This is a genomic window from Serratia sp. Z4 (assembly GCF_009900725.1).
GTDB classification, from domain to species: Bacteria; Pseudomonadota; Gammaproteobacteria; order Enterobacterales; family Enterobacteriaceae; genus Serratia; species Serratia nematodiphila.
Genome location: NZ_JAAABD010000003.1, coordinates 1 through 229,721 on the forward strand (window position 1 = coordinate 1; position 229,721 = coordinate 229,721).

Annotated in this window: 204 protein-coding genes, 4 tRNA genes, 8 pseudogenes and 1 other annotated feature (1 of these 217 running past the window's edge); of the genes and pseudogenes, 127 read left to right on the top strand and 89 right to left on the bottom strand. The window is 58.4% G+C overall.

Annotated features, from left to right (window positions below; genetic code table 11):
- Positions 1-127 precede the first annotated feature (127 nt).
- Positions 128-394, bottom strand: a pseudogene (locus tag GT753_RS13970) (DUF3800 domain-containing protein); the annotation flags it as partial.
- 833 nt (positions 395-1,227) lie between these two features.
- Here GT753_RS13970 and GT753_RS25870 point away from each other — a divergent pair.
- From GT753_RS25870 to GT753_RS13985, 3 genes are all read left to right on the top strand, one after another.
- A complete protein-coding gene (locus GT753_RS25870; RefSeq protein ID WP_230857972.1) occupies positions 1,228-2,448 on the top strand; it encodes an HNH endonuclease signature motif containing protein in 1,221 nt (406 codons plus the stop codon).
- Between the two features lie 460 nt (positions 2,449-2,908).
- Entirely contained in the window at positions 2,909-6,118 is a 3,210-nt protein-coding gene (locus GT753_RS13980; protein WP_160125695.1) for a hypothetical protein, read from the top strand.
- Positions 6,119-6,641: 523 nt separating this feature from the next.
- Positions 6,642-7,889, top strand: a complete 1,248-nt coding sequence (locus GT753_RS13985) for a hypothetical protein (protein WP_160125696.1) — start codon at positions 6,642-6,644, stop codon at positions 7,887-7,889.
- A 365-nt stretch (positions 7,890-8,254) separates the two neighbouring features.
- Here the strand turns inward: GT753_RS13985 and GT753_RS13990 are convergent, their stop codons facing one another.
- The 4 genes from GT753_RS13990 to GT753_RS14005 all read right to left on the bottom strand — a co-directional run bounded on the left by GT753_RS13990 (position 8,255) and on the right by GT753_RS14005 (position 13,569).
- The gene (locus tag GT753_RS13990) at positions 8,255-9,220 is read right to left on the bottom strand and encodes a toll/interleukin-1 receptor domain-containing protein (RefSeq protein WP_160125697.1); all 966 of its coding nucleotides are present in this window, start codon (positions 9,218-9,220) and stop codon (positions 8,255-8,257) included.
- A gap of 419 nt (positions 9,221-9,639) precedes the next feature.
- Positions 9,640-10,104: an anaerobic ribonucleoside-triphosphate reductase-activating protein gene (nrdG, locus tag GT753_RS13995; RefSeq protein WP_160125698.1), complete on the bottom strand. Its 465-nt coding sequence runs from the start codon at positions 10,102-10,104 to the stop codon at positions 9,640-9,642.
- A 168-nt stretch (positions 10,105-10,272) separates the two neighbouring features.
- The gene (nrdD, locus tag GT753_RS14000) at positions 10,273-12,411 is read right to left on the bottom strand and encodes an anaerobic ribonucleoside-triphosphate reductase (protein WP_115435456.1); all 2,139 of its coding nucleotides are present in this window, start codon (positions 12,409-12,411) and stop codon (positions 10,273-10,275) included.
- A gap of 243 nt (positions 12,412-12,654) precedes the next feature.
- On the bottom strand, positions 12,655-13,569 hold the full coding sequence (locus tag GT753_RS14005; protein WP_160125699.1) for a LysR family transcriptional regulator: 915 nt from the start codon (positions 13,567-13,569) through the stop codon (positions 12,655-12,657).
- Positions 13,570-13,674: 105 nt separating this feature from the next.
- Here GT753_RS14005 and GT753_RS14010 point away from each other — a divergent pair, with 105 nt between their 5' ends.
- Positions 13,675-14,199 (top strand): NAD(P)H-dependent oxidoreductase, encoded by a 525-nt coding sequence (locus GT753_RS14010; protein WP_049187806.1) that lies wholly within the window; start codon positions 13,675-13,677, stop codon positions 14,197-14,199.
- Positions 14,200-14,227: 28 nt separating this feature from the next.
- Here the strand turns inward: GT753_RS14010 and treC are convergent, their stop codons facing one another.
- The 3 genes from treC to treR form a co-directional block, all read right to left on the bottom strand.
- Positions 14,228-15,892 (bottom strand): alpha,alpha-phosphotrehalase, encoded by a 1,665-nt coding sequence (gene treC / locus GT753_RS14015; protein ID WP_160125700.1) that lies wholly within the window; start codon positions 15,890-15,892, stop codon positions 14,228-14,230.
- A gap of 67 nt (positions 15,893-15,959) precedes the next feature.
- Positions 15,960-17,375: a PTS trehalose transporter subunit IIBC gene (gene treB / locus GT753_RS14020; protein WP_004933394.1), complete on the bottom strand. Its 1,416-nt coding sequence runs from the start codon at positions 17,373-17,375 to the stop codon at positions 15,960-15,962.
- Positions 17,376-17,512: 137 nt separating this feature from the next.
- Complete coding sequence (gene treR, locus GT753_RS14025; RefSeq protein WP_015376450.1) at positions 17,513-18,460, bottom strand: trehalose operon repressor TreR; 948 nt, start codon at positions 18,458-18,460, stop codon at positions 17,513-17,515.
- Between the two features lie 424 nt (positions 18,461-18,884).
- Here treR and mgtA point away from each other — a divergent pair, with 424 nt between their 5' ends.
- Together mgtA and GT753_RS14035 are read left to right on the top strand one after the other, a co-directional pair.
- Positions 18,885-21,593: a magnesium-translocating P-type ATPase gene (gene mgtA, locus GT753_RS14030; protein ID WP_160125701.1), complete on the top strand. Its 2,709-nt coding sequence runs from the start codon at positions 18,885-18,887 to the stop codon at positions 21,591-21,593.
- Positions 21,594-21,860: 267 nt separating this feature from the next.
- On the top strand, positions 21,861-24,251 hold the full coding sequence (locus GT753_RS14035; protein WP_160125702.1) for a beta-N-acetylhexosaminidase: 2,391 nt from the start codon (positions 21,861-21,863) through the stop codon (positions 24,249-24,251).
- 29 nt (positions 24,252-24,280) lie between these two features.
- On the opposite strand, the gene GT753_RS14040 is transcribed toward GT753_RS14035, so the two are convergent.
- The 9 genes from GT753_RS14040 to argF form a co-directional block, all read right to left on the bottom strand.
- On the bottom strand, positions 24,281-25,009 hold the full coding sequence (locus tag GT753_RS14040) for a proteasome-type protease (RefSeq protein ID WP_015376453.1): 729 nt from the start codon (positions 25,007-25,009) through the stop codon (positions 24,281-24,283).
- Positions 25,010-25,084: 75 nt separating this feature from the next.
- Entirely contained in the window at positions 25,085-25,879 is a 795-nt protein-coding gene (locus GT753_RS14045; protein ID WP_004933384.1) for a transglutaminase family protein, read from the bottom strand.
- Positions 25,876-26,802: an alpha-E domain-containing protein gene (locus tag GT753_RS14050; RefSeq protein WP_004933382.1), complete on the bottom strand. Its 927-nt coding sequence runs from the start codon at positions 26,800-26,802 to the stop codon at positions 25,876-25,878. Before GT753_RS14050 ends, GT753_RS14045 begins: the two co-directional genes overlap by 4 nt.
- Positions 26,796-28,232 (bottom strand): circularly permuted type 2 ATP-grasp protein, encoded by a 1,437-nt coding sequence (locus tag GT753_RS14055; protein WP_015376454.1) that lies wholly within the window; start codon positions 28,230-28,232, stop codon positions 26,796-26,798. The genes GT753_RS14050 and GT753_RS14055 overlap by 7 nt, the downstream gene beginning before the upstream one ends.
- 260 nt (positions 28,233-28,492) lie before the next feature.
- Positions 28,493-28,879 carry a 2-iminobutanoate/2-iminopropanoate deaminase gene (gene ridA / locus GT753_RS14060; RefSeq protein ID WP_004933379.1) on the bottom strand — a complete coding sequence of 129 codons (387 nt, stop codon included), beginning with the start codon at positions 28,877-28,879 and terminating at the stop codon, positions 28,493-28,495.
- 98 nt (positions 28,880-28,977) lie between these two features.
- Positions 28,978-29,442: an aspartate carbamoyltransferase regulatory subunit gene (pyrI, locus tag GT753_RS14065; protein WP_004933377.1), complete on the bottom strand. Its 465-nt coding sequence runs from the start codon at positions 29,440-29,442 to the stop codon at positions 28,978-28,980.
- Positions 29,443-29,454: 12 nt separating this feature from the next.
- Positions 29,455-30,390: an aspartate carbamoyltransferase gene (pyrB, locus tag GT753_RS14070; protein WP_019453297.1), complete on the bottom strand. Its 936-nt coding sequence runs from the start codon at positions 30,388-30,390 to the stop codon at positions 29,455-29,457.
- A 289-nt stretch (positions 30,391-30,679) separates the two neighbouring features.
- Positions 30,680-32,248, bottom strand: coding sequence for an ABC transporter substrate-binding protein (locus GT753_RS14075; protein WP_076740858.1), 1,569 nt, complete (start codon positions 32,246-32,248; stop codon positions 30,680-30,682).
- Positions 32,249-32,444: 196 nt separating this feature from the next.
- Positions 32,445-33,464 (bottom strand): ornithine carbamoyltransferase, encoded by a 1,020-nt coding sequence (gene argF, locus GT753_RS14080; RefSeq protein WP_015376458.1) that lies wholly within the window; start codon positions 33,462-33,464, stop codon positions 32,445-32,447.
- A gap of 162 nt (positions 33,465-33,626) precedes the next feature.
- Between argF and rraB the strand changes: the two genes are divergently transcribed.
- Together rraB and miaE are read left to right on the top strand one after the other, a co-directional pair.
- The gene (gene rraB, locus GT753_RS14085; protein ID WP_004933365.1) at positions 33,627-34,052 is read left to right on the top strand and encodes a ribonuclease E inhibitor RraB; all 426 of its coding nucleotides are present in this window, start codon (positions 33,627-33,629) and stop codon (positions 34,050-34,052) included.
- Positions 34,053-34,106: 54 nt separating this feature from the next.
- Positions 34,107-34,871 carry a tRNA isopentenyl-2-thiomethyl-A-37 hydroxylase MiaE gene (gene miaE / locus GT753_RS14090; RefSeq protein ID WP_160125703.1) on the top strand — a complete coding sequence of 255 codons (765 nt, stop codon included), beginning with the start codon at positions 34,107-34,109 and terminating at the stop codon, positions 34,869-34,871.
- A gap of 15 nt (positions 34,872-34,886) precedes the next feature.
- Here miaE and GT753_RS14095 read toward each other — a convergent pair whose 3' ends face one another.
- The 5 genes from GT753_RS14095 to pepA all read right to left on the bottom strand — a co-directional run bounded on the left by GT753_RS14095 (position 34,887) and on the right by pepA (position 42,506).
- The gene (locus GT753_RS14095; protein WP_160125704.1) at positions 34,887-36,494 is read right to left on the bottom strand and encodes a GMC family oxidoreductase; all 1,608 of its coding nucleotides are present in this window, start codon (positions 36,492-36,494) and stop codon (positions 34,887-34,889) included.
- Positions 36,495-36,721: 227 nt separating this feature from the next.
- On the bottom strand, positions 36,722-37,225 hold the full coding sequence (locus GT753_RS14100) for a GNAT family N-acetyltransferase (RefSeq protein ID WP_016929277.1): 504 nt from the start codon (positions 37,223-37,225) through the stop codon (positions 36,722-36,724).
- Between the two features lie 199 nt (positions 37,226-37,424).
- On the bottom strand, positions 37,425-40,301 hold the full coding sequence (locus GT753_RS14105) for a valine--tRNA ligase (protein ID WP_049243089.1): 2,877 nt from the start codon (positions 40,299-40,301) through the stop codon (positions 37,425-37,427).
- 12 nt (positions 40,302-40,313) lie between these two features.
- Positions 40,314-40,763, bottom strand: a complete 450-nt coding sequence (locus GT753_RS14110; RefSeq protein ID WP_004933353.1) for a DNA polymerase III subunit chi — start codon at positions 40,761-40,763, stop codon at positions 40,314-40,316.
- Between the two features lie 231 nt (positions 40,764-40,994).
- Positions 40,995-42,506, bottom strand: coding sequence for a leucyl aminopeptidase (pepA, locus tag GT753_RS14115; RefSeq protein WP_004933352.1), 1,512 nt, complete (start codon positions 42,504-42,506; stop codon positions 40,995-40,997).
- Between the two features lie 282 nt (positions 42,507-42,788).
- On the opposite strand from pepA, the gene lptF reads away from it, so the two are divergent.
- Both lptF and lptG read left to right on the top strand, forming a co-directional pair.
- Positions 42,789-43,883 carry an LPS export ABC transporter permease LptF gene (gene lptF, locus GT753_RS14120; RefSeq protein WP_004933351.1) on the top strand — a complete coding sequence of 365 codons (1,095 nt, stop codon included), beginning with the start codon at positions 42,789-42,791 and terminating at the stop codon, positions 43,881-43,883.
- Positions 43,883-44,953 carry an LPS export ABC transporter permease LptG gene (gene lptG, locus GT753_RS14125; protein WP_016929273.1) on the top strand — a complete coding sequence of 357 codons (1,071 nt, stop codon included), beginning with the start codon at positions 43,883-43,885 and terminating at the stop codon, positions 44,951-44,953. The genes lptF and lptG overlap by 1 nt, the downstream gene beginning before the upstream one ends.
- Before the next feature lie 60 nt (positions 44,954-45,013).
- Here the strand turns inward: lptG and GT753_RS14130 are convergent, their stop codons facing one another.
- The gene (locus GT753_RS14130; protein ID WP_160125754.1) at positions 45,014-45,772 is read right to left on the bottom strand and encodes a DeoR/GlpR family DNA-binding transcription regulator; all 759 of its coding nucleotides are present in this window, start codon (positions 45,770-45,772) and stop codon (positions 45,014-45,016) included.
- A gap of 189 nt (positions 45,773-45,961) precedes the next feature.
- Between GT753_RS14130 and GT753_RS14135 the strand changes: the two genes are divergently transcribed.
- Positions 45,962-46,678 (top strand): LuxR family transcriptional regulator, encoded by a 717-nt coding sequence (locus GT753_RS14135; RefSeq protein ID WP_160125705.1) that lies wholly within the window; start codon positions 45,962-45,964, stop codon positions 46,676-46,678.
- Here the strand turns inward: GT753_RS14135 and GT753_RS14140 are convergent, their stop codons facing one another.
- From GT753_RS14140 to deoC (GT753_RS14160), 5 genes are all read right to left on the bottom strand, one after another.
- Positions 46,679-47,323 carry an acyl-homoserine-lactone synthase gene (locus GT753_RS14140; RefSeq protein ID WP_049187813.1) on the bottom strand — a complete coding sequence of 215 codons (645 nt, stop codon included), beginning with the start codon at positions 47,321-47,323 and terminating at the stop codon, positions 46,679-46,681. It lies immediately after the preceding gene.
- A 1,262-nt stretch (positions 47,324-48,585) separates the two neighbouring features.
- Positions 48,586-48,978: a VOC family protein gene (locus tag GT753_RS14145; RefSeq protein ID WP_049187790.1), complete on the bottom strand. Its 393-nt coding sequence runs from the start codon at positions 48,976-48,978 to the stop codon at positions 48,586-48,588.
- Between the two features lies 1 nt (position 48,979).
- On the bottom strand, positions 48,980-50,311 hold the full coding sequence (gene fucP / locus GT753_RS14150; RefSeq protein ID WP_160125706.1) for an L-fucose:H+ symporter permease: 1,332 nt from the start codon (positions 50,309-50,311) through the stop codon (positions 48,980-48,982).
- The gene (locus tag GT753_RS14155) at positions 50,311-51,837 is read right to left on the bottom strand and encodes an FGGY-family carbohydrate kinase (RefSeq protein ID WP_160125707.1); all 1,527 of its coding nucleotides are present in this window, start codon (positions 51,835-51,837) and stop codon (positions 50,311-50,313) included. The genes fucP (GT753_RS14150) and GT753_RS14155 overlap by 1 nt, the downstream gene beginning before the upstream one ends.
- A 65-nt stretch (positions 51,838-51,902) precedes the next feature.
- Positions 51,903-52,595: a deoxyribose-phosphate aldolase gene (gene deoC / locus GT753_RS14160; protein WP_371732172.1), complete on the bottom strand. Its 693-nt coding sequence runs from the start codon at positions 52,593-52,595 to the stop codon at positions 51,903-51,905.
- Positions 52,596-52,896: 301 nt separating this feature from the next.
- Between deoC (GT753_RS14160) and GT753_RS14165 the strand changes: the two genes are divergently transcribed.
- Together GT753_RS14165 and GT753_RS14170 are read left to right on the top strand one after the other, a co-directional pair.
- A tRNA-Leu gene (locus GT753_RS14165) sits at positions 52,897-52,981 on the top strand.
- A gap of 164 nt (positions 52,982-53,145) precedes the next feature.
- A protein-coding gene (locus GT753_RS14170; RefSeq protein ID WP_371732165.1) for an IS3 family transposase occupies positions 53,146-54,335 on the top strand; the annotation gives its coding sequence in 2 pieces (ribosomal slippage) (positions 53,146-53,401 and positions 53,401-54,335; 1,191 coding nt in all).
- On the opposite strand, the pseudogene GT753_RS14175 reads toward GT753_RS14170, so the two are convergent.
- The 3 genes and pseudogenes from GT753_RS14175 to GT753_RS14185 all read right to left on the bottom strand — a co-directional run.
- Positions 54,314-54,496: pseudogene (locus GT753_RS14175) on the bottom strand (winged helix-turn-helix domain-containing protein); the annotation flags it as partial. The gene GT753_RS14170 and the pseudogene GT753_RS14175 sit on opposite strands and share 22 nt — an antisense overlap.
- A 91-nt stretch (positions 54,497-54,587) precedes the next feature.
- Positions 54,588-55,706, bottom strand: a complete 1,119-nt coding sequence (locus GT753_RS14180; protein WP_160125709.1) for an HNH endonuclease signature motif containing protein — start codon at positions 55,704-55,706, stop codon at positions 54,588-54,590.
- A 235-nt stretch (positions 55,707-55,941) separates the two neighbouring features.
- Positions 55,942-56,250, bottom strand: coding sequence for a hypothetical protein (locus GT753_RS14185; RefSeq protein WP_160125710.1), 309 nt, complete (start codon positions 56,248-56,250; stop codon positions 55,942-55,944).
- A gap of 406 nt (positions 56,251-56,656) precedes the next feature.
- Between GT753_RS14185 and GT753_RS14190 the strand changes: the two genes are divergently transcribed.
- Together GT753_RS14190 and GT753_RS14195 are read left to right on the top strand one after the other, a co-directional pair.
- Positions 56,657-57,082, top strand: a complete 426-nt coding sequence (locus tag GT753_RS14190; RefSeq protein WP_015376476.1) for a putative T6SS immunity periplasmic lipoprotein — start codon at positions 56,657-56,659, stop codon at positions 57,080-57,082.
- Positions 57,083-57,094: 12 nt separating this feature from the next.
- On the top strand, positions 57,095-57,514 hold the full coding sequence (locus GT753_RS14195) for a putative T6SS immunity periplasmic lipoprotein (RefSeq protein WP_160125711.1): 420 nt from the start codon (positions 57,095-57,097) through the stop codon (positions 57,512-57,514).
- Positions 57,515-57,536: 22 nt separating this feature from the next.
- On the opposite strand, the gene GT753_RS14200 is transcribed toward GT753_RS14195, so the two are convergent.
- Entirely contained in the window at positions 57,537-58,967 is a 1,431-nt protein-coding gene (locus GT753_RS14200) for a 6-phospho-beta-glucosidase (protein WP_160125712.1), read from the bottom strand.
- 16 nt (positions 58,968-58,983) lie between these two features.
- The gene (gene ascF / locus GT753_RS14205) at positions 58,984-60,426 is read right to left on the bottom strand and encodes a PTS cellobiose/arbutin/salicin transporter subunit IIBC (RefSeq protein WP_160125713.1); all 1,443 of its coding nucleotides are present in this window, start codon (positions 60,424-60,426) and stop codon (positions 58,984-58,986) included.
- 284 nt (positions 60,427-60,710) lie between these two features.
- Here ascF and GT753_RS14210 point away from each other — a divergent pair, with 284 nt between their 5' ends.
- From GT753_RS14210 to GT753_RS14235, 6 genes are all read left to right on the top strand, one after another.
- Positions 60,711-61,730 (top strand): LacI family DNA-binding transcriptional regulator, encoded by a 1,020-nt coding sequence (locus GT753_RS14210; RefSeq protein ID WP_121976700.1) that lies wholly within the window; start codon positions 60,711-60,713, stop codon positions 61,728-61,730.
- 639 nt (positions 61,731-62,369) lie between these two features.
- Entirely contained in the window at positions 62,370-63,434 is a 1,065-nt protein-coding gene (gene rffG / locus GT753_RS14215) for a dTDP-glucose 4,6-dehydratase (protein ID WP_015376481.1), read from the top strand.
- A gap of 20 nt (positions 63,435-63,454) precedes the next feature.
- Complete coding sequence (gene rfbA / locus GT753_RS14220) at positions 63,455-64,324, top strand: glucose-1-phosphate thymidylyltransferase RfbA (protein WP_015376482.1); 870 nt, start codon at positions 63,455-63,457, stop codon at positions 64,322-64,324.
- Between the two features lie 70 nt (positions 64,325-64,394).
- Positions 64,395-65,444, top strand: a complete 1,050-nt coding sequence (locus GT753_RS14225; protein ID WP_160125714.1) for a TDP-N-acetylfucosamine:lipid II N-acetylfucosaminyltransferase — start codon at positions 64,395-64,397, stop codon at positions 65,442-65,444.
- Between the two features lie 54 nt (positions 65,445-65,498).
- A complete protein-coding gene (rffA, locus tag GT753_RS14230) occupies positions 65,499-66,629 on the top strand; it encodes a dTDP-4-amino-4,6-dideoxygalactose transaminase (protein WP_015376484.1) in 1,131 nt (376 codons plus the stop codon).
- Positions 66,626-68,023: a lipopolysaccharide biosynthesis protein gene (locus GT753_RS14235; protein WP_015376485.1), complete on the top strand. Its 1,398-nt coding sequence runs from the start codon at positions 66,626-66,628 to the stop codon at positions 68,021-68,023. Before rffA ends, GT753_RS14235 begins: the two co-directional genes overlap by 4 nt.
- 95 nt (positions 68,024-68,118) lie before the next feature.
- Here the strand turns inward: GT753_RS14235 and yjiA are convergent, their stop codons facing one another.
- The 3 genes from yjiA to GT753_RS14250 form a co-directional block, all read right to left on the bottom strand.
- Positions 68,119-69,072, bottom strand: coding sequence for a GTPase (yjiA, locus tag GT753_RS14240; protein WP_076740901.1), 954 nt, complete (start codon positions 69,070-69,072; stop codon positions 68,119-68,121).
- Positions 69,073-69,093: 21 nt separating this feature from the next.
- Positions 69,094-69,297: a YbdD/YjiX family protein gene (locus GT753_RS14245; protein WP_004953088.1), complete on the bottom strand. Its 204-nt coding sequence runs from the start codon at positions 69,295-69,297 to the stop codon at positions 69,094-69,096.
- A 214-nt stretch (positions 69,298-69,511) separates the two neighbouring features.
- Positions 69,512-71,692 (bottom strand): carbon starvation CstA family protein, encoded by a 2,181-nt coding sequence (locus tag GT753_RS14250; RefSeq protein WP_015376487.1) that lies wholly within the window; start codon positions 71,690-71,692, stop codon positions 69,512-69,514.
- Positions 71,693-72,128: 436 nt separating this feature from the next.
- Between GT753_RS14250 and sfnG the strand changes: the two genes are divergently transcribed.
- Complete coding sequence (gene sfnG / locus GT753_RS14255) at positions 72,129-73,223, top strand: dimethylsulfone monooxygenase SfnG (RefSeq protein ID WP_049239726.1); 1,095 nt, start codon at positions 72,129-72,131, stop codon at positions 73,221-73,223.
- 2 nt (positions 73,224-73,225) lie between these two features.
- Here sfnG and GT753_RS14260 read toward each other — a convergent pair whose 3' ends face one another.
- The 3 genes from GT753_RS14260 to GT753_RS14270 are packed head-to-tail and all read right to left on the bottom strand — an operon-like array spanning position 73,226 to position 75,742.
- Positions 73,226-73,915: a trehalose-6-phosphate synthase gene (locus tag GT753_RS14260; RefSeq protein WP_015376488.1), complete on the bottom strand. Its 690-nt coding sequence runs from the start codon at positions 73,913-73,915 to the stop codon at positions 73,226-73,228.
- A 13-nt stretch (positions 73,916-73,928) separates the two neighbouring features.
- Positions 73,929-74,339 carry a GNAT family N-acetyltransferase gene (locus GT753_RS14265; protein ID WP_015376489.1) on the bottom strand — a complete coding sequence of 137 codons (411 nt, stop codon included), beginning with the start codon at positions 74,337-74,339 and terminating at the stop codon, positions 73,929-73,931.
- Positions 74,340-74,371: 32 nt separating this feature from the next.
- Positions 74,372-75,742 carry a glutamine synthetase family protein gene (locus GT753_RS14270; RefSeq protein WP_160125715.1) on the bottom strand — a complete coding sequence of 457 codons (1,371 nt, stop codon included), beginning with the start codon at positions 75,740-75,742 and terminating at the stop codon, positions 74,372-74,374.
- A gap of 235 nt (positions 75,743-75,977) precedes the next feature.
- Here GT753_RS14270 and GT753_RS14275 point away from each other — a divergent pair, with 235 nt between their 5' ends.
- A complete protein-coding gene (locus tag GT753_RS14275; RefSeq protein ID WP_021504192.1) occupies positions 75,978-76,295 on the top strand; it encodes a hypothetical protein in 318 nt (105 codons plus the stop codon).
- Here the strand turns inward: GT753_RS14275 and GT753_RS14280 are convergent.
- The 5 genes from GT753_RS14280 to GT753_RS14300 form a co-directional block, all read right to left on the bottom strand.
- The gene (locus GT753_RS14280) at positions 76,286-76,681 is read right to left on the bottom strand and encodes a hypothetical protein (protein WP_015376492.1); all 396 of its coding nucleotides are present in this window, start codon (positions 76,679-76,681) and stop codon (positions 76,286-76,288) included. The two genes, GT753_RS14275 and GT753_RS14280, sit on opposite strands and share 10 nt — an antisense overlap.
- Before the next feature lie 13 nt (positions 76,682-76,694).
- Entirely contained in the window at positions 76,695-77,087 is a 393-nt protein-coding gene (locus GT753_RS14285) for a hypothetical protein (protein WP_041922177.1), read from the bottom strand.
- 27 nt (positions 77,088-77,114) lie between these two features.
- Positions 77,115-77,504 carry a hypothetical protein gene (locus GT753_RS14290; RefSeq protein ID WP_015376493.1) on the bottom strand — a complete coding sequence of 130 codons (390 nt, stop codon included), beginning with the start codon at positions 77,502-77,504 and terminating at the stop codon, positions 77,115-77,117.
- Positions 77,504-78,508 (bottom strand): hypothetical protein, encoded by a 1,005-nt coding sequence (locus tag GT753_RS14295; protein ID WP_160125716.1) that lies wholly within the window; start codon positions 78,506-78,508, stop codon positions 77,504-77,506. The genes GT753_RS14290 and GT753_RS14295 overlap by 1 nt, the downstream gene beginning before the upstream one ends.
- Positions 78,509-78,616: 108 nt before the next feature.
- A complete protein-coding gene (locus GT753_RS14300; RefSeq protein ID WP_044029783.1) occupies positions 78,617-79,516 on the bottom strand; it encodes a LysR family transcriptional regulator in 900 nt (299 codons plus the stop codon).
- Positions 79,517-79,684: 168 nt separating this feature from the next.
- On the opposite strand from GT753_RS14300, the gene GT753_RS14305 reads away from it, so the two are divergent.
- The 7 genes from GT753_RS14305 (at position 79,685) to GT753_RS14335 (ending at position 86,915) form a co-directional block, all read left to right on the top strand.
- Positions 79,685-80,383 carry a CoA transferase subunit A gene (locus GT753_RS14305; protein WP_004933280.1) on the top strand — a complete coding sequence of 233 codons (699 nt, stop codon included), beginning with the start codon at positions 79,685-79,687 and terminating at the stop codon, positions 80,381-80,383.
- Positions 80,384-80,394: 11 nt separating this feature from the next.
- Entirely contained in the window at positions 80,395-81,048 is a 654-nt protein-coding gene (locus GT753_RS14310) for a CoA transferase subunit B (protein ID WP_025305151.1), read from the top strand.
- A 14-nt stretch (positions 81,049-81,062) separates the two neighbouring features.
- Positions 81,063-82,247 (top strand): acetyl-CoA C-acetyltransferase, encoded by a 1,185-nt coding sequence (locus tag GT753_RS14315; RefSeq protein ID WP_076740902.1) that lies wholly within the window; start codon positions 81,063-81,065, stop codon positions 82,245-82,247.
- Positions 82,248-82,265: 18 nt separating this feature from the next.
- Positions 82,266-83,189 (top strand): 3-hydroxyacyl-CoA dehydrogenase family protein, encoded by a 924-nt coding sequence (locus GT753_RS14320; RefSeq protein ID WP_076740903.1) that lies wholly within the window; start codon positions 82,266-82,268, stop codon positions 83,187-83,189.
- 42 nt (positions 83,190-83,231) lie between these two features.
- The gene (locus GT753_RS14325) at positions 83,232-84,626 is read left to right on the top strand and encodes a GntP family permease (protein ID WP_197716273.1); all 1,395 of its coding nucleotides are present in this window, start codon (positions 83,232-83,234) and stop codon (positions 84,624-84,626) included.
- 12 nt (positions 84,627-84,638) lie between these two features.
- Positions 84,639-85,409, top strand: a complete 771-nt coding sequence (locus tag GT753_RS14330) for a 3-hydroxybutyrate dehydrogenase (protein WP_160125717.1) — start codon at positions 84,639-84,641, stop codon at positions 85,407-85,409.
- A 369-nt stretch (positions 85,410-85,778) separates the two neighbouring features.
- Positions 85,779-86,915, top strand: coding sequence for a porin (locus GT753_RS14335; protein WP_031299792.1), 1,137 nt, complete (start codon positions 85,779-85,781; stop codon positions 86,913-86,915).
- Between the two features lie 38 nt (positions 86,916-86,953).
- On the opposite strand, the gene GT753_RS14340 is transcribed toward GT753_RS14335, so the two are convergent.
- Positions 86,954-87,775, bottom strand: a complete 822-nt coding sequence (locus GT753_RS14340) for a helix-turn-helix transcriptional regulator (protein ID WP_021504183.1) — start codon at positions 87,773-87,775, stop codon at positions 86,954-86,956.
- A gap of 120 nt (positions 87,776-87,895) precedes the next feature.
- Here GT753_RS14340 and GT753_RS14345 point away from each other — a divergent pair, with 120 nt between their 5' ends.
- The 3 genes and pseudogenes from GT753_RS14345 to GT753_RS14355 form a co-directional block, all read left to right on the top strand.
- Complete coding sequence (locus GT753_RS14345) at positions 87,896-88,273, top strand: hypothetical protein (RefSeq protein ID WP_076740905.1); 378 nt, start codon at positions 87,896-87,898, stop codon at positions 88,271-88,273.
- A 10-nt stretch (positions 88,274-88,283) separates the two neighbouring features.
- Positions 88,284-89,159, top strand: coding sequence for a helix-turn-helix domain-containing protein (locus GT753_RS14350; RefSeq protein ID WP_015376503.1), 876 nt, complete (start codon positions 88,284-88,286; stop codon positions 89,157-89,159).
- A gap of 233 nt (positions 89,160-89,392) precedes the next feature.
- A pseudogene (locus GT753_RS14355) lies at positions 89,393-90,310 on the top strand (L,D-transpeptidase family protein); the annotation flags it as partial.
- A gap of 91 nt (positions 90,311-90,401) precedes the next feature.
- Here the strand turns inward: GT753_RS14355 and GT753_RS14360 are convergent.
- Complete coding sequence (locus tag GT753_RS14360; RefSeq protein ID WP_004933256.1) at positions 90,402-90,818, bottom strand: MarR family winged helix-turn-helix transcriptional regulator; 417 nt, start codon at positions 90,816-90,818, stop codon at positions 90,402-90,404.
- A 181-nt stretch (positions 90,819-90,999) separates the two neighbouring features.
- Between GT753_RS14360 and GT753_RS14365 the strand changes: the two genes are divergently transcribed.
- From GT753_RS14365 to idi, 4 genes are read left to right on the top strand one after another with little or no spacing between them, the layout of a single operon-like run.
- Complete coding sequence (locus tag GT753_RS14365; RefSeq protein ID WP_118892475.1) at positions 91,000-91,599, top strand: non-oxidative hydroxyarylic acid decarboxylases subunit B; 600 nt, start codon at positions 91,000-91,002, stop codon at positions 91,597-91,599.
- Positions 91,600-91,601: 2 nt separating this feature from the next.
- Positions 91,602-93,029, top strand: coding sequence for a non-oxidative hydroxyarylic acid decarboxylases subunit C (locus GT753_RS14370; RefSeq protein ID WP_015376505.1), 1,428 nt, complete (start codon positions 91,602-91,604; stop codon positions 93,027-93,029).
- 9 nt (positions 93,030-93,038) lie between these two features.
- Positions 93,039-93,266 carry a non-oxidative hydroxyarylic acid decarboxylases subunit D gene (locus GT753_RS14375; RefSeq protein WP_004933250.1) on the top strand — a complete coding sequence of 76 codons (228 nt, stop codon included), beginning with the start codon at positions 93,039-93,041 and terminating at the stop codon, positions 93,264-93,266.
- Positions 93,267-93,308: 42 nt separating this feature from the next.
- Positions 93,309-93,908 (top strand): isopentenyl-diphosphate Delta-isomerase, encoded by a 600-nt coding sequence (idi, locus tag GT753_RS14380; RefSeq protein ID WP_118892474.1) that lies wholly within the window; start codon positions 93,309-93,311, stop codon positions 93,906-93,908.
- Between the two features lie 33 nt (positions 93,909-93,941).
- On the opposite strand, the gene GT753_RS14385 is transcribed toward idi, so the two are convergent.
- Positions 93,942-94,244, bottom strand: a complete 303-nt coding sequence (locus GT753_RS14385) for a hypothetical protein (RefSeq protein WP_004933246.1) — start codon at positions 94,242-94,244, stop codon at positions 93,942-93,944.
- A 492-nt stretch (positions 94,245-94,736) separates the two neighbouring features.
- Between GT753_RS14385 and GT753_RS14390 the strand changes: the two genes are divergently transcribed.
- The 6 genes from GT753_RS14390 to GT753_RS14415 all read left to right on the top strand — a co-directional run bounded on the left by GT753_RS14390 (position 94,737) and on the right by GT753_RS14415 (position 101,432).
- Positions 94,737-95,144, top strand: coding sequence for a biopolymer transporter ExbD (locus tag GT753_RS14390; protein WP_004933244.1), 408 nt, complete (start codon positions 94,737-94,739; stop codon positions 95,142-95,144).
- A gap of 1 nt (position 95,145) precedes the next feature.
- The gene (locus GT753_RS14395) at positions 95,146-95,898 is read left to right on the top strand and encodes an energy transducer TonB (protein ID WP_060423097.1); all 753 of its coding nucleotides are present in this window, start codon (positions 95,146-95,148) and stop codon (positions 95,896-95,898) included.
- Positions 95,899-95,937: 39 nt separating this feature from the next.
- Positions 95,938-98,181 carry a TonB-dependent receptor gene (locus tag GT753_RS14400; protein ID WP_160125718.1) on the top strand — a complete coding sequence of 748 codons (2,244 nt, stop codon included), beginning with the start codon at positions 95,938-95,940 and terminating at the stop codon, positions 98,179-98,181.
- A 46-nt stretch (positions 98,182-98,227) separates the two neighbouring features.
- The gene (locus GT753_RS14405) at positions 98,228-98,878 is read left to right on the top strand and encodes a MotA/TolQ/ExbB proton channel family protein (RefSeq protein ID WP_016929215.1); all 651 of its coding nucleotides are present in this window, start codon (positions 98,228-98,230) and stop codon (positions 98,876-98,878) included.
- Positions 98,871-100,121, top strand: a complete 1,251-nt coding sequence (locus tag GT753_RS14410; protein WP_160125719.1) for a phospholipase D-like domain-containing protein — start codon at positions 98,871-98,873, stop codon at positions 100,119-100,121. The genes GT753_RS14405 and GT753_RS14410 overlap by 8 nt, the downstream gene beginning before the upstream one ends.
- A 126-nt stretch (positions 100,122-100,247) precedes the next feature.
- Complete coding sequence (locus GT753_RS14415) at positions 100,248-101,432, top strand: hypothetical protein (protein ID WP_160125720.1); 1,185 nt, start codon at positions 100,248-100,250, stop codon at positions 101,430-101,432.
- A 58-nt stretch (positions 101,433-101,490) separates the two neighbouring features.
- Here GT753_RS14415 and GT753_RS14420 read toward each other — a convergent pair whose 3' ends face one another.
- From GT753_RS14420 to GT753_RS14435, 4 genes are all read right to left on the bottom strand, one after another.
- Complete coding sequence (locus GT753_RS14420; RefSeq protein ID WP_004933232.1) at positions 101,491-102,600, bottom strand: P1 family peptidase; 1,110 nt, start codon at positions 102,598-102,600, stop codon at positions 101,491-101,493.
- A 2-nt stretch (positions 102,601-102,602) separates the two neighbouring features.
- Positions 102,603-103,979, bottom strand: coding sequence for an APC family permease (locus GT753_RS14425; RefSeq protein WP_004933229.1), 1,377 nt, complete (start codon positions 103,977-103,979; stop codon positions 102,603-102,605).
- A 126-nt stretch (positions 103,980-104,105) separates the two neighbouring features.
- Positions 104,106-105,614 carry a CoA-acylating methylmalonate-semialdehyde dehydrogenase gene (locus GT753_RS14430; RefSeq protein ID WP_160125721.1) on the bottom strand — a complete coding sequence of 503 codons (1,509 nt, stop codon included), beginning with the start codon at positions 105,612-105,614 and terminating at the stop codon, positions 104,106-104,108.
- A 10-nt stretch (positions 105,615-105,624) separates the two neighbouring features.
- A complete protein-coding gene (locus GT753_RS14435) occupies positions 105,625-106,965 on the bottom strand; it encodes an aspartate aminotransferase family protein (protein ID WP_033645668.1) in 1,341 nt (446 codons plus the stop codon).
- A 135-nt stretch (positions 106,966-107,100) separates the two neighbouring features.
- Between GT753_RS14435 and GT753_RS14440 the strand changes: the two genes are divergently transcribed.
- Complete coding sequence (locus GT753_RS14440) at positions 107,101-108,030, top strand: LysR family transcriptional regulator (RefSeq protein WP_021505270.1); 930 nt, start codon at positions 107,101-107,103, stop codon at positions 108,028-108,030.
- 258 nt (positions 108,031-108,288) lie between these two features.
- Here the strand turns inward: GT753_RS14440 and GT753_RS14445 are convergent, their stop codons facing one another.
- On the bottom strand, positions 108,289-109,416 hold the full coding sequence (locus GT753_RS14445; protein ID WP_160125722.1) for an iron-containing alcohol dehydrogenase: 1,128 nt from the start codon (positions 109,414-109,416) through the stop codon (positions 108,289-108,291).
- Between the two features lie 229 nt (positions 109,417-109,645).
- On the opposite strand from GT753_RS14445, the gene GT753_RS14450 reads away from it, so the two are divergent.
- The 3 genes from GT753_RS14450 (at position 109,646) to GT753_RS14460 (ending at position 112,191) form a co-directional block, all read left to right on the top strand.
- Positions 109,646-110,404 (top strand): LuxR C-terminal-related transcriptional regulator, encoded by a 759-nt coding sequence (locus GT753_RS14450; protein WP_049239747.1) that lies wholly within the window; start codon positions 109,646-109,648, stop codon positions 110,402-110,404.
- Between the two features lie 101 nt (positions 110,405-110,505).
- Positions 110,506-111,807: an FAD-binding oxidoreductase gene (locus tag GT753_RS14455; protein ID WP_015376516.1), complete on the top strand. Its 1,302-nt coding sequence runs from the start codon at positions 110,506-110,508 to the stop codon at positions 111,805-111,807.
- An 18-nt stretch (positions 111,808-111,825) separates the two neighbouring features.
- The gene (locus GT753_RS14460) at positions 111,826-112,191 is read left to right on the top strand and encodes a cupin domain-containing protein (protein ID WP_015376517.1); all 366 of its coding nucleotides are present in this window, start codon (positions 111,826-111,828) and stop codon (positions 112,189-112,191) included.
- A gap of 46 nt (positions 112,192-112,237) precedes the next feature.
- Here GT753_RS14460 and GT753_RS14465 read toward each other — a convergent pair whose 3' ends face one another.
- The 4 genes from GT753_RS14465 to GT753_RS14480 form a co-directional block, all read right to left on the bottom strand.
- Positions 112,238-113,044, bottom strand: coding sequence for an alpha/beta hydrolase (locus GT753_RS14465; RefSeq protein WP_033631711.1), 807 nt, complete (start codon positions 113,042-113,044; stop codon positions 112,238-112,240).
- Between the two features lie 95 nt (positions 113,045-113,139).
- Complete coding sequence (locus tag GT753_RS14470; protein WP_076740916.1) at positions 113,140-114,252, bottom strand: class II histone deacetylase; 1,113 nt, start codon at positions 114,250-114,252, stop codon at positions 113,140-113,142.
- Positions 114,249-115,436 carry an MFS transporter gene (locus GT753_RS14475; protein WP_015376520.1) on the bottom strand — a complete coding sequence of 396 codons (1,188 nt, stop codon included), beginning with the start codon at positions 115,434-115,436 and terminating at the stop codon, positions 114,249-114,251. The genes GT753_RS14470 and GT753_RS14475 overlap by 4 nt, the downstream gene beginning before the upstream one ends.
- Positions 115,437-115,575: 139 nt before the next feature.
- Positions 115,576-116,223 (bottom strand): LuxR family transcriptional regulator, encoded by a 648-nt coding sequence (locus tag GT753_RS14480; protein ID WP_004933198.1) that lies wholly within the window; start codon positions 116,221-116,223, stop codon positions 115,576-115,578.
- A gap of 482 nt (positions 116,224-116,705) precedes the next feature.
- Here GT753_RS14480 and GT753_RS14485 point away from each other — a divergent pair, with 482 nt between their 5' ends.
- From GT753_RS14485 to GT753_RS14515, 7 genes are all read left to right on the top strand, one after another.
- Complete coding sequence (locus GT753_RS14485) at positions 116,706-118,418, top strand: arylsulfatase (protein WP_021505407.1); 1,713 nt, start codon at positions 116,706-116,708, stop codon at positions 118,416-118,418.
- A complete protein-coding gene (locus GT753_RS14490; RefSeq protein WP_021505406.1) occupies positions 118,415-119,599 on the top strand; it encodes an anaerobic sulfatase maturase in 1,185 nt (394 codons plus the stop codon). Before GT753_RS14485 ends, GT753_RS14490 begins: the two co-directional genes overlap by 4 nt.
- A 129-nt stretch (positions 119,600-119,728) precedes the next feature.
- Entirely contained in the window at positions 119,729-121,222 is a 1,494-nt protein-coding gene (locus tag GT753_RS14495) for an APC family permease (RefSeq protein ID WP_004933191.1), read from the top strand.
- Positions 121,197-121,787, top strand: a complete 591-nt coding sequence (locus tag GT753_RS14500) for a DUF3156 family protein (protein WP_044029752.1) — start codon at positions 121,197-121,199, stop codon at positions 121,785-121,787. Before GT753_RS14495 ends, GT753_RS14500 begins: the two co-directional genes overlap by 26 nt.
- The gene (locus tag GT753_RS14505) at positions 121,780-122,562 is read left to right on the top strand and encodes an SDR family NAD(P)-dependent oxidoreductase (protein WP_015376525.1); all 783 of its coding nucleotides are present in this window, start codon (positions 121,780-121,782) and stop codon (positions 122,560-122,562) included. The genes GT753_RS14500 and GT753_RS14505 overlap by 8 nt, the downstream gene beginning before the upstream one ends.
- 11 nt (positions 122,563-122,573) lie before the next feature.
- Positions 122,574-123,371 carry a molybdenum cofactor biosynthesis F family protein gene (locus GT753_RS14510; protein WP_004933186.1) on the top strand — a complete coding sequence of 266 codons (798 nt, stop codon included), beginning with the start codon at positions 122,574-122,576 and terminating at the stop codon, positions 123,369-123,371.
- Positions 123,372-123,375: 4 nt separating this feature from the next.
- On the top strand, positions 123,376-124,164 hold the full coding sequence (locus GT753_RS14515; RefSeq protein ID WP_015376526.1) for an SDR family oxidoreductase: 789 nt from the start codon (positions 123,376-123,378) through the stop codon (positions 124,162-124,164).
- Positions 124,165-124,356: 192 nt separating this feature from the next.
- Here GT753_RS14515 and GT753_RS14520 read toward each other — a convergent pair whose 3' ends face one another.
- Positions 124,357-124,740, bottom strand: coding sequence for a hypothetical protein (locus tag GT753_RS14520; protein WP_226883039.1), 384 nt, complete (start codon positions 124,738-124,740; stop codon positions 124,357-124,359).
- 89 nt (positions 124,741-124,829) lie between these two features.
- On the bottom strand, positions 124,830-125,600 hold the full coding sequence (locus GT753_RS14525) for a winged helix-turn-helix domain-containing protein (protein WP_015376528.1): 771 nt from the start codon (positions 125,598-125,600) through the stop codon (positions 124,830-124,832).
- A 321-nt stretch (positions 125,601-125,921) separates the two neighbouring features.
- On the opposite strand from GT753_RS14525, the gene GT753_RS14530 reads away from it, so the two are divergent.
- The 5 genes from GT753_RS14530 (at position 125,922) to GT753_RS14550 (ending at position 131,792) form a co-directional block, all read left to right on the top strand.
- Entirely contained in the window at positions 125,922-126,665 is a 744-nt protein-coding gene (locus GT753_RS14530) for a fimbrial protein (protein ID WP_226883040.1), read from the top strand.
- A 76-nt stretch (positions 126,666-126,741) separates the two neighbouring features.
- Complete coding sequence (locus GT753_RS14535) at positions 126,742-127,248, top strand: CS1 type fimbrial major subunit (RefSeq protein ID WP_015376530.1); 507 nt, start codon at positions 126,742-126,744, stop codon at positions 127,246-127,248.
- An 80-nt stretch (positions 127,249-127,328) separates the two neighbouring features.
- The gene (locus GT753_RS14540; protein WP_015376531.1) at positions 127,329-130,067 is read left to right on the top strand and encodes a TcfC E-set like domain-containing protein; all 2,739 of its coding nucleotides are present in this window, start codon (positions 127,329-127,331) and stop codon (positions 130,065-130,067) included.
- On the top strand, positions 130,051-131,214 hold the full coding sequence (locus tag GT753_RS14545; RefSeq protein ID WP_015376532.1) for a CfaE/CblD family pilus tip adhesin: 1,164 nt from the start codon (positions 130,051-130,053) through the stop codon (positions 131,212-131,214). Before GT753_RS14540 ends, GT753_RS14545 begins: the two co-directional genes overlap by 17 nt.
- 14 nt (positions 131,215-131,228) lie before the next feature.
- Entirely contained in the window at positions 131,229-131,792 is a 564-nt protein-coding gene (locus tag GT753_RS14550) for a LuxR C-terminal-related transcriptional regulator (protein WP_015376533.1), read from the top strand.
- A gap of 126 nt (positions 131,793-131,918) precedes the next feature.
- On the opposite strand, the gene hpaR is transcribed toward GT753_RS14550, so the two are convergent.
- Positions 131,919-132,371, bottom strand: coding sequence for a homoprotocatechuate degradation operon regulator HpaR (hpaR, locus tag GT753_RS14555; protein WP_015376534.1), 453 nt, complete (start codon positions 132,369-132,371; stop codon positions 131,919-131,921).
- A 326-nt stretch (positions 132,372-132,697) separates the two neighbouring features.
- On the opposite strand from hpaR, the gene GT753_RS14560 reads away from it, so the two are divergent.
- From GT753_RS14560 to hpaC, 11 genes are all read left to right on the top strand, one after another.
- Positions 132,698-133,330, top strand: coding sequence for a fumarylacetoacetate hydrolase family protein (locus GT753_RS14560; RefSeq protein ID WP_044029749.1), 633 nt, complete (start codon positions 132,698-132,700; stop codon positions 133,328-133,330).
- The gene (locus GT753_RS14565) at positions 133,327-134,091 is read left to right on the top strand and encodes a fumarylacetoacetate hydrolase family protein (RefSeq protein ID WP_160125723.1); all 765 of its coding nucleotides are present in this window, start codon (positions 133,327-133,329) and stop codon (positions 134,089-134,091) included. The genes GT753_RS14560 and GT753_RS14565 overlap by 4 nt, the downstream gene beginning before the upstream one ends.
- Positions 134,088-135,542, top strand: coding sequence for a 5-carboxymethyl-2-hydroxymuconate semialdehyde dehydrogenase (gene hpaE, locus GT753_RS14570; RefSeq protein ID WP_015376536.1), 1,455 nt, complete (start codon positions 134,088-134,090; stop codon positions 135,540-135,542). Before GT753_RS14565 ends, hpaE begins: the two co-directional genes overlap by 4 nt.
- A gap of 50 nt (positions 135,543-135,592) precedes the next feature.
- Entirely contained in the window at positions 135,593-136,450 is an 858-nt protein-coding gene (gene hpaD, locus GT753_RS14575) for a 3,4-dihydroxyphenylacetate 2,3-dioxygenase (protein ID WP_015376537.1), read from the top strand.
- Between the two features lie 9 nt (positions 136,451-136,459).
- Positions 136,460-136,846, top strand: coding sequence for a 5-carboxymethyl-2-hydroxymuconate Delta-isomerase (locus GT753_RS14580; RefSeq protein WP_004933172.1), 387 nt, complete (start codon positions 136,460-136,462; stop codon positions 136,844-136,846).
- A 14-nt stretch (positions 136,847-136,860) separates the two neighbouring features.
- A complete protein-coding gene (gene hpaH, locus GT753_RS14585; protein ID WP_015376538.1) occupies positions 136,861-137,664 on the top strand; it encodes a 2-oxo-hept-4-ene-1,7-dioate hydratase in 804 nt (267 codons plus the stop codon).
- A gap of 76 nt (positions 137,665-137,740) precedes the next feature.
- Positions 137,741-138,535: a 4-hydroxy-2-oxoheptanedioate aldolase gene (gene hpaI / locus GT753_RS14590; RefSeq protein WP_015376539.1), complete on the top strand. Its 795-nt coding sequence runs from the start codon at positions 137,741-137,743 to the stop codon at positions 138,533-138,535.
- A gap of 3 nt (positions 138,536-138,538) precedes the next feature.
- Positions 138,539-139,909 carry a 4-hydroxyphenylacetate permease gene (gene hpaX / locus GT753_RS14595; RefSeq protein ID WP_046688194.1) on the top strand — a complete coding sequence of 457 codons (1,371 nt, stop codon included), beginning with the start codon at positions 138,539-138,541 and terminating at the stop codon, positions 139,907-139,909.
- A gap of 34 nt (positions 139,910-139,943) precedes the next feature.
- A complete protein-coding gene (gene hpaA / locus GT753_RS14600) occupies positions 139,944-140,840 on the top strand; it encodes a 4-hydroxyphenylacetate catabolism regulatory protein HpaA (RefSeq protein ID WP_004933161.1) in 897 nt (298 codons plus the stop codon).
- A 178-nt stretch (positions 140,841-141,018) separates the two neighbouring features.
- On the top strand, positions 141,019-142,581 hold the full coding sequence (hpaB, locus tag GT753_RS14605; protein ID WP_004933158.1) for a 4-hydroxyphenylacetate 3-monooxygenase, oxygenase component: 1,563 nt from the start codon (positions 141,019-141,021) through the stop codon (positions 142,579-142,581).
- Between the two features lie 16 nt (positions 142,582-142,597).
- Positions 142,598-143,113: a 4-hydroxyphenylacetate 3-monooxygenase, reductase component gene (hpaC, locus tag GT753_RS14610; RefSeq protein ID WP_004933156.1), complete on the top strand. Its 516-nt coding sequence runs from the start codon at positions 142,598-142,600 to the stop codon at positions 143,111-143,113.
- A 33-nt stretch (positions 143,114-143,146) separates the two neighbouring features.
- Here hpaC and ampH read toward each other — a convergent pair whose 3' ends face one another.
- The gene (gene ampH / locus GT753_RS14615; protein WP_015376541.1) at positions 143,147-144,289 is read right to left on the bottom strand and encodes a D-alanyl-D-alanine-carboxypeptidase/endopeptidase AmpH; all 1,143 of its coding nucleotides are present in this window, start codon (positions 144,287-144,289) and stop codon (positions 143,147-143,149) included.
- Positions 144,290-144,415: 126 nt separating this feature from the next.
- Entirely contained in the window at positions 144,416-145,174 is a 759-nt protein-coding gene (locus GT753_RS14620; protein ID WP_004933150.1) for a FadR/GntR family transcriptional regulator, read from the bottom strand.
- A 235-nt stretch (positions 145,175-145,409) separates the two neighbouring features.
- Between GT753_RS14620 and GT753_RS14625 the strand changes: the two genes are divergently transcribed.
- The 7 genes from GT753_RS14625 to fucP (GT753_RS14655) are packed head-to-tail and all read left to right on the top strand — an operon-like array spanning position 145,410 to position 151,571.
- Positions 145,410-146,150 carry an SDR family oxidoreductase gene (locus tag GT753_RS14625; RefSeq protein ID WP_021505398.1) on the top strand — a complete coding sequence of 247 codons (741 nt, stop codon included), beginning with the start codon at positions 145,410-145,412 and terminating at the stop codon, positions 146,148-146,150.
- A gap of 25 nt (positions 146,151-146,175) precedes the next feature.
- On the top strand, positions 146,176-147,021 hold the full coding sequence (locus GT753_RS14630; RefSeq protein WP_160125724.1) for a fumarylacetoacetate hydrolase family protein: 846 nt from the start codon (positions 146,176-146,178) through the stop codon (positions 147,019-147,021).
- A gap of 14 nt (positions 147,022-147,035) precedes the next feature.
- Positions 147,036-148,313 (top strand): L-fuconate dehydratase, encoded by a 1,278-nt coding sequence (locus GT753_RS14635; RefSeq protein ID WP_160125725.1) that lies wholly within the window; start codon positions 147,036-147,038, stop codon positions 148,311-148,313.
- A gap of 14 nt (positions 148,314-148,327) precedes the next feature.
- Positions 148,328-149,191 carry an amidohydrolase gene (locus GT753_RS14640; protein WP_103687299.1) on the top strand — a complete coding sequence of 288 codons (864 nt, stop codon included), beginning with the start codon at positions 148,328-148,330 and terminating at the stop codon, positions 149,189-149,191.
- The gene (locus GT753_RS14645; protein WP_015376546.1) at positions 149,169-149,945 is read left to right on the top strand and encodes an SDR family oxidoreductase; all 777 of its coding nucleotides are present in this window, start codon (positions 149,169-149,171) and stop codon (positions 149,943-149,945) included. Before GT753_RS14640 ends, GT753_RS14645 begins: the two co-directional genes overlap by 23 nt.
- Positions 149,942-150,301, top strand: coding sequence for an L-rhamnose mutarotase (locus GT753_RS14650; protein ID WP_015376547.1), 360 nt, complete (start codon positions 149,942-149,944; stop codon positions 150,299-150,301). The genes GT753_RS14645 and GT753_RS14650 overlap by 4 nt, the downstream gene beginning before the upstream one ends.
- 40 nt (positions 150,302-150,341) lie before the next feature.
- Positions 150,342-151,571 (top strand): L-fucose:H+ symporter permease, encoded by a 1,230-nt coding sequence (gene fucP / locus GT753_RS14655; RefSeq protein WP_160125726.1) that lies wholly within the window; start codon positions 150,342-150,344, stop codon positions 151,569-151,571.
- 1 nt (position 151,572) lies between these two features.
- Here the strand turns inward: fucP (GT753_RS14655) and GT753_RS14660 are convergent, their stop codons facing one another.
- Positions 151,573-152,775, bottom strand: a complete 1,203-nt coding sequence (locus GT753_RS14660) for an MFS transporter (RefSeq protein WP_015376548.1) — start codon at positions 152,773-152,775, stop codon at positions 151,573-151,575.
- A gap of 108 nt (positions 152,776-152,883) precedes the next feature.
- On the opposite strand from GT753_RS14660, the gene GT753_RS14665 reads away from it, so the two are divergent.
- Positions 152,884-153,795 (top strand): LysR family transcriptional regulator, encoded by a 912-nt coding sequence (locus GT753_RS14665; protein WP_075684792.1) that lies wholly within the window; start codon positions 152,884-152,886, stop codon positions 153,793-153,795.
- Between the two features lie 10 nt (positions 153,796-153,805).
- Here the strand turns inward: GT753_RS14665 and GT753_RS14670 are convergent, their stop codons facing one another.
- The gene (locus GT753_RS14670; protein WP_021505391.1) at positions 153,806-155,002 is read right to left on the bottom strand and encodes an MFS transporter; all 1,197 of its coding nucleotides are present in this window, start codon (positions 155,000-155,002) and stop codon (positions 153,806-153,808) included.
- Positions 155,003-155,139: 137 nt separating this feature from the next.
- Here GT753_RS14670 and GT753_RS14675 point away from each other — a divergent pair, with 137 nt between their 5' ends.
- Positions 155,140-155,736, top strand: coding sequence for a TetR/AcrR family transcriptional regulator (locus GT753_RS14675; protein WP_015376551.1), 597 nt, complete (start codon positions 155,140-155,142; stop codon positions 155,734-155,736).
- Positions 155,737-155,773: 37 nt separating this feature from the next.
- On the opposite strand, the gene GT753_RS14680 is transcribed toward GT753_RS14675, so the two are convergent.
- A complete protein-coding gene (locus GT753_RS14680) occupies positions 155,774-156,853 on the bottom strand; it encodes a GGDEF domain-containing protein (protein ID WP_015376552.1) in 1,080 nt (359 codons plus the stop codon).
- A 259-nt stretch (positions 156,854-157,112) separates the two neighbouring features.
- Here GT753_RS14680 and GT753_RS14685 point away from each other — a divergent pair, with 259 nt between their 5' ends.
- Positions 157,113-157,397: a DUF1435 domain-containing protein gene (locus GT753_RS14685; RefSeq protein ID WP_004933115.1), complete on the top strand. Its 285-nt coding sequence runs from the start codon at positions 157,113-157,115 to the stop codon at positions 157,395-157,397.
- 89 nt (positions 157,398-157,486) lie between these two features.
- Here the strand turns inward: GT753_RS14685 and GT753_RS14690 are convergent.
- The 4 genes from GT753_RS14690 to GT753_RS14705 form a co-directional block, all read right to left on the bottom strand.
- Positions 157,487-157,573 (bottom strand) — tRNA-Leu (locus GT753_RS14690).
- A gap of 42 nt (positions 157,574-157,615) precedes the next feature.
- Positions 157,616-157,702 (bottom strand) — tRNA-Leu (locus tag GT753_RS14695).
- A 36-nt stretch (positions 157,703-157,738) separates the two neighbouring features.
- Positions 157,739-157,825 (bottom strand) — tRNA-Leu (locus GT753_RS14700).
- 72 nt (positions 157,826-157,897) lie between these two features.
- Positions 157,898-158,842 carry a LysR family transcriptional regulator gene (locus tag GT753_RS14705; RefSeq protein ID WP_015376553.1) on the bottom strand — a complete coding sequence of 315 codons (945 nt, stop codon included), beginning with the start codon at positions 158,840-158,842 and terminating at the stop codon, positions 157,898-157,900.
- A gap of 118 nt (positions 158,843-158,960) precedes the next feature.
- Between GT753_RS14705 and GT753_RS14710 the strand changes: the two are divergent.
- A pseudogene (locus tag GT753_RS14710) lies at positions 158,961-159,338 on the top strand (aldo/keto reductase); the annotation flags it as partial.
- Between the two features lie 164 nt (positions 159,339-159,502).
- On the top strand, positions 159,503-160,693 hold the full coding sequence (locus tag GT753_RS14715) for an integrase arm-type DNA-binding domain-containing protein (protein WP_103085921.1): 1,191 nt from the start codon (positions 159,503-159,505) through the stop codon (positions 160,691-160,693).
- Between the two features lie 267 nt (positions 160,694-160,960).
- Here GT753_RS14715 and GT753_RS14720 read toward each other — a convergent pair whose 3' ends face one another.
- Both GT753_RS14720 and GT753_RS14725 read right to left on the bottom strand, forming a co-directional pair.
- Complete coding sequence (locus tag GT753_RS14720; RefSeq protein WP_015376189.1) at positions 160,961-161,215, bottom strand: ogr/Delta-like zinc finger family protein; 255 nt, start codon at positions 161,213-161,215, stop codon at positions 160,961-160,963.
- Positions 161,212-161,937, bottom strand: coding sequence for a hypothetical protein (locus GT753_RS14725; RefSeq protein ID WP_015376190.1), 726 nt, complete (start codon positions 161,935-161,937; stop codon positions 161,212-161,214). The genes GT753_RS14720 and GT753_RS14725 overlap by 4 nt, the downstream gene beginning before the upstream one ends.
- Positions 161,938-162,479: 542 nt before the next feature.
- Here GT753_RS14725 and GT753_RS14730 point away from each other — a divergent pair.
- Genes GT753_RS14730 through GT753_RS14755 form a run of 6 tightly spaced genes read left to right on the top strand, consistent with a single transcriptional unit; the run spans position 162,480 to position 166,472 of the window.
- Entirely contained in the window at positions 162,480-162,743 is a 264-nt protein-coding gene (locus GT753_RS14730) for an AlpA family transcriptional regulator (protein WP_103085922.1), read from the top strand.
- Positions 162,740-162,985 (top strand): hypothetical protein, encoded by a 246-nt coding sequence (locus GT753_RS14735; RefSeq protein WP_016929267.1) that lies wholly within the window; start codon positions 162,740-162,742, stop codon positions 162,983-162,985. The genes GT753_RS14730 and GT753_RS14735 overlap by 4 nt, the downstream gene beginning before the upstream one ends.
- A gap of 5 nt (positions 162,986-162,990) precedes the next feature.
- The gene (locus GT753_RS14740) at positions 162,991-163,536 is read left to right on the top strand and encodes a host cell division inhibitor Icd-like protein (RefSeq protein ID WP_103085923.1); all 546 of its coding nucleotides are present in this window, start codon (positions 162,991-162,993) and stop codon (positions 163,534-163,536) included.
- Complete coding sequence (locus GT753_RS14745) at positions 163,533-163,796, top strand: hypothetical protein (protein WP_103085924.1); 264 nt, start codon at positions 163,533-163,535, stop codon at positions 163,794-163,796. Before GT753_RS14740 ends, GT753_RS14745 begins: the two co-directional genes overlap by 4 nt.
- Positions 163,793-164,128, top strand: coding sequence for a DUF5375 family protein (locus GT753_RS14750; protein WP_015376195.1), 336 nt, complete (start codon positions 163,793-163,795; stop codon positions 164,126-164,128). Before GT753_RS14745 ends, GT753_RS14750 begins: the two co-directional genes overlap by 4 nt.
- A gap of 10 nt (positions 164,129-164,138) precedes the next feature.
- A complete protein-coding gene (locus GT753_RS14755) occupies positions 164,139-166,472 on the top strand; it encodes a primase-helicase zinc-binding domain-containing protein (protein ID WP_103085925.1) in 2,334 nt (777 codons plus the stop codon).
- A 779-nt stretch (positions 166,473-167,251) separates the two neighbouring features.
- Here the strand turns inward: GT753_RS14755 and GT753_RS14760 are convergent.
- Positions 167,252-168,133 (bottom strand): LysR family transcriptional regulator, encoded by an 882-nt coding sequence (locus tag GT753_RS14760; protein WP_072010133.1) that lies wholly within the window; start codon positions 168,131-168,133, stop codon positions 167,252-167,254.
- A 261-nt stretch (positions 168,134-168,394) separates the two neighbouring features.
- On the opposite strand from GT753_RS14760, the gene GT753_RS14765 reads away from it, so the two are divergent.
- Positions 168,395-168,967: an NADPH-dependent FMN reductase gene (locus GT753_RS14765; protein ID WP_075205126.1), complete on the top strand. Its 573-nt coding sequence runs from the start codon at positions 168,395-168,397 to the stop codon at positions 168,965-168,967.
- Between the two features lie 45 nt (positions 168,968-169,012).
- Here GT753_RS14765 and GT753_RS14770 read toward each other — a convergent pair whose 3' ends face one another.
- Positions 169,013-169,645: a glutathione S-transferase family protein gene (locus GT753_RS14770; protein ID WP_072010131.1), complete on the bottom strand. Its 633-nt coding sequence runs from the start codon at positions 169,643-169,645 to the stop codon at positions 169,013-169,015.
- Between the two features lie 257 nt (positions 169,646-169,902).
- Positions 169,903-170,484, bottom strand: coding sequence for an isochorismatase family protein (locus GT753_RS14775; RefSeq protein ID WP_049278364.1), 582 nt, complete (start codon positions 170,482-170,484; stop codon positions 169,903-169,905).
- A gap of 621 nt (positions 170,485-171,105) precedes the next feature.
- On the opposite strand from GT753_RS14775, the pseudogene GT753_RS14780 reads away from it, so the two are divergent.
- Positions 171,106-172,205 (top strand): annotated as a pseudogene (locus tag GT753_RS14780) (IS3 family transposase).
- 27 nt (positions 172,206-172,232) lie between these two features.
- Here the strand turns inward: GT753_RS14780 and GT753_RS14785 are convergent.
- Positions 172,233-173,368, bottom strand: a protein-coding gene (locus tag GT753_RS14785; protein WP_216842811.1) for an IS3 family transposase whose coding sequence is annotated in 2 segments (ribosomal slippage) — positions 172,233-173,122 and positions 173,122-173,368 — 1,137 coding nt in all. Because the reading frame shifts where the segments join, the coding sequence is not laid out codon by codon here.
- A 721-nt stretch (positions 173,369-174,089) separates the two neighbouring features.
- On the opposite strand from GT753_RS14785, the gene GT753_RS14795 reads away from it, so the two are divergent.
- Entirely contained in the window at positions 174,090-175,160 is a 1,071-nt protein-coding gene (locus tag GT753_RS14795) for an HlyD family secretion protein (RefSeq protein WP_080353185.1), read from the top strand.
- 10 nt (positions 175,161-175,170) lie between these two features.
- Entirely contained in the window at positions 175,171-176,181 is a 1,011-nt protein-coding gene (locus GT753_RS14800; RefSeq protein ID WP_160125727.1) for a DUF2955 domain-containing protein, read from the top strand.
- A 605-nt stretch (positions 176,182-176,786) separates the two neighbouring features.
- Here the strand turns inward: GT753_RS14800 and GT753_RS14805 are convergent.
- Positions 176,787-177,638, bottom strand: coding sequence for an alpha/beta fold hydrolase (locus GT753_RS14805; protein ID WP_033634076.1), 852 nt, complete (start codon positions 177,636-177,638; stop codon positions 176,787-176,789).
- A gap of 723 nt (positions 177,639-178,361) precedes the next feature.
- On the opposite strand from GT753_RS14805, the gene GT753_RS14810 reads away from it, so the two are divergent.
- Entirely contained in the window at positions 178,362-178,991 is a 630-nt protein-coding gene (locus GT753_RS14810; protein WP_134954107.1) for a hypothetical protein, read from the top strand.
- Positions 178,992-179,348: 357 nt separating this feature from the next.
- Here GT753_RS14810 and GT753_RS14815 read toward each other — a convergent pair.
- Positions 179,349-180,452: pseudogene (locus tag GT753_RS14815) on the bottom strand (IS3 family transposase).
- Between the two features lie 77 nt (positions 180,453-180,529).
- On the opposite strand from GT753_RS14815, the pseudogene GT753_RS14820 reads away from it, so the two are divergent.
- Both GT753_RS14820 and GT753_RS14825 read left to right on the top strand, forming a co-directional pair.
- Positions 180,530-181,271, top strand: a pseudogene (locus tag GT753_RS14820) (primase-like DNA-binding domain-containing protein); the annotation flags it as partial.
- A gap of 478 nt (positions 181,272-181,749) precedes the next feature.
- A pseudogene (locus tag GT753_RS14825) lies at positions 181,750-182,388 on the top strand (aldo/keto reductase); the annotation flags it as partial.
- Between the two features lie 51 nt (positions 182,389-182,439).
- Here GT753_RS14825 and rsmC read toward each other — a convergent pair.
- A complete protein-coding gene (rsmC, locus tag GT753_RS14830) occupies positions 182,440-183,480 on the bottom strand; it encodes a 16S rRNA (guanine(1207)-N(2))-methyltransferase RsmC (protein ID WP_075684816.1) in 1,041 nt (346 codons plus the stop codon).
- 146 nt (positions 183,481-183,626) lie between these two features.
- Here rsmC and GT753_RS14835 point away from each other — a divergent pair, with 146 nt between their 5' ends.
- The 15 genes from GT753_RS14835 to deoD all read left to right on the top strand — a co-directional run bounded on the left by GT753_RS14835 (position 183,627) and on the right by deoD (position 197,662).
- A complete protein-coding gene (locus tag GT753_RS14835; protein ID WP_015376587.1) occupies positions 183,627-184,064 on the top strand; it encodes a DNA polymerase III subunit psi in 438 nt (145 codons plus the stop codon).
- Positions 184,009-184,452 carry a ribosomal protein S18-alanine N-acetyltransferase gene (rimI, locus tag GT753_RS14840; RefSeq protein WP_044029730.1) on the top strand — a complete coding sequence of 148 codons (444 nt, stop codon included), beginning with the start codon at positions 184,009-184,011 and terminating at the stop codon, positions 184,450-184,452. The genes GT753_RS14835 and rimI overlap by 56 nt, the downstream gene beginning before the upstream one ends.
- A gap of 154 nt (positions 184,453-184,606) precedes the next feature.
- A complete protein-coding gene (locus GT753_RS14845; RefSeq protein WP_160125728.1) occupies positions 184,607-184,912 on the top strand; it encodes a helix-turn-helix domain-containing protein in 306 nt (101 codons plus the stop codon).
- 9 nt (positions 184,913-184,921) lie between these two features.
- Positions 184,922-186,187: a type II toxin-antitoxin system HipA family toxin gene (locus tag GT753_RS14850; RefSeq protein WP_160125756.1), complete on the top strand. Its 1,266-nt coding sequence runs from the start codon at positions 184,922-184,924 to the stop codon at positions 186,185-186,187.
- 146 nt (positions 186,188-186,333) lie between these two features.
- The gene (gene prfC / locus GT753_RS14855) at positions 186,334-187,923 is read left to right on the top strand and encodes a peptide chain release factor 3 (RefSeq protein ID WP_049241937.1); all 1,590 of its coding nucleotides are present in this window, start codon (positions 186,334-186,336) and stop codon (positions 187,921-187,923) included.
- A 517-nt stretch (positions 187,924-188,440) separates the two neighbouring features.
- Positions 188,441-189,055 carry a molecular chaperone OsmY gene (osmY, locus tag GT753_RS14860; protein ID WP_160125729.1) on the top strand — a complete coding sequence of 205 codons (615 nt, stop codon included), beginning with the start codon at positions 188,441-188,443 and terminating at the stop codon, positions 189,053-189,055.
- A 161-nt stretch (positions 189,056-189,216) separates the two neighbouring features.
- Positions 189,217-189,378 (top strand): DUF1328 domain-containing protein, encoded by a 162-nt coding sequence (locus tag GT753_RS14865; protein ID WP_004933089.1) that lies wholly within the window; start codon positions 189,217-189,219, stop codon positions 189,376-189,378.
- A gap of 68 nt (positions 189,379-189,446) precedes the next feature.
- Positions 189,447-189,632, top strand: a complete 186-nt coding sequence (locus GT753_RS14870) for a hypothetical protein (protein ID WP_004933086.1) — start codon at positions 189,447-189,449, stop codon at positions 189,630-189,632.
- 10 nt (positions 189,633-189,642) lie between these two features.
- Positions 189,643-190,761 (top strand): patatin family protein, encoded by a 1,119-nt coding sequence (locus GT753_RS14875; protein ID WP_031300414.1) that lies wholly within the window; start codon positions 189,643-189,645, stop codon positions 190,759-190,761.
- Positions 190,758-191,540, top strand: a complete 783-nt coding sequence (locus GT753_RS14880) for a TatD family hydrolase (protein ID WP_076740925.1) — start codon at positions 190,758-190,760, stop codon at positions 191,538-191,540. The genes GT753_RS14875 and GT753_RS14880 overlap by 4 nt, the downstream gene beginning before the upstream one ends.
- A gap of 183 nt (positions 191,541-191,723) precedes the next feature.
- A complete protein-coding gene (locus GT753_RS14885) occupies positions 191,724-193,001 on the top strand; it encodes a NupC/NupG family nucleoside CNT transporter (RefSeq protein WP_019454990.1) in 1,278 nt (425 codons plus the stop codon).
- A 370-nt stretch (positions 193,002-193,371) separates the two neighbouring features.
- A complete protein-coding gene (deoC, locus tag GT753_RS14890) occupies positions 193,372-194,151 on the top strand; it encodes a deoxyribose-phosphate aldolase (protein WP_021505383.1) in 780 nt (259 codons plus the stop codon).
- Positions 194,152-194,217: 66 nt separating this feature from the next.
- Positions 194,218-195,540, top strand: a complete 1,323-nt coding sequence (deoA, locus tag GT753_RS14895; protein ID WP_076740926.1) for a thymidine phosphorylase — start codon at positions 194,218-194,220, stop codon at positions 195,538-195,540.
- A 70-nt stretch (positions 195,541-195,610) separates the two neighbouring features.
- Complete coding sequence (deoB, locus tag GT753_RS14900) at positions 195,611-196,834, top strand: phosphopentomutase (RefSeq protein WP_015376593.1); 1,224 nt, start codon at positions 195,611-195,613, stop codon at positions 196,832-196,834.
- 96 nt (positions 196,835-196,930) lie between these two features.
- The gene (gene deoD, locus GT753_RS14905; RefSeq protein ID WP_004933059.1) at positions 196,931-197,662 is read left to right on the top strand and encodes a purine-nucleoside phosphorylase; all 732 of its coding nucleotides are present in this window, start codon (positions 196,931-196,933) and stop codon (positions 197,660-197,662) included.
- A 169-nt stretch (positions 197,663-197,831) separates the two neighbouring features.
- Here the strand turns inward: deoD and GT753_RS14910 are convergent, their stop codons facing one another.
- The gene (locus tag GT753_RS14910; protein WP_004933054.1) at positions 197,832-198,515 is read right to left on the bottom strand and encodes a YtjB family periplasmic protein; all 684 of its coding nucleotides are present in this window, start codon (positions 198,513-198,515) and stop codon (positions 197,832-197,834) included.
- Positions 198,516-198,625: 110 nt separating this feature from the next.
- Here GT753_RS14910 and serB point away from each other — a divergent pair, with 110 nt between their 5' ends.
- The 4 genes from serB (at position 198,626) to GT753_RS14930 (ending at position 203,908) form a co-directional block, all read left to right on the top strand.
- Complete coding sequence (gene serB, locus GT753_RS14915; RefSeq protein WP_004933052.1) at positions 198,626-199,603, top strand: phosphoserine phosphatase; 978 nt, start codon at positions 198,626-198,628, stop codon at positions 199,601-199,603.
- 19 nt (positions 199,604-199,622) lie between these two features.
- Positions 199,623-201,008, top strand: a complete 1,386-nt coding sequence (radA, locus tag GT753_RS14920; RefSeq protein ID WP_015376595.1) for a DNA repair protein RadA — start codon at positions 199,623-199,625, stop codon at positions 201,006-201,008.
- A 58-nt stretch (positions 201,009-201,066) separates the two neighbouring features.
- Positions 201,067-202,341 (top strand): multifunctional transcriptional regulator/nicotinamide-nucleotide adenylyltransferase/ribosylnicotinamide kinase NadR, encoded by a 1,275-nt coding sequence (gene nadR, locus GT753_RS14925; protein WP_015376596.1) that lies wholly within the window; start codon positions 201,067-201,069, stop codon positions 202,339-202,341.
- Between the two features lie 133 nt (positions 202,342-202,474).
- Positions 202,475-203,908 (top strand): glycosyltransferase family 39 protein, encoded by a 1,434-nt coding sequence (locus GT753_RS14930; protein WP_015376597.1) that lies wholly within the window; start codon positions 202,475-202,477, stop codon positions 203,906-203,908.
- Positions 203,909-203,939: 31 nt separating this feature from the next.
- Here the strand turns inward: GT753_RS14930 and GT753_RS14935 are convergent, their stop codons facing one another.
- Positions 203,940-204,941 carry a zinc-binding alcohol dehydrogenase family protein gene (locus GT753_RS14935; RefSeq protein WP_015376598.1) on the bottom strand — a complete coding sequence of 334 codons (1,002 nt, stop codon included), beginning with the start codon at positions 204,939-204,941 and terminating at the stop codon, positions 203,940-203,942.
- Positions 204,942-205,038: 97 nt separating this feature from the next.
- Between GT753_RS14935 and GT753_RS14940 the strand changes: the two genes are divergently transcribed.
- Positions 205,039-205,950, top strand: coding sequence for a LysR family transcriptional regulator (locus tag GT753_RS14940; protein ID WP_015376599.1), 912 nt, complete (start codon positions 205,039-205,041; stop codon positions 205,948-205,950).
- Between the two features lie 30 nt (positions 205,951-205,980).
- Here GT753_RS14940 and ettA read toward each other — a convergent pair whose 3' ends face one another.
- The 4 genes from ettA to GT753_RS14960 all read right to left on the bottom strand — a co-directional run bounded on the left by ettA (position 205,981) and on the right by GT753_RS14960 (position 210,176).
- On the bottom strand, positions 205,981-207,648 hold the full coding sequence (gene ettA / locus GT753_RS14945; RefSeq protein WP_015376600.1) for an energy-dependent translational throttle protein EttA: 1,668 nt from the start codon (positions 207,646-207,648) through the stop codon (positions 205,981-205,983).
- Between the two features lie 142 nt (positions 207,649-207,790).
- The gene (locus tag GT753_RS14950) at positions 207,791-208,288 is read right to left on the bottom strand and encodes an OmpA family protein (RefSeq protein ID WP_015376601.1); all 498 of its coding nucleotides are present in this window, start codon (positions 208,286-208,288) and stop codon (positions 207,791-207,793) included.
- 38 nt (positions 208,289-208,326) lie between these two features.
- Positions 208,327-209,574 (bottom strand): diguanylate cyclase domain-containing protein, encoded by a 1,248-nt coding sequence (locus tag GT753_RS14955; RefSeq protein ID WP_004933026.1) that lies wholly within the window; start codon positions 209,572-209,574, stop codon positions 208,327-208,329.
- On the bottom strand, positions 209,571-210,176 hold the full coding sequence (locus GT753_RS14960; RefSeq protein ID WP_015376603.1) for a YfiR family protein: 606 nt from the start codon (positions 210,174-210,176) through the stop codon (positions 209,571-209,573). Before GT753_RS14960 ends, GT753_RS14955 begins: the two co-directional genes overlap by 4 nt.
- A 638-nt stretch (positions 210,177-210,814) precedes the next feature.
- Here GT753_RS14960 and sltY point away from each other — a divergent pair.
- Entirely contained in the window at positions 210,815-212,743 is a 1,929-nt protein-coding gene (gene sltY / locus GT753_RS14965; protein ID WP_015376604.1) for a murein transglycosylase, read from the top strand.
- Positions 212,744-212,797: 54 nt separating this feature from the next.
- A complete protein-coding gene (gene trpR, locus GT753_RS14970; protein ID WP_004933017.1) occupies positions 212,798-213,127 on the top strand; it encodes a trp operon repressor in 330 nt (109 codons plus the stop codon).
- 11 nt (positions 213,128-213,138) lie between these two features.
- Here trpR and yjjX read toward each other — a convergent pair whose 3' ends face one another.
- Positions 213,139-213,657, bottom strand: a complete 519-nt coding sequence (yjjX, locus tag GT753_RS14975) for an inosine/xanthosine triphosphatase (RefSeq protein WP_004933015.1) — start codon at positions 213,655-213,657, stop codon at positions 213,139-213,141.
- 101 nt (positions 213,658-213,758) lie between these two features.
- Here yjjX and gpmB point away from each other — a divergent pair, with 101 nt between their 5' ends.
- Positions 213,759-214,406: a 2,3-diphosphoglycerate-dependent phosphoglycerate mutase GpmB gene (gpmB, locus tag GT753_RS14980; protein ID WP_004933012.1), complete on the top strand. Its 648-nt coding sequence runs from the start codon at positions 213,759-213,761 to the stop codon at positions 214,404-214,406.
- On the opposite strand, the gene robA is transcribed toward gpmB, so the two are convergent.
- Positions 214,403-215,272: an MDR efflux pump AcrAB transcriptional activator RobA gene (gene robA, locus GT753_RS14985; protein ID WP_015376605.1), complete on the bottom strand. Its 870-nt coding sequence runs from the start codon at positions 215,270-215,272 to the stop codon at positions 214,403-214,405. The two genes, gpmB and robA, sit on opposite strands and share 4 nt — an antisense overlap.
- Before the next feature lie 342 nt (positions 215,273-215,614).
- Between robA and creA the strand changes: the two genes are divergently transcribed.
- Entirely contained in the window at positions 215,615-216,094 is a 480-nt protein-coding gene (gene creA, locus GT753_RS14990) for a protein CreA (RefSeq protein WP_004933005.1), read from the top strand.
- 51 nt (positions 216,095-216,145) lie between these two features.
- Here the strand turns inward: creA and arcA are convergent, their stop codons facing one another.
- Positions 216,146-216,862, bottom strand: a complete 717-nt coding sequence (gene arcA, locus GT753_RS14995; RefSeq protein ID WP_004933003.1) for a two-component system response regulator ArcA — start codon at positions 216,860-216,862, stop codon at positions 216,146-216,148.
- 629 nt (positions 216,863-217,491) lie between these two features.
- Here arcA and GT753_RS15000 point away from each other — a divergent pair.
- The 5 genes from GT753_RS15000 to thrC all read left to right on the top strand — a co-directional run bounded on the left by GT753_RS15000 (position 217,492) and on the right by thrC (position 223,223).
- Entirely contained in the window at positions 217,492-218,178 is a 687-nt protein-coding gene (locus tag GT753_RS15000) for a tRNA/rRNA methyltransferase (RefSeq protein ID WP_004933000.1), read from the top strand.
- Positions 218,179-218,390: 212 nt separating this feature from the next.
- Positions 218,391-218,459: a thr operon leader peptide gene (gene thrL, locus GT753_RS15005; RefSeq protein ID WP_086581142.1), complete on the top strand. Its 69-nt coding sequence runs from the start codon at positions 218,391-218,393 to the stop codon at positions 218,457-218,459.
- Positions 218,398-218,515: a sequence feature (Thr leader region), on the top strand. (Overlaps the previous gene by 62 nt.)
- A gap of 24 nt (positions 218,516-218,539) precedes the next feature.
- Positions 218,540-220,999 carry a bifunctional aspartate kinase/homoserine dehydrogenase I gene (gene thrA, locus GT753_RS15010; RefSeq protein WP_160125730.1) on the top strand — a complete coding sequence of 820 codons (2,460 nt, stop codon included), beginning with the start codon at positions 218,540-218,542 and terminating at the stop codon, positions 220,997-220,999.
- Between the two features lies 1 nt (position 221,000).
- On the top strand, positions 221,001-221,930 hold the full coding sequence (gene thrB / locus GT753_RS15015) for a homoserine kinase (RefSeq protein WP_004932993.1): 930 nt from the start codon (positions 221,001-221,003) through the stop codon (positions 221,928-221,930).
- Between the two features lie 3 nt (positions 221,931-221,933).
- Positions 221,934-223,223, top strand: coding sequence for a threonine synthase (gene thrC / locus GT753_RS15020; RefSeq protein ID WP_015376606.1), 1,290 nt, complete (start codon positions 221,934-221,936; stop codon positions 223,221-223,223).
- Positions 223,224-223,269: 46 nt separating this feature from the next.
- On the opposite strand, the gene yaaA is transcribed toward thrC, so the two are convergent.
- Positions 223,270-224,046 (bottom strand): peroxide stress protein YaaA, encoded by a 777-nt coding sequence (gene yaaA / locus GT753_RS15025; RefSeq protein WP_004932988.1) that lies wholly within the window; start codon positions 224,044-224,046, stop codon positions 223,270-223,272.
- Between the two features lie 105 nt (positions 224,047-224,151).
- The gene (locus GT753_RS15030; RefSeq protein ID WP_082997241.1) at positions 224,152-225,588 is read right to left on the bottom strand and encodes a sodium:alanine symporter family protein; all 1,437 of its coding nucleotides are present in this window, start codon (positions 225,586-225,588) and stop codon (positions 224,152-224,154) included.
- A 383-nt stretch (positions 225,589-225,971) separates the two neighbouring features.
- Here GT753_RS15030 and tal point away from each other — a divergent pair, with 383 nt between their 5' ends.
- The 3 genes from tal (at position 225,972) to GT753_RS15045 (ending at position 229,096) form a co-directional block, all read left to right on the top strand.
- Positions 225,972-226,925, top strand: a complete 954-nt coding sequence (tal, locus tag GT753_RS15035) for a transaldolase (RefSeq protein ID WP_004932982.1) — start codon at positions 225,972-225,974, stop codon at positions 226,923-226,925.
- A gap of 151 nt (positions 226,926-227,076) precedes the next feature.
- Positions 227,077-227,664: a molybdopterin adenylyltransferase gene (gene mog / locus GT753_RS15040; protein WP_015376607.1), complete on the top strand. Its 588-nt coding sequence runs from the start codon at positions 227,077-227,079 to the stop codon at positions 227,662-227,664.
- Positions 227,665-227,788: 124 nt separating this feature from the next.
- A complete protein-coding gene (locus tag GT753_RS15045) occupies positions 227,789-229,096 on the top strand; it encodes an MFS transporter (protein WP_021505369.1) in 1,308 nt (435 codons plus the stop codon).
- 44 nt (positions 229,097-229,140) lie between these two features.
- Here GT753_RS15045 and satP read toward each other — a convergent pair whose 3' ends face one another.
- Positions 229,141-229,721 carry the 3' portion of an acetate uptake transporter gene (gene satP / locus GT753_RS15050; protein WP_015376609.1) on the bottom strand. Its footprint extends 19 nt past the window's final position, so 581 of the gene's 600 nt are visible here — the last part of the coding sequence; its start codon lies off the right edge, out of view; the stop codon is at positions 229,141-229,143.

The window sequence follows — 229,721 nt, forward strand, 5'->3', positions numbered from 1 at the left end:
GCTTCCGCTTCGCGGAGAATACTGATGATCTGTTCGTCGGAAAAACGCTTCTTCATGGGGATGTCCTCATGTGGCTTATGAAGACATTACTAACATCGGGGTGTGTTAATCAACGGGGAGCAGGTCAAATGTTCTTAACTACAACAATTGAGTGGAAGCAGCACGAGTTCTTGAGCACCATAGCCAGCAGCTCAATGCAGATGTTTGCCTGCCCTGCACTGTTCTTAATCTTGGACCACTTCAACTCACCGATAATCCCGTACTTATCTTTTAATTTCTGAACGCGCTCATTGAAGATGTGCAACGTGTCTTTACGCACACACAGCAAACCAATGCCATAACAGCGGTCACTCCCTGTCGTACCACTCTCATCACCAAAAGCCACGTATTCCATACAAATACCCACATAAAATTTAATGGGTATTTTATGCTCAACCCAAGCGACAGACAATGTTTGTAGATCTACTCAAGAGCCTTTAGGTCTCTAGTGTATCCATACGTTCGCACAATCTACTCACGGCACTTGACGGGCAGGACGAAGGTCTTATAGGAGCGAGGAGCAGAAGTTGATATGCAAGCAGCACAGCACTATGTGGCTGTTTATTGTGATGACTCCACTGGTGGGAGAGATGTTCTTGCATGCGAAATCAATTTTTCAATTAATTCCAGAGGAATGTTCTCTTCGTAGCAGGTCAAAAATAATTCGTGAGTAATATCAGAAAAGAAGATCTCTGCAACTTGCCGTAAAGGAGATGCCTCGCTGACGGATAACTCCAGGTACATGCTATCACGTAATAGGGGTTCTGCGCCGGAACCCCAGATTTTTCTGCGGCCTGTAAGGGACCGTTTGGAAAACGAAAGTTATCCCGCGTCAAGCCTGTTTTTTAGGGAGTCAGAATTTTACAGGCTGCTTTGAGCGAGTAACTGTAGTGACCTGCATTTATAAATGCCTAGACCCGCATTTATCGCGTCATTTTTGCCCATAATACCTGCATCTATCCGGGTGACCAAACCCGGATTAACTGCAAATGAACCTGCATTCGAACACTTCGACCTGCATTTCATTTTGACGAACCCACTTTATTTGTGACCAGCGGTTGTTCCATTAACTCAATGGTCATCGTTGTTTCTGGTCTTTGATTTCTGTAATGACTAACTGCACTCAGCACACCAGCGGCCATCAGCCCCGCTCGCCGACTGGCAAAGCATCCAGAAATCGAACGTTTTGTGGAGCTCGACAACCACGATTTTCAGTTGCAGATATTGCGGGTGGGCGAGCAGCTAATCGTAAATGCAGGTCGAACCGATTTCAAATACAGGTCACTACATTTATCCTTACGGCAAATGTTGGCAGAAATAAGTTGGCAAGGTCGATCTCGAAGGGGTGGACTGGAAAAAAGCTGGTTGAGGTGGATTAAAATGACTATGGAAGTTCACGGGTTTATTATTTCGTCTCCGTTCGTGTTCGTCTGCGATGGTAAGGTTTATCGCAGCCAATCGGGGAAAAACTGGACGGTCATATTTAGCCGCTACGGTACGCAAGCCTGGGGGAATGATACCTATGCTTCCCAGCGCGTTGACCGTGCTTGCCCGCCAAATCGTAACGAAGAAGTTCGTTTGGCTTTCCGTGGCGCAGTTATGCGCCACTTCAAGCTGAACTACACCCAAATTGAGGCATTCTTCCAGCGTCAGATCGACGAGGACAAGCAAATCCTGGTTGAAGGAAATTCGGTTAAACGCCATGTGGGTGGCCGTAGCAGCTACAGCACAGGCAGTAGCAGCACGACTGTATCTGCTCTCGCACCCGCTCCAGTCAAAAAGGAATCCCACCATCCGGCGCTTAAACATGGTTGCCCAGCGAGTCGCTTGGAAGAATTCCTGGTCTGGGAAAAAGCGCACCTTGGGATTTTGAATCGTGTCAAAATGCCCCAGCGCGTTGCCATGTTCCTGGGAACCTGGGAAGAACCGAAAGCGGTCGAACCTGAACCCGTGGTGGTCGAAGAACCCCAGGCTGAAGAACCGCAAGCCGAACGGTCGCTGGCTGAAGAACGCGAACACAAAGAAGATGTACCGTTCTATGGCCGTCGCCGTCGTGATCAGGGGAAATTCCGTGAAGATGTGATGCTTAACTGCGGTGGCCGTTGCGTCTACACGAATGCCATTGCGGTACGCTGCGAAGCCGCGCACCTTAAAGCCCACGCTCGCAAAGGTGGCGCGAGCTTTAAAAACGGTCTGCTGCTGCGCGCTGATATCCACAAGCTCTTTGACGCGGGACTATGCGCCATCGATCCGCACACGCTTAAACTTTGGTTCGCGCCAGACCTGGTAAAAAAAGACGCAGATCTCGCGGCCATTGATGGTATAACGATGCGCAAAACGCTGCTCCCTATCAACAAAGACAACATCGAAGGCCGCTGGGATGCCTTCGTTAAGATCTTGCTGGCATGATTAACTGGTCACAAATGTCCACTCCTGGCACAAAGCAGACTTTAAGGACGGCCACAATGTAAAAGGGCAGGGCGGAGGTTCAGGGTGAAGTTGATGCCTGCCGTTTCGTAGATAATTCGCCGTCAGGATGATTTGTCAAATCTAGGCAATAACTTGCGTCCATTTTTTCCTAAAATACACTAATCCATTAAATGCAATAATATCGCTCCATTTGTGCTCTTCCTGCATTAGTGTCTTTTCTTTTCAGTCTAGATCCGAAAACCCCAAAAATCGGAAAATTACTCCCTTGAAACGTAGCTGCAATCTGCAGCGAGTGATGAGTCAAACGGGCGAATGCGGAAACAGCCGAACAGAGTGTTTGATGGAAGAAAATTCAGGTGGATAATGGTAAAGTGACTGACTCACATAACCTTTCTCTATCACAATATATAAACAATAAAATTTATATTAATGAGTCAATATGCTTAAAAAAACTCTAGACAGCATTAGCTACCAGACAGATAAGTTTATCCGTGACAACATTCATGTAAATCAATCATACAAGGCACTGAAATGGAACGGCTTTGAAAAATTACTGGTCTCAGGTTCAAAGCATTACGTAAAAGCGATATTTATGCTGATATCATTTTTTTCAGCAATTTTCATTGTGATGGTCTTTGGTAAAAGCTATATAAAGCCATTTGTAGCTGAGTGGTTTCCTAAATGGAATACCCTGCTTGACGCCCAGATAAACCTACTGGGGGGACAGCTAACCATTATAGGTATTGTGTATCCCATGGTCGTTGGCCTTGTCAGTGTTATATTTCAGAGGAAATCAGCCAGGAAAATCGTACACGCAGCTTATCAGACCTATTCCGGTTTCATGCTGGCAGGTCTGAGTGGGTTATTCCTTTCTGGCTTCATGCTTTGCGGATTATTGCTTAGGACATTCGTAGGGAATTATAGCTACGCGATAATTTGCGGAATAAGTATTATATGGATGATGCTTAACATTGCACTCTCTGTCTGGTTCTTTGTGCAAAGTCTCAGTGTCCTTGACGATGAAAAACGCGAAAGAATGGTGTTACGTTACCTTACTGCCGATATTTTATCAGCTCATGTGACAAGTCAACTGCATAACATTTTTTTAAAAAATCCTGTTAAAAGCCAAATTATCAAGAATGATAAATATAGTAATTTAACTATTGAGGATTACTCATTCGAAAAAGATTACTCAGTTATAAGAAGTGAAGTTTCAATGCAGGAAGTTCTTAAAGATATTTATGTACGCCCATTTAAGATTATTATATGGTTTATAAATATGTATGGTCGCTTAAAGAAAAAACAAATAACAATTGCGTTGTTTTCGAAGCTTGAAAGCCGGGGTGAGTTAGAAACTTTACCTCTGTTTAAAGTTAAAAGTATCAAGTCAGACCATGTTCTGGTGTGTTTCTTAACACATTGCTTCCGCACTGGCATTGTTTCTAAACGTCATATCGCAACCGACAGAATAATCAAAGGGCTTTTGGGAGATGCCATTGATGCGTTAGCCAGTGTTGATATCAATGCTTTTGACGAAGCTATTGAAGGATTCTGTCGTGACATAACAACTTTTACGGACGGATTCAATTTCAAGCAAGGGCAGCAGACAGATAATCTTTTATTATTAGCAGATGACATTTTTTGGGACCGTAGTTTTACTGATGAATTATATACAGAGCTTTACCAACTTTTCCGGCAGGTAGTTATACGAATTGATATATCTGAGAGGTTTTATGCTAAATGTATGAACGTTCCAAGAATGCTGTGTTCTAAAAGAGAAAATATTTCTCTCAAGGAAATACAGCTTGCTTTGAGGTATACATTTTATTCTTGGGACATCCTCGTGCACTGGGGGCATGCCAACTCCGGGAGGCTTGATTTAACACAGCGTCAGAGTTATGAGGCCCTTTTGATGAGTTTTGTCGAAATCTGGGAAGGGTGGACTGATGGTCTGGAATATATATCCAAAAAAACTGGAGGTCAGCAGTTATACCATGACACTCTGAAAGAGCACCTTTTCACCTTACCCGACATAGTCGCATGTGCAGTGCTATCAGGTGAGCCAAGCTCTGTTGACTGGGCTGTGGACTTAATGAACCGCTGGCTTCATACTGCCCGAAGCTCTGCTGATAGTTATAACACTGCACTGTTCAGCTGGCAGGAGTTTATCGTTACGCAGGCAACTCTGGATGGCGAAATTGTTTTCAGTCAAGAGAATACGCCATTAAGAAAACCGGTTGAATTTTCGCAACTCCTGGACTCATTCTATAAGAACACGCTGACAGATCTTCGACTCTTAACAGCTGCTTTTATCATTAGCAAACCTGATGCCGTTCAAAACACACGATGTCAGTTTGCTGTCAGCACTCTGCTTGACGGGAGTCTTGTCGAAAATACCGGTGGTTTTGAACGTTTATCTGAAGGGATGACCAAGAGTTCAGACATCATCGACGTTTTTATCCGTTTGCTTATCTGGGGTAAAGCTGATCGCGGGGCTGCAATAAATTCACCCGGGAGTATTATAAGGAAATTATCATCAGCACATGGTAAAAGCCTGGTGAGCGGGCGTACATATATGGGAAGACGACTTGGGGGAGTTGAGGATATTATCCCCCAAATAGCAGAGTTGTCTGTACTGCGTTGCGGGGATATAAATTCGGTCTCATCTAAAATGAAAGCAATTGTTGCTTCTAATCTATTACCGTTTAAATTTCTGGAGATAATCGTAATAAATCTTGCATCACTGCACAACGCCATCAATAAACTGACCGGTGTAGCTTTTGTTGATGACGATGTTTTTACCGAAAAACAACAGAATGTGTCTGACTTGATACAAGAGTATCTGAACCTTTTTACCAATCATATTCAGCAAGAAATAATACACTCTCCAGTCAGCGGTACAATTCTGGATAACTTTGGAAGTATTATCTCTGACATTTTTACAAAAAATTTAAGCAAAAAAATATTATTTTCTCTATTTGGAAATATTGCTTCTGCCCCAGTAGAGAACAGTAATATAACGAGACGCATCGTTTTACACATGGATAAGCAGGATGTGACTGACAAATTTTCTCGCAAAATACACGGATTTGAAGAAAATCGTGCATCCGCATTGATCAACGAGCACGTACTTGATTTGTTACATTTGCTGAGTCGCCAACCAGCTCAACGGTATATTAATGTGACGTCGTTCACCGAACTTCTGAGTGTGGTCCATGATTACGATGACCTCCAGGAAGATGACTATCTCATTGTGGGTGATGAAAGATTATGGAATCAATTTAATGAGTACAGAGCGAATACTATAGATAGTGTCGAGGGCAAAGAAGATATATTGTTTTATGACGAAGACCGAAGGGTAAAGATCCGTGGAAAAGAAAAAAGCTGTTCGCTCTATATCAGGCCTCATTTTGATGCTATTGATGCCCTGCTTGTGAATAAAAACTATTTTGAAGAGTACAAAATCAAAAGTGAGGGAGAGAACATTTTCACTTTTAATGCTAAAGAGGTTGATGGCAAACCACTTGAAATCGCTTTGTATTCTCAATATGAAGGAGAAGCCGTTTTCAGTGGTCAGATTAAGGTCCGCTTTACACTCCGTAAAGACTCTGTCAGTTCACAGGTCTTACTTGGCGAAGACGCATCATGAAATGAAAACTGTAGTCGGGTAGTTGCTCCCCCCACGGCACGCAGATGCTGAGGGGGAAAGCTTCCTTATTTCGTTGTTGCCATTTCAGGCCCAGTCATTCGGGAATTTTGCTTCCTAAGCAATAATCCTCTCATCACAACAATTCACCATTTTTTGTGCTTATTCTGAAACAATCTCTCTCTTCCTCTCCGAAGATCCGATTCCTGGGTTAAGTCGGATCTGGACTGAGTAACTTATGAGAGGGTGAAAGAGATATGGTAAGAAGGAGTTAAAATCAAAAGAAAGGTAGGAACGAAAAGTCTGATATGAGCGAGAAGCGGAAGTTCGCGAGGCAATGCTGGTAGGAGCTAGAGGTTTGCATGAAACTCTATACATGTTAATTATTTCAGTCTCAATAATAATTGGATTGCCTAGGTTCAGGTCTCTTAAATGTGACGTCGCAGCTATAAATGGCAGTTCTTCAGGATTTATAATTAGGGTATAGTTATGAATTAAAAGGAAATCATGTTGGAGCCCCATACATATGACTATCGTTGTTGACTTGAAAGTTGCTAACTATTCCGGAAATTTTAATAGAGTCAATACATCAGGAACTCGCTACCACCCTAACCATATTAATGCTCTGGATTTGTATCGACATGCAATAGCAAATACCTCTTGGCAAATATTAACACCTGCTTACTTTAGAAAGTATGGGTGGGAAGCAATTTATCGTTTCGGGATCGCCAAAAGTTTATCTCACGTGGATAATATCTTTGCACTTAAAGTCTTAAATCAATTTTATTTTTTGAATTATGCTGACGATCACATGTTTTCCGATTATGTTATGCAGGGTGTTTTTCAGCAATCGGAGGGGGCATATTTCCTACATGACGTTTGTGTAAGGCACTATGGGCCCGAAAGGGTCTTTCCAGATGTCATGTCGCGGTTGATTAAGAACCCATTATCCATGGGCGATATCAGCGATACAACCAGAGATAACAGCTATCATGTAGGGATGATATTTTCCCGCTTATATGCTGAGCAGATCTTCTCTGTCCCTTTTCTGACACATGTTCGTGATTTGAAGAAATCACATGCCGTTGTTTCTAATAATGGATTAGAACCGGATTTAGCCGGACAGGATCTACGTTTTCAATGGCATGCTTTTGAGGGTAAAGGAGCAACGAATGAGTCATATCTCTATAGCGGATTGAATAAGGCGAAGAGACAGCTTAAATCTTTAGCCTCAATTAATGGGGACACCAACATTACTCGTTCAGCCAGCGGTACTCTTTATAATGAAAACGGCGTGCGCACATTGTTGCGTGATCCAGAACCGACAGGAGAAACTACAATGATCCTTGATCGCTTAAGCGCCATATCATCGCACTACAAATATATAAATCTGGATAATGAATTACCTAGTAGAACTGATACGCTTGCCGCATTGCCTGATTTTATTAGTTTGCCTTACCTCAACTTTTCCGGACGCCCTTTCAGGATGTCAATACACAGAAATATGTTAAATTTATTACGTGAAGTTGATCAAATGTCACGAATCTATCCTTTATTCCCTGACGGGGAGAATACTAGAGCATTGAATAATGATGATTTAAGTGAAATAATAATGAATCGCAACTATCGTAGTTCTCATTTACAGGAACAGTACACTGAAATCGCAAGAGATATGCGTAGAGTTCGTGACCAGAATTTTGGGGAAGGGATAGGTGGGACGTTTGATATATCTATTGGAATAGACGGTTTGTGCCTTGAATCCTTTAATTTTTAATGTAAAAATACTTTTCTTTATATCGAAATTACTAAATTATGGTTTATGTATTTACAGTAAATTACATCATGTGAAGATTGAGGGGGTATGATTTAGGAACAGCGTAATTATAATCAGGGATGCCTATTATATAGGAGGGGGGAATACATCCACCCGAACTGGCTGAGCCGAAATTCATTCAAATAAACTGAATTTACAGGTGAACTGATTATAGTTAGGGTAACCGGCTTCCAGCGGCTAAAATTAGCTGGCATTATCAACTCCCGCTTCTGGCACGAGACGGACGTACAGGGTGAACTGAAGGTCCGTTAAGAGATAGGGGCGGGCTTAATTTGATTACCAGCCCTTATAAAAAGAATACTTATTTAAGATTTATTTTTGATATCAAATCTTTCAGATATTTTCCCAAAGAGTTCCATAAATCGTGAGTCAATTTTATCTACATCAAGATGCGATAAATCTGACACTCCTGAAGTATTCCAATGTTGAAATACTTCTTTTAATTCAGATTGAGATATTTGCGTAGAGAAAACGCGCATATAGAACTTCCCGAAAGAAATTGCATGCAGTCGATCGGCGTTCTTCAAAGCTTCTAATTGATGAGTTTTTGCCATTAAAAATGAATATCTTGCTAGCCCCAAAAGTAACGCTATAACTGTTACGCCCTTGATGGCATCGAAAATCAATCTAGTGGTATCAAGAGGTGATTGTATAAATGAACGTTCAGCTAAATACCAAAGAATAAATACAAAAATGACAGAAAGTACTAATGCCGCATATCCAGCGAAATGCCATCTTGACGATAATTGGCGACCAGCTTTTTCGCGAGCCTTAAGATCATCAATTGTTTCATTTATGTAATCATCTGATTCATCTTTAAGAAATTTTTCTCGAATTTCTTTTATCTCTTCCTGAGCTAGTCGGACTCCCTCGAAGCGGCTGATAGCATTTACAATTTCATGGACGAGGTATGTCATATCATCGGATCGTGCGAACAGTGCTTGGAACGCCCCAAGATCGCTATCATTAAATACTTCTTTATCCAGCACCACTGGCAAAATAAGCTTATCTCGATTGCTATGAGCTAGATAAGATATAGCACCAGTAACCTCTATATTAAAATAGTAAGACTTATCGCTATGTTCAGTTACAAGTGCGATAAATACATCCGAATTTTTTAAATGCTTTAGTATATCCTCTTGCCAATGAGCCCCAAGCTGAATCGATTGTTGGTCCAAAAATACCTTATACTCATGTCGATTTAGTTCTTCGGTTAGCTTTTTTGCAATTAAAAAGTCTTCTCTCGCATAGGATATAAATATATTGGTCATGATATCTCAATTTTTATCAGCAATAAAGAGTAACACTTCAGTCGTCATCATTACGACATCCATATTAAACTTCCTATCTCAGAACTATGGGGAGATAGGAAATAATTATAGGTATATAATGCACATTACCAAATATTTACGGGTTTTAAAATGATTATTCTTTAGAAGCCACCATGATACATAGGAGGTCCAGTTTAACTTAGAAAAGTCAAAGTTGTCACGAATACGTACCCAGAAGGAACTCAAGCGGGTTACTGACGAACAGGAAATATTAAAAAAGCTGCGGCGTACTTCGGGGAGCTGTCCGGCTGATAACTAGCCCGCTTTTGTCACAGACCCGCCCGTCAGATTGACTCTGTGCCATTGCTGTATCAGCTCGAACTTGGGCCAACACATGTGAGATATATGTTGTTGTTGACTCAACGCAACCTATGCACCACCTGGTTGCTGCTGCCGCGCCAAATCAGCGCCGGGTCTTTCAAATCTTGCACGAACTTGCCGTCGATCAGTACGTTGATCCTGTCCACCACCTGCATTTGCTGTGCGTCCAGCTCCGCCAGCCGGTAGCCGGTCCACAGCCAGATATCCTTGCCGGGGCATTCGGCGCGCACCCGTTTCACCAGCGTTAAGATGCTCGGCACGTTGGCCGGGTGCAGCGGATCGCCGCCGGAGAGCGACAGCCCCTGGCGCGGCACGCGCGTATCGTTCAGATCGGCGATGATGCGCTCTTCCAGCGCCGGGGTAAACGGCTGGCCGGAGTTGAGCCGCCAGGTGCTTTTGTTGTAGCAACCGGGGCACTGGTGCACGCAGCCGGCGACAAAAAGCGTGCAGCGGGTGCCGGGGCCGTTGACGACGTCGATCGGGTAATACTGGTGATAATTCATGTGAGGCCTGCCCATCAGGCTATTTTACTGGCCATTTTGCCTCCGGGCAGTGCTGCCAATCCTCACGTACTGCGTGTACGCTGCGGTTGGTGCGCGCTGGCCGAAGGCAAACTGGTTGCGACAATCACGCCTGATGAACAGGCTTCTGCATAGGCTGCACGGCGCTTTTCAGCCGAGCTGCCCGTTGCCGAGGTGTTTCACCCGGCGTTTCACCTCTTCCTGCTTGCCGGCGTTGAACGGCCGGGCATCGGGGCTGCCGAGATAGCCGCACACCCGGCGGGTGACCGAGACCTTGGCCGAGTCGTGATTGCCGCATTTCGGGCAGGTGAAGCCTTTGCTGGTGCAGGAGAATTCACCGGTGAAGCCGCATTCGTAGCACTCGTCGATCGGCGTGTTGGTGCCGTAGTAAGGCACCCGGCTGTAGCTGTAGTCCCACACGTCTTCCAGCGCCTTCAGGTTGTGCTGCAGGTTCGGGTATTCGCCGTAGCAGATGAAGCCGCCGCTGGCCAACGGCGGGTAGGGCGCTTCGAAGTCCAGCTTGTCGTACGGATTGACCTTCTTCTCCACGTCGAGGTGGAAGCTGTTGGTGTAATAGCCCTTGTCGGTGACGCCCGGCACCACGCCGAAATCGGCGGTGTCCAGCCGGCAGAAGCGATCGCACAGGTTTTCGCTCGGCGTGCTGTAGAGGCTGAAGCCGTAGCCGGTTTCGTCTTTCCAGGCGTCGACGGCGGCGCGCAGCCGCGCGACGATCGCCACCGCTTTGGCGCGCAGCGCCTCGTCGTCATACACGTGGTTTTTGCCGCCGAACAGCGCGTTGATGGTCTCGTGCAGGCCGATGTAGCCCAGCGAAATCGAGGCGCGGCCATTCTTGAAGATATCGGCGATATTGTCGTCGGCCTTGAGCCGCACGCCGCAGGCGCCTTCCATGTAAAGGATTGGCGCCACCCGCGCCTTGATGCCTTCCAGCCGGGCGATGCGCGTCATCAGGGCCTTTTTCGCCAGCTGCAGGCGCTGATCCAGCAGCGCCCAGAAGCGCGACTCATCGCCCATCGCCTCCAGCGCGATGCGCGGCAGGTTGAGGCTGATGACGCCAATGTTGTTGCGGCCGTCGTGCACCAGTTCGCCGTCCTGCTCGTAGGTGCCGAGGAAGCTGCGGCAGCCCATCGGCGTTTTGAACGAGCCGGTGACCTTCACCACCTGATCGTAGTTGAGGATATCCGGGTACATGCGCTTGCTGGCGCACTCCAGCGCCAGCTGTTTGATGTCGTAGTTCGGATCGCCGTACTGGTGGTTGAGGCCGTCGCGGATGGCGAACACCAGTTTGGGGAACACGGCGGTCTTGCGGTTTTTGCCCAGCCCGGCGATGCGGTTTTTCAGGATAGAGCGCTGGATCAGGCGCGACTCCCAGCTGGTGCCGAGGCCGAAGCCGAAGGTGACGAACGGCGTCTGGCCGTTGGCGGTGTGCAGAGTGTTGACCTCGTACTCCAGCGATTGGAAGGCGTCGTAACACTCTTTCTCGGTGCGCGCCATGGCATAGCCTTTGGCGTCCGGGATCTGCCACTCTTCCGCCACCTGCAGGTGTTTGCGGAAGCTCTCGTCGACGAACGGCGCCAGAATTTCATCGATGCGGTTGATGGTGGTGCCGCCATAGATATGGCTGGCGACCTGGGCGATGATCTGCGCGGTCACGGCGGTGGCGGTGGAGATCGACTTCGGCGGCTCAATCTCGGCGTTGCCCATCTTGAAACCGTTGGTCAGCATGCCTTTCAGATCGATCAGCATGCAGTTGAACATCGGGAAGAACGGCGAGTAGTCGAGATCGTGGTAGTGAATTTCGCCGCGTTCATGGGCCAGCACCACGTCGCGCGGCAGGATGTGCTGCTTGGCGTAGTGTTTGGCGACGATGCCCGCCAGCAGGTCGCGCTGGGTGGGGATCACCTTGCTGTCCTTGTTGGCGTTCTCGTTCAGCAGCGCGCGGTTGCTCTGCTCGACCAGGCCGCGAATCTCCTGGTTCAGGCGGCCGCGCAGCTCGCGCGCCACGTCGCGATCGTGGCGGTATTCGATATAGGCGCGCGCCAGCTGTTTGTACTCGCCGGCCATCAGCTGGTTTTCCACCGCCTGCTGGATCTCGTGGATATCGACGCGCGGCTGCTGCTCCATGCGCTGAGCGACCACGCGGGCGACGGTGGCGCAGTAGTCGGCGTCGACCACGCCCACCGCCAGCGCGGCGCGCTCGATGGCCTGCGCAATGCGCGCTTCGTCAAAAGGTACCTGGCAACCGTCCCGCTTAATCACTACTGGTTTCACGTTGTACTCCTTGTTCCCCGAGGGAGCGTTGATACCCGCCGGCGCGGCGAGCAACCGTCAAATTTCGCTTATCCACAGGGCAAAGCCGCAGCGCGCAAGGGCTGTGGCGGCGTGTGGATGATTTTGTGGATAACTACTATATATAGGTGTTCGCAATTCTTAATGCACTATATATAGATATTGGCGCGATTCTTTTGATGTAGAACAAGGAAAACGGAGGAGCGTGCGCAAGCTGAACAGTCGTCAATCGCCCGCCGGCCGATCGCGAAAATGTTCCAGCAGAAAATCGACCCAGACGCGCACCCGCGGCGGCAGATCCGCCGAAGCGTAATAGAGCCACAGCTGCACCGGGCGCGGCCAGCATTGCGCCAGCACCGGCCGCAGCGTACCCTGCTCGAAGTGTTTCTCGACGTACCAGCGCGCCAGGTTGACGATACCGAGCCCGGCCAGCGCCGCATCCAACAACATCTCCGGCCGGCTCACCACCAGCCGGCCGTTCAGATCCAGCGCCAGCGTTTCGCCCTGATGGCGCAGCTGCCATTTGACGTGGCGGCCGTTGGCCGGGTTGCGGTGCAGCAGGCAGTCGTGGCGCAGCAGATCGTGCGGCGTTTGCGGTTCACCGCACCGTGCCAGATAGTCCGGCGAGGCCGCCAGCACCATGTGCATCGGGTAGAGCGGGCGGGCCACCAGCCGGCTGTCGGGATCGACCCGGCTGCCGATGCCGACGTCGAAGCCTTCGCCCACCAGATTCACCACCCGGGCGTCCAGCGACAGATCGAGATCGATCTGCGGATAGCGCGCCAAAAATTGCGGGATCAACGGCATCAGCATCTGGCGGCCGAAGCCGGGGATCATGCTGACGCGCACCACGCCGGCCGGCGCCTGCCGTTCGCCGCCGGCGCTTTCCAGCGTCGCCGCCAATGCCTGCCACAGCGGCGCTACCTGCGCCAGTAGCGCTTTGCCCTCGTCGGTCAGCAGCACGTTGTGGGTGTTGCGCTGAAACAGCCGCAGCGCCAGCTTCTCTTCCAGCGCGCGGATGTTTTTGCTGACCGCCGCCGGCGTCACGCCCAGCTGGCGAGCGGCGGCGGAGAAATTTTGCGCCTGCGCGGCGGCGAGGAAGGCCGGCAGCAGGCGGTGCACGTCAAAGGGCAGCGACATAGTGGTTGATACTTTTGGTTGAAATTGAAGTGACCTTTAACAGCCTACACCCGCAGCGGCGGAAATGGAAAAATGCCCTCATCTTCTTATGACCGAGGAATCGTTATGTCGCGCATTTTAGTGTTAACCGCCCACCGCACCCCCGACGAGTCGCGCATCAACAAAGCGCTGATCGCGGCGCTGAGCCCGTTGCCCAACGTTACCGTTCACGAACTGATCCGCGCTTACCCGGATTACCGCATCGACGTGGCGCGCGAGCAGGAACTGCTGCAGAGCCATGATGCGGTAGTGATGCTGTTCCCGTTTTACTGGTACAGCTCGCCGGCGATCCTCAGCGAATGGCAGGATGCGGTATTAACCTACGGTTTCGCCTACGGCAGCGAAGGCACCCAACTGCACGGCAAGCCGCTGCAGCTGGTGGTGAGCACTGGCGGCAACGCGCAGGCCTATACGGCGGAAGGGTACAACCGTTATCCGGTGCAGGATCTGCTGCTGCCGTTCCACGCCATGGCCAACCTGACCGGCATGGATTATCTGCCGCCGCATCTGGTGCAGGGTGTGTTCGACATGAGCGATGAACGCCTGGCGCAAGAGGCCGCCGGGGTGGTAGCGCTGCTGGGGAAATGGTAGGGCGCAGCGCTCGCCGCGCCCTGCGGGGTTAGTCTTCGAGCAGCCACCACACCGCTTCGAACGGCCGCAGCGTCAGCGCCTGCGGCTGGTCTGCCGAGTCGCTGTAGTTGCTCATCAGCGGGCGCCACTGGGCGGAAGGCTCCACGCCCGCCGCCGCCCAGGCCTGCGGCTCGCGGCTCAGGTTGGCCACCACCAGCAGGCGCTGGCCGTTCCAGCTGCGCTGATAGCACCACAGCGCCGGGTGTTCCGGTGCCAGATCCTGATAGTCGCCGTGGGTCAGCAGCGGGTACTGCTTGCGCAGGGTGATCAGCTGGCGGTAGGCGTAAAACACCGAGTCGAGGTCGGCCAGCGCCGCTTCGGCGTTGATCTGCGGGTAGTTCTCGGCGCAGCCGATCCACGGCGTGCCGGTGGTGAAACCGGCGTGCGGCGCGGCGCTCCACTGCATCGGCGTGCGGCCGTTGTCGCGCGATTTGTCGGCCAGGATCGCCAGCAGTTCGGCATCGCTGCGGCCCTGAGCGCGCAGTTCAGCGTACATGTTCAGGCTTTCCACGTCGCGATACTGCTCGATAGCGCGGAAGCCGGGGTTGGTCATGCCGATCTCTTCACCCTGGTAGATATAAGGCGTGCCTTGCATGCCGTGCAGCACCATCGCCAGCATTTTAGCGGCCGGCAGCCGCAGTGCGCCTTCATCGCCGAAGCGCGACACGATGCGCGGCTGATCGTGGTTGCACCAGAACAGCGCATTCCAGGCGCGGTTATGCATTCCTTGCTGCCAGTGGCGGAAGATCTGCTTCAGCTCCACGTAATCCGGCGCCGCCCGCGTCCATTTTTCGCCGCCGGCGTAGTCCACCTTCAGATGGTGGAAGTTGAAGGTCATCGACAGCTCTTCGCCGCTCTGCGCCGCGTATTGCTGGCAATGCTCGAGCGTGGTGGAGGACATCTCGCCCACCGTCATCAGGCCGCGCGGCTGGAACACGTCGCGGCTCATCTCCTGCAGGAACTCGTGGATGCGCGGGCCGTCGGTGTAGAAGCGGCGGCCGTCACCCTGGCTGTCGGACGGGAAATCCTGCTGTTTGGACACTAGGTTGATCACGTCGAGGCGCAGGCCGTCGACGCCTTTGTCCGCCCAGAACTGGCACACTTTCTTCAGCTCTTCGCGTACCGGCGGGTGTTCCCAGTTGAGATCCGCCTGCTCGGCGGCGAACAGGTGCAGGTAGTACTGGCCGCTGTCGGCGTGCCACTGCCAGGCGTTGCCGCCGAACTTGGAGCGCCAGTTGTTCGGCGGCGTATCGCCTTCGCCGTCGCGCCAGACGTAGAACTGACGATACGGGCTGTGGCGATCCTGCGCGGCCTTGAACCACGGGTGCTCGGTCGAGGTGTGGTTGAACACCATGTCCATCACGATGCGAATGCCGCGCTGGTGGGCGGCGGTGACCAACTGCTCGAAGTCCGCCATCGTGCCGTAAGCCGGATCGATGGCGCAGTAGTCCGCCACGTCATACCCGTTGTCCACCTGCGGCGATACGTAGACCGGCGTCAGCCAGATGGCATCGACGCCCAGTTCCTGCAGATAGTCCAGCCGCCGGGTCACGCCGGCCAAATCGCCGTAGCCGTTGCCGGTGCTGTCCTGAAAACTCTTCGGATAAATTTGGTAGATGACGCCGTTCTGCCACCAAGGGGTTGGGTTGCTCATAGATCAATACCTTTGAATCGTGACAACGAGCCTGCGCGAGCAGGCTCCTACATTCATATTGCGTGAATCAAACCGGCAGCTCGCCGCGGGCGGCTTTGCGTTTGTAGACCATGATGGTCAGCACCAGCGGGATGACGATCGCCACCAGAATCGCCAGCGAGTAAATCAGCCAGAACTGCGGCTTGATAGACAGAATGCCCGGCAGACCGCCGACGCCGATGCCGTTGGCCATCACGCCGTCCAGCCCGCAGATAAGGCCGGCGATCGCGGAGCCGATCATCGCGCACAGCATCGGGAAGCGGTATTTGAGGTTGATGCCGTACATCGCCGGTTCGGTCACGCCGAGGTAGGCGGAGATCGCCGCCGGCACCGAGATTTCACGCTCGTTGGCCTTGCGGCTGATGATGATGATGCCGAGCACCGCCGAGGCCTGCGCGATGTTGGACAGCGCAATCAGCGGCCATACCGGGGTGCCGCCCATGCTCTGGATCATCTGCATGTCGATAGCCAGCGTGGTCTGGTGCACACCGGTGATCACCAGCGGCGCATACAGGAAGCCGAACAGCGCGGCGCCCACCGGCGCGAAGCTGCCGGTCATCACCGATTTCACCGCCCAGGCGACGCCGTCGCCGATCATGCGGCCGAACGGCCCGATCAGCGCGTGCGCCAGGAACACCGCCAGCAGCAGCGAGACCACCGGCACCACCACCAGATAGAGATAGTCGGGAACGATCTTTTTCAGCCGGGTCTCGATCCAGCCCAGCGCCATCCCCGCCAGGATCGACGGGATCACCTGCGCCTGATAGCCCACTTTCTGGATCACGAACCAGCCGAAGTTCCACACTTCTGGCGTTTGCTGGCCAAGCAGGTAGGAGTTCATCAGCTGCGGCGACACCAGGGTGACGCCCAGCACAATGCCGAGCACCGGCGTGCCGCCCATCTTTTTCACCGTCGACCAACAGATGGCCACCGGCAGGAACATGAAGATCGCTTCACCCAGCAGCCACAGGAAGTCGTAAACGGTTTTCCACGCCGGGTGCATCTGCGCCAGCGTTTGGCCGCCGGACATCGGGATGTCGCCGATCACGTTGCGGAAGCCGAGGATCAGACCGCCGCTGATCAGCGCCGGCAGCAGCGGGAAGAAGATCTCGGCGAAGTGGGAGATGGTGCGCTCGGTCCAGGTCATGTTCTGGCGCGCCGCCACCTTGGCCTGTTCCTTGTCGGCCTCGTTGACGCCGGTGCTGGCGATCAGCGCCTGATAGTAGTCGCCGACGTCGGTGCCGATCACCACCTGGAACTGCCCGGCGTTGGTGAAGCAGCCTTTGACCATCGGCAGCTCTTCGATTTCCTTTGGGCTGGCCTTGCTGGGGTCATTGAGGACGAAACGCAGCCGGGTAATGCAATGGCTGACGGTGGCGATGTTCTCGCGGCCGCCGACCAAAACAATCAGGCGATCAATATCCTGCTGTTTTACTTTGCTCATTATGGGATACCTGCAGAGGTGTTGACTGAGTAATGATCAAAGCTTAGCCACTCGGCTTTTTGAATGAAATGGGAACGTTCCCGGTTTGGGGCGAGGATCACAAAATGACAAAAAATGGTCAACTTCTAATCAGGGAGTCAGGAAAGTTTGCTGGGCACCACCAGGCGGCGGATCCCCTGTTCGCCGCTGAGCTGCGCCAGCAGCTGCTGCGCCGCCAGCAGGCCGGCGCTGCCGTAGCCGAACTCCACCGACAGAGTGTCGGGGAACAGGAAGCTGAGCAGCGGGGTGTTGCCGATGGCGCACACCTGAATGGCGCGCGCCGGCTGCTGCTGCAGGTACTTGATCGCGCCGAGGGCGATGCTGTCGGAGGCGCAGATCAGCGCGCTGGTGTGCGCATCGATCACTTCGGCGGCGTGCTGGAAACCGCTCTGGTAACTCAGCTCGCCCAGCGTGGCGCGCGGCGTGAGCGTGAGGCGTTCACAGGCGTCGAGATAGGCCTGGTAGCGGCGCTGGCCGGTGGTGGCGTCGCTGAGCTGCACCCCCAGATAGCCGATATGCCGATGCCCCTGCCGGTACAGACGATCCATCAACAGGTTCACCGCGCCGGCGTCGTCGTAGCAGACGGACGAGAAGCCGTCGTATTCGCGCACCATCACCACCATTTTTTCCTGCCACGGCTTGAGCATCGCCGCGGTCAGGCCGGTGAAGCCGAACAGGATCACGCCGTCGACGTTGCGCTGGCGCAGTACGTGCAGGTGCTCCTGCACCAGGCGGGTTTCGAACTGGCTCTCCATCACGATCGGGTCGAAGCCCTGTTGGTACAGCAGCGGCAGCATGGTGCGCACCGCCTGGTTCTCCGACGGCGAATCGAGACGGGAAACGATGATGCCCACCACTTTGTCGCTTTGGCCGCGCATGGCGCGCGCCGACTTGGAGGGGGTAAACCCTTGCTGACGGATCACCGCTTCCACCCGTTCGCGGGTTTGCGGGCTCACGCTGCCTTCATTGTTCAACACGCGTGAGACGGTGGATTTGCCTACGCCGCTCAGGCGCGCGATGTCCTTGATGGTCAGCCGGTTTTGCATGGTTTACTTTTCGTTGAGGTGGACAGGCGTAACATAATGGCCTGTAAAACAATGCCCGTCAGCATAGCTCATTTTCCGACGCGGATCTTGATGCAAAACGGGATTGTTGCACTGCGCTGAACGGCCGCTCTTGCCGCTCTGTTTTTCCCTTTACCGGAGGTTATACCCCATATGGACCCCGACCCGACTGCTTTAGACACTCACTCGGTTCTCCGGTAAAACCTCTCCGCCTGGCGCTGCTGTTTTACCGGTGAAAAACATCACGGTAACCGGTGGCGCGCGCTTCGTCGTTCGCTCCTGCTGCTGAAAAAAAGAATAAGGATCTGCATTGGCAGAGGCTTTTTGGCGCATCCGCCATTCGCCCGGCCGATGACGATCCCCGTTTACCCGCTGCCGTGAGGCACCGGGCGACGAGGTGCGAACCATGAAACTGAAAAAACTCCCCCGTCAGCTGCTGGGCCTGTTCGCCCGCGGCCTTCCGCGCCGTTTGGTGCGCCGCGACAGCCTGCTGGACGGCGTCAGCGGCGCTGCGCGCGATATGCCTGCCGGCCTGGCGCAGCAGCGGCTGGAATGCGCCGCCGCAGAGACGATGCAGCTCTTTGAGCGTTTTCACAGCCACCCGGAAGGCATCACCGCCCATGAGGCGGAACAGGTGCGTCGGCGCTGCGGCGAGAACGTCATCGACGATCAGCAAAAAGAGGCCTGGTGGCAACACCTCTGGCACTGCTACCGCAACCCGTTCAACCTGCTGCTGACCGCGCTCGGCATGATCTCTTACGCCACCGAAGATCTCACCGGCGCGTTGGTGATCGCGCTGATGGTGCTGATCTCCACGCTGCTGAACTTCATCCAGGAGGCGCGCTCCAACCGGGCGGCCGATGCGCTGAAAGCGATGGTGAGCAACACCGCCACGGTGATCCGCAGCGATGCGCTCACCGGCAGGAGCGAGCATGTGGAGCTGCCGATCGCGCAGCTGGTGCCGGGCGATATCATCAAGCTGGCGGCCGGCGACATGATCCCGGCGGATCTGCGCGTGCTGTCGGCCAAGGATCTGTTCATCAGCCAGGCGGCGCTGACCGGCGAATCGCTGCCGGTGGAGAAATCTGCGGCGCCGCAGTCGTTGGCGGCCGATCCGCTCGACTGCCGGAACCTGTGCTTCATGGGCACCAACGTGGTCAGCGGCACCGCGCTGGCGATGGTGATCGGCACCGGCGGCAGCACCTATTTCGGCCAGCTGGCGCAGCGCGTCACCAGCCAGGATGAACAGCCGAACGCCTTCCAGAGCGGCATCAGCAAGGTCAGCTGGCTGCTGATCCGCTTTATGCTGGTGATGACGCCGATCGTGCTGCTGATCAACGGCTACACCAAGGGCGACTGGTGGGAGGCGGCGCTGTTCGCGCTGTCGGTGGCGGTCGGGCTGACGCCGGAGATGCTGCCGATGATCGTCACCTCGACGCTGGCCAAAGGGGCGGTGAAGCTGTCGCGCCAGAAGGTGATCGTCAAACGGCTGGACGCCATCCAGAACTTCGGCGCGATGGACATTCTGTGCACCGACAAGACCGGCACCCTGACCCAGGACAAGATCGTGCTGGAGCGCCACACCGATGCGTTCGGCGCCGGCAGCGAGCGGGTGCTGCGCTACGCCTGGCTGAACAGCTTCTACCAGACCGGGCTGAAAAACCTGCTCGACGTGGCGGTGCTGAGCTGTGCGGAGCAAAATCAGCAGCCGCAGGCGCTGCAAAACTACCGCAAGGTGGATGAGATCCCGTTCGACTTCGTGCGCCGCCGCATGTCGGTGGTGGTGGCCAAAGACAACGCGTATCACGAGCTGGTGTGCAAGGGCGCGCTGGAAGAGATGCTGGCGATTTGCAGCCACGTGCGCCACGAAGACGAGGTGATCCCGCTGAGCGAGGCACTGCTGGCGAGGATCCGCCTCATCACCGACGATCTCAACCAGCAGGGGCTGCGGGTGGTGGCGGTGGCCAACAAGATCCTGCCGGCGCAAACCCATGAATACGGCGTGGCGGACGAGTCGGATCTGATCCTCGAAGGCTACGTCGCCTTCCTCGATCCGCCGAAGGAGAGCACCGCGCCGGCGCTGGCGGCGCTGAAACAGAACGGCGTCACGGTGAAGATCCTCACCGGCGACAACGAGCTGGTGGCCGCCAAAGTGTGCCGTGACGTCGGGCTCGAGGCCGATCATCTGCTGCGCGGCAGCGAGATCGAGCAGATGGACGACGAGCAGCTGGCGCAGGCGGCGGCGCGCACCACGGTGTTCGCCAAGCTGACGCCGCTGCACAAGGAGCGCATCGTCAAACTGCTGCGCCGCCAGGGGCACGTGGTGGGCTTTATGGGCGACGGCATCAATGACGCGCCGGCGCTGCGCGCGGCCGATATCGGCATCTCCGTCGATTCGGCGGTGGACATCGCCAAGGAAGCGGCGGACATCATCCTGCTGGAAAAAAGCCTGATGGTGCTGGAGCAGGGGGTGATCGAAGGGCGCCGCACCTTCGCCAACATGCTGAAATACATCAAGATGACCGCCAGCTCCAACTTCGGTAACGTGTTCAGCGTGCTGATTGCCAGCGCCTTCCTGCCGTTCCTGCCGATGTTGCCGCTGCACCTGTTGATTCAGAACCTGATGTACGACATCTCGCAGATCGCCATCCCGTTCGATAACGTCGACGACGATCAGATCACCCAGCCGCAGCGCTGGAACTCCGCCGATCTGGGGCGGTTTATGGTGTTCTTTGGGCCGATCAGTTCGATCTTCGACGTGCTGACCTTCAGCCTGATGTGGTGGGTATTCAAGGCTAACACGCCGGAAATGCAGACGCTGTTCCAGTCCGGCTGGTTCGTGGAAGGGCTGCTGTCGCAAACGCTGATCGTGCACATGATCCGCACGCGCAAAATTCCGTTTATCCAGAGCCGTCCGTCCTGGCCGCTGTGCATCATGACGCTGGCGGTGATCGCCACCGGCATCGGCCTGGTGTTCTCGCCGCTGGCCGGCTTCCTGCAGCTGCAGGCGCTGCCGCTCGCCTACTTCCCGTGGCTGGTGCTGATCCTCGCCGGTTACATGGTGCTGACCCAGTGCGTGAAAGGCTGGTTCGTGCGCCGCTACGGCTGGCAATAATCCGTTCGCCCCCTCCGGCCGGGAGGGGGCAACTGTGATCCCGTCCGCTTTTTCACCGCAACGGTTGGACATCTGTTCTGTGCTGAGTCTTTATCTACAGCGTTGGCTGTTTTCCCCTGCGCCTTTCAAGCCACCGCGTTGTTGGCTGTACGCCCGCCCCCCAGTTACTTAGCAGACCTAAGCGCCTGGGGATGCGGGCGCTTGCCGCCTAGCGGTGGTTTGAAATTCATTGGGGATATTTTGTTTTTTTCCTCTGAGGAATTTCCGATGCACAGACCTTTCCGTTATACGCTACTGGCTTCATCGTTATGGTTTTCTTGCGGCGCGCTGGCGCAGCCGGCGGGTGATTTGCCACTGATGCCCTGGCCGCAGCAGGTTGAAGTGACGCAACCGGCGGGCAAACTGATTTTGGATCACCGGCTGTCGTTAAGCCTCCAGGGCGATGATTTGGGCGACGCGCTGCCGCGCTGGCGCCAGCGCATCGAACTGCAGACCGGCTGGACGCTGGCGCCGAGGGAAGAAGCAAACGGCGCGGCGATCAAGGTGGTGATCAAGGATCGGGTGGCGGCGCAGCCGCTGCCGGGCAGCGATGAGAGTTACCGGCTGGCGGTCACGCCGCAGGGCGCTACGCTGACCGCCAACACCCGCTTCGGCGCGCTGCGCGGCATGGAGACCCTGCTGCAGCTGCTGCAGACCGATGGGCAAAACACTTTCCTGCCATTGGTGGACATTCGCGACGTGCCGCGTTTTCCGTGGCGCGGCGTGCTGCTGGATTCGGCGCGCCATTTCCTGCCGCTGCCGGACATTCTGCGCCAGCTCGACGGCATGGCGGCGGCCAAGCTCAACGTATTCCACTGGCACCTGACCGACGATCAGGGCTGGCGCTTCGCCTCCGAGCATTACCCCAAATTGCAGCAGCAGGCCAGCGACGGCCTGTTTTACACCCGTGAGCAAATGCGGCAGGTGGTGGCTTACGCCACGGCGCGCGGCATTCGCGTGGTGCCGGAGATAGACATGCCGGGGCACGCCTCCAGCATCGCGGTGGCCTATCCCGAGCTGATGAGCGCGCCGGGGCCGTATCGCATGGAGCGCGAGTGGGGCGTGCATAAGCCGACGCTCGATCCGACCCGCGACGAGGTTTATCAGTTTGTCGACACGATCGTCGGTGAATTGGCAGAGATCTTCCCCGATCCCTACCTGCACATCGGCGGTGACGAAGTGGACGCCAGCCAGTGGCGGGCGTCGCCGTCGATACAGGCGTTTATGCAGCAGAACGGGCTGGCGGATACCCATGCGCTGCAGGCCTACTTCAACCAGAAGCTGGAAAAAGTCCTCGAGAAGCACCAGCGGCAGATGGTCGGCTGGGACGAGATCTATCATCCGTCGCTGCCGCGTTCGATCGTCATTCAATCCTGGCAGGGGCAAGACTCGCTGGGCGCCAGCGCGCAGGATGGCTATCAGGGCATTCTCTCCACCGGTTTCTATCTCGATCAGCCGCAAAGCACCGCCTATCACTACCGCAATGAAATTCTGCCGCAGCCGCTGGGGGTCGAGACGGCGGTGCAGCCCGGCGAGCAGGCGCAAAGCTGGCGTTTCAGCATGCCGCGCCTGAAGGGCAGCGCGGTGGAGGGCAGCTTCACGCTGATCGAGGGCAAGCAGGGCTGGCGCGGCTTTATCGATTTCAACGGCAAGTCGCGCCGCGCGGTGCACGACATCGTCTGGCGCACGCCGCAGCAGGTGACGTTCCGCGTCGATACCTGGATGGGCGACACACGGCCGGTGTTTACGCTGCAACAGGACAAGCTCAGCGGCTATACGCTGGTCGGCAACGTGCGTTACCCCACCAGCGGCGACAAGCTGGCGGCGGCGCCGGCGGGCAAGATGCCGGTGGTGCCGGATGAGAAGGGGCAGGCCAACATTCTCGGCGGCGAAGCGGCGCTGTGGGCGGAAAACGTGCGCGCGCCGCTGCTCGATCTCAAGCTGTGGCCGCGCGCCTTCGCGGTGGCGGAGCGGCTGTGGTCGGCGCAGGACGTCACCGATGAAAGCAACATGTACCGGCGGCTGGCGGCGATCGACGCCTGGTCGGTGGTGTCGGTCGGCCTGCAGCAGCACGCGGAAACGGCGCGCGAATTCACCCGCCTGAGCAACAGCGTGCAGATCCTGCCGCTGCAGATCCTGGCCGAGGCGGTGGAGCCGGCGCAGTATTACACCCGCCAGCACCTGAAGTTCCAAGCCGGCAACTATCACCAGTTCGAACCGCTGAACCGCTTTGCCGATGCGCTGCCGCCGGAAAGTGAGGCGGTGCGCGCCATGCATGCCCAGGTCGCGGCCTTGTTGCAGGACAAGCGCGATAAGGCGGCGGCGCAGGCGCTGCGCGAACGGTTGCAGCGCTGGCAGGCGAACGGCGCGGCGCTGCAGACGGCGATCGCGGGCAACCGTGCGCTGCGGGAGCTGGTGCCGGTGGCGCAGGACGTCGATGCCCTGGCCGCATTGGGCTTAACGCTGCTGGAGCGCCATCAGCAGGGCAAACCGCTGAGCCGGGCCGAAGCAGAACAAGTGCAGCGCCAGCTGGATGCGGCGGCGCAGACGCGCGACGAAGTGGTGATTGCGGCGGTGTACCCGCTGGAGGCGCTGCTGCGGGGGCTCCAGCCGCAATGAAGCGGACGGGCTCGTGTGAGCCCGGATCCCTACAGCTGCAGCGGCGGCAACTGGGTAAAAATGCTGACCAGCCCTTCGCCCCAGCCCTTGCGGATGGCGCTGAAGTACGGATGATCTTCGGTAATGCGGTATTGCCGGGCATGACTGAAGCTGTCGCGCGGGTAGATCATCACGTCGAGCGGCAGCCCGACGGACAGGTTGCTGCGCAAGGTTGAATCCAGTGAAATCAGCGCGCATTGCATCGCTTGTTCCAGCGGCGTGTCGTAGTGCAGTACCCGGTCGATGATCGGTTTGCCGTATTTGCTTTCGCCTATCTGAAAATAGGGCGTGTCGCGGGTGGCTTCGATAAAATTGCCTTGCGGGTAGATATGGAACAGCCGCATCTCTTCCCCGCTAATTTGGCCGCCGAGCAGCAGGTTGCAGCTGAAGTCGGTGGTGCTGCCGCTTTGCTGCGCCTCACTGTCGCGCTGGATCACCTCGCGCACCGTTTCCCCCACCAGCGTGGCGGCGTCGTAGAGGCTGGGAGCGTTGAGCAGGTTGGGGCGTTCGGCGTCCTTGCTGCGGTGCAACAGCAAACTGATGATGCTCTGGGTGGTCGCCAGGTTGCCGGCGCTTTGCAGCACCAGCGTGCGATCGCCGTCCTGTTGGAACACGTGCAGTTTGCGGAAGGTGGAAATATGATCCACCCCGGCGTTGGTGCGCGAATCGGACGCAAAGACCAGCCCGGACGACAAACGCATGGCCACACAGTAGGTCATACTACAATCCCTCAAAACAAGACCGGCACGCCGCCAACGCGCAGCGTGCCCGAAACATTTGCCATCGGCAAGCGGCTACTGGCCGGTTGGCATCATTTGTACGGCGGCGATGGCGCTCATGTCTTCGCAGCCGCCGCCCAGCCGCATGCCGCGCACCGGGCAGGCGTCCAGATAATCGATGCCGACCGCCAGCTTAAGGTGCTGATTTGGCATGCGCGTATTGTTGGTCACGTCGAAGCTGTGCCAGCGTTCCTCCACCCACACTTCCGCCCAGGCATGGGTGGCGACATGGGTCGAGTCTTCGCTGTACAGGTAGCCGCTGACGTAGCGCGCCGGGATGTTCAGGCTGCGGCAGCAGCTCAGGAAGACATGCGTATGATCCTGACACACGCCGCTGCCGGCGGCGAACGCCTCGGCGGCGCTGTCGGTCACGCGCGTGGAGCCTGGGCTGTAAGGCATTTTCAGCAGCAGCTCGCCCATCAGATGTTCCAGGCCGCTCAGCACCGCCTGCGGTTGATGATAACGCAGGGCGAAGGCCTGAATGGCGTCATCGGGCTGGGTCAGCGGGCTATGGCGCAGAAATACCAGCGGCGACAGGTGCCCGAGCGCCCGATCTTCGACACCGTCTTCAATTTCCACTTCCCCGAGCACCCGAATGGTGATGGCCTGATGCGGTTCATCGAGCGTCAGCACGTGCAGTACGTTGCCGAAGGCGTCGGTGGTGCGCACCGCGTCATCCGGCAACGACAGTTGCCAGGAGAGGATGCGCTGATGCGGCGAATCCTGCGGCGTCAGCCGCAGATATTGGGTGCTGCGCTGCACCGGCTGGGCGTAGCGATAATGGGTGTTGTGCTCAATATTCAGTTTCATTGCGCCTCCAGATAAGTGTGATGGATGCTTTCGGCGATGCCGTTCACCTGGCCGAGAAAGGCGCTCAACCACTCGCCCAGGCCGATCTTGTTCAGGTCCTTCATGCTGCTGAAGCGCAGCTCGGCATGCAGGGTGTGCGCCAGACGTCGCGGTTGGTTGGCGCCGCCGCCGATCAGTTCCAATTGCTGCACCATGTCGCCGACGCAGGCCAGCAGTGAACGCGGGATTTCATTGCGCAGAATCATCAGTTCGGCGATGGTCTCGCGGCTCAACGGCTGCTTGTAGATGCTGTGGTAGGCTTCGCGCGCGCTCACCGCCCGCAGCAGCGTGTCCATGCGGTAATATTCGCGCACCGGGTCGCCGTCGATGTCCATCAGCGTGTTCTTCACCTCCAGCAGACGGGCGGTGCCGTCGGCCCGCTCCAGCAGGGTGCCGAGGCGGATAAAGCGCATGGCGTCGCTGCGCAGCAGCGTGCCGAACATGGCGCCGCGAAACAGATGGGCGCGCTCCTTCACCCAGTCGAAGAAGGCATCGGCGCCCACCGAGCCGATGCCCTGGCGGCGGATCAGTTTCATCTCTATCCAGGTGGCGTTGATGCACTCCCAGACTTCGGACGACAGGCTGCCGCGCACCGCGTGGGCGTTGTTCCAGCCCATTTGCAGGCAGCTGAAGATGCTGCTGTGGTTGCGGTTGTCGAGCGCGAAGAAACTGACCAGATTGGGCATCGTCAATTCCGGGTAGGCGGCGGCATACAGCTGGCCGGTGCCGGTCAGATTGAGCGGCACCTGCAGATCCTGATCGCCGCCGTCGCGGATCGGCATCATCGACAGCTTGTTGGTGACGTCCAGCACCCGGGCGATGCTTTCCGCCCGCTCCAGATAGCGGGCCATCCAATAGAGTTCACTGGCGGTGCGGCTCAGCATAGGTCGTCCTCCAATACCCAGGTGTCCTTGGTGCCGCCGCCCTGCGACGAGTTCACCACCAGCGAACCTTCCGCCAACGCCACCCGGGTCAGGCCGCCGGGCACCAGGCGGATCTCCGCGCCGCTGAGGGCGAACGGCCGCAGATCGATATGCCGCGGCGCCAGACCATCGTTGACGAAGGTCGGGCAGGTGGACAGCGCCAGCGTGTTTTGCGCAATGTAATTCTGCGGGCGAGCCAGCAGCAGCGCACGGAAGCGGGCGAGCTCGTCCTTGCTCGCCGTGGGGCCGATCAACATGCCGTAACCGCCGGCGCCGTGCACCTCTTTCACGACCATCTGTTCGAGGTTGGCCAGCACATACGACAGTTCGTTTTTATGTCGGCACTGCCAGGTTGGCACGTTGTTGAGGATCGGTTCCTCTTGCAGGTAGAAGCGCACCATATCCGGCACGTAGGGGTAGATCGATTTGTCGTCGGCCACGCCGGTGCCGATGGCGTTGGCCAGCACCACATTGCCGGCGCGATACACCGACAGCAGCCCCGGTACGCCGAGCATCGAGTCCGGCCGAAACGCCAGCGGATCGAGGAAGGCGTCGTCCACCCGACGATAGATCACGTCCACTTTGCACGGCCCGGCGGTGGTGCGCATGAACACCGCGCCGTCCTTGACGAACAGATCGGCGCTTTCGACCAGCTCCACCCCCATCTGCTGCGCCAGGAAACTGTGCTCAAAATAGGCGCTGTTGAAGCGGCCCGGCGTCAGCACCACCACGGTGGGATCGTTGATGGGCGAGCTTTCGCGCAGCGTTTGCAGCAGGTGCGACGGGTAGCGCTCCACCGGCGCGATGCGTTGCCGGGCGAACAGTTCCGGATACAGACGCATCATCATTTTGCGGTTTTCCAGCATGTAAGAGACGCCGGACGGGGTGCGCAAGTTATCTTCCAGCACGTAGTATTGGCCGTCGCTGTTGCGGACCATGTCCACGCCGACGATATGCGCATAGATATCGCGATGCAGATCAACACCTTGCATACAGGGTTGATACTGATCGTTGGCCAGCACCTGTTCTGCCGGAATGAGGCCGGCCTTCAGAATATGCTGCTGGTGGTAAATGTCGTGCAGGAAAGCGTTGAGCGCCTGTACGCGCTGGCGAATGCCGCGATCGAGCATCGCCCATTCGGCGGCCGGAATAATGCGCGGCACGCTGTCGAACGGGATCAACCGCTCGGCGCCGTCATCGTCGCCGTAGACGTTGAAGGTGATGCCCACCCGGTGAAACAGCAGCGCAGCCTCTTCCCGCTTGCGTTGCACGGCCTGGTGATCGGCCTGCTGCAGCCATTGCCAGTAGGCGTCGTAGTGGCCACGGTGTTTTCCCTCAGCCAGAAGCATCTCATCAAAAAACGGTGAAGCGGAAAGATTGATATTCAGCATCGTCACCTCGTCGACATTGCAGGCTGTCAATCAATCGAGCATAAAACGTGCCAAGGCGATAACGGGCGAAAATGGCGCAGAACGAGGCTACCGCGGCGAAAAACGCCCGTTTGCGGTGCAGGTGCGGCGTAGCGACGCCTTAATATAGGGCGAAATGGCGGTGGCGGTGAGCGCTGAAGGCGCAGGGACGGCAGGCTGTCGGGGCAGAGCAGAAATAAAAACGGCCAGTCTGCACTGGCCGTGATGCGCGTGCGCGTCGATTAACGACGCACGGCGATGGCTTCGATTTCGATCTTCACGTCTTTCGGCAGACGCGCCACTTCCACGCAGGAGCGGGCCGGGAACGGCGCGCTGTGCTCGGTGAAGAAGGCTTCGTACGCGGCGTTGACGGTGGCGAAGTCGTTCAGGTCTTTCACGAACACGGTGGTTTTCACGATGTCGGCAACTATCAGGCCGGCGGCTTCGACGATCGCCTTGACGTTTTCCAGCGACTGGCGCGCCTGAGCGGCCACGTCGTCGGCGACGGCGCCGGTTTTCGGATCGACCGGGATCTGGCCGGAAGTGATGATCATGCTGCCCAGATCAACGCCCTGCACGTAAGGACCAATGGCTGCCGGGGCGAGTTCAGTGCTGATGTTACGTGACATGTTTTCTCCTGATAAACGAGGATTGTTCTATCCAGAAATCCCATTATAGGGCGTCACCGGGAGAATAACAGCGCCATCTCCCGGCGCCCATACCGGGCTTAGTCGGCCTGCAGCACCACCTGGTGCTCGAACTCTTTTTCGCAGTAGCGGCACTTCAGGTGCACTTCGCCGCCGCGCGATTTGACGCTGAAGCTCGACGCCACCGGCTCGCTGCGGCTGATGCAGTTGCCATTCGGGCAGGTCAGCACGCCGTCGATGTGGTCCGGCAGGCTAAGGGTTAGCTTGCGCACCACTTCATAGTTGTCGATGCGGTTCACCGTGGCCTTCGGCGCGTACATTGCCAGCTGGTTGGCCTGCTGCTCGGTCAGGAAGGTGTTCTCGATCTTGATCAGATCCTTGCGGCCCAGCTCGTTGGAAGGCAGGTTCAGGCCGATGGTGATGCGCTGGTCGGTGGCGGTCAGCTTGAACAGCGTCAGCAGTTTGAAACCGATCTGCGCCGGAATGTGGTCGATCACCGTGCCGCATTTGATCGCTTCGACCTGCAGTTTGTTGTCGTGAGTCATGGCGGTTCCCCCTTAAAGAGCCAAATCTGCGTTGAGCACCAGCGCCAGCAGCGCCTGGCGGGCGAAGATGCCGTTGCCCGCCTGCTGGAAGTAGTAAGCGTGCGGCGTTTTATCCACGTCGGTGGCGATCTCGTCGATGCGCGGCAGCGGGTGCAGCACCTTGAGGTTGGCGCGCGCGCCGGCCAGATCCGCGGCGCGCAGCACGAACTGCGCCTTCACGTTGGCGTACTCGGACGGATCGAGGCGCTCTTTCTGTACCCGGGTCATGTAGAGAATATCCAGCTCCGGCACCACTTCTTCAATGCTGCCGTGCAGGCTGTACTCGATGCCTTTCTCGTCCAGCATTTTCAGGATGTAGGCCGGCATCGCCAGCGCGTCCGGGGCGATGAAGTAGAAGCGGTTGCCTTCGAACTTGGCCAGCGCCTGGGTGAGCGAGTGCACGGTGCGGCCGTACTTCAGGTCGCCGACCATGGCGATGCTGAGGTTGCTCAGGCGGCCCTGGGTTTCCTGGATGGTGAACAGATCCAGCAGGGTCTGGGTCGGGTGCTGGTTGGCGCCGTCGCCGGCGTTGAGCACCGGCACGTTGCCGGAGAACTCCGAGGCCATGCGCGCCGCGCCTTCCTGCGGATGGCGCATCACGATGGCGTCCACGTAGGTGCTGATCACCGAGATGGTGTCGGCCAGGGTTTCGCCTTTCTTGCCGAGCGAGGTGTTGCTGCCGTCGGCGAAACCGACCACCGAGGCGCCGAGGCGGTGCATCGAGGTTTCGAACGACAGGCGGGTACGGGTCGAGGCTTCAAAGAAGCAGCTGGCGATCACCTTGTGTTTCAACAGTTCCGGCTGCGGGTTGGCTTTCAGACCGGCGGCGGTGCGCAGCACCAGCTCCAGATCCTCGCGGCTGAGATCGTTAATAGAGATGATGTGTTTGTGATACAGCGGGTTGGCCATTTTTCACTCCTCCTCGACGCGTGCCCGTGGCGCGGGACTTTTTAAGGCAAAAAAAAGCCCCTCAATGAGGGGCTTGAAACGATCGGTTTAGCAACAGGAGAAACAACGGCAGCTGGCCGCCGATAGGCAGTCGGTTTTGTCGATTGCGGCTAACAAAACAAACGTCGTTTTTCATGCTTTCTCCTGGCAAATTGTGGCGCATTATACTCGCGCTTTTTGCCACTGCAAGCGTTAAAACGCCGTTTTTTGCCGCCCCGCAATCGATTGGCCGGCGATGGCCGCCCGCCGGCTATTTGCTGACGCGATCGTAGTAGACCATGTCGGCGTTCAACCCCTGTTGATAGCCTTTGACGTTGTCGCGCAGCACCACTTCGGTTTTGGCCTGATCGATAAACACGTACGGCGAACTGCGCTGCAGCTCCTGCTGCATGGCGGTGTACAGCGCGCGGCGCTTGGCCGGATCGGCTTCGGCCAGCGCCGCCAGCGTCTGCTGGTTCAACTGCGGGATCTGCCAGCCGTTCAGCCCGGCCACCGTGCTGCTCTTGCCGTCGTTGTAGGCGAAGGCGCTGGCGTTGGAGTGGGCGTCGAAGTAATCCGGGATCCACAGGCGGATCGCCGCCTGATGCTGCCTGGCGCGCACGCGGGAGTAAACCTGGCTGCCCGCGGCCGGCAGCAGCTCGATCTTCACGCCGGCGGCGGCGAAGCTGCCCTGCAGCGCCTGCGCGATGGTGATGAACGGCGGTTTGTTCTCCACGTCCAGCGTAAAGGCGGCGTGGGTAATCCCCGCCTTGGCCAGGATGGCTTTCGCCTTGGCCGGATCGTAGCTGAACGGGTTGGTCTCCAGCGCGCCCGGCAGCCCGACCGGCAGGAAGCTCTGGTGCACGAAGTATTGTCCCTTCAGCAGATCCTTCGTGATGCCTTGATAATCCACCAGGTAGCGCGCCGCCTCCCAGAAGGCCGGGTTGTTCAGCAGCGGATTGGCGCCGTTGCCGGTGTTGAATACCAGGTAGTTTTGCTCGGCGGACGGGATCTCCAGCACCTTGACGCCCGGCTGGTTCTTCAGCGTGTCGGTCTGGTCGGCGCCCAGTTCGCGGGCTATATCGGCGTCGCCCTGCTGGAGCAGCAGGCGGCGGGTGGCCGGATCCGGCACGTTTTTAATGATGATGTTTTTCAGCTGCGGCTTGTCGCCCGGCGTGGTGGGATTGGCGTCCAGCACGATCGCCTGATGCGGCTGATAGACGCGCATCTTGAACGGGCCGCTGCCGGCGGAGTGCATCTTCAGCCAGGCGTTGCCGAAGTCGCCGTCTTTGACGTTGGCCAGCGCCGCTTTGCTGTCGACGATCGAGGCGATCGGCGTCGAGAGGATATTCAGCGCCACCGCCGGGCTGACGTCCGCCGTCCAGCGCAGCTGCACGGTATGTTCGTCGATCTTCTTGAGCTGCGCGTCGATGTTGTCCGGCTGCCAACCGAGCACGTTGAGGATGAACGCCGGCGATTTGTTCATCTTGACCGCGCGGCTGTAGGAGAAGATCACGTCGTCGGCGGTCAGCGGGTTGCCGGAGGCGAACGCCGCCTGCGGCCGCAGTTTCACCGTCAGCGTTTTGGCCGCCGCATCGCTTTGCCAGCTTTCCGCCAGCACCGGCGCCACCTTGGCCGGATCGTCGCGATCCGCCTGCACCAATCGTTGATACAGGCTGGGCACCGTCTGGATGCTGGAGAGTTCGTTGGCTTCCGCCGGATCGAGGCTGACGATGTCATCCAGCGATTGCACCACCACCAGCGTATTCGGCGGCGTGGCGGCTAACGCGGCGGCGGGCAGGGCGGCGAGCAGGAACAGCGGCAAGAGTTTGGCTTTCATCGGTGTATATCCCCTGAAGGCGCCACAAGGTGGCGCTGAGAACGGTTTGTTATCGTTGGTTTTTACGGCGCGGGCGCCGTCGGCCTGTCACGGTAGAACCTTTACCGGTGGTGGGCAAAGGTCAATGCGCTATTTGATATTCCTGGAATATATTAGCCGCCCTGGCCGGGGGCGCCAGGGCGGTGGAGGTGGATTGTCAGAGGGTTTCGCTCAGCGTGGCGACCAGCACCGCCTTGATGGTATGCAGCCGGTTTTCCGCCTGATCGAACACCACGCTGTGCGCCGACTCGAACACTTCGTCGGTCACTTCCATGCCGCCGTGCAGATCGTACTGTTGCGCCATCTGCTTGCCGAGCGTGGTTTGGTCGTCGTGGAACGCCGGCAGGCAGTGCAGGAACTTCACGTTTGGGTTGCCGGTCAGCTTCAGCATCGCCATGTTGACCTGATACGGCCGCAGCAGCGCAATACGCTCCTGCCAGGTCTCTTTCGGTTCGCCCATCGACACCCAGACGTCGGTGTAGAGGAAGTCGGCGTCTTGCACCCCTTCGGCGATGTCTTCGGTCAGGGTGAGTTTCGCGCCGGTTTGTTGCGCCAGCGCCTGGCACTCGGCCACCAGCTCCGGCTGCGGCCAGCAGGCCTTCGGCGCCACCAGCCGCAGATCCATGCCCGCCAGCGCGGCGGCTTCCAGCAGCGTGTTGCCCATGTTGTTGCGCGCGTCGCCGACGTACGCCAGCTTCACTTCGTTCAGCGCCTTGCCCGGCAGGTGTTCCTGCACGGTGAGCAGATCCGCCAGCAGCTGGGTGGGGTGGAACTCGTCGGTCAGGCCGTTCCACACCGGCACGCCGGCGTGCTGCGCCAGGGTTTCCACCAGCGCCTGGCCGTAACCGCGATACTGAATACCGTCGTACAGGCGGCCCAGCACCCGGGCGGTGTCTTTCATCGACTCTTTATGGCCGATCTGGCTGCCGCTTGGGCCGAGATAGGTCACCTGCGCACCCTGATCGAATGCGGCAACTTCGAAAGAGCATCGCGTGCGGGTCGAGTCTTTTTCGAAGATGAGCGCAATGTTTTTGCCCTGCAGCCGGCGCTGTTCCCGCCCCTGCTTCTTGGCCTGTTTCAGATCGGCCGCCAGCTTCAGCAGCGCCTGCAGTTCGGCGGGGGTGAAATCCATTAACCTCAGAAAGTGACGTTGGTAGAACGCATTGCCGGTGCTCATAGTCCGATTCCCTGATTGTGTAATTGAATTAAAATTCACTTTATATGTATGAATATTCAATTTCAACCCCGGCGAGGAAATCTTTCACGTTTATCGTGGAAGCAATGTCGGCGGTGTGTGAAAATAGAAGGAATGAAGGCCATTTGACTTGAGGATATAGGCATGGCAAACCGCGAATTGCTGGAAGAACAACGTGAAGAGACCCGCCTGATCATCGAAGAGCTGCTGGAAGACGGCAGCGATCCGGACGCGCTCTACACCATCGAGCACCATCTGTCCGCCGAGAAATTTGAGGTTCTGGAGCAGGCCGCCGTTGAAGCCTTCAAGCTGGGCTACGAAGTGACCGACGCCGAAGAGCTGGAAGTGGAAGACGGTTCGCTGGTGATGTGCTGCGACGTGATCAGCGAAGTCGGCCTGAACGCCGAGCTGATCGACGCCCAGGTCGAGCAGCTGGTGGCGCTGGCGGAGCGCTGCGGCGTCAACTACGACGGCTGGGGCACCTACTTCGAAGATCCGAACGGTGAAGACGGTGAGGATGACGAAGACGGCGACTACATCGACGAAGACGACGACGGCAAACGCCACTAATTCCTTTCCGATTAATGCCTGTGGGCCGGCTCTCGCCGGCCCCTGATAAACGCCATGACATACCAATCCCTGTTAGCCCCGATTTTAAGCTTCCTGCACTGTGAAACTCCCGACGCCTGGATCGACGCCGCGCGCCGTCCGGAAAACCTGCAGCTGTTGCTGACCGACCATCTGGTGTGCGAGCTGAAAGCCGCGCAGACCGGCATGTGGCTGATCCGCCGTTACGTGGCGGACAAAGAGAGCGGCGACGCGCTGTTGGCGCTACTGCGGCCCTACGAGGCGTTTCTGCACGAAGCGCAGGGCGCGCCCGACACGCTGTTCCGTCAGGGCCAGTTCACCCGCAAGATCCTGCCGAAAAACGGCTCGGCCTACGGCCAGGATCTGGCGGATCGCATGGTGCTGTTGATCAAGGAAGAGCTGCATCACTTCTCGCAGGTGCTGGAGATCATGCAGGCGCGCGGGATCCCGTATCGCAAGATCACCGCCAGCCGCTACGCCAAGGGCATGATCCGCGAGATCCGTACCCACGATCCGGCGACGTTGATCGACAAACTGATCTGCGGCGCCTACATCGAAGCGCGATCCTGCGAACGCTTCGCCAAGCTGGCGCCGCACCTGGACGACGAGCTGAGCCGCTTTTATGTCTCGCTGCTGCGATCCGAAGCGCGTCACTATCAGGACTACCTGACATTGGCCGAGCAGATCGCCGGCGGCGACATCAGCGAACGGGTGGCGCATTTCGGCCGCCTCGAAGCTGAACTGATCCTGTCGCCGGACAGCGAACTGCGCTTCCACAGCGGCGTGCCCGCCGCCGCCTGAGGTTGAGGCGCGCCCTTACTGCGGCGCGCCCAGCAGCAGATCCACCGCCTTTTCCGCCAGCATGATGGTCGGCGCATTGGTGTTGCCGCTGGTGAGCTGCGGCATCACCGAGCAGTCGATCACCCGCAGCTGCTCGAAACCGTGCACCCGCAGCTGCGGATCGGTCACCGCGTCCTGCGGCGACGGCCCCATGCGGCAACTGCCCACCGGGTGATACACCGTCTTGCAGAAGTTGCGCACGAACTCCTCCAGCTGCGCGTCGTCGCGCGTCCACTCCGGCTGCGGCATCAGCAGATCTTTGATCAGCGGCTTCAGCGCCGCGGTTTGCAGGAAATCCAGGCCGAACTTCACCGCGCGCACGCTGCCGGCCAGATCGTCCGGGTGGCCGAGGTAGTTGGCGTGCAGCTTGACCGGATCGCGCGGGTTGCTGCTGCGCAGCTGCACTTCGCCGCGTGCCTTCGGCTGCAGGTAACCGACCTTGAGCGTGAAGCCGTGAATGTTCGGCAGCGGCTCGCCGGGCACGTCGTCCCAGCTGTCCAGCAGCGGCAGGAAATGGATCTGCACGTCCGGCCGGCCGTCGCCCTGGCTGTCGGTGAAGGCGGCGCCTTCCAGCACGTTGGACGAGAGTACCCCGCTGCGAAACGCCAGCCACTGCGCGCCGTGGCTCAGCGCCTGCAGGCCGCGATCGGCGCCGAACAGGCTGATCGGCTCGCGGGTGCTGACGTTGATCGACATGTGCAGATGGTCGTGGAAGTTTTTGCCCACCGGCAGATCCGCCCGCACCTCGATGCCCAACTGCTGCAGGTGGTCGCGCGGGCCGATGCCGGACAGCATCAGCAGCTTCGGCGAACCGACCGCGCCGGCGCTGACGATCACCTCTTTGGTGGCGCGGGCGGTGACTTCCGCGCCGCCATTCTGGCTGTAGACCACGCCGGTGGCGACGTTGCCCTCGAAGGTCAGCCGGTGCGCCAGGGCGTTCAGTTTCACCACCAGCCGCCGTTCGTCGCGCACCGCCTTCAGGTAGGTGCGGGCGGTGCTGGCGCGCTCGCCGTTGTGGGTGGTGGTTTGGTAAAAGCCGACGCCGTGCTGGCTGTCGCCGTTGAAGTCGTTGCGATAGGGCAGGTTCAGCTCCTGGCCGGCGCGGATAAACGCCATGCTGAGCGGGTGGCGATAGCGGTTTTCGCTGACCGGCAGCAGCCCGTCGGCGCCGTGGTAGTCGTCCGACAGGCTTTCGTTGGCTTCGGCGCGTTTGAAGTAGGGCAACACCTCGCGGTAGCTCCAGCCGGTGCAGCCGTAGCGTTCGGCCCAGTCGTCGTAGTCCTGCGGCTGGCCGCGCAGGTAGATCATGCCGTTGACCGAACTGCTGCCGCCCAGCACCTTGCCCTGCGCGATCTGCATGCGGCGGTTATTGGCGTGCGGTTCCGGCTCCGTTTCATAGGGCCAGCTTTTTTTGGCGATGATCTTGGCCACCCCGGCCGGCATCTTAATGAACAGGTTATTGTCGTCGCCGCCGGCTTCCAGCAGCAGCACCCGCGCCTGGGTGCGGCGGATCAGCTGCGCCGCCAGCACACAGCCGGCGGAACCGGCGCCGACGATGATGTAATCAAAGGTATTTTCCGACATGACAGCTCTCCGTGCGCGATTGGGATACTGGCAGAGTAACGCGGGGGAAAAGGCGGTCAATTTGCGATCGTTAATTTATTAACGAACTTCACATTAAATTTACATCGTGTTTTTTAACGTCAGTTTATCTGCTTGAAAAACGGCGTTATAGCGAGTTTTACTGATTGATTGCGATATTAATAAAAAAGGCGCAGCAAGCTGCGCCCTGATGAAGAGGCGGGGGAGGATTACAGCGTTTTCAGCATGGTGACTTCACAATCGACGTGGCCGGTGGCGCCCATCGCGTGGTCGATGTGTTCGAAGCCCAGATGTTCGTACAGCGCAACGGCCTGCGTCAGGCTGGCGGTGGTCTCGAGGTAACAACAGCGGAAGCCGTGCTGGCGGGCGAAATCCAGCGCCTGCAGCGCCAGGCGTTTCGCCAATCCCTTGCCGCGCAACACCGGCAGGAAATACATCTTCTGCAATTCGCAAATATCGTCTGCGCCGCCCTGCAGCGGCGCGATGCCGCCGCCGCCGGCGACCTGGCCGTCCACCTCGATCACCCAGTAAGCGCTGCGCGGCAGGCTATAGAGCTGATACAGGGCGTCCAGATTGGGATCGGAGACGGTATAGCCTTTATCCGCCGTCAGGCCGTGCTCGGCGGAGACTTCGCGAATGACGTGAGCAATGGCGGCATTGTCTTCCGCCGTGATAGGGCGCACCAGCAGGCGCGCCGGAGTTGCTGTTGTCATGTTTACACTCGCCATTGAAAGAGACCACGTTCGTTTTTCATTTTTATCGCAGCGCGAAACGCGCCGGGGGTTATTTCCCGGCGGCGTCCCTGCAGCAGTAATATCTTGTAATAACATCTAACCCGGCCCGGATGCAACGGCGATAAAAAAACAGCGGGGAAGACCCCGCTGTTTTCAGGCGTTGGCGTGAGCCGGTGGATTACAGCGCGGCGATGGTCGCCTGCTGTTCCTGCAGCTTCACTTTGCCTTCTTTGCAGGCCGCCAGGCGATCGCGTTCTTTGGCGACCACTGCTTCCGGCGCGCGCGCCACGAAGCCTTCGTTCGCCAGCTTGCCTTCGATCGAAGCGATTTCCGCATCCAGCTTGCCCATCTCTTTGGCCAGACGCGCGATCTCGGCATCCTTGTCGATGAAACCGGCCATCGGGATCAGCAGCTCGGCGCCGTCCACCAGCTTGGTGACGGAGACCGGGCCTTTCTCACCGGCCGGCAGCAGCGCGATGGATTCCAGGCGCGCCAGGCGGGCGATAAAGCTTTGGTTCTCCTGCACGCGGCGCTGGGCGTCGGCGCTGCAGTTGCGCAGCAGCACGTCGAGCGCTTTGCTTGGCGCGATGTTCATCTCGGCGCGGATGTTGCGCACGGCGATGATGGTTTGCTTGATCCACTCCAGATCGTTCAGCGCCTGCTCGTCTTCCAGCGCGGCGTCGTAGGCCGGGAACGGCTGCAGCATGATGGTGTCTGCGGTCGTGCCGGTCAGCGGCTTCACGCGCTGCCAGATGGTTTCGGTGATGAATGGAATGATCGGGTGCGCCAGGCGCAGCAGCGCTTCCAGCACGGTGATCAGCGTGTGGCGGGTGCCGCGTTGTTCCGCTTCGCTGCCGTTGCTCACCACCGGCTTGGTCAGCTCCAGATACCAGTCGCAGAACTGGTTCCAGGTGAATTCGTACAGGATGTTGGCCGCCAGATCGAAGCGGTAGGTATCCAGCGCTTCGCGGTAGGCTTTCACCGTGCGGTTGAATTCGGCCAGGATCCAGCGATCCGCCAGCGACAGCACTTTCTCGCCGCCGTTGAAGCCGCAGTCGTGCGCTTCGGTGTTCATCAGCACGAAGCGGCTGGCGTTCCACAGCTTGTTACAGAAGTTGCGGTAGCCTTCCAGGCGCTTCATGTCCCAGTTGATGTCGCGGCCGGTCGAGGCCAGCGCCGCCAGGGTGAAGCGCAGGGCGTCGGTGCCGTGCGGCTCGATGCCGTTCGGGAACTGCTTCTCGGTGCGCTTGCGGATCTTCTCCGCCAGCTGCGGCTGCATCATGTTGCCGGTGCGTTTTTCCAGCAGATCTTCCAGCGAGATGCCGTCGACCATGTCCAGCGGATCGATCACGTTGCCTTTCGACTTGGACATCTTCTGGCCTTCGTCGTCGCGGATAAGACCGGTCATGTAGACGGTCTTGAACGGCACCTGCGGCTTGCCGTTTTCATCCTTGATGAAGTGCATGGTCAGCATGATCATGCGCGCGATCCAGAAGAAGATGATGTCGAAGCCGCTGACCATCACGCTGGTCGGGTGGAAGGTTTTCAGCGCGTCGGTCTGCTCCGGCCAGCCCAGGGTGGAGAAGGTCCACAGGCCGGACGAGAACCAGGTGTCCAGCACGTCTTCGTCCTGGGTTAGCACCACGTCGGCGCCCAGGTTGTTCTCGCTGCGCACTTCTTCTTCGCTGCGGCCCACGTAGACTTTGCCGTTCACGTCGTACCAGGCCGGGATGCGGTGGCCCCACCACAGCTGACGCGAGATGCACCAGTCCTGAATGTCGCGCATCCAGCTGAAGTACATGTTTTCGTACTGCTTCGGCACGAACTCGATTTGGCCCTGTTCGACCGCTTCCACCGCCACTTTGGCCAGCGGCGCGGTGCGCACGTACCATTGGTCGGTCAACATCGGCTCGATCACCACGCCGCCGCGGTCGCCGTAAGGCACCGTCAGGTCGTGCGGTTTAATCTCGTCCAGCAGGCCCAGATTTTCGAAGGCGGCAACCACCGCTTTACGCGCCGCGAAGCGCTCCAGGCCGCGGAACTCGGCCGGGATCTCGTTGCAGTAGTCGGTGCAGACTTCGCCCAGGGTGTTGAACACTTCCGCTTCCTGACGGATGTCGCCGTCGAAGGTCAGAATGTTGATCATCGGCAGGCCGTGGCGTTTGCCGACTTCGTAGTCGTTGAAATCGTGCGCCGGGGTGATCTTCACGCAGCCGGTGCCTTTTTCCATATCGGCGTGTTCGTCGCCGACGATGCGGATGCGGCGGCCGACCAGCGGCAGAATGATCTCTTTGCCGATCAGGTCTTTATAGCGCGGATCTTCCGGGTTGACCGCCACGCCGGTATCGCCCAGCACGGTTTCCGGACGGGTGGTGGCGACCACCAGGTAGTCTTTGCCCTCGGCGGTTTTCGCGCCGTCGGCCAGCGGGTAGCGCAGGTGCCACATGGAACCTTTGGATTCGCGGTTTTCCACTTCCAGATCGGAGATGGCGGTGCGCAGCTTCGGATCCCAGTTCACCAGGCGCTTGCCGCGGTAGATCAGATCTTCTTTGTGCAGACGGACAAACACTTCGCGCACCGCGTTCGACAGGCCTTCGTCCATGGTGAAGCGCTCGCGCTCCCAGTCCACGGAGTTGCCCAGACGGCGCATCTGGCGGGTGATGGTGCCGCCGGATTCCGCTTTCCACTGCCAGATCTTGTCGATGAACGCGTCACGGCCGTAGTCGTGGCGGGTTTTGCCTTCTTCTGCGGCGATCTTGCGCTCCACCACCATCTGGGTGGCGATGCCGGCGTGGTCGGTGCCCGCCTGCCACAGGGTGTTTTTACCCTGCATGCGCTGATAGCGAATCATGGTGTCCATGATGGTCTGCTGGAACGCGTGGCCCATGTGCAGGCTGCCGGTGACGTTCGGCGGCGGGATCATGATGCAGAAGCTTTCCTGGCTGGTATCGCCGTTCGGCTTGAAGTAACCCTGATTCTCCCAGTGATCGTACAGCTTCTGTTCGATCTGTTTTGGGTCGTATGCGGTATCGAGCTGACTGTTTGTCTTTTCCATTCTTTATCGTATTCAGTGAGTTGGCGGCGTAGCCGTGGTCAAATGGAAGCCGACGCTGCGATAGGCCTTATAACGGTCGCGCGCCAACTGTTTCAGAGTGTCTTCGTAAGGAACGAAGTCTACCACTTCATGGAAAGCGGTAGCAAAATCGGCAAACTGCGGCAGCAGGGCGATCAGCAGATCGCGCGGGGCGTTGCCGCGCTTGCCGGGCCAGCACAGTTCCACCGGCGCGCCGTAGTGCGGCCCTTCGCCGGCCAGGTTGTGCGGCACGAATTCATGCGGCTCGCGCTGCCACAGCGCTTCGTCCAGCCGCTGGGCCTGCTCCTGGCTCTCGCAGGCGATCAGCACCCGCTTGCCGGCGCGGAAGCCGTTGGCGGCAACGGCGCAGGCCACGGCCTCATGGGCGCTGAGCGCGCCTGACGGTTCCGCGTTGTCGAGCAAATAAAACGTCGCCTGTTTCATTAAGGATCCACCGCTGCCGATAAAAAAACAGGGCACAACATGTAGGTTGCGCCCTTTTTGGGAACGGAGCAGATAACTCTACCCCTTCGCTGCTGAGAGGATTATATACCCAATAGATTTCAAGTTGCAGCTAGGCGGCAAGTTCGTTCATCCCCAGGAGCTGACATCAAGTCAGTGACTGGGGTGAACGAATGCGGCCAACAACGCTGCGGCTTGAAAGATGAAGGGTATTTAATCGTCGCCGTTCAGGCCTGCACGGTTCAGTAAGAACTGCGACAGCAGCGCCACCGGGCGGCCGGTCGCGCCCTTGGCTTTACCGGAGCGCCAGGCGGTGCCGGCGATATCCAGGTGCGCCCAGGTGTACTTGCGGGTGAAGCGCGACAGGAAGCAGGCAGCGGTGATGGCGCCGCCAGGGCGGCCACCGATGTTCGCCATGTCGGCGAAGTTGGAGTCCAGCTGCTCGTAGTACTCGTCGGCCATCGGCAAACGCCAGGCGCGGTCGCCGGCCTGCTCGGAAGCGCCCAGCAGCTCGTGCGCCAGCGGGTTGTGGTTCGACATCAGGCCGGTGATGTGGTGGCCCAAAGCGATCACGCAGGCGCCGGTCAGGGTGGCGATGTCGATCACCAGCTCCGGCTCGAAGCGCTCGACGTAGGTCAGGGTATCGCACAGCACCAGGCGGCCTTCGGCGTCGGTGTTGAGCACCTCGACGGTCTGGCCGGACATGGTGGTCAGCACGTCGCCCGGACGGTACGCCCGGCCGCCCGGCATGTTTTCACAGCCGGCCAGCACGCCGATCACATTCAGCGGCAGGTTCAGCTCCGCCACCACGCGCATCACGCCGTACACGGTCGCCGCGCCGCACATGTCGTATTTCATCTCGTCCATGCCGTCGGCCGGTTTGATCGAGATGCCGCCGGAGTCGAAGGTCAGCCCTTTGCCTACCAGCACGATCGGCTTAGCGTCCGGATTTGGGTTGCCCTTATATTCCATCACCGACATCAATGATTCGTTCTGCGAACCGGCGCCGACCGCCAGATAGGCGTTCATGCCCAGCTCTTTCATCTGCTGTTCGCCGATGACGCGGGTGGTGATGTTGGTGCTGAAGGCGTCCGCCAGCTGACGGGCCTGCGAGGCCAGGTAGCCGGCGTTACAGATGTTCGGCGGCATGTTGCCGAGATCTTTGGCCGCCTTGATGCCGGAAGCCACTGCCAGACCGTGCTGAATCGCGCGCTCGCCGCTGGTGAGCTCACGGCGGGTCGGCACGTTGAACACCATTTTGCGCAGCGGACGACGCGGCTCCACCTTGTTGCTTTTCAGCTGATCGAAGGTGTAGAGCGTCTCTTTGGCGGTTTCCACCGCCTGACGCACTTTCCAGTAGGTGTTGCGGCCTTTCACGTGCAGCTCGGTCAGGAAGCAGACCGCTTCCATTGAGCCGGTGTCGTTGAGGGTATTGATGGTTTTCTGGATCACCTGCTTGTATTGGCGCTCATCGAGCTCGCGCTCTTTGCCGCAGCCGATCAGCAGGATGCGCTCGGAGAGAATGTTGGGCACATGGTGCAGTAGCAGCGTCTGCCCGACCTTGCCTTCCAATTCGCCACGGCGCAGCAATGCGCTGATATAACCATCACTGATTTTGTCGAGTTGTTCTGCGATAGGGGACAGGCGGCGCGGTTCGAAAACGCCGACTACAATACAGGCACTGCGCTGTTTTTCCGGGCTACCGCTTTTTACACTGAACTCCATGCACTCTCCTGAATCTTAAAGACAAAGGCGGACGCTACGGCTAGAATAATCGACTCCGTAACGATCTCCCGCCATTTGAGTTAACGGATTATGTTAACCTGAACGGCGTAAATTGCTCTGTTTTGGCGACTATAAGCAAGTTCCTATAGGACACCCAAACGGCTTGATGTTGTAATACTATTTTAGCTGTGAAGGTTGCCATATGATGAGAATAAATGGCGGATTAGCGATGAAATTATCGATTTTCCTGCAAAAAGACAAGTTTTCACAGGCGTAATAAGCGTGATCATCATAAGATATCTGGTACGGGAAACGCTCAAGAGCCAAATCGCCATCCTGTTCATCCTGCTTCTGATCTTCTTTTGTCAGAACCTGGTCAGGGTGTTGGGCGACGCGGTGGACGGCAATATCCCGACAAACTTAGTACTCTCTCTGCTCGCTCTGGGCGTGCCGAAGATGGCGCAGCTCATCCTGCCTTTGAGCCTGTTTCTCGGCTTACTGATGACGCTTGGGCGGTTGTATACCGAGAGCGAAATCACCGTCATGCACGCCTGCGGGCTGGGCAAACGCACCCTGATTATCGCCGCCATGATCCTGGCGCTGTTCACCTCTGCGGTCGCGGCGGTGAACGTGTTTTGGGCCGGCCCCTGGGCCTCGCGCTATCAGGACGTGGTGGTGAACGAAGCCAAGGCCAACCCGAGCATCGCCGGGCTGGCGGAAGGGCAGTTCAAACCCTCGCAGGACGGCAACGCGGTGCTGTTTATCGGCAACGTGAAGGGCAGCACCTTTAACGACGTGTTCCTGGCGCAGCTGCGGCCGAACGGCAACCAACGCCCGTCGGTGGTGGTGGCCGAGCACGGCAACATCGTGCAGCAGAAAGACGGCTCGCAGGTGGTGACGCTCGACAAGGGCACGCGTTTTGAAGGCACCGCGCTGCTGCGCGACTTCCGCATTACCGACTTCACCGACTACAAGGCGGTGATTGGCCACCGCACCGTGGCGGCGGACAACACCGAATCCGAACAGATGTCGATGCAGACGCTGTGGGAATCCGACGATCCGGACGCGCGCGCCGAGTTCCACTGGCGCCTGACGCTGGTGGTGTCGGTGGCGCTGATGGCGCTGCTGGTGGTGCCGCTCAGCGTGGTGAACCCGCGCCAGGGCCGCGTGCTGAGCATGCTGCCGGCCATCCTGCTGTATCTGATCTTCTTCCTGCTGCAGACCTCGCTGCGCTCCAACGCCGGCAAGGGCAAGCTGGATCCGATGCTGTGGCTGTGGCTGGTTAACGGCGTTTACTTCGCGATCGCGCTGGCGCTGAACCTGTGGGATACCGTGCCGATGCGCAAGCTGCGCGCACGCCTGAGAGGAGCGGCCTGATGTTTGGCGTATTAGACAGGTATATCGGTAAAACGATTTTCAACACCATCATCATGACGCTGTTCATGCTGGTGTCGCTGTCCGGCATCATCAAGTTCGTCGATCAGCTGCGCAAGGTCGGCCAGGGCGAATACACCGCGCTGAGCGCCGGCATGTACACCCTGCTGAGCGTGCCGAAAGACATCGAGATCTTCTTCCCGATGGCGGCGCTGCTCGGCGCGCTGCTCGGCCTGGGCCAACTGGCGACGCGCAGCGAACTGGTGGTGATGCAGGCTTCCGGCTTCACCCGCCTGCAGATCGCCGGCTCGGTGATGAAAACCGCCATTCCGCTGGTGCTGCTGACCATGGCGATCGGCGAGTGGGTGGCGCCGCAGGGCGAGCAGATGGCGCGCAACTACCGCGCCCAGCAGATGTACGGCGGCTCGCTGCTCTCCACCAAGAGCGGGCTGTGGGCGAAGGACGGCAACGACTTCATCTACATCGAGCGCGTCTCCGGCGATAAAGAACTTTCCGGCGTGAACATCTACCACTTCAACGATCAGCGTCGCCTGGAAACGGTGCGCTATGCGGCTACCGCCAGCTTCGAGAACGGCCTGTGGCAGCTTTCGCAGGTGGACACCTCGGATCTGACCAACCCGAAACAGGTGACCGGCACCCAGACGCTGACCGGCGAATGGAAAACCAACCTGACCCCGGACAAGCTGGGCGTGGTGGCGCTGGATCCGGATTCGCTCTCCATCAGCGGGCTGCACAACTACGTGAAGTACCTGAAGCAGAGCGGCCAGGAAGCCAACCGTTACCAGCTCAACATGTGGAGCAAAATCTTCTCGCCGCTGTCGGTGGCGGTGATGATGCTGATGGCGCTGTCGTTCATCTTCGGCCCGCTGCGCAGCGTGCCGATGGGCATCCGTGTGGTGACCGGCATCAGCTTCGGCTTCCTGTTCTACGTGCTGGATCAGATTTTCGGCCCGCTGAGCCTGGTGTACAGCATGCCGCCGGTGCTGGGCGCGCTGTTGCCGAGCATGCTGTTCCTGCTGATCAGCGTGTATATGCTGCTCAAACGCAAGTAGCGTGGCGAGCGGTAGTGAAGAAAGGCGTGGCCGTGGGGCCGCGCCTTTTTTGTTGGGGAATCAGCCGACGCTCAGCAGCGCGATGCCGGCATCCTGATAGGCCTGCTCGTCTTCCGGCAGACGATCCAGCACCAGGGTGTCGATCTGTGCAGGGGAGGCGAACTGCGCCAGCGAGGTGTTGCTCAGCTTGGAGTGATCGCACACCACGATCACCTGATTGGCATGCTCCACCATCGCGCGCTTGGTTTCGGCCAGCATGATATCGGCCACGCAGGCGCCCTGTTTCAACGACAGCGCGTTGGTGCCCATAAACGCCTTGTCGATGTTTAGCGTATCCAGCAGTGAACGGCCGTTGATGGCGACTGCGCAGTGATAGCCCTTTTTGACGATGCCGCCCAGCAAGATGATTTGGATAGACTCGACGTCCTCCAGACTCTTGGCGATCATGAAATCGTTGGTAACCACGGTCAGGTTGCGCTTTTGGCGCAGATGGCGAGCGATCTGCAGGGGGGTGGTGCCGGTGTCCAGCACGATGATATCGCCGTCTTCCACCAGGCCGGCGGCCAGTTGACCGATTTGCTCCTTGGCGTTGAGGTTCACCTCTTCACGCTGATCGGAACCGACCTCAAAGCTGGCGCGGGTGCGCAGAATGGCGCCGCCATGGGTGCGTGTCAGCATACCGGCGTCTTCCAGAATGCGCAGATCGGTGCGGATGGTGGCGCCGGAGACGTTAAAGCGCGAGCTCATTTCCCCTACGGAGAGCTTGCGCTTCTCCTTGAGAATGGCGAGGAGTTTTTCCTGGCGCTCTTCTGCGAACATGCTCACTCATTCACTCCTGACCGGCACAATGGATGTGCGGCTAATATACCTTGCACATCGTCCGCAGGCAAAGCGGCTTGCCGGCTACCGCAGCCGGACTGCCCGTAGAAGAATGTGAAGGTTACGGCGCGTCGATCCTTTTTGGTATAGTCTACCCAGCAGCGTATTGGGTAGCGGGGCAGGCAGTTAATGGAATATGAAGAGAATATCAGTCACATTATCAGCAAGCATCTGGAAGCGGCATTAGGCGATTTCGGCGAGCTTATCTGGGCCTACGTGGTGTTATCCAAGAAAGATATGTCATGTATCTTTGGCGTCACCAATTATCCCGGTGAATGGGTAAAGCAATATAAAGAGCAGGGGCTACAATATACCGATCCGGTAGTCATTACGGCGCTCAATCGCCTGACGCCTTTTGCCTGGGATGAGAATCTGATGGCCGGTACCGGCTTCCGCTTTTCTGAGTTGTTCGAACAAGCACGCGAATTCGGCGTAGCCGACGGCTATACCTTCGTGTTGCATGATTTTAATAATAATCTAGTGACCCTTTCCTTTACCCTCGCTGCCGAGCGCAAGGCGGAAACCATGCAGATGCTGAATCAGCATAAAGGCGATATTTCGTTGCTGCTGGCATCGACCCATGAGATGTATTTGACGCTGACTTCACTGTCCGAAAAAAACACCGCGCGCCAGGAAAAAAACGCCCGTTTTACCGAGAGAGAAAACGAGATCCTCTATTGGGCCAGCGTAGGGAAAACCTACCAGGAAATGGGCATGATCCTGGGGATCAAAACCTGCACCATCAAGTTTCATATGGGGAACATTGTCAAAAAGCTGGGGGTGGCGAATGCCCGGCATGCTATCCGTTTAGGGATGGAACTTCAGCTGATTAAACCGGTGGGGTGATTAGAACGCAGGTTCGTCGCTCAACGGCCAGGCGTTTAGCATGTGCTCGTCTTGCGTATTCAACTTTTTGAATATTCTGTTTTTTAATGCCTCCTGGCTCTGACGATCAACGTGGCCCAACAGCAAATGAACGGGCTCGTTCTTTTCCGATATGCCTGTTTTCAGCAGCGTGACGTTCCAGCCGGAGCTTTTGATGATATGCAACATAGGATGGCTGGAGACGGCCAGTATGCCGTCATAGCCGTGTTGCCGCGCATAGTTGATCAGCGACAAGAACAGCGCCAGAGTTACAGGGAACCGGCGACCCAGCAGTGATTGGGTTCTTTCTTTATCGACGAAAAAGCGTGTGGATTCGATGAAATTCCCTTCTGGAATGACGATGTCATGAAAGAAAGAGGAAAATGCGCTGTTTAGCATATTCTTGTGTTTCATATCAATCATCCTGGTACCACAAACTATCATGTTGTCCTTTACGCCAAATATATAGTTTGTCTTATCATTATCAAACTCATCCAGCTCCTTGCCGTCTGAACAGTTCACGGCCCATTGCAGCCTGTCTTTAAAGACATTTTTCCTTAAAACATAAAGATCTGCTGATTTTTCGGTGCTCATTGATGCGTAGTTGGTGCTGTAAATATTAAACATAATGTTACCTTTGAATAAATTAAGAGAAATAACTTTATCCAGTAACATCAGAGAAGTTTCACTACGAGCATGCCGGTGCGTGAGAATGATAAGGCTTTTTAAGCGATCGGCGCTAACCTTATTATGCCGTGCGGCCGAGGTAGTTTCAGGGCAATGGAACGGTGAACACAGCAGGCCGGCGAAATTGAACGGCCTGGCCGATTAAAGACAGGAGAGGATTCCAGAATTGCTATCATGGGCTGCCTGGCCTTGTCTGCCATGGCGAAATATTAACTGGTGATTTTATAATGAATGGAGTCTTAATTATTTTAATAGTGAATGGGTGATATTTTCCTACTGAAGATTTGCCGATAAGGCATGACTTCCTCGTCCCGCAGAGAAATAAGCGTGAAAATGGCGGCCAGTGTGATTTCTACAGTATGCCTCGGACCTTTATTCCTGCGTGACCAAGTCCGATCTTAAAAAATATCTGATAGAGATCACATTATTGTAATGACAGGAACGGTGCTATTTCGTGATGGTTCTGCGGAGATGTTGGGCCGCCGGGTGAAATGAGCAATGCGTGGTGGTTTTGATAGAACGCCGTGGCGGCTGGGATACAGAGCAAAAAATAGTGCTAGCACCCGATTTCCGCTATGTGAAATAATAACCCAACTGAACTGATGAAGGTCTAGTAGGGTACTATACTTTAGTCTAACTAGCTTCTAACTCCCTAAGACGATACACTTTTCTAGTCAATTTTTGATGAAAAAAACATAAAAAAAACCTGACCTCGTAGGGTCAGGCTGCCAAGATCGGCCAACACCAGGGAAAATTTTCTTACACCATCTTAAAGCTATCAACTCAGCAGAGGCAAGTGTTCTCTGCTGGTTTTTAGCTTTGGGTTGCTGTTTTGTTACGTATGCACGCTATTTTCTGTTGGTTCTAGATAAAATCCCATCTCAAGAAATAACATCTCTCCCCTGACAACCCCGTTCCCATTGACTTATTCCAGTTATGACTGTCGTAGATGAAAAAATAGTGTTGTCGGAATGTTGTGCAAACATATTTTTTATTGGCTGAGTTATTGGGCTGAAATTATTTTCAGCGTTGTTATCCCGGTTCGGAATTATTTGGCATCGTTTACATAGATCGGGGGAGTAACAAGCATAACCCGACAAGCGGCGAGCCACGGCTATAAATACGCGTGAGCTGACAAAAAAGCGAATGAGGCCTGATGGTTTATAACAGCTATCAGGCCTCATGCTATGTGGTAAGAAACATTACAGCGGCTGGCTGAACTCCACCCGCTCGCCGTCCGGCCCGGCGATCATCAGATAGCGCACGCCGTTGGCACCGCTGGGTTGCAGCGTCGGCCCTTCAATCACCGAATACCCCAGATCCGCCAGCCAACGCTGCGTGGCCGCCAGATCGGTGACCCGCAAAGCGATGTGGTCGATACCATAGGCGTTGGCGGGGCGAATCAGCCCTTCGGCGGGCAGCTGGTATAACTCCAGCGTTAGCTCACCCAACTGCAAAAACTGTACGGCGACGGGGCCGCCGAGCGCCAGCGTTTGCCGGGGTTCGAAACCGAGCGAACGATAGAAGCCGGCTGCTCGTTCGATATCGGCGCAGCGCAGGCCGACGTGCATCAGCCCGTTAATCCGATGTGCCATATCAAATCCCCTTGCGCGCGCAGTAGAAGCCATAGAAGGCGACGTAGGCGAAGCAGACCAGCGGTACTGCGAAGGCGATCTGCATATCGCCACCGTTGAGATCGGAGATGATGCCCATGATTAACGGCACCACCGCGCCGCCAATGATCGACATCACCACGATCGAACCGGCTACCTGAGTTTCTTCGCCCAGCCCTTTGATCGTCAGGCCAAAGTTGGTTGGCCAGCACAACGCCATACAGAAGTTGACGCCCATGATCGCCACCACCGCCAGCAGGCTTTGGATGTTGACGGCCAGCAGCAACAGCAGCACGCATACCGAACAGAACACGCCGAGCAACCGCGCCGGGCTGAACTTTTTCATCAGTGCGGTGGTGACCACCTTGCCGGCCGAGTAGCAGACCAGCGTGGCCAACAGCCAGTAGGTGGCCGAATGCTCGCTTGCCCCCTGTTCAATCATCTGCACAAAACGAATGGTGAAGCTCCAAAGCCCTACCTGCGCGCCGACATACAGGAACTGCGACAGCACCCCCAATCGGAAGCGCTGCAGCGCCAGCAGGATCTTCAGCGATTGCATCAGCGGCTTGCCCGCTCCCTGATGCGAGCGTTGGGTTTTGCAGGCGGGGAATTTCACCGCCACGAAGATCAGCGCCAGCACGATCAGCACGCTGCCGATGATCAAATAAGGCGTGACCACCTGCGACACCATCTGGGTGCGTGCCGCTTCGGCCGCCGCCGGTGGCATCTGCAGCAGCTCGGCGTGGCTGGGATCGTTTTTGCCGAACACCAGCTGCTGGCCGATCAATACGCCAAAAATGATCCCCAGCGAGTTGAAGATCTGCGAAAAGTTGATGCGCTGGGTGGAGGTTTCCAGTGGCCCCAGCAGGCTGGAGTAAGTATTGGCTGAGGTTTCCAGGAACGACAGCCCGGTGGCGATCACCCCCAGGCAGGCCAGGAAGGCGCCGTAGGTCATGATCTGCGCTGCCGGGATAAACAGGAAGCAGCCGAGCGCGTACAGGCACAGGCCGATTACGATCGCCACCTTGTACGAGTAGCGTTTGATCACCGCTGCGGCGGGCAGCGCCATCACGAAGTAGCCGAGGAAGAAGATCGACTGCACCAGTGCGGTTTGGGTATCCGACAGATCGAAGCCTTTTTTGAACTGGGCGATCAGGATGTCGTTCAGGTTGCCGGCCATGCCCCACAGGGCGAACAGGCAGCAGACCAGCATCAGCTGCAGCCAGGGCGTGGCGGGCAGATAGGCACTGCGGTCGATGTTTTCGGCCGCGGCGTGTTGCGCCACGTCGCCCTTGTTAATCAGAGAGTCGCTCATTACGGTGTTCCTTCATCCGGAGAAAAAGAGAACGAGCTAATAACGTCAAGCTGCTCGTAGAGGGGCTGCGCCTGGCGGTAGAGCTGTTCGAACAGCTCGAAGCAGCGCAGGTAGTGCTCGTGCTGGCGCAGATCGGGGGTAAATTCGCGCTCGATGCTGACGGTGCGGCTCACTCCCTGGGCGAAACTGCTGAACAACCCGACGCCGACCCCGGCGACTATCGCGCAGCCGGTAGTGCCGTTCTCCTGATTGCGCGTTTGCAGTAGCGGCAGGTTGTAGACGGAGGCCTTGATCTGCAGCCACAGCGGGCTACGTGCGCCGCCGCCGGAGGCGATCATTGCCTCCGGCTCCTGTGCGTGGCGCCTGAGCTGCTGCAGATTACGCAGGGAGGCCAGCGCTACGCCTTCCAGCACCGCGCGGTAGAGATGCGGCTGCCTATGCCTGCGCTGCAGGCCGAAGAACTGCGCGCGTGAGTTGGTGTGTTCCGCCAGCCGCTCGCCGGTCAGGTAGGGCAGGAACAGCAGCCCCTCGGCACCCGGCGGCACCTCGGCCGCCATATCGAGCATCTGCTGGTGGCTGAGTTGGCCGGCGCTCAACGCGGAACGCGCCCAGCGCATGGCGTCGCCACCGGCATCGAGCAAGGTGAAACCACCCCAGGCCGGGTTGGCCAGGTGCAGGTTATTGACGCTGGCGGAGAGCAACGGGTGCTCCGAGACCACGGTGAGCAGCGTCGAGGTGCCGGTGCTGTCGGAGGCGATGCCGGCCTGATAGACGCCGGAGCCGAGCAGGGTAGCGGCCATATCCGCCGTGCCCGCCACCACCGGCACGCCCGGCGGCAGACCGGTGGCGCGTGCCGCTGCAGGCGTAATGTGGCCAATCACCTCGCTGGAAAGATGGATGGCGGGCAGCTGATCGGCGCGCAACCCGAACTGCTGCACCGCCTCTGGCGACCACTGCAGCGTGGCGCTGTCCATCAAGTAATAGCAGGAGGCCTCGCTGTAATCGGTAGCGCGTACGCCGCAGAGCCGGAAATTGACGTAATCCTTCGGCATCAACACCGTGGCGATGTGCTCCCACTGCGATGGATGATGCTCGCGCAGCCAGGCCAGCTTGAACGCCGGCCAGGCGGCGGTGGGGGGATTGTTCAACAGTTCCAGCCAGGACTGCGGCGGCTGTTGGTGGCTAAAGCGGGCTACCTGCGGCTGCGCTCGTTTGTCGTTCCACAGCATGGCGCGATCGACGACCAGTTCGCCGTCGGCATCGAGCAAGACCGTGCCGTGCATTTGCCCGCAGGCGCCGACGGCGGCGATACGCGGCCAGTATTCGGCGTAGCGCGCGTGCAGCTCCTGCGTACACTGGCAGACACTCAGCCACCACAGTGAAGGTGGTTGTTCCGACCAGCCGGCCTGCGGCGTGATCTGCTCGTACTCGCGCTGCGCGAAGCCAAGGATTTCCCCGGTGTTGGTGACCAGCCCGGCGCGGGTGCTGCCGGTGCCGATATCAAGGGTAAGAAGTAAATCTTTCATTGTTATCACTCCCGTGGCGGATGGCGCGGGCCACTCGCAGAAGCGTGCGCTGGGATCGCGCAAGATTAGTTATCGTTCAGTTCCGGGAACAGGCCTGGATCCTGTTCGAGCTGCTCCAGCACGCGCTGGGTGGCCGCCGCGCTCATGCCAAAGCGGCGTACGCCCAGCCGATATAGCGTGCGCACCGTGTCCAGATCGCGAATGCCGCCGGCCCCTTTGATCTGAATGCGGCCACGCAACTGATCGGCGATGATCGCCACTTTCTCTACCGTGGCGCCGGTCGGTGCCCAGCCGGTGGAGGTTTTCACCCAGGCCATGCCGACCTCGACGGCGATGTCGCACACCCGACGGATCTGTTGCTCGTTCAGATAGTGCGTCTCCAGAATGACTTTGGCCGGCACCGGTGCGGCGGCTTCGACTACCCGGCGCAGATCTTCGCGAACGTAGTCGTAATCCCCCGACAGCACCTTGCCGATATTCACCACCATATCGACCTCGCGCGCGCCCTCGGCGATCAGCTGGCGCACCTCCTGCACCTTGAGATCGGTGGTTTGCCCACCACCGGGAAAACCGACCGGCCCGCCAATCATCACGTCCGCCTGGCCGCGCTCCGGCAGCAGAGGACTGAGAAAACGCGTCCAGCACGGCAGCACGTGCACCGAGATAATGCGATAGCGGCTGGCCAGCGCGGCGCAGTGGCGCACGTCCTCCTCGGTATTGGTGGCCTGCACTGCGCTCAGATCGATCAACCTGGCCATGCGTCTGGTTGTTTCATTCACTGTGTTTATCCTTCTTTTATTTTCATTTGATTTTATTTATTCACATTATTCTCTTTCATATGGTTTTAAAATCATCATTTGGTGAAATTGTGATCGGATCTGCGGTTTTGTTGCGAGGAGGGTGAAAGTGCGGGGGGAAGATGCGGTAAACGCCGCAAGTCAGAGGGAAAACGGGGATTGTGACGCTTTTTTCGACATTTAACTCATTGAATGCCTGATAACTCTTGCGCGCCGATCGCGGGAAGGTATAATGCACCCGTTTTCCGCATACTACTTCAGTGCCGAAGTGGCGAAATCGGTAGACGCAGTTGATTCAAAATCAACCGTAGAGATACGTGCCGGTTCGAGTCCGGCCTTCGGCACCATTAAGTACCGCGCGAACAAGAAGCCACCGAAAGGTGGTTTTTTTGTGCCTGGAGTCCAGTATCTGCAAAGTGTCCCCAGTATTAGATACAACTGTCAGTTAGTAATGGACTGACCCCACCCCGGTAGACGATCCTGCCCTATAGTTTGAGCATAGGAGGAGCGTATGGGCACACCACGATTTACACCTGAATTTAAGGAAGAAGCTGTCCGTCAGATAACGGAACGCGGTTATTCCGTTGCCGAAGTATCTGACCGTTTGGGTGTTTCTGCACACAGCCTCTATAAGTGGCTACGAGCTATCAAACCTGATAACAGCGAACAGCATGCCCGGGATTTACTGGAAGCCGAAAGCGAGATCCTGAAACTACGGGCACAGCTAAAACGTACCGAAGAAGAACGGGATATCCTGAAAAAGGCTGCGCGGTACTTTGCAAGGGAGCCCGACTGAAGTACTGCTTTATCAATGAGCACCGCACTGTATGGGGTGTGATGACGATGTGTCGGGTACTGCATGTCGCCCGGGCCGGGTTCTACGCGTGGCTGCACAACCCGGTCTCGGCGCGTGATAAAGATAACCAGCGTCTGCTGACGCTTATCTGTGATTCATATTCACTGAGCGGATGCGTATACGGTTACCGGCGGGTTCATGGCGATCTGAACGAAATCGGGGAAACCTGCGGCAAAAACCGGGTGGGCCGTATTATGCAACTGAACCGGATTAAAGCCGTGCGGGGCTATAAAGCACCACGGCGTATCGCCGGCCGATCTTCGGTGGTTGCCCCTAATCGCGTACAGCGGCAGTTTACCGTTGTCCGGGCCAATCAGGTCTGGGTCACCGACATCACTTATATCCGGACCTGGCAGGGATGGTTGTATCTGGCGGTGGTTATCGACCTCTTTGCCCGTAACGTGGTGGGTTGGTCGATGAAGCCGACCCTCTCACGCGAACTGGCACTGGATGCGCTGATGATGGCGGTCTGGCGACGTAAACCGGACAGCGAGGTCATCGTGCACTCAGACCAGGGCAGCCAGTACGGCAGCGACGACTGGCAACGGTTCTGTCGGGCCAATAACCTGGCACCCAGTATGAGCCGGTGTGGCAACTGTTGGGATAATGCGGTGGCCGAATCGTTCTTCAGTTCACTGAAAAAAGAACGCATCAGGAAGAGAATATACAAAACCCGGGATCTGGCCCGGGCGGATATCTTCGATTACATTGAAGTGTTCTACAACCGGGCCCGGCGTCACAGTCATCTCGGTGGCGTCAGTCCGGAGGCCTTTGAACGGGCCTCGTCGCGAGGACAGGATATGTCTACGGTCGTGGGGTCAGTCCAGCCGGTACGGTTCTTATAAACCAATTGGCCGCTGGCAATGGTTTCTGCTCGTTGTTCTTCGTTTAGGTTGAGTATGTCTGCTGCTGCATCTTGCACATCTCGAGCAAGTGCGCCTTCGGGCTTGGTTGCCAAAAAGCGAAGCACTGGCTCGATGAATTGGTCGTAGGTAGGTACTGACATGCTGAGGTTCCCTGTTTTTCCTTATTATTCCTATGATACTGCACAAACTCGGTTTTGAAGTTGACAGGTAGCACGCTGTTGCAGGCAACTTTTAACCGATAGCGGCCTCTTTCAACTCCAACTTCACCATCAGCTGCTTATTCACCTCTTTCCCATCCACCCCGCTATGAATCCGGCGATGGCAAGTCGGGCAGATAGCACCCACCCACTGCGGGTGATCGGGGCCTTCGTCGGCTAAGCGTTTGGTGTGATGGGGTTCGAGGTAGGGCTCGCCGTTCCTTTTCTTGAACGGTGCCGGCTGCTCGCAGGCTTCGCAGATGCCATTGGCGCGCTTGAGCACGTATTTTTTTACGTCTTCACTGCGTTTGAACCAGGATTTTTTGCTGTCGCTCTGTTGGCGCTGGCCCGATTGCTTTGAGGACTGCAGTGCCTTCTTGCGTAACTGTTCGAGCGTTTCTGTCTGCGTATCGGCTTCATCGGTTTCTGCTTCTTCTTCGACCGCGTGCAGTGATGAGACTTTGAACAGGTTAAAGGTGATGCCTTGGCGCATGTTATTTTCGAAATCTAAGCACTGAATGTGATCCCAAGAGTCGCACTCAAACATGCCAAGATAGCGGACGCCTTTTTCTTTCTTGTTGTCTTCGAATAGGAAGATGTCTTTGCCGTCTTTTTTATGGTCGCGGATGGATTTATTGCCACGAATAAATTCCATAGGGCCTTTTTGGCCTTCCCCCGTATAAGAGAAGCTGCCTTCGGCTGTCCATCCATCTTTGTAGCCGTAGGTTTCGCCGCTTTCTCCGGTGAAGATAAAGATTACCGGGAATTCCCGCGGGGTCCAGATACCGCCTTGCAGCTGCCCGCCATAAAGCTCGATAAGCGCTTTGCGTGTGTACAGTTTGCCTTCGGTTAAATAATCAAAAGGATGCGGTGTTTCGACGATCTTAAAACCGAGGTCCTTGAGAAATTGAATGGCTTTTTCCGTGCCGCTATCGGCATTGATTCCTTTAAACGGATAGCCATGCTGCTCACGGTATGCTCTAGCGGCAATGCCTCGGATGTCGTACTTCTCGCCATTATAATGAAGGGTGTATTTTTTAAATCGTTTTATTTCATGTTGTTTTAAGAATTCATCTCGGCCAAGTTTTTTATATTCTTCGATGGCTTTTAAAACGGATTCTTTTGAAGATAACGCCTCTATTGCAGTTGCCAAAACTACTCCCTCACCTTGCCGAGTTGACTCTGAGCAATGTGCTTGCTGACGAGAGCAGTATGCATCAATACCCAGCAGTTAACTCATCGATTTACCGAATGCGTTAACTATGCCAGGTAGGGGAGGAAATGCCTACCTTGATGAATGTTTTTGTTGTGATATGTCAGTCAGATCTATTGGAAATGCTGAGTGGGAAGGGCGACGAGTACAGGCATCGCCCTGATTGCCATTTACGTTAGCCGCAGGTTTCCATCTCCCGCAGCGCCCGCCCATAAAGATTACACAACGCAGGAACCAGATGCGCCGTGGCGTTGAGATAGTGATTCAGCTGTTCCCTGCCTTCAGTGTCCAGCTGTGGGTGCTTTTGCAGTAAATGGCCGAATAGCATCAGGCCGTGGCACAGCCCTTCCGCCTGTTCGGCAGAGAGGGCGGCCAGGTCTAAGAGTTCTGAGGGATTAAAAGCGCTGAGATCGAGGTGGTTAAACAGTTGGCGATAGAGGGTGAGAGTGTTTGCAACGGATTCTGTAGTGGGAACCTTTGTCATGGGTGCATCTCCGTATGTCATTAGTTAATGACTATCACCAGAGACGCTAAACTCGGGTGGTAGCCCAGACGGGGTTAGCGTCACCGGGACATACGAACCGGCGCTTCTTGCGAAGCCCCCGCCTGAGCCACCATTATTTGGCGTGAACTGAAGCTGCTGCATTATTACATAATACAGCGGTAGTATGTCAGATTCGGAACGCTAACTCCGGCTGCGGATTTTGTCACAGCGAAAAAACTATAGCGTTATCAGTAAAAGGAAAAAATAATCTGTATAGAATTACAGTTTATTTACTTTTAGGATTGGAATGTACCTCGCAATTCGGCATATCATATTTTCGTTGAACTATCAGTCATCCATTCATGGATAATATTTCTTCATTAAGATTTATAAATAATGGAATATGATGAAAGCTAATTGCGTACTGGTCATTGCAGGAGCGATATTGTTAAGCGCCTGCACCGGCGATCGTCTCGATCAGCGCTATGCGCCGGATATCCCTATCACCGCCCATACTAAAGCGAATGGCGACATCTGCATCTCTCCGTCACCAAAGGAAAACGAAAGGCCAGATACGCTCTATCTCAGTGGTGATGCTGATGAGAAATTGATTGAGGTGGGGAATCAGGATCTTAAAAAGGGCATTTGCGTTACGCAAAACGATTACCCGTTTCGGGAAAATCATATCTACAGCATGAGGCTAAATTTTGTGTCGATTGAGAAGCGCAGAAACCTGCAGGATATTTCCGGCAGGGCCTTTATTGCTCACTTCAAAGTGAAAAAGCTCAACGGCGCTTACGAAATTGAAAATATCACGCAGGGCAGCAGATAACGCAGAGACAAAATGAAACGGATCTTCCTCCTCGCATTCCCCTTCCTGCTCGCCGGCTGTCCGTCGATAGGCGATCGTATCCCCGTAGACTACCCCGCTACCGCCAACCTGCGTGAGGGCAAAGTATGCATCACCGTTCAGCCGCAGGGAGACGAAAAGCTCGTGGGCATCTCAATTTACCGATTGGATGAGGCGCAGAGTCGTACATTCAAATTCTTCGATCCACTGCGGGATGTCGCCCCCAATCAGTGTGTCCCTGATGAGGGCTACGTATTTACGCCGGGGCAGCAATACCACTTCTCCGCGAAGCTGGTCTCCCAGAAGAAAGAACACGCAGGTGAGTTCCCCTCTGCACGCGAATTCGTCGCCGAATTCGTTGTGCAGCAGGAAGGCAATCAACTTAGGTTGGAAGCCCTCCACACCCCACGCTAACTCCACCGCCACCGCCCCAAACCTACCCCAAATCCCCCCCATTGCTGGCAATCACTTTCTTATACCACCAGAACGATTTCTTGCGGGTGCGGGCGAGGGTGCCGTTGCCCTGGTCGTCGCGGTCGACGTAGACAAAGCCGTAGCGCTTGCTCATTTCGCCGGTCGAGGCGGCCACCAGGTCGATGCAGCCCCAGGTGGTGTAACCCAGCACCGGCACGCCGTCGGCGATGGCGTCGGCCATGGCGCGGATGTGTTCGCGCAGGTAGCTGATGCGGTAGTCGTCTTCTATCTCGCCTGCTGCATTGAACTCGTCGTGTGCGCCCAGGCCGTTTTCCACCAGGAACAGCGGTTTTTGGTAGCGGTCGTACATCATGTTCATGGTGATGCGCAGCCCCAGCGGATCGATGCCCCAGCCCCAGTCGCTGCGCGGCAGGTGCGGGTTCGCCAGCGATTTCACCACGTTGGCGGCGCTGCTGTTGTTGTCGTTCATGTCGGCGGAGGCGCAGCGCGAGGCGTAGTAGCTGAAGGAGACGAAGTCGACGGTGTGTTTCAGGATGTCGGCGTCTTCCGGTTCCATGACGATGCTGACGTCTTTCTCGCGGAAGACGCGGGCGGCGTAGGAGGGGTAAGCGCCGCGCGCCTGCACGTCGATAAAGAACAGGTTCTCGCGGTCTTTCTCCAGCGCGGCCCACACGTCTTCCGGCTTGCTGGACCACGGGTAGAAGTTGCCGCCGGCCAGCATGCAGCCCACCTGGTTGGCGGGGTTCACTTCGTGGGCGATGCGCGTCGCCAGCGCGCTGGCCACCAGTTCGTGGTGCGCGGCCTGGTATTTCACCTGTTCGGGGTTTTCGTCCGCTTCAAACACCAGCCCGGCGCCGGAGAACGGGCTGTGCAGCAGGATGTTGATCTCGTTGAAAGTCAGCCAGTATTTCACCAGCCCGTCGAAGGCTTCGAAGCAGGTGCGGGCGTAGCGGGTGAAGAACTCCACCATCTTGCGGCTGCGCCAGGAGCCGTATTCGGTCACCAGGTGCATCGGCACGTCGAAATGGCACAGGGTCACCAGCGGCTCGATGCCGTATTGGCGACACTCTTCGAACAGGCTGCGGTAGAAGGCGATGCCTTCGGGATTGGGCGTCAGCTCGTCACCGTTGGGATAAATCCGGCTCCAGGCGATGGAGGTGCGGAACACGGTAAAGCCTATCTCCGCCATCAGCGCGATGTCGTCGCGGTAGCGGTGGTAGAAATCGATGGCGTCGTGGCTGGGGTAAAACTCGTCGTCGCGCAGGCTAAAGCGCTTCTCCAGCCCGAGTTTGACCGCCATGCGGTGTGGGCCGTGCGGGATCATATCGACGGTGGTCAGCCCTTTGCCGCCCTCGCGATAGCCGCCTTCCGCCTGGTTGGCGGCTAAAGCGCCGCCCCATAAAAATCCTTTAGGGAATGTTGAATCGGACATGCAATCCTCTGGTGTCTCATTGCGTTGCGCCGGCGGCGTTCGCCGCCGGTGCGGTTTGGCCGGGCGCGGCGGCGTTTTCCGGCAGATCCTCGAAGCCCAGCATCAGCGTGAGCGCGAACGACAGCACCACCGAGAGCGCCATCACCGCCACCACCCACACGATGCTCATCGGGTTGGCCGGATCGAAGAACTGCACGCTGGTGAACAGCCCGGGCGAGGCCATCGAATGGCTGGCCAACCCGCCGATGCCGGCGACCGCGCCACAGACAAAGCCGCTGATCAGGCTCGCGACCAGCGGCCGCTTCAGGCGTACCGCCACGCCGTACAGCGCCGGTTCGGAAATCCCCGCCACGATGGCGGAGGCCGCGGCGGCCAGCGCGGTCTGGCGTAGTTCGCGGTTCTTGGTTTTCAGCGCCACCGCCAGCGAAGCGCCGCCCAGCGACAGGTTGGCGCCGATCTCCGAAGGCATCACCATGCCCTCTTTGCCGGTCTCGGCGATGGTCTGGATGATGGTCGGGGTAAACACCCGGTGCATGCCGGTGATCACCAGCAGCGGCCAAATCGCCCCCATGATGGCCACGGAAAGCCAGCCCAGGTAGCCGTGCACGGTGTAGACCAGCGCAGAGATGCCGCTGCCGATCCAGATGCCGAGCGGCCCGATAAGCAGAATGGCGATCGGCGCGGCGATCAATACGATCAGCATCGGCTTGAGGAAGTTCTTGGTCACCGCCGGGGTGATGCGATCCACCCCGCGTTCGATGTGCGACAGGATCCAGGTCATCACCAGCGCCGGGATCACCGTGTAGGTGTATTTCACCGCCGTCACCGGGATGAAGGCGAATTCCACCGCCTGGCCTTGCGCCGCCTTGGCCATCAGATCGATAAAGTTGGGATGCACCAGCACCCCGGCGATGGCGATCGCCAATGACATGTTGGTTTTGAACTTCAGCGCCGCCGAGGCGGCGACCATCACCGGCAGGAAGAAGAACGCGCCGTCGCCGATCACGTTGAGGATGACGAGGGTCGAGGAGCCTTTCTCGAATACCCCGGCCATATCCAGGATCATCGCCAGCAGCTTCACCATCGAGCCGCCGATGATGGCGGGGATCAGGGGCGACATGGTGCCCACCAGCGCGTCGAGAATGCCGGCGCCGATGCCCTTCAGGGTGAGCTGGCGTTTTACCGGGGCGGCGGGGGCCGCCGCGCCCGGCATGCCGAGCGCCAGCACCGCCTGATAGGCTTTGGCCACCTCGTTGCCGATGATCACCTGGCACTGCTCACCGCTGTGCACCACGCCCAGCACGCCGTCGATGGCCTTCAGCGCCGGCGTGTCGATCCGCGCTTTGTCTTTCACCACGAATCTCAGGCGGGTCATGCAGTGGGTCACGGCCTCGATATTGCCCGTGCCGCCCAGGGCGGCCACGATGGCGTGCGAGATCTCTGCGTAGTTCTTCGGCATGGCGTGTCGTCTCTCAGATAGCAATTCGGATAGCCCAAAGGCGAATATTTACTGCCTGGGCGATCCGTCGTTCCATCCGTATGAAACGCCCATAAGAAACCGGTTTCACAAAATCATGTATTGGTGTTTTGTTGTTGGCAAGGACTATGGTTTTTGGCGTTGCGTTTTCGTGATCTGGATCGTTAGGGGTAAGCGCATACCGCTGTGCAGGGGCGTGAAAACGTTTCAAACGCCGGGCGTCTTGGGTAGACTGCGCTGAACCCATGGATTTTGGCGGCGCACAGATGGCAACGATACTCGAGGTGGCGAAAAAGGCCGGCGTTTCAAAGGCGACGGTGTCGCGCGTTTTGTCCGGCAGCGGCTATGTCAGCGAGGAGAAACGCGCGTTGGTGGAAAAAGCCATCGCGGAAACCGGCTATCGGCCCAACCTGCTGGCGCGCAGCCTGGCGACCAACACCACCCAAACCCTCGGCCTGGTGGTCACCAACACCCTCTACAGCGGCAACTATTTCAGCGAACTGATGGCGCAGTCGGCGCGCATCATGGAGGCGAACGGCCGCCAACTGATCCTGGCGGACGGCAAGCACACCGCCGAAGAGGAGCGGGCCGCCATTCAGTTTTTGCTGGATCTGCGCTGCGACGGGGTGATCATCTACCCGCGTTTTCTGTCGATCGCGGAAATGGACGAGATTGTCTCCCAACACCGCCAGCCGATTCTGGTGATCAACCGGCGGCTGCGGCTGAACGACAGCTACTGCATCTTCAGCGATCAGCACGCCGCTGGCGCGGCGGCGGTGGCGCACCTGATCGCGCGCGGGCATCGCGACATCGCCTTTATCACTGGCTCGCTCGATTCCCCCACCGGGCTGGAGCGGCTTTCTGGCTACAAATCCGCGCTGGCGCAGCAGGGCATTGCGGTTAACGAGGCGTTGATCGTCGAAGGGAAATGGCACGCGCAAAGCGGCGTGGCGGCGGTCGATGCGCTGCTGGCCGGCGGGCAGCCGTTCAGCGCCATCGTCGCCGGCAACGACGAAATGGCCATCGGCGCGATGAAGCGGCTGGCGGAGCGTGGCGTGGCGGTGCCGGAGGCAGTATCGGTCATCGGCTTCGACGACATCCCGCTGGCGCCCTATACCGTGCCGTCGCTGTCGAGCATGAAGATGCCGGTCACCGAGATGATCCAGGAGACCATCAACCGCCTGCTGTCGATGCTGGACGGCGGCGAGCTGAGTAAGCGCCCCAGCTTCCCGGCCAGCCTGATCGAGCGCGAGTCGGTGGCGGCGGGGCCGTACGAGCGGGATTGAACCCGGAAATGCGTCCGGAGGGTTAAGGTCCAGGCTGGCCGCCTAAGCCCTCGTCACTCGGCGCAGCGATGTCATCCTGCCACCATGCTTTTCCGCGGCGGCGTTTCAGCCGTTTCCCCTTACCACCCTGAGTAATAATCTGAAAGAGCGCCCCAAGACTGCTCTTTCGAGCCGCTATACGTTATGTTATCCCCCGAAAGTTTGGCCGTTCCCACCCGCCTTTAGCGGTTGAAAGCATCGCGCTTTCTTCTGTCTCGGCATGGCTTCCTGCGTTGCGTCGGTGAACGGTTTCACTGGCCAGCCTTGCGGCCCTGCGGATGAATGGCCTGAGCATGTCGCCGTCCGGCGGCAATACCCGAGCGACCACCAGAGATTGGCGTCTGTGAGCCAAGGGCGGTAGCGTAGCCATCCGGCGTTTCCGGCGACAATATCCGAACACGACGGTTGCGTGCCGACCTAAAACCAACAGAGCTGCGATGCAGCTCTGTTGGTTTTAGGGGCTTGCTCGCGGCGGCGTGGTGGGAATGTTGTTATTCGATTACCGGCAGGGTGTTTACCCAGGAAAAAGCCTTTAGCCGTTTTATGCGCATGTAAAACAATGTGGCGATGAAATGACCACGGCGTATTTTAGAGGATTCTATGAAAATTATCGTTACCGGCGGTGCCGGGTTTATTGGCTCGGCCGTTGCCCGCCATATTATCAATGATACCGCTGATCACATTTTGGTGCTGGATAGCCTGACCTATGCCGGTAACCTCGAATCCCTGGCGCCGATCGCCGATAGCGATCGTTACTCCTTCGAGCAGGTCGATATTTGCGACCGTCAGGCGTTGGATCGCGTGTTCGCCGCCTTTCAGCCCGATGCGGTGATGCACCTGGCCGCCGAAAGTCACGTCGATCGTTCTATTGACGGCCCGGCCGCCTTTATCGAAACCAACATCGTCGGCACCTACACCTTACTGGAGGCGGCTCGCCAGTATTGGCACGCCTTGGACGCCGAGCGCAAGCAGGCGTTCCGTTTCCATCACATCTCCACCGACGAGGTGTACGGCGATCTGCACGGCACCGACGATCTGTTTACCGAAACTACGCCTTATGCGCCAAGCAGCCCGTATTCCGCCTCCAAAGCGGCCAGCGATCACCTGGTGCGCGCCTGGTTGCGCACCTACGGTTTACCGACCGTTGTCACCAATTGTTCGAACAACTATGGCCCTTACCATTTCCCGGAAAAGCTGATCCCGCTGACGATCCTGAACGCGCTGGAAGGCAAGCCGCTGCCGGTATACGGCAACGGCGCGCAGGTGCGCGACTGGTTATATGTAGAAGATCATGCGCGGGCGCTGTATAAGGTGGTCACCGAAGGCGCGGTGGGGGAAACCTATAATATCGGTGGTCACAACGAGCGCAAAAATATCGAAGTGGTGCAAACCATTTGCGCACTGCTGGATGAGCTGGTGCCGCACAAACCGGGTGATATCGCGCATTATGCGGATCTCATCACCTTTGTGACCGATCGCCCGGGCCACGATATGCGCTATGCGATCGACGCCGCCAAGATCGATGCGGAGTTGGGGTGGAAGCCGCAAGAGACCTTTGAAAGCGGCATTCGCAAAACCGTGGAATGGTATCTGGCGAACGAAGCCTGGTGGAGCCGGGTGAAAGACGGCTCCTATGCCGGCGAGCGTCTGGGTTTGACCCGTTAATCGATTTTTAAGGAAGAAGAATGAAAGGCATTGTTTTAGCGGGCGGTTCCGGCACGCGTCTCTATCCCATCACGCGCGGCGTTTCCAAGCAGTTGCTGCCGATTTACGATAAGCCGATGGTCTATTACCCGATCTCGGTGCTGATGCTGGCGGGCATTCGGGATATCCTGATCATCTCCACTCCGGAAGATATGCCCTCCTTCAAGCGCTTGCTGGGTGACGGTAGCCGTTTCGGCATCAATCTGAGTTATGAAATTCAGCCGAGCCCGGACGGCCTGGCGCAGGCCTTCCTCATTGGCGAAGCGTTCATCGGCGGTGACAGCTGCGCACTGGTGCTTGGCGACAACATTCACTTCGGCCAGGGCTTCGGCAACAAGCTGGAGTCGGTGGTGAAGCGCAGCGAAGGGGCGACGGTTTTCGGCTATCAGGTGATGGACCCTGAACGTTTCGGCGTGGTGGAGTTCGACGATAACTTCCGCGCGTTGTCGCTGGAAGAAAAACCGGCCGTGCCAAAATCCAACTGGGCGGTCACCGGGCTTTATTTCTATGACCATCACGTGGTTGAGATGGCCAAGCAGGTTAAGCCGTCGGCGCGCGGTGAGCTGGAAATCACCACGCTCAACCAGATGTATCTGGAGCGCGGCACGCTGAACGTCGAGCTGCTGGGGCGCGGTTTCGCCTGGCTGGACACCGGCACGCACGACAGTTTGATCGAGGCCTCTCAGTTTATACACACTATTGAGAAGCGTCAGGGCTTCAAGGTCGCTTGTCTGGAAGAGATCGCCTACCGAAAAGGCTGGTTGACGCGTGAGCAACTGGCCACCGAAGCCAAGCTGCTCGGCAAAACGCTGTATGGCCAGTATCTGTCGCAGCTGATCGCGGAAAAATAACCCCGGCCCGCCGTGCTTTGAACACCCGGAGCGTGGCGGGGCACTGGACGAACCTGCATATAGAGCGGATATGAGCACTGTACATATTTGTCCTCTGGATAAATTTATTCCTTCATTCATTGAATTTGTGAATGAGAAATTCGATCCCGATGAACACACGTTTTGGGTCTATGGCGATAAGGTGCGTTTCGCTTTGCCGCCGGCGGATAACGTTCACTATCTCGGGGCGGATCTGTTTGGTAACGTCAAGCCGACGTTGAAGTTGATGAAGGCCATTCAACGTCACGATCGGGTGATTCTGCACAGCTTCCACGGCATCAAGATGGCGCTGTTGCTGCTGTTGACCCCTTGGGTATTAAAAAAATGCTATTGGTTCATATGGGGGGGTGACCTTTACCAATACCAAATCGGCAAGCGTAACTTCAAATGGCGCCTGACAGAGCTTCTCCGCCGCCCGGCCATTAAGCGTATGGGCAACTTTGTCACTTACATCAAGGGCGATTACGAGTTGGCTAAAAAGTGGTACGGCTGCACCGGCCGGTGGCATGAGTGCCTGCTGTATACCAGCAACGTATACAAGAAAAACGTCATTGATGAACGTGCGGCGGGCGAGGACGGTAAAACCACCATTCTGCTGGGTAATTCTGCCGATCCAACTAATAATCATTTTTCCGCGTTTGATATATTGGAAACGTACAAAAACGAGAATATTGAGCTCGTCGTACCGCTTTCCTATGGCAATAAACGCTATGCGGCAGAAGTGGTGGCCGAAGGCACGCGGCGCTTTGGCGAGAAATTTGTACCATTAACCGACTTTATGCCTTTCCAACACTACCTGACGCTGCTGGGGAAAGTGGATATCGCGGTGTTCAACCATCATCGCCAACAGGCGATGGGTAACACCATTTCCCTGCTGGGGCTGAAAAAAACGGTGTTTTTGAATCCAGGCACCACGCAGTGGGACTTCTTTCAAGAAAAGAATATCCAGGTATTGGATCTTCAAACGTTTTCGCTACGCAGCCTGAGCGCGGCGGAAAAGCATGACAACGAGCAAAAAATCGAAGCCTATTTCTCCGCTGAGAACCTTACCGCGCAGTTAAAGGCCGTCTTTACTTCCTGATGCCGCACGGCACATCGCCCCGGCATGCATTCAGAATCGACAACAAGGGATAACATGATACCGTTCAACAAACCACCGGTAACCGGCAACGAAATTCAATATATCAATGCGGCGTTGGAGAATGGGAAATTGTCGGGCGACGGCCCGTTCGGCAAACAGTGCCAGAAATGGTTTGAAAGCAAGCTGGGGTGCAAACACGCGCTGTTGACCCCATCTTGCACCGCCGCGCTGGAGATCGCCGCGCTGCTGGTTGATATCCAGCCGGGCGACGAAGTTATCATGCCAAGCTACACCTTCGTCAGTACCGCCAATGCCTTCGTGTTGCGCGGCGCGAAAATCAAATTCGTCGATATCCACCCTGAAACCATGAATATGGATGCAGCGCTGGTGGCTGCGGCGATCACCGATAAAACCAAAGCCATTGTGCCCGTGCATTACGCCGGCGTCTCCTGCGATATGGATGCGATCATGCGCCTGGCCGACCAGCATAACCTGCTGGTGGTTGAAGACGCCGCGCAGGGCGTCATGAGCAAATACAAAGGCGATTTCGTTGGCGTTAAAGGTCACCTGGCGGCTTTCAGCTTCCATGAAACCAAAAACTACACCAGCGGTGGTGAAGGCGGCGCGTTGGTGATCAATGACGAACGCTTTATCAAACGCGCCGAAATTCTGCGTGAGAAGGGTACCGACCGCAGCCAGTTCCTGCGCGGCCAGGTGGACAAATATACCTGGGTCGATTTCGGCAGCAGCTTCCTGCCGGGTGAACTGCAGTCGGCTTGCCTGTGGGGGCAGTTGGAACTGGCTGATGAGATTAACGATAACCGACTGGCGACCTGGCACAAGTACTATGCGAGCTTTGCGCCGCTGGCGGAGAAAGGGCTGCTGACGTTGCCGACCATCCCGGCGGACTGCGAGCATAATGCGCATATGTTCTATGTGAAGCTGAAGGATATCGAGCAAAGAACGCAGTTCATCGCTCACCTGAAGGCCTGTGGCGTGATGGCGGTATTCCATTATATTCCGCTGCACTCGGCGCCGGCGGGCAAGGTCTTCGGCACCTTCATTGGCGAAGACAACTACACCACCCGCGAAAGCGAGAGACTGGTTCGCCTGCCGCTGTACTACAAAATGACCGATGCCGATCAGAATAAAGTTATTGAAAGCGTAGTGAGGTTCTTTGAGTGAACGCCCGCAAGATCCTGGCGTTCGCCATCGGGCCGATCGGTAATGCCGCGCTGGGGTTGTTGACCCTGCCGGTCATTACCTGGCTGTTTTCGGCAGACGACGTAGGCCGAATCAGCATGCTGAATGTGGCCGTGTCTTTCTGCGTGCTGTTTTTCAGTTTGGGGCTTGATCAGGCTTACGTTCGGGAATACCACGGTGAAACCGATCGCGGGCAGCTGTTGAAGAACGTCGCTTTCCCCGGCTTGCTGATGATCGTAGTCATCAGTGCGGCGTTCCTGCTGTTCCCCGGCAGTTTGTCCGCGTTGCTGTTCGAACAGAAAGACACGGCGATAAGCTGGCTTATCATGTTGATTCTTTTGGCGTCGTTCATCAACCGTTTCTTGTCCCTGATACTCAGGATGCAGGAGAAGGGGATGGCGTTTTCGCTCAGCCAACTGATGCCCAAGCTGATGACGCTGATCGTCATTGGCCTGTGCTATGTTCTGTTTACCCAGCATACGCTGATGCAGTTGGTGGTGGCGAACGCCGTCGGTTTTATCGCCGTGTCGCTGATGCTGATGTGGTCTTCCCGGGCGGATTGGATAGCCGCACTGCGCAGTTCGCTGGACTACGGCAAACTGAAAGCGATGCTCAAGTTTGGCTATCCGCTGATCTTGGGCGGGTTGGCGTTTTGGGGGTTAACCACTGTCGATAGGATGTTCGTGCGAGCCTATTCCGGCTTTGAACAGCTGGCGATCTTCTCGGTGGCGGTTAGCTTCGCCGGCGTGGCGAGCATCCTGCAAAGTGTGTTCTCTACCGTGTGGGCGCCGATGGTGTACAAGCTGGCGGAGTCTAACGAAGGCGGCGAACAGCAGATGGTAACCAAGGTCACGCAGTGCATGCTGATTGCCGTGGTTTGCCTGTTCAGCCTGGGTGGGCTTTTTTCTTGGATTACGGATTATGTTTTGCCCAAAGAATACATTGACGTTAAGTATGTTCTTATTGCTTGTCTGGGCGCGCCATTGCTTTATACGCTTTCCGAGACCACGGCGGTGGGGATCGGTTTAAGTCGAAAAACGCTCTATTCTATGTTTGTTTCATTAGTTGCTTTGGTCGTCAATATCACCTCAAACGCATTGCTGGTGCCACGTTTCGGCGCCGGTGGCGCGGCGGTAAGCACCTGTCTGGCCTTCTGGGCATTCCTGATCCTGAGAACGGAGTTCTCGATTATCAGCTGGAAGACCATGCCACGTTTTGAAATGTATTTCTTCACTTTCCTCTGTCTGGCGGGGGCATCGGTTTCAGCGCTGGCAGGCGAGAAAATGAAATATGAGCTGTTTGTCTATTGGGGTGTCTTACTGGCCGTGGTGCTGGTGAGGAACCTCAGGTTCCTTAAGTCGTTCGCCAAACGATAACGCTTTCGGTCAGGCAACCCGTTGCGGGTTGCCGCCGTTTTCCCCATTTCTTCTTCTCATCATGACAGCGCGATCTCGCTGACGTCTCCTCTTGCTCAACGCAGCCGCCCCCGAATCTCCTCCTCCGGCAGATCCACACCAATAAATACCAAGGTGCTCTTGCGCTCTTCCTCCGGCAGCCATTCCCGATCCCAGTCGGCGTTATACAGCCGCTGTACGCCCTGGAACAGCAGGCGGCGCGGTTCGTCTTCGATGGACAGAATGCCTTTGTAGCGCAGCAGGTTGTCGGCGTATTCCAGCAGCAGGCCTTCCATCACCTCGGAGATTTGCATCAGCGGCAGCGGGCGCTCCAGCGTTACCACGATCGAGCGGATGTCGCTCTGCGGCTGCGGGATGCGGTGGAACAGCGGGGCGGGCGGCGTCAGGTTCAGCTTGTCGTTCAGCGTAAAGCCTTCGATGTCGAACAGCACGCTCAGATCGATATCGCCGTGCGTCACCTTGTACACCGGCGCGCGGGCGTTCATCCGCTGCAGCCGTTGGATCAGCGCCTCGCAGTCCGGCGCCACGTCGGTTTTGGTCAGCAGGAGGCGGTCGGCGTAGCCCACCTGCGCCTGGGCGATGCTGAACTGGCTCAGCTGCTGCTCGGCGTGTGCCGCGTCCACCAGGGTGATGATGCCGTCCAGCAGGAAGCGCTCGCACAGGATCTCGTGCGAGAAAAAGGTCTGGGTAATCGGGCCGGGATCGGCCATGCCGGTGCATTCGATGATCAGCCGGTCGAACGCTAGCTGGCCGCTGTCGACGCCGTCCAGCAGATCCAGCAGCGCGTCCGCCAGTTCGTTGGACTTGCTGCAGCAGATGCAGCCGTTGCTCAGGGTGGTGATGCGGCTGGCGCGATCGCCGATCAGCGCGTCGTCGATCGGCACTTCGCCGAACTCGTTCTCGATGACCGCGATTTTATAGCCGTGTTCGGCGTTCAGGATGTGGCGCAGCAGGGTGGTTTTGCCGGCGCCCAAAAAGCCGGTCAGGATGGTGACTGCAATGGGTTTCATACGGGTCCTTGTGACTGCGGGTTAACAGCAGCGCATGCCGCCTTTGCCGTCGCCGCCGTAGCGCGCTTGCTGGCGCTCGCGGAAAAATTCTTTATAGGTCATCACCGGCTTGTCCGGGTGGTTGTCTTTCATGTGCTGGACGTAGGTATCGTAGTCAGGCACGCCCACCAACATGCGCGCCGCCTGCCCGAGGTACTTTCCCGCCTGGCCAAGATTTCCGAACATAGTTTCTTACTCCCAAATACCCTGCTTACCCTTCGTCTTTCGAACCGCAGCGGTGTTGGCTGCACTCCCGAACCCCAGTCACTTACTTGAGTAAGCTCCTGGGGATTCGCTCACTTGCCGCCTTGCTGCGGCCCGAAATCCTTTGGGTACCGGTTAACTTTCATGTCGGTACTGCATAACTGATTTTATTATGCAGGGTATCCGTTAAATCACATCAATGCTGGGTCGAAACTTTGACCTCCCCCTCAGTTACGCCGTCGGCGGGCGCGGCCTGCGGCACCGGCACGTAAGGCGTTTCCTGGTCGGTGCGTTTCGGGTTCTTGTGCGCCGCCATCGCGGTTTTCACCCCATAGAAGATGATGCTGTACACCACCAGCAGGAACAGAATGCTCAGTCCGGCGTTGGTGTAGTTGTTCACCACGATGTGGTTCATGTTGGCGATCTGCTGGGCGCTCAGCTCGGCGCCGCCTTCGGCGATCTTGCGCTTGTATTCGCCGGCCAGGAAGAAGAAGCCTTCCAGCTGCGGGTTGTCGCTGAACAGCTTCAGGCCCAGCGCGTAGGTGGTGCAGATCAGCAGCCACACCGCCGGCAGCACGGTCACCCAGATGTATTGGGTGCGCTTCATCTTAATCAGCACCACGGTGCCCAGCACCAGCGCCACGGCGGCCAGCATCTGGTTGGAGATGCCGAACAGCGGCCACAGGCTCTTCACGCCGCCGAGCGGATCCACCACGCCCTGATACAGCAGGTAGCCCCACAGCCCGACGCAGCCGGCGGTGCCGACAATGCCGGCCACCAGCGAGTCGGTTTTCTTCAGGAACGGCACGAAGTTGCCCAGCAGATCCTGCAGCATGAAGCGGCCGGAGCGGGTGCCGGCGTCCAGCGCGGTCAGGATGAACAGCGCCTCGAACAGAATGCCGAAGTGGTACCAGAAGCCCATGTTGGCGCCCGGAATGATCTGGTGGAACACGTGGGCGATGCCCACCGCCAGCGTTGGCGCGCCGCCGGCGCGGTTCAGCACCGAAGGTTCGCCGATGTCGGTGGCGGTCTGCAGGATCTGTTCCGGGCTGATGACGAAGCCCCAGGAACTGACCGCCGCCGCTGCGTGCACGGTCACGTCCTTCAGCGAAGCCATGATCATCGGCGCGTCTTCGGTGCCCAGGCGGTGCAGGTCCGGCATGGTGATGCCCAGCGCCGCCGGCGGGGTGTTCATGGCGAAGTACAGGCCCGGCTCGATGATGGACGCCGCCACCAGCGCCATGATGGCGACGAAGGACTCCATCAGCATCGCGCCGTAGCCGATAAAGCGCGCGTCGGTCTCATTGGCCAGCAGCTTCGGCGTGGTGCCGGAGGCGATCAGCGCATGGAAGCCGGAGACCGCGCCGCAGGCGATGGTGATGAACAGGAATGGGAACAGGGTGCCTTTCCACACCGGGCCGGTGCCGTCGACGAACTGGGTCACCGCCGGCATTTTCAGCTCAGGGTTGAGGATCACGATGCCGATCGCCAGCCCGACGATCACGCCGATTTTCAGGAAGGTGGCCAGGTAGTCGCGCGGCGCCAGGATCAGCCATACCGGCAGCAGGGCGGAGACAAAGGCGTAGCCGATCAGCGTGAAGGTGATGGTGGTGTCTTTAAAGGTCAGCGCCGGGCCCCAGTACGGGTCGTGCGCCACCACGCCGCCGAACCAGATGGCGGCCACCAGCAGCACGATGCCGATGACTGACACTTCACCCACGCGGCCGGGGCGCAGGTAGCGCATGTAGATGCCCATAAACAGCGCGATCGGCACGGTGGAGCAGACGGTGAACACGCCCCACGGGCTTTCCGCCAGCGCTTTCACCACGATCAGCGCCAGCACCGCCAGGATGATGATCATGATCAGGAAGCAGCCGAACAGCGCAATGGTCCCTGGTATCGGCCCCATCTCTTTTTTGATGATCTCACCGAGCGAGGCGCCGTTGCGGCGCGAGGAGATGAACAGCACCATAAAGTCCTGCACCGCCCCCGCCAGCACCACGCCGCCCAGCAGCCACAGCGTGCCGGGCAGGTAGCCGACCTGCGCGGCCAGCACCGGCCCCACCAGCGGCCCGGCGCCGGCGATAGCGGCGAAGTGGTGGCCGAACAGCACGTTCTTGTTGGTCGGCACGTAGTTGAGGCCGTCGTTGTTGACCACCGCCGGAGTGGCGCGGCCGGCGTCCAGCTTCATCACCCTGGTGGCGATGTACAGGCTGTAGTAGCGGTAGGCCACCAGATACACCGCCACCGAAGCGACGACGATCCACAGCGCGCTGATGTGTTCGCCGCGGCGCAGCGCCACCACGCCGAGGCAGGCTGCGCCGAGTATCCCCAGCAGCATCCACGGAATGTGCTTTAAAATCCCCTCTCGTTTCATGAGGTATCCTTAATTCCAGTCTGCAAAATATGAATGAACTCATCCGCTTGTAAGAGATGTCAGAGTGGCGCGGTGAGCCGTAGCGTCTTTCCCGAGGTAAGGCGGGTTTAGGAACAGCTCATCATCGCTGGGGGTAAGGGGGGAAGACAGGCGTATTTCGCTCAGCGGTCAGATCCGCCGGGTGAACGGTTGGATTGGCGGGGTGAGCGGTTTGCTGCATAACCAACAGCCGCCCGCCAGCCGCTGTTGCCAATGCAGCACCCGCTTTAATCCGCCGGCTTTAAACCCTCGGTTTATCAGCCAGATGCCTTAACGCGGCGGTTGGCACGCATTCTGCTATCGGATTTATAACCAAAACAAGGTTTTCAATATTTGTAAATCGATAATGGTTATATGCGTGCCGCATCACGGCGCCAACGAGCAGAGGGAGAGAAGCATGTCAGCAGCAAACCACTCGCAGCAGCCTATTCAGTTCGCCTACTGGGTGCCGAATGTCTCCGGCGGTCTGGTGATCAGCAACATCCCGCAGCGCACCGGTTGGGACATCGGCTACAACCGCAAGCTGGCGCAGATTGCCGAGCGCGCCGGTTTCGACTACGCGCTCACCCAGATCCGTTTCACCGCCGGTTACGGCGCCGACAACCAGCACGAGTCGGTGTCGTTTTCGCAGGCGCTGCTGGATTCCACCGAGAAGCTGAAGGTGATCGCCGCGCTGCTGCCGGGGCCGTGGAACCCCACGCTGGCGGCCAAGCAGATCGCCACCATCAGCCACCTTTCGGAGGCGCGCATCGCGGTCAATATCGTCAGCGGCTGGTTCCGCGGCGAGTTCAAGGCCATCGGCGAGCCGTGGCTGGATCATGAGGAGCGCTACCTGCGCTCGGAAGAGTTTATCCGCTGTTTGCGCGGCATCTGGGCCGAGCCCAGCTTCAGCTTCGCCGGCGATTTTTATCGCTATCGCGACTACTCGCTGAAGCCCAAGCCGCTGGATCCGCTGCCGGAGATCTTCCAGGGCGGCAGCTCGCGGGCGGCGCGCGACATGGCGGCGCGAGTCTCGGACTGGTACTTCACCAACGGCAACAGCGTGGAGGGCATTCGCCAGCAGGTGGACGATTTGCAGACCAAGGCCAGGGCCAACCAGCACCGGGTCAAGGTGGGGGTGAACGGCTTCGTCATTGCCCGCGATACCGAGCAGGAAGCGCAGGCGGTGCTGCAGGAGATTATCGATCACGCCAACCCGGAGGCGGTGCAAGGATTCGGCCATGAGGTGAAGAACGCCGGGGCGGCTTCGCCGGAGGGCGAGGGCAACTGGGCCAAATCCTCGTTTGAGGATCTGGTGCAGTACAACGACGGCTTTAAAACCAACCTGATCGGCACGCCGCAGCAGATCGCCGAGCGCATCATCGCGCTGAAAGACGCCGGGGTGGATCTGATGCTGTTGGCGTTCCTGCACTTCCAGGAAGAGGTGGCGTTCTTCGGCCGCGAGGTGATCCCGCTGGTGCGCGAACTGGAGCGCCAGCGGGCGGCGGCCTGAGTTCAGTAAACCTGCCTGCCGTTGATGCCGGTGGGGAAAATGCCGGTGGCGAAAATATGCCCGTTGGCCTGGATCTGGTCGTCGGGCAGCATCTCCAGCGGGAACTCGCCCGCCAGGCAACTGAGAAAGGCGTTGCGATCGTCCGTGGTGGTAAAGCCGATCAGATCGTAGAACAGCAGCGAAGCGATCAGCTGGCGATGTTCCGGGATGCGCCGCAGCAGCGCCGCCGATGGAAACGGCAGGTGGAAGAAGAACGCGCAGGCATTCAGCAGCCCCTGCTCCTTCAACGCCTGGGCGCAGGGCAGCAGCTGGTAGTCGTCGATACAGACGATGTCGCCCGGGCACAGGTGCTCGCAGGCGATATCGGCGAAACGGCAGTTCAGCTGCCGGTAGGCGCGGTAGTTTTCCGGCGTGAAGTGCGCCTTCTCCGGCTGGTTGTGGAACACCGGCCACAGGCCGTCGTGGTAGTAGCCCTGATAGTGGCGGCGAAACTCCTCGATCGACAGCGGGAAGGTCACCTGATCGTAACCGGCGCGTTGGCGGCAACTGATCGGGCGCTGCGCGAAATTCTGCACGTCGCCGTTCCAGCCGAGCCACAGCCCCGGTTCGGCGTCGGCCGCCAACGTCCGGCCGGCGCAGGCCAGATCCTTGCCGTCGCATTGTTTGTTGGAAATCAGCACCAAACGAGACATCGGGTTCTCCTTATCAGTGCAGGGCGCGCGGGGCGTGCGCCGCGCAGTCGGCGCGCCAGGGCGCTTGCAGCACGGGCAGCGTGACGCGCAGGCCGCGCAATGCCGGATGCGCCAGGCAGCAGCGCGTCAGCCAGCTTCCCAGCCCGACGCCGCGGTATTCGGCGCTGACGAACAGCTCGCTCACCGAGGCGAAGGTGGCGTAATCGGTCACCATACGGGCGAAGCCGAGCTGGTGGCGTTTGCGGTACAGGCCAAAGCACAGGCCGTGGCGCGCCAGGCGCTCCGCCGCCGCCCGATCCGGCAGGCTGAGGAAACGCTGGATCGCCTCGATATCCAATAGCTGCCGATCGGTGCTGATATGAAAAACGCCTTTGCGCCAGCAGAGCAGCGGCTGTACGGGGGCCAATTGCGGTTGCATGTTCATGATTATCCTTAGGTTAACGAATCAGTGGATGGTTACAGCATCCAGCCGAGTTCGGCGGCGGTGACCTGTTCCTCGAAGCGGCGCAGTTCGGCGCTTTTGCAGGTGTGCCACAGGGTGCAGAACGCCGGGCCGAGCAGCTCGCGCAGCGGATCGCTGTGGCGGAACAGCGCCAGCGCCTCCTGCTGGCCGAGCGGCAAGGGTGCGGCGTTGTCGCTTTCGCAGCCGTTGGCGGCGGGCGGCAGCGGCAGCGGGTGTTCCAGCCCGTGCAGCAGGCCGCCGAGCATCACCGCCAGCGCCAGATAGGGGTTGGCGTCGGCGCCGGCCAGGCGGTATTCGATGCGCTGATTGGCGCTGTCGGCGCAGGGCAGGCGCAGCGCCACCGTGCGATTGTTGTGGCCCCAGGAGGCGCGCAGCGGCACGTGCATGCCGGGGCGGAAGCGGCGAAACGCGTTGATGTTGGGCGCCAGGATCGCCATCGACGCCGGCATCAGCGCCAGCATGCCCGCCATCGCCTGCTGCATGTTGTCGCTCAGTTCACCCGGCGCGCCGGTCAGCAGGTTCTCGCCGTGCTCGTTCTGCAGGCTGATGTGAAAATGCAGCCCGCTGCCGGCGGCATGGGCGCAGGGCTTGGCCATAAAGCAGGCGTGCTGGTGATGTTGCTCGGCAATCTGCCGCGTCAGGCGCTTCAGCGCCATGATCTGGTCGCAGGCTTCCAGCACGCGCCGGCTGTGATGCAGGTTCAGCTCGTACTGGCCGGAAGCGGCTTCGGCCACCACGCCGGTCAGCGGCAGGCTTTGCAGCCGCGCGTGCCGTTCGATGTCGCTCAGCAGCGCATGGTGGCGCTCGGGCGCATCCACCGCGAAGCTCTGCGTCGGGCAGGCTTCCGCCTCGGCGGGGCGCTGCGGATCCTGCAGGTAGAACTCCAGTTCGGCCGCCACCACCGGGAAGCAGTTGCGCTCGTGCAGGCGCTTCAGCACCCGTTGCAGCACCACGCGCGGCTCCAGCTCGCAGGCGTCGCCGTCGGCGTTTTGCATCGTCAGCAGCAGCTGGGCGTGGCGTTCGGGATCGCGCGCGCAGGGGCGCAGCGTGCCGGGCACCGACAGGCACAGCCGATCCGGCTCGCCCGCCCGCTGCCCCAGCCCGCTTTCTTCTATCACCCGGCCGTGCAGATCCAGGGCGTAGATCGACAGCGGGAAGTAGCAGCCTTTTTCCAGGCCAAAGGCTTCGGCGATCGGCAGGCGCTTGCCGCGCAGCTGGCCGTTCAGATCGTGCAGATAAATATCCAGCTGTTCGGTATCTGGATAGCGCTGCAGGTAGTGTTCCAGCTCTTTGCGGAAGGTGCGCGTCGGCGATGCGGGCAGCTCCGCCAGCAGGGGATTGAACCCGATGATATTAGCATGCATGGCGCGCTCCAGAACGAAGACCGGTCACGGACAGAGGCAGGGATAAACGCATGAGACAACTCTCTTGTGAGGCCATAGCGGCGATGTGAAAAGGGTATCTGCGGCGGCAAAAACTGTCTGTAAAAACGCCGTAACGTTAACGGGGTGCGGAATAAAAATGCCGTAAAGAGCGCGGCGGGTTGGCCGGGTCGGCACGGTCTATACTGGCGAGAGGGTCGTAGAAGGAGAGATAACGATGAAGAGAATAGGGCTGCTTATCGCCGCGCTGGCCGCGTTCCACGCCACCGCGTCTTCCCCACAGGCGTGGGCCGAGAGCGAACGGGCGATGCGCGCCGCCTGCCTGAAAGCCAGCGGGCTAAAAAACGCCAGGGTGGAAGGGGAGATTATTCACTACGGTGATGACGTCGGCTATTCGGCGCTGTTTATCGGCGGGCGCTACCCGCAGCCGTTTATGAAAAACCAGCCGGGCAGGGAGCTGTGCTTATATCAGCGCGCCACGCAGAAGGCGGCGGTGCAGGCGGTGGAGGGGAGCAGTGCGTCTGCTCAACCTTGATGATTGATGAGATAAATAAAAATACAGCCTACGGTGGTAATAATTGCCTCTACGAGCAAAAGTATAAAGTCCATCGCCAGCCACTTCTGTAGTTCAGGAGAGGCGGTTTTTTGCACGAAATCGTAGGTTTTCGCATCGAGCCAAACGTGATCCCTTATTTTTATTTTTTTCCTCTTCAGGATCCAAAGAAACCACTGTGCCTTCAATGAGGTACCTGGCATGCCGAGGCTATCGGCAAAGGCGACGTAGGGCGGAATAAAATATCCGCTGCCGGCGTAACGCTGATAGAACGCGTCAAACTCTTTTTTATGGCGACGGTAGCCAATGAATTGGATGAAGGCGCTTAAAACCAGCAGCGTTAAGCATAATATGACAAGGGTTTTCATCGAGCAGCCTGAATCACGATATTCTCGCTATCATCATAAAGATCAATGTCATGATGAAGAGCAGGCCTTCCAGCGCCAAAAGCGTGCCGTTGTTTTTCATCCAGGTCTGCAAGCGTTCAGATGATGAAAGACGAACAAATTCATAGGTCTTGGCGGGAAGATATTGGTTTTTCTTCACCTTGATTTTCTTGCCGCAAAGGATCCCTCTGAACCATTGGACTTTGATGGAAGTACCTAAAGAGCCAAGGCCATCGGCAATTGCGACGTGAGCAGGGACAAAGTGGCACTGTTGGGTATAGCGTCGATAAAAAACATCGAACTCGCGTTTATAGCGACGAGAGTAAATATATTGAGCAAGCCAACAAACTAAGAGCAGCGCAGCTGCAATAAGTGATGCTGTTTTCATAAGCCACCGGCTAAGGTTCAAGGGGCGTTATGCCTTGCTCAAAAAAGCAAAGATACACATCAACGCCAAACACCCCATTTTCAGCACGCTTAAGATGAAGTCTTTTCGAATCCAGCTCTTCAGATGTTGAGATGTGTTTTCATTCACGAATTCGTAGGTTTTTGGGCTCAGAAAAGCGTTTTTCCCTATCTTTATTTTTCTGCCATTCAATACCCAACGGAACCATTGTGCTTTGATAGACACACCGAGCAAACCAAGGTTATCCGCGAAGATGACGAATGGAGGCAAGGGATGGGCGCTTTGCACATAACGTTGATAGAATTCAGTAAATTCGTTTCTATAGCGCCGATAGTAAAGGTACTGCACCAGGGCGCTAATCAATGTCAGAGTGAAGAACAGGACGATAGCGATTTTCATTATTCACCAAAAATGAAACCAGTAATGCTGTCGGCGGCTACACCGCCACCCCAACTGCCAGCTGCGCCACCCAGAGCAGCGCCTGCTATACCACAAGCTAAAATACCGGTACCAAACGTGGAGGCGCCTAAGACGATACTGCAAGCCGTCATTGCTAGCATTGCACCGCCTTCACCCCCCAAAATCCCCGCCGCAGTACTTGCCGCAAAATGACTGTATCCCTTCACCGCGATCTTGGCGCACTCCTGTTCGCGACCGGTGGTGCAGGCGTTGTAGACGTCGTTGGTGGTATTCAGCCCACTCAATCCGATGCCGATCCAGCCGCCGGCTTTCATAAACTTGGCCGCCCGGCTGGCGCTGTCGACGTAGTTCGAATAACCCTTAATGGCGCCGACGCCGGCGGTGCTCCATTCATGCACCAGCGATTTACTGGAGAGCCCTAGCGCGTGTTTGATTTGCGCATACTCTTTCATATTGAGTTGAGCACGAGTAAGGCGATTCAGTAACGGTTTTAATGTACCGAACAGCCGCGCTCGTTCCACCTGAAACTGGGTGCCAATCAACGCGCCACTCGTGCGGAACTGATTTTGGTAGGTTTTTTCAATCTCAACCAGGATATTCTTGATCTGGCTGAAGTAGCGTTCTCCGGCATCCGAAGCCAGCCCGACGACCGTTTCCCCATAGCTGGTGAAGGCGGCGATAGCGGCGTAATTGCGGTGCAAGAAGGTGGAGAAATCGCTGTCACCGGCTTTCACCGCTTTGCTGGTGCGGCTCTTGGCCTGCATCAGGGCGGCGATCTGCGTAGATTGATTATGATTGCGCGGATCGGCGACGATCAGCATTTGCCCCGATTGAACCAGCGGCGTATCGGCATTGAGCTGCATAAAAAAGCGGGCCGCTTCCGATGGCTTGCCACCGAACAGGTAGTTGGCGTGGAAGGCGAGCGGGCCGGTTTGTTGGGCGATGCAATAGCCCGGTGCGATGCTGCTGGACTTCTGTTCCATGTCGAAAAGCCTCCTTATTTTTAGGAAACTTAACATTTTCTACAGGGTGGTAACAGGTTCTGGCTCACGCTCTCGATCGGAGAATCATCTGAAAATGCTGGTGCCGCTTTACCCGCCACTCCCCGCCATCTCCCGTTCGATTACCGTCGCCAGCGCCTGAGCGGCGGAAGAGAGTTGGTGCTGCGCCAGGCGGATCAGGCCCACGCGCCGTTCGATAATCGGGCCGATCAGCGGCACGCAGACCGCCCCCAGCTCATCCATCTGTTGCTCGCACAGCGCCGGCACCGCGCTGGCGCCGAGGCCGTTGGCCACCATGCGCCCGACCGTCACCAGCTGGTGGCTCTCAAACGCCACCTCCAGCGTTCGCCCGCTGCGGGCCAGCTCCTGCTCCAGCAGCAGCCGCACCGCTGATGGCCGCTGCAGGGTGATGAAATCCAGCGTCAGCAGCTCCTTCCAGCTCACCTGCGCCCTGCGTGCCAGCGCCGAATCCTTCGGCACCACCGCCAGAAAGCGATCGCGGCACAGCGGGGTGAAGTGCAGGGTGTCGCTCGGCTCCGGCTCGAAGGCGATGCCCATCTCCACCCGGCCTTCGCGGATCATTTCAAACACCTGCTCGTTGATGACGTCGTGCACCGCCACGTTGATGCCGGCGTAACGATCGCGAAAGGCCTTGAGGATCGGCGGCAGCGGGTTGCCGGCGAACGACGGCATGGCGGCAATCGCCACCTTGCCCATCTGCAGGGTGAAGCGCTGACGCATCGCCTCTTCCGCGTTATCCCAATCCGCCAGCAGCTGGCGCGCCATCGGGAAGAAGGTTTCGCCCTCCGGCGTCAGCGTCACCCGGCGGGTGGTGCGCAGCAGCAGCGGCCCGCCCAGCGCGTCTTCCAGCCCACGGATCGCCAGGCTGAGCGCCGGCTGAGAAATATTCAGCCGCTCGCTGGCCTGGGCGAAATTCAGAGTGTGAGCTACCGCTAAAAACGCGCGTAACTGTTTGATGCTCATTTTCATTTTGGCTGGCGTTAACTCTTTGTTAATTGTCAGTTAACGAGTGATTAATAAAAATTCTAAATGAATGCGGCATAAAAACAAAATTAACAAATCATTTTTGTGACCTGAAGATGCCCTCACGCAAGCCAGGGCATTTCGCCCTGCGCCGCAACATGCAGGGGCAACGATATGGCAGGGCTCGACAAACGCGTCGGCAGCTACCAGGAAGCGCTGGCAGGCCTGACGGACAACATGACGGTGCTGGCGGGCGGCTTTGGCCTGTGCGGCATCCCGGAAAACCTGATCGAAGAGATCCGCCGGCGCGGCGTGCGCGGCTTGACGGTGGTTTCCAACAACTGTGGCGTCGACGGGTTCGGCCTCGGGCGGCTGCTGGAAACCCATCAGATCCGCAAGGTGGTGGGATCTTATGTCGGTGAAAACGCGCTGTTCGAGCAGCAGGCGCTCAGCGGTGAGCTGGAGGTGGATCTCACGCCGCAGGGCACGCTGGCGGAGAAGATCCGCGCCGGCGGCGCCGGCATCCCGGCGTTCTTCACCGCCACCGGTTACGGCACGCCGATCGCCGAAGGCAAAGAGGTGCGCGAGTTCAACGGCCGCCCTTACATCATGGAAACCGCCATCACCGGCGATTTCGCCATCGTGAAAGGCTGGAAGGCCGATCACTTCGGCAACGTCATCTACCGCCACACCGCGCAGAACTTCAATCCGCTGATGGCGACCGCCGGGCGCATCACGGTGGTGGAAGTGGAAGAGATCGTGGCGCCGGGCGAACTGGATCCGGCGGCGATCCACACCCCCGGCATCTACGTCGATCGGCTGATCCAGGGCACCTTCGAAAAGCGTATCGAACAACGCACCCTGCGGGCATAAGGAGAATTCGCATGCTTACCCGTGAACAAATGGCGCAGCGCGTGGCGCAAGAGCTGAGAGACGGTTACTACGTCAACCTGGGCATCGGCATCCCGACGCTGGTGGCCAACTATGTGCCGGCGGGCATGGACGTGATGCTGCAGTCGGAAAACGGCCTGCTGGGGATGGGCGAGTTCCCGACCGAGCAACAGCTGGACGCCGACATGATCAACGCCGGCAAGCAGACGGTCACCGCGCGCCTCGGCGCGTCTATTTTCGATTCGGCGCAGTCGTTCGCCATGATCCGCGGCGGCCATGTCGATCTGACCGTGCTGGGGGCGTTTGAAGTGGACGTCGAGGGCAACATCGCCTCGTGGATGATCCCCGGCAAGATGGTCAAGGGCATGGGCGGCGCGATGGATCTGGTGGCGGGGGCGGAGAACATCATCGTGGTGATGACCCACGCCGCGAAGGGCGGCGAGTCCAAGCTGCTGCCGCGCTGCACGCTGCCGCTGACCGGCGCCAACTGCATCCGCAAGGTATTGACCGATCTGGCCTACCTGGAAATTGAAGACGGCGCCTTCGTGCTGCGCGAACGCGCGCCGGGCGTCAGCGTGGCGGAGATTGTCGCCAAAACCGCCGGCCGGCTGATCGTGCCGGAGCAAGTGCCGGAAATGCGTTTCTGAGACGGGAGGTGAATGTGCAACAACGTGAAGTGGTGATCGTGGCGGCGACGCGCACGCCGGTCGGCAGTTTTCACGGCGCGCTGGCGCCGCTGACGGCGGTGGAACTGGGCACGGCGGCGGTGCAGGGGCTGCTGGCGCAAAGTGGCGTGCCGCCGCAGCAGATCGATGAAGTGATCCTCGGCCAGGTGCTGACCGCCGGCTGCGGGCAGAATCCGGCGCGCCAGACCGCGCTCAACGCCGGGCTGCCCGTTACGACGCCGGCGCTGACCATCAACAAGGTGTGCGGCTCCGGTTTGAAGGCGGTGCATCTGGCGGTGCAGGCGATCCGCAGCGGTGACGCCGACGCGGTGATCGCCGGCGGTCAGGAGAGCATGAGCCAGTCGCCTTACCTGATGGCCGGCGCGCGCGCCGGCCTGCGCCTCGGTCACGCGCAGATGGTGGACAGCGTGATCCACGATGGCCTATGGGACGCGTTCAACGACTATCACATGGGCATCACCGCCGAGAACCTGGCGGAGAAATACGCCATCAGCAGAGAAGAACAAGACAGGTTCGCGCTGCGCTCGCAGCAGAAGGCGCAGGCGGCGCAGCAGGCCGGGCGTTTCGCGCAGGAGATCACGCCGGTGACGGTGCCGCAGCCCAAGGGCGAAGCGCTGCGGGTAGAGCGCGACGAACAGCCGCGCGACACCAGCCTGGAGGCGCTGGCGCGGCTGCGCCCGGCGTTTCGCAAAGAGGGCACGGTGACCGCCGGCAACGCCTCGTCGCTCAACGACGGCGCCGCCGTGGTGCTGCTGATGAGCGCGGAAAAAGCCGCCGCGCTGCGTTTGCCGGTGCTGGCGCGCATCGCCGGTTACGCCTCGTCGGGCGTCGAACCGGCGATCATGGGCATCGGCCCGGCGCCGGCCGCGCGCCGCTGCCTGGAAAAAGCCGGTTGGCGGTTGGAGGAGGTCGATCTGATCGAAGCCAACGAAGCTTTCGCCGCGCAGGCGCTGGCGGTGGGTAAAGAACTGGGCTGGGAGGCGGAACGGGTCAACGTCAACGGCGGAGCGATCGCGCTGGGGCATCCGATCGGCGCGTCCGGCTGTCGCATTTTGGTGTCGCTGCTGTTCGAAATGCAGCGCCGCGGGGTGAACAAGGGGCTGGCGATGCTGTGCATCGGCGGCGGGCAGGGGGTGGCGCTGGCGGTAGAGCGCCCGTAAACAACCGAGGAGGGCACCATGCAGTCATCTGACTATGCGGTACTGGGCGCCGGGCTGATGGGGGTGGGCATCGCCACCCACTTTATTCGCCACGGCCATGAGGTGCTGCTGTATGACCCGGATCCGCAGCGCCGGGCGGAAGCGCCGGCGGTGGCGAGCGGCATTCTGGCCGAGCTGAGCGACGTCGGGCAGTTTGATAACGATGAGCGCGAAGCGGCGCTGGCGCGTCTGCGCGTGACCGGCGATCTGAACGCGGTGGCGCGCGCCCGGCTGCTTATTGAGGCGATCCCGGAACGGCTCGAGCTGAAGCATGCGCTGTATGAGCAGTTGGAAGGGCTGATCGCCGATGACGCGGTGATCGCCAGCAACACCAGCGGCCTGCTGCCGGACGAGCTGGCGGCGCGCATGACCCATCCGCAGCGGCTGCTGATCGCCCACTTTTGGCATCCGCCGCACCTGATCCCGCTGGTGGAGATCGTGCCCGGCAGCGCCACCGAGCCGCGCCATCTGGCGGCGGTGCAGGCGCTGCTCGGCGAGATGGCGCTGGAGGCGGTGCTGCTGGAACGCGCCGCGCCGGGGTTTGTCGGCAACCGGCTGCAGTTTGCGGTGCTGCGCGAGGCGCTGCACATCGTCCACAGCGGCATCGCCAGCGCCGAGGTGGTGGATCAGGTGATGCGCGCCTCGCTGGGGCGGCGCTACGCCATGGTCGGCCCGCTGGAGGCCGCCGACATGACCGGGCTCCCGACGGTGGCGGACATCGCCCGCCACCTGTTCCCGGAACTGGCGACCGGTGACGAGATGATGGCGCTGGTGGAACAGCGGCTGCAGCGCGGCGATACCGGCCAGCGCAGCGGCCGGGGATTTTATCTTTGGGATGAAGCGCGCAGGGAACGCATCCAACGGCGACGGGCGCATCAGCTGCGCTTTGCGCTGAAACCGTAATTTCGCACGCCGTACCTGACAATAACAACGATAGCGAGGTGCCTGATGAGCGTTTTGATTGCCCTGGCAGCACTGGGATTACTGATGCTGGCCGCCTACCGCGGCTACAGCGTGATTTTGTTCGCCCCGATCGCTGCGCTGGGCGCGGTGCTGTTGACCGACCCCGGCGCGGTGGCGCCGACCTTCACCGGGCTGTTTATGGAGAAGATGGTCGGCTTTGTGAAGCTCTACTTCCCGGTGTTCCTGCTGGGGGCGGTATTCGGCAAGCTGATTGAGCTGTCCGGTTTTTCCCGTTCGATCGTCGCGGCGGCGATCCGCATTCTCGGCCGGCGTCACGCCATTCCGGTGATCGTGCTGGTGTGCGCGCTGCTGACCTACGGCGGGGTGTCGCTGTTTGTGGTGGCGTTCGCGGTTTATCCGTTCGCCGCCGAGCTGTTCCGCCAGAGTGGCATCCCCAAGCGGCTGATCCCGGCCACCGTGGCGCTCGGCGCCTTCTCCTTCACCATGGACGCCTTGCCCGGCACGCCGCAGATCCAAAACATCATCCCGACCAGCTTCTTCGGCACCAATGCCTGGGCCGCGCCCTGGCTGGGGCTGATCGGCTCGCTGTTCATCATCGCGGTCGGCCTGCTGTATCTTGAACGCCAGCGGCGCAAGGCGCAGTTGAAGGGGGAGGGTTACGGCACCGAGCTGCTGAACGAACCGGAAACCCCGGACGATATCAACCTGCCGAATCCGCTGATCGCCATCCTGCCGTTGATTCTGGTCGGGGTATTCAACCTTGCCTTCACCCATTGGATCCCGCAGTGGTACGGCGCCAGCCACGATCTGACGCTGCCGGGGCTGGCCAAGCCCATCACCACCGATGTGGCGAAGATCACCGCCATCTGGGCGGTGGAAGCGGCGCTGGTGTCGGGTATTCTACTGGTGGTGGCGTTCGGCTTTGGCAATATTCGCGGCCGGCTGGCGGAAGGCAGCAAGACGGCGGTCGGCGGCGCAATTCTGGCGGCGATGAACACCGCCTCCGAATACGGCTTCGGCGCGGTGATCGCCGCGCTGCCGGGCTTTTTGGTGCTGTCGCAGGCGCTGTCGGCGATCCCCAATCCGCTGCTGAACGAAGCGATCAGCGTCACCCTGCTGGCCGGCATCACCGGCTCGGCCTCCGGCGGCATGAGCATCGCGCTGGCGGCGATGGCCGATAACTTCGTGGCCGCCGCCCACGCCGCGCATATCCCGCTGGAAGTGCTGCACCGGGTGGCCTCGATGGCCAGCGGCGGCATGGATACCTTGCCGCACAACGGCGCGGTGATCACCCTGCTGGCGATCACCGGCCTCAGCCACCGGCAGGCCTATGGCGGCATCTTCGCCATCACCCTGATCAAGAGCGCCGCGGTGCTGTTCGTGATCGGCGTGTTCTACCTGACCGGCATTGTTTAAAGGAGCGATACCATGAGTGTACAAGGCAAGACCGCGCTGGTGACCGGCTCGACCAGCGGCATCGGCCTCGGGATAGCGTCCGTGCTGGCCGCCGCCGGCGTGCGCGTGATCCTCAACGGCTTTGGCGATGTGGAAGCGGCGAAAGCGCAGGTTGCCCGGCTGGGCGCCGCGCCGGGGTATCACGGCGCCGATCTCGGCGATGCGGCCCAGATAGCGGACATGATGCACTATGCCGAGCGTGAGTTCGGCGGCGTGGACATTCTGGTGAACAACGCCGGCATTCAGCACGTGGCGCCGCTGGATCAGTTCCCGGTGGAGAAATGGAACGCCATCCTCGCCATTAACCTGTCGGCGGTGTTCCACACCTGCCGGTTGGCGCTGCCGGGTATGCGCGAGCGCCACTGGGGGCGCATCATCAACGTGGCGTCGGTGCACGGGCTGGTGGCGTCGAAAGACAAGTCGGCCTATGTGGCGGCCAAGCACGGCGTGGTGGGGCTGACCAAGACGCTGGCGCTGGAAACCGCCCGCACGCCCGTCACCTGCAACGCCATCTGCCCCGGCTGGGTGCTGACGCCGCTGGTGCAGCAGCAGATCGACAAACGCATCGCCGCCGGTACCGATCCGCAGCGGGCGCGCGATGAGCTGTTGGCGGAGAAGCAGCCTTCGCAAGAGTTCGTCACGCCAGAGCAGCTCGGTGAGCTGGCGCTGTTCCTATGCAGCGATGCGGCGGCGCAGGTGCGTGGCGCCGCCTGGAACATGGACGGCGGCTGGCTGGCGCAGTAGTGAGATTTTCCCCGGAGCGCGCAATGCGCTCCGTCGTTATTTCCCGCCTTTAATTAATTCCATCGCGTGACGGTTTACCTGCGGCAATAATATTTTTTTGTTATTTGCTATCATTATTCCCAGATAATCACGAAGGGTTATTTTGGGTGAAACGTGCGGATTGGTTTATTTCGTGCTGCGGTTATTACATTGTTTTTCTCCGTGTTACAGGTGAACACGTTTTTGCTGAAATTAAATCCAACCTGAAATAATGGCAGGTTATGGCGTGAATTTTTATATCTTGCGTGCGCTGTTCACATCGGTTAATTATTTCTGCGTGGCTTAAGACCACCGCGTTTATAACAATAATTTTTTCGGGCAGGGGTAATAATGAGAAAAAATACAACGCCAATATTCATTGGCGGCGTCTTGCTGTCGGCGATTTCCGCCGGCGCGCAGGCCGAGATCACCATTCTGGATAAAAACCCGCAGAGCAATGTGTTGCTGGCGCCGCTCAGTTTAAAGGTGGGCGGCAGCATTCGCCCCGAGTGGATCTTCAATAACGGCCCGGAGCCGGGCTATGACAAAAACGGCCACGACGGCGGCACGCGTTTTCGCTTCAGCGGCGATTATGCGCTGACGCAGGACACCTCGATCATCGGCTATTACGAGTGGGGCGTCGATCTGGCGCACGCGCTCAGCTGGGACGGGCACTATAACGAAGACGGCAAGCGCGACTATCAGCGCCAGCTGTACGCCGGCTTCAAAGACGATCGTTACGGCACCCTGACCTATGGCCATCAATACGGCATCTATTATTCGGTGGTCGGCATCAAAAGCGACGTCTGGGATAACGATGGCCATGCGGGCGGCACCGGCATCGGTATTTCCGGCGACTATGACGGCGGCAATAAACCGAAAAACAGCATCAAATACACCAATGATTTCGGGCCGGTCACGCTGTACGCCAACTATTTATTGCCGGAAGACGATCTGCACACCGCGGATAACCTGATTTATCGCCGCAAAGGCGGCGGCGGGCTGGGCTTCGATTACAAGGTGACGAAAGACTTCACCTTCAGCGCCGCCTACAGTTATACCGATGCGAAGATCAAAGATAATCTGTACAGCGAAAAAGATTATCACCAGCAGCTGTCCGGCACCGCGTTAACCTGGCAGCCGAATAACTGGTATATCGTCGGTACCGCCAGCTACTACAAAGATTATGTGCCGAGCACCCGCCAGCGCACGCTGTCGCACTTCTTCGCCGGTGACGGCTACGGGCTGGAAGGCTTCGTCGGTTACACCTTCAATATCGACAAGCCGTTTCTCAAATCCGTCCAGCCTTATGTGGCGGCGGACTCGCTGCGGCTGAAGGGAGACGAGGCGTATCACGCCAACCACGTCTATCTTGGCGCGGGCACCACCATCGGTTACGGTCTGTCGGTGTATGTGGAGCGCACGCTGGCCAACAGCAGCGACAACGAGCCGGATTCCACCTGGATAACGGTGTTCTACGACTTCTGATTTTCACCTGCTCCAAGCCGGCGCCTGCGCCGGCTTTTTTACATGGTGATCGCACCGCCCAGGGTCTCTCCAGAGGCGTTGCGCTCCGCCAGATAGCGCGCCGGCGGTTTGCCCACCGCCTTTCTGAACATGGTGACGAAGCCGCTGGCGCTCTCGTAGCCCAAATCCAGCGCCACCGTCTGTACGCTCTCGCCCTGCGTCAAGCGCTGCAGCGCCAGCATTACGTGCAGCTGGCGCCGCCAGTGGCCGAAGCTCATGCCCATCTGCTGTTGCAAGGTGCGGCTGAGGGAGCGTTCGCTCATGCCGATGCGCTGCGCCCACTGCCCGAGGGTGGATTTGTCCGCCGGGCTGCTCAGCATGCCTTCGGTCAACTGCCGGATGCGCGCGTCGTCGGACACCGGCAGATGCAGATTCTCGATCGGCGCGGCCGCCAACTGATCCAGCAATACCGCCGTCAGACGCCCCTCGGCGCCCTGTTCGTCGTAAAGCGGCTCGAAGGTGCTGGCCTGCAGCAGCAGCTCGCGCAGCAGCGGCGAGACCGACAGCGTGCAGCAGCTTTGCGGCAGGCCGACGGCGGCATGTTGATCGACGAACAGGCAATAGGCCTCGGTGGAGCCGGCGCCCTGGGCGTTGTGCAACACGTTGCCCGGCATCCACAGCGCGCACTGCGGCGGCACCAGCCACAGCCCGTTTTCCACTTCGCAGCGGATCATGCCGCGCACGGTGTAGATCAGTTGCGCCTTCCGGTGGCGGTGCGGCTCGACTTCCCAATCCTGCTCGAGAGTCGAACCTTGCAGGGCAAACAGCGGGCGCGGCACCTGATCGATATCCAGACAGTGGCGGGGGATCTGTACTTTCATGAGAATAGTTCTCAATTTGGCGGAATTGAAAAGTATTATGTCCTGATTGCGCAATGCGGTCTAGCGCCGGTGCCGATAAAGTAAGCGCCAGTGCTAAACCCTTTCGCGAGGAAACTGATTATGTCATTGGATAGCGCCGACTTTCCGCTGGTATGGATGCGCCGCAGCGGGCGCGATACCCAGGCCGAGCTGGCCGAATTCAGCGCGCTGCTGGCGCGCGCCGAACCCTTTGTCCTGATGACCGACCGCAGCGTCGGCGATGAAGAACAAGAACATGACCGCGATGCCCGCACCCAGGTGGCGCTGTGGAAGCGCGATAACCGCGAGGCGCTGAAGCGGTGGGTGAAAGGCATGATCATGCTGGAACCGGACGACGCCAAACGCGCGGCGGCGGAAGAATTCGCCGAATACGGCGCCAAATTCTGGGGCTATCCGGTACTGGTGGCCGCCGATGAAGCCGCAGGGCGGGTATTGGCGCAGACGTTATTGTTAAAATAAGGGGAACACCATGCACCAGCAACAGGTGATTGAACAGCTGCTGGCCTGGATCGAGCAGAGCCTGGATCAGCCGCTGACGCTGGACGACATCGCCGCCAAGTCCGGCTACTCCAAATGGCATTTGCAGCGGATGTTCAAGCAGCATACCGGCCATATTCTCGGCACCTACGCGCGCCGCAGAAGGCTGACCGCCGCCGCGCGTGAACTGCGCCTGACCGGCACCAGCGTGGCCTGCATCGCCGATACTTACCAGTTCGATTCGCAGCAGACCTTCACCCGTTGCTTCCGCAAGCAGTTCGGTCTGCCGCCGGCCAGCTATCGTCGCAGCCAGGATTGGTCGAGCTATGGGCTGCAGCCGCCGCTGCGCCTGACCGAAGCGCCATTGCCGCAGGCCGATATCGTGACGCTGCCCGCGATGCAGCTGGTGGGGCACACTCAACGCCGCCACTGCACGCTGGGGCAGTTGGCGGCCTCCAAGTGCGAGCTGCGCCGCCACGCCTGGCGGCAGTTGCTGCAGCCGCAGGCGCTGCCGGAGGTGGTATACGGCCTCACCAGTCTGGAAGTTGACCGGCGCCGCCGGGGCAGCCCGCGCATGGCCTACACCGCCGCTCTGCCGGACGAAGGGGCGCCGGGAGAACGGGTGACTATCGAGCAGGGCGAGTATGCCCGTTTCACCTACCAGGGACAGGCGGAAGGGTTACAAAACTTTATTGTCCGGCTGTATGACACCGCCATGCCGCAGATGAACGCCATTCGCCGGCCAGGGCAGGATATCGAGCGTTTCTACCCGGCGCAGGAGGGCAGTTGCCCGCTCGGCGGCGCGGCGATCCGCTGTGAATATCTGATTCCGATACGGCGGGAGGAAGCGTTGGCCGCCGCCAGCTAGGCGGCGGTTCTCGCAAAAAATCGCCGGCGTGGCGCGTCAGGTTACAAAAAATTGCGATATTACATCGGTAATGGTTCACACTTTGATTGATGTGCACATATAATGCGCATCCGGTCAAATCCCCCCTGGTTTTTCAGGCCGCAGCGCCGTTGGCTGCCGGCTGAAATTCAACGGGGCAAAGTGGCCGTAGAAACCAATACCCATAATCGCCAGTGGCCTTGACCAACACGAAGATGAAAATGAGCATTCGCGCGTTATTAACCCTGTTTACGGCACTGGTTGCATTCAGCCAGGCTGCCTTCGCCGTCGTTTACCCGCTGCCGCCAAAAGACAGCCGTTTGGTGGGCGAGAATATCCAAATCACCGTACCGGAAGACAGCAAACTGCCGCTGGAAAGCTTCGCCGCCCAGTATCAGATGGGGCTGAGTAACATGCTGGAGGCCAACCCGGGCGTGGATCCGTTCCTGCCGAAGGCCGGCAGCACCCTAACTATCCCGCAGCAGCTGATCCTGCCGGACGCGCCGCGTGAAGGCATCATCATCAACAGCGCCGAAATGCGTCTGTACTATTACCCGAAAGGCTCCAACACCGTGGTGGTGCTGCCGATCGGCATCGGCCAGCTGGGTAAAGACACCCCGCTGAACTGGACCACCACCGTGCAGCGCAAGAAAGACGGCCCAACCTGGACGCCGACCGCCAAGATGCGCGCCGAATACGCGGCTGACGGCGAGATCCTGCCTGCGGTGTTCCCGGCCGGCCCGGATAACCCGATGGGGCTGTATGCGCTGTATGTTGGCCGTCTGTATGCCATTCACGGCACCAACGCCAACTTCGGCATCGGCCTGCGCGTGAGCCACGGCTGCGTGCGTCTGCGCGCCGACGACATCAAGTACCTGTTCCAGAACGTGCCGGTCGGCACCCGCGTGCAGTTCATCAACGAACCGATGAAGGCCACCGTCGAACCGGACGGCTCGCGCTACGTGGAAGTGCACAACCCGCTGTCGGCCAACGAAGAGCAGTTGCAATCCAAGGATCCGGTGCCGTTGACCATCTCCGCGCCGGTCGGCAAAGTGCTGATGGACGCCGGCGTCAACCAGAGCGAAGTGGACGCGGCGATCAAGGCCCGTTCCGGTATGCCGGTGAAAGTGAACTGATTGCCCAGAGCTTCAGTGAATGCGATAAAAAAGACGCCTGCGGGCGTCTTTTTTTATGCTTTCAGCTTCCGCTGTTGGCGCGGTGAATTTATTGCTTCCCTATCATCGTCTTTAAAACGAAAAGCGCCGACTCATGTTGGTCTTTATTGACTCGTTCGAGATACATATTATCAATCGCGTCGGCGATGGGGCGGCTGGCTTCGAACAGCGCCTGCCCAGCAGGCGTCAGGTAAATAAATCGGCGGCGCTTATCATGCTCGCCGGCTTCCCGTTTTAATAGACCTTTTCCTTCCATGCGGCCTAGCAATTCGGCCAGCGCGGCTTTACTGCTGATCGCCGCTTCCATTAATTCGATTTGTTCAATGCCCGGCGTTTCTGAAACGGTGGCCAGAATGGAATATTGTTGTTTGCTGAGTTCAGGAAGCGATTTTTGCCATTGAGCACTATGATCCTGAAGCAGTTCGCGAATGAGGTGGAAAAAAGTATTGGCCAGCGTTCTGTTCATACATTATTCCCTGAAAGGAAAAAAGCTAACAATAATATCAATATAACAAAATAAGCCGATAAGGGATACCTGCTCGGAAAGTTGTTCGTTTACGAACGGTTACATATTGCCCACTTGTTTTATCGCTATCTCAGGACTAGATTTGATAAATCGTTCGCATACGAACTTTGTGGGGTGTTGCATGAAATTAGTGATCGCGATGACGGGCGCGACCGGGGCGCCGCTGGGTACGGCGCTGCTTCAGGCGCTAAAAGACATGGAGGGCATAGAGACGCATTTGATCTTGAGTAAGTGGGCCAAAACGACCATTGAACTCGAAACAAATTTCACCGTGCATGACGTGATGGCGATGGCCGACGTGACGCACGGTTCTGCCGATCAGGCCGCCACGATCTCTTCAGGTTCTTTTCATACGGACGGCATGATCATTATTCCCTGCAGTATGAAAACGTTGGCGGGTATTCGAGCCGGTTATGCAGAAGGGCTTATTGGCAGAGCGGCGGATGTGATTCTCAAAGAAGGGCGGAAGTTGGTGTTGGTTCCCAGAGAAACGCCGTTGAGCACTATTCACTTGGAAAATATGCTCGCGCTCTCGAAATTGGGGGTGTCATTGGTTCCCCCCATGCCCGCTTATTATAACCACCCCACTCATATCGATGACGTTACCGATCATATTGTCGCACGCGTGCTGGATCAATTTGGTCTTGATCATCGCCGGGCAAAGCGCTGGGCAGGACTAAAAGAAAATAGCAAAAAAACCACTGACACCGAGGAAGGTTAAATATGGCTTATGACGATCTGCGAAGTTATTTAGCGGCGCTGGATGAGGCCGGACAATTACTCGATATTACCGAGGAGGTTCAGGCGGAACCGGATATCGCCGCGGCAGCCAACGCCACAGGCAGAATGGGTGAGGGCGCCCCCGCCATTGCATTCAGGAACATTAAAGGCTTTGAACACGCGCATGTGGTCATGAATACCATCGGGTCATGGCAGAATCACGCCATAGCCCTGGGGCTCCCGCCGGCCACGCCGGTGAAGCAGCAAATCGATGAGTATATTCGCCGCTGGGATCATTTTCCCGTCTCTGCGGAACGTCGCGATAATCCGCCCTGGGCCGAGAACGAGGTCAACGGTGAGGAGATTAATCTGTTTGAGATCCTGCCGCTGTTTCGCTTAAACGACGGCGACGGTGGATTCTACCTGGATAAGGCCTGCGTGGTTTCCCGCGATCCTGAAGATCCGACCCACTTCGGGAAGCAAAACGTCGGCATTTATCGCATGGAGGTGAAGGGCAAGCGTAAGCTGGGCCTGCAGCCCGTGCCGATGCACGACATCGCGCTGCATCTGCATAAAGCAGAAGAGCGCGGCGAGGATCTGCCTATCGCCATTACGCTGGGCAATGACCCGATCATTACGCTGATGGGGGCGACGCCGCTCAAATACGATCAGTCGGAGTATGAAATGGCCGGCGCCCTGCGTGAAAGCCCGTACCCGATAGCGACGGCCCCCTTGACCGGCTTTGATGTGCCCTGGGGTTCCGAAGTCATCATTGAAGGAGTGATTGAAGGCCGCAAGCGCGAGATTGAAGGCCCGTTCGGCGAATTTACGGGGCACTATTCCGGCGGCCGCAACATGACGGTGGTGCGCATCGATAAGGTTTCTTACCGCTCGCGGCCGATTTTCGAATCCCTGTATCTGGGCATGCCCTGGACAGAAATCGACTACCTGATGGGGCCGGCCACCTGTGTGCCGCTGTATCAGCAGTTGAAAGCCGAGTTTCCGGAAGTGCAGGCGGTTAATGCGATGTATACCCACGGGTTGCTCGTCATCATTTCCACTAAAAAGCGTTACGGCGGTTTCGCGCGCGCGGTGGGGATGCGGGCGATGACCACGCCGCATGGGCTGGGCTATGTGAAAATGGTGATCATGGTCGATGAGGATGTCGATCCCTTCAACCTGCCGCAGGTTATGTGGGCGCTGTCCGCCAAGGTCAATCCGGCCGGCGATTTGGTGCAATTGCCGAATATGTCGGTGCTGGAGTTGGATCCCGGCTCCAGCCCGGCGGGGATCACGGACAAACTCATCATTGACGCGACCACGCCGGTGGCTCCGGATACGCGCGGCCACTACAGCCAGCCGGTCAAGGATTTACCAGAAACCGCCCTGTGGGTGGATAAATTAACCGCCATGCTGGCTAACCGTCATTAAGGAGTTCCTATGATTTGTCCTCGTTGTGCCGATAAACAGATAGACGTCATGGCGCATTCACCGGTCAAGGGTGTGTGGACGGTATACCAGTGTCAACACTGCCTTTATACCTGGCGTAATACCGAACCTGCTCGCAGAACGGAACGGGAGCATTATCCGCCCGAGTTTCGCATGACTCAGCAGGATATCGATAATGCGCCGGAAGTGCCGACCATTCCCCCTCTTCTGAGGAAATGAAACCGCAGGCGGGGAAAAGCCCGCCTTTTCATGGAAATACCAATGATGAAAAATGAAGACGTCGTTCTGCTTGACGCCGCCTGGCAGCCCTGCGGGACGACGCCCAAAGATCAGGTCCACACGCGGCATACGCCGCTGCATCTGGCTTTTTCATGCTACCTGTTTACTGTCGAGGGTGCAGTGTTGGTCACCCGGCGCGCGTTGAGCAAAACCGCCTGGCCGGGGGTCTGGACCAATTCTTTTTGTGGGCATCCCCTGCCGCAAGAGGCGCTGACGCAGGCCGTTATACGTCGCGCTCAGGTTGAATTGGGCACGGAAGTCGAGCAGATAATGCTGCTGAGCGACGCCTTCAGTTATCAGGCGACCGACGTGTCCGGCATCATGGAGAATGAGGTTTGCCCGGTATTTGCCGCGTATTGTAAAGGCGCTCTCTGCGCTAATCCGGATGAAGTGGCGGATTATGCGTGGGTCGATCTCAATAACTTAATGGCGGCTGTAAAATTAACGCCATTCGCTTTCAGCCCGTGGATGGTTTCTCAATTGAATACCGGTGCGATAACATCAGGTTTGAAAAAATACAGGGATGCCATAACCATAAAGAGCGCAGCGCGCGACATTAGGGACGGTGCTGTAATAAAATAAATAGCCACCGCAAGGGTGACTATTCATTCATGTTTACAGGCTGCCGCCGACCGAGGTCGAAGTGGAGCCGATAGTCTCGCGGAAATGTTTCGCGTAGTCGGCCACTTCCTGCTGCGTATGCGTCAGGCCATAAAGACCCAGCCCCACACCGCCTGCAACGCCGCCGATAATGGTGCCGACCAATTGGCCGACCGCACCGGCAATAAAGCCGCCTGCGCCTGCGGATTTACCTGCGATCAGCGCGCCGGTCATGGCGCCGTCCAACAGCCCATCCCAGGCCGCGTTCAGATCGCCACCGCTAACGTACTGTTCTTCATATTGACTAAGTACTTTCATATACAATCCTTATAAATAAAAGGGTGACTTAGTGGGTTTAATTAAATTCTAAAATAACGCTGTAGCGCCATTTCACTTTAAAAATATAACGACTGCCATTTAATTGGCAATATTCCATTCAATGAAGGGTGTTATTTGGTTAAATATAGTCGCATTTATTTTTTGGCGAGTGTTTTAAAGAGGGGGGTTGGGAATTTTCTTGGGAAAAATAGCAGATATCGCTGGGAGGTGAGAGGCAAAGCCGCCACCGGTTGGCGCAGCTTGTCACTATTTTCACATTTATTGTCTCGTCATCCGCACGGCGTTAGGCCCACATTGCAATTATTCCATTAAAAACTATCGCTAATTAATGAGTTATATCTCCGCATTTATTGCCCGCCATTGAAAAAATTCTCGCAAAAAATCTCCACTGTGAAAATAAGATCACACAAGCGTAACAAAAGGTAAACAAACCCCTCCTATATTGGCTGCTTCGCTTTTGGAGGGAGTGTCATGCGTAACTGGAACGAACCGAAAAAGAACAAAGCGCACATCGAACTGATCCCGATGATCGACGTGATGATGTTTTTATTGGTGTTTTTCGTCTTGATCAGCCTGAACGTCATTCCGGCGCTCGGGCTGAAAACGCAGTTGCCGTCCGCCGGCAGCGCGCAACAGCTGAAACCGCAGAAGAAAGCGATCATCACGCTGGGGGCCGACGAACAGCTGCAGCTGGATGGCCAGCCGATCGCGCTCGACGCGTTGGTCAACACGCTGAAGCAACAGCAGCAGGCCAACCAGACCACCACCATCATCGTCAACAGCGATAAAGGCGTGGCGGTCGAGCGGCTGGTGGCGGTCATGGACAACCTGCGCCAGGGCGGCTTCTTCTCCGTCTCCATCGCGACACGGAAGCTGTGACATGTATCTGCTCTATCGCTCACGTCATCTTTTCAGCTGGTTGCCGGCGCTGATTGTCGCCGGTTGCCTGCTGTTCGCCAGCCAACAGGCGGCGCTGAAGATCCAGCCGCGCTACGACGAAACCGCCATTGAACTGGCGCTGGTGGAGCCTGAACCGGCGCCGGAACCCCAACCGGAAACGCCGCCGGAGCCTCAGCCCGAACCGCCGCCGCCGGAGCCGGAGCCGGAGCCGATCCCCGAACCGGTGGTGCCGGCGCCGGAACCGATCGTGGAAGCCAAGCCGGTGCCGAAGCCACAGCCAAAGCCCAAACCCAAACCGGTGAAAGAGAAAGCCAAACCGGTAGAGAAACCTAAACCGACGCCGGCGCCCGCCGCACCGCGCGCGCTGGTCAGCAAACCGGCGGCGCAGCCCGCACCGGCCGCCCCCGCGGCGCCGAAGGTGAACGCGCAGGCGATAGAAAACGGCTACCTGCTGGCCTTGCGCCGTGAGCTGGAACAGCGCAAGCGCTACCCGAGCGGGCGGCAGGCCTCGCTCGAGCGCCCGCAGGGCAACGTCGAGGTGTGGCTGGAGGTCGATCGCAGCGGGCGGGTGCTCTCTTCCGGCATCGCCAACAAGGCCGCCAGCATGCTGCTGAATCGCGCGGCGATGAGCAGCCTGCAAAGCATCAGTTCAGTAAAGCCGTTCCCGAGCGAGGCGTTCGCCGGGCAAACAACCAAAAGATTTACCGCGACGTTCAATTATCAGGCGCCTTAGCGCAAGGGTTAATCGTTTGATTTTTATGGGATGCACACAATGAAATCGTTTAATCGTTCTGGGATCTATCTGGCGGTGATGTCGGCGATGCTGCCGGGCGCCGCGCTGGCGGCCGACGCCACCGATGTCGGCACCATCAGCGTCAAGGGGCAGTCGCTCGGCGGCGGCATGATGGTGCAGGACGACAGCGCCAAGGCGCGCTCCACCGTCACCAAAGAGGCGATGGACAAAATGCCGTCGGCGGCCAACGCCATTGATAAACTGAAATACACGCCGGGCCTGAACGTCAACAGCAACGACGCCAGCGGCCTGAGCGGCGTGGACTACACCATGCGCGGTATGAACTCGGATCAGATCGGCCTGTCGATGGACGGCATCCCGATCAACGACTCCGGCAACTACGCGGTCTACCCGAACCTGCTGGGCGACGCGGAAAACCTGGAGGAGGTGTTCGTCACCCAGGGGTCTTCCGAAGTGGACGGCCCGCATATCGGCTCCAGCGGCGGCAACATCGGCCTGGTAACGCGCCGCCCGGCGAAAGACTTCGGCGGTTTCGTCAAGCAGACGCTGGGCAGCAACAGCCTGAGCAAAACCTTCGCCCGCCTGGAGACCGGCGAGTACAACGGCTTCAGCAACTGGCTCTCCTATTCGCACACCGAGGCGAAGAAATGGCGCGGCGAGGGGCGGCTGTACTCCGACAAGTTCGAGATGAATTCGCTCTATGAAGACGGCAACGGCAACAGCAGCAATCTGGTGATGAAGTACAACCGCCAGAACAACACCAACTACAACACCCTGAGCAAGGCGCAGTTCCAAAACGACGGCCGTGACACCGATTATGTCACCTCGCCGGAGTACAACAGCAAAGGGCAGTTGAACAAGTATTACAAGATTGAACGCAACCCGTTCGAGAACTTTACGCTGTCGTTCACCCAGAAACTGCAGCTGCGCGACAACCTGTCGCTGACCCTGCAGCCGTATTACTACTGGGGCAACGGCGGCAGCTTCAACGGCCAGACGGCGTCGGTATTGTCCAGCACGTCGGACAGAGCCGGGCAGTATGACCTCAGCAACCTGCAGTCCAACACCTATTACCGCCCGTCGTGGACCCAAACCTGGCGGCCGGGCATCACCACCAAGCTGAAGTGGGACATTAACGATCAGCACAGCCTGGATATCGGCTACTGGTATGAACGCGCGCGCCAACTGCAGACTCAGCCGTTCATCAGCATCAAGGGCGACGGCAACCCGTCACAGATTTGGGGGAAACCCGGCGGTTCCGATCAGGTGAAGGACGCCAACGGCAACACCGTGCAGGGGCGCAACCAGTACACCATCACCCCGGCACAGAAAGTGTGGCTGCAGGACACCTGGTTTGCCACGCCGGACTGGACCTTCGTCGGCGGCCTGGCCTATCAGTATGTGGAGCGTAAAGGGGACAACCGCGGCAGCCTGTACAACGTGCCGGAGAAGCGCAAAGCCACCTATCACGAATTCCTGCCGAACTTCAGCGCCAGCTATAAGGTGAACCAGGAAAACCAGGTGTTCTACAACCTGACGCGCAACATGCGCACGCCGCCCAACTACGTGCTGTACAACGTTGGCGACTCGCTCAGCACCAAGCCGGAGCTGAGCTGGAACCACGAACTGGGCTGGCGTTTCCAGCAAGAGGACATGCTGCTGAGCGCCACGCTGTTCTACATGCGCTACAGCGATCGCCAAATCTCCACCACCAACGCGGCCGGCGACTACGAGATGATGAACATCGGCAACGTGGAGAACAAAGGGCTGGAGCTGGAGTGGAGCGGCCAACTGCCGCATAACTTCAATTACTACACCTCTTATACCTATACCCAATCGAAGCAGAAGAACGACATCGTCAGCAACGGCGGGCAGCCGCTGCCGACCTCCGGCAAAGAGGTGCCGAACGTGCCGAAAAACCTGCTGAACATGACGTTGGGTTATGACGACGGGCTGTATTACGGCAGCGTCAGCGGCAAGTACGTCAGCGCATTCTACGGCGACTTGACCAACGACGAGAAGATCGGCGGCCGCACGGTATTCGATCTGGCGGCGGGGGTGCATCTGCCGGTGGACAAGAAAATCGTCAAAAGCGCCGCGCTGCGCTTTGGCATCAGCAACCTGTTTGACAAGGAATACCTGACCTCGGTGCGCACCACCACCTTCAACGCGGCGCCCTACGGCGGCGTGAAGGCCAGCACCCCGTATTACAACGTCGGCGAAGAACGCACCTTCAGCGTCTCGCTGGAAGCCACCTTTTAACTGAATGCCCCGCTGCCTACCGGGCGGCGGGGAGGAGGAGCCCTGTATGGACGCCAATCTGTTGCACGACATTATTTTCTACGTGATGTACGCCGCGCTGGCGATCGCGCTGGTGATCATCATCGAACGCACGCTGTACTTCGCCTATACCCAGCGCCAGGCGCGCCGACTGGAGCAGGCGCTGACGCCGGAGGTGCGCCGCGCGGCCGATCTGCCGGACGCGCTGACCCAGCGCAACAGCCTGCCGATGGCGGTGATCGCGCCGGTGTTGGCGCAGAAACACCGCGCCGGCGATCGCGAGGCGATCGGCGATCTGATCGACGCCCAGTACCTGCTGAGCAAGCCGCCGATGGCGCGCGGCCTGTGGCTGCTGGAAACCGTGGTCACCGCCGCGCCGTTGCTGGGGCTGCTCGGCACGGTGATGGGGATCATCGAAACCTTCAAGGCGCTGGCTGCCTCGGGGGTGTCCGAGCCGAGCCTGGTGTCCGCCGGGATGGGCACCGCGCTGTACGCCACCGGCCTCGGCATCGCCATCGCGCTGCTGTGCCTGGTGGCCAACAACTTCCTGCAGAGCCGCATGGAGCGCATCAACGAGCTGCTGAAGGTGCTGCTGATCCGCGCCGGTCAACCGGCCAGCCGCCCGGAGAGCGGCAGCGGCGAACAATGGGTTGACAGCGGGGCGCCGCGCTATGCCTAATGGCCATCCAACACGGCGGCCGTTCGGCCGCCTTTATACGGCATTGTGGGGCGGTTGTTTGTTGATGTTGAGCCAGAGCGCTGCGGCGCGTTTTGCGATTCCCGGTTACGAGCTGGTGTATACCGCACCGGTAGAAACCGCGCTGCAGGCCGACGACCTGCGCAACACCGCCGAGGTGTGGCGCGAGATGTTCGACGCGGCGAAAACCCGCATCGACCTGGGGCAGTTTTACGTAGCGAATCAGGACGGTTCGCTGCTGGACGGCGTGCTGCAGCACCTGAAGGCGGCCGGTGAGCGCGGGGTGAAAATCCGCTTTTTGGTGGAAGAGAAGGGCATTCGCATTTCTACCGCCGAAACGCTGGAACAGCTGAAGGCGATCCCCAATCTGGAGCTGCGCATCATACCTTACCAGAAGCTGAGCGGCGGCATCCTGCACGCCAAATATCTGCTGGTGGACGGCGAGCAGGCGTTTGTCGGCAGCCAGAACTTCGACTGGCGCGCGCTGGAGCATATTCACGAAACCGGGCTGCGCATCAGCGACGCCAGGGTGGTGGGGCAAATTCAGGCGATCTTCGAACAGGACTGGCAGGCGCAGGCGCTGCTGGCGCAGGATAAGCCGGTGCCGGCGCTGCCCGATTCGCCGCCGACCGCGCCCCCGCAGGGCGACTATCTGGTGGCCAGCCCGCGCGCCTACAATCCGGCGGGCGTGCTCGATTCGCAGGCCGAGCTGCCGCGCCTGCTGGCCGACGCTAAACGGCGGGTGCGGGTGCAGGTGATGGACTACGCACCGCTGTCGTTCGGCCCGGAGCACAGTCGCCCCTTTTATGCGGTGATCGACAACGCGTTGCGCGGCGCGGCGGCGCGCGGGGTGCAGATCGAGCTGATGGTGGCCAACTGGAACACCAAAAAGCCGGACATCGCCTGGCTGAAGAGCCTGGCGCTGGTGCCGAACGTGCAGATCAAAGTGGTGACCATTCCCCCGGCCAGCAGCGGTTTCATTCCGTTTGCCCGGGTGATCCACAGCAAGCTGATGACCATCGATGATGAGATTGCCTGGGTGGGCACCAGCAACTGGACCGGCGGCTATCTGGACAACTCGCGCAATCTGGAGCTGGTGTTGCACAATGCGACGATGAGCGGGCGGTTGGACCAGCTGTATCAACAGCTGTGGAACAGCGTCTACGCCGAGCCGTTGAAGCTGGATTACGATTATCCGACGCCCAAGCCGGGCGGCGTTAAGTGAATATTATTTAGAGTATTGGCTATGACTAATGAGGTATGAATTCTGGTATTCATACCTCATTAGGTTGTTTGAGGTGTGTTTAGGATGTACGATTCCTATATTCAATGCAATGATATAGGTTAGGCAATGGAACATGCTCATAAAAAAAATCTGCTACTTGAACGAATAAAAAAGAATAATAAAAAAAGAAATGGTGGAGTAAAGCAGCTATTCTCCATCTTTAATGAACAGTGGAAGTTAGTTACTATTACTGCGTTCACGATAGGTTTCTTAAATTATTGGATATATCTTTACTCCATCGGTAGACGTGACTTTATTTGGGACTCTCTGGGAGGGTTCAATACATTTATTATTTTTTCAATATCGGTAACTTTGAGCACAATGGCATTGGCTTTCTTTCTCTATGCACCTTCTTTATTGATTTTCTTAATTCGATATGAAAAGGTTGGTCGTAGAGATTTGGAGCCTTGTTTTTGCCTTCTTATGTCATTTTTCTTTTCGGTTTTTATCATTTTCTTGCTCTCCATCCTTTTTAGTGAAATTAAGGGGGTGTTATTGATTATTGGTATGACAATCATCTTAATTTTTTTGATGTTCTTTATAATTACAAGGTTTATGTTTGGTTTTGAGGGGAGTAAATTAAAAAGTACATCGATTGCCATGGGGTTGTCTATCTATTCATTGTTTTTCATGGTAATTATCATGAGTCTTAGTGATATGGGTAGTTCTGAATCATGGAGTCAGTTACTCGCAATGTTTACCTTGCTGATGATTCAGCTACTTCCTGGCTTAGTCTTGTTCTTACCTGGCAAAAAAAATAGTAAAAGAAATAAAAAAGATGACTTTGTTCTGTCGGTGGTTTTTGGTGTGTATATAATGCTCATTGCTATCCCCGGTGCTTTTTTATATGCTCAGTATGGCTCTCTGAAGTTTTTTGGAATCATTGATGTTGATACTCACATCTTTCATATAAATAAAAATGATTTCGACAACCGTTTGATTGATAAGGTTGATTGGAGTTTAGATAGCGGCTTTAGTTGTATGAAAAATGGGTTTGACTATAAGGGGGGGAGTTTGATTGCGGGGGCGATCGGCTTTCGTTCTGGAGGAAGGATTCTTGTTTGTCCACCTAATTACCCTAAGGTTGTGAAGGCATTCTTGCAGGAGAGAATGCTAATTATTAATTATATAAAGAAAGGTATGCATGTGGATTTAGAAAAAGAAACTAAAAAATGCATTGCTCTTAGTGATACGCCATCCTTACAACAAGATGTATTGGAATCAACTTTTTTTTATGGCTATAAAAATTAGTTAGTTACATAGCAATGATGAAATGTTGCGGGTAGATTATATCTTCCCGCAAGCATTTTTACCGCCGCCAGCCGGCCTTCTCCAGCGCCGTCACCAGCTGCTCGGCGCTCAGCCCTTCCGCCCGATGGCCGTTGCCACTGACGCTATTGGCCGCCAGCAGCGCATTGACGATCGCTTCCTCTACCGCTTCCGCCGCCGCCGCGAACAGCGCCGAAATATAGTCGTTGTTCACCATGCGCAGCGGCGTGGTGAAGGCGCCTTTATTGGCGTAGTCGGCGGGCGGCAGACCGTCGTTGCCGGTGGCGAAGGCGATAAAGATATCGCCGCTTGAATCCTCGGTGCCGCCGCCGGTGCGGGCGATGCCGATGCTGGCGCGCTGCGCCAGGCGCGCGCACTGGTGCGGCAGCAGCGGCGCGTCGGTCGCCAGCGCCACCACGATGGAGCCCATGCCGGGATGCGGCAACTGCGGCGTGAACGGCGAGGGGATATGCCCCAGGTGGCGGCCCACCGGATAACCGCCCACCAGCAGCGACTCGCGCTTGCCGTGGTTGGCCTGCACGATGGCGCCCACCGTCCAGCCGCCCTGATCGGCGGGCAAGCGGCGCGATGCGGTGCCGCTGCCGCCTTTGAATTCATGGCAGATCATGCCGCTGCCGCCGCCGACCGCGCCTTCCTGCGGCAAGCCGCCACGGGCCGCCTGCTGCGCCTGGCGCACGTGCTCGGCCTTGACGTGAAAGCCGTTGATGTCGTTGAGCAGGCCATCGAAGGTTTCCATCACCACCGGCATATTCCAGTACACCGCGTTGTCGCTCGCGGGCAACGCTTCGCGTTCCAGCGCGATCAGCGCATCGCGCACGACCCCTACGCTGTGGGTGTTGGTGAAGGCGATCGGGCTGGTCAGCAGCCCCGCTTCGCGCACCCATTCCAGGCCGGTGGCGTCGCCGTTGCCGTTCAGCACGTGCACGCCGGCAAAGCAGGGCGCGTGGCGGGCGGAGCCGGGGCGCGGTTCGATCACCGTCACGCCGGTGCGCACGCTGCGCCCGTCCGCCAAATCGGCATGAAGGCTGGCATGGCCGACGCGCACGCCGGGCACGTCGGTGATGGCGTTCAGCGGGCCGGGCGTGCCCTGGCCGATGATAATGCCCAGATCCTGAGCGCGCTGCGTCATGGTTATTCTCCTTCTATTGAGGGGGCGGCGAGGGGCGCCGTCTGGCGGCCGCGCAGATGGTTCAGCGCCAGCCCGAAGCCGATGATGCCGGCAATGATAATAAAGTCTTTCAGGCTGCTGGCGATCAAAATCGTCCACAGCACGTACAGGCAGCACAGCAGCGCCGCCAGCACCGGCAGCGGCCACAGCGGCATCAGGTACGGGTGATGGAAGTGGCGGCGACGGCGGCTGATCAGCGCCGCCACCGCCATGATGATGTACACCAGCAGCAGCAGGATCACGGTGAACGAGGTCAGCGATTCGAGATCGGAGCAAAACGCCAACAGCGCCGAGGGCACGCCGAACAGCAGGGTGGCGATCCAGGGGGTGCCGAAGCGCGGGTGGATGATTTTCAGCGCCCGGTTGAACGCCGGCAGCCAGAAGCCGTCGCGCCCGCTGGCGAACATCATGCGGCTGAACTGCGCCACGATGGCGATAATGGCGTTGAACACCGACAGATAAATCGCGCCGCTCACCACCCGCGCCAGCGTCGGGCCGCCGAGCTGGGTGACCACATAGCCGACCGGGTCGGCCTGTTTGGCCATCTCCGTCAGCGACGGCGAGCCGATCAGCAGGGCGGTGAACGGCACCAGCTCCACCAGCACCACGATGACCAGCGTCAGCATGATCGCGACCGCCATCGGTTTGCCCTGCTCGCGCATATCTTCCGCCATGTACACCGCTGCGCCGTAGCCGTTGTAGGAGAACAGCGCGACCCCGACCATGGCGACGATCAGCGGCAGCGACACCGGCGCCAGGCTGCCTTGCGCGTCCAGCATCACCGGCGCGGTGAGGATCTCCGCGCTTTGATGCGGATGGCTGAAACCGAGCCAGGCGATCAGCGCTAGCACCGCCACTTCCACCACCAGAAAGGCGCCGGTCAGCAGGGCGTTGGCCTTGATGTTGAAAATGGCGCAGGCGCCGCCGATCAGCACGGTGATCATGCCGGCGGTGGAGGCGTCGAATGAGGTGCCCAGTGCGGTATTCAGATAGGGCACGGCGCCGGTGGCCAGCACCGCCGGCACGAACAGCGCGGCGCTGAGAATAAACAGGTAGGTCTGCAACCCGCACAGGGTGCCGAACAGGCGTTTGATGATGCTGTATTCGCCGCCGGCGCTGGGGTGCGCGGCGCCGAGCTCGGCATAGCACAGCGCGATGGTGGCGGCGACGCAGGCGGCGATCAGAAACGACAGAAAGGCGCCGCTGCCGGCGCTGGCGATCGCCAGCGGGGCGATGACGAAGATCGAACTGGCCGGCGTCACGCCGGACGCGGTGATCATCACCACGTCGAGGACGCTGAGATTGCCTTTGAAGGTGTGTTCAGGGGCGGACTCTTTCATGGGGTAACGACTCCATTAACGTGTGAGTGAATTATTGTTTTGCTGCACAGGCTGTACGCAGGAATCAAATGGAGCGCGCGAAATGCCGGGGAGCTTTGCTCCCCGGAAGTTTATTGTTCTTATGTGTTACCCCTGCCCCGACGGGAAGCTGAAGCTGGCGCGCCGGGCGTCGCCGGAGGCCGGCCAGCGCTGGGTCACGGTTTTGCGTTTGGTGTAGAACCTGACGGCGTCCGGGCCGTAGGCGTGCAGATCGCCAAACAGCGAGCGCTTCCAGCCGCCGAACGAGTGGTAGGCCACCGGCACCGGCAGCGCCACGTTGATCCCCACCATGCCGACCTGAATGCGGCTGGAGAAGTAACGCGCCGCTTCGCCGTCGCGGGTGAACAGGCAGGTGCCGTTGCCGTATTCGTGGGCGTCGATCAAGGCCATCGCCTCTTGCAGCGACGCCGCGCGCACCACGCCGAGCACCGGGCCGAAGATCTCTTCCTGATAGATGCGCATGCCGGGCGTCACGCGGTCGAACAGCGTCGGGCCGAGGAAATACCCCTGGCTGGGGCGGCCGTCGGCGCCGATCACGCGCAGTTCGCGGCCGTCCACCAGCAGCTCGGCGCCTTCGACCACGCCCTGATCGATATAGCCTTTCACCTTCTGATAATGCTGTTGGGTCACCAGCGGCCCCATGTCGTTGCGGTTGTCGCTGCCGGGGCCGACGCGCATGGCGGCCATCTGTTGCCGCAGCCCGGCGATCAGCGCTTCAGCTGTGCCGTCGCCCACCGCCACTACCAGCGGAATGGCCATGCAGCGCTGGCCGCAGGAGCCGAAGGCTGCGCCCATCAGCGCGCCGACCGCGCCGGGGATATCGGCGTCCGGCAGCACCACCGCATGGTTCTTGGCGCCGCCCAGCGCCTGTACCCGTTTGTTCTGCGCGCAGCCGGTGTGATAAATGTGTTCCGCCACCGGCGTCGAACCGACGAAGCTGATTGCTTTGATGCGCCCGTCATGCAGCAGCGTCTCCACCGCTTCGCGATCGCCGTTGACCACGTTGAGCACCCCCGGCGGCAGCCCGGCCTCCGCCGCCAGCCGCGCGATATACAGCGCGGCGGAGGGCACGCGCTCGGAAGGCTTCAGCACGAAGGTGTTGCCGCAGGCGACCGCCATCGGCCACATCCACAGCGGCACCATCGCCGGGAAGTTGAACGGCGTGATGCCCGCCACCACCCCCAGCGGTTGAAACTCGCTCCAGCTGTCGATGCCTGGGCCGGCCTCTTTGCTGTGTTCGCCTTTCAGCAGTTCCGGCACATAGCCGGCGTATTCGATATTCTCGATGCCGCGCTGCAGTTCGCCCAGGGCGTCGCTGAGCACTTTGCCGTGCTCGGCGGTGATCAATTGGCAGACGGCGTCAGCATGCTGCTCCAGCAGATCCTTTAGCTTCATCATGATGCGCGCGCGTTTCAGCGGCGGGGTATCGCGCCAGGCGGGATAGGCCTGTTCGGCGGCGGCGATGGCGCGCTCCACCGTGGCGCGGTCGGCCAGCTGCACCTCCTGCGCCGATTGGCCGGTGGCCGGGTCGTAAAGCGGCTGGCTGCGTTCGCCGCCGGCGGCGGGCTCGCCGTTGATCCAATGGGTAATGGTCATGATTCTCTCCTTATTCGGTGGCGTTGAGGGCGTCGCCGACGGCGTTGATCAGCGCATCGATCTGCGCCTCGCTGCTGATGAACGGCGGTGCCAACTGCAGAGTGTCGCCGCCGTAGCGCACGTAAAATCCGCTTTCCCAGCAGCGCATCGCCGCCTCGAAGGGGCGCCGCGCCGGTTCGCCGGGCCGCGCCGCCAGCGTGATGCCGGCCGCCAGGCCGATATTGCGAATGTCGGCGACGTGTTTGGCCCCCTGCAGGCTGTGCACCGCGCGCTCGAAATAGGGCGCCAGCGCCTGCACGCGCTCCACCATCTGTTCGCGCTGCAGGATGTCCAGCGTCGCCAGCGCGACCGCGCAGCTGACCGGATGGGCGGAGTAGGTGTAGCCGTGCGGGAATTCGAGCTGGTAGTCCGGCTCGCCGCCGTTCATGAAGGTGCGGTAGATCTCCGGCCGCACCACCACCGCGCCCATCGGCTGCGCGCCGTTGGTCACCTGTTTGGCGATGTTCATGATGTCCGGCGTGACGCCGAACGCCTCGGCGCCGGTCATCGCGCCGCAGCGGCCGAAGGCGGTGATCACTTCGTCGAAGATCAGCAGAATGTCATGCTGGGTGCAGATCTCGCGCAGGCGCTGCAGATAGCCGACCGGCGGCACGATCACCCCGGCGGAGCCTGAGAAAGGTTCGACGATCACCGCGGCGATCGTCGAGGCGTCGCGCAGCGCGATGATGCGGCTGAGCTCATCCGCCAGCTCCGCCCCCTGTTGCGGCATGCCGCGCGAAAAGGCGTTGCCGGCCAGCAGGGTATGCGGCAGGTGATCCGCCTCGGCGCCGGCGCCGAACGTCTTGCGGTTGCCGGCGATGCCGCCGACTGAGATACCGCCGAAGTTAACGCCGTGGTAGCCCTTTTCCCGGCCTATAAAGCAGGTTTTGCCCGCCTGGCCTTTGGCGCGCCAGTAAGCGCGCGCCATTTTCAGCGAGGTGTCCGCCGCTTCCGAGCCGGAGCCGGTGAAGAACACGTAATCCAGCCCCGCCGGCGTCATCGCTTTGATTTTGTTGGCTAGCTCGAACGACAGCGGGTGGCCGAACTGAAACGCCGGCGAGTAATCCAGCGTCGCCAGTTGGCGCTGGGCGGCGTCGGTGATTTCCTGCCGGCCGTGCCCCAATCCGCAGCACCACAATCCGGACAGGCCGTCGAAAATCTTTCTGCCGTCGTGGCTGGTGTAATACGCCCCTGCGGCCTGAGTAATGATGCGCGGCTGCGCTTTAAAATTGCGGTTGCCGGTAAAAGGCATCCAATGGGCTTCTAACCCTGCGGCATCGAGACGATTAAGCGAATAATTTTCAGCGGCCATGTTTTCCTCCGGGCAGGAAAATAAGTGCGATTAATTAAATAAAATGAGTTGTTAACGAATTGTTGTGCGAAATTGACTATGTACCGCTTGTTCTCTACTGTGAATAATCATATGTCGAAACTTACTTAAGGTTTTATGCAAGTAAAAAAGCGCGCGTTGCTGGGACAATTGTCGGATATGGATCTGCGTTTGCTGCGGGTATTCAAGGCCGTGGTCGACTGCGGCGGCATGAGCGCCGCCGAACTGGAGCTGAATATCAGCCTGTCGACCATCAGCAAGCACATCAAGGATCTGGAACAGCGGCTGGGCCTGACGCTGTGCCAGCGCGGGCGCGAGGGCTTTGCGGTCACCGATGAGGGGCTGTTGATCTACCAGGAAACGGTCAACCTGCTGGCGGCCACCGAGGCCTTCCGTCGCGGAGTGGACGAGGTGCACCAGCGCATGGGCGGGCAGCTGCACGTGGCGATATTCGACCATACGGTCAGCAATCCGCAGGCGCAGATCGGCCGGGCTATCGCGTTATTCAGCGAGCGCGCGCCGGAGGTTTCTTTGCAAATGTATGTGGAGCCGATTAATACCATTGAACGCGGCGTTATTGACGGGCAATTTCAGGTTGGGGTTATTCCCATGCACCGCAGCGCGGAAAGTTTATCTTATCATTCGTTATTCAGTGAGAGGATGTTCTTATATTGCGGCGCGCAGCATGAATTATTTTCCGGCCCCCATGAAACATTAAATTGGGATCTGCTGCACAATTATGCCTTCGCCGGATTAGGCTATCATTCGCCGAATATGGAACTGAGCCTGCAGCAACATTTGCATCGCAAGGCGACGGGGTTTGCGCAGGAGTCGATAGCGACGTTAATTCTGTCCGGCAAATACGTCGGCTTTCTGCCGGATCACTACGCGGCGTTTTTTGTGGCGCAGAACCTGATGCGGGCGATCAAACCGGCGCTGTTCCGCTATCACTGCGAATACTCCAGCGTGCTGCGCCGCTCGCCGGTGCCGCAACGGGTGGTGAAGCTGTTCCATGAGTGCCTGCTGGCGGCCCACGGAACAGCGTGACGCTTACTGCTCTTTCTTCTTGCCGAAGATTCTGATCAGCGCGCCGACCAGGATGCCGACCGCGATGCCGGCGAAGATCCAGCCGATGATGCCCATTTCCTTACTCCTGCTAGTGCGTTGGTCTGATTATACCCGTCATACTTGAAACTGCATCTGTGTTGGCTGCGAGTGCGTACGCCAGTCACTTACTTGAGTAAGCTCCTGGCGAGCCGCCTCTTGCCGCCGGGATGCAGCTCCAACTATTTAGGGTAGATATCATCATGCGACGCGAAACGCCTCTTCGATCATCCGTTGCCGCTGCGCCGGCGCATAGTCGATCCAGGAATTCTTGCTGTTGGATTTCTCCAGCGCCACCGCCAATTCCTGGCCGGAAATCGGCAAATCGTCCTGCCAGAATGGCGCGATGGCGTGGCGGGTGATGAAATCGGTCAGGTAGCTCTCCGGGCTGCCCTGCCAGTGCGGGTACAGGCGCGCGGCCAGCTCGGCCATCAGCGCGCGCTGCTGCGGCTGTTCGCTGCTTTCCAGCAGGGTGAGGAACGGCAGCAGCAGGCGGCCGCAGACCTGGCCGTGATGGTAGTCGCGCAGCGCGCCGATCTCGCCGGCGATGCCGTGAATGACCCCCAGCCCGGCGGCGCTCAGCGTTAGCCCCCCGAGGTACGAAGCCTGCATAATCGCTTCGCGCGCCGCGTCGCTGCGGTTGAGCGCCGGCCAGGCAGCGAGGAAGTGGCGGATGCCGCTCAGCGACATATCGCGCGTCATGGCGCCGGCGGTTTTCGACAGATAGGCCTCGAACAGGTGGGTGAAGGCGTCGATGGCGCAGTAGGCCAGCACCTTGTCCGGCGCGCCGGCCAGCAGCTGCGGATCGAGAATGGCGGTGTGCGGCACGAAGTTATTATGGCGCAGCGAGGCTTTCACTTTTCTGACCTGGGTATCGGTGATCACCGCGTTCTGCGTCACCTCGCTGCCGGTGCCGGCGGTGGTGGGAATGGCGATCAGCGGCAGGGTGGCGCCGCTGATTTTGCTGTCGCCCACCTTTTCCATATAGCGCAGCGTCGGCAGCGGGTGCTCCACCAGCGCGGAGAACGCCTTGGCGGCGTCCAGCACGCTGCCGCCGCCGATGGCCACCACGCGCCGCGCCTGGCCGCGCCAGCGCGCCACCCAGGCGTCTATTTCCTGCGGCGACGCCTCGTGGCTGACGATCTCGGTGCCGATGAGCAGCGGCGTCAGCGCTTCGCGCAGGCCGGCGTACACCGGGCCGTTGAGAAAAGAGCGGCAGCTGAACAGCAGCGTCGGCTGCGGATCGGCCAGCAGCAGCGGCGGCAGCTGCTGGATGCTGCCGTGGCCGAACCAGGTCTGGCGGTTGGCGATGATATGGCTGACGGACATGAGGTCTCCTTGACGGCGTTGCGGGGCGCGATGCCACAGCATAAGCCAGCGGGCGCGGAGCGGCCACCGCTTTCCCCGCTGCGGCAACCTGTGAGTTGTTTAACATGTAAACGATCTCGTTCTTGCATTTCGGCGCGCCGGATGCTTTTTTTAACAGTACCGGCCGTCGTGCGGCCAACCCCATCCGAAATCGGTAGATTGTTAATGTGTTAATAATGGCGAGGCGGGTATGGATATTCAGGTTGAACGCTTGTCTACGGTGATCGATGCGGTGGCCAGCCCGCGCTTTTATCCCAGCCTGTTGAATTGGCTGGAAGGGTTTTTCGCCTTCGACAACGCCATCGTCTATGCCTTCGAACGCGGCCGGCCGCCGCGCTGCCTGATCAAAACCGAGCGGGAAAACAGCGACGCGGTCAACCAGATCTACCAGCAGGGCGCCTACCTGCAGGATCCGTTTTACCGCGCGCTGAACGACGGCGGCGAAGGCGAGGTGCTGACGCTGCGCCAGCTGGCGCCCTGTGGGTTTTATCACAGCGACTATTACCGTAACTTTTATCGCAAGACCGGCTGGCACGACGAGGCCGGCGTGCTGCTGCAATTGACGCCGGAGCGCGGGCTGGGGGTATTTTTCGGCTCGGCGCGCCGCACGGTGGCGGTGCGTTACCCGCAGCGGGCGGATCTGCGCAGCGCGCTGACGCTGGTAAAAAGCGTGGCGCGGCTGCACGGCGAAGTGGTGGCGGCACCGGCCGAGGCCGACACGGAGAACCACGACGGCGCGCAGGCGCGCTATCTGTTGACGCCGCGCGAGCGCGAGATCGTCGATCTGATCCTCGCCGGCTGCGGTTCGCAGCAGATCGCCGACCGGCTGTTCATCAGCCTCGGCACGGTAAAAAATCACCGCAAGAACATCTACGGCAAGCTGAACATCGGCTCGCAGGCCGAACTGTTCAGCCTGCTGCTGACCGCCCCGCAGCGGCGCAGCGCGTGAATGTTAATTTTTTGTAGCGAATGTCCCTAAGGGGACATAGCGGCACGGCTGCTGCCTCCCGATAATCCGATGTCATGGCATAGGCAATCGGGAGTGCGACAGTGAACAACGAAATCGAGTCCTTAACCTACTACGCGGCGACCAAAAAATACGATCTGCGCTTCCCGACGCTGGAAGAGGATCTGGACGTCGACGTGGTGATCATCGGCGGCGGCTTCTCCGGTATCAACACCGCGCTGGAGCTGGCGGAGAAGGGCATCACCAACATCGCCATCCTCGAAGGCCGCTATCTGGGCTACGGCGGCACCGGGCGCAACGGCGGCCAGGTGATGGCCGGCATCGGCCACGATCTGGAGAAGATCAAACGCCACGTCGGCCCGGCCGGGCTGGAAACCATCTTCAAGATCAGCAACCTCGGCGCCGGCATTATCCGCGAGCGCATCAAGAAATATGACATCGACGCCGACTTCTGCTTCGGCTACGGCTATCTCGGCAGCAACGCGCGTCAGGAGAAGACCCTGCGCGGCTGGCTGAAGGAGTTCAGGGCGGTGGCGCCGGAAGAGGAGATCGAGCTTTACACCGGGGCGGAGGTGAAGCAGGTGGTGGGCTCCGACGCCTACACCTGCGCGCTGAAACACATGGGCGGCGGCCACGTGCATTCGCTCAACCTGTTGCTGGGCGAGGCCAAGGCGCTGAGCGGCTACGGGGTGAAAATCTTCGAGAACAGCAGCGTGCTCAACGTGGAGTACGGGCCGCGCATCACGGTGCGCACCGCCATGGGCTCGGTGCGCGCCAACAAGATGCTGTGGGCCTGCAACGGCTTTCTCAACGGCATGGAACCGCAGATCTACCGCAAGACCATCAACACCTACGCCTTCCAGCTGGCCACCGAGCCGCTGTCTGACGATCTGATCCGTCAGATCAGCCCGATCCGCGGCGCCTACAGCGACATCCGCCCGGTGATCGACTATTACCGGGTGACCAATGAGAACCGGCTGCTGTTCGGCAGCGCCACCCGCCTGATCGAATATTTCCCGTCGGATCTCAAGGCCTGGAACCGCAACCTGATGCTGAAGGTGTTCCCGTACCTGAAAGACGTGAAGATCGATCTGGCCTGGGGCGGCCCGCTGTGCTGCAGCGCCAACCTGTTCCCGCAGATCGGCACGCTGCCGGATCGCGACAACGTGTTTTACGTGCAGGGCTACTCCGGCTTCGGCGTGACGCCGAGCCACATCGTGTGCAAGGTGCTGGCGGAGGGCATGAGCGAAGGATCCGATCGTTACGATCTGATGAGCTCGATCCCGCACGTCAACATCTTCGGCAAAGACAAGCTGCGGCGGGTGATGACCACCGCCGGTAAGGTTTGGCACCAGACATCCGGCTACTGGAAAGGCCGCCGTTAATCCTCAGAGGAGAATGACATGAAACCGTTACTGCTTAAACAACCGCTGCCGGAACTGCTGGAGATCGGCAGCGTCAGCAACCTGGGCGCCACGGTGATCGCCGGCACGCCAAACGTCGGCGTGGCCAGCATCTTCGGCGAACCGACCGACAACCTGAACTGCGGCGTGTTCAGCTGCACCCGCGGCAGCTTCGTGATGGAGTACCCGTTCGCCGAGCACGCCACGGTGTGGGAAGGCAGCGCCACCCTGACCAACGAACGCACCGGCGAATCGGTGCAGTATCAGGCCGGCGATTCCTGGTTCGTCGAGAAGGGCACCCCGGTGCGCTGGGACATCACCTCGGATCGCTTCGTCAAACACTACCTCGCCATCGTCGAGGGCTGACGCCGTCATGCCCCCCTCAGCAGGCTGAATGCCGAGGGGGAGCGCCTTAGCCTAACGCCCGCGCAATAAAGTCGGTTACCCGCTTGAGGATCTGATCCTTATTGGTTTCGTTAAAGCTCTCGTGCCGCCCGCCCGTGTTGATCATCCGTTCGAAATCGTCGCCCTGCAGACGATCGAGCGCGGTTTGCGTTTCGCTCATCAGCACCAGCCGATCGTCGTCGCCGTGGATCCACAGCGTAGGCAGCGCGCCGAACCCCGGCCCGGCGTTGATGGCGGCGAGGATCCTTTGCATGGCGCGCAGAGTGGGGCGCTTAAACGGCCCGTGCCACACCAGCGGATCTTCCTGATACGCCGCGCCAACCGCCGGATCGCGCGCCAGGGTGGCGGTATCCAGCGGCGCGTCGGGGATCGTCGGCAACTCGGCCAGATCGGAAATCGCCGTTCTGTCGCCGAGCAGCGGGCCGGACAGCACCAATGCGCGCACCTCCTCGCCATAACGCTGCACGTAGCGGGTGGCGATCATGCCGCCCATCGAATGGCCGATCACCACCAGCGGCAGCGTCGGATACTGTTGGCGAAGATGCTCGACCACGCGCTGAACGTCGTCGACGACGGCGTCATAATCCTCGATCAGCACGCGCTCGCCCTGCGACAGGCCGTGGCCCAGATGATCGGGGCCGAATACCCGCGCCCCCTGCGCCTGCAGCGTGCGCGCCACGTATTGATAGCGGCCGAGATGCTCGCCGTAGCCGTGCACCAGCAGCGCCAGATAGCGCGGCTTGTCGTTTCCCCAGTCGTGCACGGCGATGTCGCCGTGGCGGCCTTTGATAAAGCTGACGGTTTGTTCGGACATGTTATTGTTCTCATGGTGGTAGGGTTGCCCTTCAGCGTAGCGGCTGGCGGGGAGCTTGTCAGGGGCGCCGGATGCGGCGCCCGCTCGAGAGGGGATTACAGGCCGAACTGGCGCGCCAGTTCGTCGAGCGCTTCGCGCTGGAAGCGATTGAAGGCGTCGCGCGGCTGCTGTTGCTGGATGAACTCTAGCAGTGGATCCTGCACTTCCGTGCGCACGCCGCTCAGCTGCTCCATCACCGCCAGCCCGCAGAACGGCACGTAGGATTCGGCGTAGCCGCCTTCATGCACCATCACCAGCTTGCCGCCGCACAGCCGGTCGGCGGCGTCTTGCACCAGCGCGGTCATGGCGCGGAAGCTGTCGCTGTGCAGCTGCATGCGCGCCAGCGGATCGAGCGCGTTGGCATCGTAGCCGCAGGCGACGATGATCAGCTCCGGCTCGAATTTTTCCAGCGACGGGATAATGATGCGCCGCATCGCGTGCAGGTAGCCGTCGTCGCCGGCGCCGGCCAGCATCGGCACGTTGACATTGCAGCCTGCCCCGGCGCCTTCGCCGCGATCCTGTTCGCCGGAATAGCCCGCCGGGAAGCAGCCGTCCTGATGCAGCGACAGCGTCAGCACGTCGCCGCGCTGCCAATAGATATGCTGGGTGCCGTTGCCGTGGTGCACGTCCCAGTCGAGCACCGCCACCTTGCCCAGACCGTAGCGGGCCTTGGCGCGCTCGATGGCGATGGGAATATTGGCCAGGAAACAGAAGCCCATCGATTGATCCGGCAGGCAGTGGTGGCCCGGCGGGCGTGACAGCGCATAGGCGTTATCCAGCTCGCCCTGCAGCACCGCCTCCACCGCCGCGCAGGCCAGTCCGGCGGAGAGTTTGGCGATTTCATAGCTGCCCGGCCCCAGCGGCGCCTCCTCCCCCAGCAGGCCGCCGCCGCTGTCGCTCACCTGTTTGAAGCGCTGCAGGTAGTGGGCGGGATGGATGCGCAGCAGGTCTTCTTCCGTCGCCGGTTCGGCGCTCAGCAGGGTGAGTTGGCGCGACAGGCCGGACACGTCCATCAGATTCTTCATGCGCCGCTTGGTTTCCGGCGATTCGGCGTGGCCGGCGCCCGAAGGCGGTTGCACCCAGCCGCCGACCGGCAGGGTGGTGGCGTGCAGGCCGGTGCTGTGCCAGAAACAGCGTTCATCAAACAAGAAACCGGTTGTTTTTTTCACCTTTCTCCTCCTGTTATACGGCGCGGTGCGCGCGGTGAAGCCAGCGAAATCAACAGCAGCGACAGCAGCGCGCAGCCCAGCGCGCCGAACAGCAAGGCGTTGAAACCGCCGGAATATTCGATTAAAGAGCCGGCCAGCGTCGGGCCGATGGCCATACCGCCGCCGATCACCAAGTTGATGCCGTTCATCAGCTTGCCGTCGTTATCCAGCCCGGCGACCCGCGCCAGAATGAATGGCAGCACGAAGGTCCAGGTGAATTTGAACAGCAGGGCCGCCAGGGCGAAGCGCAGCAGCAGGGGTTGGCCTGTCAGCAGCGCCACGCTGGCCAGCAGCAGGGCGTACCCCAGTACGATCAGGCGCCCGCCGCTGAAGCGCGCGCCGATCAGCGCCGCGGCGCCGGCGCCGACGATGCCGAGCAAGGTGGCGACGGCCAGCACCTGGCCGCTGTGGGCCGGCGACAGCCCGGCGCCGGCGGCGATGCCGCCGATAAAGGTCCAGACCGCGCTCAGGCTGATGTAAAAGGTCAGCACCGCCAGCACGGCGCACAGCTTGCGCGCCAGCGAGGCGGCGGGGCCGCTGCGGGCGGCGCGGGCGGCGGTAAAACCGTTGGGGAACGCCGGGATGAGCGGCAGGCAGCACAGCATGATGGCCGCCAAAATCAGGTAGACCGCCATCAGACCGAAGTGCGCGAACAGCGGCGGCAGCACCAGCAGCCCGACCGCGCCCAGCACCAGCTGGCCGAGCACCCAGAAGGCATACACCCGGCTGGGGTTGGCGGTGCCGGCGGCGCAGGTGATGCACAGGATCATCAGGGTGCCGCCCGCCAGCGAGGCGATAAAGCGCAGCGGCAGCAGCAGGGTGAAATCCTGCACCAGCGCCGAAGCCAGGTTGCCGGCGATAAACACCAGCGCCGACAGCGTAGCGACCCGCCGCCAGTTGATGCGCCCGATCCACCACCACGCCGGCAGCGTGGCCAGGCTCATGGCGCCGAGTTCGGTGGAGAACAGGTGGCCGATCTGCGCCGGGCCGAGTTGCCACTGAGTCGCGAGCTGGGCGGCCACGGCGGGGGCGGTCATCAGAATGCCCGGCGCAATGGCGGCGAAGACGATAATGGCGGTCAGCAGCCGCGGCGGGCAGGGGAGCGCCGCGCCGACGGCGGGCGCGGAAACCGAATCACTGGACATAAACCTTTTCCCCAAGCGTTGAGTAACGATGAAATATCCCGCCCGGCCCGATTGCGGGCAGGGGGAAGCCGCGCCATAAATGGCGAATATGTTCTGGCGTTATTTTCCGGCCGCCGGCAGCGGCGGCCGTTATCGGGCGTTAACCGTGAGCGAGAAAACCGCCGGCGACCAGTTCGGTGCGGTTCACCACGTCGGTTTTGGCGAAAATATTGCGCATATGGGTTTTCACCGTAGACAGCGAAATGCCCAGCTTCAGGGCGATGCGCTTATTGCTGGCGCCCTCGCGCACCATGTTGACGATCTCTTGCTCTTTGGCGGTCAACAGCTGCGCCTCGCTGTCGGGCAGCAGATCGCGCGTCGCCAGCTCGATCAGCGGCAGTACCGCGCGCAGGCGGCCGCGCTCCACTTCGGTAAACGGCGTATCGCGGATCAGCGACACACCGGCAACGATGCGCTTACGCTGGCGAATAAAAATCTCCGTCATGTCGCGCATGTCGTTCGGCAGCATAAAGTCGTGGTAATAGCGGCGGTTGCCGGCGATCGCCGCCGGGCTCATGCCGACCATGGTGATGTCTTGCCGATGGAAATTGGCCGGCTGCAGCGGGTCAATTTGCTGGAAGTGGTTCAGATACTGCTGATGCGTTTTATCGGGCATGCCGTGCAGGATGTAGTGATCCGGCCGCAGGTCGCGATCGACCAGATAAAACACCCCGGCAGACACCGGGATCAGGTGCGTAATGGTCGCCAAACAGCTGTTGATAAAGGCATCGGATGCGGTGCTGTGCATGATTCGTGTTCCTCCCTTTATCGTTCAATCTGGAGAAGGTTGGCGGTCAATATATGAACGATACAAGCATAGTTGTAGCAATTTGGCAACACAATAAAAACATATTAACAACGTGAGGCTGATTGCAATAAAATACATAAATAACAAGATGACACTGCGTTAATCAGGGCTTTTTCGTTCGGATTTATCGCGATTTTCATTAATAGGTTAATGAAATAATTCACCGCTTTTCCCGCTGAATTTACAGCGCTTTTCAATGCTTGCCTGGGTCAAGCTTTCGCCGCCCTGCGCGTGCTACAGCCGCCGCTGTCGTCGCCGTCCCTCGTTCTTAAGAACGATAGCCAGGCTTTTCCGCCGCTTTCTACACTGCGAATTGAAGATAGCGCCAGGCGGCGCCAAACGTATAAGACGAAAAAATGATGACCTTTCTCGGGCTGAGGCGTCGGGTTGTTCAGTCCGCATGACCATACAGGGGACGGACGATGCAGAAAAAAACGTTGGCGGTGGCGTTGAGCGGCGCCTTATCGGGCCTGGCTCAGGGGGCGGACGCCGATCGCCCCAATGTGCTGATCATTCTGGTGGACGACATGGGCTACTCCGACATCAGCCCGTTCGGCGGCGAGATACCGACGCCCAACCTGCAGGCGCTGGCCGAACGGGGCGTGCGCATGAGTCAGTACTACACCTCGCCGATGTCGGCGCCGGCGCGTTCGATGTTGATGACCGGCAACACCAATCAGCAGGCCGGCATGGGCGGCATGTGGTGGTATGAGAGCACCGCCGCGCAGCCGGGGTATGAAATGCGCCTGACCGACCGCGTGACCACGCTGCCGGAGCGTTTTCGCGACGCGGGTTACGCCACCATGATGGCGGGCAAATGGCACCTGGGCTATGTCGACGGCGCCAAACCGACCGATCGCGGCTTTGAGCGCGCCTTCGCCTTTATGGGCGGCGGCACCAGCCATTTCGACGACGCGAAACCGCTGGGTACCGTGGAGGCGTTCCACACGTTTTACACCCTGAACGGCAAACGTGTGTCGTTGCCCAAAGATTTCTATTCCAGCAAGGCCTATGCCGATCAGCTGGAACAGTGGATCCGTGAGACGCCGCAGAATAAGCCCGTCTTCGCCTATCTGGCGTTTACCGCGCCGCACGATCCGCTGCAGGCGCCGGATGACTGGATCGCCAAATTCGACGGCAAATACGACGCCGGTTACCAGCAGGCCTATCAGCGGCGCATTCAGCGCCTGAAGGCGCTGGGGTTGATTTCCGATCGCACGCCGATGCCGACGCTGGCGCTGGATAAGGCCTGGAACGCGCTGACGCCGGAACAGCAAAAATATGAAGCCAAGACCATGCAGGTGTACGCGGCGATGATCGCTTATATGGACGATCAGGTCGGCGCGGTGCTGAATACCCTCAAACAGACCGGCCGCGACCAAAATACGGTGATCGTGTTCGCCACCGACAACGGCGCCAACCCGGCCAGCGGCTTCTACTACGGCTCGAAGCCGGAGTATTGGCGGCAGTTCGACAACAGCTACGCCAACCTCGGCCGCAAGGGATCGTTCATCTCTTACGGGCCGCACTGGGCCAACGTCAGCAACGCGCCGTACGCCAACTACCACAAAACCACCAGCGCGCAGGGCGGTATCAACACCGATTTCATCATCTCCGCGCCGGGGTTGAAGGGCCGCGGCGGTATCGATCGCACGCCGATGGCGGTGTATGACATCGCGCCGACGCTGTACGACTATGCCGGCATCGACGCCCACAAACCGCTGAAGGCCAAACCGACGCTGCCGATGGTCGGCGTCAGCTTCAAGCGCTATTTCAGCGGCGAGGCCGACGGCGTGCCGCGCGCGACCTACGGCGTGGAGCTGCATAACCAGGCCGCCTACGTGGACGGCGTCTGGAAGCTGCGGCGGTTGGTGAAGGCCGGGCCGACGGCGCAGATGGCGCCGTGGGGGCTGTTCAACCTGCATGACGATCCGCTGGAGACGCGCGATCTGGCCGCCGCCGACCCGGAGCGGGTCAAACGGCTGAGCGAGGCGTATCGCCGCTTTGCGCAGCAGGGCATGGTTATTGAAGCCAAAGGTGCAGCGATCGACTATCTCGGCGTCGACGCCAACACCGGCGACTACATTGGCCTGGATCCGCAGACCCACAAACCGTTGCCGCAGGCGGCGCCATGAACCTGGCCCAGCTGCGCACGCAGCAGATCCCGGTAGAGAGCGAACCGCGCGCGGCGGCGCCTTTTCACCTGCTGGTGAAACCGATCGGTGCCGGCTGCAACCTGGGCTGCCGCTACTGCTACTACCCGCAGCGCCAGCAAGCGCAGACGCGCAAGATGGACGACGACCTGCTGGCGGAGTTTATCCGCGGCTACATCGCCGCTCAGCCGCGCTACAGCCGCGAGATCAACTTCGTCTGGCAGGGTGGAGAGCCGCTGTTGGCGGGGATCGGTTTTTACAAGCGGGCGCTGGCGTTGCAACGCCGCTTTGCGCCGCCGGGCGTGCGGATCAGCAACAGCCTGCAGACCAACGGTACCCTGCTGAACGATGCCTGGTGCCGGCTGTTCCGGCAGCATCAATTCATCATCGGCGTCAGCCTGGACGGCGATCGCGAGGTGCAGGACGCCCATCGGCCGGACAAGCGCGGCGGCGCCAGCTATGACGCCGCGCTGCGCGGCATCGCGCTGCTGCAGCGCCATCAGATCGACTTCAACCTGCTGATGGTGGTGCACGACGGCGTCGCGGACCGCGCCGAGGCGATCTACGATCATGCGGTGGCGATCGGGGCGCGCTATCTGCAGTTTCAGCCGCTGATGCTGGAAGGGGATGCGCCCACCGCCGGCTATGGGCTGAGTGCCGCCAACTGGGGGCGCTTCATGCTGGCGGTATACCGCCGCTGGCGCAGCCGCGGGCACGTCGGCCAGGTCTTCGTGATGAACATTGAGCAGGTCTACGCGCAGTATTTTACTCACGTCAGCCCCAGCTGCGTGCACGCTGAACGCTGCGGCGGCAATCTGGTGATGGAGCCGGACGGTCGCCTCTACGCCTGCGATCATCTTATCAACGCGCAGCACCTGCTCGGCCATGCCGATCGCCACACGCCGCTCGCCACCCTGGCGGCAAAGGCGGCGGGGATGCCGTTCGGCAAGAACAAAAGCCTGCGTCGCGAGTGCCAACGCTGCAGCGTGAAAAGCGTCTGTCAGGGCGGCTGCCCGGCGCATGTGGGCGAAGATCGCTACAACCGGTTGTGCGCCGGCTATTACGCCTTCTTTTCCGCGCTGCTGGCGCCGCTGCGCGCCTACCCGCGCAGCCCGCAGGGGGCGATGCAGTGGCGCGCCGCCGTGAGCGCGGCCGCAGGTTGAAAGCGTCTCGTCCTTAAGGACGATAGTCAGCATTTTCCTTTCCTCTCTATAGTGAGATGACCGCCGCTGGCGGTGAAAAACCTGCAAGCACCTGCATGCATCAGGCCAAAACTATAAGAGGAAATAACCATGAACCTGTCGTCGCGGTTGCACGCCCACCTGGCTCGAGGCAAGGTCGGCTTTCCCACCACCCTGGCCAGTTCGGTCGGGGTGATCATGGCCAGCCCGGTGATCCTGACGGTCACCAGCGGCTTCGGCATCGGCGGCGACACCTTCGCGCTGGCGATGCTGATCGCCTTCATCATGATGCAGGCGCAGCTCACCACTTTCTCCGAAGCGGCGGCGCTGCTGCCGACTTCCGGTTCGGTTTACGACTACATCTCCTGCGGCATGGGGCGCTTTTTCGCCATCACCGGCGCGCTGTCGGCCTACCTGATCGTGCACATCTTCGCCGGCACCGCCGAGACCATTCTCTCCGGCATCATGGCGCTGGTGAACTTCGAGCACCTCAACACCCTGATGGAAAGCCACAACGCCTCCTGGATGGTCGGCGTCGGGCTGGTCGTCGTGTTCGGCCTGCTCAACGCGTTCGGCATCGAGGCCTTCGGCAAGGCGGAGATCGTGCTGACCTTCGCCATGTGGAGCACGCTGGTGATTTTCGGCATCGTCGGGCTGCTGTCGCCGCATGCGGTGCCGCTCGAGGGCTGGTTCGGCAGCACGCTCGATCTGAACGATCCCTTCGCGGTGTTCAGCCTGATCGGCATGGCGATGTTCATGTTCGTCGGCTGTGAGCTGGTGACGCCGATGGCGCCGGAGATCAAACGCTGCGATCGGGTGATCCCGCGGGCGATGGCGCTCGGGCTGTGCGGCGTGGCGGTGTGCATGGCGCTGTACGGCGCGGCGCTCAGCCACCAGGTGGAAAACGTGGTGATCGACGCCGCCAGCGGCACGCGTCTGCTGGAAACGCCGATGGCCATCCCGGCGTTCGCCGGCCAGGTGATGGGCCAGTTCGGCAAATACTGGCTGGGCGTCGGCCTGCTGCTGGCGGGCGCGGCGACCATCAACACGCTGATGGCGGCGGTGCCGCGCATTCTGTACGGCATGGCGCTGGATGGCGCGCTGCCGCGCATGTTCGCCTATCTGCACCCGCGCTTTAAGACGCCGGTGGTCGGCATTCTGGTGGCGGTCCTGATCCCCTGCGTACATGCCTTCGCCATTCAGGGCAACCTCGACAGGATCATTCCGCTGGTGCTGGCGGCGGTGTGCGCCTGGGGCGTGGCCTACCTGCTGGTGACCTGCTCGGTGGTGCTGCTGCGCCTGCGCCGCCCCGATCTGCCGCGCGCCTATAAATCGCCGTGGTTCCCGCTGCCGCAGATCGTCTCCAGCGTCGGCATCGTGCTGGCCATCGTCTACATCACGCCGCCGGGGATGAACCCGCGCGACGTCTACATTCCCTTCGGCTGGATGATCGGCCTGACCGCCGCCTATGCGCTGTTCTGGACGCTGTGCGTGCAGAAAGTGAATCCGTTCAAGCCGGTGCCGGTCGAGCAGGTGCTGGAGAACGCGTTCGCCAAGGGCGAAAACGAGGAGGCGCAGTTTGATCGGCTTACTTCCCTCACTTAATCGCGCCTGGCGGCGAGCGCCGTCGGGCTATCGGCCGGGCGCCGCGCTGGATCGTCTGGCGCGTAACCTGGAACCCTACGCGTGCGAACGCCTGGCGCCGGGCCTGCTGCGGCTGACGCTGCCGCAGGGGCCGCAGATCGAGGTCAGCGAACAGGTGCAGGGGCTGTTTATGGCGCATATCGTCAGCCACCGTTTTCGGCTGCAGGGAGTATGCGCAGCGCAGCCCCCGCTGACGCTGGATGTGGTGACCGGCGGCTGGCTGCGGCGGCGCGGGGTGCGTTATCTGTTGCGCCAGCGCCATGCGGCCGCGCAGCGGGTGCTGGAAGGCCTGCAGCGCTACCCGCAGATCGGCGAGACGCTGGCGCAGCTGGATTTTCGCCGCGTGCGGCTGACGGTGAACGACGGGCGCTGGCAGGTGGATATCGAGCATTTCGCCGCATCGGAGGTGGTCAGCCGTTTGCCGGCCGGCCGCCGCTATCTGCGGCTGGATGCTGAACAGCGGCGGCTGCTGTTGAGCAGCCTGCTGATGATCGGCCAACTGATGGAGAAGCTGAATCATGAATAGAGTGGTTGTGATTACCGGCGGCGGCACCGGCGTCGGCGCCGCCTGCGCCCGTCTGCTGGCGGCGCAGGGCGATCGGGTGTTCATCATCGGCCGCCGCCCGGAACCGCTGGCGGCGCTGGCGCATGAGATCGGCGCGCAGGCGCTGGTGGGTGACGCCGCCAGCGGCGAGAGCTGGGCCCACACGTTGCTGCCGGCCATTCTGCGCGACGCCGGGCGCATCGACTGCCTGATTGGCAGCGCCGGTGGCATGGGCTTCAAGCGTATTACCGAGATGACCGACGCGCAGTGGCAAGGGGCGATGGACAGCAACCTCAACAGCGCTTTCGCCAGCGCGCGCGCCTGCCTGCCGGAACTGATCAAGAGCGGCGGCAACCTGCTGTTCGTCGCCTCGATCGCCTCGCTGGCCGCCGGGCCGGAGGTCTGCGGTTATGTCACCGCCAAGCACGCGCTGATCGGGTTGATGCGCTCCATCGCCCGTGACTATGGCCCGCTGGGCGTGCGCGCCAACGCGGTGTGCCCCGGCTGGGTGACCACGCCGATGGCGGACGAAGAGATGCAGCTGCTGATGGACGCCCATCAGATCTCGCTGGAGCAGGCCTACCAGATGGTCTGCCGTGACGTGCCGCTGCGCCGGCCGGCCAGCGCCGAGGAGATCGCCCGCGTCTGCCGTTTCCTCTGTTCCAGCGAGGCTTCAATCATTACCGGCGCGGCGCTGGTGGCCGACGGCGGCTCCACCATCGTCGATGTGCCGACATTGGCTTTCACTTCCCTGTAAGGAGCATTTCCATGAGTTCAGAAGCGGTATTCATTCAGGTTGGCGCGCTGGCGGAAGGCTTTGCGCCGCACAGCAATACGCTGGAACGCCAGCACGGCCTGGCGGGCACCACGCTGACGCTGCGTTTCAGCGACGGCGCGACGCAGCGCTGTCGGTTTACCGACGAGCAGACGCTGGAGTGGGGAGAGCGGCGCGGCGTCGCCTATCGCGCCACCAGCATTCGTCCCGGCGTGCTGTTCATCGATTTTCTCGATCCCGCCCGCGCCAACGCCAGCATTACGCTGGTATGCGACCGCAATCAGGGCAACTTTACCGCGGTATACGGCCAGCTGCCGGACGAAGCGCAGGCGCGGCTCGACGCCTTCAGCCGGGTGGAACAGGGGCTGCCGCTGACCGCGGTCGAGGCCGAATTCCGCTTCGGCACGCTGGATGACGCCGACGTGGCGCCGCCGGGTTTTACCGATGAGCTGATCGGCATGCGCAACATGTACACCTACAGCCCGACCGAACGTTACGAGCACATCTACCTGAACGACAACTTCTATGCCTGGCAGTGTCTGGACGGGGTGGAGAAAGGGCTGGCGGACGTCGACCGCTGCCACTACGTGAAGGTGGCGGAGCAGCTTTATCTGTTTGTCTGGCGCGAGAAGATCATTCCGACGCTGGGCGTGGTGATGATCGATCTGCAGGGCATGCGCACCGACGGCAAGATCCTCGGTTATCAGGGCAGCGATTTCAGCGCGCTGAGCAACTTTGCGGTGGGCGCCCACGCGCAGGTGCTCAACACCACGCGCCACCCGCGAGGATAGGCCGATGAGCGCAACCTATGCGGCCGACGCCTTCGCCGGGCAGGCGGTGCTGGTGACCGGCGGCGCGCAGGGCATCGGGCTGGCGATCGTCAGCGCCTTTGCCCGGCTGGGCGCCGAGGTGACGATCGCGGACGTGCAGCTGCCGCAGGCGCAGGCGGCGGCGCAAATGCTGCGGGACGAAGGGCTGAGCGTGCAGGCGCTGGCCTGCGATCTGGCCGAGCCGGGGCAGATCGCCGAGCTGGTGGCGGCGGTGGGCGAGCGGCATCAACGGCTGGACGTGGTGATCCACAACGCCGCTTACTTTCCGCTGACGCCGTTCGCCGCCATCGACGCGGCCCTGCTGCAACGCACGCTGAGCGTTAATCTGATGGCGCCGTTCTTTCTGGCGCAGGCGGCGCTGCCGTGGATGCGCCGCGCCGGCGGCGGCAGCCTGCTGGTGACCTCGTCGGTGACCGGCCCGCGGGTGGCGTATCCGGGGCTGGCGCATTACGCCGCCTCCAAGGCCGGGGTAAACGGCTTTATTCGCGCGGCGGCGCTGGAGCTGGCGGCGGAGAACATTCGCGTCAACGGCGTGGAGCCGGGGATGATCCGCACGCCGGCGATGGCCAACCTGGGCGACGCGCAGGTGAATCAGGCGATCGCCGCCGCGGTGCCGCTCGGGCGGCTGGGGGAACCGGAAGACATCGCCGCGGCGATGGTGTTTCTCGCCTCGCCGGCGGCGGCCTACATCACCGGCCAGACGCTGGTGGTGGACGGCGGCGCGCTGTTGCCGGAAACGAATGCTCACCGCTGATTTTGATCTCATCAGCGGGAGTTTTACCGCATGCGCGATTGATTGATTGATAGACAGTTGTTTGCTCAAGCTGGAGGTTTGGGCAGAAGCGCTTACCGGCTCCGCGGGACGTTTCCTTAACCAAGTGCCCCATTAAGATGCAACCGGTTATTGATGTATATAGCCGGTTGCGTATGAAGCAGATGTCAGCCTTTACTCTTCTCGGCACAGGTAGGTTGGATACTTCCTGTCCTGAATCAACCACACCGACGGAGCCACCTCAGAAATAGTCAGATAGTAACGAGTTCCACGCCGGGCAAAATCGCCCCACACGTTGTCTGGCGTATTATCGTTATGTCGCCGTAGCGTCTTCGTGTAGGTCAGCTCGATGATTCCCGCATCATTGCGCGGCCTCCAGGTAAAATTCACATCGCGATCCACCATCGTCGCCAGCTCTCGGGTAGAGGCTGCCCCTTTGTAGGTGGTGATTCCGGTTCCGTCGCGATGAAAGTAAAACTGGGTCATCACATTCACTTTTACCTCACTGACTTTGCCTGCATTTCGGGTAAAAATAAACTTAGTGGTACATGCAAGCATATCTTGCTTCTCAGTCCTGGTATGGGAAAGGAAAGTTGCCAGTAATCCCACCGTCACAACGCCACTGACGATTAACAGAGCTTTAATCCTCACTTTTCAACCCCACTTTTATAACGAATTGTTTTACATAGGCCCTTTTTACTTTTTGGGCAGGAGCCAATAAAAATCTCATCTGCAGAGGTGAGAGGGAAGCGGGCGCTAAAATAATAGATGTCATACTTGTCGCGCTGGCAGTCCAGGTTATTCTCACTAAGCAGGGAAGGAAGCTTGGATAAAATAATCGGTTTTTCAGGGGTGCTTATCCACCAGACAGTACACTGCTCAAAATTTTCATTCGGTAGCCTCATGATTCGCGGAATATTCATCGCATACTCTGAAAGTAAGTAGCTCCCTCCGATTAACGTTGATACGGCTAATGCCGCAATACAGTAAGGCCGGTGTGTTGATAAACGTAATCTCTCTTTCCATGTTTTTTTTGTTTTCGTTTTCGGTGGAGGAACTGGCTCGATAGCGACATTTTTATCGAGATGCTTCTGTGCTACGACATCCGCATCAAAATAAAAACCCTTGCCTGGTACTGTCACTATTGGCGATGTGTGAACGCCCAACGACTGGAAGGCTTTTCGAATCTCGCTGACAGCTTTGTTGAGGTTGTTACCGGATGGCGTATAGCCAAAATCTTGCCACACCCGGGTAATCAGCATGTCTCTGCTGAGCTCTTTTTCTCTATTTCTAATGAACTCCAATAATAATCGAACAGCAGGCGCTGATAACTTTACCGCTGATTCAGGCTGGCCTGCCAGGCTGAGTTTTTGTGTGTTTGGGTCAAATACTAACGAATTGCTTAACATAAAGAACATATAAAAACCTCTTTTTGGGTTTGTGATTTTTATTTATACCTTATCCGGCAGGGTGGGTTCTCTATCGCCCCTTTTTGGGTTGTTTTTTAATCAGATCGATAGTTTAACTAAATCATCATAATCAGTGTTTTTCTTTAACTATTTCGTATAAATAGTCAGTAAATAGAGAAAAAAACTGTGTTTTCCAAATTTCGCGATACAAGTGGTGATGGTCATCCTGCTTAGTATAAGATTTTTCTCAAGGTGTGAGGACATGAAAAGTGTGTCTGAATGAGAAGAAGAACATTACGCATCATTATGATGAGCACAAGAAGGTGAGATTTGAAAGATAATAAAACGCTACCCGGGATAAGTAGGGTTTTGGCCCTTTTACTATTATTCTCCTTATTTAGCAACGTTGCTCTGGCTAATATGAGTGTTTATCCGATGGAGCTGGGTGTCGATGCTTCAGGGACCGCGATCATTAAAGTGGCATCCAAAAGTGATGATATTCAGTTCGTTCGGGTGACGCAAAAGAGAATTCTTAACCCAGGTACGCCGCATGAAAAAGAGGTGGAAATCGCTTCATGGAAAAAGGACGGTCTGATAGTAACACCTGCCAAATTTGCGCTTGCTGCTGGCTCAATGCGCGTTGTGCGCCTGGTATCCCTATCACCTCCGACAACGGAAAGTACATGGCGGGTTTATTTTGAAGGGGTGAAACAGCCTGATGTTTTATTGTCCGGAGAAAATAAAACCCGCTCAGCAGAAGCGAAGCTAGGGGTGAATGTTATCTGGGGGGCTTTGGTGCATATTGCTCCAGAGCGGCCTAAGGTTTCGCTGGAAATTAATCCTGCACTCGGAGAAGTTATAAATACAGGAAACGTACGAGTTCCGCTAAAAGAAATTGGTTTTTGCCGTGCCAATGCATCGTGCAAATGGATTAAAGAAGACGCTACTGTGTATCCGGGGACGCAAAGAAAATTAAAGTCCCTGAGTGCAAATAGTGGTGCAACCTACAAGTTTCGCTACTTTAACTGGCTGAGTAAAACCAGTGAAGAGGCTGAATTACCCGTCGCAAAATAACGTGACAACCGTAATAACCACGCCTGTGGTTTATTTATAGGGCGAATGAAGCCCGCATGCCAATATGGAGATAACAATGCGTCATTATATTAAACCTCTGCTGATTGCTACCGCGCTGGCCACTTCTTTCAGCTCGCTTGCCATTCAAAAAGATATCACAGTCAATGCGAGCGTCGATTCCCAGCTGGATATGACCCAGGCGGACAATACCCCGCTGCCGGCCAGCATCGATATGCAGTACCTGCCGGGTCGGGGTCTGGAAAGCTATCGTTTGAACACGAAAGTATGGTCTAACTCCGCCACCAGTAACGTCAAAGTCCGTCTGGTCAGCGCCGCACAGTTAACCAATGCGGATGGCGATCAGAATATACCCCTGACGGTACAACTGGGTGAAAAGGCGCTCACGACCACCGACGCCGAATTCACCGGTGCCGAGCTGTTCCCTGGGACAGTGGAAAATGGTTCTGCGGTACTGCCGCTCATCATTTCTCAGACCACCAAAGGTATTTTGAAAACGGGCCAATACAGCGGTGTAGTCAGCTTGATGTTGACCCAGGCGACTACCGCGGAAGGCGGTGCATAAACAAGGTAGTGCGTTTGTAAGTCATTAACATCAGAGGGTCTCCACCCTCTGATGTCTTCCTGACATCAGAGGTTTTTTTCATGTCTCTCCCCCGTAATATTCTCCTTTTTGCCGCATTGTTACCTGCATCCATTCAGCAAGCCTGCGCGGAGATGGCTATTCCGGAGGGTTTTGAGGAGCTGGCGAAAAACCAGCGCTTATGGATTGAAGTGACGCTGTACGGTGATTCTCTTGGCCTGTTCGAAACGGACATGAATCTGGAGACCGTGCGTTTCATACAGCCGGAGAGTCTGCTAGACGCTATCAAAAAACGGTTTAATGATGATCCTCGCCTGCTATCAGCCATCAATGCGGTGCTGGCGGCTCCGATGCCTCGCAACGGCAATCTGGCCTGTAGCAGCAACGGCGAGGCGCGTGGCTGTGGGTATATCGAGACCAGCAGTGCAGCGGTGATTTACGATGAAAACAACGCGCGTATCAGCTTGTTTCTCGACAAGCACTATATGCCGAAGCCTTCGGAAGATAAGCAGTGGTTCCAGCCTACGCGTGAAACCGAGACTGCGCTCGTTCATCAGCAAAATATCAACTTTGTCGCCGATCGTGATTATCAATCGGTCAACGTGCAGGGCAACGGTGCGCTGGCGGTGACGCAGGATGGCTATGTGAACGTTGACTGGAACTGGCTGGGGCAACGCTCGCGTGAGCAGCACATGCAGGATGTGACGGTCAATAACGCCTGGTTTCGTCAGGACTTGTGGCGCAAATACTATGTCCAACTGGGGGAGATGGATACCCGAGATTTGTTCAGCAACGCCGGGGGCAATATCACGCTCAGCCAGTTGCCTATCGGTAAGATCCGCGGCATGCGTGCCGGTTCTACACGCGCCTGGATAAACCCGGTTCAACAATCGCAAGGGACGCCGGTCACTGTATTTTTGTCGCACGACGCGCGCATTGACGCCCGGCGAGGTAATCAACTGCTGGGCAGTTTTTACCTGAATGCCGGTGCCCAGACGCTGGATACTCGCGCATTTCCCGAGGGCAGTTATACGGTGACGCTGGCTATTTATGAAAATAATCGTCTGTTGCGTACCGAAGACGTCCCGTTTACGCGCACGGGAATGACCCCCTTTGACCGTGTGGAATGGTTTCTGCAAGCCGGCGAAACGGACAATGACTCGCAGCAGGACCCACGCTCACCCGTAGCTCAGGCCGGTGTGCGCCTGCCGATAACCGCCACCCTGGCGTTAACCAGCGGCGCGACAGTGACCCGACAACATCGATTTGCGGAAAACGCCCTCGACTGGTACCACGGTTTTAACACCGGCCCTGTCGACGGCGTCCTGAGCACTCGTTTTAGTTACCTTTATGGCAGCGAGGGGGAGCGCGGCAACATTCAGCAGGTGAGCTACAACGACGGCTTTTCGCTGAGTTTCTACCGCAACGCTCTGGCGGCGGAAAACTGCGACAACCGTAATGCGGGATTTTACGGCGTCAGCGGTTGTTATCGATCGCTGTCGCTGATGTTTTCCGTTCCGGTAGGAAGCTGGTATGCCTCACTGGGCTACTCCGACAATCGTAATGAGGGGCGCTATATCGCCCGACGCGACTTGCCCTCCGACGATAACGGTCGTGACAACGGCTTGCCTTGGGAGCAGATGTACATGACCCGTTCGCACGCCCGCTCATGGCAGGGTGGCCTCAGTAATTCGTTCAGCACCAACGGATTGAACATCAACAGCAGCATCAACCTGTTTATGCGCAGTGAAAATCATTCTGCTGCCAGGGATAAAGGCGGCTACCTGAGCGTTAGCCTGTCCCTGGCTCGTCCGCGCCAGGGCGAAAGCTCCGGCTATACCTCGCTTGGCGCTACCTGGCAACAACAGCAACGGCAGGCGGGAACCCTCAGCTACAACGTGGCGCATAATTGGTACACCGATGCTCGCGGAGAAAACGAATATGGCGTGGGCGCTTCCGGTATCAATGGCGACTCGCTGAATACCTCCGTCTATACCCGTCAGGGCGGGCAGTACGGTAACGGCAGCCTGACGCTGAGCGATAGTTGGGATCGCCAGGCACGCCACCACACCCTCAGTAGCAGCGGCAACTACAGTTCGACTTTCGCGCTTTCCCGTTCCGGACTCTGGTTCGGCCGCTGGGGAGACGGACGCCCGGCATCGGCTATCGGCGTGGATGTCTCGGCGCCCGACGATCGGCAAAGTTCCCGAATTGCCGTAGCGCTGGACAACGGAGGGAGTGCAGAGGTGGCCGCCAACCGCCGCGCGTTATTTGCCGTGCCGGGTTACCAGCAAACCACGCTATCGGTGAGCGAATCACTGGACGTCTCCCACGGCGCCAGCAGCGAAATCACGCAGGGCTCCGGCAGCCGGACGGTCTTTATGGTGCCGGGCAATATGCTGCGTCGCGAAGTTCGCACGGTGGCCAGCTATACCTGGCTTGGTCAACTGACCGACGAGCGGCATTTGCCGCTGTCAGGCAGTGTGCCGTTGAACGTCATTGGCTGGAACGATCTCGGAGATGGAGGATTCAGCGCGCAGAGCGAGGCGCCGATCGAGGCGTTGTATCTGGTACGAAATCAACAGTTCTATCAATGCGCGCTGCAGGTCAAAAGCACGCGCGACGTCGTGCGCTACGTCGGCACGGTGGCCTGTCGTGAGATGACTTTCTCGGCGCTGCCGGACAACGTTCAGCGCCGGGCGCAATTAATGATGGCCGGCCGTGCACAGCCTTCGGGCCAGACCGCCATGAATCATCAGGAAACGACTGCCACAGGGAGTTCACGTGAAACGTTTAATTAGTCTGTTCGTGTTGTTGATCTTGTGGAGCAGTCATACGTTGGCGGGGGCTCCGGCCGGCAGAAATACCAGCGTCAGCTTCAGCTTCGATCGGCTGACGCCGCCTGCCCGTTTTGACATCTGGCGGCATGAGCCGGGTGGCTATGATCCTGCCGATCCGCAAAAGTGGGGCCGTAATGCCCTGACCTGCCTGTCGCGTACCGGTGCTACTAATGGCGCCTGCATGACGGCGCCGGTCTGGTTTAGCGCCAATCCTGCGGCGCCTTATGCGATAACCCTGCGTTTTACTCATGAACTGAGTAAGAAGACCGTGGACGTAAAAGTCTATGGTGAAAAACACATGTTCATAAATAACAAAGTCTTTACTTTTGCCAGTTATGTGACCGGCGGCAGCGCGGATATCGCAGCCTGGAATAGCGAGCCCTATTTTGACTTTTATATCGTCAGAAGCGAGCTGGAAAAACTCAATCAGCCGGGGATCTGGAGCGCCACCCTGAAACAGAACCTGCGTCAGTGGGGAAGCGCCGACTGCGGAGGGAATTTTAACGACGCCAACGTGGGCTGCCCCGGCTACCTGACGATCGCCAACTGGCAGGCGAATATTCGCCTGGAGGTGATTGATTCAAGCAATCATCAGATTTATTTACCCGCTTTTCCTCACTCCGCGCCGGTGGTGAATCTGAACCTGACTATGAGCAATCTGCCGGGGCGCCCAGGCGGGAGCGAAATCAAGGGGCAATCTTCGTTGGACATGTGCCTGTATGACGGCAATAACTCCGCCAGCAGCCGCGTGATATTGCGCTTCACCGACGATGGCGTGGCGGCGGCAGATCGCGCGGCCGGTGCGTTTTCTGTCTGGCGGCGAGGCGGCAGCCAAACCAGCGCACGCGACCGGGTGGATTATCAGGTCTCAGTGACTAACCCGGTGACCGGCGCGACAGAAACCGCCAGCAACGGAACGGATATCGTCTGGCAGGGCACGAATGATCGGAGCATTCTTCGCCAGGTCGTTTTGCCAGGCGGGAGTGAAAGCGTGCTGTGCGTGCCGGCACCGATAGTGCTCACGACGCCGACGTTTGCCGCCGAAAGTAAAACGGCGGGTGACTATACCGGCACGCTCCACGTGATTTATACCCCAAGCACCCTGTGAATGAGAGTCGCATCGTGAATTACGCCATTTTGGACGACAATCACTTCTACGCCGAAGGCCTTAGATATTTAATTTTGCGCGAAGGTGAAAATAGCCAGATTACTACGGATGATATTCGGTGGCACTGGAGACTGCTGACGATGGATATCATTGCCGTGCGATGCCGCTTTTCGCTGACGGCGAGCCAACAGACATTGCTCGACATTTTATCGAGGCTGGGGACCGGTCAATGGAACGGCAGGGTGTATCTTTGTTGCAATGCACAGAGCCGGGCCTTGGCCATGCGTATGCGCAAGCGATATATCTCGTTAGAGATCCATCTTCTGGACGACGGTCAAAGTCTGCAGAAAACGGCCCAGCTACTGGCTCAAGGGCCAGCGCTCCCCGCCGTTCAGTGTCTGGATCCCAGTCTCACCGATGCTGAATTTACCGTACTGAATTTATTAACTCGCGGATTTCCAGTACGGCGCGTGGCCAGAACCGCGCGCATGACGGAAAAAATCGTTTCACAGCATAAATGCAATGCGCTGAAAAAACTCAACGCCCCTAATTTACTCAGACTTTTGAATCCGGCATGACGTCAAGGTAAAAACGTCAGGGAAATCGTGAACTCATCGAGGGGGCAAGGATTGCCTTGTTGTCTTTGGCCCCCTCTCAAACCCCACCAGCAGCAATGCGTTTCGGCAGCAATTCGACCCATGGTGTCACTTCTTGGCAGGATGCGCGGTGACGTTGGCGGGCAGGCTGTCGCCCAGGGTGATCAGCTCGTCCAGCAACGTCATCAGCTGGTCCATTTTCTGCCGCGAGAAAGCGGCTTCAATCTCGGCGTAGCCCTGTTCCACCTGGTGGCGCGCCACTTCATACAGATCCTGCCCCTGCTGGGTCAGCGACACGTACAGCTTGCGCTGATCGTTGACCGGCTTGAGGCGGAAGATCAGTTTGTCGCGCTCCATGCGCGACAGAATGCCGGTCAGGCTGGGGCGCAGGATACAGGTTTCCGCCGCCAGTTCGTGGAATTCGATCGAGCGGCTGTTGGCCAGCACGCGGATGATGCGCCACTGCTGCTCGGTGAGATTGTGGCTTTTCAGGATCGGGCGGAAGAACCCCATGGCGGTTTCACGCGCCTGCAGCAGGGCGATGGTTAACGATTCATGCATAAGTTTGGCCTTAGCTATCAAGGTGTTCGCTGTTACGGCGCTCGTCATGGGGGCGCCCGCCCCGCAAAGCCCGATTTGTTAATAACTTAATAGTAGCCAAAGTTACCCGCAGGGATAAAGCAAAAATGCGTAGCGCAGCGAAAAATGGCGATAAAAATGATTAATGCGTTGAATAATCACGCCAATGTTTGTTGTTTGTGAATATTTTGTTATCACGATCACAAATCATTCCAAGCGCGTTGCGTAAAAGCTGCACAGCGTATAAAAGTAATCATTAATATATTAATGAATGCCGGTTGTCATGTTTTGCCATTGGAGGAGTTCGCATGAAAGGCACCGTATTTTCCGTTGCGCTGAACCACCGCAGCCAACTGGACGCCTGGGATCAGGCGTTTCACCAGCCGCCGTACCAGACCCCGCCCAAAACCCCGGTGTGGTTTATCAAACCGCGCAATACCCACCTCGCCAACGGCGGGGCGATCCCGTTTCCGGCCGGTGAAACCGTGCAGAGCGGTGGCACGCTGGCGGTGATCATCGGCGACACCGCGCGCAAGGTGCCGGCGGCGCAGGTGAGCCGTTATCTGGCCGGTTACGCGTTGGCCAACGACGTCAGCCTGCCGGAGAGCAGCTTCTATCGCCCGGCGATCAAGGCCAAATGCCGCGACGGCTTCTGCCCGCTGGGTGAGATGGGCCAACTGGAGAATGCCGATCGGCTGGAGATCGTCACCGAGATCAACGGCGTGGAGCAGGATCGCTGGTCCACCGCCGATCTGGTGCGCTCGGTGCCGGAGCTGATCGCCGCCATCAGCGATTTCATCACCCTGCAGCCGGGCGATGCGGTGCTGATCGGCACCCCGCACCAGCGGGTGGCGATCAAACCGGGGGATGAGGTGACGGTGCGCGCCGCCGGCCTGCCCACTCTGAGCAACCGCGTCACCCAGGCAGGAGCCGCATCATGAAACATGCCCGTATTCGCCATCATGGCCAGATCGTCAACGTTCAGGTGGACGACCAGCTGCGCGTCACGTTGCCGAACGGCGAGGTGCTGCAGGAGCGCGAAGTGGAATGGCTGCCGCCGGCGCAGGGCACGGTGTTCGCCCTGGGGCTGAACTATGCCGACCACGCCAGCGAGCTGGAATTCAAGGCACCGGAAGAGCCGCTGGTGTTCCTCAAGGCGCCGAACACTCTGACCGGCCATCGTCAGGTATCGGTGCGTCCGGCCGACGTGGAGTACATGCATTACGAAGCCGAGCTGGTGGCGGTGATCGGCAAGACCGCACGCAACGTCAGCCGCGAGCACGCCATGGAGTATGTGGCGGGTTACACCCTGTGCAACGACTACGCCATCCGCGACTACCTGGAAAACTACTACCGGCCGAATCTGCGGGTGAAGAGCCGCGATACCCTGACGCCGATCGGGCCGTATATCGTCGATCGCGACGACGTCGCCGATCCGCACCGGCTGGCGCTCAGCACCTACGTCAACGGCGAGCTGCGCCAGCGCGGCAGTACCGCCGACATGATTTTCGACATTCCGTTCCTGATCGCCTACCTGAGCGAATTCATGACGCTGCAGCCGGGCGACATGATCGCCACCGGCACGCCGAAAGGGCTGGCCGACGTGCGGCCGGGCGACGAAGTGGTGGTGGAGATCGAGGGCATCGGCCGTTTGGTTAACCACATTATCAGTGAAAAAGATTACGAGGAGAGCCTACGATGAAAACCATCAACCACTGGATCAACGGCAAGAACGTCGCCAGCAAAGAGTATTTCACCACCACCAACCCGGCGAACGGCGAGGTGCTGGCGGAAGTGGCCTCCGGCGGCCAGCTGGAGATCGACCAGGCGGTGGCGGCCGCGAAAGAGGCTTTCCCCAAGTGGGCCAACACGCCGATGAAAGAGCGCGCGCGCCTGATGCGCCGTTTGGGTGAACTGATCGACCAGAACGTGCCGCAGATCGCCGAAATGGAAACCGCCGACACCGGCCTGCCGATCCATCAGACCAAAAACGTGCTGATCCCGCGCGCCTCGCACAACTTCGAATTCTTCGCCGAGGTGTGCCAGCAGATGAACGGCAAGACCTACCCGGTGGACGACAAGATGCTCAACTACACGCTGGTGCAGCCGGTGGGGGTCTGCGCGCTGGTGTCGCCGTGGAACGTGCCGTTCATGACCGCCACCTGGAAAACCGCGCCTTGCCTGGCGCTGGGCAACACGGCGGTGCTGAAAATGTCCGAACTGTCGCCGCTGAGCGCCGATCGCCTGGGCGAGCTGGCGCTGGAAGCCGGCATTCCGGCCGGGGTGCTGAACGTGGTGCAGGGCTACGGCGCCACCGCCGGCGACGCGCTGGTGCGCCATAAAGACGTGCGCGCGGTCTCCTTCACCGGCGGCACCGCCACCGGCCGGCGCATCATCGAAAGCGCCGGGCTGAAGAAATTCTCCATGGAGCTCGGCGGCAAGTCGCCGGTGCTGATCTTTGAAGACGCCGACATCGAGCGGGCGCTCGACGCCGCGCTGTTCACCATCTTCTCGATCAACGGCGAACGCTGCACCGCCGGTTCGCGCATCTTCATTCAGGAGAGCATCTACCCGGAATTCGTCAAACGTTTCGCCGAGCGCGCCAACCGTCTGCGCGTCGGCGATCCGCAAGATCCCAACACCCAGGTGGGGGCACTGATCAGCCCGCAGCACTGGGAAAAAGTCTCCGGCTATATCCGCCTCGGGGTGGAGGAAGGGGCGACCCTGTTGGCCGGTGGCCCGGATAAACCGGCCGGCTTGAGCCACGGCAACTTCCTGCGCCCGACGGTGCTGGCGGATGTCGACAACCGGATGCGCGTGGCGCAGGAGGAGATCTTCGGGCCGGTGGCCTGCCTGCTGCCGTTCAAATCAGAAGAAGACGGCCTGCGCATGGCCAACGACGTGGAGTACGGCCTGGCGTCGTACATCTGGACGCAGGATGTGAGCAAGGTTCTGCGCCTGGCCCGCGGCATCGAAGCGGGCATGGTTTTCGTCAACACCCAAAACGTGCGCGATCTGCGCCAACCGTTCGGCGGCGTGAAAGCCTCCGGCACCGGCCGCGAAGGCGGCGAATACAGCTTCGAAGTGTTCGCCGAGATGAAGAACGTGTGTATTTCCATGGGTGATCACCCGATCCCACGCTGGGGCGTTTAATCAGGCCTCGGCATCGTTCACGGAATCATTTTTGTTTCATGTGAGGACTTATGGGTAAGTTAGCGTTAGCCGCCAAGATTACACATGTGCCATCGATGTATCTGTCGGAAATCCCTGGGAAAAACTTTGGCTGCCGGCAGGCGGCCATCGACGGCCATAAAGAGATCGGCGCGCGTTGCCGCGAGATGGGCGTCGACACCATCGTGGTGTTCGACACCCACTGGCTGGTGAACAGCGCCTATCACATCAACTGCAGCGCGCATTTCTCCGGCGTGTACACCAGCAACGAGCTGCCGCATTTCATCCGCGACATGACTTACGACTACGACGGCAACCCGGCGCTGGGCCAGCTGATCGCCGATGAAGCCTGCAAGCGGGGCGTACGCGCCAAGGCGCACGACATCCCGAGCCTGAAGCTGGAATACGGCACGCTGGTGCCGATGCGTTACATGAATGCCGACAAGCATTTCAAGGTGGTGTCGATCTCGGCGTTTTGCACCGTGCATGACTTCGCCGACAGCCGCCGGCTGGGCGAGGCGCTCAAAAGCGCCATAGAAAAATACGACGGCACCGTGGCGGTGCTGGCCAGCGGCTCGCTGTCACACCGCTTTATCGACGATCAGCGCGCCGAAGAGGGCATGAACAGCTATACCCGTCAGTTCGACCAGCAAATGGACGAACGGGTGGTCAAGCTCTGGGAAGAGGGGCGCTTTCGCGAGTTCTGCGAAATGCTGCCGGAGTATGCCGATTATTGCTACGGCGAAGGCAACATGCACGACACCGTGATGCTGCTGGGCCTGCTCGGCTGGGACAAGTACGACGGCAAGGTGGAGTTCATCACCCCGCTGTTCGCCAGTTCCGGCACCGGGCAGGTCAACGCCGTGTTCCCTTTGCCCGCTGAAGCCTGAGGTGTGTGAATGCCCCATTTTTACGCTGAATGTACCGACAATATCCGCCGCGAGGCGGATTTGCCCACCCTGTTCGCCAAGGTCAACGAGGCGCTGGCGGCGACCGGCATCTTCCCGCTGGCCGGCGTGCGCAGCCGGGCCATCTGGCTCGATACCTGGCAGATGGCCGACGGCAAGCAGGATTACGCCTTCGTGCACATGACGTTGAAGATCGGCCACGGCCGCAGTCTGGAAAGCCGTCAGCAGGTGGGCGAGATGCTGTTTGCGCTGATCAAGGAACACTTCGCCGCGCTGATGGCGCAGCGTTACCTGGCGCTCTCTTTCACCATGGAAGAGCTGGATCCGGTGCTGAATTACAAACAGAACAATGTCCACGCGCTGTTCAACAAGGCGTGAATAAGGGGGCGTAAATGCTGGATAAAGAGCAGGTTAACCGCGCCGTGCAGCGTCTGCATCAGGCGGAAAAGAGCCGTGAGCAGATCCGCGCGCTGTCGCTCGATCATCCCGAGATCACCATTGAAGACGCCTATGCCATTCAGCGGCAGTGGGTGGATCTGAAGATCGCCGAGGGGCGCACGCTCAAAGGCCACAAGATCGGCCTGACCTCGCGCGCCATGCAGGTGAGCTCGCAGATCACCGAGCCGGATTACGGCGCGCTGCTGGACGACATGTTCTTCAACGACGGCAGCGACATTCCGATCGATCGCTTTATCGTGCCGCGGGTGGAAGTGGAGCTGGCGTTCGTGCTGGCCAAGCCGCTGCGCGGGCCGAACTGCACGCTGTTCGACGTCTACAACGCCACCGACTACGTCATTCCGGCGCTGGAGATCATCGATGCGCGCAGCCACAACGTCGATCCCGAGACGCAGCGGCCGCGCAAGGTGTTCGACACCATCTCCGACAACGCCGCCAACGCCGGGGTGGTGATGGGCGGGCGGCCGATCAAGCCGGATGCGCTGGATCTGCGTTGGATCTCTGCGCTGCTGTACCGCAACGGCGTGATTGAAGAGTCCGGCGTGGCGGCGGCGGTGCTCAACCACCCGGCCAACGGCGTGGCCTGGCTGGCCAACAAGCTGGCGCCGTATGAGGTGGAGCTGGAAGCGGGGCAGGTGATCCTCGGCGGTTCCTTCACCCGGCCGGTGCCGGCGCGGCGCGGCGATACTTTCCACGTCGATTATGGCCCGATGGGCTGCATCAGCTGCCGCTTCGTCTAATAAGCAGGCTCGGCGAACCGGGCCGCAATAACCGGGCGGGGGCCAAGCGCCGCGCCCGCTTGTCAGGGAGAATACGATGTTAACCAACCACTTCAAGCGAGCGCTGCAGGAAAAACGCCCGCAGATCGGGCTGTGGCTCGGGCTGTGCAGCAGCTACAGCGCCGAGCTGCTGGCCGGCGCCGGTTTCGACTGGCTGTTGATCGACGGCGAACATGCGCCCAACAACGTGCAGACGGTGCTGGGGCAGCTGCAGGCGGTCGCCCCTTACCCCAGCCAGCCGGTGGTGCGGCCGCCGTGGAACGACGCGGTGATCATCAAGCAACTGCTGGATGTCGGCGCGCAAACCTTGCTTATCCCGATGATTCAGAATGCCGAACAGGCGCGCGACGCGGTGCGCGCCACGCGTTATCCGCCGCACGGCGTGCGCGGCGTCGGCAGCGCCCTGGCGCGCGCTTCGCGCTGGAACCGGGTGCCCGATTACCTGCAGCAGGCCGACGAGCAGATGTGCGTGCTGGTGCAGATTGAAACCCGCGAGGCGGTGAAAAATCTGGAGGCGATCCTGCAGGTGGAAGGGGTGGACGGCGTGTTCATCGGCCCGGCGGATCTCAGCGCCGACATGGGCTTCGCCGGCAATCCGCAGCATCCGGAGGTGCAGCGCACCATCGACGACGCCATCGCGCGCATCCGCGCCGCCGGCAAGGCGCCGGGCATTTTGATGGCCAACAAGGCGCTGGCGCAGCGCTATCTGGAAGCCGGCGCGCTGTTCGTCGCGGTAGGGGTGGATACCACCCTGCTGGCGCGGGCGGCGGAAGCCCTGGCGGACGAGTTCAAACAGGGCGGGGCGCAAGCGCCTTCATCGGGAGTCTACTGAACCATGAACCACGTCGATTCGCTGCCGCCGGCCAACCCGGCGCAGCAACATAAAGCGTTAACCGCCGCCGAGCAATCGGTGATTAAAAAGTTGTTTCGGCGCCTGATTATTTTCCTGTTCGTGTTGTTTGTTTTCTCTTTCCTCGACCGCATCAACATCGGCTTCGCCGGGCTGACGATGGGCAAAGATCTCGGCCTCAGCTCGACCATGTTCGGGCTGGCGGCGACGCTGTTCTACGCCACCTACGTGATCTTCGGCATTCCGAGCAACATGATGCTGAGCCGGGTCGGCGCGCGGCGCTGGATCGCCACCATCATGGTGCTGTGGGGCATCGCCTCCACCTGCACCATGTTCGCCACCGGGCCGACCAGCCTGTATGTGCTGCGCATGATCGTCGGCATCACCGAGGCCGGCTTCCTGCCGGGCATTCTGGTGTACCTCACCTACTGGTTCCCGGCGTTCTACCGCGCCCGCGCCAACGCCTTGTTCATGATCGCCATGCCGGTGACCATGGCGATCGGCTCGCTGGTCTCCGGCTATATTCTGGCGCTGGACGGGGTGATGAACCTGAAGGGCTGGCAGTGGCTGTTCCTGCTGGAAGGCATTCCGTCGGTGCTGCTGGGCGTGGTGGTGTGGTTCTACCTCGACGACACGCCGGCCAAGGCCAAGTGGCTGACCGACGAGGAAAAAGCCAGCCTGAAGGCGATGATGGAGGCCGATAAGCTGCAGCTGGTGCAGCCCAACGGGCCGAGCAGCCACCGCGCGCTGCAGCAGCGCAGCCTGTGGCGCGAGATTTTCACGCCGATTGTGTTGATGTATACGCTGGCCTATTTCTGCCTGACCAACACCCTGAGCGCGATCAATATCTGGACGCCGCAGATCCTGCAGAGCTTCAACCAGGGCAGCAGCAACGTGACGATCGGCATTCTGGCGGCGATCCCGCAGATCTGCACCATCGCCGGCATGGTGTGGTGGAGCAAACGATCCGACCGGCTGCAGGAGCGCAAGCATCACACCGCGCTGCCGTACCTGTTCGCCGCCGCCGGCTGGCTATTGGCTTCTGCCACCGATCACAGCCTGATCCAACTGCTGGGGATCGTGATGGCGTCGGTCGGTTCCTTTACCGCCATGGCGATCTTCTGGACCACGCCTGATCAGTCGATCAGCCTGGAAGCGCGAGCGGTGGGGATCGCCGTGATCAACGCCACCGGCAACATCGGATCGGCGCTCAGCCCGCTGCTGATCGGCTGGTTCAAGGATCTGACCGGCAGCTTCAACTCCGGGCTGTATTTCGTCTCGGCGCTGTTGATCGTCGGCGCCGTGCTGGTGTGGCGCATCCCGATGAAGGATTCGCGCCCGAGAGCGACGCCTTGATACGCAGACAGGCAGGATTGCAGGAGGTAATGAGGTGCGGAAAAGTACCGGTTTTATCGCCAACATCGATATTTGCAAAGAGTATGACGCGCGCTACGCCGCCGACGAGGTGCACTACGAAACCTTCGCCGGGCTGGCGGCATTCTTTGGCCGCGACATGCAGGTGCACTGGCACGACTGCTTCTTCCAGGTGCATTTTCTGGAGACCGGCAAGATAGAGCTGCAGCTCGACGATCAGCACTATTCGGTGCAGGCGCCGCTGTTCATCCTCACGCCGCCGTCGGTGCCGCATGCGTTCTTCACCGAACCGGACAGCGACGGCCACGTGCTGACGGTGCGTCAAGAGTTGATTTGGCCGCTGCTGGAGCGCCTGTACCCCGGCAGCAACCTGGCGCTCGACATGCCGGGCATCTGCCTGTCGCTGGCCGACGCGCCGCAGGAGCTGACGGCGCTCAGCCACTATTGGGCGCTGATCCGCCGCGAGTTCGCGCAGAACCTGGCCGGGCGCGAACAGACGCTGGCGCTGCTGGCGCAGGCGGTGTTCACGTTGCTGTTGCGCAATACCGCGCTGGAAGACAGCGCCAACAGCGGCGTGCGTGGCGAACTGCAGCTGTTCCAGCGCTTCAACAAGATGGTGGACGAGCGTTTTCGCGAGCACCTGCCGGTGCCGGAGTATGCGCAGGCGTTGGGGGTGACCGAATCGCGGCTCAACGACCTGTGTCGGCGCTTCGCCAACCGGCCGCCCAAGCGGCTGATCTTCGATCGGCTACTGCGCGAGGCCAAGCGCATGCTGCTGTTCAGCGCCTGCACGGTGCATGAAACCGCCTACAGCCTCGGCTTCAAGGATCCTGCCTATTTCGCCCGTTTTTTCAATCGGCTGGAAGGCTGTTCCCCCTCGACCTACCGCGCGGCGCAACACGCCCTTTCGTAACCGCGATCACAGTTTGCCGCGAAAGCGGCAAACTGACCTGAAAAGTACCGGCGATTGCCGCAAAAGTCTCTTCTCGAAACCGGCTTTGGCAGCTTCAATTAAGCAACCAAAAGAAAACATTATTTTAACAAATGGCCGACTCCACGGCCTGAAAAATGCCGATGACGAGGAAGACCCGATGAAACCAGAAGACTTTCGTGCCGACAGCAAACGCCCGTTCACCGGCGCCGAATACCTGAAAAGTTTGCAGGACAGCCGCGAAATTTACATTTACGGCGAGCGCGTAAAAGACGTCACCACCCACCCGGCGTTCCGCAATGCGGCGGCCTCGGTCGGCCAGCTGTACGACGCGCTGCACGATCCAGCCAGCCAGGATCGCCTGTGCTGGAATACCGACACCGGCAACGGCGGTTACACCCACAAGTTCTTCCGCTATGCCCGCAGCCCGGAGGAGATGCGCCAGCAGCGTGACGCCATCGCCGACTGGTCGCGCCAAAGCTACGGCTGGATGGGGCGCACGCCGGATTATAAGGCGGCCTTCGGCTGCGCGCTGGGCGCTTATCCGGAGTTCTACGGCCAGTTCGCCGACAACGCGCGCCACTGGTACAAACGCATTCAGGAAACCGGGCTCTATTTCAACCACGCTATCGTCAACCCGCCGATCGATCGTCATAAGCCGGTCAACGAGGTGAAGGACGTCTACATTCAGGTGGAGAAAGAAACCGACGCCGGCATCATCGTCAGCGGCGCCAAAGTGGTGGCTACCAACTCGGCGTTGACCCACTACAACTTCATCGGCTTCGGTTCGGCGCAGGTGATGGGCGATAATCCGGACTTCGCGCTGATGTTCGTGGCGCCGATGGACGCCGAAGGGGTGAAGCTGATTTCGCGCGCCTCCTACGAGCTGGTGGCCGGCGCCACCGGTTCGCCGTTCGACTACCCGCTGACCAGCCGCTTCGACGAGAACGACGCGATCCTGATCATGGATCATGTGCTGATCCCGTGGGAAAACGTGCTGATTTACCGCGATTTCGACCGCTGTCGCCGCTGGAGCACCCAGGGCGGTTTCGCCCGGCTGTTCCCGCTGCAGGCCTGCGTGCGCCTGGCGGTGAAGATGGACTTCATCACCGCGCTGCTGCAAAAGAGCCTCTCGTGTACCGGCGTGCTGGAGTTCCGCGGCGTGCAGGCCGATCTGGGCGAAGTGGTGGCCTGGCGCAACCTGTTCTGGTCGCTGAGCGACGCGATGTGCGCCGAAGCCACGCAATGGGAAAACGGTGCCTACCTGCCGGATTCCGCCGCGCTGCAGACCTACCGCGTGATGGCGCCGATGGCCTACACCAAGGTGAAACACATCATCGAGAAGAACGTCACCAGCGGCCTGATCTACCTGCCGTCCAGCGTACGCGACATGAACAACCCGGAGATCGACAAGTACCTGGCGCGCTACGTGCGCGGATCGGACGGCATGGATCACGTCGAACGCATCAAGATCCTCAAGCTGATGTGGGATGCGATCGGCAGCGAATTCGGCGGCCGTCACGAGCTGTATGAGATCAACTACGCCGGCAGCCAGGATGAGATCCGCCTGCAGTGCCTGCGCCACGCGCAGGGATCCGGCAACATGGATCGCATGATGCAGATGGTCGACAAGTGCCTGGCCGATTACGATCAGCACGGCTGGAAGGTGCCGCACCTGCGGAACAATGACGATATTAATCAGTTGGATAATCTGCTGAAGTAATTCAGGAGGAGGTTGTATGTCTCAGGAAAATGAACAGCGGCTGCGCTTTCGCGACGCGATGGCCAGCCTGTCGGCGGCGGTGAATATCGTCACCACCGACGGCCCGGCGGGGCGCTGTGGCATCACCGCCACGGCGGTGTGCTCGGTAACCGATACGCCGCCGACGCTGCTGGTGTGCATCAACCGCAACAGCGCGATGAACCCGGTATTTCAGGAAAACCGCAGGCTGTGCGTCAACGTGCTCAACCACGAACAGGAACTGATGGCGCGCCACTTCGCCGGCATGACCGGCGTCAGCATGGAAGATCGTTTCAGGCTGGAAGAGTGGCAGCTTGGCGCGTTGGGGCAGCCTGTATTGCGCAATACCCTGGCCAGCCTGGAAGGGGAGATCGAGCAGATCCAGAGCATCGGCACCCACCAGATGTACCTGGTGCAGATCAAGCAGATCGCGCTGAGTGAAGCCGGCAACGGCCTGATCTACTTCAAGCGCAACTTCCATTCGGTGATCCACCAGATGGCGGTGCCGGCCTGAGGCGTGGGGGCGCAGTTGGCTGCGCCCCTCATCTCAACTCTTGTTGGCCGCCAGATCGCTCACCAGGCGGTTGACCGGATCGCTCATGTTGGTGAACTTGCTCAGCTCCGAACGGGTCACCACCACGAACACCCCAACGTTTTTCGCCGGGATCATCGCCATGTAGGTAATGAATCCGCCGCCGCCGCCGGTCTTCTGAATGATGCCCGGCAGCCCGTCCTTCGGCGCCATATACACCCAGCCCAATCCCAATGCATCCGCTTGTCCCGGCACGTCCATGCCCTTCAGCGACACCAGATCGTGGCGCTGGAAGTACATGGTTTGCTCGCTGGCGGCGGTGGCTTTGCGCGGGCCGCTGGCGCTGGAAGAGAGGAACTGCTGCATCCAGCGCTGCATGTCGCGCGGGGTGGAGTAGACGCCGCCGCTGCCGGCCGCGGCGGTGGTGTCACGACAGGCGCTCGGGCCGGCCGCCGCCACCATCAGGCGCGAGCACTGTTCGGGGCTCGGCGTCAACGTGGTGTCGACCATGCCGAGCGGCGCGGTGATTTTCTCTTTCAGCAGCGCGCTGTAAGGCTTGCCCGCGGCGCGCGAGAGCGCGTCGGCCAGCAGATCGTACGCCAGGTTGGAATACGCGGCGCGCACGCCCGGCGGCACCGTGACGTTGGCATGCGCCAGCCATTGCCAGCGCTGAGCCTTGGTCGGCCAGGTGAATACCGGCGTTTTCGGCGGCTTTTTGCCCGGCTGCTCGCGCGGCAACGCGCTGGTGTGGGTCGCCAGGTTTAATAACGTGATCGGCTGGCCGGCGTTGTAAGACGGCACATAGGCGCCCTTGGGAGCGTACTTGCGCAGCGGGTCGGTCAGCTTGACCTGGCCTGCCGCCGCCATTTTCACCATCACTTCGCTGGTCATCAGCTTGGTGATCGAGGCGATGCGGATCAGCGAATCCGGGCGCGGGCGCAGGTTGTTGCCGGGCTTGGTGTCGCCGAAGCTGCGGTTAACCACCTGATTGCCGTCGATCACCACCAGCGCCATGCCGGTGGCGCCGCTGTTGTAGAAAATATGTTCGGCATACTGGTCGACGATTTGCGAAGCCAGCTGCGGGGGCGCGGCCTGCACGGCCAGCGGCGCGGCGCACAGGCCCAGCGCCAGCAATAAAGCGGAGACAGAGTTCTTCAACGGTCGTTATCCATTTAACAATGCAGCGGGAAAGGGCGTAATCCATCGCCCAGTGTAATGCGCCCGCCCCCCCGCTGCATGTAGAAAAAAGAGCGGTGGCGATAAAATTTTTTAACCGCCGGCGGCTTACTGCGCGCGGGCGAAAATGGCGATCACTTCGTCCAGGTGCGCCTTCATCGCCTTGCGGGCGCCGCGCACATCGCGCGCTTCGATCGCCGCCAGGATCGCCCGGTGTTCCAGCTCGGAGCGGTGCGGCATGTCGTCCGGCGTATAGTGGCGCTGCAGCACGCGGAACATGCTGCCGTAGCGGTGGCCGAGCAGATGACCGATGATGAACGCGTAAGCCGGGTTGCCGCTGGCCTGGGCGATGCGGATGTGGAACAGCCGATCGCCGGGGTGGGTGGCGGAGCCGGCGCGGTTATCGCGGCAGTTCTGCTCATAGGCGGCGCGGATGCCCGCCAGCTCCTCGTCGGTGGCGTGGCGCGCGGCCAGCGCGGCGGTCTCCGGTTCAATCAGCAGGCGGGTTTGCAGCAGTGAAAACGGCGGCAGCTCGGCGTTGAAATCCAGCTCGATATTCAGTTCGTCGTCGATCTCCGCCCACTGGTTGCGGCCGGCCTGGGCCATCACCGACTCCTGCGACGCCGCCGGTGGCGTTTGCGAACGGACGATCACCCCGTTGCCCACTTTGACGTCCACCAGGCCGATCACTTCCAATGCGATCAGCGCCTCGCGCACCGACGCGCGGCTGACCTGCAATTGCTGGGCGAGATCGCGCTCCGAGGGCAGGCGGCTGCCAGGCGGAAATTCGTTATTCTCGATAAGACGTTTGAGCTGGTCGGCTATCTGTCTGTAAATCCTTGGGTTTTCCAGTCGGGTAATCGGCATTTTTGACCTTTGACGATTCGGCGTTCAGTGATTTGGCGCACAATTATGCGACAAGGCGCTTGAGTAATCGTTATTCAAGTGTAAAAAAATGGTTAATTGAAATGTGGTTTCAAGGCTGTTTTATTAACTTCTTCCCCCAACGATAACGCGTAAAGCGTCTTTTGTCATGTTAGAGGCCTGACCTTTAATCGCCCTTAGTGGCCTGACCATTAGACCTTTAGGCCGAGGAGTCAAGATGGATTTAACCGGGAAACGCGTACTGATCACCGCCGCCGGGCAAGGGATCGGTTTTACCACCGCCAGGCTGTTCGCCGCCGCCGGTGCCGAGGTGATCGCCAGCGACATCAACCTCGAGCGCCTGCAGGGCTGCGCCGGGATCCGCGCGCTGACGTTGAACGTCACCGATCCGGCCGCCATCGCGGCGGCGGCGGAGGCGATCGGCCCGATCGATGTGCTGTTCAACTGCGCAGGCGTGGTGCACAGCGGATCGATCCTCGATTGCAGCGAAGATCAGTGGGCGTTCGCGCTCGATCTCAACGTGACCGCGATGTTCCGCATGATCCGCGCTTTCCTGCCGGGCATGTTGGCGCGCGGCAAAGGCTCGATCATCAACATGTCCTCGGTGGCTTCGAGCGTGAAAGGGGTGCCGAACCGCTTCGCCTACGGCGCCAGCAAAGCGGCGGTGATCGGCCTGACGCGCTCGGTGGCGGCGGATTACGTCACCCAGGGCATCCGCTGCAACGCCATTTGCCCCGGCACGGTGGAATCGCCGTCGCTGCGCCAGCGCATCAATGAGCAGGCGCGCGAACAGGGGCGCAGCGAGCAAGAGGTGTATCAGGCGTTCGTCGCCCGTCAGCCGATCGGGCGCATCGGCACCACCGAGGAGATCGCCCAGTTGGCGCTGTATCTGGCCTCCGACGCCAGTTCGTACACCACCGGCACGGTGCAGATCATCGACGGCGGCTGGAGCAACTGAGCCGCCATTTTTGAGAGAGGAACGCATGAAACTTTTACGTTACGGGGAACCCGGGCAAGAGCGCCCCGGGATGTTGGATGCGCAAGGTCGCCTGCGCGATCTGTCGCAGCATATCGCCGACGTGGGCGGCGCCACGTTATTGCCGGCATCGCTCGCCAAACTGCGCGCGCTGGACAGCGCCGCGCTGCCGCTGGTCGAGGGGCAGCCGCGCCTCGGCGCCTGTGTCGGCGGCATCGGCAAGTTCATCTGCATCGGCCTGAACTACGCCGATCACGCGGCGGAAACCGGCGCGGCCATTCCTGAAGAACCGGTGGTGTTCAACAAATGGACCAGCGCGGTGGTCGGCCCCTACGACCGGGTGGAGATCCCGCGCGGCTCGCAGAAAACCGACTGGGAAGTGGAGCTGGGCGTGGTGATCGGCCTGGGCGGGCGCTACATCAGCGAAACGGACGCGATGAGCCACGTCGCCGGTTATTGCGTGATCAACGACGTCTCAGAACGCGAATATCAAATTGAGCGCGGCGGCACCTGGGACAAGGGCAAAGGCTGCGACACCTTCGGGCCGATCGGGCCCTGGCTGGTGACCGCCGACGAGATCGCCGATCCGCACAGCCTGAACCTGTGGCTGGAGGTGGACGGCAAGCGCTATCAGGACGGCAACACCAGCACCATGATCTTCCGCATTCCGCAGATCGTCAGCTACCTCAGCCGCTTTATGAGCCTGCAGCCGGGCGACGTGATCTCCACCGGCACGCCGCCGGGCGTCGGCATGGGGCAGAAACCGCAGCCCATCTACCTGCGGGCGGGCCAGACGATGCGTCTGGGCATCGAAGGGCTGGGCGAACAGCGCCAGCAAACCGTACAGGCTTAACCGGGAGCGCCGCCATGACCACCATTACCGCACTGCGGGTTGAAGACATTCGTTTCCCCACGTCGCTGGGGCTGGACGGATCCGACGCCATGAATCCGGATCCCGACTATTCCGCCGCCTACGTGATCCTGGAGACCGATCGCGCGGATCTCAGCGGCCACGGGCTGACGTTCACCATCGGCCGCGGCAACGAGATCTGCTGCGCGGCGATCCGCGCGCTGGAGCATCAGATCGTCGGCGAGCGGCTGGAGGATATCGCCGCTGACATGGGCGCCTTCTGGCGGCGCTTCACCAGCGACAGCCAGCTGCGCTGGATCGGGCCGGACAAAGGCGCTATTCACCTGGCGACCGGCGCGGTGGTCAACGCGGTGTGGGATCTGTGGGCCAAATCGGTCGGCAAACCGGTGTGGCGGCTGGTGGCGGAGATGACGCCGGAGGAGCTGGTGCGCTGCATCGACTTCCGTTACATCACCGACTGCATCACGCCGCAGGAAGCGCTGGCGCTGCTCAAGCAGCGGGCCGAGGGCAAAGAACGCCGCCTGGAACGACTGCTGCAGGAAGGGTATCCCTGCTACACCACTTCGGCAGGGTGGTTGGGTTATCCGGACGACAAGCTGCGCCGCCTGTGCCAGGAGGCGGTCGACGCCGGTTTCTCCTACCTGAAGCTGAAGGTTGGGCGCGATCTGGAAGACGACATTCGCCGGGTGCGCATCGCGCGTGAGGTGATCGGCCCGGATCGCCGGCTGATGATCGACGCCAACCAGGTGTGGGAAGTCGATGAAGCCATTCCGTGGGTGAAGCATCTGGCGTTCGCCAAGCCCTGGTTTATCGAAGAGCCGACCAGCCCGGACGACGTGGAAGGGCATCGCCGCATCCGCGAAGGGGTGGCGCCGGTCAAGGTGGCTACCGGCGAGATGTGCCAGAACCGTATCATGTTCAAGCAGTTCATCATGCGCGGCGCGGTGGACGTGGTGCAGATCGACGCCTGTCGCCTCGGCGGCGTCAACGAAGTGCTGGCGGTGATGCTGATGGCGGCCAAATACCAGCTGCCGGTCTGCCCGCACGCCGGCGGCGTCGGGCTGTGCGAATACGTGCAGCACCTGTCGATGATCGACTACCTGTGCATCGCCGGCACCCACGAGGGCCGGGTGATCGAGTACGTCGATCATTTGCATGAGCACTTTGTCGATCCCTGCGTGATCAAGGGCGCGGCCTACATGCCGCCGAGCCGTCCCGGTTACTCGATCGAGATGCATCCGGCGTCGATCGAGCAGTATCGGTTCCGCGGGTGAAGCGGGGGGATCGCATGCCGCGCATCGACGCTCACCAGCACTACTGGCGCTACCACCCGCAGCATTACCCGTGGATCGACGAGCGGATGCGCGTGCTGCGGCAGGATTTCGATCCGCCCCGGCTGCGGCCGCTGTTGCAGGAACACGGTTTCGACAGCGCGCTGGCGGTGCAGGCGCGCCCCAGCGAGGAAGAGACGCTGGCCTTGCTGGCGCTGGCTGAGCAGAGCGAGGGCGTATGCGGCGTGGTGGGGTGGCTGGATATCGCTTCGCCACAGCTGGCGCAGCGTCTGGAAACTTTGCGGCCTTATCGCGCGCTGCGCGGGGTGCGCCATCAGGTGCAGGACGAAGCGGATCCGGCGGCCTGGTTGGCGCGGCCGGAGGTGGAACGCGGCATGCAAACGCTGCAGCGCGCCGGGTATGTGTACGAGATCCTGGTGACGCACCGGGATCTGGCGGCCGCGGCGGCGTTCGCCGCCCGCCATGACGAGCACTGGCTGGTGCTGGATCACCTCGGCAAGCCGGACATCGCCCGCGGCGCGCGGCACTGGGCGCAGCAAATCCGGCCGCTGGCGGCGCTGCCGCACGTGGCCTGCAAGCTCTCGGGGCTGATCACCGAGGCGCCGGGCGGCCGGTGGCGGGCGGAGGAGCTGCTGCCGTTCTTCGACGCCGCGCTGGAGGCGTTCGGCCCGCAGCGGCTGATGTTCGGCTCCGACTGGCCGGTGTGCCTGCTGGCCGGCGACTACCGCCAGGTGGTGCAACTGTGCGAACAGGCGCTGTCGACGCTGGGGGCCGCCGAGCAGGCGGCGATTTGGGGCGGCACCGCCTGGCGAATTTACGGTTTAACGGAGTCTGGTTATGGATCTGTATCTGCAAGATAAGGTGGTGTTGGTTACCGGCGGCGGTTCCGGCATTGGCGCGGCGATTTCTCATGTGCTGGCCGAGGAAGGGGCGATCCCGGTGCTGGTCACTAACGCCGCGCCGGAGGCGGCGCTGCTGGCCGATTTGCAGCGGCTGCAGCCGCGCACCGAGGTGATCCTCACCGAATTGTGCGACGAGGCGGCCTGCCGCCGGGCGGTCAGCCATACGCTGGCGACCTTCGGCCGCATCGACGGGCTGGTGAATAACGCCGGGGTCAATGACGGCGTCGGGCTGGAGGCGGGGCGCGAGGCGTTCGTCGGCTCGCTGGAAAAGAACCTGGTGCACTACTACCTGATGGCGCACCTGTGCCAGGCGGCGCTGCGGGAGAGCCGGGGCGCCATCGTCAACATCGCCTCCAAGACCGCGCTCAGCGGCCAGGGGGGCACCAGCGGTTACACCGCCGCCAAGGGCGCGGTGCTGGCGCTGACGCGCGAATGGGCGGTATCGCTGCGCCATGAGGGGGTGCGGGTGAACGCGGTGGTGCCGGCGGAGGTGATCACCCCGCAGTACCAGCGCTGGCTCAACACCTTCGCCGAGCCGCAGCGGCAGATGGATAAAATCACCGCGCGCATCCCGCTCGGGCAGCGCATGACCACGCCGCAGGAGATAGCCGACACCGTGGCGTTTCTGCTGTCGTCGCGGTCATCGCACACCACCGGGCAATGGCTGTCGGTGGACGGCGGCTACCTGCATCTCGATCGGGCGCTGACGTGAGCGGCGCGGCGGCAGGGCGGCGCCGTTTCTGCCAGGCGCTCGATCTGATTGACTCACCGGCGCTGATTGCGGAGTACCAGCAGCATCATCAGCGCATTTGGCCGGGCATCGCCGCGCATTTGCGCGAGCACGGCATTCTGGACATGGAAATTTACCGGTTGGGCACCCGGCTGTTCATGATCGTGGAGGTCAGCGCCGATTTCGACGCCGCGCGCTTTGACGCCGCCAGCCTGAACAACCCCGAAGTACAGCGATGGGAAGCGCTGATGTGGCACTACCAGGCCGCCACCCCCTGGACGCCGCAGGGCGAAAAATGGGTGGAAATGGCGCGGATTTTCTCTCTGCAACAGCAATAACGCCAACATCATCATCGCCAGACGATACGAGGGTATCACCATGCTTGCTGAAAAAAGTGCGGCCTCCGCGCAGCCGGGCGTCCCCGTGACCGCCAATCTGCGCTGGGCCTTTATCCTGGTCACCAGCCTGTTCTTCATGTGGGGGCTGTCCTACGGCCTGCTGGACGTATTAAACAAACATTTTCAGGAGACGTTGCACGTCACCAAGGCGCAGTCGGGGCTGCTGCAGGCGGCCTACTTCGGCGCCTATTTCCTGGTGGCGCTGCCCGCCGGGTACTTTATGGATCGCAAGGGTTATAAGGCGGGCATTCTGGTCGGGCTGTGCCTGTACGCGCTGGGGGCGCTGCTGTTCGTGCCGGCGGCGTCGGCCAACAGCTTCGGCGTGTTCCTGTTTGCGTTGTTCGTTATCGCCAGCGGCCTGGGCTGCCTGGAAACGGCGGCCAACCCTTACGCCACAGTGCTGGGCGACGCGCAGGGCGCCGAACGGCGGCTCAACCTGGCGCAGTCGTTCAACGGCCTCGGGCAGTTTATCGGCCCGCTGATCGGCGGCACGCTGTTCTTCTCCGCCAGCCAGTCCGCCGGCGACGGCGATCAGAGCGCGGTGAAGATGACCTATGTGGCGATCGCCGCGCTGGTGTTGCTGATCGCGCTGTTGTTCAGCCGCACCCGGCTGCCGGCGATCCGCGAAGAGGAAAAACCGGTGCACGGCGTGATAGCGCAGGGATTGTGGCAGCATCAGCATTTCGTCGGCGGGGTTATCACACAGTTCTTCTACGTGGCGGCGCAGGTGGGCGTGGGGGCGTTCTTCATCAACTACGCCACCGAGCACTGGCGCGAGGTGTCTAACCAGAACGCCTCTTACCTGCTGTCGATCGCCATGATCTGCTTTATGGTCGGGCGCTTCTTCAGCACCTGGCTGATGGGGCGAGTCAAACCGGCGACGCTGCTGGCGGCCTATGCGCTGATCAACATCGCGCTGTGCGGCGTGGTGATGCTGAGCGTCGACGGCGTATCGGTGGTGGCGCTGATCGCGGTGTTCTTCTTTATGTCGATCATGTTCCCGACCATTTTCGCCCTGGGGGTGAAAAATCTGGGCAAGCACACCAAGCGCGCCAGCTCCTTTATGATCATGGCGATCGTCGGCGGCGCCATCATGCCTTACTTTATGGGGGCGCTGGCCGACCGTTACAGCACCGCGCTCTCTTATCTGCTACCGCTGCTGTGCTTCGCGGTGGTGCTGGTTTACGGCCTGCGGCAGCGCCGCGCCTGATTCACCCCGGCGGCGAATCGGCCTTCGCCGCCGCTTTTGGCATCTGCCGCCGGGTTCCCATCAGGATGGCCAACGCCAGCAGCAGCACCAGGCCGGACAGCGCGCCGTTTATCGTCAGGCCGCCGGCATCCACCACCAGCCCGCCCACCAGTGAACCGCAGGAAATCGCCAGGTTAAACAGCGCGATATACAGCGAAGAGGCGACCTCGGCCGCATCGGGCGCCGCCTTGAGCATCCACGCCATCAGCGCAACGGAAACGCCACCGTAGGCGATGCCCCACAGCAGCAGGAAGGCGCCGCCGCTCAGCGGCGCGTGGCCCAGCAGCGGCAGCAGCAGGACGGCGAGCGCCAGCCCGAGGGCGATCAGCGCCAGGGTGCGGCGCAGCCGTTTGGCGGCGGCCTGGCCGGCGATGAAATTCCCGACGAGGCCGGCGACGCCGTAGGCGAACAGCAGCGGCCCCACCCAGCGGCTCTCGATACCGGAGACCGTCTGCAGCAGCGGACGGACAAAGGTGTAAGCCATAAAGTGACCGGCGACCAGCAAAAACGTCAGCAGCAGCCCGGTCAGCAGCCGGCGATTCGCGCGCTGCGCGGTGAACGACCTCCAGCTTATCGCCTGCGTGACCGGCAGCGGCGGCAGCACGCACACCAGCAGCAGCAGGGTCAGCGCCGCCAGAACGGCGACCGCCAGAAACGCCAGGCGCCAGCCCAGCGCTTCGCCGAGGAATACCCCGAGCGGCACGCCGAACACCGAGGCCGCCGCTACGCCGCCGAAGATGACGGACAGCGCCAATCCGACTGAGGCCGGCGGCACCAGGCGTTCCGCCAGCCCGCCGGCGATGGCCCAGATACCGCCGATGCAAAAACCCAGCAGGATGCGCGCGGCGAACAGCAGGGCCAGGGAGGTGGCGGCGGCGGCCAGCAGGTTAGCGGCGATCAGCAGCAGCAGAAAGCCCGCCAACAGGCCGCGGCGGTCCGTGCGCCGGGCGCCCAGCACCACCAGCGGGGCGAACAGCGCGGCGAACAGAGCCGGCAGGGAAATCAGCAGCCCGGCGCGGCCGATCGTCGCGTTCAGTGTATTGACGATCGGGCTCAGCAGCCCGACGGGCAGCATTTCTGCGGTGACGACGGTAAAGGTGGACAGGCCGACCGTGAAGGTGGCCAGCCACGCTTTTGCGCCGCCGTCGGCGTGTAAGGCACTCATAATGACTCTCCCAACAGATGAAGAACTTCAGTGTATCCGCGCCAAAATGGCTGATAAACTGGCCTGAATGCGCAACATTGGGGACAAATCGTGGCTAATTTACCGTCTATGCCGTTGGATAACCTGACCGACCTGCTGGTATTCATTCGCGTCGCCGACGCCTGCAGCTTCACGCTGGCGGCCGAGAGGCTGGGCATCTCCCGTTCGGCGGCGGGCAAATGCGTGACCCGATTGGAGGCGCGATTGGCGACCCGGCTGCTGCAGCGCACCACGCGCAGCGTCAGCCTGACCGAAGACGGCGCGGTGTTTTACGAGTATGCGCAGCGTATCCTGTCGCAGGCCGAAGAGGCGGAAACGGCACTCAATACGCGGCGGCAAACCCCGCGCGGGCGGCTGCGGCTGGATGTGCCGGTCTCGTTGGGGCGGTTGCATATTCTGCCGATTCTGCGGGAATTTTTGGCGCAGTGGCCGGAGGTGGACGCCGACGTCAGCTTCTCCGACGATTACAGCGATTTGGTGCGCGACGGCATCGACGTGGCGATCCGCGTCGGCGGCAGCGACGACAGCCGACTGGTGCGGCGGGTGCTCGCGCCGCACCGCCTGATCACCTGCGCGGCGCCAGACTATCTGGCGCGGCACGGTACGCCTGCGAAACCGGAAGCGTTGGGCGATCATGAGACGCTGGTCTTCAGCCATCAGGGGTTGCCGGCGCCGTGGCGCTATCGGGTTAACGGTCAACTGCACGAACAGCCGGTGCGCGGCCGGATGCGTTTCAACAACGTCGAGGCATTGCGTGATGCGGCCGTCGCCGGGGCCGGTCTGTGTCAGGTAGGAGCGTTTCTGGTCGGCGAGCAGATTGCGGCCGGCACGCTGGTGCCGGTGCTGGAGCGCTATTGTCGCCCGGGGCCGCCGATCTGCGCCGTCTATCCCAGCCGGCGCCACCTCTCCCCCAAGGTGAAACTGTTTCTGGCGGCGATCGAACGGCGCTGGCAGGGCAAGGCGATTTGGGAAAGCGCCTAGCGCGAGCGGTTCATGCCGCTTGCACGGCCAGCGTTCGCCGCATTAAGCGATAGCCGCCGGCCGCCACCAGCAGTACGACCAGGCCGGCCGTGAGCGTGACGCCAAAGCCGGCCTTGATCCCCACCGCATCGATCGCCAGCCCCGCCAAGGCGGCGCCGAGCGCCACGCCAACCCCCAGGCCGGTCACCATCCAGGTCAATCCTTCCGTCAAGCGTGAAGGCGGCACGAGGCGTTCAACTAACCCCATGGCGACGATCATGGTCGGCGCGAAAAACAGTCCGGCGACAAACATCGCCGCCGCCAGCGTTAAGACATTGTGCACCCACAGCAGCGGCAGCGTGGTGAGTGCGGTGGCGAAGGCGGCGTATAAGAACTGCCGAGGCAATGGGGACGGCAGCTTTATTGCGCCGAAAATCAGCCCGGCGAGGCAGGAGCCGCCTGCGTAAACCGACAGCACGATGCTGGCGGCGGCCGGCTGCCCCTGCTGCTCGGCGAAGGCCACGCTGATGACGTCCACGGTGCCGACGATGGTGCCCAGCGCGATCAGCGCCAGCACCAGGATCTGCATCGACGGCATGGCCAGGATGGCGCGCTGCCGCTGGTTATTGCGGGGATAAACCGGGGGCTGAGTGCTTTTTTGCCAGGCGAATGCCGAAACGCCCGCCACCAGAAGCAGCGCGGCCGCCAGAGGGCCGGCCTCAGGGAAGAGCGCAACGCTGAGCCCCACGGCGATCGGCGGGCCGACGATAAAGGCCACTTCGTCCAACACCGACTCGAATGAAAACGCCGTGTGCAGCTGCGGCGTGCCGCGATAAATTTCGCTCCAGCGGGCTCTGACCATTGCGGAGATGCTGGGCATGCCGCCCGCGAGTGCGGCGAAGACGAACAGCGTCCAGTCCGGCGCCCGATAGTGGGTGCAGATCAGCAGCAGCAACAGGGCGAGTGCGCTGACCCCGGTGGCGTAGGGCAGCACGCGACTTTGGCCGTAGCGGTCCGCCGCGCGTGCGATTTGCGGCGCGAGCAGCGCCATGGAAAAGGCGAATGTCGCTGCCACCGCACCCGCCAGCCAATAGGAGCCGCGTACCTGCGAAAGCATGGTGATGATGCCGATACCGGTCATTGAGATCGGCAGGCGTGCGATCAACCCGGCAGAGGAAAACGCCTTGCTGCCCGGTGCGCTGAACAGTGTGAAATAAGGATTTGCCATGAATAGGGTTCCTGAATGTTGGCGGCTCGGTATTCGCGCAATGCCCATCATTGACATACGCCACGTATGTTACGTTAATTGACATACATGGCGTATGTCAATTATAACGTCATCAATGGCAAGACGGGAGTGAATCCATGGCACGTAAAGCGCGCACAGAAATGATTGAAGAAACCCGGCGTAAGCTGGTGGCGGCCGCCCGTCAGCAGTTCGGCGGCGTGGGGTATGCCGAGACGGTGATGGATGAGCTTACTGCGCAAGCCGGTATGACGCGCGGTGCGCTCTATCACCATTTTGGCGACAAGAAGGGATTGTTTTTGGCCGTCGTGCAGGAAATCGACGCCGAAATGGATGCGCGCCTGGCCGACATTACCGCGAGCACGCCGGATGACTGGGAGGCCTTCGCGGGGCGTTGCCGCGGTTATCTGATCATGATGACGGAGCCGCAATCGCAGCGCATTCTGTTGCGTGATTCGCCCTCGGTGCTGGGAGCCGACTATCTGCAGGCCAGCAAGCTGGGTTGCATCACCTGGATGACGGGGGCCTTACAGGCGTTGATGGCGCAGCGGCGTATCGCTACCGCCGAACCGGAAGCGCTGGCGCATTTAATCAATGGCGGCCTGATGGATGCTGCGCTGTGGGTCGCCCATCAGCCGGAAAAAGACGTGGCGCTGGAGCAGGCCTTGGCCAGTTTGAACCTGTTGTTGAACGGGCTGCGCTCCACCTCTGCTTAAGTTTTACTGGCGGCCGCCGCGCCGTTTCGGCGGCGGCTTAAGGGTGAATGACGACGGGCTGGACGTTTTGCGCCAGCTGGATATTGTTGCGGCCGCTGTGTTTCGCCAGATAGAGCGCGGCGTCGGCTGCGCCTATCGCCGATTCGATGTCCAGTTTTTCCAGCGCGGAGATGCCGGCGCTAAGCGTCAGCGTGCCGCTGTGCTGCGGGCTGGCGCCGTGCGGGATGTTCAGTTCCGCCACGCGTTGGCGCACCCGCTCGGCCAGCTGCGCCGCGTAGCCTTCGTGCACGTTGGTCAGCAGCACCAAAAACTCTTCCCCGCCGTAACGCACCACGATATCGCGCGAACGCACCGCATCGCGGATGGCGACCGCCACCTGCACCAAAGCCCGATCGCCCATGGCGTGGCCGTAGCTGTCGTTGTAGACCTTGAAGTGGTCGATATCCAGCAATAGCACGTAATGGTGGCCGGTTTGCGGTTCCAGCAGCATAGTGATCTTATTCTCCAGACCACGTCGGTTATAAAGGCCGGTCAGGGGATCGAGCATGCTCAAATTATTGAATTTGTCCCGCTCGTTATACAGGTTGGCCACCAGCGCGTGGGTAAAGATTTCACTGCGTTTCAACATCAGGTGATGAATGGAGAAAGCGATAATAGGTAATAGCGTGGTGAATAATATCCGCAGGGTATTATGCATGCCGTCTAGAGCCAGGATCATCATTGCGGAAGGTACGGCGTGTAAACAAAAGGCGGTAAAGTTATCCGTCAGAGAAATAGCGCTGATAAAAAAGATGCTAAACAAACTAATTAATAAAAAATCTTGGTTATTCGGTAGGCAATATTGACTTTTAACGTAAATATGTGCGGCCCAGAGCAGGCCGAGTACGCTGGCGAACAGGTTGAGTTTGCACAAATATTTACGTGGCGTTTGCAGGGAAAATAGCGCCGCTACCAGACAAAATAGCGGTATACATAATAAAGGTAGGGTAAATGCGGGCGTATCCCTAAAAGGGAACAATAATGTAAATACGGAAGAGGCGGCATTCATTACCAAAAAAAGAAATAATGCCAGGCGCTGCTTGCTGTTCAGTAATTCCTGATAAGAACGGGCGTTCATACGGAGGTCACTCTTTGCAAAGTCGTTCTGTCGAATAATTAAGGTTGAGAAGCATTCCTTTGGCGCGAATATCCACTTGAATTGCATGGTTGAGGATTGTGATTATTATCATGCAAACAGGACTAGGAATTTTCTTATGTCAAATTATCATTTTTTCCTGCTGGTGTCATCTGAGTTTGGTCAGCGCAGTGAAAATGATGCAGCGGCCAAAAAAGTGTTATATGATATTGGTTATCATTATCACTTAAGGAGGGGTGTCATGCTCACTGCCATGATTGCCGCGTGCGGGCTGTGGGGCGTCAGTTGGTGCCTCGGGGATCGCCTGGCCAGCGCCTGGGGCGTTTTGCTACCTTGTGCGTTGATGCCGCTGCTGGCCTTGATCAACCTGGATATGCTGCAGTTGCGCACCCTGATCGTGATAGCGATGTTGGCCACGCTGGTGATGCTGTTCAACAGCCGGCTGCGCCACTATCTGCTGTTGCCTTCCTGCATGGCGCTGGCGGGCGGCCTGGCGGCAGTCAGCCTCAACTTCAGCTTTGGGTGAAACGCCAGAAACGGCAAAACCACGCTTAAGCGTGTTTATCATCAATGCGTTGGGATTTTTTCGAAGGAACTACTGGAGAGATCATCAATTGGTGCGAAGAGAGGGACTTGAACCCTCACGTCCGTAAGGACACTAACACCTGAAGCTAGCGCGTCTACCAATTCCGCCACCTTCGCACAGTCGATGTTGTTGCTTTGATTTATATTACGTCGCCAGCTTGGTGCGAAGAGAGGGACTTGAACCCTCACGTCCGTAAGAACACTAACACCTGAAGCTAGCGCGTCTACCAATTCCGCCACCTTCGCATCGATGCTGAGTGCAATATAAATCATGTGGTTATTTGGTGCGAAGAGAGGGACTTGAACCCTCACGTCCGTAAGGACACTAACACCTGAAGCTAGCGCGTCTACCAATTCCGCCACCTTCGCGTACCAGAAACATTACCGGAGTAACGTTACCACGGAGGCGAATTCTAGAGATTTTGGCGGGCACGTCAACAGTTATTTCCCCGCTTTGCGGGCGTTTGCTGGAAAAACAGCCATATCGCCGCTTTTCTGCTGGTCAAACAGCCAAATCAGCCAATCAATCAACACCCTGACCCGCGGCGCGAGGAAACGGCCGGGCGGATACATGATGTAAATCGGCATTGGCGGAGGCGGCGTGTCCGCCAACACCTCCACCAGCTCTCCCTGTTTCAGCCAGGGCGCCAGCGAATAGCGCGCCGCCTGAATCAAGCCCATGCCGGCGCGTGCGCCGGCGATGTAGGCGTCGGCGCCGCTGACGCTGAGCCGGGCGGGTAGCTCGCGCAGTTCCAGCTTGCCGCCGCGGCAGAATTCCAGCGGGTAATCGCGGTTGCTGGCCAGTGAAAAATACCCCACCGCGCGATGCGGCTCCAGGCTATCGATGTCAAGCGGCGTGCCGTGGGCCTGCAGATAAGCGGGGGAGGCGCAGGTGACCTGCGGCAGCTGGGCGATGCGCCGCGCCGCCAGGCCGTCGTCTTCGGTTTCCCAGGCGCGCAGCACGCAGTCCACGCCTTCGCGCAACAGATCGACGTGAGTGTCGTTGGCGCCCAGCGCCAGCGTGATGTCGGGATACCGCCGATAAAAGTCGTCCAGCGCCGGAATCACCACCTCGCGCGCCAGCGAATGGGGCATATCGATGCGCACCTTGCCGGACGGCTGCAGCTTATGCTGGCTGAACAGCGTGTCCGCCTCCTCCAGCGCGCCCAGCAACTGTACGCAGCGTTGATAGTAGAGACTGCCTTCGCTGGTCACCTGCACCTGGCGGGTGGTGCGGATCAGCAGGCGCACGCCCAGCCGCTGTTCCAGCCGTTTCAGCGCGTTGCTGACCGTGGCGCGCGGCAGCTGCAGGCGTTCGGCCGCCCGGCTGAAGCTACCCAGTTCGACGATGCGGGTAAAAATGCGCATGGCTTGAACCTGATCCATGTCCACTCCGGATTGTTGGTGATTTTTGAACAGTGATGTGCAATCTGCATTATTTATCTTTGTCGCGTAAACAACCAGACTTTGCTGCGTTATCCATTCACCGCATGAGGGCAGCACAATGCAACAACGTAAACTCGGTTCCAACGGTCCCGTCGTCTCCGCCCTGGGGTTGGGATGCATGGGCATGAGCGACTTCTATTCCACCGGCGCCGATCGGCAGGAAGCCATCGCCACGCTGCACCGGGCGCTGGAGCTGGGCGTCACGCTGCTCGACACCGCCGACATGTACGGGCCGCACACCAACGAAGAACTGGTGGGGGAGGCGATCAGGGGCAAGCGGCAACAGGTGTTCCTGGCCACCAAGTTCGGCATCCTGCGCGATCCGGCGGATCCTTCGGCGCGCGGCGTCAGCAGCCGGCCCGAGTATATCCGGCGCTCCGTCGAGGGCAGCCTGCGGCGCTTGGGCGTGGAGGAGATCGATCTCTATTATCGGCACCATCCCCTCTTCCTGTAATGTCCGAAGTTGTCCAGTAATACACTAATTAACAATGAATTATATGGTGTTATTGTTCGTGATTGTCCGATGCCATCCGGTGGAATCCGGTATCGGGTGTGTGTAGAATTACGTGTACCTTAGTTCGATCTTGAATTCCTATACACATGCGACTTAATAACTTACAAATCCGGAATGCTAAACCCACCCCTAAACCTTACACGTTGAGCGATGGATTGGGCTTATCCCTTTTGGTTGAGCCCAACGGCAGTAAAAGCTGGCGCTTTCGTTACCGTTTTGCCGGTAAGCCCAAAATGATTTCACTTGGTGTTTATCCTGCTGTTTCGTTGGCAGATGCCCGGACAAAACGCGATGAAGCCAGAAGGCAGGTTGCCGAGGGGCAGAATCCCAGCGCACTCCGTAAAGAGAAAAAGCTGGCGCAGTTATACGGGGATGCGAACACCTTCGAAGCGATCGCGAAAGAATGGCACCGGTCAAAATTGCCAACATGGTCGGCGGGTTATGCTGCGGAGGTCATGCGTGCCTTCTGCCTCGATATTTTTCCCTCTCTGGGGCAACGTTCTATATCGACGATAAAGCCACTTGAACTGCTTACTGTGCTGCGCAAGATTGAAGCGCGTGGAGCGCTGGATAAAATGCGCAAAATCAGGCAGCGCTGCGGTGAAGTTTTTCGCTATGCCATCGCGACAGGGCGTGCTGAATACAATCCGGCCGCCGATCTTTCCAGTGTGTTACCTGGACCCAATACCACCCATTATCCTTTCTTGACTGTCGATGAACTCCCCGATTTCTTGACGGCCCTTGAAGGGTACTCTGGCAGCTTGTTAGGGAAGTTGGCGGCGAAGCTACTGATGTTAACCGGAGTCAGGGGCGTCGAGCTGCGCATGGCGCAGTGGCAGGAGATTGATCTGGATAATGCGCTTTGGGAGATCCCATCGGCGCGTATGAAGATGCGACGAGCTCATTTTGTGCCGTTGTCGACGCAGGCGGTGGCCATCCTGAACGAGCTAAAAGCCTATACCGGCCATTATCGCTTCGTTTTCCCTGGACGGGCGGACGTGAATAAGTCGATGAGCGATGCGTGTATCAACCAGCTCCTCAAACGTATTGGCTATCATGGTCGTCTCACCGGCCACGGCTTCAGGCACATGATGTCCACCATTTTACATGAGCAGGACTTCAATACCGCCTGGATAGAGATGCAGCTCGCCCACGTGGACAAGAACGCCATTCGCGGCACTTACAACCATGCGCAGTACCTTGAGAAACGCCGTGAGATGCTGCAGTGGTACGCCGATTTTATCACGGGCCTGGCCCAGCGGGCTCACCGCCAATAAATCGTTAAACCCCCCTGGCGCGCAATGCTACCCCCGCCTCGCCTGCGCGCTTTCTGTGTCGCTTTTCATGCACCCGCATGAGAGACCGCAGGCCGCGCCAGTACTGGCTCGGATGGGGATGAAATGTGCATTTTCTTGCATGCAAAATCATGCACCCTATGCATGCACGCGCAATTTGTGGCTGGCTAGCCAGGAAAAAGGCTGTTTTGGGCGAGGCGGAAGGGGAATGCCCCGCGATGCTGTCGAGAGCGGCGGGGCGGAGTGTGATTAGTGCAGGGTAGGATTGCTGTTGTAACGGCGATAGCGGTTCAACGTCCGTTTCTCCGGCGGTGGCAAGGCGTTCTCATCGACCGGTTGCGCTTGTATCGGCTGGCACAGAATTTTATCGACGCTTTCCACCGTCTTGAATGTGCAAGAACAGGTCAGGCTCTGACATTGGTAATACGCCTCCTTTGTCCGCTCCGTGATATAGCGGCTGGTACGGGTATAGGACGCATGGGTGCACAGCGGGCAACGCATCATGATTGGGCTCCTTTTTCTTGCAGCCGACGGCGTTTTTCCGCCAGTTCTCTTGCCCCTCGCATCTGGCGCATTGGGCATCTTTGTCGCTCCTGCAATACGCCGGTTTGTTCCGGTATCGTCAGACCAATCTCATTCAGCACCGGGTGGTCGATATTTTTCGTAGCCATGGTAGCGCGAATGCGGCCTTGTAGCGTGCCCAGTACCTGTAGCTCAATCATTTTCATCGGATTGTCCGCATAGACGCCGTAAGCCCGTGAAGCCAGTGCGCACGCCTTGATAACGTCAGGGCTGATAAGCGCCTTGCTCATTGCATCCACTGCCTGATGCATCGCATGAGCCGCAAAGGTCGTGAGGGCGTCTTTGTGTGCGGCCACCACCTTCGGGGCCGTGCCGCCGCAGCGGAGGTGAAGCTGCATTTTGTCCAGCTCCATCTCCTCAATCAGGCCGTCGAACTCCTTCGCCAGCCCCCGCTTGGAAATCCGGCTGTGGTGCTGCGCTTGCAGTTCCGGCGTCATTTCTCCGCGCAGTTTGCGGAACAGGGTGCGCCACTGGCTTTCAGTCTCATGGCTCTGCACTTCGGTGTCTTTCTTCTGTTGGTGGCAGCGGGCAATGCCGGTTACGACATCGGTCAACGCCTGGTAGTTTTTGTCGTGGGCGGCGCGAGCGTCGCGCAGGGCTTGCAGTTTATCGGTGATGGATTTCGGTAAAGCGGTGGTGCTCATGGTCGTGTCTCCGGTATCAGTCAATGTGAAGCTATTCTGCTGACCGCCGTACAACATCGCCATTCATCCCGGTTGGACTGTCCCCAGGACAACAGCCTTGAGTACTGATGAGAAAACCATCAAGCCATTTTTAGTTTTACCTAAAACTATTCACTACTGTTCACCAAAATAAAAAATATAGATAAATCAGTAAATAAGAGGGTGAACAGTTTCCTGTAAACTCTTCACCCGGTGTTCACCACTGTTCACCCAGCCCAAAACAGCTTTTTCCCTGGCTAGCGCTGTTTGGCGGTTTTTCCCTATTAATCAACCGTCCATTCATCGCTCAGGCTTTTCGGCCGGTTTGCCAACAACGGTCAATAAATGCCAATAAAGGCCAATATCGGCCAACGTTGTCCACTTGATTGAAAAACAAGCATAAAATCTGTTCCACCACACAACAACACCTTGTTGCCACCCCGGTAAATATTCACATAATAGGGCGCTACCGAAGTTCACACAGTCCCGGCCAGCGTTGGCCGGACACAAAGAGGTAGCGTTTTATGTTGACCGTTTCCACTCCCACTCCATCCACCCCGTTGCCGGTTATTCCTGGCGGTTACACCCCGCGTGAGCGCTTTATTCGATTGCCGGAAGTGCTCTATACCACCGGCTTGTCCCGCTCCACCGTGTACGAGATGATGAGCCGTAAGCAGTTCCCGGCCCAGGTCTCCCTCGGCGGTAAAAACGTCGCCTGGCTGGCCTCCGAGGTCGAGCAGTGGATGGATGAACGTATCGCCAACCGTCACCAGGGGGCCACCGTATGATGCAGCTAACCTTGGGTCGCCAGCATTTCACCCTCGATGAGCGCGACGCGCTGTTTGTGGCGGAAGCTATCCTGTTGCAGCGTAAAGAGCCTGGCGTCGTCTTGCCGGATCACCGCAGCGAAAAACACGGCGTTATTCGTCTGGCGAGTCGCCAGGCTGAGCCGCGCCTGTTCCGTGCCGGGCCGGTGCCGCTGACCTGCGCGGCTGCCGATACCCGCAACGACCAATTGACCGACTGTTGATCACTATGCGATCGATTGAACGTCCGGGGGCGTCTTACGGCTTGCCCCCTTGTCCGGCCTTGCGCTATAGTCCTCCCGCTGCCGCAAAATCGGCAGCCGGGCGTGGAAACCCGTTTTACTTCAAGGCGACACAACACGCGCCAGGCGTGTTTTTTTATGTCGTAGCCTTAGTGCGCTCATTTTTTGCGCGGTGGATGTTATGCTATCGCAGCAGTCAATCAATGGTGGCTCAGGCGGGGCTGACTTCGGTCAGGCCGGTATCCTTGAAGGCCGGTATTTCCACCCCCGTCTGGGCTACCACCCATAAGCGTGGAAACTTCGGTGGTAGCAATAACCTTTACTTCAAGGAGGCTGCCACCATGGCGACGACCCTCACCCCGACTCATCCTACATTCTGCTTTCTGTTTGCAGCCGTGCGCCGGTCTGCGCTGACGGCTTCACCGCGTATTGTACGCACCGTGGCAGATACCGAACGCAACGCCCGCCGCCTGCTGGCCCGTGATTACGTGTTGTCCTTTGCCGGTCGTCTGCCGGTTAAGGCGGTGGCATGAACACCCTGGCCGACCGCTACTACTGCGACACCCATTACCCTATCCCGCACGCCGATTTTCTGCGTCTCCAGCATGCGCACGCCACCGGCGTGCTGTTCCTCGACCTGCTGGACACCCTTGACCTCAGCGGGCAGCGCCCCGATGCCGTGCAACAGGCATCGTTTGCTTCGGTCATTGCCTTGCTGACCGACCAGCTCGGCCACGTCGTCAACACCTGTGAAACCCAAATTCTTGCCCGCATGGAGGCCACCGCCGCATGAACACTGCATCCTGTTTACCGATTGAAGTCCGTACCGCCGTTTTCCGCCGCGCCGTGGCGCAAGCCTATCTGGACACCTGCGCCTTTTACCGGGTGAGCCTCGGGTACACGCTGGACGAGCTGCAGATGACGATTGCCCTGCGCCTGGAGGGGCACTTTGTGCGGCAGTACGGTGCGGAGGATGGCATGGACATGGCGTGCACGATGTTGAGTGACATGGTGCAGCCGGACGTACTGGTGGCTGCGCCGCGCCTGACCGCGCTGGGACAAAAGATGATGGACGAGCTGTGCTGCGAGCGCTTGTCGGCTGCACAGAACGCCACCGTACACTGAGGAGAAGAGCATGAGCGCCCACTTCGTTTCCCAGACTGTACGCACCGCCACCGGCCATTGGCCGGTGATACTCCCGGCTCTTGGCATCGCCTTGCAGCCGAACGGCAAGCCGCAGCCGTGCCCGACCTGCGGCGGCAAAGACCGCTTCCGCTTCGACAATCAGGACGGACGCGGCACCTGGTTCTGTAATCAGTGCGGGGCCGGTGACGGCCTCAACCTGGTGGAAAAGGCCCTGTCACTGTCTGCCCGGGCCGCCGCCGAACAGGTGGCCGCCGTGATGGGAGAAAACACCAACGCTTTGCCACCGGCCGCTGAGACTGGTCATTCAACGAAAGATAAGGTCGAGTCTCAGCGCAAGGCCGCGCGACAGGCACAGGCTCTGGTGGCTGCCGCGCAGTCCCAGACCGGCAACGCCTATCTGAGCGCCAAAGGCTGGCCGGAGGCAGAAACCCTGACCCTGCACGGTCAGCCGCTGCGCGTCGGCGGTATCACCTTCCAGCCCGACGACCTGTTGCTGCCGCTGCACAATGCCGGAGGCGAGGTGGTCAACGTGCAGTTGATTAACGCCAGCGGAGACAAACGCATGCTGGCAGGTGGGCAGGTGAAAGCCGCCTGCCACATCTTGAGTGGGCCGGACAACGCGGTTATCTGGCTCACCGAAGGCTACGCCACCGGTCTCACCGTGCATCGCCTGACCGGTGAGACGGTGTGCGTGGCGCTCAGCGTCAATAACCTGGCGGCGGTGGCGGAGCAGCTACGCAGCCACTACCCGGACGCGCGGCTGCTGCTGGCGGCCGATAATGACCGAAACGGCACCGGACAGACCCGCGCCGCCGAGGCGGCCACACGCAGCGGCGGCACTCCGGCGTTGCCGACAAACATCGGCGACTGGAACGATGTCTACTGTCAGCAGGGCGCCGAGTCCACGCGCGCCCAGCTCCAGGCGTTCAGCCAGCCGCCGCAGCCCAGCCCGTTCGATACGCTGAGCGATGCCGATTTGAAAGCCATGAGCGCCAGCGAGAAGGCCGAACTGCTGGCCGAGCACTACGGCAATACCCTCGCGGTGCCGCCGGTGGGGGAAGAGCTGTGCCGCTATACGCGCGGCGCCTGGCAGGTGCTGCCACACCGGCAACTGAGCCGGGAGATTGCCGCATTGTTCCAGAAGGTGCGCGCACCGTTCTCCGCCGCCGGTATCAACAGCATTTTGGATACCCTCAAACTGATGGTGCCGCAGATGGGCGACCCGGCTCGCCGGTTGATAGGCTTTCGTAACGGGGTGTTTGATACCGTCAGCGGCCAGTTCGGCGCCCACCGGCAAGAGCACTGGCTGCGCACCGTCAACAGCGTGGACTACACGCCGCCGCGTGCCGGGGAGAACCTGGCCGATCATGCGCCGCACTTCTGGCAGTGGCTGGCGCGGGCCGCCGGGGGCAATTACGACAAACAGGAACGTATTCTCGCGGCGCTCTTTATGGTGCTGGCCAACCGCTACGACTGGCAGCTGTTCCTTGAAGTGACCGGCCCCGGCGGCAGCGGCAAGAGTGTGATGGCGGCCATCGCCCGGCTGCTCGCCGGGGCGGACAACACCACCTCTGCCACCATCGACAACCTGGAGTCGGCGCGCGAGCGGGCCAGCGTAGTGGGTTACTCGCTGATACTCCTGCCTGACCAGGAGAAGTGGAGCGGTGACGGGGCGGGCATCAAGGCCATCACCGGTGGCGATGCGGTCGCCATCGACCCCAAATACCGCGACGCCTACGCGGCGCACATCCCGGCGGTGATTTTGGCAGTCAACAACAACCCGATGCAGTTCAGCGACCGCAGCGGCGGCATCTCGCGCCGCCGGGTTATTTTGCCGTTCCCGGAGGCTATTGCCCCAGAGGAGCGCGATCCGCTGCTGCTGGCGAAGATCACCGAAGAGCTGGCCGTGATTGTGCGTCACCTGATGCAACGCTTTACCAACCCGAATGACGCCCGCGCACTGCTCCAGGCGCAGCAGAGTTCGGCGGAAGCCCTGGAAATCAAACGGTATGCCGATCCGCTGGTCGATTTTTGTGGTTACCTGACGGTGCTGGGCACCCCGGAAGGGATGATGATCGGCAATGCCAACATCACCCCGCCGAACCCACGTCGCTACCTGTACCACGCCTACCTGTCGTTTATGGCGGCACGGGGCTATCAGCACGTGATGAACCTGACGGCGTTCGGCCAGGCGGTGCCGCAGACGCTGAAAGAGTATGAGCATACGCTGCTGAAACGCCGCACCAAGCAGGGAATACAAACCAACCTGATATTGAGTGACGACTGCGAAGCGGACTGGTTGCCGAAATGTAGTTCACTATGAGCGGATATTTATTCAGCACTTTGGCCAGATTTTTAGGAATTGATGAATCAGGGGCTGCTTTTTAACCAGAGAGAGACAGGGGGATGATATCAAGATGGATTGCGGAATTTGTAACGGAATGGCGGCAATAAATAACCATGTGTTCGCTTAAATTTTAAACTCCCCGGGTGCGGAATTGGTTAAATCTTGGGCGATTTAGGGTTATGTATTAATTAATACCATTGCAGTTGTCGTGTTGGCCATATGATGAGTTTCGTGAACAAAGCTCCTCATCGAGTTGAATCCAGCTGAGCTGCCAACGCGACAAAAAACAGAATTAACTTGAGGCGCCAGATATATAACTATAAATAAAATAGTTAAATTTTACGCACTGAGTCAAATTAGAGAGACTATAATCAAGCCACCTATGACTGACAAGTGCTCAAGCGCAATGTTAAATTCAATCTCTCTCTTCTCTCCAGTGAAGGTCCAAAATGGGTGCCCAAGGGGTATTGTCAACAATGTAAATATTATCAATGTGCAGACACCAAGCCACCCTAATCCGTATATATCTAAAATAATTGTTAATGATCCCATTAATTGAATTATTATGGTGAAAATTGAAGATAAAAAAGGAAAAGGGATTCCAATTTTTTTATTGGTTAATACGAACTTGTTGAAATTAAAAGTCAAAATGAAACCGCTAATCCAAAAAAATGATGTCAATAATATTTTAGCTAAAAATAAAATGTGAAATTCTTTTAGAAGGTCAGTAAACATAAGTAGGTCCTATATTAGTGTTATTTACGAAAGTAATCGCATAAGAAATCAATAAATAAAGATGTCTTAGCGGGAGTTAGTTTGTTTTCCGTTAGTATATATACAGATAGATTTTCTACAGAACATGAAGGTAGTATTTGTTTCAATTTACCTAACTGAATTTCTGGCTTTGCAATTTCTTCTGCCATTAATGTTATTCCTTCCCCTAGAATAGCGAATCGACATAGCATACCAACATTATTTATTTTGTAACGACTTTTACCTTTGATTTTATATAGTATGTTGTCAAATACAATATTCCACCCGTCGTTTTCCAGAGGAGTATTCATAACTAAACATGAATGCTTTTCCAAATCTAAAGGATGGGCTGGCTCGCCATTTTTTCGTAGATACTCTGGTGATGCGTACAAATATCTATTCATACTTAACATATGTCGAGATATGAGTCCGGAATTTGGCATTTCGCCAATTCTAATAACTAGGTCAAAAGGTTCATTTATTAAGTCAACCTTTCTTGGAGTCATATCCAATTGAAATGTGATATCTGGGTGTTTTTTTGAAAATGCTACTATTGCTGGGGCGATGTAATATATTGAAAAGTCAGTGGGCAATGAAATCCGCAAGTTTCCAACTGGTTTTGATAAAAGGTCATTTAACAGAAAATGTGCATTTCTAGCTTCATCTATAATATTATTGCTACGTTCAAAGTATAGCTTTCCAGCCTCTGTTAATTCTAATTTTCTTGTTGAGCGACGAATAAGGCGTAGCCCAATTTCTTTTTCAAGCAGTGAAATTCTTCTCGATAGTGTCGATGATGGCATACTTAGGATCTCTGCTGCTCTTTTAAAGCTTTTATTTCTTACAACCTCAACAAAAATAGCTATGTCATCAAGTCTAAACATATTCCACACCCATGATTCTATGTATTAATAGGTAGTGCATCTATTTATAACTAAAGGTTACTAATCTGACAATGTCAAGCTAACCATCACTATAGTGTGAGGATTGTTATATTTACTATGAAAAAAGTGTTATTAACTAGATTAATGGAATTGTTTGTTTCAATAATCATCTTTATTAATTTATAAAAAAGGATTGTTGACATTTAATTAATCCGGGATTTATCATGTGGGTAGTATTTAATTTATAAAAGGGTTGAAACTATGAATGGTTATAACATCCTTATTTTATCTGGCTCAACAAGAGCTGGTTCGTACAATCAGCAACTAGCGGATTTATTTGGCGAGTATATAGAATCCAAAGGTGCAAAAGCCATAATGCTTTATCTGAGTAAATATCCATTACCTCTATATGAACAGGATATAGAGGTAAGTTCATTTCCAGAAAATGCATTCATATTGCATGAGATATTTTCACAAAGTGACGGCGTTGCTATTTTTTGCCCAGAATATAATGCTAGTTATCCTCCAATTATTTCAAACTTACTCGCATGGCTTTCACGAGTGGAAGGTGGTGGGGCCGAAATATTTAGTAAGCCCTATGCATTAGGTAGTGCATCACCGGGGAGTTTGGGTGGGTATCGAGGATTAATGTCACTGAGACAATCCTTGGTTTTACAATTAGGTTCAATGGTTTTACCTGAAGTGATTACTTTACCTTTCGCGCATCACGAATTTACAACTCAAGGGAGAATAAAAAATGAAAGAGCTATTGAACACCTTGAAAAAATGGCAATCGCCCTATTAAAATATGTTCAGGTTTTCTCTGGGAAATAAGTAGTCTGGCGCTGTAATATAAAGACAGTGCCTGGCTACATGATATCACATCATATTTTTTGATAATCTTTTAGATAACGCCAATATTTTTGCTATAACTGGATCTCTATTCATCTTTTTCATGAAATTAGCCAAGTTACTATAATTTCTCCAATTCTTGGGAAAACTATCTGTCCATCGTAACATTACAAATGCATATGCATCTGCCACTGTGCGTTTGTTTTTGAATATGTATTCATTTTTACCAATTACCAAATCAAGGTGTTCCATAAAAAAAAGTATCTTGTAGAAAGATGACATGGTTATTTCGTGAATAGAAGATTCATTGCGGAAAATATTAAACGTATCAGGTGAAAAATATGCTTTAAGTATAGGGTGAAACTCAGATGATAAAAAACTCATTATCTCGTCAAATTCAACTTTGTTTAAATAGAGGTCGTGTGCTGATGAATCTATATTAATATATCTGTCGGTAATGAAATTTAATATGGCATGGGTTTGGGTTATAATTTTACCATTTCCAAGATCCAATGCGGGAACTGTAAGTAGTGAGTTTATTTCTTTGTACTCATCTGATTTTGGATCAACCGGAATAATTTCATAATGTTCTACATTAGCCCATTCTAAAGCAATCCAACATGCGAGAGAGCATGTTCCTGGAGAGTGGTATAGTTTCATTTTAATTCCTTGGTTATAAACATTAGTGTATATTTCTAACGTTTTATTGTTTTTTAATTAACAAGTGTGGAATTCGGTTAATCAAAAATTAGTATCAATCCATATTGAATGTGCTAACTCAGGTCTATTTAATGCTGGTGCCATATTTAAGTTTGCGTTAGAAATTGAAAAGTAGAGTAGCAAGAAATCTTTAATTGTAAAATTATCATAAAATAAGACAAGAGTGGTTTGTGGGACTCCATTCCCACATTATACTATTACGAAAGTGAGTCAGCCATTATTGTTACTAATTTTGAACCTTCAGGCGTTGCCCAACTGACCGCTAGCTCAGCAAGCAACTGATTAGTACTAGTCAAAACTGCGCCTGCATTCTCCATCCTGCGCAAAGCAATTTCATCAGCTATTTTGCTTGGTGAGCCCCCCGCATCCGCAACAACTTGAACTTCGTATCCCTCTTCCAAAAGCGTGAGAGTAGGATAGACAGTACATACATCGTTCGTCACCCCTGCTACAATAATTTTTTTTCGTCCAGTGTTCTTAACTGCCTGCGCGAAATTTTCATCGTCCATCGCATTAACTATTCCCTCACGTTTCACTCTATTCTTGAAAGATGCAGGAAGAATACTTTCCAACTCGGTTAGTAAAGGCCCTTGCACATTCTCTTCCATACTAGAAGTTAATATTGTAGGGATTCCTAATATTTGAGCTGCTTTTGCCAGCATCAACGCGTTACGTTTCAGTTCTTCAAATTGGATAGATTTAACCCAACCCATGGTTCCGACTTGGTGATCAATCAACAACATTGATGCATTTGATGAGGTAAATTGATTTCTAATCATAGGTTTATCTCTATTGGTTTTTAATTAATGCCTATTGGGTTAGGCTCCGTGCTATGCAAACATTCTACATATTATACAAACGAAACAAACACAAATAATGGATTTTATAATTCCATTTTCATGAGGTTACTCTGTGTCCTTAAATAAATACGACATGATTTTAAACGCAAGAGGCCTAGGTAAGTGCTCTGAATCTCCAGAAAGCTAGTAACACTAAGGAGATAGTTTTATTGCTAGCTTTAGATTGGTGGTTGGAGCCCGTCAAGATTGACGTTTTAGGTCCGGGTAGACGTAGATGGAGCACCGTTCATAGTTAGGAGATTCAATCGGCCTTTTTTGAATCCCTTAACCATGAACGGTGGCGAGGATAATGCAGGCGTTTAAATGCATTCCGGAACAAAGAAATAGACTAACATCAGGACAAAAAATTTCATGTTCCTTACGTCGTATTAATGCGACAGAACCCTAATAGGTTCCAGTTGAACAGAAGAAATCACATGATATCGTGCCAAAAGTTGCCAACCACCTCACAAATTTTTCGCCTTTCTACTGACCTGCTCCCCGTTGATTAATACACCGCGATGTTAGTAATGTCTTCATAAGCCACATGAGGACATCCCCATGAAGAAGCGTTTTTCCGACGAACAGATCATCAGTATCCTCCGCGAGGCTGAAGCCGGGGTTTCTGCCCGTGAGCTCTGCCGTAAGCACGCCATTTCCGACGCCACCTTTTATACCTGGCGTAAGAAGTATGGTGGTATGGAGGTGCCCGAGGTTAAGCGCCTGAAGTCGCTTGAGGAAGAGAACGCCAGACTCAAGAAGCTGCTTGCCGAAGCCATGCTCGATAAGGAGGCACTCCAGGTGGCTCTGGGGCGAAAGTACTGACGACAGACCAGAAGCGGGAAGCCGTTGAGTTTATGTGTGATGCGACCGGTCTGTCGCAACGTCGTGCCTGCAGGCTTACAGGTTTGTCCCTGTCGACCTGCCGCTATGAGGCTCAGCGTCCGGCGGCTGATGCGCATTTATCAGGGCGGAGCGCAGGCGTTTTGGCTACCGCCGCATCTGGCAGTTACTGCGCCGTGAAGGCCTTCCTGTTAATCACAAGCGCGTGTACCGCCTTTATCATCTGAGAGGGCTGGGCGTAAAACGCAGACGACGTCGTAAAGGGCTGGCAACAGAACGTCTGCCGCTGCTCCGCCCGGCGGCGCCCAACCTGACCTGGTCGATGGATTTTGTCATGGACGCGCTCGCCACCGGTCGCAGGATCAAGTGCCTGACCTGTGTGGACGACTTCACGAAGGAATGCCTGACGGTCACTGTTGCCTTTGGGATTTCAGGCGTGCAGGTGACACATTCTGGACAGCATTGCGCTGTTTCGGGGCTATCCGGCGACGATAAGAACTGACCAGGGGCCGGAGTTCACCTGCCGCGCACTGGATCAATGGGCTTTTGAGCATGGTGTTGAGTTGCGCTTAATCCAGCCGGGCAAGCCAACGCAGAACGGATTTATTGAGAGCTTTAACGAACGATTTCGCGATGAATGTCTGAATGAGCACTGGTTCAGCGATATCGTTCACGCCAGGAAAGTCATTAATGACTGGCGGCAGGATTATAACGAGTGTCGTCCACATTCAGCACTGAATTATCAGACGCCATCAGAGTTTGCAGCACGGTGGCGGAATGGAAAATGTGAAGGTAAACAAACCGACATTATGGACTGACCCCACGCTCGTAGACAAATTCTGTCCTCACGACGAGGCCCGTTCAAAGGCCTCCGGACTGACGCCGCCGAGGTGACTGTGACGCCGGACCCGGTTGTAGAACACTTCAATGTAATCGAAGATATCCGCCCGGGCCAGATCCCGGGTTTTGTATATTTTCTTCCTGATGCGTTCTTTTTTCAGTGAACTGAAGAACGATTCGGCCACTGCATTATCCCAACAGTTACCACGCCGGCTCATACTGGGTGCCAGGTTATTGGCCCGACAGAACCGTTGCCAGTCGTCGCTGCCATACTGGCAACCCTGGTCTGAGTGCACGATGACCTCGCTGCCCGGTCTACGTCGCCAGACCGCCATCATCAGCGCATCCAGTGCCAGTTCGCGTGAGAGGGTCGGCTTCATCGACCAGCCCACCACGTTACGGGCGAAGAGGTCGATAACCACCGCCAGATACAACCAGCCCTGCCAGGTGTGGATGTAAGTGATGTCGGTGACCCAGACCTGATTGGCCCGGACAACGGTAAACTGCCGCTGTACGCGATTAGGGGCAACCACCGAAGGTCGGCCGGCGATACGCCGTGGTGCTTTATAGCCCCGCACGGCTTTAATCCGGTTCAGTTGCATAAGACGGCCCACCCGGTTTTTGCCGCAGGTTTCCCCGATTTCGTTCAGATCGCCATGAACCCGCCGGTAACCGTATACGCCTCCGCTCAGTGAATATGAATCACGGATAAGCGTCAGCAGACGCTGGTTATCTTTATCACGCGCCGAGACCAGGTTGTGCAGCCACGCGTAGAACCCGGCCCGGGCGACATGCAGTACCCGACACATCGTCATCACACCCCATACAGTGCGGTGCTCATTGATAAAGCGGTACTTCAGTCGGGCTCCCTTGCAAAGTACCGCGCGGCCTTTTTCAGGATATCCCGTTCTTCTTCGGTACGTTTTAGCTGTGCCCGTAGTTTCAGGATCTCGCTTTTGGCTTCCAGTAAATCCCTGGCATGCTGTTCGCTGGTATCAGGTTTGATAGCTCGTAGCCACTTATAGAGGTTGTGTGCAGAAACACCCAAACGGTCAGATACTTCGGCAACGGAATAACCGCGTTCCGTTATCTGACGGACGGCTTCTTCCTTAAATTCAGGTGTAAATCGTGGTGTGCCCATACGCTCCTCCTATGCTCAAACTATAGGGCAGGATCGTCTACCGGGGTGGGGTCAGTCCATTACTAACTGATGGCTGTATCTAATACTGGGGGCAGGTCACCATTTTCGAAGTTGACAAGGATCTAGATCTAGTTTCAATGCTAGAGCAACGTCAACGGCCCGTGGCTGGTACTCAAATATATCGGCGCTGAGTTTGGGTGAAAAACGGCTTTTAGTTCGTTTACGTTTAGTCATGAACCACTTAACCCAATTCTATTGTGTTGTATTAGCAATGCACGCAGCAATATGAAATTATGGAAGTTATGCATGATGGCGATATGTTAATGTTATCCCTAGCTAAACTTATGGAAAACTGTATGCCTTACATGTCTAAAAATATGAAGAGATACAATATATCATTTTCGTTGATGGAGCGATGCTGTAGATTATATGAATTATATGTATATAAAATCATAATGAAACTAAATTTTTAAATCTGTAATGTGATAGTATTGAAAACTCCTCACTCCTCACTCCTCACTCCTCACTCCTCAAGAGTTTATTTATGCCTATGTGTTATTACTCAAACTTATAGAGCAATAGCATGTGTCTTAACGAAAAGGTGTATAGAATGGAAATGATAATTCCATTATTAGGTATTTACTTCATGAACTAAGTAAATGTATGCTTAATAAGCAAGCGTTTTTCATTACGCTGTCTTAACGGCCAAAGGAAAGAATACATGTCATTGTCATTAACTCCAGAACAACGATTTCGTCAATGGACATTATTAGGCATGTTGTTGGGGCTTGCATCTATTATATATTTTGTCATTTCAGACATTTCACACCCATTTACACCTCATTCTAGGCTAATATATAAAGTAATTACTGTGTCGCCAGAAGTCAGCGGCAAAGTGATCAATGTCGCTGTGAAGAATGATCAAAAAGTAAAAAAAGGTGATGTTCTATTTTATATAGATCCTACTGATTATATCTTAAATTTAAATTCGGCAAAGTTAAAACTTGAACAAGCCTATGAAGATAATAAAACATTAGACTCGAAAATTAAAGAGGCCGAAAATGAACTTAATTCTGCGGAAATATCATTGAAATTGGCTAGGGACGATGAGGACAGATATCTAAAACTCAATGCAATTGCTATATCCAAACAGCAAGTAGATAAAGCAATAGGTGACAGAGAAAAAAATGAAGCAAATGTAAAGCAATTGAAATATAATATCCTGTCATTGGTTACGCAACGGGGTTTATATGGTGATGAAAATCTTCAGATTAGGAAGGCTATGAATGATCTGGCTGTTTCTCGAACAGAATTAAATAAAACCACCGTGACCTCCCCCATATCTGGAACGATTAGCAATATGAATCTTAATACAGGACATGTTGTGTCACCTGGCGTTCCATTATTGAGCATAGTTAGTGATTCCGGTGTAATTTATGCCGATTTTCGTGAGAAATCATTATCCAAATTGAAAGAGAAAATTAGGGCTTATGTCGTATTTGATGCTATTCCTGGCAAAGTATTTAACGGCAAAGTTATAGGTAAAGACTCCGGTGTAATTAACGGTCAGTTATATGCTGATGGCAACCTAGCTAGTACAGAGCAAAGTGATCGATGGATTAGGGATGCTCAAAGAATTAGGATATATATAAATCTAGACGATCCTTTGCCTGATGGACTAACATCTGGAGCTAGAGCGACAGTCCAAATTTATTCAAGTAATGATACGCTAACAAAGTACTTATCAAGATTGCAAATAAATGTTATTTCTTGGCTGCATTATATTTATTAAGATGAATATTATGACTGAAAATGACTTGCAGCAAATAAAAAGAGTATTATTTGGTTCGTATTTAGGGTTTATTTTGCCTAAGATTTTCGATTGGGATTATGGTACTTACTTTTCACTATACCCAATACTTATTATGGGCTTATCTCCGGTAATTAATGCTCATATCATAAGACAGTTTTTGTTTAGTGGAGTGTTTAGCGTTGCTGTTGCTTATTTTATAACTGTTAACTCCTCTGTATCTATAGTCACAACAATAACATTATCATTTAGTATAAATGTATTTTGCTTTTGGATTATGTCTACAAATACCGCATTTTTAGCTGGCGCACAATCCTTAATTTCAATACATACATTAACTCATCTGGGCAGTTATCAATCTACAAATTTAAGTGATGTTTATACATCGGTGATTCTGGCAACATTTATTACAGCTGCTATTGTTGCCATTTCATTCTACTTCTTCCCGGATAGACACGAAAGGACTATAATCCAGAAATCTGTGCAGAGTAACATTGATAATATAAAGAAAACCATGTTGGGTTCTGTTGTGTCTTCGGTATCTTTAATGTTTTTTATGCTGTTTGATGAGAAAGATTCAATAGCAGCCCAAGTATCGTCTTTATTAGTGTTGTTTCCTATCAATTGGAATTTGATTTTTCATTCAAGTATAAAAAGAATATATGGGACAATTATTGGTTCATCTACTGCTTTAATTATACAGGTAATAGTTAGTGTCTTTAATGAAAATATTTTCATCATTTCATTTCTATATTGTTTCTGTATTATGCTATATACATCAGCACATATAAAAGAGAATGCTGGACCTGCAAAATGGTTTGTAGCCTTAACTACACTTAGTGTCATTGTTGGCATGAAAACTATGAATAGCGACATATCTTATTCATCATTGTATCGTTTAACGTCAGTTCCAATAGCGATTGTAGTAACTATAATGATAACTTATATAATTCACTTGGTTATTAATCAATTGTACTATTTTTTTTTGAGGATGAATAGATAATGTCTTTTCTAATTTAAGTTTTAATTGCTTGTTTTATAATGGCAGGAATAATGTAAAAGCATACCCATTATTAATACTAAGTTATCTATTGAACTTATAGTCATTGACTTTGAGTCCGCTCCTCTGACTAGCTACTTATACATTTCACTCTGACGAAGAAATAGATGTCAGGGGCATTAAATGTTAAAATTTTTTAGGTGTTAGGAATACTGGGTTAAGGGGAGGGAGTGGTAAAAAGGAATAGAGAGTTATTCAAGATAACTTAGCACGAGGGTACTATAACGTAGGTTGTGGATAAAATATTTTTATATATATCACTTGACGCCAAAATACTTTTCATGTGATGAAATGATAATCATTTTAGGAATTAATCACACACTCAATTACAAGATGTTTATCAAAGTATCCGCTCACTGTAGAAGTGGGTTTTTTATAAAAAAAACCTGCCTCTAGGGCGATTGAGGTAGGCTAAAATACACCAGGTTAATCATGATGAGATATATCATACTGTGCTTTTAAATATTAACATAAAATGCTCAGAAAAGGCCTTAAATAAGGTGATGAAAACCCATGCAAAAGAAAATTTTAATCTTTCCCAAGAGTTGTTAACTAAAGAAATCAAGAAATAACTTTGTTAGCTTTTCTGGTTGCTCTTCTGGAATCCAATGCCCACATTGTTCAATGACCGCCATTTGTACATTTTCAGCAAGTGGGTACATCATTTCGCCCACTCTTTTACCCATTCCATGAGAGCCACCAATCGCTAATATTGGCATGATTAACTTTTTTCGCGCATTTTCACGATTATTTACAGCATCCTCGGGAAATGCACGATAATGTTTCAAGCTTGAGCTTAATGTTCCTGGAGCGCTCATACTTTCAGAGTATTCATTGAAGTCATCATCAGTAAAGGCAGACGTGTTGTAAGATAATTCTTTAATGAAATGGGTTAAGAATATTTTTTCACGGCCGAAAATAAGTGACTCGGCAACACCTGGGGCAATGAAAAAACCGAAATGCCAAAGATGTGGGAATTTTGCCGAGTCTTGCAAAGTCTCAAGGCCTAAACCGGGAATAGCCGCTTCCATCAGGGCAAGTCGTTTCACATCTTCTGGATGAGATGATGCATATTCATACGCAACCATCATTCCAATATCATGCCCAACTAAGTAAATTTTCTTAAAGCCTAATTGATGCACTAATTCATAAATATCTTGTGCCACCTCGCGCTTATTGTAGCCACTTACTGGCTTGTCAGAGTCACCAAAACCGCGCATGTCAGGAGCAATTACAGTAAAAATAGATGACATGCTTTTGATCACATGCCGCCACTCCTTCCAATTTTGTGGCCAGCCATGTAGTAATACTAAAGGCTTCCCCTTACCTGCAATGACATAACGTAACCGGATCCCATTCACTATTGCAGTATGGTAGCTGGGGGCTATATTTCTCTCCATAAATACCTCTGGCTTTAGTTTGAAGTTTTAACATCTATGATAGTGACGTAATTGTTACTAAACAGTTCTAATTAAACTAACCTATAAGGTTAAATTGGTGGGTTAACAAGTAAATGAGTTGATTTCATGATGTTTCCCTAAAACAACCCGCCATTAAGTAACATAGCTAAGTTACAGGGAAGTTCTTCCCCCTTCAGCGTTAATATTACTTGTCAATAAGATTTTATATGTTTTACCATTCAGCGTGTTGCTTGTGATGCTACATATTGGTGCGTTAATGGATTACTGAATTTCAAAGCAATCCTGTTTACTCTAAGTAATAATATTGTTATTGTGTATAGTATTTAAATAAATTCTGAGGCATAGGATTTGGAGGCGGTTTGATTCACTCAATATTGAGCCTTATAGGGCTAGCTCCGAAAAGACATGAATATGAAATAGTTGAGAAGCTAGGTAGTACTTATAAAACATTAAAGGTGATAGGGCGAGGTACTGTAACGGTATCAATAGTGGAGGTTGTTAATAATAAAGAGTTTGAGCACTTGCATCTCATCATTGATGAGATCAGGATGAGAATTAACAAATTACCTTAGGCGGTATCATGTTTGTTTTATTGGTTATACCTATATTGGTTAGTGGTTTTTTGCTTATTCATATTCATCCTATATATAAATATAAATTATATCGTTATGAAGGGCAATTTCTTTATCTGAAGAGTGCTTTATGGGGGTTCTTTTATTGCTTGTAAGTATTGGTTTATTGTTGACTACTTCTGGTGAAATAAAAATGCCATTTGTTGAGTATAGGTTTTCTATTATTGATTTTATTTCTGAGACTTTAAACCCCTTTATTCTTGAAGGTGAAAACAAGAAGGCAATTTCAAAAGAATTATCATGCTTGATATTCATTGCTCTATGTACATTAATTATACCAGTGATATGGTCTATATTTCCTACAATTAGACTAATAATAAAATACAAAACTCTTAATACAAAACCATATGTTATTTATGATGCATTAAGAGGAAATTCCTTAGATAGCTGTCTTTTTATATCACTAATAAGTACAAATACGAATGAGGCTTTCATTATGCTAACAATGAAGGACAGAAAGGTCTATGTGGGAAATGTTATTTCTTTAGGGGAACCTAATGAAAAAGGAGGTCCTGAACAGAGTGTGGTTATATCCCCCATTATTAGTGGTTATAGAGATAAAGATACATTAGATATTTTCCTTACCACTAATTACAGTAGGTTGGATGACACTACTAAATTAATCTTAAACAAAAGTGAAATATTATCAGCAATAAATATACCTGTTTTTAAAAATAGACAGACTAATGATTATAATTAGTTTTGTACAACACCAATGTTATTTTATATAACACGATGATTTATAATAGTTAGATGTTTACATTACAAAATAAAATGGTGAATATTTTACTGTTTTTATTTTTAGGTGATGAATTTTGGAAAATGTGGAGTGACCTCTTTCTGTAGATAGTTTCTGTCCTTGCGGAGAGCATTTTTCGAAGATTACAGGATAATACTGTAAGCTTGTTAGGAAATTAGCGGCAGTCGTCTAAGTGATGCCATAGATGCTGAGAGTGATGTTGCTGAAACGTCGTATCAAGCAGGGAATACAAATAACCTGATATTGAATGAGTAATGTGAGGCCGATAGACATACTGAATATGTAAGCGCACCCGTTTTAATTCCACGCACTTTTTGAGATTTCCGGGGGTTCAGCCATCAGCCGGTACTCTTCCGGCGTCAGGTTGTTCAGGGATTCATGAGGCCGCTCGCTGTTATATTCAGTCAGCCAGCGCTCCGTAATTTCCCGCGTTTCATTCAGGGTTCTGAACAGATAAAAATCCAGTCCGGTATGTCCGATTAAAACGCTCTATAAACGCATTCTGCGTCGGCTTTCCCGGCTTGATAAATTCCAGCAACACACCATGTTCTTCGGCCCATTGCGCCAGTGCCAGTGAGACCAGTTCTGGCCCGTTATCCATACGCATCTTCCGCGGATAGCCGCGGTTTGCCACTATCCTGTCCAGCACTCTCACGACACGTTGCGCCGGGATACTCAGGTCAATTTCGATCGCCAGTGCTTCGCGGTTAAAATCATCCACCACGTTGAACGTCCGGAAGCGTCTGCCGCACACCAGCGCATCGTGCATAAAATCGATGGACCAGCTCTGGTTCATCGCCTCTGGCGTCGCCAGCATCGCCGGATTACGCACCGGCAGGCGCTGTTTTCCCTTACGGCGAAAATTCAATTTCAGCAGGCAGTAAATCCGGTGAACGCGCTTATGGTTCCAGCTGTTACCCTGCCTGCGCAGTAACTGGAACAGTTTCTTAAAGCCGTATCGCGGATAGCGCTCCGCCAGTTCAGTCAGCGCCCGGAGCACCGGCTCATCGCGCCGGGTATCAGGCTGGTAAAAATAGACCGTCCTACTCAGCGATAATGTCCTGCATGCCTGGCGTACGCTCATCGAAAACATCTCTTTCACATAGTTGACGAGCTCACGCTTTATCGCTGGTTTTAAAGCTTTTTTTCAATGACGTCTTTTAACGCGCGATTTTCCAGACTCAGGTCGGCAAACATCTGTTCGAGACGGCGGTTTTCGTCCTCAAGATCCTTCATCTTTTTGATATCAGAGGCTTCCATGCCACCATACTTCGCTTTCCAGTTATAGTACGAAGCCTCAGATATTCCCGCTTCGCGGCAGACATCTTTGACGGTACGTCCGGCTTCAACAGACTTCAGAACGGTGATGATCTGGTGTTCGGCAAACCGGGCTTTACGCATGGTGATCTCCTCAGGGACATAATCAGTATGTCGGAAGATCTCTAAAAGTGAATGGTTAGGTTAAGCGGGATACTTACAATACCACCTCCGCCATCATTGATATCCTGGAGTCGGCGCGCGAGCGTGGTCGGCTTCTCGCTGATTATCCTACCTGACCAGGAAAAGTGGAGCGGTGACGGGGCGGGCATCAAGGCCATCACCGGCGGTGATGCGGTCGCCATCGACCCGAAATACCGCGATGCCTACGCGGTACACATCCCGGCGGTGATACTGGCGGTGAACAACAACCCGATGCAGTTCAGCGACCGCAGCGGCGGCATCTCGCGCCGCCGGGTGATACTGCTGTTCCCGGAGGCTATCGCCCCCGAAGAGCGCGATCCGCTGTTGCTGGCGAAGATCACCGAAGAGCTGGGGGGCATTGTGCGTCACCTGATGCAGCGTTTCGCCATACCCGAATGATGCGCGTGCACTGCTTCAGGCGCAGCAGAGTTCGGCGAAAGCCCTGGAAATCAAACGGCATGCCGATCCGCTGGTTGATTTTTGTGGCTACCTGACGGTGCTGGGCACCCCGGAAGGGATGATGATCGGCAATGCCAAAATCACCCCGCCGAATCCGCGCCGCTATCTGTATCACGCCTACCTGTCGTTTATGGCCGCTAGGGGGTTATCAGCACGTGATAAACCTGACGGCGTCCGGCCCGGCGGTGCCGCAGACGCTAAAAGAGTGTGAGCATGCGCTGCTGAAACGCCGCATCAGGCAGGGAATTATTGAGTGACGAGTGCGAAGCGGGTTGGCTGCCGAAGTGCGGCGCGGTGTGACGATGACCGAGTCGATCGGCCGGGCCGATCAATAGGCAATTATTGATCTGCCGAACCCATTGGACGCTCAATCGCCGCGCCGCTTATAGTGGCAGTGACCCGAATACATGCAGCAACACCAGGGCTTCCTATCGGCCGCTGAACGGCCAATATCATAATGACAAGCGCTCACCAAACCGGCTCAGGCCGGTTTTTTTGTGCCTGCGATTCAAACTGTTCACCCTGTAGGTGAACAGGGGTGTACACCTAGAAGGTGGCTATACACCCATCAATGCATTGAAATAAAAGGATAAAATAAAAAAGTGTATAGGGTGAACAGTTTTCCTATAAATCTCTTTTTAATATGATGAGCACTGGGCGAGTACTAGTTGCTTATAATTTATTCTATGTATTGTGTACCATTTTATTGTGTATAGATATATGTATTCATTGCTGCCTTGTGTTTTTAAAGGTCTTTTAAAACAGCATGATATGCGTTGTATTCCATTCCTATTATCAGCACCGGGTCGATCCGCAAGTGCCGATCGAAGACGTCGTCGGCACGATGGCGGATCTGATCCGCGAAGGCAAGATCCGTCACATCGGCCTGAGCGAGGCGTCGGTCGCCACGCTGGAGCGGGCGCACAAGGTGCATCCGATCACCGCGCTGCAGACCGAGTATTCGCTGTGGACGCGCGACGCCGAGCAGGGCGTGCTGGCGGCCTGCGAGCGCCTGGGCATCGGCTTTGTGCCCTACAGCCCGTTAGGGCGCGGTTTCCTCACCGGCGCTATCCGGCGGCCGGAGGATCTGGCCGAGGACGATTTCCGCCGCAGTAACCCGCGCTTCCAGGGGGAAAACTTCGCCCGCAACCTGGCGCTGGTGGAGAAGGTGAGCGAGCTGGCGGCGCAGAAGGGCGTCAAGCCTTCTCAGTTGGCGCTGGCCTGGGTATTGGCGCAGGGCGAACACATTGTGCCGATCCCCGGCACCAAACGCCGTCGCTATCTGGAAGAGAACGTCGCTGCGGCGGAGATCGCGCTGAGCGCGGCTGAACTGGCGGCGATAGAAGCGGTGTTTCCGCTGAGCGCGGCGGCCGGCGATCGCTACGGCGCGGAGTCGATGACCTACATCAACGGTTAAAAAAAAGCGCGGCCTGCAGGCCGCGCTCTGTCGTTTTCCGCCAACGGCGAATTATTTCTTCTTCGGCGCGCGCGGCGGACGGCCGACGGTCGCCTGGTACACCTTGAAGCGGCCGTTTTGCGCCAGCACTTCGTGGCTGCCGAAGGTGGCGTCCAGAATGTCCGGGTAGGGCAGGAAGGCGTTGGCGACGATGCGCAGTTGACCCCCGATCGGCAGGTGCTTCACCGCGCCGCGGATCAGCGTTTCGGCAGCGGTCAGGCTGGTCTGCAGCCCGTCGTGGAACGGCGGGTTGGAGATGATCATGTCGAAACGGCCGGTGATGTCGGAGTAAACGTTGCTGACGATCACTTCGCCTTCGATGCCGTTGGCGGCCAGCGTTGCGCGGCTGGATTCCACCGCGGCGGCATTGACGTCGCTGAGGGTCAGTTTCACCTTCGGCGACAGCTTGGCCATCACCGAGGCCATCACGCCGGCGCCGCAGCCGATGTCCAACACCTTGCCTTTCATGTGTTTTTCCAGCGTCGACAGCAGCAGCGAGCTGCCGACGTCCAGGCCGTCGCGGCTGAACACGCCCGGCAGCGTTTTCACTTCCAGATCGTGCAGCTGATAGCTGTCCCACCACTCGTTCAGGTCGAACTCGGTCTGCGCGTCCAGGCGGCCGTGATACAGGCCGCAGCGGCGCGCGCTGTCGATTTTCGCCAACGTGACGTGGCCTTCCAGCGTTGGCTCGGCGCTGCGCACGCCGCTGCGGTTTTCACCGACCACGAACACGTCCACGCCTACCGGCAACAGCGCCAGGAGGTTGCACAGTTGGAATTGCGCCTCCTGCTTGCTCTTCGGCCAGTAGTAAACCAGCGTGTCGCAGTCGGCGACGAAAGCGGGATCGACGGTCAAACCGAACTGCACGTTATCGCCCATCGTCCGGTTCAGTAACTGCCAGTGATGGTATTGCTGAGTGTGGACGCGCACGTCCGCGGCCTCGAATTGGGCCGGCAGGCTGTCCTGCAGGTCGCCGGCAAACAGCACGCGGCGTTCGATAAATTCATCACTGTGGCGCAGCATGACTTCACTGGCGGGGGTTAATGCAGACATCAGATATTGGCTCCTGGAAATGAGACCGGGGATTATAGAGCTTTGTGGCGATATGTTCGACGGGTTTGTTGGCGCGGGCTGCGCGGGTTTGTTAGCATAGCGCGGCGCATGGCAGGCATGGCGCACCACAACGGGTAGGAATCGGCATGGCATCAAAACGCGACTGGCTGTTACAACAACTGGGTATTACGCAGTGGACATTGCGCCGCCCGGGCGTGTTGCAGGGCGAAGTGGCGGTCAGTCTGCCGCCCGAGGCGCGCCTGCTGGTGGTCGCGCAGACGCTGCCCGCACCCGACGATCCGCTGTTTTGCGACGTGCTGCGCAGCCTGGGGCTGACGCCGGCGCAAACCTACAGCCTGACGCCGGAACAGGCGGCGATGCTGCCTGCAGAGACCACATGCAACAGTTGGCGGCTGGGCGTGACGGAACCGCTCGCGGTCGCCGGCGCGCAGCTACACAGCCCGGCGCTGGCCGAGCTTTCCCAAGACGCGGGGGCCAAACGCGCCCTCTGGCAGCAGATTTGTCATCATGAACACGATTTCTACCCTGACGGCGGCCGACCTGGCCACAGCCTTCACCATTGAGCAAGCCAGCCACGCCTTTCCCTGGACGGAAACCACCTTCGCCAGCAATCAGGGCGATCGCTACCTTAACCTGAAGCTGAGCGCCGACGGGGAGATGGCGGGATTCGCCATCACGCAAATCGTGCTGGACGAAGCCACGTTGTTCAACATCGCCATTCATCCGCAGCACCAGCGCCGGGGCTTTGGCCGGCTGCTGCTCAACGCGTTGATCGAACAGCTGGAGAGCCGCGGCGTGGTTACGCTGTGGCTGGAAGTCCGCGCCTCCAACCAGGCGGCGATCGCGCTGTATGAAGATCTCGGTTTCAACGAAGTCACCGTGCGCCGCAATTATTACCCGAGCGCTCACGGCCGCGAAGACGCGATCGTGATGGCGCTGCCGCTGGGGTAATGTGTATACACCTTATTTGTTGTTTTTCCCCTCTTTTACAACTTAAAAGTTGTTTTTAGCTAATTTACATTAAATAAGTTGTTTTTAATCGTTTTAACAACTAATTTGTTGTTTGTATTTGCGGGTACAACCAATAAGTTGTTTCGAGGTGCGGATGAGAAAATTATCAGAAATATCAGCATTGCTGAAAGAAAAACGCATTGAGTTGGGCTGGAGTCAAAAAGACTTTTTAATGAAGATTGGCATGACCCAACAGCAATATCAGCGTATTGAATCGGGTAGCGATATGCGGGTAAGTACGCTGCTGCGGATATTGGCGGCGATGGATTTGGAATATGTTATCGTGCCGAAAAAGTCTGCCCGTGATGTGGAGTACTTGCTGCAACAGGAAGTGAGTCGCGCGCCGGAAGTGGATAAGCCGCAGAGTTTCGAAAAAAAACTGAAAGATCTCGAGGACTAGCTGATGAAGATGAAAGGGCGGCGACAGGTTGAATCGGTGCAGGCATTAGCCTTGATATTGCATGGTGTGCGTGTGGGCGTGCTGGCGCACTACAGCGGCGGCAGAAACATCCTGACGTTTGATCCGCACTACCTTGCTTTGCCGGAGCCAGCTCGTCCCCTGTTTACGCTCAGGCAGAGGGCGCACGCGGGGTATCTTGAGCAAGTTTTACAGTCATCGCAGCGCCTGCCGCCCGTCTTATCCAATTTGTTACCCGAAGGCGCACTGCGCAATTGGTTAGCCCAGTCGTTGAAAACCCATGTGAATGAGGAGTTTCCTTTAATTGCCTGGGCTGGGGGGGATCTACCGGGTGCACTTGAAGCACGGCCGCTGGCCGCAAGTGATATCCCCGCCTGGGCGTTAACGTCGCGCGGTGAGCTGGAGGCCGTGCAAATTGATGTTGGGGTGGAGGCACAGAAATTTTCTCTGGCAGGGGTACAAATGAAATTTTCCTCTGTGCGCAAAGATGGCCGCTTCAACATTTCTTCTCAGGTGGGGGCTGATAGCTGGATCATTAAAACACCTTCAACCGTTCATCGTCATCTCCCTGAAAATGAATATACGGCAATGCGCTTGGCGCAAGCCATCGGCGTGGATATTCCTGATATTGAGCTGGTTGAGCTGACACGGCTTGAACACTTGCCTGATATTCGCTTGGCGGATGAACCCTATGCGTATGCCATCCGTCGTTTTGACCGCAGTGAAAGTGGGCGAGTGCATGCAGAAGATTTTGCCCAGATATTCGAGATTTACGCGCACGATAAATACCGCGGCAAAAATTACGATCAGATAGCGGCTTATCTCTATGAGTATGGCAGTGAATCTTTAGCGGATGTGCAGCAAATGGCGCGCCGTCTGCTGGCGAATATTTTGCTCGCCAATGGCGATGCTCACGTAAAAAATTGGTCCATGTTCTATCCAAACCAGGCCGATGTGCGGCTTTCTCCCGCTTATGACATCGTCACTACGTTGGCTTATATTCCTGGTGAATCTGAGGTTGCGCTCAATATGGCGAAGGAAAAACGCTGGGATAGGATCTCAATGCGAACCTTCGAGCGCTGGGCTGAGAGGGTCGATATTCCCTGGCCCGCAATACGGGTGCATCTCTTGGATGCCATCGACAAGGCGCGAGCTTTGTGGCCGGCATTGTTGGCGGACCTGCCGATGGCGGACGATCACAAATCTGTATTGCGTCGGCATTGGGCCGCCTTGTCCCCCGATTTCCGCCTGTGTTAGCGGGAAATCGGATCCATTGATTGTCACCGGTTGGCAAATCGGCGAAAATGCCCGGCTGTTATCTTTTATTCACCGCTTTGCCCGGCGCCGCGATCGGCGCGTTCTGATGATGTCGCAGGGCGGACTAACCGTAGAACCTGAAAACCATGTCTCCTAGTGAATTTGCCCGCGAAGTCTCCAAAAGAAGAACTTTCGCCATCATCTCGCACCCCGATGCCGGTAAAACCACCATTACCGAAAAAGTGCTGCTGTTCGGACAGGCGATCCAGACCGCCGGTACGGTAAAAGGCCGCGGCTCCAGCCAGCACGCCAAATCCGACTGGATGGAAATGGAAAAGCAGCGCGGGATCTCGATCACCACCTCGGTGATGCAGTTCCCGTACCGTGACAGCCTGGTCAACCTGCTGGATACCCCGGGGCACGAAGACTTCTCCGAAGATACGTATCGCACCCTGACCGCGGTCGACTGCTGTCTGATGGTGATCGACGCCGCCAAGGGCGTAGAGGATCGCACCCGCAAGCTGATGGAAGTCACCCGCCTGCGCGACACGCCGATCCTGACCTTCATGAACAAGCTGGACCGCGACATCCGCGATCCGATGGAAGTGATGGACGAAGTTGAGCGTGAACTGAAGATCGCCTGCTCGCCCATCACCTGGCCGATCGGCTGCGGCAAGCTGTTCAAAGGCGTTTACCACCTGTACAAGGATGAAACCTACCTGTATCAGACCGGTAAAGGCCACACCATTCAGGAAGTGCGCATCGTCAAAGGCCTGAATAACCCGGAACTGGATGTCGCCGTGGGCGAAGATCTGGCGGCGCAGCTGCGCGATGAGCTGGAACTGGTGCAGGGCGCTTCCCATGAGTTCGATCAGGAAGCTTTCCTGAGCGGCGAACTGACCCCGGTGTTCTTCGGTACCGCACTCGGCAACTTCGGCGTGGATCACATGCTGGACGGCCTGGTGGCCTGGGCGCCGGCGCCGATGCCGCGCAAAACCGATACCCGCGAAGTGACGGCGGCGGAAGAGAAATTCACCGGCTTCGTGTTCAAGATCCAGGCCAACATGGATCCGAAGCACCGCGACCGCGTGGCCTTTATGCGCGTGGTGTCCGGCCGTTATGAGAAGGGCATGAAGCTGCGCCAGGTGCGCACCGGCAAAGACGTGGTGATCTCCGACGCGCTGACCTTTATGGCCGGTGACCGCTCGCACGTGGAAGAAGCCTACCCGGGCGACATCATTGGTCTGCACAACCACGGCACCATTCAGATCGGCGATACCTTCACCCAGGGTGAAGACATGAAGTTCACCGGTATTCCGAACTTCGCGCCTGAACTGTTCCGCCGCATTCGCCTGCGCGATCCGCTGAAGCAGAAACAGCTGCTGAAAGGGCTGGTGCAGCTGTCCGAAGAGGGCGCGGTGCAGGTATTCCGTCCGATCGCCAACAACGATCTGATCGTCGGCGCGGTCGGTGTGCTGCAGTTCGACGTGGTGGTGGCGCGCTTGAAGAGCGAGTACAACGTGGAAGCGCTGTATGAGTCGGTCAACGTGTCGACCGCGCGCTGGGTCGAGTGCGACGACGTGAAAAAGTTCGAAGAGTTCAAGCGCAAGAACGAGATCAACCTGGCGCTGGACGGTGGGGACAACCTGTCCTACATCGCGCCGACCATGGTGAACCTCAACCTGACGCAGGAACGCTATCCTGACGTGACCTTCCGCAAGACGCGCGAACACTGATAAATCGGCAGGGCGCCCGGTGCGCCCTGCCAACCTCCCTCATCCTCACTCCGCTAATTAATAAAACTTCCTCACCTTTTATGCCGCAAACCGATATCGCCAGGCAGCGTTCGTTTGGCCTGCGTTTTTCGTCTGATGGTCTATGTTTAACAAGATGCCCACACATTTCTTGAGAGTAAATCACTGTAATGCGTTGGTTATTTGGTGAGTTATTCTGATGTGTTGCCGATAGGAGACAGTGTGTTTCCTTTAATATCAATGAGATGGCTGTTTTACCGTTTTGTGTCACTTAGTCTGTCGTCAATAGGCGACAGTTTTTTGATTAAAAATCCGACGCAATGATTTATATATTTGATTTTAAATGTATTTATTGGGTTGGCACGATGGTTGCAGTACTCCTGTCGTGAACGCTTAATCGTATAGCGATGATGAAGTATTTACCGAGCAGGCCGCGTGAAGGCGGCCGCAGGGTTCCGGCGCTCTGGCGCTGAGGGCCCCCAACAAAAGGAAGAGATCGATGAAAAAGACCAAATTTGCACACTCGCTGATGGCTGTCGTATTGGGTTCTGTTTTGGTGAGCGGCAGTGCGCTGGCCGAAGACAGTCTGCTCAACAAGGCGTCTAACGCCGCGGATAGTGCCGGTGCCAAAATCGATAGCTCCATGAAAAAAGTTGACGGTTACATGGATGACAGCGCGATAACGGCTAAAGTTAAAAGTGCGTTGGTGGACGATAAAACCATCAAAAGCACTGACATTTCGGTGAAAACCGAAAAAGGCACCGTGATCCTGAGCGGGTTTGTCGGCAGCCAGGCGCAGGCGGAGCATGCGGTTGCGGTTGCCGGTAAGGTGGAAGGCGTCAAAACCGTCAGCGACAAGCTGCACGTGAAAGATGAAGCCAACCAGTCGATCAAATCGTATGCCGGCGACACCGCCACCACCAGCGAGCTGAAAGCCAAGCTGCTGGCCGATGACATCGTGCCGTCGCGCAATGTGAAAGTGGAAACCACCGATGGCGTGGTGCAGCTTTCCGGTGAGGTGAAAACGCAGGCGCAGTCTGAGCGTGCCGAAAGCATCGCCAAGGCTATCGACGGCGTGAAAAGCGTGAAAAACGACCTGGTGGTCAAGCCGTAATCCCGCCAGGCGCCCGTAACAAGTAACAACAAGCCGCATCTGTCGGGCCGTGAAGGCGGCCCGACGTGTACCACCAAAAAAAGAAACTGATTTGCCGTCGATGTCCCGTTGTCGGGGCGGTAGACGGCAGCGAATTTTTTCACAATGGTAAGGAGAAGCTTATGTTTCGTTGGGGCATTATCTTTTTAGTCATCGCGCTTATCGCTGCGGCACTGGGGTTCGGTTCGCTGGCGGGCACCGCCGCCTGGGCCGCCAAAGTCGTGTTCGTTGTCGGCATCATCCTGTTCCTGGTCAGCCTGTTCACCGGCCGTCGGCGTCCTTAGCCGGCCGGCATTTTCCTGCAAACTGTAACAAAGCTTAATTCCTTTTCTCACCTCGGGGAGGGCCGGCCATGAACAGCGACATCATCGTCGGGCGCTGGAAACAGCTGAAAGGTCAGGTATGGCAGGCGTGGGCCGAATGGTCCGGCAGCGATGGTGCCTGGTTGGCCGGCAGCAATGATTTCCTCGTCGGCGTGCTGCAAGAGGATTACGGAAGAGAGCGAGACGCGGTATCCTCGGAGAAAACGTCTCACTGAGGATGCCAAGTTGGGATACAGAATACCCATCACGCTCGGCAATATAGAACCGCTGGCGTCTAAACCTTTTCGACCAGGAAAAATGGCGTTGGTCTGCGAAGGCGGCGGCCAGCGCGGCATTTTCACCGCCGGCGTGCTGGACGAGTTCCAGCGCGCGGGCTTTAACCCTTTCGATCTGCTGATCGGCACATCGGCCGGCGCTCAGAATCTGTCTGCCTACATCTGTGGGCAGATGGGCTACGCGCGCCGGGTGATCACCCGTTACACCACCTCGGCCCAGTTCTTCAATCCGCTGCGTTTCGTGCGCGGCGGGCATCTGATCGATCTCGATTGGCTGGTTGATACGGCGGCGGCGCAGATGCCGCTGGCGATGGACGTGGCGGAACAGCATTTTATCGACGGGCGCGAATTCCTGCTGTGCGCCTGCCGCAGCGACGATTTCGAACCGGCCTATCTGCCGGCGCAGCGCGAACGCTGGCTGCCGGCCATCAAGGCGTCCAGCGCCATTCCCGGCTTTTACCGTCAGGGCGTGGAGTTGGACGGCGTCAGCTATCAGGACGGCGGCATCAGCGATGCGATCCCGGTTGAAGAGGCCTACCGCCGCGGCGCCGACACCATCGTGGTGATCCGCACCGTGCCTTCGCAAATGTACTACACCCCGCAGTGGATGAAGCGCATGGAGCACTGGCTGAGCGACAGCAGCCTGCAGCAGATGGTGCGCATCCTGCAGCATCATGAGCAAAGCTATCACCGCATCCAGCGCTTTATTGAGAAACCGCCGGGCAAGCTGCGCATCTTCGAGATCTTCCCGCCTAAGCCGCTGGCCAGCAATGCGCTGGGCAGCCGACTGGGGGCGCTCAATCAGGATTATCACCTGGGGCGCCGCTGCGGCCGCTACTTCCTGGCCACCGTCGGCCAGTGGATGGCGCAGCAGGAACCGGACGGTATCAAGGTGCAAAAATCGTTGTCGCGCCGCCTTATCCAGCCGGAGAACGTCAGAATGCCTTCGCCGATCGTGACCGACATCGCCATGTCGCCCGATCTCACGGCGCAGCCGGAGGCTGCGGTGGCGGCGCCGAAAATCATCCTGCCGGGCGATCTGCCGCCGGGTGAAGGGGGCGCGCTGTGAGCTACGCCTTTACCGACACCCACTGCCATTTCGATTTCCCGCCCTTTACCGGACATGAGGCCGAGAGCCTGACGCGGGCGGCAAGCGCCGGCGTGCAGCGCATCATCGTCCCGACGGTCACCGCCGATCGCTTCGCGCGGGTGCTGCGCCTGGCGCAGGATCACGCGCCGCTGTTTGCCGCGCTGGGGCTGCACCCGCTTTATATCGCGCAGCATCATGAGCCGCAGCTGGAACAGCTGGCGGCGCTGTTGGCCGAACGGCCGCGCAAGCTGGTGGCGGTGGGGGAGATCGGGCTCGATCTGTATATGGACAACCCGCAGTTCGAGCGGCAGCAAAGCGTGCTGCTGGCCCAACTGAAGCTGGCGAAACAGCATGAGCTGCCGGTGATCCTGCATTCGCGCCGCACCCACGACCAGCTGGCCGCCGCGCTGCGGCGCATGCAGCTGCCGCGTCGCGGCGTGGTGCACGGCTTTGCCGGCAGCCTGTCGCAGGCGCAGGCGTTTATCCGCCTCGGCTATTACATCGGCGTGGGCGGCACCATCACCTATGAGCGGGCGCAGAAAACGCGCGGCGTGATGGCGCAGCTGCCGCTTGAAGCGCTGCTGCTGGAGACGGATGCGCCGGACATGCCGCTGGCCGGCTATCAGGGGCAGCCGAATCGCCCCGAGCGTGCCGCCGAGGTGTTTCACACGCTGTGCGAGCTGCGGCCGGAACCGGCCGACGAGATCGCCGCCCATCTGCAACGCAATACCCAGTCACTGTTTGCCATGCCGGATTGACGAGCTTATAACGTGACTTGCGTCACGTTATAAGATTTTCATTTGCGTCTCGTTGTATACATTTGTGACATAAATCGGTGCGAGGGTGACCTCGCTCAGTATAATCCCCCCGAAACTCTCCAATAGCAGACCTCTCTTCATGAGCAGGGATGTATTTTATTTTTTGCAACAGGGAAACTTTGCATGCAACTCATCATGAGTCTGGTCGGTATGGCGGTGCTGATCGCCATTGCGGTGCTGCTCTCCAGCAACCGTCGGGCCATCAAATTGCGCACCGTGGTGTGGGCGTTCATCATTCAGGTCGGCATCGGCGCGCTGGTGCTGTACGTGCCGCTGGGCCGCAGCATCCTCGGCAGTATGTCTAACGGCGTGGCAAACGTTATCGCCTACGGCAATCAGGGCATTTCGTTCATCTTCGGCGGGCTGGTGTCCGACAAGATGTTCGAGGTGTTCGGCGGCGGCGGCTTCGTGTTCGCGCTGCGCGTCCTGCCGGTGATCGTGTTCTTCTCCTCGCTGATTGCGGTGCTGTACTACCTCGGCATCATGCAGTTGGTGATCCGCGTGTTGGGCGGCGGCCTGCACAAGTTGCTGGGCACCTCGCGCACCGAATCGCTGTCGGCGACCGCCAACATTTTCGTCGGCCAGACCGAAGCGCCGCTGGTGGTACGCCCCTATATCGCCACCATGAGCCAGTCAGAACTGTTCGCCGTGATGTGCGGCGGCCTGGCCTCGGTAGCCGGTTCGGTGTTGGCGGGGTACGCGCAGATGGGCGTGCCGCTGGAATATCTGATCGCCGCGTCCTTCATGGCCGCGCCGGGCGGGCTGCTGTTCGCCAAGCTGATGGTGCCGGAAACTGAGCAGACCCACGATAAAGACGATGCGATGAAGCTGATCGCTGAAGAAGATCGTCCGGCCAACGTGATCGACGCGGCGGCTTCCGGCGCGGCTTCCGGCATGCAGCTGGCGCTGAACGTCGGTGCGATGCTGCTGGCGTTTATCGCGCTGATCGCCTTGCTTAACGGCATTCTCGGCGGTATCGGCGGCTGGTTCGATTACCCGCAGCTGTCGCTCGAGCTGATCCTCGGCTGGGTGTTCTCGCCGATCGCCTTCCTGATCGGCGTGCCGTGGAGTGAAGCGATGACCGCCGGTTCGTTTATCGGCCAGAAGATCATCGTCAACGAATTCGTCGCCTATATGAACTTCGGCGCCTATCTGCGCCCGGACGACGTGGTGGCGGCGGAAGGCCTGCAGGTGCTGTCGGCTCACACCAAGGCGATCATCTCCTTTGCGCTGTGCGGCTTCGCCAACCTCTCCTCGGTGGCGATCTTGCTGGGTGGTCTGGGCAGCATGGCGCCCAACCGTCGCCACGACATCGCGCGCTTCGGTCTGAAGGCCGTGGCGGCGGGCACGCTGTCCAACCTGATGAGTGCCACCATCGCCGGCTTCTTCCTGGCGCTGTAAGCCATCACGGAGCCCGCGACGGCGCGACCGATCGCGGGACTCCGCCTATACTCTAAGCAACGCGGGTGCTTGCCGCATCCGCGATCTTCAGCCGCTTCTTTAGCGAATTTGTGAACGATATCGCGTTATTTTGTGATGCTCTTCACATATAATTCCGGTCTGTTACAGTGCTATTTCATATAGTGTGACGATGAACGCGAATCGCCTCCGGCATTCGTGTTCAAATAGCTATTACTGGCCGGCCGCAAGGCGGGTGGCCATGTGCGGTGAGAAGGATCTCAGTTGCCGCCGCGGGAACGCCGTTCCCCAGCGCTATCTTCATGGAACCAAGTCCGCTCGCCAACACCCAGGTACTCAGTTGGAGAGTTTTATGACCGAATTAACCGCAGCAGCGCAACGTGCGCTGAACTTGATGGATTTAACCACGCTGAATGATGATGACACCGACGAGAAAGTGATCGCGCTCTGTCGTCAGGCCAACAGCCCGGCCGGCCACACGGCGGCCATCTGCATTTACCCGCGTTTTATCCCGGTGGCGCGTAAGGCGCTGCGCGAGCAAGGCACGCCGGACATCCGCATCGCCACCGTGACCAACTTCCCGCATGGCAATGACGATATCGACATCGCGCTGGCGGAAACTCGCGCGGCGATCGCCTATGGCGCGGATGAAGTGGACGTGGTGTTCCCATACCGTGCGCTGATCGCCGGCAACGAACAGGTCGGCTTCGAGCTGGTGAAACAGTGCAAGCAGGCTTGCCAGGCGGCCAACGTGCTGTTGAAAGTGATCATCGAAACCGGTGAGCTGAAACAGGCCGATTTGATCCGCAAGGCGTCCGAGATCGCCATCAAGGCCGGGGCTGACTTTATCAAGACCTCCACCGGCAAGGTGCCGGTCAACGCCACCCTGGAGAGCGCCGAGCTGATGATGTCGGTGATCCGCGATCTGGGCGTGGCGAAGACGGTGGGCTTCAAGCCGGCCGGCGGCGTGCGCACCGCGGAAGACGCGCTGCATTATCTGCAACTTGCCGATCGTATTCTGGGCGAGGGGTGGGCCGATGCGCGGCATTTCCGCTTTGGCGCTTCCAGCCTGCTGGCCAGCTTGCTGACCACGCTGGGCCACCAGACTCAGACCGCCGGCGGCGGCTACTGATCGATTTCGTTGGCGGGCGCCAGGCGCGCCCGTCTGCACCGACTCTCAGCGACACAGGGGGATGCCTTGTTCCTGGCTCAAGAAATTATTCGTAAGAAACGCGACGGCCAGCCGTTAAGCGAAGCGGAAATCCGCTTTTTCATCAACGGTATTCGCGACAATGTGGTGTCGGAAGGGCAGATCGCCGCGCTGGCGATGACCATTTATTTCCATGGCATGAGCATGCCGGAGCGCGTGGCGCTCACCATGGCGATGCGCGATTCCGGCACCGTGCTGGACTGGAAGAGTTTGGCGCTGAACGGCCCGATCGTCGACAAGCATTCGACCGGCGGCGTGGGCGACGTGACCTCGCTGATGCTCGGCCCGATGGTGGCGGCCTGCGGCGGCTATGTGCCGATGATCTCCGGCCGCGGCCTGGGTCATACCGGCGGCACGCTGGACAAACTGGAAGCCATTCCGGGCTTCAATATTTTCCCGGACGATAACGCCTTCCGTAAAATCATTCAGGACGTCGGCGTGGCGATCATCGGCCAGACCAGCTCGCTGGCGCCGGCGGACAAACGTTTTTACGCCACCCGCGACATCACCGCTACAGTGGATTCTATCCCGCTGATCACTGCCTCCATTCTGGCCAAGAAACTGGCGGAAGGGCTGGATGCGCTGGTGATGGACGTGAAGGTCGGTTCCGGCGCCTTTATGCCGACCTATGCCCTGTCGCAAGATTTGGCGCAGGCGATCGTCGGCGTGGCCAACGGCGCGGGCTGCAAGACCACCGCGCTGCTGACCGACATGAACCAGGTGCTGGCCTCCAGCGCCGGCAATGCGGTGGAAGTGCGCGAAGCGGTGCGTTTCCTGACCGGTGAATACCGCAACCCGCGCCTGCTGGAAGTGACGCTGGCGCTGTGCGTGGAGATGCTGCTGTCCGGCGGCCTGGCGAATGACGAGGCCGATGCGCGTGCCAAACTGCAGGCGGTGCTGGACAACGGCAAGGCGGCGGAAGTGTTTGGCCGCATGGTGGCGGCGCAGCAAGGGCCGATAGACTTCGTCGAACGTTATGATAGCTATCTGCCGGCGGCAACGCTGAGCAAGCCGGTGTATGCTGAAAATCCGGGCATCATCAGCGCCATGGATACCCGCGCGCTGGGCATGGCGGTGGTTTCGCTGGGCGGCGGCCGCCGCCGGGCGAGCGACGCCATCGATTACAGCGTCGGTCTGACCGAGGTGGCGCGCCTGGGTGATAAGGTGGATGCCCAGCAGCCGCTGGCGATGATCCACGCCAACGATGAAGAGAGCTGGCAGCAGGCGGCCGATGCGGTGCGTAGCGCAATGACGCTGAGTGACAAGGCGCCGGAAGCGACGCCGGTAGTGTATAAGCGCGTCACGGAATAACCCAAGAATCAGGAACGGCCGCGGCTTTTTCGCGGCCGTCCAAAGCGTGAGAACACGCAGGAGAGCACAGATGAAACGCACATTTATTATGGTATTGGACTCCTTCGGCATCGGCGCCAGCGAAGACGCCGATCGTTTTGGCGACCGGGGTTCCGACACTCTGGGCCACATCGCCGAGGTTTGCGCGCGCGGTGAAGCCAACGTGGGCCGCCAGGGTCCGCTGACGCTGCCTAACCTGAGCCGCCTGGGGCTCGGCAAAGCGGCGGAAGAGTCCACCGGCAATTTCCCGCAGGGGCTGGATCGCAATGCCGACATCATCGGCGCTTACGCATACGCCAGCGAGCTCTCTTCCGGTAAAGACACGCCGTCGGGCCACTGGGAAATCGCCGGCGTGCCGGTACTGTTCGACTGGGGCTATTTCAAGGACGAGCACAACAGCTTCCCGCAGGCGCTGCTGGATAAGCTGGTGGAGCGCGCCAACCTGCCGGGCTACCTGGGCAACTGTCACTCATCCGGCACCGTGATCCTCGATCAGCTGGGTGAAGAGCACATGAAAACCGGCAAGCCGATTTTCTACACCTCCGCCGACTCGGTGTTCCAGATCGCCTGCCATGAAGAAACCTTCGGCCTGGATCGCCTGTACGAGCTGTGCGAAATCGCGCGTGAAGAGCTAACCGAAGGCGGTTACAACATCGGCCGCGTGATCGCGCGTCCGTTCGTCGGCGACAAGCCGGGCCACTTCCAGCGCACCGGCAACCGCCACGATCTGGCGGTAGAGCCGCCGGCGCCGACCGTGCTGAAAAAGCTGGTGGACGAGAAGGGCGGTGAAGTGGTGTCGATCGGTAAAATCGCCGACATCTATGCCAACGTCGGCATCACCAAGAAGGTGAAAGCGACCGGCATCGACGCGCTGTTCGACGCGACCCTGATTGAAATGGAAAAGGCCGGCGACAACACCATCGTGTTCACCAACTTCGTGGACTTCGACTCCTCTTACGGCCACCGCCGCGACGTGGCGGGCTACGCCGCCGCGCTGGAGCTGTTCGACCGCCGCCTGCCGGAGCTGCTGAAGCTGGTGAAAGACGAAGACATCATCATCTTCACCGCCGACCACGGCTGCGACCCGACCTGGCCGGGCACCGACCACACCCGTGAGCACATCCCGGTGCTGGTCTACGGCCCGAAAGTGAAACCGGGCTCGCTGGGCCACCGTGAGACCTTCGCCGACATCGGCCAGACCGTCGCCAATTATTTTGGCCTGTCGCCGATGGATTACGGTAAAACCCTGTTTTAATTCGTGAGTTTAAGGCGGTGGCGCAGTTGGCCGCCGCCTGACATACCACGGCTTATACGTTTAACGCTATTTAATACGATTTAAAGGAAGAGAATTATGGCTACGCCGCACATTAATGCTGAGATGGGTGATTTCGCTGACGTAGTACTGATGCCGGGCGATCCGCTGCGCGCAAAATACATCGCCGAAACCTTCCTGGAAGGCGCGGTGGAAGTGAACAACGTGCGCGGCATGTTGGGCTTCACCGGCACCTACAAAGGCCGCCGCATCTCCGTAATGGGCCACGGCATGGGCATCCCGTCCTGCTCCATCTATGCGCGCGAGCTGATCGCCGAATTCGGCGTGAAGAAGATCATTCGCGTGGGTTCCTGCGGCGCGGTGCGTGACGATATCAAACTGCGCGACGTGGTGATCGGCATGGGCGCGTGCACCGACTCCAAGGTTAACCGTCTGCGCTTCAAGGACAACGACTACGCGGCGATCGCCGACTTCGACATGGTGCGCAACGCGGTCGATGCGGCGGCGGCGCAGGGCATCCCGGCGCGCGTGGGCAACATCTTCTCCGCCGATCTGTTCTACACCCCGGATCCGGACATGTTCCAGGTGATGAAGAAGTACGGCATCCTGGGCGTGGAAATGGAAGCGGCCGGCATCTACGGCGTGGCGGCGGAGCTGTACGAAGAGTTCGGCTGCAAGGCGCTGACCATCTGCACCGTGTCCGACCACATCCTGCGTCACGAAGCGACCACGGCGGCGGAACGCCAGACCACCTTTAACGAAATGATCGTTATCGCGCTGGAATCCGTGCTGCTGGGCGACAAAGCGTAATACCGCGGCGGGCGTCGCCATGGCGCCCGCCCGTCAATCTATTCACTCCGCATGGCCGTTTTTGGCTAACGCTCTACCTTTCAATTGGATGTGGATCCCGTTGTTACGGACAATCTATTCACCGAAAGGACAAGAAAACGGCACGGACGCATTCAACGCCTGGCCTGAGTTACTCCTTCTTCGGCGCTTCCTGCTTTGTCTCCGGCGCATCCTCTTCGTCGTCTTCCACCGTATTGCCTTCTTCCAGTGGCGTGTTGGCGGTCAACAGGTAGGGCGACTGCTGCCAGCGGCTGCGGCGGTGCTGCAGCAGGGTGCGCGCCAGAATGATGCCGATCGCCAGCGCCAGCAGGATCATCAGGCGCAGCAGGTTGGTGGTGTTGTCCACCTGTTTGGATTCGGTCGCCAGCACGTGGGTGTCGAGGGTGATGCGGATAAAGCCGATCGGGCCGTCTTTGCCCTGAATGGATTCGACCAATTGGTGGTTGAAGTAGCTGCCGGCGCGTTTGCCGTCGAGCGACAGGCGATCGCGTATACTTATCTGCTCCCCGGCGTGGGAGACCAGCGTGCCGTCCAACTGATACACGCTGACGTCGAGAATGCGGCTGTGATCGGTGAGCTGCTTGAGGATGGCGTCGATGCGCGGGTTGTTGCCGTCGTCGTCCAGCAGCGGCGCCAGGCTGTAGGCGACCTGTTTGGTCAGCGTCTGCGCCAGCTCTTCCACCTGCTCGGATCGCGCCATTTGGTGACTCAGGCTAAAATAAGAGGCGCCCTGCATCAGCAGCACCAGCAAAGCCAGGCAAATCAGGATAATAGCGGTGCGGTGCAGGCGAAATTTCAGTTTAGCGCGAGCCATGCAGGTTCCTTGGGCATCGGGGACACTTTATGTTGCCAGAACCGCTGGCGATAGGATAGCTTGATGCGTCGTTTTATCATGCAGCGTTTTTGTCCATTCAGGAGTCAATGATGTCAAACAGTCTGACCTATTGCGATCTTCCGGCGGAGATCTCTCAATGGCCGGGTCTTCCCCTTTCGCTCAGCGGCGACGAAGTGATGCCGCTGGACTATCGGGCGGGCAATACCGGGTGGCTGTTATACGGCAGGAAGCTGGACAAGGCGCGCATTACCCAATTCCAACGCAAGCTGGGCGCGGCGATGGTGATCGTCACCGCCTGGGGCGTGGACGACTATCAGGTGGTGCGCCTGGCGGGCACCTTGACGCCGCGCGCCAAGCTGTTGGCGGCGGAGAGCGGGCTGGACGTGGCGCCGCTCGGCAAGATCCCGCACCTGCGCACGCCGGGGCTGCTGGTGATGGACATGGATTCGACGGCGATCGAGATCGAATGCATCGACGAGATCGCCAAATTGGCGGGCGTCGGCGAGCAGGTGGCGGAAGTCACCGAACGCGCGATGCGCGGCGAGCTGGACTTTACCGCCAGCCTGCGCCAGCGCGTCGGCACGCTGAAAGGGGCCGATGCCAACATCCTCAAGCAGGTGCGCGACGAGCTGCCGTTGATGCCGGGGCTGACCAGCCTGGTGGGCAAGCTGCAGGCGATGGGCTGGCATGTGGCGATCGCCTCCGGCGGCTTCACCTACTACGCCGAATACCTGCGCAACCGGCTGCGGCTGGTGGCGGCGGCGGCCAATGAGCTGGAGATCCGCGACGGCAAGCTGACCGGCGAAGTGCTGGGGCCGGTGGTGGACGCGCAGTTCAAAGCCGACACGCTGCTGCGGCTGGCGGAGAAGCTGGAGATCCCGCTGGCGCAAACCGTGGCCATCGGCGACGGCGCCAACGATTTGAAAATGATGCAGGCGGCGGGGCTGGGCATCGCCTACCACGCCAAGCCGAAAGTGTATGAAAAAGCGCAGGTATCGATCCGGCATGCGGATCTGATGGGCGTGCTGTGTATTCTCACCGGCAGCCTGAAACACGAAGTGCGATAACGAAAGATTGAGGTAAGACGTGGCAAAAGCGGCAAAACGGGCATTTGTGTGCAATGAGTGCGGGGCGGACTATCCGCGTTGGCAGGGGCAGTGCAGCGCCTGTCATGCCTGGAACACCATCACGGAAGTGCGTTTGGCCGCGTCGCCCGCAGCGGCGCGCAACGATCGCCTCAGCGGCTATGCCGGCGACGCCGGCGTCAGCAAGGTGCAGAAGCTGTCGGAAATCAGCCTGGAGGCGCTGCCGCGCTTCACCACCGGCTTTCTCGAGTTCGACCGCGTGCTGGGCGGCGGCGTGGTGCCCGGCAGTGCGATTCTGATCGGCGGCAACCCCGGCGCCGGCAAGAGCACCCTGTTGCTGCAGGTGTTGTGCAAGCTGTCTGAACAGATGAAAACCCTGTACGTCACCGGTGAGGAGTCGCTGCAGCAGGTGGCGATGCGCGCTCACCGTCTGGGGCTGCCGACCGGCGGCCTGAACATGCTGTCGGAAACCAGCATCGAGCAGATCTGTCTGATCGCTGAGCAGGAACAGCCGAAGCTGATGGTGATCGACTCGATTCAGGTGATGCACATGGCGGACATTCAGTCTTCGCCGGGCAGCGTGGCGCAGGTGCGGGAAACCGCCGCCTACCTGACGCGCTTCGCCAAGACGCGCGGCGTGGCGATCGTGATGGTCGGCCACGTCACCAAAGACGGCTCGCTGGCCGGGCCAAAAGTGCTGGAACACTGTATCGACTGTTCGGTGCTGCTGGACGGCGACGCCGATTCCCGCTTCCGTACCCTGCGCAGCCACAAGAACCGCTTCGGCGCGGTCAACGAGCTGGGGGTGTTCGCCATGACCGAACAGGGGCTGCGCGAAGTCAGCAACCCGTCGGCGATCTTCCTCAGCCGCGGCGATGAAGTCACCTCCGGCAGCTCGGTGATGGTGGTGTGGGAAGGCACCAGGCCGCTGCTGGTGGAGATCCAGGCGCTGGTGGATCACTCGATGATGTCCAACCCGCGCCGCGTGGCGGTGGGCCTGGAGCAGAACCGGTTGGCGATCCTGCTGGCGGTGCTGCACCGGCACGGCGGGCTGCAGATGTCGGATCAGGACGTGTTCGTCAACGTGGTCGGCGGGGTGAAAGTCAGTGAGACCAGCGCCGATCTGGCGTTGCTGATGTCGCTGGTCTCGAGCCTGCGCGATCGGCCTCTGCCGAACGATCTGGTGGTGTTCGGCGAAGTGGGGCTGGCGGGGGAAATTCGCCCGGTGCCGAGCGGCCAGGAGCGGATCGCCGAAGCGGCCAAGCACGGCTTCAAGCGCGCCATCGTGCCGCACGGCAATATGCCGAAGAAGCCGCCGGCCAACATGCAGGTGTTCGGGGTCAAGAAGCTGGCGGACGCGCTGGACGTGCTGGAAGAGTTTTATTAATGTCGCCGACGGCGAGCAAGATATGCTATTTTGTTTAGCATACTAAACGGAGGTGGCCATGCCGCAATTTGATTACCTGAAGACGTCCATCAAGCAAAAAGGCTGCACGTTGCAGCAGGTGGCGGATGCCAGCGGCATGACCAAGGGCTATCTGAGCCAGCTGTTGAACGACAAGATCAAAAGCCCGAGCGCGCAAAAGCTCGAAGCGTTGCACCGTTTTCTCGGGCTGGAGTTCCCGCGTAAAGAGGTTAAAGTCGGCGTGGTGTTTGGTAAATTTTACCCGCTGCACACCGGCCATATCTACCTGATCCAGCGCGCCTGCAGCCAGGTGGATGAGCTGCACGTCATTTTGTGCCACGACGAGCCGCGCGACCGCGAACTGTTCGAGAACAGTTCGATGTCGCAACAGCCGACGGTCAGCGATCGCCTGCGCTGGCTGCTGCAGACCTTCAAGTACCAGAAAAACATCCATATCCACTCGTTCGACGAGCAGGGCATCGAGCCCTACCCGCACGGCTGGAACGTGTGGAGCGACGGCATGAAGGCCTTTATGGAACAGAAAGGCATCGTGCCGAGCTTTATCTATTCCAGCGAAGCGCAGGATGCGCCGCGTTACCGCGAGCATCTGGGCATCGAAACCATTCTGGTCGACCCCGAGCGTTCGTTCATGAACATCAGCGGCAATCAGATCCGCCAGGATCCGTTCCGCTACTGGGATTACATCCCGACCGAGGTGAAGCCGTTCTTCGTGCGCACCGTGGCGATCCTCGGCGGCGAGTCGAGCGGCAAATCGACGCTGGTCAACAAGCTGGCCAACATCTTCAACACCACCAGCGCCTGGGAATATGGCCGCGATTACGTGTTCTCGCACCTGGGCGGCGACGAGATGGCGCTGCAGTACTCCGACTACGACAAAATTGCCCTCGGGCAGGCGCAATACGTGGATTTCGCGGTCAAGTACGCCAACAAGGTGGCATTTATCGATACCGATTTCGTCACCACCCAGGCGTTTTGCAAAAAGTACGAGGGGCGTGAACACCCCTTCGTGCAGGCGCTGATCGACGAATACCGTTTCGATCTGGTGATCCTGCTGGAAAACAACACGCCGTGGGTGGCGGACGGCCTGCGCAGCCTCGGCAGTACCGCCGATCGGCTGGCGTTCCAGCGCCTGCTGGAGGAGATGCTGCGCGCCAACAATATCGAGTATGTGCACGTTGAGTCCAGCGATTACGAAGAGCGCTTCCTGCGCTGCGTCGAGCTGGTGCAACAGCTGCTGGCGGCGGACGCCGGCCGGTTGGCGAACGCGCCCGCCCAGCATCACGCCGCAGGCTGAGCAAAATTAGCGTAATGTGCGATCGCGCGGCAGAAACGGCCGCCCGGGCGCACATTTAACGGCTTGTTTAAACATGGTTCATTCGACAGCGACTACGTTAAGCTTTTCTTTACAATAACGCTTAGAAGAAGACATGTCTTATCGCTTGCTCGCTCTTTGGTTGGTCTGCTATGCCGCAGCCTGGACGCTGCTGACTGTTCATCTCGATCCTACCCTGCCTTACGACGCCGTCGAGGCGCTCAACTGGGGCCTCAACGGCGAATGGGGCTCACCGAAAAACCCGTGGCTGGTCGGGGCGGCGATGCAGCCGGCGATCGGGTTCTCGTGGCTGCCGCTGAACCTGTACTGGTATGGCGGGCACTTCATCGCCATCGCCATCGGCATGTTGGGCGTCTGGCTGTTGGCGCGCCGGCTGAGCGGCAGCACCTCGCTGGCCTGGATGGCGCTGTTGACGCTCAACCTGTCCGGCATCATCAATTTCGACATCATTCCCTACAACGACAATTACCTGTTGGTGATGCTGTGGCCGTGGATGGCGCTGTTTTTCCACCTGGCTATATCGCGTTCGGCCAACTGGTGGCCGGCCTTCGCGCTGACGGCCGGTTTGGCGATGATGGCGAAGTACTCGACCTTCGCCTTCGTCTATTTCGCCGCGCTGTCGACGCTGTTCGTACCGCAGATCCGCCGCTGTTATCGCCAGCCGCAGTTCTATCTGGCGGTGGCGATCTGGTTGGCGCTGGTGTTGCCGAACGTGTTCTGGTTGTGGAACCACGATTTCGCCGCCTTCAAGTGGGTGGATTCGCAGATCAAGATGCAGCTCAATCTCGACATGCTGCAGTCGCTGCTGCTGGTGTTCTATCCGTCGCTGGTGCTGTGGGGGATCCTGCGGCGCAGCGGGGCGGTGCTGGCCTGGCCATCGGCGTTGCCGATGCGGGTGTTGCTGTGGGTCTACCTGTTGCCGCTCGGCATCATTACCTTCTGGTTCTCTTTCAACGTCGGCGGCCGGCTGACCGAATGGCTGCAGCCGTTCTTCATGCTGGCACCTGCGCTGTTGGTCGGTTGCGTGCGCCAGCCGCCGGTGCGTTCGCTGCGCGCGGCGACCATTGGTCTGATGTGCGCGGCGCTGGCGGTCTACCTGGGGTATGCCGCGGTGATGCTGGGCAACGTGCGCAACGCCGGTCAGAAAATGGTGGGTATCAAGGCGTTCAGCGCCGAGGTGGAGCGGCAGTGGCAGGAGCGGTATGGCGTTGAACTGCGCTACGTCGGCGGCGAATACCTGTCGCAGTGGATGACGGTGTACGCCGGTTCCCGGCCGCGAACCATTACGCGTTGGTCCAATCATACGCGGCCGAATATCTACAACGTCAACATCAGCTATCCGCAGATTGCGCAGCACGGCGTTGCCCTGTTCGGGCGGTTGGGTGAGGACTGCGCGCGCAGCGACTTCGGCGGCGAGTTGGCCCACTGGCCGAAGATGCGCCTCGATTGGCAGCAGACGCTGACGTTCCGCGCCGATCCGCATAGCGACGAGCAGACGCTGTGCGTCGGTTTCGTTCGTCCGCAGTAACGGCGGCGCGCTGCGCCGCCGCGATTCAGGCTCAGTAAGCGATAACCAGCTTGCCTTGCATATGGCCGCCGAGCAGCTGTTGATGCGCGGCGGTCAGCGTGTCTACCGACAGCCCGTGCAGGGTTTCGCTCAGTGTGGTGCTCAGCTTGCCCTCGTCCAGCAGCTGCGCCACCTGCTGCAGGATCTTGCCCTGCTGCGCGATGTCCGGGGTGGTGAACATGCTGCGGGTGAACATGAATTCCCAGTGCAGCGCGGCGCTTTTCAGCTTCAGCGCGTTTTGGTCCAGCGGCTGCGCGTTTTCGACGATGGTGCAGATATGGCCGAGCGGCGCGATCAGTTCGGCCATCGCCGGCCAGTGGCCGTCGGTATCGTTCAGACACAGGATGTAATCCACCTGCTCGATGCCCTGCTGCGCCAGGTTGCCCTTCAGATCGCGGTAGTCCACCACCAGATCGGCGCCGCGCTCAAGGCACCAGGCGGCGGATTCCGGTCTTGATGCGGTGGCGATCACTTTCACCTTGCTGCGCAGCGCGGCCAGCGGAATGGCCAGCGAACCGACCCCGCCGGCGCCGCCGATGATCAGCAGCGTCTTGTGCTCCGGCGCGTCCTGAATGTTCAGGTGTTCGAACAGCGCCTCCCAGGCGGTGAGGGCGGTGAGCGGCATGGCGGCGGACTCGGCCCAGTTCAGGCTGCGCGGCTTGTGCGCGGCGATGCGTGAGTCGATCAGTTGGTGACTGCTGTTGCTGCCGGGGCGGGTGATGTCGCCGGCGTACCACACTTCATCGCCGGGCTTGAAGCCGCTGACGCCGTTGCCCACGTCCACCACGACGCCGCTGGCGTCCCAGCCGAGAATGCGCGGCTGCTGCAGGCCGTTTTTCTGCAGACCGGCGTGCACTTTGGTGTCCACCGGGTTGACCGACGCCGCTTTCACTTCCACCAGCAGATCGTACTGGCCGGGCACCGGCATCTCCGGTGAGATTTCGATGAAATCGACGGGGTTCTGCGGGTCTACGGCAATGGCTTTTATCGACATGATTGTACTCCTTTCAAATGATGCCCCCAGTGTAGACCCGCGACAGTGGGGTGATAAGATGGACAATATCTAACGGAGTGTTCGTTTAAGGTGAACAATGGAATTCAAACAACTGCAGGACATGGCGTTGTTCGCGCTGGTGGCGGAGTGCGGCAGTTTTACCGCCGCCGCGCAGCGCGTTGGGTTGCCGAAATCCAGCGTCAGCCAGCGCATCAGCCAGCTCGAGCAGACGCTGGGGCTACGGCTGCTCAATCGCACCACGCGCCAGCTGAACCTGACCTTCGCCGGTGAGCGTTATCTGGAACATTGTCAGGTCATGATGTCTGCTGCCGAACGTGCCGATCTGGCATTGCAGCGGCTGCGCGATAACCCGAGCGGCCGCCTGCGCATCTCGACGCCCGCCGGGCTGGGGGCGACCCTGGTGGCGCGGCTGGCAGCGGATTTTCAGCGCCAGTACCCGGACGTTTCGCTGGAGGTGTCGGTGTCCGACGCGATGGTGGATCTGGTGCAGGAAGGTTTCGACGCCGCGCTGCGCACCGGCAAGCCGCAGGATTCTTCGCTGATCGGCCGCCGTCTCGGGTATGCGCCGCGCTATCTGTTGGCCGCACCGTCCTATTTGGCGCAGCACCCGCCGATCGAACATCCGCAGCAGCTGCAGCAGCATCGCTGTATCGCCCACCGCGCCTGGACGGCCTGGAACCTGCGCTGCGGCGATGACTACTACCGTTGGCAGCTGCCGCTGGCGCACACCACCGACAACCTGCTGTATGCGCGCGAATGCGCCATCGCCGGCGCGGGGATCACGCTGCTGCCGGCGTTTCTCAGCCGCGAGGTGGTGGCGCAGAAACTGCTGGTGGAGGTGCTGCCGGCGTGGCGCGCAGAAGGGAATGAGCTATATCTGGTCTACCCGAGCCGCAAGCTGAATTCCGCGGCGTTGGCCTGCTTCATCGATGTGGTGCTGCAGCATCCGGCGTTCGACGACTACGCGCGCGAGCTGGCGCGGGAGTAAAAAAAGGCGCCGCATGCGGCGCCTTTCGTATTACTTGGCGATCTTCTTGTACTTGATGCGGTGCGGCTCGAGCGCATCGGCGCCCAGCGTACGCTTCTTGTACTCTTCGTACTCGGTGAAGTTGCCTTCGAAGAATTCCACCTTGCCCTCGTCCTGGTAGTCCAGGATGTGGGTAGCGATACGGTCGAGGAACCAACGGTCGTGCGAGATCACCATGGCGCAGCCAGGGAATTCCAGCAGGGCGTTTTCCAGCGCGCGCAGGGTTTCGATATCCAGGTCGTTGGTCGGTTCATCGAGCAGCAGTACGTTGCCGCCAACCTGCAGCAGCTTGGCCAGATGCAGACGGCCACGCTCACCGCCGGACAGCTCGCCCACGCGTTTGCCCTGATCGACGCCCTTGAAGTTGAAGCGGCCGACATAGGCGCGGCTTGGCATCTCGGTGTTGCCGATGCGCATGATGTCCTGCCCGCCGGAGACTTCTTCCCACACGGTTTTCGAACCGTCCATGTTGTCGCGGAACTGATCGACGGACGCCAGCTTGACGGTATCGCCCAGCACGATGCTGCCGGAATCAGGCTGCTCCTGGCCGGACATCATGCGGAACAGCGTGGATTTACCCGCGCCGTTCGGGCCGATGATGCCGACGATCGCGCCTTTCGGCACCGAGAACGACAGGTCGTCGATCAGCAGGCGGTCGCCATAGGACTTACGCAGGTTGCTGACTTCGACCACTTTATCGCCCAGGCGTGCGCCAGGCGGAATGAACAGCTCGTTGGTTTCGTTACGTTTCTGGTATTCGGTGTTGTTCAGCTCTTCAAAGCGGGCCAGGCGGGCCTTGCCTTTGGACTGACGGCCTTTGGCGCCCTGACGCACCCACTCCAGCTCTTTCTCGATCGACTTGCGACGAGCGGCTTCGGCGGACGCTTCCTGTGCCAGACGCGCGTCTTTCTGCTCCAGCCAGGAGGAGTAGTTGCCTTCCCATGGAATGCCTTCGCCGCGGTCAAGTTCGAGGATCCAGCCGGCCACGTTATCCAGGAAGTAACGGTCGTGGGTGATCGCTACCACGGTGCCTTCGAAGTCGTGCAGGAAGCGTTCCAGCCAGGCCACGGACTCGGCGTCCAGGTGGTTGGTCGGTTCGTCCAGCAGCAGCATGTCCGGCTTTTCCAGCAGCAGGCGGCACAGCGCCACGCGGCGGCGTTCACCGCCGGACAGGTGGGCGATTTTGGCGTCCCAGTCCGGCAGGCGCAGCGCATCGGCGGCGCGTTCCAGCTGGGCGTTGAGGTTGTGACCGTCGTGCGCCTGAATGATCTCTTCCAGGCGGCCCTGTTCGGCGGCCAGCTTGTCGAAGTCTGCGCCTTCTTCCGCGTACAGCGCGTACACTTCGTCCAGGCGCTTCAGCGCGCCGACCACTTCCGCCAGCGCTTCTTCCACCGACTCACGCACGGTGTGTTCGAGGTTAAGCTGCGGCTCCTGCGGCAGGTAACCGATCTTGATGCCCGGCTGCGGGCGCGCTTCCCCTTCGATATCGGTATCGATGCCGGCCATGATGCGCAGCAGGGTGGACTTACCGGCGCCGTTCAGGCCCAGCACGCCGATTTTGGCCCCAGGGAAGAAGCTCAGGGAGATGTTTTTCAAAATATGACGCTTCGGCGGTACCACCTTGCCGACGCGGTGCATGGTATAGACGTATTGAGCCACGTTGCTCTAAGCCTCTCTATATCAGTATTTATAGGATGTCTGGCGGCATGAGTGTAGCCCGTTTCGATCTCGGATCCCAGACATCGCTCAGCGATCGCTAAGTATAACCGTTTATGCGCCGATAAAGGCGCATATTGGTGGCTTATGGCGTGACGACGATCGCGACGCGGCGGTTTTCCGCACGGCCGCTGGAGGTGCGGTTATCGGCAACGGGATCGCGCTTGCCCATGCCGCGGGTTTCGATATTGGCGCGTGGAATGCCGACGCTGGCCAGCAGATCGGCCACCGCATCGGCGCGGCGCAGGGAGAGCTGATCGTTATAGCTGTCTTCACCGTAGTTGTCGGTATGGCCGTCCAGGCGGAACTTGGTGATGCCGACGCTCAGCAGCGCACGGCCCATCTTCTGTACCGTTTCGGTGCTTTCCGGGTTCAGTTTGCCGATGTTGTTGCCGAACAGCACCTTATCCGACAGGCCGAACTCCCAGCCGTTATCGGTCAGTTTGAAGCCCTGCGATTGCAACAGCGCGACCTGCTCGGGTGTCAGGCCCTGCGGTTTGCTCTGGCAGCCGGCGAGCGCCAGCAGAGCGACGAACATCATCGTCAGCAGTGAAAAACGGCCTTTAAAAAGTTGCTGTATCATAGTCAAAATCCCTAGTTCAAGTGTTATAGCCGGGGCTCTTATTTATGTATAGCCAGCCGCCAGCCTCCGTTATAACGATGCTTTGCCTGATACATCGCATCGTCAGCTTCGTGCAAAAGACCCTGAGGCGTCGATGCGTGATCAGGGTACAGCGCAATACCGATACTCAGAGAGGTGATGACCGCCTCGTCGTTCGGCAGAATGACCGGTTGCGTCATGCAGTCGATGATGTTGTCAGCGATCTGCAAGACATCTTCCGTGCTGTGTACCGGCGCCAGCAGCACGGCGAATTCGTCCCCTCCCAGGCGGGCGACCAGATCGGTCTCGCGCAGCTGCGCGCGAATGCGCCCGGCAATGGTGGTCAGCACCGCATCGCCTGCGGCGTGGCCGTAACTGTCGTTCACCTCCTTGAAGCGATCGCCGTCGATAAACAGCACCGCCAATTTCGCCGGCGGTTCGATATCGCCCAGCGCGCGGCTTAGCCGCCCTTCGAAGAAGGCGCGGTTCGGCAAGCCGGTCAGGCTGTCGTGCGTCGCCCGGTGAGCCAGCGAGTCGTTCTCTTGCTTCAGATGGGCCTGCCAGGCCTCCAGCTCGTCGAGCAAGCCGTTGAAATCGTTGCTGAGCTCATGCAGCTCGGCGATAGGCGCCGACGGCACCCGCAGGCCGAAGGTGCGATCGCGGCGCACCGCATGCGCCACGTTGGCGATGTCGTCCAGCGAACTGACGATGCCGACCAGCATGCGGCGCGACAGCACCAGGGCGCACAGGGTGCTGAGCACCAGGCAGGCGATCATGCCGACCATGCCGCGCAACAGGAAACGCAGCAGGCTGCCGCCGTTGCCGCTCAGCCAGACCTGGCCGACCTGCTTGCCCTCGTGGGTGATAGGCAGAATGACCGGTTCGGGCAGCGCCCAGTGCGCGACGATCTGCTCCAGGCCGTGCAGCGGCCCATCGGTAGGATGGCGCCAGTTGGCCAGCATCTTGCCGTTGTTGTCGAGGATCCGCGCGTCCGATACCTCTTCGTTGGAGGATATCAGCATCAGCGCCTCGCGCGCGGCGGTGCGGTCTTCAAACACCACGGCGGCCTCGACGGTATAGCTGATGGAGCGCGCGATCAGGTGCAGGTTGTGATTGGCATAGGCGCGCAGCGCAAACAGCGCCACCAGCGTCAAAAAGATGCCGGCGGTGCCGACGGCGATCAGCGCCAGCCCAAGATGCACCCGCTGCAGCACTCGGCCCAGCGTCGGGCGCGCATTGCCGGAGCGGTTTTTACGCAACAGCCTCATAGCGGCGGCGCCTGTTTGCGTGCCAGCTGCAACACGTTGGGGTGAACGCGCACGCCGCTGCGCGCCAGAGCGTCCAAGTTGACTTTGAAACTGGCCTGGTCCCCATCAATCTGCAGGCAAAATGCGCTGCCGGCGGAGCATTCGCTATCGTTCTCGCTGATGCTGAGAATGGAGTTGCCGGAAATGCGCTGCATGAAATTTTGTCTCTGCGCGGCGGTGATGTTCCCTAAGTAGATGACATCACAGCCGGTACTCAGCGTTGGGCTATCGAACGGCACGCGCTCGGCTTTAATCGGACGCGGCGCGCTCAGCAGGATCGGATCGAACAGCCCTTCGGCATACTGGGTGGGTGCGGTCACGCACAAGCGGATCGGATTAGGTTCACGCGACCAGCGTGCGTAGCTGATGATGCCTACCACTACGGTCGTCACGGCGTGCGTGCGCTTTTGATAGGGATCAGCGGCGGCGTGCGCAGGCTCGGACAACGTCAGCAGCACCAACAAAACGATCAGCAGCAGGCGGCCGATATTCAGGCGTGCGTCAAGGAAGCCCGGTTCGGGGCTTTTTGCGCAACGCATCGCTATCGCGGTCTTATTCACCATCTTCACCCGCCATTCCGGCCTGATCCACTGCCCGCAGGCCGTGGCCTGACAAGGAAAAATCCGGCCCGCTTGAAGGGACAATCGTTTTGCTGAAAGCTGTCAGTCGCACTGCCTAATGAACACTATCTAACCCATAATTGGCGCGGATTGTATTATAAGATGTCTTCGTTGGGCGCTTTATGTGCTGTTTTCTCGGAATTATCTTACTTATTTTTGATAGTATAAAAATGCCCACCCGGGTTTGCCACCGCTTTTCTGCAAAGTTGGCGCGTTTAGCCCGCTGTCAGGCGATTTGCGCAACGGTGGCGCCATATAACAAATCAAATAATGTGATGACTAATAATTAAAAAGTATTTTACTTCTCCAATAAGCGCCGGGGCAGCTAATAAAAATCCGGTGGCTGGAAATATCCCGCCGGCCTGATTTGTCAGCCAAAGTAAACGTTTTTACCTGGCCCGCGTCATGGCGATACACTTCTTCTTCTACAGTATTGAATGGATAAGCGATTGCGCTGTCTATGGTAGATATCTGCGTCCGGGCCGTGCGCCCGGCTTTATTTTGTCCCGCGGCGCCGTGGTGCGGCGGTCACCGGGGAGCTGGGCGGCTCCTGCGGTATAACCAGTGAGGAAAGAGCGAGGATGGTCAAGGTGGACAAGCGACGGCTGTTGGCAATGGGCCTGTGTCTGACGGCGTTTTCAGGCGCGGCGCTGGCGGATTCTCTGGATGCGCAACGTCAGCGTTACCAGCAGATCAAACAGGCGTGGGATGGCAATCAGATGGACGTGGTGGCGCAGCTGATGCCGACGCTGCGCGATTACCCGCTTTATCCTTACCTGGAATACCGCGAGCTGACACAGGATCTGAGCCAGGCGGGGTTCTCCGAGGTGAACGACTTTATCAAACGCCACCCGACGCTGCCGCCGGCGAAATCACTGGTGCCGCGCTTCGTCAATGAACTGGCGCGGCGCGAAGACTGGCGCACCCTGTTGGCCTTCAGCGCGCAGCCGCCCAAACCGGTGGCGGCGCGCTGCAACTATTACTACGCCAAATGGGCCACCGGCGACCAGCAGGCGGCCTGGAGCGGCGCCGACGAGCTGTGGCTGAACGGCAAAACGCTGCCGGGCGCCTGCGATCGTCTGTTCAGCGTCTGGCGTGGCGCGGGCAAGCAAACGCCGCTGGATATTCTGGCGCGCATGAAGCTGGCGCTGAAAGAAGGCAACAGCTCGCTGGTCAGCAACCTCTATAGCCAGCTGCCGGCCGACTACCAGACCATGGGCAACGCCCTGGTGCGCTTGCAAAACGATCCGACCACCGTGGAAGCCTTCGCCCGCAGCGTGGGGCCAACTGACTTTACCCGCGCCGCTACCGGCATCGCCTTTGAACGCCTGGCGCGGCAGGATGTGGAAAACGCGCGGGCGATGATCCCGACGCTCGCGCGGCTGCAGAAAATGAGCGACGACGAACGGCTGGGGTTGGAAGAGGCGGTGGCCTGGCGCCTGATGGGCAGCGACGCTACCTACGAGCAGGCGCAGTGGCGCGATCAGGTGATTCTGCGCAGCCGTTCGCCTTCGCTGTTGGAGCGCCGAGTACGCATGGCGTTGGGCTATGGCGATCGGCAGGGCGTCGCGACCTGGCTGGCCCGCCTGCCGGAAGAGTCGCGCAACAAGGATGAGTGGCGCTACTGGCGCGCCAGTCAACTGATGGACGAAGGCAAACGCGCCGAAGGCGAGGAGATGTTGCGTAACCTGATGACCGAACGCGGCTTCTATCCGATGGTCGCGGCGCAGAAGCTGAACGCCACTTATCCGGTGATGGTGGCGGTGGCGGCCAAGCCGCGCACGTCGCTGGTCGACGGGCCGGAGGTCGCCCGGGTGCGCGAGCTGATGTACTGGAATATGGATAACCTGGCCCGCAGCGAGTGGGGCTCTTACGTCGCCAGCCGCAGCCGGCCGGAACAAGAAGCGTTGGCGCGCTACGCCTTTGAGCAAAAATGGGCCGATCTGAGCGTGCAGGCGACCATCGTCGGCAAGCTGTGGGATCATCTGGAGGAGCGCTTCCCGGTCGCCTGGCCGCAGGAGTTCCGCCGCGCGACCGATGACAAGGGGATCACCACCAGCTACGCGATGGCGATCGCGCGTCAGGAGAGCGCCTGGAATCCGAAAGCGCAGTCGCCGGTTGGCGCTACCGGCCTGATGCAGGTGATGCCGCGCACCGCGCAGCATACGGTGCAGATGTTCAATATTCCCGGTTACGTCGGCCCGAGCCAGCTGTTCGATCCACAGACTAACATCACCATCGGCACCAGCTATCTGGAGTCGGTCTATCAGCAGTTCGGCCGCAACCGCATCCTGTCGAGCGCCGCCTATAACGCCGGCCCGTCGCGGGTGAACACCTGGCTGGGCAACAGCGCGGGGCGGATCGATCCGGTGGCGTTCATCGAAAGCATTCCGTTCTCGGAAACCCGCGGCTACGTCAAGAATGTGTTGGCCTATGATGCGTTTTACCGCTATCTGACGCACCGGCCGGCCAAGGTGCTGACCGACGCCGAGTGGCAGAGACGTTATTGATTTTGACGGCCCTATGGTATGCTGCTGTACTAGTTAAATAGTATGGTGGCTGCCATGACGCAATTATCGTTAAACGACCCCGCTCTTTCAGAACAAGGCAATGAGGATTGGCTGCGCTTCGTCGCGCTGCTGCAGAATTCGTTTGCGCAAGAACTGCATCAACCGCTGCTGCAGCTGATGCTGACGCCGGACGAGCGCACCGCGCTGGGCACCCGGGTGCGAATCATCCAGGAACTGATGCGCGGCGAGATGAGCCAGCGCGAGCTGAAAAATGAACTGGGCGCGGGGATCGCCACCATCACCCGCGGATCGAACAGCCTGAAAGCGGCTTCACCCGAGCTGAAACAGTGGCTTGAGCAGCAGCTGCTGCACGATGCGCCCTAGCAGGTTTTGCGCTATTGCTGATAGATGGCGTTGTGAAACGGCACCAGCGCCAGCAGCAGCGCCTGGTGATAAACGCTGGTGCGGCTCAGCCGGCCGTCGGTGAAGACGCCGATGGCGCCGCCCTGGCGCTTCACCTCGGCATTGCCGGTGATCGCCGCCATTTCGCTGCCCAATTCGCGACCGGCGCGAATACCTTGTAAGATGACCTCCGGCAGCATCAGGCTCGCCGAGCGAGATTCGCCGCGGATGTGCGGGTTCTCGATGGTCATCCAGGCGAAGGTCATATTCTCTTCAATCCCGGCTTCCACGCCGACCCAAAAATCGGCCTCGGGCCTGACCTGGCGCGCTTCCATGACGCGTTGACGCGAGCCGGTGCGGGTTTCGTGATTGCCTATCGGCTGCAGCGAGACACCGCTGGCGACGTCAACGGATTCAATGCGGTATTGGCCTGCGCCAAAGACGTCATCGAAGGCCAGTTGAATAGCCTTGATCTTTGCCGGGTTGGTAGTTGCAGCGACAACATGGTACATAACGGGTTTGATATCCTTCTGGCCGATACGCCGGGCAGCGGCAAAAGCGCCACCGGGCCGGGGATAAATGCAAATTTCACGCAGTATAACGGAAAACAAAAATGTTACAGGTATACCTCGTTCGCCATGGCGAAACGGAATGGAACGCGGCTCGCCGCATCCAGGGTCAGTCCGACAGCCCGTTAACCGCCATGGGTGAACACCAGGCCCGTCTGGTCGCCAGGCGCGTCAGCAAAGAAGGCATTACGCACATCATTACCAGCGATCTGGGGCGCACGCGCCGCACCGCACAGATCATCGCCGACGCCTGTGGCTGCGAAGTGATTAGCGATCCGCGTTTGCGTGAGCTGCACATGGGGGTTCTGGAAGAACGCCTGATCGACAGTTTGACGCCGCAGGAAGAGCAGTGGCGCAAACAGATGGTCGATGGTACTCCTGACGGTCGAATCCCTCAAGGCGAATCCATGGAGGAGCTGGGCGAGCGCATGCGCGCCGCGCTGGAGAGTTGCCTGATGCTGCCTGAAGGCAGCAAGCCGCTGCTCGTCAGTCATGGTATCGCGTTGGGGTGTTTGATCAGTACGGTGCTGGGGCTGCCGGCCTATGCGGAACGCCGCCTGCGCTTGCGCAATTGCTCACTGTCGCGCGTCGATCACCAGCAGAGCCCGTGGTTGGCTTCCGGCTGGATCGTGGAAACGGCGGGCGATGTCACGCATTTGGACATGCCCGCGTTGGACGAACTGCAGCGTTAACGCCGAATCGGGATCAGGTAATCGCACTTGATCTCGATAGGTGCCTGATGCGGACGGCGCTCGCCTTTCGGATAGAAGCGCTCGATGTCGTGCCCTTTGCGGCGCGTCAGCTGGAGCGCCGGCAGGCAGGTGCCGTAGACCGTCAGAATAAAGTCTTGCAGTCCCTCGGTGGGCCCTTCGTAGCTGAACATCGCAAACTCACCGCCCGGCAACACCAGCGGCTGGCCTTCCTGTACCTTGTCAGGCACCTGATCCGGCTCCAGCGCCGTGGTGTACAGCACTTCCTGTTCGTCGTCCTTCTCCTGGCTCGGTCGCGAGTGGTGCAGCCCGTACAGCACCGGCGGCAGGGTTTCGACGTCACCGAGGAACTGACGCCAGAACTGTGAGCGCAGTTCGGTGCGCACGGTGGTGATCTGTTCCAGCGTACAGGAGTAGCTTTGAGTCAGGCCGACCAGCTGCTTGTCCGGCAGCGAGACGAATTCCGGCTGCGGCAAGGTGAAGGCTCCCAGACGGATCGGCGGACAGATGCCGAATGCATTCCAGTCTTCGGCGCGGCGGTACAGCGCCGGCGTTTGCGCAAACTGTTTTTTGAAGGCGCGCGTGAAGGTCTGCTGCGAGTCGAAGCGATATTGCAGGGCGATATCCAAAATCGGCCGGCTGGTCAAACGCAGCGCGACGGCGGCTTTGGACAGCCTCCTTGCCCGGATGTAAGCACCGATGGCGTTACCGGTAATATCTTTGAACATCCGTTGCAGATGCCATTTGGAGTAGCCTGCCTTGGCCGCCACGTTATCCAGCGACAAGGGTTGGTCCAAATGGCTTTCCAGCCAGCTAAGCAGATCACGAATGATACCGGCTTGATCCATAGATCTTCCTCGTAAAGCTTGGGGGTAGGAACCCGAACTGTTGATTCGTCACGCTGGTGCTGCGCTATCAGACCGATCCATGAGCCATTATGCGTTGCACTCTTTGCCTCTGCTGCGCATGCCGCGCCAGAGTTGGATTGGGGTACACCGTAGTGGGCGCAAAGAAATAACGACGCCGCATCATAGCAATTTTTTTACTCCGCGACTCTCAAAGATTTTTGTCACGCTCTGTGCTAAAACGGACGGTGCGGACCCGTAAAAAACCGATTCCGTGAGCTTAGACATAAATAATGGCGACCGCCGAACCTATTTTTGCGGCAAGGTTATACCGGAGTTAAGTAAATGAAAAAAAGCTGGATATTTTTATTCGGTTTGGTTTGCGCAACCGTTGGCAGCGCGCAGGCGGAGCAGGTGGGCTCCGTTGATACGGTGTTTAAATTGTTGGGGCCAGACCACAAAATCGTAGTGGAAGCGTTCGACGATCCGGATGTTAAAAATGTAACTTGTTATATCAGCCGCGCCAAAACCGGCGGCATCAAAGGCGGCTTGGGGCTGGCGGAAGACACCGCCGACGCGGCCATTTCCTGCCAGCAGGTGGGGCCTATCGAGCTGAGCGACAAGATCAAAAACGGCAAGGCGGAAGGCGATGTGGTGTTCCAGAAACGCACCTCGCTGGTGTTCAAGAAGTTGCAGGTGGTGCGCTTCTATGACGCCAAGCGCAATTCGTTGATTTACCTGAGCTACTCCGACAAGGTGATCGACGGTTCGCCGAAGAACGCGTTGAGCGCGGTGCCGATCATGCCATGGGCTGAGACGAAATAAAAAAACGGGGTTCAGCATGCTGAACCCCGTTTTCATGACGGCAGGCCGGAATTACTCTTCCAGATCGCCGCAGAAGCGGTAGCCTTCGCCGTGAATGGTGGCGATGATTTCCGGCGTATCCGGCGTCGATTCGAAGTGTTTGCGAATGCGACGGATAGTGACGTCCACGGTGCGGTCATGCGGCTTCAGCTCGCGGCCGGTCATTTTCTTCAGCAGTTCGCCGCGCGACTGGATCTTGCCCGGGTTTTCGCAGAAGTGCAGCATGGCGCGGAATTCGCTGCGCGGCAGCTTGTACTGTTCGCCGGCCGGGCTGATCAAAGAGCGGCTGTTGATGTCCAGCTCCCACCCGTTGAACTTGTAGCTCTCGACCAGACGGCGCTCTTCGCCGAGGCTGCCCAGGTTCATGGTGCGCGACAGCAGGTTGCGCGCGCGGATGGTCAGCTCACGCGGGTTGAACGGCTTGGTGATGTAATCGTCGGCGCCGATTTCCAGGCCGAGGATTTTGTCCACTTCGTTATCGCGACCGGTCAGGAACATCAAGGCTACGCTGGCCTGTTCACGCAGTTCGCGCGCCAACAGCAGGCCGTTTTTGCCTGGCAGGTTGATGTCCATGATGACCAGATTGATATCATTTTCAGACAGGATATTGTGCATCTCTGCACCATCATTGGCTTCATGAACAATGTAGCCTTCCGCCTCGAAAATGCTCTTCAGGGTGTTACGAGTGACTAACTCGTCTTCGACAATCAGAATGTGCGGGGTCTGCATATTTGCTACCTAAAATTGCCAACAAAATAGAAAATCGGAAGTACAGAAGTCTTTGTTTTCTTAGAGGAGGGCAGAGATAGCGCCACGTTCCCTCTCAGCAAATGACTAAAGTACGTAAACTCGTTCTTGATGCACTTTCCATCTCATGTCAACAAGATCGCTAGCCTGGTGGGGATGCTGTTCCCTACAACCCCTTGGGTGCCGAAACGGCGCATATCCTAACCCCATTAACAGCAATATAACAGCGCGTGCCGAATTCATCACCCAACAAAACTACGCTTTGTTGACATATATCAAATTCAATTGTAGCACGTTAACAGATTTGTGAAAAACACTTACAGAAATGCCAGTTTAAGTCACAGAACCTCAAATTCTGTGAACGATTCAGCATTCTCCGGCACGATAGGATACAATTATTCGCTTATTGATCATCGCATTGTTTTAACTTATTGATAAATAAAAGCAGTAAAACATAAGCGCGAATAATGACTATTACGACGGGTTTATTAGTTCAACGAGCCGTTTAATCTTGTTTGTTGCTATTAACGCGTTTATTGTTGCGTAATTGTAAATATAAGCGGGCGCTGCGCCATCGTCAAAAACGCAGGCCCGCCTTCGGTGGAAGAGTCATGCAGCTTCATATTGTTTTAGTGGCTCCGGCGCGGCCGGAAAATGTCGGCGCGGCGGCGCGCGCGATGAAAACCATGGGCTTCACGTCGTTGCGCATCGTCGACAGCGAAGCGCACCTGCAGCCGGCGGCGCGCTGGGTGGCGCACGGTGCCGGTGAGATCCTCGACGGCGTGCAAACGTTCGCCACGCTGGAACAGGCGCTGGCGGGCGTGGATTTTACCGTCGCCACCACCGCCCGCAGCCGCGCGCGCTTTCACTACTACTGTACGCCGCCCGAACTGCTGGAACAGCTGAGCGAGCGTAAGCAGTGGGTCGGCCAGGCCGCGCTGGTGTTCGGCCGCGAAGATTCCGGCCTGACCAACGAAGAGCTGGCGCTGGCGGACTTGCTGACCGGCGTGCCGATGCAGGCGGACTATCCGTCGCTTAACCTGGGCCAGGCGGTGATGGTTTACTGCTACCAGCTGGCGAGCCTGATGGGTGTCAGTACACCGCAGGAAACGGCGGCGTCGGAAGGGCAGCTCAAGGCGCTGCGCCGCCGCGCCGATGCCTTGTTGAACGCGTTGGAGGTCGGCGATGACCAAAAATTGCGCGACTGGCTGCACCAGCGCCTCGGCGCGCTGCAACAGCGAGATACGGCGATGCTGCATACGCTGCTGCACGATATCGAAAAAAAACTCGCCAAGTGATAGCGGCTCCATCAGACGGTTACCCAGCGTGATCCACTAGTAAATAGGCTTTAAGTTGTTTTTTTGTTCTGTCATTTTGCTTTTCACCTGTTGCATCGCGCATTACCGCCGCTGAACGGAAAATAAGCAAAAAAAAGAAATAGTTTGACTTGGGATAGCGATTGCTTTAACCAATAGAGGGGACAGAGTATTTCATGAGACAGACAGACAACATGCGCAACATCAGCCTGAAAACCACAATTATTACCACCACCGATACCACAGGTAACGGGGCGGGCTGACGCGCACAGGAAACACAGAAAAAAGCCCGCACCTAATCAGTGCGGGCTTTTTTTTCGGCTTAAATTCGGAGAGATCACACATGCGAGTGCTGAAATTTGGCGGAACCTCGGTGGCGAATGCAGAACGTTTTCTGCGCGTCGCCGACATCATGGAGAGTAATGCGCGTCAGGGACAGGTAGCCACGGTCTTGTCCGCCCCCGCAAAGATCACCAACCATCTGGTGGCAATGATCGACAAAACGGTGGCGGGCCAGGACATTCTGCCGAATATCAGCGACGCCGAGCGGATCTTTGCCGACCTGCTGAGCGGCCTGGCGCAGGCGCTGCCGGGCTTTGAATACGATCGTTTGAAAGGCGTGGTCGATCAGGAGTTCGCGCAGCTCAAACAGGTGTTGCACGGGGTCTCGCTGTTGGGTCAGTGCCCGGACAGCGTCAACGCGGCGATCATCTGCCGCGGCGAAAAGCTCTCCATCGCCATCATGGAAGGGGTGTTCCGCGCCAAGGGTTATCCGGTCACGGTGATCAACCCGGTGGAGAAACTGCTGGCGCAGGGCCACTACCTGGAGTCTACCGTGGATATCGCCGAGTCCACGCTGCGCATCGCCGCCGCGGCGATCCCGGCCAACCACATCGTGCTGATGGCCGGTTTCACCGCCGGTAACGACAAGGGTGAGCTGGTGGTACTGGGCCGCAACGGCTCCGACTATTCCGCCGCGGTGCTGGCCGCCTGCCTGCGTGCCGACTGTTGCGAAATCTGGACCGACGTCGACGGCGTGTATACCTGCGATCCGCGCACCGTGCCGGACGCCAGGCTGCTGAAATCGATGTCGTACCAGGAGGCGATGGAGCTTTCCTATTTCGGCGCCAAAGTGCTGCACCCTCGCACCATCACGCCGATTGCCCAATTCCAAATTCCTTGCCTGATAAAAAACACCTCCAACCCGCAGGCTCCCGGCACGCTGATCGGCAAAGACAGCACCGATGCCGATATGCCGGTGAAAGGCATCACCAACCTGAATAACATGGCGATGATCAACGTCTCCGGCCCGGGCATGAAAGGCATGGTCGGTATGGCCGCACGGGTGTTCGCCGTGATGTCGCGCGCCGGCATTTCGGTGGTGTTGATCACCCAATCCTCTTCCGAATACAGCATCAGCTTCTGCGTGCCGCAGGGCGAACTGCAGCGCGCCCGCCGCGCGCTGGAGGAGGAGTTCTATCTGGAATTGAAAGATGGCGTGCTGGATCCGCTGGACGTCATGGAGCGCCTGGCGATCATCTCGGTAGTCGGCGACGGCATGCGCACCCTGCGTGGCATTTCAGCGCGCTTCTTCTCCGCGCTGGCGCGCGCCAACATCAATATCGTCGCCATCGCCCAGGGCTCTTCCGAGCGTTCAATCTCGGTGGTGGTCAGCAATGATTCCGCCACCACCGGCGTGCGCGTCAGCCACCAGATGCTGTTCAACACCGATCAGGTGATCGAAGTGTTCGTCATCGGCGTCGGCGGCGTCGGCGGGGCGCTGATCGAGCAGATCTACCGCCAGCAGCCGTGGCTGAAGCAAAAACATATCGACCTGCGGGTGTGCGGCATCGCCAACTCGCGCGTGATGCTGACCAACGTGCACGGCATCGCGCTGGACAGCTGGCGGGACGAGCTGGCCGGCGCGCAGGAGCCGTTCAATCTCGGCCGCCTGATCCGGCTGGTGAAGGAGTATCACCTGCTGAACCCGGTGATCGTCGACTGTACCTCCAGCCAGGCGGTGGCCGATCAGTATGTGGACTTCCTGGCGGACGGCTTCCATGTGGTAACGCCGAACAAAAAGGCCAACACCTCGTCGATGAACTATTATCAGCAACTGCGCGCCGCCGCCGCTGGTTCGCACCGCAAGTTCCTCTACGACACCAACGTCGGCGCCGGTCTGCCGGTGATCGAGAACCTGCAAAACCTGCTGAACGCCGGCGATGAGCTGGTGCGTTTCTCCGGCATCCTGTCCGGTTCGCTGTCCTTTATTTTTGGCAAGCTGGATGAAGGGCTGTCGCTGTCGGCGGCGACTCTGCAGGCCAGAGCCAATGGCTACACCGAGCCGGATCCGCGCGACGATCTGTCCGGTATGGACGTGGCGCGCAAGCTGCTGATCCTGGCGCGCGAAGCCGGTTACAAGCTGGAGCTGAGCGATATCGAGGTCGAGCCGGTGCTGCCGCCGTCCTTCGACGCGTCGGGCGACGTGGAGCATTTCCTGGCGCGGCTGCCGGAACTGGATAAAGAGTTCGCGCGCAACGTGGCCAATGCCGCCGAGCAAGGCAAGGTGCTGCGCTATGTCGGCCTGATCGACGAAGGGCGCTGTAAGGTGCGCATCGAGGCGGTGGACGGCAACGATCCGTTGTATAAAGTGAAGAACGGCGAGAACGCGCTGGCCTTCTACAGCCGTTATTATCAGCCGCTGCCGCTGGTGCTGCGCGGCTACGGCGCCGGTAACGATGTGACCGCAGCGGGCGTGTTCGCCGATCTGCTGCGCACACTGTCATGGAAGTTGGGAGTTTAATATGGTTAAGGTGTATGCACCGGCCTCGATCGGTAACGTCAGCGTCGGTTTTGATGTGCTGGGCGCGGCGGTTTCGCCGATCGACGGCACGCTGCTGGGCGACTGCGTCAGCGTGGAAGCCGCCGAGACGTTCAGTCTGCAAAACGCCGGGCGCTTCGTCAGCAAGCTGCCGGCCGAGCCGAAAGAGAACATCGTTTATCAATGCTGGGAGCGTTTCTGCCAGGAGATCGGCCGCGAAGTGCCGGTGGCGATGCGGCTGGAAAAGAACATGCCGATCGGATCGGGGCTGGGCTCCAGCGCTTGTTCGGTGGTGGCCGGGCTGATGGCGATGAACGAATTTTGCGATCGCCCGCTGGATAAGACGACGCTGCTCGGTCTGATGGGCGAGCTGGAAGGCCGCATTTCCGGCAGCGTGCATTACGACAACGTGGCGCCCTGCTATCTGGGCGGCCTGCAGCTGATGCTGGAAGAAGAAGGCATTATCAGCCAGGAAGTGCCGTGCTTTGACGATTGGCTGTGGGTTATGGCCTATCCGGGCATCAAGGTCTCCACCGCCGAAGCGCGCGCCATTTTACCCGCGCAGTACCGCCGTCAGGATTGCATCAGCCACGGCCGCTATCTGGCCGGCTTTATTCACGCCTGCCACACCCGGCAGCCGCAGCTGGCCGCCAAATTAATGCAGGACGTGATCGCCGAGCCGTACCGCACCCGGCTGCTGCCGGGCTTCGCCGAAGCGCGCAAGGCGGCGCAGGAGATAGGCGCGCTGGCCTGCGGCATCTCCGGCTCCGGCCCGACGCTGTTCGCCGTCTGCAACGACGGCGCCACCGCGCAACGCATGGCCGCCTGGCTGCAACAACACTATCTGCAAAACGACGAAGGTTTTGTTCATATTTGCCGTCTGGATACCGCAGGCGCTCGACTACTGGGATAACGCATGAAACTGTACAACCTTAAGGATCACAACGAGCAGGTCAGCTTCGCGCAGGCGATCAAACAAGGCCTGGGCAAGCAGCAGGGGCTGTTCTTCCCGCTGGAGCTGCCGGCGTTCGAACTGACCGAGATCGACCAGCTGCTGGAGCAGGACTTTGTCACCCGCAGCAGCCGCATTCTGTCGGCCTTTATCGGCGAAGAAGTGCCGGAAGCGGCGCTGAAGAAACGCGTACAGGCCGCCTTTGAGTTTCCGGCGCCGGTAGCGAAAGTGACGGAAGACGTCTCCTGCCTGGAGCTGTTCCACGGCCCGACGCTGGCGTTCAAAGACTTCGGCGGCCGCTTTATGGCGCAGATGCTGGCGGAAGTGGCCGGCGATCAGCCAGTGACCATTTTGACCGCCACCTCCGGCGACACCGGCGCCGCCGTGGCGCACGCCTTCTATGGCCTGAAGAACGTTCGGGTGGTGATCCTCTACCCGCAGGGCAAAATCAGCCCGCTGCAGGAAAAGCTGTTCTGCACCCTGGGCGGCAATATTCACACCGTGGCGATCGACGGCGACTTCGACGCCTGTCAGGCGCTGGTGAAACAGGCGTTCGACGATCAGGAATTGAAAGACGCGCTGCACCTGAACTCGGCCAACTCGATCAACATCAGTCGCTTGCTGGCGCAGATCTGCTACTACTTCGAAGCGGTGGCGCAGCTGCCGCAGGAAGCGCGCAATCAGCTGGTGATTTCGGTGCCGAGCGGCAACTTCGGCGACCTGACCGCCGGGCTGCTGGCCAAATCGCTGGGCCTGCCGGTGAAGCGCTTCATCGCCGCCACCAACGCCAACGACACCGTGCCGCGCTTCCTGACCAGCGGCCAGTGGCAGCCGCACGCTACGGTCGCGACGCTGTCCAACGCCATGGATGTCAGCCAGCCGAACAACTGGCCGCGCGTGGAAGAGCTGTTCCGTCGTAAGGTCTGGCAACTGAAAGAGCTGGGGCACGCGGCGGTCAGCGATGAGACCACCAAAGACACCATGCGTGAACTGGCCGAGCTGGGCTATATCTCCGAACCGCATGCGGCCATCGCTTACCGCGCGCTGCGCGATCAGCTGCAGGAAGGGGAGTTCGGGCTGTTCCTCGGCACGGCGCATCCGGCCAAGTTTAAAGAGAGCGTGGAAGCGATCCTCGGCCAGGAGCTGCCGTTGCCGAAAGCGCTGGCGCTGCGGGCCGATCTGCCGCTGCTGTCGCACACGCTGCCGGCCAGTTTCGGCGAGCTGCGCAAATTCCTGATGGCGCTGCCGGCCTGAAGTTCGGCAGGCAAGAAGGCGAAAAGCCGTCTTGCGACGGCTTTTTTTATGCCTGCTCCGGGCGTTTGAACACCAGCTCGTTGCCCTGCGAGGCGGCTTCGTCGAAGGCGTAGCCTTCCAGGTTGAAGTCCGCCAGCTGCTCGCTGCGCGTCAGGCGGTTTTTGATGATAAAGCGGCTCATCAACCCGCGCGCTTTCTTGGCGTAGAAGCTGATGACCTTGAACTTGCCGTTCTTCTCGTCGAGGAACACCGGTTTGATCAACGAACCGTGCAGCTTGGCCGGTTTCACTGCTTTGAAATACTCGTCTGACGCCAGGTTGACCACCACGTCGTCGCCCTGTTGCTCCAGCGCTTCGTTGAGCTTTTGGGTGATCTGATCGCCCCAGAAGCTGTACAGATCTTTGCCCTTCGGGTTTTCCAGCTTGATGCCCATCTCCAGCCGGTACGGCATCATCAGATCGAGCGGCCGCAGCACGCCATACAGGCCGGACAGCATGCGCAAATGCTGTTGGGCGAAGTCGAAATCGGCTTCGTTGAAATCCTGCGCCTGCAGGCCGGTATAAACATCGCCCTTGAACGCCAGCAACGCCTGGCGGGCGTTGTCCGGGGTAAATTTCGGCTGCCATTCGCTAAAGCGCGCGGCGTTGAGCCCGGCCAGCTTGTCGCTGATGCTCATCAGGCTGGCGATTTGCGCCGGCGTCAGCGCGCGGCAAATTTTGATAAGCCGCTGAGATTTGTCCAGCAGTTCGGGCTGCGTGAAGCGTTCTGTCGCCAGCGGGCTGTCGTAATCGAGCGTTTTTGCAGGGGAAATAATAACGAGCATGGCCAGATCCTGTTTATCCAAGTGCGCATACTGTAGCAAAAAGCGCGGAAAAAAGGGGCAATCGGTCCAATAGGCGGGGCGTGCATCGCACACGCCCCGGAATACTCAGCGCGGCGGCTGCTTGTCGTCCCACACGCCCGGCTCCAGCTGCGACTTCAGCTCCGGATAACGGTTGGCGTCGAAGGTCGGCAGCTTGCCCAGGCGGCGTTGGCGATGGTAGTCGTCGGCCAGCTTCAGCGCCACCCGCGACAGCAGCAGGATCGCCGTCAGGTTGGTGATCGCCATCAGCGCCATGGAGGTATCCGCCATTTTCCACACCAGCGGCAGCTCCGCCAGCGCGCCGAACATCACCATGCCCAGCGCCACGCAGCGGAAAATCAGCAGGCCGCCCGGATGATTGTGTTCGAGGAACACCAGGTTGCTCTCGGCATAGGCGTAGTTGGCGATGATCGAGGTAAAGGCGAAGAAGAAGATGGCGATAGCGACGAACGGCGTGCCCCAACTGCCGACGGCGGTCGACAGCGCGCGCTGGGTCAGATCGATGCCGCTGATGCTGTCGGTCGGCTGATCGAGAATGCCAGAGGAGAGGATGATCGCCGCGGTGGCGCTGCAGATGACGATGGTATCGATAAACACCCCGAGCATTTGCACATAGCCCTGCGAAGCGGGATGCGGCGGATAAGGCGAGGCGGACGCCGCCGCGTTGGGCGCCGAACCCATGCCGGCTTCGTTGGAGAACAGGCCGCGCTGTACGCCCTGGGTCATCGCCTGGGAGATGCCGTAACCGACGGCGCCGGCCGCGGCTTCCTGCAGGCCGAAGGCGCTTTTGAAGATCAGCGCCAGGATCGCCGGCATGTGCTCGATGTTATGGCCAATCACCCAGAGAGCCAGCAGCAGGTAGGCACCGGCCATCAGCGGCACCACCAGTTCGGCCACTTTGGCGATGGAACGGATGCCGCCGAAGATCACCACGCCGCTCAGCAGCACCAGACCGATGCCGACGTGCAGCGGCTGTAAGTGGAAGGCGACGGCCGAAGCTTGCGCGATGGAGTTGGCCTGCACGGCGTTGAACACCAGACCGAATGCGATGATCAGGAAGATCGAAAACAGCACGCCCATCCAGCGCATGCCAAGGCCTTTTTCCATGTAATAGGCCGGGCCGCCACGGTAGTTGCCGTTATCGTCTTTGGTTTTATAGAGCTGAGCCAGCGAGCTTTCCACAAATGAGGTGGCCATGCCGATAAACGCCACCACCCACATCCAGAAGATGGCGCCGGGGCCGCCGGCGGTCAGGGCGATGGCGACGCCGGTCAGGTTGCCGGTGCCGACGCGTGCTGCCAGCGTGGTGCACAGCGCCTGGAAAGAGGAGATGCCGGCGCTGTCGCTTTTATTGCTGTTTTTCAACACCGAGAACATGTGGCTGAAGTGGCGGAGCTGGATAAAGCGGGTGCGCAGCGTGAAGTAAATGCCGGTGCCGAGCAGCAGATAAATCAGCACCGACCCCCACAAAATGTTGTTTATAAAATTCATCAGGTCCGTCAATGGATCCCTCCTCTTATCGAAATTTAATGCGCACCTTGCAGCATCCACCGCAGGTGAAAAACATTGGCCTATTTTTTACAAGAGCTTAGCTGGAATCTGTCCGGCGTCAGTCGATTAAGATTTTTCGCAGATTAGCGGACGAATTGCATCAATTTTTTCGAATTTAACATAATTTATTCGGACAATAGCACGTTATTGCCTTTCCATCCGCTCGGTAATGGCGAAAGATATCGGCGTAAACGGTTGCTCGCCCAAGGATAAAACAGATGCTTGTGCGCCGCGGTTTTCCAGCCTTGCACCGGGCTTGGCGCATGTTATTATCAGGGTAGGGCATGGTTGAACAATGCCAAAAGTTCATGCACAAACGATGAGATAATGCCAACATGACCGACAAATTAACTTCCCTGCGCCAGCTGACCACGGTGGTTGCAGATACGGGTGATATCGCGGCAATGAAGCTGTATCAACCGCAGGACGCCACAACCAACCCTTCGCTGATCCTCAATGCAGCCCAAATTCCTGAATACCGCAAACTGATTGACGAAGCCATCGCCTGGGCGCGCGGCCAGAGCAGCGATCGCGAGCAGCAAATCGCCGATGCCGCCGACAAGCTGGCGGTCAACATCGGTCTGGAGATCCTCAAACTGGTTCCGGGCCGCATCTCCACCGAAGTGGATGCACGCCTGTCTTACGACACCGTTGCCAGCGTGGCCAAGGCCAAGCGCCTGATCAAGCTGTACAACGAAGCCGGCATCAGCAACGATCGCATTCTGATCAAACTGGCCTCGACCTGGCAGGGCATCCGCGCGGCGGAGCAGCTGGAGAAAGAAGGCATCAACTGTAACCTGACGCTGCTGTTCTCCTTCGCTCAGGCTCGCGCCTGTGCCGAAGCCGGCGTTTACCTGATCTCGCCGTTCGTCGGCCGTATCCTCGACTGGTACAAAGCCAACGGCGACAAGAAAGAGTTCGCCCCGCACGAAGATCCGGGCGTGATCTCCGTGACCGAAATTTACCAGTATTACAAACAGCACGGCTACAACACCGTGGTGATGGGCGCCAGCTTCCGCAACGTCGGCGAAATCATCGAACTGGCCGGCTGCGACCGCCTGACCATCGCCCCTGCGCTGCTGAAAGAGCTGGCGGAGAGCGAAGGCGCGCTGGAGCGCAAACTGTCTTATACCGGTGAAGTGAAGGCGCGTCCTGCCGCACTGACCGAACCTGAGTTCTACTGGCAGCACAACCAGGATCCGATGGCGGTCGAGAAACTGACCGACGGCATCCGCAAGTTCGCCGTAGACCAGGGCAAACTGGAAAAAATGATCGCCGACCTGCTGTAATTCCCGCAGATCGCGCAGTAAAAAGGTGGCTCAGGCCACCTTTTTTTATGCCCGACGCCCCTGCCGGCGGGGGAAGCCCTTATACTCTCGGCAATGACAACAGAACGGGGGACGAGCCCGTTCGGACCCCATCAGGCTGTAGAGGTTACGCATGGATATTTTACGTATTGGTTTGGTTTCCGTTTCCGACCGCGCTTCCGGCGGCGTTTACCAGGATAAAGGCATTCCGGCGCTGGAGGAGTGGCTGGCCGGCGCGCTGGCGACGCCGTTCAAGCTGGAAACCCGGCTGATCCCCGATGAGCAGACGCAAATAGAACAGACGCTGTGCGAGCTGGTGGACGAAATGGGCTGCCATCTGGTGCTGACCACTGGCGGCACCGGGCCGGCGCGCCGTGATGTCACCCCCGACGCCACGCTGGCGATCGCCGATCGCGTGATGCCCGGCTTCGGCGAGCAAATGCGTCAGATCAGCCTACACTATGTGCCAACGGCAATTCTTTCTCGCCAGGTGGGGGCGATCCGCAAACAGGCGCTGATCATCAACCTGCCCGGCCAACCGAAGTCGATCAAGGAAACGCTGGAAGGGGTAAAGGATGAGCAGGGCAATGCGGTGGTGCACGGCATCTTCGCCAGCGTGCCTTACTGCATTCAGCTGCTCGACGGGCCTTACGTCGAAACGCATGCCGCAGTGGTAGCAGCATTTCGGCCAAAGAGCGCGCGTCGCGAGATAAACCTCTAAATTTCAGCAATCTGCGAGATCGGCTTCAACCCGTCTGGTGTGAAAATAATTTGCCGCTATAGTAAGGATTCTTTTACAGAAAGCCTGCGGCTTTTATTTTTACAGCCTTTACCGACGGTGCCCTATGCCTCACGACACTAATCGCCGGCTGAACCGGCAAGACTACAAAACGCTGACGTTGGCCGCGTTGGGCGGCGCGCTGGAGTTTTACGACTTCATCATCTTCGTGTTCTTCGCCGCCGTGGTCGGCGATCTGTTCTTCCCGGCGGACATGCCGGAATGGCTGCGGCTGGTGCAAACCTTCGGCATCTTCGCCGCCGGCTATCTGGCCCGCCCGCTGGGCGGCATCGTGATGGCGCACTTCGGCGATCTGGTCGGCCGCAAAAAGATGTTTACCCTGAGCATTCTGCTGATGGCGTTGCCGACGCTGGCGATGGGCCTGCTGCCGACCTACGCCAGCATCGGCATCGCCGCGCCGCTGTTGCTGCTGCTGATGCGTGTGCTGCAGGGGGCGGCGATCGGCGGTGAGGTGCCGGGCGCCTGGGTCTTCGTCGCCGAACACGTGCCGCGCCGGCGCATCGGCTTCGCCTGCGGCACGCTGACCGCCGGGCTGACGGTGGGCATCCTGCTGGGCTCGGTGGTGGCGACGGTGATCAACACCACGCTCAGCCCGCAGAGCATTGCCGGCGGCGGCTGGCGCATTCCATTCCTGCTTGGCGGCATGTTCGGCCTGGTGGCGATGTACCTGCGCCGCTGGCTGCAGGAAACGCCGATCTTTATCGAGATGCAGGCGCGTAAAGCGCTGGCCGAGGAGCTGCCGCTGAAATCGGTGGTGCTCAACTACAAACGGGAAGTGGCGGTGTCGATGCTGCTGACCTGGCTGCTCTCCGCCGGCATCGTGGTGGTGATTCTGATGACCCCGACCTATCTGCAAAAGCAGTTCGGCATCGCGCCGGCCTTGACGCTGCAGGCCAACAGCATCGCCACCATCATGTTGATCGTCGGCTGCATCGTCGCCGGTTTGTCGGCCGATCGCTTCGGTGCCAGCAAAACGCTGGTGGTCGGCAGTGTACTGCTGGCCGGCTGCAGCTGGCTGTTCTATCAGACGGTGGGCGTGCGCCCGGAAATGCTGTTCGCCTGTTATGCTCTGGTGGGGTTCAGCGTAGGCGTGGTGGGGGCCGTACCGTACGTGATGGTGCGGGCATTCCCGGCGGAAGTGCGGTTTACCGGTATCTCGTTCTCATATAACGTCTCGTACGCTATTTTTGGCGGTTTAACCCCTATTTTTGTGACGTTGATCATGAAATTAACCCCGTTAGCGCCCGCTTACTATGTGTTGGCGCTGTCGCTCATCGGGCTGCTGCTCGGCTTCTACCTGCATCGTGACCTGAACAGCGAAGCCGGGGAGCGGCGAGCCGATTCCTACAGCTAAAAAAAAGCCCTGCAGTGCAGGGCTTTTTCATCAGGGGCGGGCGATTACGCCGTGACCGGTGAGGCCGCGACGCGCGCCGGAGCCGGTTCGCCAATCGGCAGCACGGTGCGGCCATACTGCTCGTTGAGTACTTCGGCCATCGCCAGGTAAATGGCGCTGGCGCCGCAGATAATCCCTTCATAGCCGGCGAAGGTCAGCAGCGTGTGGTTGCCGGTGATGTTGCCGACGGCCAGCAGGGCGAACAGCAGCGTCAGGCTGGCGAACACGAACTGCAGCACGCGGTTGGCGCCCAGGGTGCCGAAGAACATGAACAGGGTGAAGACGCCCCACAGCGCCAGGTAGATGCCCAGCACGTGGGCCTCGGTGGCCTCTGCCAGGCCCAGGCGCGGCAGCAGCAGCAGGCCGACCAGGCTCAGCCAGAAGCTGCCGTAGGCGGTGAAGGCGGTCATGCCGAAGGTGTTGCCCTTCTTGTACTCCAGCAGTCCGGCCAGGATCTGTGCCAGGCCACCGAAGAAAATCCCCATGCTGATGATGGCGGAGTTCAGTGGGAAAAAGCCCGCGTTGTGCAGGTTCAGCAAGACGGTGGTCATCCCGAAGCCCATCAGGCCGAGAGGGCCGGGATTCG

Excerpts from the sequence above, each read along its gene's own strand:
- GT753_RS13980 (WP_160125695.1), top strand. The coding sequence starts at position 2,909 with ATGCTTAAAAAAACTCTAGACAGCATTAGCTACCAGACAGATAAGTTT.
- GT753_RS13985 (WP_160125696.1), top strand. The coding sequence starts at position 6,642 with ATGACTATCGTTGTTGACTTGAAAGTTGCTAACTATTCCGGAAATTTT.
- GT753_RS13990 (WP_160125697.1), bottom strand. The coding sequence starts at position 9,220 with ATGACCAATATATTTATATCCTATGCGAGAGAAGACTTTTTAATTGCA.
- nrdG (WP_160125698.1), bottom strand. The coding sequence starts at position 10,104 with ATGAATTATCACCAGTATTACCCGATCGACGTCGTCAACGGCCCCGGC.
- GT753_RS14005 (WP_160125699.1), bottom strand. The coding sequence starts at position 13,569 with ATGTCGCTGCCCTTTGACGTGCACCGCCTGCTGCCGGCCTTCCTCGCC.
- GT753_RS14010 (WP_049187806.1), top strand. The coding sequence starts at position 13,675 with ATGTCGCGCATTTTAGTGTTAACCGCCCACCGCACCCCCGACGAGTCG.
- treC (WP_160125700.1), bottom strand. The coding sequence starts at position 15,892 with ATGAGCAACCCAACCCCTTGGTGGCAGAACGGCGTCATCTACCAAATT.
- treB (WP_004933394.1), bottom strand. The coding sequence starts at position 17,375 with ATGAGCAAAGTAAAACAGCAGGATATTGATCGCCTGATTGTTTTGGTC.
- treR (WP_015376450.1), bottom strand. The coding sequence starts at position 18,460 with ATGCAAAACCGGCTGACCATCAAGGACATCGCGCGCCTGAGCGGCGTA.
- mgtA (WP_160125701.1), top strand. The coding sequence starts at position 18,885 with ATGAAACTGAAAAAACTCCCCCGTCAGCTGCTGGGCCTGTTCGCCCGC.
- GT753_RS14035 (WP_160125702.1), top strand. The coding sequence starts at position 21,861 with ATGCACAGACCTTTCCGTTATACGCTACTGGCTTCATCGTTATGGTTT.
- GT753_RS14040 (WP_015376453.1), bottom strand. The coding sequence starts at position 25,009 with ATGACCTACTGTGTGGCCATGCGTTTGTCGTCCGGGCTGGTCTTTGCG.
- GT753_RS14045 (WP_004933384.1), bottom strand. The coding sequence starts at position 25,879 with ATGAAACTGAATATTGAGCACAACACCCATTATCGCTACGCCCAGCCG.
- GT753_RS14050 (WP_004933382.1), bottom strand. The coding sequence starts at position 26,802 with ATGCTGAGCCGCACCGCCAGTGAACTCTATTGGATGGCCCGCTATCTG.
- GT753_RS14055 (WP_015376454.1), bottom strand. The coding sequence starts at position 28,232 with ATGCTGAATATCAATCTTTCCGCTTCACCGTTTTTTGATGAGATGCTT.
- ridA (WP_004933379.1), bottom strand. The coding sequence starts at position 28,879 with ATGTCACGTAACATCAGCACTGAACTCGCCCCGGCAGCCATTGGTCCT.
- pyrI (WP_004933377.1), bottom strand. The coding sequence starts at position 29,442 with ATGACTCACGACAACAAACTGCAGGTCGAAGCGATCAAATGCGGCACG.
- pyrB (WP_019453297.1), bottom strand. The coding sequence starts at position 30,390 with ATGGCCAACCCGCTGTATCACAAACACATCATCTCTATTAACGATCTC.
- GT753_RS14075 (WP_076740858.1), bottom strand. The coding sequence starts at position 32,248 with ATGAAAGCCAAACTCTTGCCGCTGTTCCTGCTCGCCGCCCTGCCCGCC.
- argF (WP_015376458.1), bottom strand. The coding sequence starts at position 33,464 with ATGAGCACCGGCAATGCGTTCTACCAACGTCACTTTCTGAGGTTAATG.
- rraB (WP_004933365.1), top strand. The coding sequence starts at position 33,627 with ATGGCAAACCGCGAATTGCTGGAAGAACAACGTGAAGAGACCCGCCTG.
- miaE (WP_160125703.1), top strand. The coding sequence starts at position 34,107 with ATGACATACCAATCCCTGTTAGCCCCGATTTTAAGCTTCCTGCACTGT.
- GT753_RS14095 (WP_160125704.1), bottom strand. The coding sequence starts at position 36,494 with ATGTCGGAAAATACCTTTGATTACATCATCGTCGGCGCCGGTTCCGCC.
- GT753_RS14100 (WP_016929277.1), bottom strand. The coding sequence starts at position 37,225 with ATGACAACAGCAACTCCGGCGCGCCTGCTGGTGCGCCCTATCACGGCG.
- GT753_RS14105 (WP_049243089.1), bottom strand. The coding sequence starts at position 40,301 with ATGGAAAAGACAAACAGTCAGCTCGATACCGCATACGACCCAAAACAG.
- GT753_RS14110 (WP_004933353.1), bottom strand. The coding sequence starts at position 40,763 with ATGAAACAGGCGACGTTTTATTTGCTCGACAACGCGGAACCGTCAGGC.
- pepA (WP_004933352.1), bottom strand. The coding sequence starts at position 42,506 with ATGGAGTTCAGTGTAAAAAGCGGTAGCCCGGAAAAACAGCGCAGTGCC.
- lptG (WP_016929273.1), top strand. The coding sequence starts at position 43,883 with ATGTTTGGCGTATTAGACAGGTATATCGGTAAAACGATTTTCAACACC.
- GT753_RS14130 (WP_160125754.1), bottom strand. The coding sequence starts at position 45,772 with ATGTTCGCAGAAGAGCGCCAGGAAAAACTCCTCGCCATTCTCAAGGAG.
- GT753_RS14135 (WP_160125705.1), top strand. The coding sequence starts at position 45,962 with ATGGAATATGAAGAGAATATCAGTCACATTATCAGCAAGCATCTGGAA.
- GT753_RS14140 (WP_049187813.1), bottom strand. The coding sequence starts at position 47,323 with ATGTTTAATATTTACAGCACCAACTACGCATCAATGAGCACCGAAAAA.
- GT753_RS14145 (WP_049187790.1), bottom strand. The coding sequence starts at position 48,978 with ATGGCACATCGGATTAACGGGCTGATGCACGTCGGCCTGCGCTGCGCC.
- fucP (WP_160125706.1), bottom strand. The coding sequence starts at position 50,311 with ATGAGCGACTCTCTGATTAACAAGGGCGACGTGGCGCAACACGCCGCG.
- GT753_RS14155 (WP_160125707.1), bottom strand. The coding sequence starts at position 51,837 with ATGAAAGATTTACTTCTTACCCTTGATATCGGCACCGGCAGCACCCGC.
- deoC (WP_371732172.1), bottom strand. The coding sequence starts at position 52,595 with ATGGCCAGGTTGATCGATCTGAGCGCAGTGCAGGCCACCAATACCGAG.
- GT753_RS14185 (WP_160125710.1), bottom strand. The coding sequence starts at position 56,250 with ATGACAAAGGTTCCCACTACAGAATCCGTTGCAAACACTCTCACCCTC.
- GT753_RS14190 (WP_015376476.1), top strand. The coding sequence starts at position 56,657 with ATGAAAGCTAATTGCGTACTGGTCATTGCAGGAGCGATATTGTTAAGC.
- GT753_RS14195 (WP_160125711.1), top strand. The coding sequence starts at position 57,095 with ATGAAACGGATCTTCCTCCTCGCATTCCCCTTCCTGCTCGCCGGCTGT.
- GT753_RS14200 (WP_160125712.1), bottom strand. The coding sequence starts at position 58,967 with ATGTCCGATTCAACATTCCCTAAAGGATTTTTATGGGGCGGCGCTTTA.
- ascF (WP_160125713.1), bottom strand. The coding sequence starts at position 60,426 with ATGCCGAAGAACTACGCAGAGATCTCGCACGCCATCGTGGCCGCCCTG.
- GT753_RS14210 (WP_121976700.1), top strand. The coding sequence starts at position 60,711 with ATGGCAACGATACTCGAGGTGGCGAAAAAGGCCGGCGTTTCAAAGGCG.
- rffG (WP_015376481.1), top strand. The coding sequence starts at position 62,370 with ATGAAAATTATCGTTACCGGCGGTGCCGGGTTTATTGGCTCGGCCGTT.
- rfbA (WP_015376482.1), top strand. The coding sequence starts at position 63,455 with ATGAAAGGCATTGTTTTAGCGGGCGGTTCCGGCACGCGTCTCTATCCC.
- GT753_RS14225 (WP_160125714.1), top strand. The coding sequence starts at position 64,395 with ATGAGCACTGTACATATTTGTCCTCTGGATAAATTTATTCCTTCATTC.
- rffA (WP_015376484.1), top strand. The coding sequence starts at position 65,499 with ATGATACCGTTCAACAAACCACCGGTAACCGGCAACGAAATTCAATAT.
- yjiA (WP_076740901.1), bottom strand. The coding sequence starts at position 69,072 with ATGAAACCCATTGCAGTCACCATCCTGACCGGCTTTTTGGGCGCCGGC.
- GT753_RS14245 (WP_004953088.1), bottom strand. The coding sequence starts at position 69,297 with ATGTTCGGAAATCTTGGCCAGGCGGGAAAGTACCTCGGGCAGGCGGCG.
- GT753_RS14250 (WP_015376487.1), bottom strand. The coding sequence starts at position 71,692 with ATGAAACGAGAGGGGATTTTAAAGCACATTCCGTGGATGCTGCTGGGG.
- sfnG (WP_049239726.1), top strand. The coding sequence starts at position 72,129 with ATGTCAGCAGCAAACCACTCGCAGCAGCCTATTCAGTTCGCCTACTGG.
- GT753_RS14260 (WP_015376488.1), bottom strand. The coding sequence starts at position 73,915 with ATGTCTCGTTTGGTGCTGATTTCCAACAAACAATGCGACGGCAAGGAT.
- GT753_RS14265 (WP_015376489.1), bottom strand. The coding sequence starts at position 74,339 with ATGAACATGCAACCGCAATTGGCCCCCGTACAGCCGCTGCTCTGCTGG.
- GT753_RS14270 (WP_160125715.1), bottom strand. The coding sequence starts at position 75,742 with ATGCATGCTAATATCATCGGGTTCAATCCCCTGCTGGCGGAGCTGCCC.
- GT753_RS14275 (WP_021504192.1), top strand. The coding sequence starts at position 75,978 with ATGAAGAGAATAGGGCTGCTTATCGCCGCGCTGGCCGCGTTCCACGCC.
- GT753_RS14280 (WP_015376492.1), bottom strand. The coding sequence starts at position 76,681 with ATGAAAACCCTTGTCATATTATGCTTAACGCTGCTGGTTTTAAGCGCC.
- GT753_RS14285 (WP_041922177.1), bottom strand. The coding sequence starts at position 77,087 with ATGAAAACAGCATCACTTATTGCAGCTGCGCTGCTCTTAGTTTGTTGG.
- GT753_RS14290 (WP_015376493.1), bottom strand. The coding sequence starts at position 77,504 with ATGAAAATCGCTATCGTCCTGTTCTTCACTCTGACATTGATTAGCGCC.
- GT753_RS14295 (WP_160125716.1), bottom strand. The coding sequence starts at position 78,508 with ATGGAACAGAAGTCCAGCAGCATCGCACCGGGCTATTGCATCGCCCAA.
- GT753_RS14300 (WP_044029783.1), bottom strand. The coding sequence starts at position 79,516 with ATGAAAATGAGCATCAAACAGTTACGCGCGTTTTTAGCGGTAGCTCAC.
- GT753_RS14305 (WP_004933280.1), top strand. The coding sequence starts at position 79,685 with ATGGCAGGGCTCGACAAACGCGTCGGCAGCTACCAGGAAGCGCTGGCA.
- GT753_RS14310 (WP_025305151.1), top strand. The coding sequence starts at position 80,395 with ATGCTTACCCGTGAACAAATGGCGCAGCGCGTGGCGCAAGAGCTGAGA.
- GT753_RS14320 (WP_076740903.1), top strand. The coding sequence starts at position 82,266 with ATGCAGTCATCTGACTATGCGGTACTGGGCGCCGGGCTGATGGGGGTG.
- GT753_RS14330 (WP_160125717.1), top strand. The coding sequence starts at position 84,639 with ATGAGTGTACAAGGCAAGACCGCGCTGGTGACCGGCTCGACCAGCGGC.
- GT753_RS14335 (WP_031299792.1), top strand. The coding sequence starts at position 85,779 with ATGAGAAAAAATACAACGCCAATATTCATTGGCGGCGTCTTGCTGTCG.
- GT753_RS14340 (WP_021504183.1), bottom strand. The coding sequence starts at position 87,775 with ATGAAAGTACAGATCCCCCGCCACTGTCTGGATATCGATCAGGTGCCG.
- GT753_RS14345 (WP_076740905.1), top strand. The coding sequence starts at position 87,896 with ATGTCATTGGATAGCGCCGACTTTCCGCTGGTATGGATGCGCCGCAGC.
- GT753_RS14350 (WP_015376503.1), top strand. The coding sequence starts at position 88,284 with ATGCACCAGCAACAGGTGATTGAACAGCTGCTGGCCTGGATCGAGCAG.
- GT753_RS14360 (WP_004933256.1), bottom strand. The coding sequence starts at position 90,818 with ATGAACAGAACGCTGGCCAATACTTTTTTCCACCTCATTCGCGAACTG.
- GT753_RS14365 (WP_118892475.1), top strand. The coding sequence starts at position 91,000 with ATGAAATTAGTGATCGCGATGACGGGCGCGACCGGGGCGCCGCTGGGT.
- GT753_RS14370 (WP_015376505.1), top strand. The coding sequence starts at position 91,602 with ATGGCTTATGACGATCTGCGAAGTTATTTAGCGGCGCTGGATGAGGCC.
- GT753_RS14375 (WP_004933250.1), top strand. The coding sequence starts at position 93,039 with ATGATTTGTCCTCGTTGTGCCGATAAACAGATAGACGTCATGGCGCAT.
- idi (WP_118892474.1), top strand. The coding sequence starts at position 93,309 with ATGATGAAAAATGAAGACGTCGTTCTGCTTGACGCCGCCTGGCAGCCC.
- GT753_RS14385 (WP_004933246.1), bottom strand. The coding sequence starts at position 94,244 with ATGAAAGTACTTAGTCAATATGAAGAACAGTACGTTAGCGGTGGCGAT.
- GT753_RS14390 (WP_004933244.1), top strand. The coding sequence starts at position 94,737 with ATGCGTAACTGGAACGAACCGAAAAAGAACAAAGCGCACATCGAACTG.
- GT753_RS14395 (WP_060423097.1), top strand. The coding sequence starts at position 95,146 with ATGTATCTGCTCTATCGCTCACGTCATCTTTTCAGCTGGTTGCCGGCG.
- GT753_RS14400 (WP_160125718.1), top strand. The coding sequence starts at position 95,938 with ATGAAATCGTTTAATCGTTCTGGGATCTATCTGGCGGTGATGTCGGCG.
- GT753_RS14405 (WP_016929215.1), top strand. The coding sequence starts at position 98,228 with ATGGACGCCAATCTGTTGCACGACATTATTTTCTACGTGATGTACGCC.
- GT753_RS14410 (WP_160125719.1), top strand. The coding sequence starts at position 98,871 with ATGCCTAATGGCCATCCAACACGGCGGCCGTTCGGCCGCCTTTATACG.
- GT753_RS14415 (WP_160125720.1), top strand. The coding sequence starts at position 100,248 with ATGGAACATGCTCATAAAAAAAATCTGCTACTTGAACGAATAAAAAAG.
- GT753_RS14420 (WP_004933232.1), bottom strand. The coding sequence starts at position 102,600 with ATGACGCAGCGCGCTCAGGATCTGGGCATTATCATCGGCCAGGGCACG.
- GT753_RS14425 (WP_004933229.1), bottom strand. The coding sequence starts at position 103,979 with ATGAAAGAGTCCGCCCCTGAACACACCTTCAAAGGCAATCTCAGCGTC.
- GT753_RS14430 (WP_160125721.1), bottom strand. The coding sequence starts at position 105,614 with ATGACCATTACCCATTGGATCAACGGCGAGCCCGCCGCCGGCGGCGAA.
- GT753_RS14435 (WP_033645668.1), bottom strand. The coding sequence starts at position 106,965 with ATGGCCGCTGAAAATTATTCGCTTAATCGTCTCGATGCCGCAGGGTTA.
- GT753_RS14440 (WP_021505270.1), top strand. The coding sequence starts at position 107,101 with ATGCAAGTAAAAAAGCGCGCGTTGCTGGGACAATTGTCGGATATGGAT.
- GT753_RS14445 (WP_160125722.1), bottom strand. The coding sequence starts at position 109,416 with ATGTCCGTCAGCCATATCATCGCCAACCGCCAGACCTGGTTCGGCCAC.
- GT753_RS14450 (WP_049239747.1), top strand. The coding sequence starts at position 109,646 with ATGGATATTCAGGTTGAACGCTTGTCTACGGTGATCGATGCGGTGGCC.
- GT753_RS14460 (WP_015376517.1), top strand. The coding sequence starts at position 111,826 with ATGAAACCGTTACTGCTTAAACAACCGCTGCCGGAACTGCTGGAGATC.
- GT753_RS14465 (WP_033631711.1), bottom strand. The coding sequence starts at position 113,044 with ATGTCCGAACAAACCGTCAGCTTTATCAAAGGCCGCCACGGCGACATC.
- GT753_RS14475 (WP_015376520.1), bottom strand. The coding sequence starts at position 115,436 with ATGTCCAGTGATTCGGTTTCCGCGCCCGCCGTCGGCGCGGCGCTCCCC.
- GT753_RS14480 (WP_004933198.1), bottom strand. The coding sequence starts at position 116,223 with ATGCACAGCACCGCATCCGATGCCTTTATCAACAGCTGTTTGGCGACC.
- GT753_RS14485 (WP_021505407.1), top strand. The coding sequence starts at position 116,706 with ATGCAGAAAAAAACGTTGGCGGTGGCGTTGAGCGGCGCCTTATCGGGC.
- GT753_RS14490 (WP_021505406.1), top strand. The coding sequence starts at position 118,415 with ATGAACCTGGCCCAGCTGCGCACGCAGCAGATCCCGGTAGAGAGCGAA.
- GT753_RS14495 (WP_004933191.1), top strand. The coding sequence starts at position 119,729 with ATGAACCTGTCGTCGCGGTTGCACGCCCACCTGGCTCGAGGCAAGGTC.
- GT753_RS14505 (WP_015376525.1), top strand. The coding sequence starts at position 121,780 with ATGAATAGAGTGGTTGTGATTACCGGCGGCGGCACCGGCGTCGGCGCC.
- GT753_RS14510 (WP_004933186.1), top strand. The coding sequence starts at position 122,574 with ATGAGTTCAGAAGCGGTATTCATTCAGGTTGGCGCGCTGGCGGAAGGC.
- GT753_RS14515 (WP_015376526.1), top strand. The coding sequence starts at position 123,376 with ATGAGCGCAACCTATGCGGCCGACGCCTTCGCCGGGCAGGCGGTGCTG.
- GT753_RS14520 (WP_226883039.1), bottom strand. The coding sequence starts at position 124,740 with ATGCTTGCATGTACCACTAAGTTTATTTTTACCCGAAATGCAGGCAAA.
- GT753_RS14525 (WP_015376528.1), bottom strand. The coding sequence starts at position 125,600 with ATGTTCTTTATGTTAAGCAATTCGTTAGTATTTGACCCAAACACACAA.
- GT753_RS14535 (WP_015376530.1), top strand. The coding sequence starts at position 126,742 with ATGCGTCATTATATTAAACCTCTGCTGATTGCTACCGCGCTGGCCACT.
- GT753_RS14540 (WP_015376531.1), top strand. The coding sequence starts at position 127,329 with ATGTCTCTCCCCCGTAATATTCTCCTTTTTGCCGCATTGTTACCTGCA.
- hpaR (WP_015376534.1), bottom strand. The coding sequence starts at position 132,371 with ATGCATGAATCGTTAACCATCGCCCTGCTGCAGGCGCGTGAAACCGCC.
- GT753_RS14560 (WP_044029749.1), top strand. The coding sequence starts at position 132,698 with ATGAAAGGCACCGTATTTTCCGTTGCGCTGAACCACCGCAGCCAACTG.
- GT753_RS14565 (WP_160125723.1), top strand. The coding sequence starts at position 133,327 with ATGAAACATGCCCGTATTCGCCATCATGGCCAGATCGTCAACGTTCAG.
- hpaE (WP_015376536.1), top strand. The coding sequence starts at position 134,088 with ATGAAAACCATCAACCACTGGATCAACGGCAAGAACGTCGCCAGCAAA.
- hpaD (WP_015376537.1), top strand. The coding sequence starts at position 135,593 with ATGGGTAAGTTAGCGTTAGCCGCCAAGATTACACATGTGCCATCGATG.
- GT753_RS14580 (WP_004933172.1), top strand. The coding sequence starts at position 136,460 with ATGCCCCATTTTTACGCTGAATGTACCGACAATATCCGCCGCGAGGCG.
- hpaH (WP_015376538.1), top strand. The coding sequence starts at position 136,861 with ATGCTGGATAAAGAGCAGGTTAACCGCGCCGTGCAGCGTCTGCATCAG.
- hpaI (WP_015376539.1), top strand. The coding sequence starts at position 137,741 with ATGTTAACCAACCACTTCAAGCGAGCGCTGCAGGAAAAACGCCCGCAG.
- hpaX (WP_046688194.1), top strand. The coding sequence starts at position 138,539 with ATGAACCACGTCGATTCGCTGCCGCCGGCCAACCCGGCGCAGCAACAT.
- hpaB (WP_004933158.1), top strand. The coding sequence starts at position 141,019 with ATGAAACCAGAAGACTTTCGTGCCGACAGCAAACGCCCGTTCACCGGC.
- hpaC (WP_004933156.1), top strand. The coding sequence starts at position 142,598 with ATGTCTCAGGAAAATGAACAGCGGCTGCGCTTTCGCGACGCGATGGCC.
- GT753_RS14620 (WP_004933150.1), bottom strand. The coding sequence starts at position 145,174 with ATGCCGATTACCCGACTGGAAAACCCAAGGATTTACAGACAGATAGCC.
- GT753_RS14625 (WP_021505398.1), top strand. The coding sequence starts at position 145,410 with ATGGATTTAACCGGGAAACGCGTACTGATCACCGCCGCCGGGCAAGGG.
- GT753_RS14630 (WP_160125724.1), top strand. The coding sequence starts at position 146,176 with ATGAAACTTTTACGTTACGGGGAACCCGGGCAAGAGCGCCCCGGGATG.
- GT753_RS14635 (WP_160125725.1), top strand. The coding sequence starts at position 147,036 with ATGACCACCATTACCGCACTGCGGGTTGAAGACATTCGTTTCCCCACG.
- GT753_RS14640 (WP_103687299.1), top strand. The coding sequence starts at position 148,328 with ATGCCGCGCATCGACGCTCACCAGCACTACTGGCGCTACCACCCGCAG.
- GT753_RS14645 (WP_015376546.1), top strand. The coding sequence starts at position 149,169 with ATGGATCTGTATCTGCAAGATAAGGTGGTGTTGGTTACCGGCGGCGGT.
- fucP (WP_160125726.1), top strand. The coding sequence starts at position 150,342 with ATGCTTGCTGAAAAAAGTGCGGCCTCCGCGCAGCCGGGCGTCCCCGTG.
- GT753_RS14660 (WP_015376548.1), bottom strand. The coding sequence starts at position 152,775 with ATGAGTGCCTTACACGCCGACGGCGGCGCAAAAGCGTGGCTGGCCACC.
- GT753_RS14665 (WP_075684792.1), top strand. The coding sequence starts at position 152,884 with ATGCCGTTGGATAACCTGACCGACCTGCTGGTATTCATTCGCGTCGCC.
- GT753_RS14670 (WP_021505391.1), bottom strand. The coding sequence starts at position 155,002 with ATGGCAAATCCTTATTTCACACTGTTCAGCGCACCGGGCAGCAAGGCG.
- GT753_RS14675 (WP_015376551.1), top strand. The coding sequence starts at position 155,140 with ATGGCACGTAAAGCGCGCACAGAAATGATTGAAGAAACCCGGCGTAAG.
- GT753_RS14680 (WP_015376552.1), bottom strand. The coding sequence starts at position 156,853 with ATGAACGCCCGTTCTTATCAGGAATTACTGAACAGCAAGCAGCGCCTG.
- GT753_RS14685 (WP_004933115.1), top strand. The coding sequence starts at position 157,113 with ATGCTCACTGCCATGATTGCCGCGTGCGGGCTGTGGGGCGTCAGTTGG.
- GT753_RS14705 (WP_015376553.1), bottom strand. The coding sequence starts at position 158,842 with ATGGATCAGGTTCAAGCCATGCGCATTTTTACCCGCATCGTCGAACTG.
- GT753_RS14715 (WP_103085921.1), top strand. The coding sequence starts at position 159,503 with ATGCGACTTAATAACTTACAAATCCGGAATGCTAAACCCACCCCTAAA.
- GT753_RS14720 (WP_015376189.1), bottom strand. The coding sequence starts at position 161,215 with ATGATGCGTTGCCCGCTGTGCACCCATGCGTCCTATACCCGTACCAGC.
- GT753_RS14725 (WP_015376190.1), bottom strand. The coding sequence starts at position 161,937 with ATGAGCACCACCGCTTTACCGAAATCCATCACCGATAAACTGCAAGCC.
- GT753_RS14730 (WP_103085922.1), top strand. The coding sequence starts at position 162,480 with ATGTTGACCGTTTCCACTCCCACTCCATCCACCCCGTTGCCGGTTATT.
- GT753_RS14735 (WP_016929267.1), top strand. The coding sequence starts at position 162,740 with ATGATGCAGCTAACCTTGGGTCGCCAGCATTTCACCCTCGATGAGCGC.
- GT753_RS14740 (WP_103085923.1), top strand. The coding sequence starts at position 162,991 with ATGCGATCGATTGAACGTCCGGGGGCGTCTTACGGCTTGCCCCCTTGT.
- GT753_RS14745 (WP_103085924.1), top strand. The coding sequence starts at position 163,533 with ATGAACACCCTGGCCGACCGCTACTACTGCGACACCCATTACCCTATC.
- GT753_RS14750 (WP_015376195.1), top strand. The coding sequence starts at position 163,793 with ATGAACACTGCATCCTGTTTACCGATTGAAGTCCGTACCGCCGTTTTC.
- GT753_RS14755 (WP_103085925.1), top strand. The coding sequence starts at position 164,139 with ATGAGCGCCCACTTCGTTTCCCAGACTGTACGCACCGCCACCGGCCAT.
- GT753_RS14760 (WP_072010133.1), bottom strand. The coding sequence starts at position 168,133 with ATGTTTAGACTTGATGACATAGCTATTTTTGTTGAGGTTGTAAGAAAT.
- GT753_RS14765 (WP_075205126.1), top strand. The coding sequence starts at position 168,395 with ATGAATGGTTATAACATCCTTATTTTATCTGGCTCAACAAGAGCTGGT.
- GT753_RS14770 (WP_072010131.1), bottom strand. The coding sequence starts at position 169,645 with ATGAAACTATACCACTCTCCAGGAACATGCTCTCTCGCATGTTGGATT.
- GT753_RS14775 (WP_049278364.1), bottom strand. The coding sequence starts at position 170,484 with ATGATTAGAAATCAATTTACCTCATCAAATGCATCAATGTTGTTGATT.
- GT753_RS14795 (WP_080353185.1), top strand. The coding sequence starts at position 174,090 with ATGTCATTGTCATTAACTCCAGAACAACGATTTCGTCAATGGACATTA.
- GT753_RS14800 (WP_160125727.1), top strand. The coding sequence starts at position 175,171 with ATGACTGAAAATGACTTGCAGCAAATAAAAAGAGTATTATTTGGTTCG.
- GT753_RS14805 (WP_033634076.1), bottom strand. The coding sequence starts at position 177,638 with ATGGAGAGAAATATAGCCCCCAGCTACCATACTGCAATAGTGAATGGG.
- GT753_RS14810 (WP_134954107.1), top strand. The coding sequence starts at position 178,362 with ATGGGGGTTCTTTTATTGCTTGTAAGTATTGGTTTATTGTTGACTACT.
- rsmC (WP_075684816.1), bottom strand. The coding sequence starts at position 183,480 with ATGTCTGCATTAACCCCCGCCAGTGAAGTCATGCTGCGCCACAGTGAT.
- GT753_RS14835 (WP_015376587.1), top strand. The coding sequence starts at position 183,627 with ATGGCATCAAAACGCGACTGGCTGTTACAACAACTGGGTATTACGCAG.
- rimI (WP_044029730.1), top strand. The coding sequence starts at position 184,009 with ATGAACACGATTTCTACCCTGACGGCGGCCGACCTGGCCACAGCCTTC.
- GT753_RS14845 (WP_160125728.1), top strand. The coding sequence starts at position 184,607 with ATGAGAAAATTATCAGAAATATCAGCATTGCTGAAAGAAAAACGCATT.
- GT753_RS14850 (WP_160125756.1), top strand. The coding sequence starts at position 184,922 with ATGAAAGGGCGGCGACAGGTTGAATCGGTGCAGGCATTAGCCTTGATA.
- prfC (WP_049241937.1), top strand. The coding sequence starts at position 186,334 with ATGTCTCCTAGTGAATTTGCCCGCGAAGTCTCCAAAAGAAGAACTTTC.
- osmY (WP_160125729.1), top strand. The coding sequence starts at position 188,441 with ATGAAAAAGACCAAATTTGCACACTCGCTGATGGCTGTCGTATTGGGT.
- GT753_RS14865 (WP_004933089.1), top strand. The coding sequence starts at position 189,217 with ATGTTTCGTTGGGGCATTATCTTTTTAGTCATCGCGCTTATCGCTGCG.
- GT753_RS14870 (WP_004933086.1), top strand. The coding sequence starts at position 189,447 with ATGAACAGCGACATCATCGTCGGGCGCTGGAAACAGCTGAAAGGTCAG.
- GT753_RS14885 (WP_019454990.1), top strand. The coding sequence starts at position 191,724 with ATGCAACTCATCATGAGTCTGGTCGGTATGGCGGTGCTGATCGCCATT.
- deoC (WP_021505383.1), top strand. The coding sequence starts at position 193,372 with ATGACCGAATTAACCGCAGCAGCGCAACGTGCGCTGAACTTGATGGAT.
- deoB (WP_015376593.1), top strand. The coding sequence starts at position 195,611 with ATGAAACGCACATTTATTATGGTATTGGACTCCTTCGGCATCGGCGCC.
- deoD (WP_004933059.1), top strand. The coding sequence starts at position 196,931 with ATGGCTACGCCGCACATTAATGCTGAGATGGGTGATTTCGCTGACGTA.
- GT753_RS14910 (WP_004933054.1), bottom strand. The coding sequence starts at position 198,515 with ATGGCTCGCGCTAAACTGAAATTTCGCCTGCACCGCACCGCTATTATC.
- serB (WP_004933052.1), top strand. The coding sequence starts at position 198,626 with ATGTCAAACAGTCTGACCTATTGCGATCTTCCGGCGGAGATCTCTCAA.
- nadR (WP_015376596.1), top strand. The coding sequence starts at position 201,067 with ATGCCGCAATTTGATTACCTGAAGACGTCCATCAAGCAAAAAGGCTGC.
- GT753_RS14930 (WP_015376597.1), top strand. The coding sequence starts at position 202,475 with ATGTCTTATCGCTTGCTCGCTCTTTGGTTGGTCTGCTATGCCGCAGCC.
- GT753_RS14935 (WP_015376598.1), bottom strand. The coding sequence starts at position 204,941 with ATGTCGATAAAAGCCATTGCCGTAGACCCGCAGAACCCCGTCGATTTC.
- GT753_RS14940 (WP_015376599.1), top strand. The coding sequence starts at position 205,039 with ATGGAATTCAAACAACTGCAGGACATGGCGTTGTTCGCGCTGGTGGCG.
- GT753_RS14950 (WP_015376601.1), bottom strand. The coding sequence starts at position 208,288 with ATGATACAGCAACTTTTTAAAGGCCGTTTTTCACTGCTGACGATGATG.
- GT753_RS14955 (WP_004933026.1), bottom strand. The coding sequence starts at position 209,574 with ATGAGGCTGTTGCGTAAAAACCGCTCCGGCAATGCGCGCCCGACGCTG.
- GT753_RS14960 (WP_015376603.1), bottom strand. The coding sequence starts at position 210,176 with ATGGTGAATAAGACCGCGATAGCGATGCGTTGCGCAAAAAGCCCCGAA.
- sltY (WP_015376604.1), top strand. The coding sequence starts at position 210,815 with ATGGTCAAGGTGGACAAGCGACGGCTGTTGGCAATGGGCCTGTGTCTG.
- trpR (WP_004933017.1), top strand. The coding sequence starts at position 212,798 with ATGACGCAATTATCGTTAAACGACCCCGCTCTTTCAGAACAAGGCAAT.
- yjjX (WP_004933015.1), bottom strand. The coding sequence starts at position 213,657 with ATGTACCATGTTGTCGCTGCAACTACCAACCCGGCAAAGATCAAGGCT.
- gpmB (WP_004933012.1), top strand. The coding sequence starts at position 213,759 with ATGTTACAGGTATACCTCGTTCGCCATGGCGAAACGGAATGGAACGCG.
- robA (WP_015376605.1), bottom strand. The coding sequence starts at position 215,272 with ATGGATCAAGCCGGTATCATTCGTGATCTGCTTAGCTGGCTGGAAAGC.
- creA (WP_004933005.1), top strand. The coding sequence starts at position 215,615 with ATGAAAAAAAGCTGGATATTTTTATTCGGTTTGGTTTGCGCAACCGTT.
- arcA (WP_004933003.1), bottom strand. The coding sequence starts at position 216,862 with ATGCAGACCCCGCACATTCTGATTGTCGAAGACGAGTTAGTCACTCGT.
- GT753_RS15000 (WP_004933000.1), top strand. The coding sequence starts at position 217,492 with ATGCAGCTTCATATTGTTTTAGTGGCTCCGGCGCGGCCGGAAAATGTC.
- thrA (WP_160125730.1), top strand. The coding sequence starts at position 218,540 with ATGCGAGTGCTGAAATTTGGCGGAACCTCGGTGGCGAATGCAGAACGT.
- thrB (WP_004932993.1), top strand. The coding sequence starts at position 221,001 with ATGGTTAAGGTGTATGCACCGGCCTCGATCGGTAACGTCAGCGTCGGT.
- thrC (WP_015376606.1), top strand. The coding sequence starts at position 221,934 with ATGAAACTGTACAACCTTAAGGATCACAACGAGCAGGTCAGCTTCGCG.
- yaaA (WP_004932988.1), bottom strand. The coding sequence starts at position 224,046 with ATGCTCGTTATTATTTCCCCTGCAAAAACGCTCGATTACGACAGCCCG.
- tal (WP_004932982.1), top strand. The coding sequence starts at position 225,972 with ATGACCGACAAATTAACTTCCCTGCGCCAGCTGACCACGGTGGTTGCA.
- mog (WP_015376607.1), top strand. The coding sequence starts at position 227,077 with ATGGATATTTTACGTATTGGTTTGGTTTCCGTTTCCGACCGCGCTTCC.
- GT753_RS15045 (WP_021505369.1), top strand. The coding sequence starts at position 227,789 with ATGCCTCACGACACTAATCGCCGGCTGAACCGGCAAGACTACAAAACG.